The organism is Bradyrhizobium sp. Pha-3, from assembly GCF_042258325.1.
Taxonomy (GTDB): Bacteria; Pseudomonadota; Alphaproteobacteria; order Rhizobiales; family Xanthobacteraceae; genus Bradyrhizobium; species Bradyrhizobium elkanii.
On the sequence record NZ_CP170151.1, the window covers coordinates 283,382 to 514,067 of the forward strand.

Genomic DNA, 230,686 nt, shown 5'->3' on the forward strand with positions numbered 1-230,686 from the left:
CCACGCTGCGGCAGGAATAGGATTCGCCGGCATGCGCCATGACGCCGCGCAACTCGGCGCCGCCTTGATGCAGCGCGCGGCCGATCTCGACCAGCAGCGGGTCGTGCGTGCCGACGCCGGCGCGATGGCCGTCGCAGTCGATCTCGATCAACACGGGAATGCGGTCGTTCGACATGCGGGCCATCGCGGTGACGGCGGCGGCCTGCTCGAGACTGTCGAGCACCACGGACAGGTCCACGCCCCGCCGCCGCAGCGCCGCGATGCGATCGAGCTTCTGCGGCGCGATGCCGACGGCATAGAGGATGTCTTTCACGCCTGCCGCGGCAAACATTTCGGCTTCTTGCAGCGTGGAGACCGCGGCCGGACCAGCCGGACTGTCCATCACGGCGCGCGCCGCCGGAATGGATTTCGCGGTCTTCAGATGCGGGCGGAGCGGCACGCCGAGCCGCGACAGCCGCGTCTTCAGGCGGGCGATGTTGTGCAGCATCCGGTCTTCGTCGAGCACGAGGCAGGGCGTCTCGATTCCGGCGAGCGGATGCGGTGCGTTCGAGGCAAGGGGTGATGACATGCGGCAAGACTAGCCGTTTCCATGCTAAGCACAATTTACCGAATGTCATTCTTATATTAAGCCTGAACTTAATGCTCTCGACCGACGATATCCGCTTTTTCCTGGCGATCGCTGCGGCACGGTCGCTCGCGGCCGCGGCGCGGGCGCTCGACGTCACGCCATCGGCAGTGTCGCAGCGGCTGCAGAGCCTCGAGCAGCGTTTGGGTGTTCAACTGGTCAGCCGCTCGGCCCGGCGGTTGACGCTGACGGACGAAGGCGAACTCCTGATGCAGCGCGGGGGCGCGCTGCTCGACGAGGCCATGGAGTTGACGGAGGCGCTGCGGGCGCGTCGCGGAACCATCGCCGGGCATCTGAAGATTCTCGCGCCGCTCGGCTTTGGGCGCCGCTACATCGCGCCGGTCGTTGCCAGCTTCCGATCCCGCCATCCCGACGTGTCCGTCGAGCTCGAGCTGTCCGATCGGCCGGGGCGTGCGGCTGCCGGCGCGTGGGACGTCATGATCCATATCGGTGCGCTGCAGGATTCCACGCTTCGCTTGCTGCGCCTTGCGCCCAATGAACGCCTGCTCTGCGCCTCGCCGGCCTATCTGAAGCGCCGCGGAACGCCGGCGAGCCCGCAGCAGCTGCGCGGACATGATTGCATCGCACTGCGCGAGAACGAGGAGGACGTGACGCTGTGGCGGTTCTCCCGCAGGCGCGGCGCGGCGGAGCCTGATGTCGTCAGGATCGAGCCGATGCTGTCGAGCAACGACGGCGAGGTCGTGAAGGCCTGGGCGCTCATGGATCACGGCCTGATCGTCAGGTCGGAGTGGGATGTCGCCGAGGATCTCGCCTCTGGCCGGCTGGTGCGGGTTCTGCCGAACTTCCGCCTGCCGCCGGCCGACATCGTCGCGCTCCTCAATCCGGGCCGCGGCGGGCGGGCCCGGCGCACGCAGGCTTTCGTGGAGCATTTGCGCGCCGCCCTCGCGCCGCCACCATGGCGCAGCAGGCCGCGCTGACAGACAGCGATCGCTTACGCCGCGCCGGCCTGCCGGCTCAGATAGCCCTTGGCAAAATCGAGATACCAGTCGAGGCAGCCGGGATTGGCCATCGCATCGCGGTTGATGACCTTCTCGACGGGATGGCCGAGCAACAGCTTCTTGACCGGCAGCTCCTGCTTCTTGCCGGACAGCGTGCGCGGAATCTCCGCCACGACGAAGATGTCGTTGGGCAGGAAGCGGCGCGACAGCCCGGCCTCGACCGCCTTGTTGATCTTCGCCTTCATCGCGGCGTCAAGGGCAATGCCCTGGCGCAGCACCACGAACAGCGGCATGTAGCTGTCGCGGCCGAGATATTCGAGGTCGACCACCATCGAATCCAGCACCTCCGGCAGCGCCTCGATCGCGGAATAGAGCTCGCTGGTGCCCATCCGCAAGCCATGGCGGTTGATGGTGGCGTCGCTGCGGCCGTAGATCACGCAGGAGCCGTCGGGGTTGATCTTGAGCCAGTCGCCATGCCGCCACACCGGGCCGCGGCCGGAGCCGTCGAAATTGTCGGGATAGGTCTCGAAATAGCTGGAAAGGTAGCGCGCGTTGCCGGGATCGTTCCAGAACCGCAGCGGCATCGAGGGCAGCGGCTCGGTGCAGACGAGTTCGCCGACCTCGTCGATCACGGCGCGGCCCTGCTCGTCGAACGCGTCCACCGCGCAGCCGAGCAGGCGGCATTGCATGATGCCCGGCGTCTGCGGCAATTCGCGATTGCCGCCGATGAAGGCGCCGGCGAAGTCGGTGCCGCCGGAAATATTGGCCCACCACATATCGGCCTGCGCGGCGTTGCCGTTCTGCTTCGCTAGCGCGGCGAAGCGCTCGTTGAACCAGGCTTGGGTGTCGGCTGAGAGCGGCGAGCCGGTCGAGCCGAGCGCGCGCAGGCCCGAGAGGTCGCCGACATCTGCGAGATCGATCTCCGCCTTGGTGCAATTGGCAAAGAACGCCGCCCCTGCGCCGAAGAAGGTGGCCTTGGCGTCGGCGACGAAGCGCCACAGCGTGGTCCAGTCCGGCTTGTCCTTGGTGCCGCCGGGACTGCCGTCGAAAATGCAGCAGGTCGTGCCGTTGAGCAGGCCGTTGGCCTGGCAGTTCCACATGATCCAGCCGGTCGAAGAGTACCAGTGAAAGCGTTCGCCGAACGAGTTTGGCTGATAGCTGCAGCCGACGTCGTTGTGCAGCGTCGAGAGCGGCAGCGCCACGACGATGATGCCGCCATGGCTGTGCAGGATCGGCTTCGGCAATCCGGTGGTGCCCGAGGAATAGACGATCCAGAGCGGATGATCGAACGGCAGCCATTCCGGCTCGAAGGTGTCGATCTCCGCGCTCTGGCCCGCGAGGATCGATGACAATCGCGTCCCGGACGGCGCGGCGTCGCTGTGCAGGATGACATGCTGCACGGTCGGCAGCGCGCGCCGCAATTCCTCGATCACACCTTGCCGGTCGTGGCGCCGGCCGGCATAGGTCACGGCGTCGCAGGCGATCAGCACCTTCGGCTCGATCTGCTTGAAGCGATCGATCACCGCGGGCGCCGCCATGTCGGGCGCACAGACGCTCCAGACTGCGCCGAGGCTCGCGGTCGCGAGGAACGCGATGATCGTCTCGGGAATGTTCGGCAAGTAGGCGGCGACCCGGTCGCCGGCGCCGACGCCGTTGGCCTTCAGATGCAGCGCCAGCGCTGCCGATTTGCGCTGCAGTTCGGGCCAGCTCGTCTCGGACAGCTTGCCGTCCTCGCCGCTCGAGATCAGGGCCGGCAGTCCTGCGGCATGCGCCGGCGCGACATGGCGGAAGACCTGGCGCGCGTAGTTCACCGAAGCGCCGGGAAACCACACCGCGCCCGGCATCTTGCGCTCGGCCAGCACCGCCGAATGCGGCGTCGGCGAGCGCAGGTCGAAATAATCCCAGACGCTCTGCCAGAAGCCGTCGATATCGGTGACCGACCAGCGCCGCAGCGCCTCGAAATCCGCAAACTCAAGGCCGCGCGTCTGCTTCAGCCACTGGCGGTAAAGGGCCATTTGCGGGGCGTAAGCTGCTGTCATGGGCGTTTCCGAAAGTCCTTGTGTCGTGGCGGGCGGTCGAGGCCCGCCAGCGTGTCTTAACATAGTGATGCGAGCGCGGGGAACGCAGTCGAACTGCTGCCTGCGTCATATTCTTACCGCCGCCGCAGCGTGCTATTCCATCGGGCGCGGCTGATTCCATGCGGCAACCGAATCGAGCGGCCATGTCCATCGGCGAACTTTTCATCCTCGGCTTCTACGGCAAGGTCATTCCGCCTTGGCTGAAGGAATTTGCCGGGCAATTCGGGCTCGGCGGGGTGATCCTGTTCGACTATTCCTGCCAGACCCGGCAGTACGACAACAACATCGCCTCGCCCGCGCAGGTGCAGTCGCTCTGCGCCGAGATCGCGGCGCTGCCGTCGCGGCCGCTGGTCTTCATCGACCAGGAGGGCGGCCTGGTGCGCCGGCTCAAGGAGACCAGCGGCTTTCGGCCGCTGCCGAGCGCGAAGGAGTTCAATCTGCTCGCGCGTGCGGAAAAGCAGACGGTGCTGGCCGCAAGCTATGGCGAGCTGCGCCGGCTCGGCATCCGCTACAATTTCGCGCCGGTCGTCGACGTCGACTACAATTCGGACAATCCCAACATCGGCAGGATCAAACGGTCCTATTCGCCCGATATCGGTGAGGTCGAGGCCAATGCCCGGCTGGTCGACGCTGCGGCGCGGCAGGCGAGAGTAGGCCTCTGCCTGAAGCATTTTCCGGGCATCGGCGGGGCGAGCGTCGATTCGCACCTGGAGTTCATGGACATTTCCGATGCGCTGCGTCCCGAGCAGGAGGAACTGTTCTACGCGTTGGCGCCGCGCATCTATGGCGATGCGGTGCTGGTCAGCCACGCCATTGTCCGGCAGTGGGACGCACAGCATCCGATGACACTGTCATCGGCCGGCCTTGGCCGGCTTCGCCGTCGCCTGCCCGAGACGCTGCTGATCACCGACGACATGCAGATGCAGGGGCTGCAGAAGGCGCTCGGCACAAGCGCGGCCAGCCTGCAGTCGATCGCCGCCGGCATGGACATGATCTGCATCGGCAACAATCTGTTCGACCAGGAGCAGGAGATGGCCGGCATCGCCGCGGCGGTCGCGGGTGCGGTGCAAGACGGGGCGCTGGATCGCGCCGCGGTTCAGCGCTCCATTGCGCGGGTGCGAAAGCGCAAGGCGCTGCTCGCCTGATGGCATTGAACGAAATTCCGCGCCGAGCGACCACAAGAGGTGGAACCAAATTTCATTGCCGCGATTTAACAATGACGCTCATCGGGGCTGACAACCATGAAGATGCTCAAGCGTCTCTTCCGATTGACCTGGCTACGTCGGGCCGCACGCAAACCAGCCGATTTTCCGCCTGCTTCCATCGATCCCGACGAATTCAGCCGCCTGCTTTGCAGCGGGCGCGCCGAGGATTTGCGGATACTGGCAAAGAGATTGAGCCAGCGCTCGCGGGCCCACGCATAGACGGTGGATCGGATCTCATCACGCGGCCGGTTCTCGGCTGAACCGGCAGGTCCGACGCGCGGCCGTGACTCCCGGCGCCGGTCTCGATGCGATCAGCTACTGCTTTGCTTTTTCATGATTGCCGATCCCGACCGCCTTGTAGTCGTAGGTCGGGTAGAACTCGGTGTGGTAGGCGCCCCAGGCACTGTTCTCGATGATGCGGTTGACCTCGCGCAGCCGCGATGCCGGCAGCCGCAGCGTCACCACCTGGCCAATCCCCATCATCACGTACCAGCTGACGACCTCGACACCATCGGGCGGAAACGCCTTGTAGAAGCCCTGCCGCTCAAGCTGGGTATTGAGCTCACCGAGCGGTCGTGACTGATCATGCTTGAAGAAGATGGTGAGCATGACCGCGTTGTCGGGCGTCGGCGTTGCATCGCCGGTCGGCGAGGTCTGGGCCTGCGCGCCGGCGCCAAGCAGCAGTGCCGCGGCGAGCGCCGCAATCGTCATCCAGGATATCCGGGATCCGTTCCGCCCTCGCTTCATGGCCGCGCCCTTGTTGCTGATCGGGAGGCGGCGATCATCGCGACGCCTGTCGGGGCTGTAAATTGACATTCGCCTGATCCGATGCCTGCCCAATGCGCTCCCGATGCTCGGTTGATGTGAACCGTCTCATAGGTGCGCGCGCCCGCGTGCGGTATGCCGAGGCCATCCCGATGCCGAGAGGGATGATCGATGACGACCCGGCGAATGGCGTATTGGTGGTTCAGGTTCGTTCTTTCGGGCCGGTTCCTGCAGAAATTCCTTCGGCTCCGGCGCCTCTGAGGCGATGCCGGGCCGCGAATTCCGGCCTTTTCCAATCCGGAACCAAGGGCCGGAAACGGCTGGCCGAACCGTTCAAGGTCGATGCCAGGCAGAGAATCCCGCCGGTGGCAACCTTGGTCACCCGTCCCGTAAGAATACTGTAATTCGACTCAAATATGCGAGATTCGTTGCCAAATCAGCGGTAATCTGCGCCTGCTTGGCAGGTCGGGGCCCGAAGTCACAGTTGCGTCACCCGTAGTTTTACGGAGTCCCGTGTTAACGCGGCCACAAGTTCACCTTTGGTAAACCATACTTATGACGCAACATGACAATCGAGCCGAGGCGCGCCTTCCGGCATGGACGGGTGGAACCGCGACGCTCGAGCCGCAGCCGCTTGAGACTCAGGGAGCCGCAGTGTCGCGGCCGCAGGCGGACGCCGGTGCCGCAATCGTCCGGCAGTTCAATGGGCCGGTAACGGCGCTGCTGCTCTATATGAACGAGCTCAAACAGCACAGTCAGCAATTCGCACACGCGCCCGGCAATGGCGTCTATCTGCGGCAGGTGATCGAGAATGCGCTCGAGCAGACCGAGCGCGTGTCCGCGATGCTGAAGCAGATTTCCGACCTCTATCCCAATGCCGTCCCGGCCACCGATCTCAAGCCGCCGGGCGACGACAAGCCGGCAGGCTCCCGGTCGCCGGATGTCATGTTCGCGCCGGAAGCCGGCCGCAAGCCGTTGACCAAGCGCGAGCGTGAAGTGCTCAGCTTGATCAGCGACGGCTATTCCAACAAGCAGGGCGCGCTGCGGATGAACATCAGCCCGCGCACGTTCGAGAGCCATCGCGCCGAGGCCATGCGCAAGCTCGGGGCGCGCAACACTGCCGATCTCGTCCGCAAGGCCTTGCTGCATTCCGCATAGAGCGTTTTCAAGCGAAGTGGTTCGCGCAAAGAAGACGCGTCGAAACTGAAATCCGGAGCGCCGTTCCGATTCCATCGGAGCGGGGCTCTGGGCGTGTTCGGCTCGTTAGAACCCGGTTCTCAGAAATCGTCTTCCGCGGCGAAGCACAGGCGCGGCGCGAGCCGCGCGGCCGGCGCGGCGGCCTTCGGTTCATCCGGAACGATCGTGACCACCCATGCCGCCGTCGCGCCAGACTTGCTTTCGACGATCGCGCGCACGCGTCCGGTGACGGTCGCGCCGGCCGACCGTACGGTGGCGGGCCGGCCGTTGAACTGGGCCATGCGGAAGCGCCGGGCTTCCTTCCGGTCGGTCGTCTGGTACGTGAACATCGGCTCCCCCGTGCGTCCACGCAACTGTGGGGATGCAGCGTTATCCGACGGTGAAAATCGCACGCCGTAGAAGTACGGCTTGCACGGCGGTCAGAGCGCTTTTGAGCGAAGCGGGTGCCGGCTCGCGCGAAGACAACGCGGCAAGATAACGAACTCTAGCGGCCGACTTCCTGACAATTCAGCAGTCCCGCATATTGCGCCTTGACCGCGGCGTAGCATTCGCACGCGGTCCTGATCAGCCCATCCGCGTTGGTGATCTCGATGTGCCCGCGGCTGTAGTGGATGAAATTGGCCTGTTGCAAGGTATGCGCGACCAGCGACACGCTGTTGCGGCGCGCGCCGATCATCTGCGCCATCGCCTCTTGCGTCAGGACGATCTTGTTGCTGCCGGAGAGATCGCGCGTGTGCAGCAGGCATCGCGCCAGCCGTGACTCCACGGTGTGCGCGGCGTTGCAGCCGGCCGTCTGCTGGATCTGGGCGTAGACGGCAAGCCCATGCCGGATCAATCTCGCGCGAAGCGTCGGGCTCTGGCCGGCAGCCACGCGCAACGGCTCGAGTTCCACGGTCGAGGCGACGCCGGGCACCAGCACCGTGGCGTTGTTGAGGACAGGTCCTTCGACCAGCGGGGCGAATGCGCCATAGATGCTGTCTCGGCCGACCATCGCGACCTGCACGCGCTCGCCTTTTGCGAGCCTGACCACCAGCGAGATCACGCCCTTGTGCGGCATGTATGTCCGCTTGAGCATCTCGTCGGTCTCGACCAGGACCGAATTGGCGGCGAGGTCGACTGTCCGCAGATGCGGCCGAATCAACTCGAAATCGCTTGCCGAGAGCGACGCCAGAAATCCGTTGGGTGATCGAGGAACCGTTTCCAAAGCAACCTCCAGCCTTCCGGCAAAGCTTGTCTCTGGGCCCCAGGGCTGACGTGCGGCTGGACGTCCTTGCAACCTATTCTGGCACGTCAGGGTTCCGATGGAAACATGTCTTGGTTCCAATAGAAATAGACCTATCGCCGCACGTCCGCGTTGTCTGGCCGGTCACCGTTGGGGCAGGGTGGCGCGCCGGTCAGTCTTGCGGCCCGATCAATTGTTCGGCGTGCGCCTTGACCGTCGCGTAGCATTCACACGCCGCCTTCCGCAGCCCGTCGATATCGGTGATCTCGATATGACCGCGGCTGTAACGCAGGATGCCGGCCTGCTGAAACCCATGTGCGACAATCGAAACCGCATTGCGCCGGACGCCGATCATCTGCGCCAGCATCTCCTGAGTGAGCGGCAACGCCTCGCTGCCGCACAAATCGCGCGCGCGCAGCAGCCATCGTGACAGCCGTGCCTCCACCGGATGGGAAACATTGCAGGCGACGGATTGTTGCGTCTGCGCCATCAGCGCCTGCTCATAGAGCGCAACGAGGGTCCGGAAATCCGCGCTGCGATCTACTGCCTCGCGGAAATCCTCCGCCCGCACCATCGAGGCCGAGCCCGGCACCACGACAATCGCGTCGGCAAGCAGCGGCCGCTCGTGCAGGGCGGCAGACGCGCCCACGGCGCCGTCACGACCGATGGTTGCAATTTCGACAGATTGCCCGTCGGACAGATTGATCATCATCGAGACCACGCCGCCATGCGGAAAATAAACCCGCTGCACCGGCGCGCCGGCATCGGCGAGCGCCATTTCCCTGGTCAGGTCGACGGTTTCGAGAAGGGGATGAAGTTGCGCGTACTCCGTGGAGGGAAGTGCTTGCAACAGACGATTGGGCGGACGCGATACCGCGGACATTGGTGCTCCTGCCGAGGGCGGGAGCACTACGGTCTCGCATCACCTACTCTTGGCGTGTGGAATGATTGCGAACATAGCTTGCCTGTCCAATTGCACAAGGGTTGTGGTGTTGAAACTATACCCTCTAGAGGGCAGACGGCGTGGCCGCCGCCGGCACCGGTGATCGACGTCGATTCGCGGGGCGCGCGATACGAGCGCGACTTTGTCTCTCATTTATTGATTTCCATTAACTCTGTTCTTTGCCGGACTTTGCATCGTGGTGACCTGCAACGCCGGCTATCGACGCGCCGGGCGGTAGCGCCGGGATGCCGCAAGTCCTGCACATGCGCAGGAAATTCGCGGCCATGACGTCGGTCCGGCGCCGAACGCGCGCTGCCGCGGTCAGCCATCGCGCTGGCCGCCCGTCGAATCACCGGCAAGGCCATTCTGGGTATTTGTACGGATCAGCCCTTTAACGAACGGGTAGCGCGGACGGACCAGTGTGGCGTGGGTCGCCGTGCGAAATTTACGGCGTCGCGTCAATCGTGTTCATCCAGAAGGGTATCCAGTATGTCCGGCATCGTTCTTTCGGCATCGGTCCGTCAAAACCTGCTTTCGCTGCAGTCGACCGCTGACCTGCTCGCCACCACGCAGAACCGCTTGTCCACCGGCAAGAAGGTCAACACTGCTCTCGACAATCCGACCAACTTCTTCACGGCACAGTCGCTCGACAACCGCGCCAGCGACATCAACAACCTGCTGGACGGCATCGGCAACGGCGTGCAAGTGCTGCAGGCCGCCAACACCGGCATCACCTCGCTGCAGAAGCTCGTCGACAGCGCCAAGTCGGTCGCCAACCAGGCCCTGCAGGCCGCGGTCGGCTATTCCGCGAAGTCGTCGGTGACGACCGCTGCGATCCCCGGCGCCACCGCTGATAACCTGCTCGGCACCGCGACCCCGACCAACGCAACCCTCACCAGCACCGCCGCCTATACCGGCATCGACCTCACCGCGGCCGGCGCGAACCTGACGTTCCAGATCAACAGCCAGACTGTGACCTTGAACTCGGGTGCGAACTATTCCGCCACCCAGGTTCGCGACGCCATCAACACGCAGGTCGGCGCCAGCGCCAAGGTCGCCGCCTCGATCGACGGCACCGGCAAGCTGGTCCTGACCAGCACCAACACCGCCGGCGCCGGCGACACGCTGACGGTCGGTACGTTCAGCTCGGGCGACGCGACGCAGCTCGGCCTCCCGGCCGGTGCGACGGCGACCGCAAACGGCACGGCTGGCGCGAGCCCGCTGGATACGCTCACGCTGACCATCGGCGCAACCGGCAACGGCACCGCGACCAACATCACCTTCGGCACCGGTGCCGGCAAGGTGAAGTCCCTCAACGACCTGAACGCCGCACTCGCGGCCAACAACCTGCAGGCCTCGCTCAGCGCGGCCGGTGCGCTCACCATCAGCACCACCAACGATGCCGCTTCGGCGACCATCGGCACGATTGGCGGCACGGCTGCCGGCGCCGGCAAGCTGTTCAACGGCCTCACGGGCAGCGCTCCGGTGCAGGACCCGACTGCGCTGGCGAACCGCGCCAACCTGGTCAACCAGTACAACAACATCCTGGACCAGATCACCACGACCGCCCAGGACGCGTCGTACAACGGCATCAACCTGCTCAACGGCGATCAGCTCAAGCTGACCTTCAACGAGACGGGCTCCTCGACGCTGAAGATCCAGGGCGTGACCTTCGACGCCACCGGCCTCAACCTCACCAAGCTGACCGCCGGCACGGACTTCGTGGACAACGCTTCGGCCAACGCCACGCTGAAGACGCTGAACAGCGCGAGCGGCCTGCTGCGCACCCAGGCTTCGACCCTCGGTTCGAACCTGTCGATCGTGCAGATCCGCCAGGACTTCTCGAAGAACCTGATCAACGTGCTGCAGACCGGCTCGTCCAACCTGACGCTGGCCGACACCAACGAGGAAGCGGCCAACAGCCAGGCGCTGTCGACCCGTCAGTCGATCGCAGTGTCCGCGCTAGCGCTGGCCAACCAGTCGCAGCAGAGCGTTCTGCAGCTGCTCCGCTAAGCGTAGCCGCGACAGACATCGACTATCGAGGCGGCGGAGGAAACTCCGCCGCCTTTTGCTTTGGTTGCGCTTAACCATCCTGCCGGCTTCAACCAAAGGGCGATCGCGTTGTGATGCAGGCGGTCGGCATGTCGCGAACGTTTCGCAAGACTTAGCGGTCCTCAATTCCAATTAGTTCAAATTGCGATGAGCGATGGAACGGCCTCTTTCCCGTCCGGGTGGTAAGGGCCTGTCCTTGTGAGACTGGCCGTGATGTCGTGATGCGTCGTCGAACTGCTGAAGCGCTTCATCGTCCGTATTTGCACGGACGGCAAAATTAACGTCGCCGTGAAGCCGGCCAAGTTATCGATGCAAGGCGAGCGTTCCGTAGCACCTTGAGGGGACCTATCCATGGACGATCTGTTGCGCGAGTTCCTGACGGAGAGCAGCGAGAGCCTGGATACGGTCGACAACCAGCTGGTGCAGTTCGAGCAGGACCCGAACAACGCGAAGATCCTGGATAACATTTTCCGCCTGGTGCACACCATCAAGGGGACCTGCGGCTTCCTCGGGCTGCCGCGGCTCGAGGCGCTGGCGCATGCCGGCGAGACGTTGATGGGCAAATTCCGCGACGGCATGCCGGTGAAGGCGGAAGCCGTGACGCTGATCCTGTCCTCGATCGACCGCATCAAGGAGATCCTCGGCGGCCTTGAGGCGACCGAGGCCGAGCCTGAAGGCAACGACCGCGATCTGATCGATCAGCTCGAGGCCATGGTCGAGCACGGCATGGCGGCGATGTCCGATTCGACGCAGTCGATATCGTCAGGCTCGACGCAGTCGATGCCGGCTGCGGCTGAAGAAGACGTGCCGGTCGTCGAAGCCCCGTCGGTGCAGGCGGCAATGACCGAGGGCACGCTGGTGGTGCAGACGCTGGAGCGTCCGCTGCGCCCGGGCGAGGTCTCGCTCGATGAGCTCGAGCGCGCCTTCCGCGAGACCGAGACCGAAGTCGCCGCACCCGCGCCGGCCGCGAAGCCCGCTGCCGCAGCACCCGCCGCCGAGCCCGCTGAAGCCGCCAGGAAGCCGGCCCGCAAGGCCGCCGGTGAAGACGTCCAGGAAGGCGACAAGATCGCCAACCAGTCGATCCGGGTCAATGTCGACACCCTCGAACACCTCATGACCATGGTCTCCGAGCTGGTGCTGACCCGCAACCAGCTGCTGGAGATCTCGAGGCGCAACGAGGACACCGAGTTCAAGGTGCCGTTGCAGCGGCTCTCCAACGTCACCGCCGAGCTGCAGGAAGGCGTCATGAAGACGCGCATGCAGCCGATCGGCAATGCCTGGCAGAAGCTGCCGCGCATCGTCCGCGACCTCTCCGGCGAACTCGGCAAGCAGATCGAGCTGGAGATGCACGGCGCCGACACCGAGCTCGACCGCCAGGTGCTCGACCTGATCAAGGATCCGTTGACGCACATGGTGCGCAACTCCGCCGACCATGGGCTCGAGACCACCGCCGAGCGGGTCGCCGCCGGCAAGGGAGAGCAGGGCACCATTCGCCTCTCCGCCTATCACGAAGGCGGCCACATCATCATCTGCATCGCCGACAATGGCCGCGGGCTCAACACCGAGCGGATCAAGGCCAAGGCGCTCCAGAACGGTCTCGTCACCGAGGCCGAGCTCGAGAAGATGACCGAGGCCCAGATCCACAAGTTCATCTTCGCGCCGGGCTTCTCGACCGCCGCGCAAGTGACCTCGGTGTCCGGCCGCGGCGTCGGCATGGACGTGGTGCGCACCAATATCGACCAGATCGGCGGCACCATCGACATCAAGAGCGTGGCCGGCGAGGGCGCTTCGGTCACCATCAAGATCCCGCTGACCCTGGCGATCGTCTCCGCCTTGATCGTGGAAGCCGGCGGCGACCGCTTTGCGATTCCCCAATTGTCCGTGGTCGAGCTGGTGCGGGCCCGCGCCAACTCCGAGCACCGCATCGAGCGCATCAAGGACACCGCAGTCTTGCGGCTGCGCAACAAGCTGCTGCCGCTGATCCATCTCAAGAAGCTGCTCAAGATCGACGACGGCGCGACCACGACCGATGCCGAGAACGGCTTCATCGTGGTCACGCAAGTCGGCAGCCAGACCTTCGGCATTGTGGTCGACGGCGTGTTCCACACCGAGGAGATCGTGGTCAAGCCGATGTCGACCAAGCTGCGGCACATCGACATGTTCTCCGGCAACACCATTTTGGGCGATGGCGGTGATCATGATCATCGACCCCAACGGCATCGCGAAAGCCCTCGGCGCGTCCGGCTCGTCGGCCCATGACCTCGCCGACGACAATGCCGCGGCGCATGCCGCAAGCGGCGAGCAGCTGACCTCGCTGTTGGTGTTCCGCGCCGGCTCCTCGCAGCCCAAGGCGGTGCCGCTCGGCCTCGTCACCCGGCTGGAGGAGATCGCAACCGACAAGATCGAGCTCTCGAACGGCCGCTACATGGTGCAGTACCGCGAGCAGCTGATGCCGCTGGTGCAGATGGCCGGCGTCGAGGTGCAGAGCCAGGGCTCGCAGCCGATCCTGGTGTTCGCCGACGACGGCCGCTCGATGGGGCTCGTGGTCGACGAGATCATCGACATCGTCGAGGAGCGGCTCAACATCGAGGTCGCGGGTTCGCAGGACGGCATCCTCGGCTCGGCCGTGATCAAGGGCCAGGCCACCGAGGTGATCGACGTCGGCCACTTCCTGCCGATGGCGTTCGCCGACTGGTTCTCGCGCAAGGAGATGCGCCCGTCGGCCTCGGCGCAGTCGGTGCTGCTGGTCGACGACTCCGCGTTCTTCCGCAACATGCTGGCGCCGGTCTTGAAAGCCGCCGGCTACAAGGTCAGGACCGCGGGCGGCGCGCAGGAAGGGCTCGCCGCGCTGCGTTCGGGACAAAGCTTCGACGTCGTGCTGACCGACATCGAGATGCCCGAGATGAACGGTTTTGAGTTCGCCGAGAACATCCGAAGTGACCACAACTTCAACCAGCTGCCGATCATCGCGCTGTCGGCGATGGTGTCGCCGGCGGCGATCGAGCGCGGCCGGCAGGCCGGCTTCCACGACTATGTCGCCAAGTTTGATCGTCCCGGGCTGATCGCGGCGTTGAAAGAGCAGACCGCCGAACTGCGCCGGGCGGCATAACCGGGCTTGAAGGGACGATACGATGACCAGCAAGACCGAGACCAGCGAAGGCGCGATGGCCGAATACGTCACCGCCGTGATCGGCGGGCAGCTGTTCGGGCTGCCGATCTCGCGGGTGCAGGACGTGTTCATGCCGGAGCGGCTGACGCGGGTGCCGCTGGCTTCCAGCGAGATCGCCGGCGTGCTCAATCTGCGCGGCCGCATCGTCACCGTGGTCGACATGCGCGCCCGGCTCGGGCTGCCGAAGGCCGATGACGGTAAGCCTCCGATGGCGGTCGGCGTCGACCAGCGCGGCGAATCCTACGGCCTGTTGATCGACCAGATCGGCGAGGTGTTGCGGCTGCCCGACGACAGCCGCGAGGACAATCCGGTCAACCTCGATCCCCGCATGGCCAAGCTCGCCGGCGGCGTCCACCGCCTCGACGGCCAGCTCATGGTCGTCCTCGATGTCGATCGCGTGCTCGAACTGGTGCCCAAGACCGATCCAAGGACAGCTGCTGCAGCGTAACACTCCACCGCGGAGACGGTGGATTCCACAAGGAGGCCAACACATGAAGACATGTCTCGTCGTCGACGATTCCGGCGTGGTGCGAAAGATCGCGCGCCGCATCCTCGAAGGAATGGAGTTCACCGTCATCGAGGCCGAGGACGGCGCGGTCGCGCTCGAAGCCTGCAAGCGCGCGCTGCCGGATGCCGTGCTGCTCGACTGGAACATGCCGGTCATGGACGGCTTCGAATTCCTCGTGCAGCTCCGCCGCATGCCCGGCGGCGATCAGCCCAAGGTCGTGTTCTGCACGACCGAGAACGGCATCGACCACATCTCGCGGGCGCTGCATGCCGGCGCCAACGAATACATCATGAAGCCGTTCGACAAGGACATCGTGATCGCGAAATTCCAGGAAGTGGGCCTGCTGGCGCTCGACGCGTCGGCCGAAGCCTGACACCCCGTTTCACCATTCAGTCCCTTGTGAGGCTCCCGTGACGCCCCCCGACTACGAGTATCTGCGTAAGCTGCTGAAGGACCAGTCCGGTCTCGATCTGTCCGCGGACAAGCAATATCTGATCGAGAGCCGCCTGCTGCCGCTGGCGCGCAAGAGCGGCCTGTCCGGCATCCCCGACCTGGTCGCCAAGATCAAGGCGGGCTCGTCCGCGCACACCGTCCAGGTGGTCGAAGCCATGACCACCAACGAGACGTTCTTCTTCCGCGACAAGGTGCCGTTCGAGCACTTCCGCGACACCATCATGCCCGAGGTGCTGAAGGCACGTGCCGCGCGCCGCAGCGTCCGGATCTGGTGCGCCGCTGGCTCGACCGGCCAGGAGCCCTATTCGCTGGCGATGTGCCTGAAGGAAATGGGCGCGGCGCTTGCCGGATGGCGCGTCGAGATCATCGCGACCGATCTGTCGCAGGAGGTGCTGGAGAAGTCGAAGGCCGGCATCTACAGCCAGTTCGAGGTGCAGCGCGGGCTGCCGATCCAGATGCTGGTCAAGTACTTCAAGCAGTCGGGTGAATTCTGGCAGGTCAATCCCGAATTGCGCGCGATGGTGCAGCACCGCCAGCTCAATTTGCTGCACGATTTCTCCCAGCTCGGCACGTTTGATGTGATCTTCTGCCGCAACGTGCTGATCTATTTCGATCAGGACACCAAGATCAACATCTTCAACCGTCTCGCCCGCTTGATGGAGCCCGACGGCTTCCTGGTGCTGGGTGCCGCCGAAACCGTGGTCGGCCTGACCGACACGTTCAAGCCGCTTCCCGAGCGACGTGGCCTGTACCGGCCGAGCGGGGTGCGGGGCGGGCTCGCCATGCCTAGGCCTGCGATGGCGGTCGGATATTGAGCGATGACCGAGGACGGCAAATCCATTGAGCGGGTCACCTTCAGCCGGGGCGTCGATGTCTGCATCATGGCCATCGACGGCACCTGGCGGCGCGACTGCCAGCTCAATGCCATCTCCGACACCGATGCGTCGCTGACGGTCGAAGGTTCCATTCAGGGGCTCAACCTGAAGGAGTTTTTCCTCCTGCTGTCCTCGACCGGACTTGCCTATCGCCGTTGCGAACTGGTCCGCGTCAACGGCACCGAAATGGACATCAGCTTCCTCAAGGGCAAGTCGAGCAAGCGGCGATCGTCCGCCGATGAAGAGCGGGCCAGGGCCTGACGCCAAGAAGGCCTGATCCGGCCGGGCGGGCAAGGCCCGCGGCCAATCCGGACGATGCGTGGAACAGATCGTCGCCTGATGGGTTGGGCGTCGTCGGGACAATCGAGGTGATCGGGCCGAACCCGTCGGTTGCGGCGGGTCAGTTCAGCAGACGCGCCGGTGCCCCGGAATCGCGCAGCCGGTCGAGCGCCGCGCCGAGGCCGGCATCGCAGGCTTTCAGGGCGGTGGACGCTGTGAGGCGGCGCGGGGTAACGTCGTCGCGAACGACGATGTCGGTGTCGGCCTGCCGCTCGGCCAGCACGGCCTCGCGCGCAATCGCCGCTTCGATCAGCCGCAGGCTCGCCTGGACATGGCCAATCAGCGCGACCAGGTCCGTCACGATCAGACCGTAGGGATCATTGCCCTCGTCCAAGCGCACTGCAACTCGGTCCGCCGCTGCATTTTCCATGCATGTTTCTCCACTGCCCCCACTTTTAGGGAACGCGGTGCTACTTGTGCGTTAAGCGGACGTCCCGTACAAATACGGGTCCATTGATCGAGATGGTCTAGTTAGTTCTTGTGCGGTCAGGGCAGCACGCTTCACCACTGATGGACGATGCATATGGTTGAGAATGGCGCTCCGCGCGGGGAAATCTTTGTAGTCGACGACGATCCTGCCGTTCGCGAGACGCTTTCAGTGGTCCTGTCGACCGCTGGTTACAAGGTGATCTGCTTTGCGGACGGCGCGGCGTTGCTCGCGGTGGCGCGCAGCAGGACGCCGGCCTGCATCCTGCTCGACGTGCATATTCCCGGCAAATCCGGCCTCGATATCCTGAGGGAGCTGCATGGCGAGGATTATCCGGCGCCGATCTTCATGATCTCCGGTCAGGGCGACATCGCAATGGCGGTCAGCGCCATCAAGAACGGCGCGCTCGACTTCATCGAGAAGCCGTTCCGCGGCAACGAGATCGTGAGCCGTCTGAACGAGGCGATCGACGCCTACACCAGGCGCCAGGCCGAGACGTCGGCGTCGCGGATCGCCGCGCTGCACTTCCCGGGTCGCGAGCCGCTGACCCGCCGCGAGCGCGAGGTGCTCGAGCAGTTCACCGCGGGCGCCTCCAACAAGGAAGCCGGGCGCCACCTCGGCATCAGTCCGCGCACGATCGAGGATCACCGCGCCAACATCATGAAGAAGCTCGGCGCGCGCAACGCCGCCGATCTGGTTCGCATCGTGATGACGGCGCAGCAAAAATAAGCCAAGGCCGGTTTACGTTCCGATTGCCACGTTGCGGAGCCCGCGCGGCGCACGTTCAGCGAACGGCACGTCTGCGCCGGGCGCGGGACGACATGTCTGAAAATCGAGTGTATGCCTGAGGCAGGGCAAGCGTGCCGGGATCGCGCGCGTGCGAGCAATGTCGAGACACATGGCGATGACGAAAAAGAGCAAGACCCCGGATCAATTGCGCAGCGCGCGCTGGTTTGCGCCCGATGATCTGCGCGCCTTCGGCCACAGATCGCGGGCGATGCAGATGGGTTACGCGCCGGAGGAGTGGCGCGACCGGCCGGTGATCGCGATCATCAACACCTGGTCGGATGCGCAGCCTTGCCACATGCATTTCAAGAGCCGGGTCGACGACGTCAAGCGCGGCGTGCTGATGGCCGGCGGCTTTCCGCTCGAGCTGCCGGCGCTGTCGCTGTCGGAATCGCTGTTGAAGCCGACCACGATGCTCTACCGCAACATGCTGGCGATGGATGCCGAGGAGCTGCTGCGCGGTCACCCGGTCGACGGCGTGGTGCTGATGGGCGGCTGCGACAAGACCACGCCCGGCCTGCTGCTCGGGGCCACCAGCATGAACCTGCCGGCGATCTACCTGCCCGCAGGACCGATGCTGCGCGGCAACTGGAAGGGCCGCACGCTGGGCTCCGGCTCGGACGCCTGGAAATACTGGGACGAGCGCCGCGCCGGCAAGATCTCCGACAAGGACTGGGTCGACATGGAGGCCGGCATCGCCCGCAGCTATGGCACCTGCATGACCATGGGCACGGCCTCGACGATGACCGCGATCGCGGAAGCCATCGGCATGACGCTGCCGGGCGCCTCGTCGATCCCCGCGGCCGACGCCAACCACATCCGCATGAGCTCGGAGGCCGGCCGCCGCATCGTCGAGATGGTGTGGGAGGATCTCACGCCGCAGAAGATCCAGATCCGCAAGGCCTTCGAGAACGCGATCACGGTCGCGATGGCGATGGGCTGCTCGACCAACGCCATTATTCACCTCATCGCGCAGGCGCGCCGCGCCGGCCAGGATATCTCGCTCGACGACTTCGAGATCGCGAGCCGCAAGGTGCCTGTGATCGCCAATGTGCGGCCGAGCGGCGACCTCTATCTGATGGAGGATTTCTTCTATGCCGGCGGGCTGTCCGGTTTGATGAATAGGATCAGGCAGCATTTGCATCTCGACTGCATCACCGTCACCGGCAAGACTCTCGGCGAGAACATCGCAGGCGCCGAGGTGCACAATGACGACGTGATCCGCACCGTCGACAACCCGATCTACAAGGAGGGCGCGCTCGCGGTGTTGAAGGGCAATCTCGCGCCCGATGGCTGCGTCATCAAGCCAAGCGCCTGCGATCCGCGCTTCCTCAAGCACACCGGGCCTGCTCTGGTGTTCGACGACTATCCGTCGATGAAGAAGGCGGTCGATGATCCCGATCTCGACGTCACGGCCGATCACGTGCTGATCCTGCGCAATGCCGGTCCGCAGGGCGGGCCGGGCATGCCGGAATGGGGCATGCTGCCGATCCCGACCAAGCTCGTGAAGCAGGGCGTGCGCGACATGGTGCGGCTGTCGGACGCGCGGATGAGCGGCACCAGCTACGGCGCCTGCATCCTCCACGTCTCGCCGGAATCCTATATCGGCGGCCCGCTGGCGCTGGTTCGGAACGGCGACCGCATCACCCTCGACGTCGCCGCGCGCACCATCAATCTCGATGTACCGGAGGCTGAACTCGCCAAGCGCCGCGCGGCGTGGAAGCAGCCCGAAAAGCGCTTCGAGCGCGGCTATGGCTGGATGTTCTCGAAACACATCAAGCAGGCCAATGAAGGCTGCGACTTCGATTTCCTCGAGACCGGTTTTGGTAAACCGGTGGGCGAGCCGTCGATCTACTGACTCACCGTCGTTCCGGGGCGCGAAGCGAACCCGGAATGACAACCGGGACACAGCACCACATGTCAAAACTCAGCGACGCCACCCGCAACAAGCTGAAATCCGTCTCCACCGCGACCGTCGCGACCGCGCTGTTCAAGCGCGGCTTCCGTATCCAGATGATCCAGGATGTCCATCCCTTGAGCCCGGATCAGCCGACCATGGTCGGCGAGGCCTTCACGCTGCGCTACATGCCGGCGCGCGAGGACCTCAACACAATCGAGGTGTTCCGTGACCGCGCGCATCCGCAGCGCAGGGCGATCGAGGACTGTCCGGCCAGCAGCGTGCTTGTCATGGACAGCCGCAAGGATGCGCGCGCCGCGTCGGCCGGCGCGATCCTGGTGACGCGGCTGATGAAGCGCGGCAGCGCCGGCGTCGTCACCGACGGCGGCTTCCGCGATTCGGCCGAGATCGCGCGGCTCGGCTTCCCGGCCTTTCATCATCGCCCGAGCGCGCCGACCAACCTGACGCTGCATCAGGCGATCGAGATCAACGTGCCGATCGGCTGCGGCGATGCGCCGGTGTTTCCCGGCGACGTCATCCTCGGCGACAGCGACGGCGTCATCGTGATCCCGGCGCATCTCGCCGATGAGATCGCCGACGAGACGTTCGAGATGACCGCGTTCGAGGATTTCGTCACCGAGCAGGTCCAGAAGGGTCGCGGCATCTTCGGCCTGTATCCTGCGACCGACGAGCAGACGCTGAAGGATTTTGCAGCCTGGCGGAAGGCGAAGGGGCGGTAGCTGCCCAACCACCGCTGTCGTCGCGGACAAATGATCGCCACGCATTCCGCCGTCGTCCCGGCGAAGGCCGGGACCCATAACCACAGGGAGGAGTTTGGCGAAGACTGGCAGTTGCGTTGTGTGCCCCAGTACTGCGACCTCCTTGCTGGATAGATCACGCGGTATGGGTCCTGGCTTTCGCCAGGACGACGATGCGGAGGGAGCGCGCAAGCCAACGGTGCCCTACACCTCCGCCTTGTCCGCCATCCCGACCGCCCACAGCGCGAACGCATAGACGATCGCGATCTCGTCGAGGCGGTTGAAGCGGCCGGAGGCGCCGCCGTGGCCGGCGCCCATGTTGGTGCGAAGCAGCACCGGGCCGCCGCCGCGCATGGTGGCGCGCAGCCGCGCGATCCATTTCGCCGGCTCCCAATAGGTGACGCGCGGGTCGGTGAGCCCGCCCATCGCCAGGATCGCGGGATAGTCCTTGGCCGCGACATTGTCGTAGGGCGAATAGGACAGGATGGTGCGGAAATCCTTCTCGCTCTCGATCGGGTTGCCCCATTCCGGCCATTCCGGCGGCGTCAGCGGCAGCGTGTCGTCGAGCATGGTGTTGAGCACGTCAACAAACGGCACTTCGGCGACGATGCCGGCGAACAGCTCGCCGGCGCGGTTGGCAACCGCGCCCATCAGCATGCCGCCCGCCGAGCCGCCGTGGCCGACGATGCGTTTTGCACCGGTGTATCTCGCCTCGATCAGCGCGCGCCCGGCGGCGGCGAAATCGTCGAACGTGTTGGTCTTCTTCTCGCGCTTGCCGTCGAGATACCAGCCCCAGCCCTTGTCGGCGCCGCCGCGGATATGCGCGATCGCATAGACAAAGCCGCGGTCGACTAGCGACAGCCGGTTGGCGGCAAACGATGCCGGCATCGCCATGCCGTACGAGCCGTAGCCGTACAGCAATAGCGGCGCCTTGCCGTCGCGAACGAAATCCTTGCGATGCAGGATCGAGACCGGCACCTGCGCGCCGTCATGCGAGGTCGCCATGATGCGGGTGGTGACGTAGTCCGCCGGGTTGTGGCCGGACGGAATCTCCTGGCGCTTGCGCAAGCTCCGCGTCCGCGTCGCCATGTCGTAGTCATAGACTTCCGACGGCGTCGTCATCGACGAATAGGCAAAACGCAAGTTGGTGGTGTCGAACTCGTAGCCGCCCATGGTGTCGAGCGAATAGGCCGCCTCGTCGAAGGCGATCGCGTGCTCCTCGCCGCTCCTGAGGTCGCGGATGATGATCGCCGGCAGCGCATTGGCGCGCTCCAGCCGCACCATGTGGCCGGCATAGAGCTCGACGTCGAGCACATAGACGCCCTCGCGATACGGGATCAGGTCGCGCCAGTTGGCGCGCTCGGGCGCGGCGAGCGGCGCGGTGACGACCTTGAAGTCGATGGCATCGTCGGCATTGGTCAGGATGAACAGCTCGTCGCCGCGGTCGGCGATCGAATATTGCACACCTTCCTTGCGTGCCGCGACGAGGCGCGGCGGCGCGTCGGGATTGGAAAGATCGATCAGCCGCTGTTCGGAGGTCTCATGGTCGCCGCCCGCGATCACGCAGAAGCGGCCGCTCGCACTCTCGTGCAGATGGGTGAACCAGCCGGGATCCTGCTCCTCATAGATCAGGGTGTCGTCGGCCTGTTGGGTGCCGAGCTTGTGCCGCCACACCTGCATCGGCCGGTGATTGTCGTCGAGCTTGACGTAGAAGAAGCTCCTTGAATCCGCGGCCCACACCACGCCGCCGTCGGTCTCCTCGACGAGGTCGTCGAGATCGCCGCCAGTGGCCCAGTCGCGCACCCGGATCGAGAAATATTCGGAGCCCTTGGTGTCGGCGCTCCAGGCGTGCAGCCGATGATCGTTGGAATGCCGGCTGCCGCCGAACTTGAAATATTCGTGGTCCTTCGCCAGCGCGTCGCCGTCGAGCACGACATGGGCGTCGCCGCCGTCGCGCGGCGTACGGCAGTACAGCTCGTGCTGGCCGCCCTCGCGGAACTTGCGGAAATAGGCGAACGGGCCGTCCGGCGACGGCACGCTGGAATCATCCTCCTTGATCCGCCCGCGCATCTCCTTGACCAGCCGCTTCTGCAAGCCGTCGGTGTGGCCGAGCAGGCTCTCGGTGTAGCCGTTCTCGGCTTCGAGATAGCTCCGGATATCGGAATCGAGGGTCGAGGGATCGCGCAGCACCTCCTGCCATTTCGGATCCTTGATCCACGCATAATCGTCGGTCACCGTGATGCCGTGGGTGGTGAAGGAATGCGGCCGGCGCGGCGCGACCGGGGGCGATGTTGTGATGGCGGATTTGGTCACACGATCCTCATGGTGCGGGGTTCCGCTCTATATCGGGATGAATGTGGCGATTGCCAGATGGCGCACCTATTCGCGCGCCCGCACGCGGCAGAGCGAGCTAGCCGTTGCGTAGCCTCGCCCCCGCATTGCCGCCGGACATCGGGATCCGGTTCACCGCCAGCACCACGGCGAAGGTGATCACCAGCATCGCAATGCCGAGCACCGCGATCGCGGCGAGGTCGCCGCCTTCGTTGAGGTCGTAGATCAGGACCGACAGCACCTTGGTCTGCGAGGTGAACAGCACGATCGCCGCCGACAGTTCCCGCATCACGCCGATGAAGATGAAGCACCAGGTAGCGATTACGCCGGTGCGCAGCAGCGGCGCGGTGATCTGGCGCAGTGCCTGCAGCCGCGTCGCGCCGAGGATGCGGCTCACCTCCTCGAGCTCGGGATGGATGGTCGCGAACGCCGCCTGCAATTGCTGATAGGCCGACGGCAAATTGATGGTGAGGAACGCCAGCAGCAGGATCCACAGCGTGCCATAGAGCACGAAGGGCGGCCGCGTGTAGCTCAGGAACAGGCCGACGCCGAGCACGATGCCGGGGACCGCGACCGGCGCGGTGGCGAGGAAGCCGAGCACGCGGTGGCCCGCGATCACCTTCCGCGTCGTGACATAGGCGATGACGAGCGCGAGGATGGTGCCGATCGTCGCGGTCGCGGTGCCGAGGATCACGGTGTTCTTGAGTGCGAGCTGGGTCGACGACAGCTCGGTGAACACGAAGACGATGTTGTGCAGCGTCGCCGTCGACGGCGTCACCAGCGTGGTCGCGTTCGGCGAGAATGCGGCGTTGAGCAGCGCGAGGTAAGGCAGGAACACCGGATTGAGCAGCACAAAGAGGCAGAAGCCGAGCGCGGCCCAGCGCCAGCCGCGCAATTCGACCCGGCGCGGCGCGCCATATTTGCCGCCGATCACCGAATAGCCGCGGCGGCCGAGCAGCGCCTTCTGGCCTTGCAGCAGCAGGATGGTCAGCACCAGCAGCGGCACCGCGGCGGCGGCCGCGAGCTCGAGCTTCGGCGGATACTGGAACAGGCTCCAGATCTTGGTCGTCATGGTGTGGAAGCCGGCCGGCAGCGCCAGGATCGCCGGCGAGCCGAACAGCGTCATCGCCTGCAGGAACGCAATCAGGGCGCCTGCGACCAGCGCGGGCAGCGCCAGCGGAATCGTCACCCGCCGCGCCGTGGTCCAGGCATTGCCGCCGAGGATCGCGGAGGCATCTTCCAGCTCGCCCGGCATGGTGTCGAGCGCATTGGCCACCAGCACGAACACGAACGGGAACGTGTAGCAGGAGATCACGAAGATGATCCCGGTCATCGAATAGATGTTGAACAGCGCGTCGGCGTCCTCGCCGGCGAACAGCCGGTAGAGCTGATTCAGCAGCCCCGAATTCGGCGCCGCCAGCAACTCCCAGGCGACCGCGCCCAGGAACGGCGGCGTCACGAACGAGGCCGTCACCAGCGCGCGGATGGTCTGCCGGCCCGGCATGTCGGTGCGCGACACCAGCCAGCTGATCGGCGCCGCGACGATGCAGCAGATCAGCGCCGACGTGGTCGCGATGATCGCGGTCGTCAGCAGCGGATCGAGGAAATCGGGATTGCTGAACAGCGTGACGAAGTTTTGCAGCGTCGGATGCCGGCCCTTGTCGGTGAAGGCAAACACCGCGAGCCACGACAGCGGCAGCAGGATCAGCAGGATGAGCACGGCTGCGAACAGCCACAGCACCGGCCGCGTCCAGTCGATGCGGGGGCGGGAGACGGGGGAGGTAGTTGTTGTTGTCATGTTGACCCGCGGTGAACTGTCTCAGCTCCCTCGCCCCGCTCTTGCGGGGAGAGGGGTGGGGTGAAGGGCCGCTTCCGCGGATACCGGATGCGCGGAGAGTCCCCCTCACCCGCCGCGTATCTTGCGATGCGCGTCGGCCTCTCCCCGCAAGCGGGGCGAGGCAAGAAAGCGTGCGCCGCGACCTTCATCGCTCACACCCGAAACAACCGCGCATAGCGCGTCTTGATCTCTTCGGTCATCGCTTCCACCCCCGCCGGATCCTCCTTCATCAGCTTGATGTCGGAAAGCTTGCGCCGGCCGGCCTTCGGCTGCACCTGGGTGTGCAGCGAATACTGGCCGGTGAAGTCGACGAAGAATTGCTGGGTCTCGCGGGTGTGCAGCCAGGCCTGGAACAGCTTTGCGGCGTTCGGATGTGGCGCACCGGCGAAGATGCCTGTGGGACCCGAGATCGTCGGCGTGCCCTCGGTCGGATAAACCGGCTCGACCGGCTGCCCGGCTTCCTTCAAGAGCACGATGCCATATTCATTGCCGTCGGCCATCACGGCGCGCTCGCCGAGCGAGAGCTTTTTCGGCGGATCGGTCGAGGACTGCACCTGCATCACGCGCTGTTTCGCAAGCTTCTCCAGATACGGCCAGCCGAGCTCGCGCACGATCTGGAACGTGGTGGTCATGATGGTGCCGCTATAGGCCGGATGGCCCTTCACCATCTTGCCCATCCACTTCGGGTCGAGCAGGTCGGCAAAGCTCTTCGGCGCGTCCTCCGCCTTCACCAGGTTGGTGTTGTAGGCGATCGACGACAGCCACAGCCGCGTGGTCACGGCCATGCCGTCGGGGTCGCGATAGTTGTCGGGAAAATGTTTCGCGACGTCCTCGGGCACGAACGGCATCAGCCAGCCGCTCTTCTTCCAGGGAATGAAATGCGAGGCGTCGGCGCTGTTGACGACGTCGGCGGCATGGATGTTGGAATCGAATTCCTGCGCAACGCGCTGCAACAGCCGCTCCGAGCCGGAGCGCTCGATCTGCACGGTGATGCCGGGATAGGCGGCCTCGAACGCCTTGCCGAGCTTTTCGCCGACCGGCAGGTCCATCGACGAATAGAACACGAGCTTGCCTTCCTTGGTCGCGGCGGCGACGAGATCGGGCGTGATCGCGACCGGCGCAGGTGCGGCGGCGCGTACCGGTGACGCGAACACCGTGCCGGCCGCAAGCGCCGCAGAGCCTTTCAGGACGTCGCGTCTGGAAACCGGCTTCCGCATTGCGTCGCTCCGTTTCTTGTTGCTTATCGGCTGAGCGCCCGGCAGCGCGCGGGCGGCAAGGTCAGCCACACCTCGCTGCCCTTTTCGACCGCGGTTTCGGTCGGCGTGGTCACCCGCAGCGATGTGCCGTCAGCGGTTTCCACCATGTAGTCGCGATTCATGCCGAGATAGACCTGCCGCGTCACGACGGCTTTGAGTGTGTTCTGCTGCGCGATGGGTGCCTGCGTCGCGAGCTGGATCTCATGCTGGCGGATCGCCACCGGCGCGCTCTGGCCGGCCGTCAGCGTGGCGCCGACCACCTCGAGCGTTGCGCCGGCGAACTCCACGTGGTTCGCATCGCGCGCGGTGCCCTTGATCACATTGGCGGCGCCGATGAAGCGCGCGACGAATTCGGATTCCGGCCGCGCATAGATATCTTCAGGCGCGCCGAGCTGGTCGATCTTGCCGGCATTCATCACCGCGATCAGGTCGGCTGTCGTCATCGCCTCGGACTGGTCGTGGGTGACGTAGACCGTGGTGTAGCGATATTCGTCGTGCAGGCGGCGGATCTCGAACCGCATCTCCTCGCGCAGATTGGCGTCGAGATTGGACAATGGCTCGTCGAGCAGCAGCGTCTCGGGGCCGACGATCAGCGCGCGCGCCAGCGCGACGCGCTGCTGCTGGCCGCCGGAGAGCTCGCCCGGATAACGCTGTGCCAGCGGTTCCAGCTTGGTTGTGGCCAGGATCGCGGCGAGCTTTTTGGCGATGGTGTCGCGATCCATTTTGCGCAAGCGCAGGCCGTAGACGATGTTCTCCGCCACCGTCATATGCGGCCACAGCGCGTAGCTCTGGAAGATCATCGACATGTTGCGCTGCTCGGGCGGCAGCGTGCGCGCCTTCGACGACACCACGCGGTCGCCGACGCGGATCTCGCCGTCGGATGGTTCGAGGAACCCGGCGATCAGCCGCAGCGTCGTGGTCTTGCCGCAGCCGGACGGTCCGAGCAGACAGACCAGCTGGCCATGATCGATCGTGAGCGAAACATCATCAACCGCGACAAACGATCCAAACCGCTTGACCAGGCCGCGCAATTCCACCGATGCCAAGCGGTCCCTCCATTTTGTTGTGTCGCAGGGATCCGTGCCCGGCTGTTGCCGGCAGTAAAGCGGAAAATGATGACGACGGAAAGTGTTCATGCCCTGTCAAAAAGTCGTGGCACCTTTTCGTTGCGTTTATCCCGACCACTCTTCCGTCATCCTGAGGAGCGCGCCCTTGCGCGCGTCTCGAAGGATGCACGGCCCGGATATCGCGGCGTGCTCCGATTCTCTCGCGGCGGGAGCGTGGCCGTCGATCCTTCGAGACGGCCGCTCCGCGGCCTCCTCAGGATGACGGGGAAGGGGTCGTTCTGCGTCGATGAGCCAGTCGGCTGATCGTGGCCCAATCCGACCGAATCAGAGCTTCTTTCTTCGCTCGACTCCAGCCCTTGATCTGCCGTTCCGCAGCGATACCGTCAGTGACGCGATCGAAATACTCTGACCAGACGAGGACCACTGGTCGACGATTGTAGGTATAGCCTGGGAAAGCACCCGTGTTGTGCTGTCCGATGCGCGGCGCGAGATCGTCGCCCGTGGCACTGCCGACGTAGAACGAGTTGTCGGCGCAGCGAAGCATGTAGACGTAGATGCCCATGGCGATAGGTCCGCGCGTAACGCACGGCCCGATCATGAAGCAAGCTTAGTCGCGGTCAATGGGCAAGTGCCGGTCCATCATCCCGCGAACAGCCTGTCCCGTCATCCTGAGGAGCGCGCTCTTGCGCGCGTCTCGAAGGATGCACGGTCCGGATATCGCGGCGTTCTCCGATTCTCTCGCGGCGGGAGCGCGGCCGTCGATCCTTCGAGACGGCCGCTCCGCGGCCTCCTCAGGATGACGGATCTAACACCTCAGACCGCCTCGGCCTAAGCCTTCACGTTCTCGCCGAGCCACTGGATGGCGGCGTCGGCGCCGGCCTTGCCGTGCGGGATGTTCAGCGCTGTCAGCGCGACCTCGACGACGCCGAGGGTGCCGAGGATCATCGGCGCGTTGACGTGGCCCATATGCGCGATGCGGAAGGCCTGGCCCTGCAAATCGCCGATGCCGGTGCCGAGCACCACGCCGCATTTCTCCTTGGCGTAGCGCTGGATCGCGGCGGGATCGGCGCCCTTCACGGTGACCGTCGTCACGGTGTTGGAACGCTCGGCGGGTTCGGTGATGTTGAAGCCGAGCACCTGTCCCTCGGCCCAGACGGCGACCGCGCGGCGCACGGCTTCGCCGAGCAGCCGATGCCGCAGATGCGCATTCTCCAGGCCTTCGGCGTGCAGCATGTTGATCGCCTCGCGCAGTGCGAACAGCAGATGCACCGGCGCGGTGCCGGCATATTTGCGGTAGTGCTCCGAGCCCTCGCGCTCGGTCCAGTCCCAATAGGGCGTGCGCAGATCGGCTTTCTTGTGGGCGTCCCAGGCGCGGTCGTTGGCGGCGACGAAGCCGAGGCCGGGCGGCGTCATCAGGCCCTTCTGCGAGCCGCTCATCGCGACGTCGACATACCATTTGTCCATCTCGAACGGCATGCAGCCGAGTGAGGCCACGGTGTCGACCATGTACAATGCAGGATGGCGGGCGGCCTTGATCGCCTTGCCGATCGCCTCGATGTCGTTATAGGCGCCCGACGCGGTGTCGACCTGCACCACGAGGATCGCCTTGATGGTGTGCTCCTTGTCGCGCCTCAGCCGCTCCTCGACCTCGGCCGGACGGATCGCGCGGCGCCAGTCGCCCTTCAGCACCTCGACCTCGGCGCCCATCGCGGCCGCGGCCTGGCCCCAGCCGATCGCGAAGCGTCCGCTCTCCAGCACCAGCACCTTGTCGCCGCGCGACAGCACGTTGGAGAGCGTCGCCTCCCAGGCGCCGTGGCCGTTGGAGATGTAGATGTAGGACTTGCCCTGGGTGGCGAACAGCCTTGAGAGGTCGCGCAGCAGGCTGTCAGTCAGTTCGACCATCTCGTTGGAGTAGATGTCGAGCGCCGGGCGGTGCATGGCCTGCAGCACCTGATCGGGCATCGTGGTGGGCCCGGGGATGGCCAGAAATTCCCGGCCCGCGCGAACGGTCATCGTCCTGTTCCTTTTGGATAAAGCGCGCAAATCATGCGTGTGAGGGATCAGGCGCGGAGAATATTCCATCGCGGCTTCGATTGCGAGCAGGACGAAGCAATCCAGCGTTTCCAAAACCGCGGGGCAGCATGATCCGGAAAAGTGCGAAGCGGTTTTAGCCTCTATTTGCCGATCGATTCGACGACCGCGTGCCAGATCTGGTCCTTGAACTCGGTCGCGGCGGGGCTCGGGAGCTGCTCGACGGTGCCGTTGTTCTTGCGGCAGGCCTCGACCAGCCGCAGCACCCAGATTTCGCCGTCGGTGTAATAGGGATCGCCGCCGCCATTGCGGCCGTTGAAGGTCGGGCCGATGCCGGTCACCTGATATTTCGCGGTGGCCATGCCGGCGGACTCGAGGTCCGTGGCGAGCAGCGCGCGTTCGGCGTCGAGATCGGCCGCGATGTGATGCGTCACCGCGCCGGTGTAGTGGCTGATGCCGACGCTGCGGTCGAGCGTCGCGGCGCCCAGCCACACCGGACGCTTTTCCTCGCCCTGATCGAGCACCCTCCAGAACCGGACATGGTTGCGGCGATCCGCGCTCGATCCGACCGGCCGCTCGAAGGCAAGATCCTCGCGGCGGTCGAGATAGAACAGGTTGCTCACCGGCGCATCCTTGTAGGGACGATCGAGCAGCACGCTGCCCACGATCTCGATCGAGGATTTCAGCGTCACCGGATCGGCCGGAAACCAGCCCGCCTCGTGCATCGCGCAGACCACGTCCCTCTTGTCGCCGATCAGCCCGACATTCATCGGATCGCCGGGAATGCCCTGCGCGGTGCGCGTCACCATCGGCAGATTGGCGAGACCCTTCTGATGCTCGTAATGCGTCCACAACGCCGGCAGCAGCAGATAGGCCGCGATCAGGTAGATCGCCAGGACGAACAGCAACAGCATCTGCGCCTGCCGGAGGCGGCTGCGCCGGCGCACGGAGGGCGGATTGGCTTCGCTATCAGTCACGGCGACGGTCTCCTTACCTCTCCTGCTTGCGGGGGAGGTCGGATCGCATCGAGGATGCGATCCGGGTGGGGGCTGTCTCCTCATAAGGAGCGTCGCAAGCGGTGACACCCCCACCCCAAACCCTCCCCCGCAAGCGGGAGAGGGAGCGCGGTGCCGATGAGGCTACAATTCAATCAGACTTCCGACTAGCGCCGCGTCTCGCGGCAGCCGGCGGCCTCGGCCTCCTCGACCGAGCAGAACCAGCGCGTACCCTTGCTGATCTTCATCTCGATCTTGGCGTACCAGCGGCTGGTCCGCTGGTGAAAGATGCATTCACCGGAGCGGTTGACGTTGCCCTTGATGGTGCAATCGGGCGAGGGCGCCACCGGGCCGGAGGCCGAGGCGAGCAGGATCGCGTTGGCGCCGTCCGGCGGCTTCACCGCGCCGAGCACGGTGGTCTTCTTGTTGCGCACCCGCCAGTCCCAGGGCGCGATGAAGGCGCCCTGCCACATCCCGGCTTTTGCCTCACGCGCGGCCTTCTCGTCGGCTTCGTAGTCATGCGAGGCGCGGGTGTAGGCCAGCGCCCAGCCGCTCGCGACCAGCCATTTCTGGATGTCCTCGCCGTCGACCTCGCAGCGCGCGATGGTGCGGCCGCGACGATCGACCGAGCGGGCGTGGCAGGTCCAGCTCTTGTTGCCGGCATGCTTGATCAACTCGTCGCGCGCGGCGACGCCGCAGGTCCAACGCTCGCCCTTGGTGTTGAGGCAGAGCTGGTCGGTCGACGGCGCGTCGATGCCTGCGAGCCGGATGCGGACGCTGCCGATCATGAGCTGGTCGCCGTCGCGGATCTTCGGCACGCCGGTGATGTCGGCGGCGACAGCCAGCGTCGGCAGCGAGAGCAGCAGGCCCGCGGTGAGCAGCGTCTTGAACATCGGCGTTCCCGGCCAGGTTCTTGTCGTTCAAATGGCTTTTAGCGTGCAGTGGTCAGTGCCCAACGATTGTGCGGGCAATTGGGCAACCGTGCCAGTGCTGTTGCGTTTCCGCCAGTTTCAACTTCGCGTCATCCCCCTGCGAATGCGCTATTCGCCTTCGAGGTCCCGTAGCCCGGATGGAGCCAACGGGTCGCGCGAACGCGCGCCCCGTTGGCTCCATCCGGGCTACGAAACGTTCGCCATTCGCTTCCTCGCCAGCGCCAGCGCCATCAGCACGAAAGCCGAGGTCACCTCCGGCCCGCCGACCAGGATGCGGGTCGGCGTCTTCATCTTATTCCACTCATAGGCCTTGTAGGGCCCCTTGCGGCCGCCCTCGCCGAGGCCCTGCACAATGCAGTGCAGCGCTGGCGTGAAGGTCGAGACCTCGGCGCCGAGATGCGCCAGCGCCATCAGCGCCAGCGCGGCGTCGAACGGGTTCATCTCGTGGGCGATCAGCTCGTGCGTGACGTAGCCGAGCACGCGGGCGCGGATCAGCGCGAACACGTTGCCGGGGTCGATGATGCGCTGCGCCGCCAGCGGCAGCGCGACGAAGGCGGCGTAGCAGCGGCCGAAATAGGCCGAATAGAGCTCGGGCAGATAATAGATGTGCGAGCGCGGATTTTTGAACGCGCCGCTTTCGACCAGATGTTTCTGGAAGGCGATGATGCGATGCACCGTCTCCAGCCGCTGCGGCGTCTCGATGATCTGCCAGCGGGCGAGGTTGCGGAACGAGACCTCGAGGATGTCGAGGTTCAGCGTCGGATCGAGGTCGTTGCCATAGGGCCGCTCGCCGGCGAGATTGTCGATCCAGGTGACGACGCCGCCATCGTAATCAAGGTGATCGTTGAGCGGCACGGTGACGCGCGGCTCGTTGGCGCCTGATCGCACCTGGTAGCCGCGGTAGAAGTCGAGCAGCGGCTGCTGCAGGATCGGATCGTCGGAGCCGGCCTGGGTCGCGGCCGAGAACGAGCAGGCCGTGGTGTCGCAGTCCGGCACATAGATGCCGAAGCCGAGATCCTGCTTGATCTGGGCGAAGAAGCGCGAGAAGCGCGGATGCCGGCCCGGCGCCAGCGCGGTGATGACCTTCACCGTCGAGCCGTCATGCGACGGCACGTCCTCGGCGCTGGTCTTCAGGCAAAAGTCCACCATGTCGGCGATCGCGCGCCGCGCAGCGCTCGCTTCATCCGGCGCGGCGAGCCCGGTCTCGACGAAGCCGAGCAGCGCCTCGGTGAAGAAGGCGTCGTAATAGGCCGAGCGGTGGCGGATCTGCACCGGCTCCCACATCGGCTCGGCGATGCCGCGCCAGGCCGGGTTGATCAGCGCCCGCGCCGGCGAATGCGCGATGAAGATCCGCGCCAGGTTGAACAGCAAGGTCGAATTCTTGTAGCCGCGTGCGTTCAGCCCCGTCAGCGCCATCAGCAGCTCGCGCCCGCCGAGGTCGGGGTCGCCGATCAGGTTGAAGGCGGCATAGGTCGGAATGAAGCCGTTCCTGCCGAACGAGCGCAGGAGATGCGCGCCGGTCAGGCGGATCACGCGGTCGATCTCGGCGATCTCCGGCGGGCGGCTAGGTGCGGTCGCGGCCGGCGGGGCCGGGTGGCGCACGCCAATACCGTCCATCAATGCTGCGATGGGCGTGCCGATCGCGGCCCAGTCCGGCGCCGCGACGTCGCGCGCCGCGGTGAGCGCCGCGCGCAGGCCAGCGAGGCGGTCGGGATCGTTGAGCGCGGGCAGGCCGGTGCGGCGGAGCAGCGCGCGCAGCGGCGGGTTGCCGAGTGCGGTCCGGTAGAATTTGCCGAGATGGGCATCGCCGCCGCGATAGGCCTGCAGCACGGGGTCGCAGACCTCGTACAGCGACGGGCCGTCCTTCTTGACGGTCAGCGACCGGCACACCGCGCCTGCGATCTCGTGAAGGCCCAAGAAGCTCAAAGAATCCCCTTTCCCGAGGAACCGGTTAACGCCGCCGCCCGACGGTGTTTCCGGTCGCTCTGCCCCAAACTCGCAAGCCTTTGGAAAGCTACATGAATCCCTACAAAACACAAATGTGACTAAGATCACGTAACGGGATTTTAACGGCGTCAATGGCCTCTGCCGGGCGGCAGCATGCGGCAATTCGGGTTGCCCCGAGCGGCCGTCCGGGTTAAAGGAGCGTTTGTTGCGGCGCCGCAAATTGAGTTCAATTCAACGGCACACACACCTCAACCCCATTAAACCTGAACGTCTTTGACGCGACTAACTGGCGCGATCTTCGCTTGAGCGCCATCGGGATAAGAATTGGGACTTAGGAACGCTATGGACCTTAGGCAGCTTCGCATTTCCCGCCGCACCATTGCCGTCTGCGTGGCGGTGGCCGGCACGGTGTCGCTGGCGATTGGCGCCCATGCCGCGCTCAACAAGCGGACGCTCGATGTCGCCAAGGGGGCGGTCGGAGCCGTCACCTCAGAGCAGACCGGCGGCATTCCGACCGGCACTTCCCGCCTCGCGCTGATCATCGGCAACGGCCATTACCCGGACGCCGCGGCGCCGCTGGCTCAGCCGATCAACGATGCCCGCACCTTGTCGACGGCGCTGCGCCGCGAGGGCTTTGACGTCGACGTGGTCGAGGATGCGACCAAGGACGACATGTTCCGCGCGGTCGAGCGCATGAAGGCCAAGATTCGTCCCGACACCGTCGTGATGCTGTTCTTCGGCGGCTACGGCGTGCAGGTCGGCCGCGAGAGCTACATGATCCCGGTCGACGCCACGATCTGGAAGGAAGCCGACGTCAAGCGCACCGGCGTCAGCGTCGAGTCCGTGCTCGATGCGATGAAGGAGCGCGGCGCCAAGGCCAAGCTCGTCGTACTCGATGCTTCGCGCCGCAATCCCTATGAGCGCCGCTTCCGCGCGTTCTCGCACGGCCTCGCGCCGATCAGCCCGCCGGAGAACACCATCGTGCTGAGCTCGGCGACGCCGGGCAAGGTCGCCGACGACAGCAAGGCGCCGAACAGCGTGCTGGTCTCCGAGCTGCTCAACAACCTCAACGCCCAGGCCGGCGCCGAAACCGCCTTCAACAAGACCCGCGTCGCCATCTCGCGCGCCAGCGAAGGCGAGCAGGTGCCGAGCGTGTCGTCCTCGCTGCTGGAAGACATCAAGCTCGGCGGCTGAGCCCGGACTCTTCTGCGCGGGCGTGGGCCCGCGCATTTCGTTCCTAACATCACGAGCTTGCTGTGTGGAGAGAACCCCTCTCCCCAACCCTCCCCCGCAAGGGGAGCCTGACATGCGTGCTCACCTCACGTCGCGTGACGGCACCTTTCGGGCATTGGCAATCTAGGCACCGCCTCTATCGGCGGCTCGCGTAAGGAAGCCACCGGCGGAAGGGTTCCCTCCCCCCTTGCGGGGGAGGGTTAGGGAGAGGGGTGCCGCTTGCTCCGCTGAGTGACGCATCGCCCGCGCGCCTACTTCGCATCCGCACTCGCGCCGACCGGCCGCACCGGATCGCCCTCGCGCAGCAGCGCGCCGGCGCGGGCGACGACGATGTCGCCTTCCTGGATGCCGTCGCGGATCTCGACCTGTCCCGCCGACATCAATCCGGTCTCGACCCGCCGCGTCTCGACGCGGCCGCCGCGCACCACCTGCACCACGGTGCCCGCTGTGGAATAGAGGATCGCGGTCAGCGGCACCGCGACGCCGCAGCTCTGCCCGGTCTTGATCTGGGCGCGGCCGGACGAATTCACCAGCAGCCGCTTGTTCGCGCCGATGCCGATGAATACCTGGCCGAGCTGGCTGTTCGGCTCGACCGTCGGCGCGATCCGCCGCACCCTGCCGTCGAGATCGCCGGCGCCGAGGACCTTGAGCTGCGCCGTCTGCTCGGTCTTCAGCTTGGCGATGTCGCGGGTCGGCACCATGCCGACCAGGTCGTACTCGCTCTTGGCGATGATCGAGAACAGCGCGTCCTTGCCCGATGCCGGCGCGCCGACGATCGCCGACGACGCCGAGATCGTGCCCGCCACCGGCGCCGTGACGTTGACCGAGTTGGCGCCGTCGGTCAGCTTCGCCAGCGCCTGGCCGGCGGTGACGGTGTCGCCGGGATCGACCAGCACCTCCGCCACCTTCAAGCCAAAACGGTCGGGCCGGATTTGCTGCTCGTCGCGCGGCAGCACGATGCCGGAGACCTCGACGATATTGCCGAAGCAGAACTTTGCGGCCTTCAGCACCGTCACCGCCGCGCCCTTCGGCACGGCGTCGGCTTCGCCCGCGGCAGATGCAGGAGAGGCTGCGAGCACGAGCAGCGCGGAGGCGGCAAGGGTTGAGGCGCGCGTGCGAGGCAAAATCATCGGCAAACTATTCCCAAAATGAGGGCTTCCTGAATACCAGATGCCGCCTGGCCGAGCCAGCCGGCTGCGCTGCGTCGGCCGGTCCCGCATCCGCCGCCAGCTCGAGCTTCGTCAGCTCCAAGTTCGCCAGCTCCTGGGCGCGCCAGATGTGCCGCAGGATTTCCGGGTTGACCCGATCGGCATGCGTCACCGGCAGCATGTGGCCGGCGGCCGGCAAATGCCGCAGCTCGGCGCCATCGATCAGCGCGGCGAGTTTTGCGACAATGCGCTGCGTCACATAGGGCGACAGCCCGCCCGACATCAGCAGCGTCGGCACCTTCAAGGCACGCGCGGCTTCCGCCACCCCGTCAAGATCGAGCGCGGCGTTGAAATCGCAAGGCAGCTTGTCGGCCTGCTCGATCATCCGCAGCCGGCCGCTCGGCGAGAACTGCTCGCGCGGGCCGGAGCCGGCCCAGAACGCGGTGAACGCCTCGACCGCCTCCAGCACGGCGCCGTCGACAATATCCTTTGAGACGACCTGCGCGATCCGCGCGAAGCGGTCGTACAGCCGCGCGTCGGCAGGCGTGTCGCGAAGCAACGTTGGAAGCACCGGCTCGATCAGCGTCAGGCTGCGAACGTGCTCCGCATAAGGCGACGTGGTCGCCAGCCGAAACGCGATCGCCCCGCCATAGGAATGCCCGATCAGATGGATCGGCCCGTCGGCCTTGGCGAGCCAGGGCTCGAGCCGCGCGATCTCGCCATCCAGCGTCCGCGGCCAGTCTCGCCCGCAGGCGGCAACGCCATAGCCGGAAATATCCGGCGCTATGAACCTGTCACCGCCGAGCGCGGCTGCAAGCTTGGTCCATTGCCGTCCCGACCCCAGCGAGCAATGCAGCGCCACCACCGACGCCGCCGCGTGCGTCCCATCCAAACCCGTCATCAAACCCATCCTGCTTGTTCTTGTTATCGCCGGACGCGCGTTCGCACGCGCCCGTCATGACGCGAGCGAGGTGGGGGAGGGGTTATTCCTGGGAGGGGTGGGAGGGGTCGGGATCGTGATTGGGGAGGCAACCAGATTCACTGGATGGTGATTTAAGGTTCGCGAGATTTCGCGGACATGCGGCTGTTGCCCCCAAATCACCTGGCGGCGCGTGCGACGACGTGCGCTGATCGCATGACTCGGGCGCGGTGGCGTCGCGAGGATACCGGCGTGTGTTTCTCCCCTCGGCTGTTTGATGGTTGAATCAGAACGGCGCCTCATCTCCGGTGTCGTCCCTGCGAAGGCAGGGACCCATAACCACCGCTTTGCATGTGGGAGTTCGCTGGGGCCACAGAGTCGCGCCGCAATTTCACCCTGTGGTTATGGGTCCCGGGTCGCGCTTCGCTTGCCCGGGACGACGTGGGGAGGGAGTGTGTTGCTTACTCCGCCGCTGCCTCCGCGCTCGGCTCGCCCTTCCAGCTGAGGATCTCCGCGGCGAGGATGGGATGATTGAATCCCTTCAGCACGAGGTCGTCGATGGCGCGGCCTTCGACGAAGGGTTCGACCATGCCGTAGACGCGGCGGCTTACCACGATCTGGCCGGCCTTGGCCTCGCCGCACAGGCGGGAGGCGAGGTTGGTGACGCTGCCGATCGCGGCATATTCCAGCCGCTGCTCGAAGCCGACCTGGCCGAGCGTGGCATAGCCGAGCGCAATGCCGATGCCGAAACCGAGGCTATGCCCGCGGTTGCGCCACTTCTCGGTCAGCGGGCCGACCGTGTCGCGCATCTCCACCGCCATCTTCACGGCGCGTGCGGTGTGGTCGGCAAGCTGGATCGGCGCGTTGAACAGGATCATCACGCCGTCGCCGGCATATTTGTCGAGCGTGCCTTCATATTTGAAGATCAGCTTGCCGAGCGCGGCGTGATATTCGCGCAGCACGTTCATCGCTTCTTCCGGCTCGGTCGCCTCGGTGAAGGCGGTGAAGCCGCGCAGGTCGCAGAACACCACGGTGACCTCGCGGCGGTGGCTGTCGAGCAGGCCCTCGGGATTGTCCGACGAGGCGATCAGCTGCGCCACCTGCGGCGCCAGGAAGCGCTCGAGCCTTCGGATGCGCTCGATCTCGCCGAGCTGGGTCTCGACCCGCTGCTCCAGCGACTTGTTCCAGTCCTTGAGCGCTTCGGTCTGCTCGCGCAGCTTGTCGGCCTGCTCGCGCACGGTGGCGTTGGCCTCTTCCAGCGCGTGGCTCTTCTGGGTCCACCTCGGTGAACAGCCGCGCGTTGCGCATCGCCAGCACCGCCTGGTGCGCGAACGTCTTCATCAGGCCGATCATGTTGCCTGCGAAATCGCCGGCCGCCTTGCGCAGCACCACCAGCGCGCCGAGCACGCCCTGCTGGTCGACCAGCGGCACCACCAGCACCGAGTGGAAGCCGGCGCCGACCACGACGTCGCGCAGCGGATGATCGGGCGGATAATCGGTACTTGCCGCGAGATCGGGGAAGGCCAGCGGCTCGCCCTTGGCCGCGGCGTTGCCGAGCGGGCTACCCGCCGCATCGATCGCGCGATGACGGCCATCGGTCGCGGCGTCGATGCCGATCGATTGCGTCAGGTTGAAGCTGCGCTGCGCGGCGTCATAGCCATAGATCAGCACGGCGTCGGCATGGGTGATCTCGAGCGCGCGGGCGCCGACCGTCGGGAGCACGGCGGCAAGGTCGAGCGAGGACGCCACCGCGCGGCCGACCTCCTCCAGCACCTTCAGCTCGTTGATCGATTGCGCGAGGTCGCGGGTGCGCTCCTTCACCTTGGCCTCGAGGTCGGAATAGGTCTCGGCAAGCTGGGTGGCCATGCTGTTGAACTGGCCGGCGAGCTCCTCCAGCTCATCCGAAGTCTTCACCTCGATGCGATGGCCGAAATCGCCGGCCCCTAACCGCCGCGCGCCGGTGCGCAGCGCCGTGATCGGCTCCAGCATGCGCCGCGTCAGGATCGTGCCGGCGATGATCGCGACCACGAGGCCGAGCGCGATCAAAAGCGCGATCCGCACCAGCTGGTCGCGGATCGGGGACAGCGCCTGCGCGGTCGGCTGCTCATAGAACACGTGCCAGCCGAGGTTCGGCGCGGCCGTTGCTGTGGTCAGCACCGCGTTGCCGTCGACATCCTTGCCGGAGGCGATCGGCCTGCCACTCGGCGACAGCACCGCAGCGACCTGCGGCAGCGCGGCGAGTTCCTTGCCGACCTCCGGACCTTTCGACGAGCTCGCCAGCACGCGGCCCTTGCCGTCGACGACATAGGCATGAGCGAGCCGGCCGACCTGGGAATCGCCGAAATAATCATTGAGGAAGCGCAGGTCGATCTCGGCCATGGTGACGCCGGCATTGAAGCCGGAATGCTGCTCGCCGATCGACATGAACGGCCGCCCGTCGCGAAAATACGCCGGCGCATAGGCGGTGCCGCGGGCGATGGTCTCGGTGAACCTGCCATCGCGGGAGAAGTCGGCGTTGGAGTTGACGGTGGTGGTCTGGCGCGACAGCCGCAGCAGCTCGCGGCCCTGGCCGCTGATCAAGGTGAGCTGGCTCACCGCCGGCACCTGGCCGAGCAGCTGGGCATAGTCGGCGCGGCGCAGCTCGATCGTGTTGGAGGAGGCGCGGGTCACCCAGGAGATCTGCCGCTCGAGGTCGGAGATCGCCTGCTCGATGCGCTTGGCGGTGGCGTCCGCCTTCTCGCTCATCGCATCCGTCAGCGTGCCCTTGATGCCGCGATAGCTGATCCAGGTCTCGAGCGCGCCGTTGACCGCCAGCACGAATACGACGAGGCCGACCAGCGCGAGGACATATTTGGCGAACAGGCCGCCGCGCAGGAACCAGTTCTTGCCCTTGTCCGTAGCCGCGTTCATCCAGCCTCGTCCGCCCCCTCGCATCAATCGGGTGCGCCGCATGATCCGCCGCTGTTTAGCACGGATCGGCGAGGCGGGGCGGCCGCTCGGGCCGCATGGTTATCCCTTCATATCGGCGGGGAATGTCCGGGAATATCAGCGATTGAACAGCTGACGCAGCACGTCCTTCATCGCCGGACTGTCGTGCTGCTCGGCGGTCTCGCCGGGCGGAGGGGGCGGTGGCGGGGCCGGATCGGCGGCCGGCGGCGCGTCCGCCTCGGGCTTGGCCAGGCTGCGGCTCGGCCGCGAAGCGTTGCCTTGATTGAAGGTGGAGAGGCCCTGCTGCAGCAAATTGCCGATGGTGTCGCCAAGCTGCCCGCCGAGCGGGTTGCTCTGGCCGGCGCCGCCGCCCGGTGGTTGGCCGGTGCCGGGCTGCGCGCCGCCCTGCACGCCGTTGAGCAGGTTGGTCAGCCCGTTGAGGCCTTCACTCAGCCCCTGGCCGTTCGCCCCGAACAGGCCCTTGCCCATCTCCTTGAGCTTGGCATAGGCCGCCTGCGGATTGTCGAGGATGCCCTGCATCTCCGGATAGATCCGCGGCGATACCCAGGGTCCCTCGAGCATCACGGGGATGCCGAGGCCGACCGGATTGCCGGTGCGGCCCTGGCCTTCGGTGGTCATCACGAGCTGCGGCTCGACGCGGAACCCGATCTGGCGGGTGTTGAGGTCGATGGTGCCGACCCCGGTCATCTTCACCAGCGGGCCGATCAGATTGAGATCGGTGGTGACGGCCTGGCCCTTGTCGACCTTGAACGAGGCCGAGAGCTGGCTGAGATCGGTCGACAATTCCTGGCTCTCCTGCCAGCCCGACAAGGTGCTGGTGGTGAGGCTCCGGATCATCTGCGCCACGTTGAGGCCGAGGATCTTGCCGTCCTGGAACAGGACGAAGGCGGTGCCGGCGAGATTGCCGACGATGGCGCGCTCGCTGCTGCCTTGCGAGGTCAGCGCGATCTTGGCCTGCATCTTGCCGTCGAGCTTGTCGAACTCGGCGAGGCTCCTCAGCACCGGCAGCGCGCGCAGCCCGGCGAGGTCGAGCCGCAGCGCGTAGGTTGGATTCGTAGCTCGCGCGTCGATGGTGACGTCGCCATTGGCGGTGCCCTCATAGGCGCCGAGATTGGCGAGCCGGCCCTTCAGCACGCCGCTGTCGATGGACGCATCGATCGCCGCCTGCGCAAAGCGGCCGTCGCCGATCACGAGCTCTGTCGCCGAGATGCGCGCCTGCGCGTCGACATAGTTGAGCCCGGCAAGGTCGATCGACGCGTTGCTCCAGGTATTGGTGCCGAGCGGCTGCGTGGAGCCTGACTGGGCCGTCGGCATCGCGATCGCAATGCGCTGGAAGTCGAGATCGAGCTTCACCAGCGGCTTGTTGCTGGCGAAATCGACCGAGGCCCAGCCGGTGAAGCCACCATCGCCGAGCGTGCCGGACACGCCGTTGAACATCACCACCGTGCCGTTCAACCGCGCTTCCGCATTCGCCTTGATCGCCGCGGGCAACAGGCCGGGCGCATCGACGCTGAATTCGGCCGGCACGCTCTGACGCTCCAGCGGCGCTTGCGGCGCGGTCGCGCGGATCTCGAACCTCAGCGGCTTGTCGCCGGCGTGTGCATCACCCGTCACGACGATCTTGCGGTCGTCGCCGATGGCCGCGTCCGCGTTGAGCGTCTCGATCCGGTTCTCGACCCGGTCGCGCACATTGGAGAGCACGATGGTTCCGCCGGTGATGCGGACATGCCGGATCGTGATGCCGCCGTTATCGGACGCGGAGGATTTCGCCGGCGGATTGTGGTCGCGGGTGCGCTCGCGCTGCAGCGGCAGGTTGATCACCGGCTTGACGATCGAAAGGTCGGTGATGTCGGGCTGGCCCGACCACAGGCTCGACAGCGTCATCTCAGCCTCGACGCTGCTTGCTGCGAACCGGTTGTTGACGTCGCGCCCCCGCGGGTCCTGCAACACGACGTCGCTCAGCGTCAGATTGACCCTCGGCCAGAGGCCTATCTTGGCGCCGCCGTTGATGGTGAGCTTGTAGCCGGTCTCGCGCTCGACCCGATCGGTGATCGCAGATGTGAGGAACGAGGACGGGATCCCGACCACAGTCACCAATGCGATGATCACGATCACGGCAGCGATGGCGGCCCCGGCGAATTTCAGTGCTCTCATGTCGTTGTTCCAGGCCGGCAAGCGGGGTTCCGTTGCAGAAAGTCACGGCCGATCACACGAGTTTATCCCGCAACGGGATCTGGCTCCAATGACCGGAAAAATAATCCGTTACCGCATGAACTTATGTGACCTCTCACACACTCTTATGAGGGTGATTTTTGCTAACCGGGCGTCAGGGGATCGGCTCGGATGGATTTGGAAGGCAGCAGTACAATGAGCAAACAGGCCGAATTTGCGGTCATTCTGAAGATGAATCCGATGTTCGCCGATCTCGGTGCGGACGAATTGCAGCGGCTTTCCGGCCTCTGCCACACCCAGCAGCTCGCGACCGGCGAGGTGCTGTTCCAGAAAGGCGATCCCGGCGATGCCCTGTTTGGGGTCCGCCGTGGCCAGATCCGGATCGAGACCGGTGCCTCCGATGGCAGCCGGCTGACACTGAACTTCATGGGATCCGGCGACCTGTTCGGCGAAGTCGCGGTGCTCGACGGTCAGGACCGCACCGCGGATGCGACCGCGGGCGAGCCCAGCGAATTATTCGTGTTGCGGCGGCAGGATTTCCTCGGCTTCCTCGAGCGCGAGCCGAAGGTCGCGGTCAGGCTGATCGAATTGCTGTGCCAGCGCATCCGCTGGCAGAGCGAGCGGATGGAAGAATCCGTGCTGCAACCATTGCCGGTCCGCCTCGCACGGCGGCTGTGCGCGCTGGCCGAGGATTTCGGTTCCGAGGTGCACATCTCGCAGGAACAGCTCGGCATCTTCGTCGGTGCCGCGCGCGAAAGCGTCAACCGGCAGCTGCAGACCTGGCGCAGGGACGGCATCGTCGACCTGCAACGCGGCCGGATCATGCTGCACAACATGACCAAGCTGACCGCGGTTGCGCGCAACGACTGAAGCGGACCGCATGCAACGCGCGCGGGAATGTGAAATTTTCTCGCGCGCGCTGCTTGCGAATGTTGACGCACTCCTGCCTAAAAGACGTGCTTGCATGATGAGGCCGGTACCGCTTTCATCCGGCCGCCGGTCCTTGGGGTGACACCCAGCCTTTGCTGGCCTCACGCCATCCACCTGCAAACCCCTGCGGTCTCTCCCGTTGACCGCAGGGGTTTTGCGTTCCGGCAGATGCGTGACGCGAATCCGCCTACCTCAACACCACTTCGGGATCGGCCCAGCGCAGATACTGGCGCGGCGCGGCGCCGAGCTCGCGCTTGAACATCGCGGCGAAAGCGCTCGGGCTTTCATAGCCGACGTCGAGCGCAACGCAGGTGACGGCCTCGCCGGCGCCGAGCCGCGCCAGCGCTTCGAGCAGCCGCACCCGCTGACGCCAGGCCGCAAAGCTCTGGCCGGTCTCGCGCCGGAACAGACGCGTCAACGTCCGCCGGCTGAGCTGGCAGCGATCGGCCCATTCGTCGAGCGTGAGATCGGAACTCGGATCGACCAGCACGGCTTCGCAGATCGCGGCGAGCCGCGGATCGGGCGGCACCTGCACATGCAGCGACACCTCCGGCATCCTGCCGATCTCGTCGAGCAGGAAATCGACCAGCCTGCCGTCGCGTCCTTCCGGATCGTAACGGGTCGGCATGTGCACCGCTTCTTCCATCAACGCCTCGACCAGCGCGGAGACACTGATCAGGCGGCACGTCGCCGGAGCATTCCTGATCCGGTCAGGCGTGACATAGATGGTCTGGATCTCGACCTCGCCCCAGGCCCGCGACTGGTGCGCAACGCCGGCCGGAATCCACAGACCGTGGCCGGGCGGCACGACGAAATGGCCGCGCTCGGTCATCATCGAGGTGACGCCCGCGGTCTGCAGGATGAATTGATCGCGTCGGTGCGCGTGTCGTGCACTGGTGCTTTCGTTCGGATAGGAGGCCGCCATCGCCGCGAGCGGCCGTTCGACCTGTTGCAGCTGCCCGGCATAGTGCGCGGCGGCTGCGGGACCCGATTGCTTGCGACAAACGCGCAAGCCGGTGGTGTCATTTCGTCGCGCTGCGACTTTCAAGTGTCGTGAGCTCCTGATCGATCGTCGTTTTCGCAGGGTGCTCATGCATCTTCCGGGCCACTTGGCCCGATCGCGATGGTTGTTGTCCCCCTTCAGGTAGCGCGGGCTATGGCGTTTGGCAACAATGCCTCACCCCGCGGCATTCGCCGAAATCGAATGTGAGAGCGCGGAGACGGAGAGGTCCGATGAACAGACGCGAATTCACCAAGGCAATGCTGGCCTGCGGTGCAGCCATCCCGTTCGGCATCACGCGGGCGGCGGGCCAGACCCGCGGTGGAACGCTCAACACCATCATCCAGCCCGAGCCGCCGGTTCTGGTGACGGCGTTGAACCAGCAGCAGCCGACCTTGACGCTCGGCGGCAAGATTTACGAAGGCCTGCTGAAATACGGCGCCGATCTCAAGCCGATGCCCGGCATGGCGCAGTCGTGGGAGATCTCGCCCGACGGCCTGACCTATACGTTCAAGCTGTTTCCGGGCATCACCTTCCACGACGGCAAGCCAATGACCTCGGAGGACGTGGTCTTCAGCTGCATGAAGCTGCTGGTGGAGACGCATCCGCGCGCACGGCAAAACTTCGCCCGCGTGGCGTCGGCGGAGGCGCCCGATCCGCTCACCGTCGTGTTCAAATTGAAGCAGCCGTTCGCGCCCTTCATCGGCTGCTTCGATTGCACGTCGGCCCCGATCGTGCCCAAGCACATCTATGACGGCACCGACTACCGCAAGAACCCGGAGAACGACAAGGCGATCGGCACCGGTCCCTTCAAGCTGAAGGAGTGGGTGCGCGGCTCGCATGTTCATCTCGTTCGCCACGACGGCTACTATCAGAAGGACCAGCCCTATCTCGACGAGATCGTCTACCGCGTGATTCCGGATGCGGCCTCGCGCGCGCTGGCGCTCGAGAACGGCACGGTGCAGCTCGTGCAATGGTCTGACGTCGAATTCTACGATGTGCAGCGCTTCAAGGCGCAGAAGAACCTCGAATTTACCACCAGGGGCTACGAGTATTTCGCGCCGCATCAGTGGCTCGAAATGAACAACCGCATCGCGCCGATGAACGACAAGCGGTTCCGGCAGGCGGTCATGCACCTGATCGATCGCGAGGCGTTCAGCAAGCGGGTCTATTTCGGCAATGCCAAGGTGGCGACCGGACCGATCTCGTCGAAGACGCGGTTCTACGATCCGAACGTGAAGCGCTACGAGTTTTCGGTCGACAAGGCCAAGGCCCTGCTCGACGACATGGGATTGAAGCCTGGCGCCAACGGCAAGCGCGCCGAGATCAAGTATATCGTGCCGCCCTATGGCGAGTCCTATCAGCGGGCCGGCGAATTCTTCCGCCAGAGCTTCGCGCGGGTCGGCATCGACCTCGTGCTTGTCGGCACCGACATGGCTGGATGGGCCGAGAAGGTCGGCAACTGGGATTATGAGATGACCCAGAATCTGCTCTACCAGCTCGGCGATCCCGCGCTGGGCGTCGCCCGCACCTATATTTCGTCGAACATCAAGAAGGGCATCCTGTTCTCCAACACGCAGGGCTATTCGAATCCCGAGGTCGACAAACTGTTCGACGAGGCCGCGGTGACGCTCGATGAAGCCAAGCGCCAGGAGCTCTACAGCAAGGTGCAGCAGATCCTGGTCGAGGACGTGCCGGTGGCCTGGACGCTCGAGATCGAATATCCCATCATCTACGACAAGGCGTTCAAGAACATCGTGACGACGGGTATCGGCTCGCACGAAACCTTCGGGTCGGTCTACAAATCGTGACCCGGCTCGGGAGCGCAGCGGCGATCGGACTTCAGGCGGTCAGCCGCATCGCCCAGCTCGTCGCCGTGATCCTCGTCATCGCGACGTTCAACTTCGTGCTGGTGCGGGCCGCGCCCGGCGATCCGGCCCAGGTCATGGCCGGGCAATCCGGCGCGTCCGATCCAAAGCTGCTCGACGATCTGCGCAAGGAATATGGCCTCGACAAGCCGTATTTTGTGCAGCTTGCGAGCCACCTCGGCCGTGTCGTCAGGCTCGACCTCGGCTATTCCTATCGCCAGCGCCGTCCGGTCGTCGATCTGATCCTCGAACGGCTTCCGGCGACGCTTCTCTTGACCGTGACGGCCTTTTGCCTCGCGCTCCTGATCGGTACCGCACTCGGCGCGCTGGCCGGGCTCGCGGCCGGCAGCGTGCTCGACACGGTGTTCACCGTGCTCTCGCTCGTGCTCTACGCGACGCCGGTGTTCTGGCTCGGCCTGATGCTCGTGCTGGTGTTCTCGGTGACCCTCGGCTGGCTGCCGCCGTTCGGTTACGAGACCATCAACGTCCAGCTCTCGCCGGTCGAGCATGCGCTCGACATCATGAAACACATGATCATGCCGGTCATGTCGCTGGCGGCGATCTACCTCGCGATCTATGCGCGGCTGATGCGATCCTCGATCATCGAGGTCGCGCAGCAGGATTTCATCAAGACCGCGCGCGCCAAGGGCTTGTCCGGAACGCGGATCGTGGTCGGCCACATGCTGCGCAATGCGCTGGTGCCGGTCGTCACCGTCGCCGGCATGCAGGCCGGCGCGCTGGTCGGCGGCGCCGTGGTGATCGAGACGGTGTTTGCCTGGCCGGGCCTTGGCCGCCTGACCTTCGAGGCACTGCTGCAGCGCGACTATCCGGTCCTGCTCGGCATCTTCCTGATCCTCTCGATCGTCGTGATCGCGCTCAACCTGCTCACCGATCTGGTCTACCGGCTGATTGATCCCCGCATGACCACGGGGGCGGCGTGATGGACACGGTGCGCGCCTTCCTGCGTCATCCGAGCGGCATGATAGGCCTCGTCCTGCTGCTCGTCGTTGTTGTCGTCGCGATCATCGCGCCGATCGCATTTCCGGTCTCGCCCTGGGAGATGGTCGGCGCGCCGTTCACGCCGCCCGGCGAGGATGGATTATGGCTCGGCGGCGATACGCTCGGCCGCGACGTCGCCGCCGGCGTCGCCTATGGCGCACGCGTCTCGCTTCTGATCGGCATCGCCTCGGCGCTCGCGGCGATGGCGATCGGCGTCGTGATTGGCGCAATCTCCGGTTATTTCGGCGGCAAGATCGATCTGGTGCTGATGCTGATGACGGAATTGTTCCAGACCATTCCGGCCTTCGTGCTGGCCATCCTGCTGGTCGCGACCTTCAATCCATCGCTGCTGACGATCATCCTGACCATCGGCGCGGTGAGCTGGCCGCCGCTGGCGCGGCTCACGCGCGCCGAATTCCTCCGTCTGCGGCACCGCGAATTCGTCGAGGCCGCGCTGTGCCAGGGCGAACGCACCTGGCGCATTGTGCTCGGCCATATCCTGCCCAACGCGATCTCGCCGATCCTCGTGGTGACGTCGCTGACGGTCGCGACCGCGATCCTGCTGGAAAGCGCGCTGTCCTTCATGGGGCTCGGCGATCCCAATCTGATGTCGTGGGGCTTCATGATCGGCGCGGGCCGCACCGTGATCCGGAACGCGTGGTGGATGAGCGTGTTTCCCGGCCTTGCCATCCTCGTCACGGTGCTGGCGATCAACCTGTTCGGCGAGGGACTGTCTGACGTCCTCAACCCGCGCGTCTCGAGGCGCCGGTCATGAGCGAAGCCATGCAGTCCGGCGCGCCCGTCCTTGCCGTCGAGGGCCTTTCCATCGCGCTGCCCAAAGGCGGTGACCGGCCCTTCGCGGTCGAGAATGTGTCGTTTGAAATCAGGCCAAACGAGGTGGTTTGCCTGGTCGGCGAATCCGGCTCCGGCAAGTCGATGATCGCGCATGCGGTGCTGTCGCTGTTGCCGCGGGGCGTCGACATCGCGTCCGGCGCCGTGACGGTCGCAGGGCAGGATCCGTCGAAGCTCGATGGCCGCGCCCTCCGCAAGTTGCGCGGCGGCAACGCCGCGATGATCTTTCAGGAGCCGTTGTCCTCGCTCAATCCGCTGAAGCGCGTCGGCAGGCAGATCGAGGAGATGATCCTGGCGCACCAGCGGCCAGCGCCCTCGGTGGCCGAAGTCCGCGAGCGGGTGCTGACGCTGCTAACCCAGGTCGGGCTTCCGAATCCGCAGTTGCTGGAAAAGAGCTACCCGTTCGAGCTTTCCGGCGGCCAGCGCCAGCGCGTGATGATCGCGATGGCGATGGCCAACCGCCCCGCGCTTCTGATCGCGGACGAGCCGACCACCGCGCTCGATGTCACGACCCAGCGCCAGATCCTGCGCCTGATCGACGATCTCCGGTGCGAGCGCGGCATGGGCGTGCTGCTGATCACCCATGATTTCGGCGTTGTCGCCGACGTTGCCGATCGCGTCGTGGTGCTGCGCCATGGCAAGGTGGTCGAGCAGGGCACGGCCAGCGAAGTGCTTCGCAATCCGCAGGCCGCCTACACGCGCGAATTGATCGACGCGGTGCCGAAGGCGCGCCTTGCCGACATCCATGAGGCCATCGTGCGTCCCGAGCCGTTGCTCGAGGTCATCGGCCTGCAAAAGACCTTTCGGGTCAAGCGCGGCTGGCTGCAGCCGCCACGCGAGGTGATCGCCGCTGATGGCGTCTCGCTGACGCTGCACGAGGGCGAGACGCTTGCGGTGGTCGGTGAATCCGGCTCTGGCAAGTCGACGCTCGGGCGCATGATCATGCGGCTCACCGAGCCTGATGCCGGCGCCATCCGCTTTGGCGGCGCGGATCTCCGGCAGCTGCGCGGCGAGGCGTTGCGCCAGGCGCGGCGCCAACTCCAGATCGTGTTCCAGGATCCGTTTGCCAGTCTCGATCCGCGCCAGAAGGTCGGCGATGCCATCGCGCGCGGTCCGATGGCCTATGGCACGTCGCGGGCCGAGGCGATGGCACAGGCGAACAAGCTCCTGGTGCGGGTCGGCCTGTCGGCGACCGCCGCCGATCGCTACCCGCACGAATTCTCGGGCGGCCAGCGCCAGCGCATCTGCATCGCGCGGGCGCTGGCGCTGAAGCCGCGGGTTCTGATCGCCGACGAGGCGGTGTCGGCGCTCGACGTCTCGGTGCAGGCCCAGGTGCTGGCGCTGCTCGCCGAGTTGCGCCAGGAGATGCGGCTTGCGATGATCTTCATCACGCACGATTTGCGGATTGCCGCCGAGATCGCCGACCGCTTCATCGTCCTGCAGAAGGGGCGTATCGTGGAGGAAGGCACCACCGCCGACGTGTTCACCGCGCCGCGCCAGGCCTACACTCGCGATCTGCTCGACGCGATTCCCGGGCGCGATTTCTTCGACCAGCCGGGCTTCGCGGCCGCGGCCGATGCACGCCCCACAGCAAGGATCAATTCATGACCGACAGCCGTTCAGTCCCCCTTCCGGCCGGCGCGCGCGAGCGCATCGAGGCGGCTGTCGACGCCGCCTTCGAGCAGCAGCTCGCGACCACGATCGCCTTCTCGTCGATTCCCAGCACGCGCGGCCAGGAAGGTCCCTGTCAGGACATGTTCGCGGAGCTGCTGCGCGAGCGCGGCTATGAGGTCGACGACTGGGTCATCAATCAGGATGAACTGAAGACGCTGCCCGGCTACGGGCCGGTCGAGACCGATTTCTCCCGCGCGCGGACCGTCGTCGGCACCTATCGGCCGGCGCGCGAGGAGGGACGTTCGCTGATCCTTCAGGGGCATTGCGACGTGGTGCCGGTCGGGCCGCTCGACATGTGGGAGCGGCCGCCGTTCCAGCCGGTGGTCGAGGACGGCTGGCTCTATGGCCGCGGCACCGGCGACATGAAGTCGGGCACCATTGCCGCGCTCTACGCGCTCGATGCGGTGAAGGCCGCGGGCTTTGCGCCGAAGGGCCGCATCCATCTGCAATCCGTGATCGAAGAGGAGAGCACCGGTCTCGGCGCGCTCTCGACGTTGCAGCGAGGTTACCGTGCCGATGCCTGCCTGCTGCCGGAGCCGACCGAGGAACGGTTGATGCGCGCCCAGGTCGGCGTGATCTGGTTTCGCCTCAGGGTTCGCGGAATTCCGGTCCATGTCGCGCGCGCCGGCACCGGCTCCAACGCCATCCGCGCCGCCTATCATCTGATCGGCCATCTCGACGCGCTGGAGGCGAAGTGGAACGAGCGCGCCAAGTCGCATCGCTACTTCGGCGCGGTGCATCACCCGCTCAACTTCAATCCGGGCATCATCAAGGGTGGCGATTGGGCCTCCAGCGTGCCGGCCTGGTGCGACGTCGATTGCCGGATTGGCATCCTGCCGGGATGGAAAATCGCCGACTGCCAGGCCGAGATCGTCGAGTGCGTGACCAAGGCCGCAAAGGCCCATCCGTTCCTCGCCAACAATCCGCCCGAGATCGTCTGGTCCGGCTTCCTGTCGCCGGGCTATGAAGCGACCGAGGTGCAGGAGAGCGAGGCCGTCCTCGGCTCGGTCTACGAGCACGTGTTCGGGCGCAAGCTGACGGATTTTCCCTCGACCGCGCTGACGGATGCGCGCTTCTATGGCCTGGACTATGGTGTTCCCGCATTCTGCTTCGGCACCAGGATGGAGAACGCGCACGGCTTCAATGAGCGGGTCCAGCTCGATTCGCTGAAGAAGGTCACCAAGGCCTACGCCCTCTTCGTCGCGAGCTGGTGCGGTGTCGATAGAGCATGATCCGGAAAAGTGCGAAGCGGTTTTCCGACAAGATCATGCTCAATGAATTGAGACAAACCAAACGGGAGGTTCGCTATGGGTGACCAGAATGCAGGCGGCAAGCCGCCGGTCAAATCGCAGGAGGATCTTCGTGCGCATTTCGGGCAATTGAGCCCGCTCGCCGAGAAAAAGGTGCTCTACCATCTCGACAAGTTCTGCCGCGACTTCATCGCGCTGTCGCCGTTCCTCGTCATCGCCTCCAGCGACGGCAAAGGGCATGCCGATGCCAGCCCGCGCGGCGATGCGCCGGGCTTCGTCTCCGTCCTCGACGACAAGACGCTGCTGATCCCGGATCGGCGCGGCAACAACCGGGTCGATACGTTCGGCAATATCATCGCGTCGCCCGGGATCGGGCTGATCTTCATGGTGCCCGGCATCAACGAGACGCTGCGCGTCAACGGGCGCGCCGAGATTTCGCAGGAGCCGGATCTGTTGACGCCGCTGACGGTGCAGAACGTCACGCCGATCATCGGCCTCAAGGTGCATGTCGATGAGACCTACTTCCACTGCGGCAAGGCGCTGATGCGCTCGAAGCTCTGGAATCCCGCCGCGCAAGTCGAGCGCCACAGCTTTCCGACGCTCGGCCGGATCATCGCCGAGCAGACCGCCGCGATCGAGGTCGAGGTCGCCGAGAAGGCGATGGAAGAGGCCTATCGCACGAGGCTGTACTAGAACTTGATGAAACCAATCGGGAACCATCCTCATCGTCGTCCCTGCGAAAGCAGGGACCCATAACCTCAACTGCCAATTGTTGGGCGATGCTGCAACGACGAGCCCCTGCAACAAGGTCCGCCGCGGCGTACGGGTCCCTGCTCCCGTGCGCAATTGCGCACTAGGCAGGGACGACGTGTTGGAGGGGCCGCGGACTCAACGGCGGGCGGCCGCAGGGAAGCGACGCGCCAGGGCTTTCCCATATGCCATAGCCGCGGGGCGTCTGCACGATTTCTGTATAATGGAAGAATACCGCTGATTTGCCCGACGAATCAAGTTGCCGTGTCGAACGCCGACGGCCACCGGCTGCTTTGCATGGGGTTGTTTTCGATATTTTGGCAGTGCGCCCTGCGACGGCCGCCTTCGCGACTGCTGCCGAACCTGACTTCACCATGCTTTAGCGGCACCGTTGACGAGGCGCCGCCTCAGATCATTCCGCGGCGGGCGAGATCATGTTCGGTGGACCGGGCGGCCGCTTGGTCTCGTCAGCCTGCTTCTCGTTCAGCGCCAGCTCATGGTCGGCATGCGAGACCACGAACCGTTTGCCGAAGCGCCAGATCAGGCTGCCGATGTCGTCCATCACCATGAACATCGCCGGCACGAACACCAGCGACAGCGCGGTCGAGAAGATCAGGCCGCCGATCACCGCGAGCGCCATCGGCGAGCGGAATTCGCCGCCCGCGCCGAACGCCAGCGCGGACGGCATCATGCCGGCGGCCATCGCGATCGTGGTCATCACGATCGGGCGGGCGCGCTTCATGCCGGCGTCGATCATGGCTTCCTCGCGCGCCTTGCCGTCGCGGATCGCCTCCACCGCGAACTCCACCAGCATGATGGCGTTCTTGGTGACGATGCCCATCAGCATCAGGATGCCGATCCATACCGGCGTGGTGAGCTGCTTGCCGGTCAACAGCAGCGCGCCGATCGCGCCGCCGATCGAGAGCGGCAGCGAGAACAGGATGGTGATCGGCTGCAGGAAGGTACCGAACAGCAGCACCAGCACGGCATAGACCATCATCAGGCCGGCGGTGATCGCGGTGGCGAAGCCGTCGGACAGTTCGGCGAGGCTCTCGGCGTCGCCGGACGGGCTGACCTTCACGCCCTTCGGCAGGCTTTTCATGACCGGCAGGTCGTAGATCAGCTTGGTGGCGTCGCCGAGCGCGGCGTTGCCGACGAGATCGGCCGCGACGGTGGCCTGCCGCTCGCGGTCGTAGCGGTTGATGCTGGTCGGGCCCTGGTCGAGCTGGATGTCGGCGACCACAGAGAGCGGCACGCCGCCGCGCTCGCCACGCTGGCCGAGCGGCACCCGCAGCTGCTCCAGCATCTGCAGGTCGCTGCGCGCATTGTCCTCGAGCTGGACGCGGATCGGCACCTGGCGGTCGCCGGCGTCGAACTTCGCCAGCGCCGGACCGACATCGCCGATGGTGGCGACGCGGATGGTCTGTGACAGGCTTTCCGTCGAGACGCCGAGCCGGGCCGCGAGCTCGGCGCGCGGGCGGATGCGCAGCTCGGGCCGGTCGAGCGCGGTCTCCGAGATTACGTTGGCGATGATCGGAATCCGCTTCATCTGCGTCGCGAGTTCGCTGGCGACGTTGTTGACGATGTTGCTGTCGGTACCGGTGACGACCAGCGAGATCGCGCGCAGGCCGTTCTCGTCGAGGAACCAGAACCTGATGTCGGGAACGTTATCGAGCTCCTTGCCGATCGACAGTTCGAGCTCGCGCTGGGTGATCTTGCGGTCGGCCTTCGGCGTGTAGTTGATGATCAGCGCAGCGCGGCGCACCTCCTGGAGGCCCGGCGGCACCCGGCCGCCGTCGACGAACACGCTTCGTACCTCGGGCCGCTTGCGCAGCCGCGCCACGATCTCCTCGGTGACCTTCTCGGTGTAGGCGAGCTGCGAGCCGGGCGGCAGCTCCATCGCGAGCAGCGAGCGCGCGGTGTCCTGCGCCGGCAGGAAGCCCTGCGGCAGCAGCGTGATGCTCCAGATCGACGCGGCGAAGATCGCAAAGCCGATCAGCACGGTGACGAAGTAATGCTTCACCGACCAGGTGACGAGGCTGTGATAGCCGCGCAGGATCGGGCCGGGCGGCGGATCGTCGTGGTCGTGATGCTTGAGGAAATAGGCTGCCAGCATCGGCGTCACGAAGCGCGCGGCGAGCAGCGAGAAGAACACCTGCACCGACACGGTGATGCCGAACTGCTTGAAGAACTGCCCGGCAATCCCTGACATGAAGCTCGCCGGCGCGAAGATCGCGATGATGGTGAGCGAGATCGCGATCACCGCAAGGCCGATCTCGTCGGCGGCTTCGAGAGCGGCACGATAAGGCGTCTTGCCCATCCGCATGTGGCGGACGATGTTCTCGATCTCGACGATGGCATCGTCGACCAGGATGCCGGTCGAGAGCGTGATGGCGAGGAAGGAGACGAGGTTTAGCGAGAAGCCGAGCAGGTCCATCGCCCAGAATGCCGGGAAGATCGACAGCGGCAGCGAGACCGCCGCGATGATCGTGGCGCGCATGTCGCGCAGGAACAGCAGCACGATGATCACGGCGAGGATCGCGCCCTCGAACAGGGTCGAGATCGCGGCCTCGTAATTGCCCTTGGTGAACTCGACCGAGGTGTCGATCAGCTTCAGGTCGACGTCGGGATAGGCCACCTTCAGCGCGTCGATCCGCTTCTGCACCGCGGCCGCGACGACGACGTCGCTGGCGCCCTTGGAGCGCTTGATGCCGAGCGCGACCACCGGCTCGCCGTTGAAGCGGGCGAAGGTGCGGCGGTCGGCGATGGTGTCGGTGACGGTGCCGAGATCGTCGAGCCGGATCTCGCCGCCGCCGAACAGCGGGATCATGGTGCCGGCGAGCTCGTTCAGCGTCTTGGCGCCGGCGAGCGTGCGGATCGCCTGGTCGTTCTTGCCGATCTCGGCGCGGCCGCCGGCGACGTCGACATTGGTGCCGCGCAGGATCTGGCTGACATTGACCGCGGTCAGTCCCACCGCCTGTAGCTTGTCAGGATCGAGCGAGACCAGGATCTCGCGCTCGACACCGCCGATGCGCTCGACCTGGGCGACGCCGCGCACGCCCTGCAGGGCGCGCTTGACCACGTCGTCGACGAAATAGGACAGCTGCTCCGGCGTCTTGCCAGGTGAGATTGCAGCATAGGTCACGATCGGCAGGCCGATCACGTCGACGCGCTGGATCAGGGGCTCGGTGACATTCTGCGGCAGATTGGCGCGCACGCGCGTCACAGCGTCCTTGACGTCGTTGAGCGCGCGGTCGGTGTTGGTCTCCAGCGCGAACTGGATCGTGGTCACCGACAGGCCATCGGTGATCGAGGAGGAGATGTGGCGCACGCCCTCGACGCCGGAGACGCCGTCCTCGATGGTCTTGGTGACCTGCGATTCAAGTTCCGACGGCGCGGCGCCGAATTGCGAGACCGCGACCGAGATCACCGGAATGTCGGCGCTCGGCAGCCGCGTCACCGCGAGCTTGGTAAACGAGACCCAGCCCAGCACGAGCAGGATGATCGAGAAGACGATCGATGGAAGCGGGTTCCGGATCGACCATGCCGAGATGTTCAAAGCCATTAGCGTGCCCGAATTACCGTGATCGCGTGCGATCGAGTTCGTCGGCGAACATGGTCTTGATCTGGTCGCCGTCATGCAGCGAGGTGCCAGCGTCGGCCACGACGATTTCGCCGACGTCGAGGCCTTCAAGGATTTCGGTCGAAGTGTCGGAGGTCAGCCCGACGCGCACCCTGCGGGTCTCGACGGTGTTGCCCTTCACGACCTGCAGGGTCAGGCGGTCGATCGCGGTACGCGGCACCGCGACCCCGCAGGAGCGCTTGGCGTCGATATTGGCGCGCGCGAACATGCCGACCTTCAGCGTCGGATTGTTGTTGATGGTGATGCGGACGTGCCCGAGCTGGGTGGTGCGGTCGATCTGCGGCGAGATCTGGCGGACCTTGCCGACCATGTCGGGCGCATCGTCGCGGCTGATCCGCACATTGGCGCCGGGGTTGAGCTTCAGGAGCTGGAAGCCCGGCACCTCGGCGTCGAGCTCGATCTCGTTGTTGATGGAGATCTTGAACATCGGGGGAGCCTGCGGCGAGGCCGGCGCGCCGGGCGCGGTGCGCACTTCGGTGACGAGGCCGGCCGCCGGCGCCCGCAGCACAAGCGGCTTGGCATTGGCCTGTGCGGCCTGCTGCGGCGGCGGGGTCAGCCGCGCGAGCTCCTGGTTCTCGGTGACCGTGTCGCCCTCGCGGACCAGCACGTCGATGACCTTGGAGCCGTCCTGGTCGACATTCACCTGCGCCTCGCGGCGCGGCACGATGAAGCCGGTGACGCGGACCATGTCGGAGAAGCAGGCATTGGTCGACTTCGTCACCACGACCAGCGCCTGGCCCGGCGTCTCCTTCTCCTCCGGATGGGAGCGGTGCTCGAACGCGTAATAGGCGATCGCGAGGGCGAGGAAAAACACCGTGCCGAGCGCAGGCTTGAGGTATTGGGAAAAATTCATCGCCTGATCAATCCAGAGCTTGGCGCATCATGGGTGTTGGTCGAAGTCTCATCACGCTCGTTATCGTATTGCCTGGGCATTCGGAAGGCCGGTGCCATTGTTCCGGATCATGCCCTGACGTCATGTGAGGCGGGTCACCTGTGGGCCGCTTTGGGTCTCGGCCCAACGGCATTGGCCCAAAAGCAATGCGCCCCGCCGGGGTGCGGGGCGCATTGTAACCTCAAAAAGGGGCCACGCCACCGCCCATCACTTGGCGGCGGTGGCCTTGTTTTCCACGTTCACGACCTGCACGCGCCGGTTCACCTCCGCCATCGGGTGGCTCGGGTCCTTCAGCTTGCTCTTGCCATAGCCGACGGTGACGAGATCGGTGCCGTTGATGCCGTATTTGTCGACGAGATAGCGCTTGATGGCGTCGGCGCGGCGCTCCGAGAGACCCTGATTGTAGTCCTCGCCGCCCGCGGCGTCGGTGTGGCCGGCGACCACGAAGGTCGAGCCCTTCAGGTCCTGATTGGTCAAGGCGCGGCCGAGCGCCTGCACCGACGGCAGCGACTTCGCGCTGATGTCGGCGGAGTTGTAGTCGAAGTTGATCTCGAGATCGATCTTCGGCTTGTCCTGGACGATGGTCGCGATTTCCTCGCGTTCCGCCGAGGACAGCGAGCGGGTGGCGCGGCCGCGGACGCTCTGCACGAATTTGGCCTGGTCGGCATTCAGCTCCGGCGAGGTGGCCTGCGGGCCGGCCGAAAGGCCGCGGGTCAGCGGCTTCTTGTCGGGCGTCAGCGCCTTGATGATCTGATCTTCGGTGACGTCGCCGGCGCGGGCGACGGCCATGCCGAACGACAGCGCGGCGCCAACGGTCATGATTGAAACGATCGCGGCCTTTGCCGACGGCTTGAACATTTCGGTCCTCCTGCGCAAGCTGGCGCGGTTCGAGGCAACTATTCAGATTGATCGCCGGCACTGCTGCCCGGCACGCACCCTCTGATTAGTCGCGCAATACCATCCGCGGTTCGAGCCGCGGGCAGAGCCTTCGTCGATCTGTCACTGCACGCCGTAGTCGGCGAATTCCTTGACGATGTTCGGGTCCATCGCCTTGGCGTTGGCGATGTCGAGATCGCCCTCCGCGACCGCGCCGTTGCGCTGCTTGGCGAGCCCGCGCCCGTACAGCGACGAGGTTAGACGCGGGTTGATCTTCAGCGCGGCGTCGAAATCGGCGATCGCGTTCTTGTTCTGCCCGCCCTTCAGGTTCATCAGCCCGCGGCTGTCGAGCGCATCGACGAAGTTCGGACGCAGCCGCAGTGCCTCGTTGCAGTCCTTCAGCGCCGCCTGCAGGTCGCCGATCACGGTGCGGACCCAGCAGCGGTTGTTATAGGCCTCGACATCCTTCGGGTTCAGCCGCAGCGAATTGGTGAAGTCCTTCACCGCAAGGTCGTAGGCCCCCTTGCTGGCATAGACCTGGCCGCGGCGATACAGCGCCGCTGCGTCGTCGGGATTCTTGTCCAGCTTTTCGCTCAGGCTCTTGATCGTCGGATCATCGGCGAGCACGGGCGAATTGCTCGGCGCCGGCGTGGGCTGGATCACCACCGGCGGGGGAGCGGCGGGCGGCGGCAGGGCGATCTCGGGCGCCTTTGGCTGGGGTGGCGGTGCGGTCGGCGCTGCCGCAACCGGAGGCGTCGGCGGCACCGGCGGTGGTGTCGGCGCTGTTGCCGCTGGTGGCGTCGGGGTTGCCGCGGGCGGTGTCGGCGTTGCTGCGGGCGGAGCCGGCGGAGGCGCGACCGGCGGCGCCGTTGCCACCTCGGGTGACGGCGACGCGGCGGGTATTGGCGCGGTGTTCGACGGCCCGGCCGTGCCGGCCGGAATGAACGAGAAATCCTCGGCCAGTGACGACGAGATCCACGGCACCTGTTCCTGCCGCGAGGCCCGGGTGACGCCGACACGGGTGCGGTTCAGCGTTTCCTCGGCCATCAGGTCGGGGGTGCGGATCTCCTTCAGGAGTTCCCGCACGAACAGGCTGTGGTCGCTGCCATTGTCGGAGACGACGGACGACAGCGCGGCCGAATACATCACCAATGTGCCGTTGGGCGCGATCACCGGGGCGAGCCCTGCCGAAAAGCTGCGGAAGCGCCGCTCGAACGGGTTGCGCCGCGAGGCGTCGATCAAGGCGATCTTCACCCCGGCGCCACGGCTGTTGATTTCCCCGAGCACGGTCTCGAGGCTGAAGCCGTCGCGGCGAACGTCGGCCTCGGCCCAGATCTGCGCATCGATCGGGATCATGTAGCTCTGCCGGTTCGACTGGATGCCGTAACCGGAGAAGAAGATCAGGGCGACCGAGCCCGGCTTGATCTTGCCGTAGAGCCGGTCGAAGGCGCGGCGCATGCCGTCGCCGGTCAGGTTCTCCCCCACCTCGACGGTGAAGCCGTCACGCTTGAGCTCGTCGGCGACGTCACGGGCGTCGTTGACCGGCTCCTTCAGCGGCGCGTCGGCGTCGGGATATTTGGCGTTGCCGATGACCAGCGCGAAACGGTCGCCGGCGGCGAAGGACAAAGTGGGCGCCGCGATTGAAAAAATCAGCGTGGCGAGCAAGGCAAGGCGGATTTTCATAATCGCAGCAAATCCAGATCGCGACATTCCAATGAAACGGCGCCGCTTCCAGCCTGCGCCTTGGGGACCTTACTCTAGCGAAAATCCATTATCAAACCACGGCCAAACCCCCGTCAACGGCTTGCGGCAGCATCGTTTATCGCCGTGATACTGGTGAGACCGCAGTGCAACAGCACACGCTCATGGCGGCCATCGCCGTCACGGCGGGGTGCTGGTTCCTGTGAGCCGATAATGTGCTTGCACTCACAACGGCTGTCGCCACCCTGTCATGCGCTCGTCGCACGCCGCGCGGTTTGACCTTTGCGCGAGCCGATGGCTTTGTGTTCAGGACGGCAAGCCATTCAAAGACAAGCCGTTCAAAACAGGCCTTGCAAACAAGAGCGAAACCGATGGGAAACGCCTACGAGATCTACGCCCTGCGCTATGCGACGATGTCGCCGCGCACGCCCCACCTCAACTTCCTGGTGCCCGATCCGCACGACACCACCGCGCAAGACCTCGACTATTTCGTCTGGCTGGTGCGGGGTCATGGCCGTGACATCCTGGTCGACACCGGCTTCAACGCCGAGGAGGCCAAGGCGCGCGCCCGCAAGCTGACGCTCAACCCGGTCGATGCGCTGGCCGGCTTCGGCGTCAGTGCCGACAGCATCAAGGACGTCATCGTCACCCATCTGCACTACGACCATGCCGGCAATCTGGATCGCTTCCCGAACGCCAAATTCCATCTGCAGGAACGCGAGATGAGCTACGCGACCGGCCGCTGCATGTGCAACGGCATGCTGCGCCATCCGTTCTCCATTGAGCACGTCACGCAGATGGTACGCCACGTCTATGGCGAGCGCGTCACCTTCCACTCCGGTGACGGCGAGATCGCGCCCGGCGTCACCGTGCATCGCGTCGGCGGTCATTCCGACGGCCTACAGGTGGTGCGCATCGAGACCGCGCGCGGCCCGGTCGTGCTGGCGTCGGATGCCGCGCATTATTACGCGAACCTGCACAAGCGCAGCCCGTTCCCGATCGTCTACAATGTCGGCGACATGGCGCAGGGCTGGGAGACCGTCGAGCGGCTCGCCGGTCATCCCGACCGCTTCATTCCCGGTCACGATCCGATCGTCAGCGAGATCTATCCGCGCGCCAGCGACAAGGTCGATGCCTTCGCGCTGCATCTGGCGCCGTCGCGATCGTTCGCGAAATAGCCTCGCCGATTGGGCGAGGCACGTCTGCAACACGTCAAGAAACGTCAAAAAGAAGCGATATGACTGACACCAAGACGACTGACACCAAGACTCTCGGGTTCATCGGCCTCGGCGTGATGGGTGAACCGATTTGCCGCAACCTCGTCAAGAAGAGCGGCAAGCGCGTTGTCGTGTTCGACCTCTCGGCCGAACCGCTGCAGCGGTTGCGCGCCGACGGCGCCGAGGTTGCAGCGTCGGTCGCCGACGTCATCAAGCAGAGCGATGTGCTGTTCCTCTGCCTGCCGAGCGCCAGGCACGTGCGCGCGGTGTTCGAAGGCGACGGCATCTTGAAGAACACGAGAAGCGGCCAGATCGTGGTCGATCTCGGCACGTCTTCAGTCAGCCAGACCCGCGATTTCGCCGCGCAGTTGCAGGCCAGGGGCGCGGCGTGGGCCGACGCGCCGATCGCGCGTACGCGGCAGGCGGCGCAGCACGGCACGCTCAGCGTGATGGTCGGCGCGGTGCCCGCGCTCTATGCCGCGATCGAGCCCTTGATCCGCTGCTTTGCCACCGACGTTACCAATTGCGGCGATGTCGGCGCCGGGCAAGTGACCAAGATCCTCAACAACATGGTGCTGTTCGAGACAGTGAACGCGCTGGCCGAGGCCGTCGCGGTGGCGAAGCATAACGGCGTCGATCCAAAGCTGCTGCTGGAGACCCTGTCCAAGGGCTCGGCCGACAGCTTTGCGCTGCGCAACCACGGCATGAAGGCGATCGTGCCCGGCGTGTTTCCCGAGCGCGCATTCTCGACCGAATATGCGCTGAAGGATCTGTCCTACGCGTTGGAGCTCGCCGCCGACGCCGGCATCAAGATCCGCGGTGCGGAGCTGATCGGCACGGTGCTGCAGGAGGCGATCGACAAGGGATCGAAGGACAATTATTTCCCGGTTATCGCCAAGCATATCGATCGCGGCTAGTGCAATATTTCGCCCCGCATCAGTGTGCGTAACCCTATCACCGTCATGCTGAGGAGGCCGCGCAGCGGCCGTCTCGAAGCACGACGGCCCGACTGTGGCCGTGCATCCTTCGAGGCTCGCTCCGCTCGCACCTCAGGATGACGGGTTTGGTAGCTGTGCGCGAAAGAGGGCCGCCCTAATACGCGTCCTTGGCGTCGGCCTCTTCGCTGGTCTGCACCAGCTCGAGGCTGCTCTCGACCTTGCCGAGCAGGCGGCCGAGGTCGCGGCGCTCCTGCGCGGAGAGGCAGGACAAGATCTCCTGCTCCTTGCGCAGCAGGCGCGGGATCAGCTCCTCGTAGAGCGCCTGGCCCGCTTTGGTCAGTCGCAGGCGGAATTCGCGGCGGTCGTCGGCGTTCTCGACGCGCTCGACGATCTCGCGCTCCATCAGCGCCGACACCGCGCGGCTGATGGTGGATTTATGGGTGCGCGTGCAGTGCGCGATATACTGCGCGCTGCAGGGATCGCTGCGGAAGCCGAGCGTTGCGAGCACGCGCCACTCCGGAATGTCGAGCCCGTAGCGCGCCTGATATTCGCTCGACAGCGCCGAGGACACCTCGGCCGCCAGCCGGTTCAGGCGGAACGGCATGAAATGGAAGAGATCGAGGCGCTTCTTGGTCGGCGCGATCGTGTCGCGCACCTCCGCTTCCACGGCACTGCGCGGGCGGGCTGGAGGCTGGCTTGCAGAGGTCCGTGCCAAAAATCCCTCCAATTTGAGTTGACGGCAGCCCCGACTGGGGGTTTAAGATAGTTGCAAGTGAGACTAATTTAGCAAGGTCGCGGCCGGCTCGCAAGGTCCAGGTCGCAAGCAGTCACACAAGACCGCAGCCCAAGCCACAGATTAAAGGCCGGCGGCGCAAGGGAAACATCCAGGGTCACGCAATGGCACACGCCAACACGGCACAGGCCAAAACCCAGTTCGGCTATCGCCGTCATCCCGACCAGGAGCGCTCGGGCGCCAACGTCGCGGAGCATCCCGTCGTCGTGGTCGGCGCCGGGCCGGTGGGATTGTCGCTCGCGATCGATCTCGCGCAGCGCGGCCAGCGCGTGGTGCTGCTCGACGATGCCGACCGGATCGGCGAAGGCTCGCGCGCGATCTGCTTCTCGAAGCGCTCGCTGGAGTTCTGGGATCGCCTCGGCGTCGGCGACCGCATGGTCGAGAAAGGCGTGGTGTGGAGCGTCGGCAAGATCTTCCACGGCGCCTCGCAGCTCTACCAGTTCAGTTTGCTTCCGGAGGAAGGCCACAAGCGGCCCGCCTTCATCAACCTGCAGCAATTCTACGCCGAGGCCTATCTGGTCGATCGGGTCGGGCAACTGCCCGAAATCGACCTGCGCTGGCGCAACAAGGTGATCGCGCTGGAGAGCCGCAACGACGGCGTTGCGCTGACCATCGCAACTCCCGACGGCTCCTACCAGGTGCACGCGGCCTTTGTCGTCGCCTGCGATGGCGCCCGCTCGCCGCTGCGGCAGATGGTCGGCGCGGAGTTCGCAGGCCAGGTGTTCGAGGACCAGTTCCTGATCGCCGACGTCAAGATGACGGCGGCGTTCCCGACCGAGCGCTGGTTCTGGTTCGATCCGCCGTTCCATGCCGGACGCTCGGCGCTGCTGCACAAGCAGCCGGACGACATCTGGCGGATCGATCTGCAGCTCAACCCGGATGCCGATCCGGTGGCCGAAAAGCAGCCCGAGAATGTCCGGCCGCGGATCGAGCGCATGCTCGGCCACGACAAGTTCGAGTTCGAATGGATCTCGCTCTACAAGTTCCAGTGCCGCCGGATGGCCAAGTTCATCCACGGCCGGGTGATCTTTGCCGGTGATTCCGCCCACCAGGTCTCGCCGTTCGGCGCGCGCGGCGCCAATTCCGGGCTCGAGGACGCCGAGAATTTGGCGTGGAAGCTTGACCGCGTGCTGCGCCGGCTGTCGCCGGAGGGCTTGCTGGAGAGCTATCACATCGAGCGCAGCGCGGCGGCGGACGAGAACATCCGCGAGTCCACCCGCTCGACCGACTTCATGGCGCCGGTGACGAAACAGGAAGCGCGGCTGCGTCAGGCCGTGCTGTCGCTCGCCAAGGACACCGAGTTCGGCAAGCGCATGGTCAATGGCGGGCGGCTCTCGGTGCCGTCGGTCTACGACACGCCGCTGTCGAGCGGCGATCGCGACGATTGGCGCGGCGGCCCGCGGCCGGGCTCTTCGATGCCGGATGCGCCGGTGACGGAGCAGGGCGGCGGTTCCACCTATTTGACCGATGTTTTCATCAGACAGGGAACGCGCTTCACGCTGCTGGAGTTTGGCAATGGCGCGGCTGTCGATGTGCCCGACGGCGTCGGCAGCATCCGGATCGGCGGCGAGGATGGGCTGGTCGACGCGCTGGGCCTTGCCGGCAAGCGCTACGATGCCGAGCCCGGCACCGCCTATCTGCTGCGGCCGGACGGCTATGTCGCGGCACGCTTCCGCAACGCGGCGCGGCCGGCACTCGATGCGGCGCTGGCGCGCGCAGCCGGCCTGAACTGAGGAGCAGTCATGGCGCTGTCGACCAGTTCGAACTTCGCAAAGCCCGACGACGCCTTCCGCGCCATCGTCGAGGCGCATCGCGGCCTCACCGAGGCGCAGAGCGCCGATCTCGATGCCGCGCTGGTTCTGGTGCTCGCCAACCATATCGGCGATCTCGACGTGCTGCGCGAGGCGATCGCGCTGGCGAAGCGGCGGATGCTGGACGCCAGCCAGCAGCAACAACAGCAACAACAATAGCACTGAGCAAACGGACAGGATTGAACTGATGGCCAAAGGTTTCGCATCGACCACGGATCTCGCGGAGAAGAAGGTCACTTTCTCCGAGATCGGCACCGATCTCTATGCCTTCACCGCCGAGGGCGATCCCAACACCGCCGTGATCGTCGGCGACGACGGCTGCCTGGTGTTCGACGCGCAGGCGACGCCGGCGATGGCGAACAAGGTGATCGAGCGGGTCAAGACCGTCACCGACAAGCCGATCAAATATGTCGTGCTGTCGCACTACCACGCGGTGCGCGTGCTCGGCGCCTCTGCCTATCACGCGCAGGGCATCGTGGCCTCGCAGGAAACCTATCGCCTGATCGAGGAGCGCGGCCAGCAGGATTGGGATTCAGAATATGGCCGCTTCCCGCGCCTGTTCCAGGATGCCGCGAGCATTCCCGGCCTGACCTGGCCGACGCTGACCTTCGAGGGCGAGATGTCGATCTATCTCGGCAAGCGCGAGGTGCGGCTGATGCAGCTCGGCGCCGGCCATACCTCGGGCGACATCGTCGCCTGGGTGCCGGATGCCGAGGTGATGTTCTCGGGCGATCTGATCGAATACCACTCGGCCTGCTATTGCGGCGATGCGCATTTGCGCGAATGGCCGACGACCTTGAACGAGATCCGCGCCTTCAATCCGAAGGCGATCGCGCCGGGCCGCGGCGACGCGCTGAAGGGCCTCGCCACGGGCCGCGATGCGATCGCGATGACGCGCGATTTCGTCACCACGCTCTATGGCGCCGCCGAATCCTCCGTCGCCAAGGGCCGCAGCCTGAAGGAATCGATGGCGGCGACGCGCGAGGTGATGGATCCGAAGTTCTCGAGTTTTGCGATCTACGAGCACTGCCTGCCGTTCAACGTTTCGCGCGCCTATGACGAGGCGTCGGGGATCGACGATCCCGTGATCTGGACCGACAAGCGCGACCAGGAAATGTGGGCCGCCCTGCAAGGAGGATAGTGATGAACATCAATACCTCGCCTGATCAGATCGTTCGCAGCTCAGGGCAAGTCACCCCGGGCTACATGTCCGGCTTCGGCAACAGCTTCGAGACCGAGGCCTTGCCCGGCGCGCTGCCGATGGGGCGCAACTCGCCGCAGCGCTGCGCCTACGGGCTTTATGCCGAGCAATTGTCCGGCTCGCCGTTCACGGCACCGCGCGGCACCAATGAGCGCTCCTGGCTGTATCGCATCCGCCCGTCGGTGCGGCATTCCGGCCGCTTCGCCAAGGCCGATGCCGGGCTGTGGCGCACCGCGCCGTGCCACGAATACGACATGCCGATCGCACAGCTGCGCTGGGACCCTGCGCCGATCCCGAAGGAGAACATGACCTTCCTGCAGGGCGTGCAGACCATGACCACGGCGGGCGATGCCAACACCCAGGCCGGCATGGCGGCACACATCTATCTCATCACCAAATCGATGGTCGATCAGCATTTCTACAATGCCGATGGCGAGATGATGTTCGTGCTGCAGCAGGGCAATCTGCGCCTCGTCACCGAGTTCGGCCGCATCGACGCCGAGCCGGGCGAAATCGTGGTGATCCCGCGCGGCGTTAAATTCCGCGTCGAAATTCCCGGCGGCCCGGCGCGCGGCTATCTCTGCGAGAATTACGGCGGCGCGTTCACGCTGCCGGAGCGCGGCCCGATCGGCGCCAACTGCCTTGCCAATTCGCGCGACTTCCTGACGCCGGTGGCGAGCTACGAGGACAAGGACACGCCGACCGAGCTCTACGTCAAGTGGGGCGGCTCGCTGTTCAAGACCACGCTGCCGCACTCGCCGATCGACGTGGTCGCCTGGCACGGCAACTACGCGCCCTACAAATACGATTTGCGCACCTTCTCGCCGGTCGGCGCGATCGCGTTCGATCATCCTGATCCGTCGATCTTCACGGTGCTGACCTCGCCGTCGGAGACCGCCGGCACCGCGAATATCGACTTCGTGATCTTCCCGGAGCGCTGGATGGTGGCCGACAACACCTTCCGTCCGCCGTGGTACCACATGAACATCATGTCGGAGTTCATGGGCCTGATCTACGGAGTCTACGACGCCAAGCCGCAGGGTTTTGTGCCCGGTGGCATTAGCTTGCACAATTGCATGCTGCCGCACGGCCCCGACCGCGAAGCCTTCGAGCACGCCAGCAACAGCGAGCTGAAGCCGGTGAAGCTGACCGGCACGATGGCCTTCATGTTCGAGACCCGCTTCCCGCAGCGGGTGACCGAACATGCGGCGAAGTCGTCGACGCTGCAGGACGATTACTCGGATTGCTGGAAAGGCCTGGAGAAGAAGTTCGACCCGAACAAGCCGTGATCTTACCCTCCCTTGAAGGGGGAGGGTCGACGCGAATGAAATGAGCGGCGGGATGGGGTGGCAGTCTCTCCTTTGAGGCGGTACCCGAGTGGAGGGATCACCCCACCCCGTCTCGCATTTCGCTTCGCTCCATGCGAGCCGATCCTCCCCCTCCAGGGGAGGGTGGCTAAAGTGGCACCACATTATTGCATCGAGAAAACGATGACCCACCCCAACGACCCAAAGCTCCGCTCCTTCATTGACGTCGCTCCGACCTCCGACTTCCCGATCCAGAACCTGCCTTATGGTGTGTTCTCGTCGAAGGATGGCCTTGCGCCGCGCGTCGGTGTTGCGATCGGCGATTATGTGCTCGACCTCTGGGAGCTCGAGCAGGACTCGCGGCTCGATGTCGGGCCGCTCGGCGTGTTCTCGCAGCCGTCGCTTAACGCCTTCATGGCGCTCGGGCCGAAAGTGTGGTCGGCGACGCGCGCACGGATCAGCGAGCTGCTCCGCTCGGATCATCCGGAACTGCGCGACAACAGGGAATTGCGGGCGCGGGCGCTGGTGCCGATGGCTGACGTCAGGCTGTACATGCCGTTTGCGGTCTCGGGCTACACCGATTTCTATTCGTCGAAGGAGCACGCCACCAATGTCGGCGTCATGTTCCGCGGCAAGGACAATGCGCTGCAGCCGAACTGGCTGCATATGCCGATCGGCTATAACGGCCGCGCCTCGACCGTTGTGGTTGGCGGCACCAAGGTGCGGCGTCCGCGCGGCCAGCTGAAGCCGCCGACATCAGAGGTGCCGAGCTTCGGGGCCTGCAAGCGGCTCGACTTCGAGCTCGAGATGGGCGTGGTGGTCGGCCAGGCCTCGCCAATGGGTGAGATGCTGACCGAGAAGCAGGCCGAGGAGATGATCTTCGGCTTCGTCATCCTCAACGACTGGAGCGCGCGCGACATCCAGCAGTGGGAATATGTGCCGCTCGGCCCGTTCCAGGCCAAGGCGTTCGCGACCTCGATCAGCCCGTGGGTGGTGACGCGCGAGGCGCTGGAGCCGTTCCGCATGCAGGGCCCGGCGCAGCAGCCCGAGCCGCTCGCGTACCTGAAGCAGACCCAGCCGAACAATTACGACATGCAGCTCGATGTCGCGCTGCGCGCCGGTGCGATGAACGAGGCGAAGACGATCTGCAGCACCAACTTCAAATACATGTACTGGTCGTCGGTGCAGCAGCTCGTGCACCACGCTTCCAGCGGCTGCGCGATGAACGTCGGCGATCTCTTAGGCAGCGGCACGATCTCCGGCCCCGAAAAGCATCAGCGCGGCAGTCTCCTGGAAATCAGCTGGAACGGCACCGAGCCGGTCGAGCTTGCCGGCGGCGTCACGCGCTCGTTCCTTGAGGATGGCGATTCGCTCGTCATGCGCGGCTGGTGCCAGGGCGACGGCTATCGTGTCGGCTTCGGCGAGGTCGAAGGTACCATCGTCGCGGCGGAGTAGCTCTCCGCGTATTCCGCTGCTTCACCTCACCCTTGAAAAGGGGAGGTCGGTTTGCACAGCAAGCCGGGTGGGGATCTGGTCTTTCCGTAGACGCCAGCGCTCGCGGCTGACCCCCATCCCACCTTCCCCCTTTCAGGGGGAAGGAGCCAGGCACGCGTGCAAGCCTCACCGTTCCTCCGGCCTGACATCCCTCAGCCGCGCCGTATGCGCCGCGCAGTCCTCAAGGCTGTATTTCAGATGCACCCGCTTGTCCGATGGCGGCTGGTTCACGGTGCAGACACCCGGCCGCCACGGCTTGGCCGGGCGGATCGGCCGCGGCGCGAAACCGCCGCCGCAGTTCGGGCAGACATTGCCGAGCTTGGTCTCCGCGCAATCCGCACAGAACGTGCATTCATAGGAGCAGATCCGCGCGTCGGTTGCGCTGGGTGGCAGATCCTTGTCGCAATATTCGCAGTTCGGTCGCAGCTGCAGCGCCATGGTTCGTCTCTCTTGCCGTTGTTGGAATGATCGCAAGCCAAGCCGCAAAAGCGAATGGCGGATTTCCCTCGATTCGAGCCATCACACCGATAGCGACTTCAGCGGCAGCCTGGTGCTCTCCTTCAGACGGTCGAGCACGATCGACGAGCGCACGTGGGCCACGCTCTGGTGCGGCATCAGCACGTTGTTGACGATGTCGGACAGGCTCTTGAGGTCGCGCAGCATCACCTTGAGCACGTAGTCGGCATCCCCGGTCAGCGCATAGGCCTCCTGGATGTCGTCGACGCGGTTGACCAACTCGCGAAACCGCTTGGCGTTGTCGGGCGAGTGGGTCGCCAGCGTGATGTGGATGAAGGCGATCAGGCCGAAGCCGAGCGCCTCGCCGGCGAGCTCGGCGTGGTAGCCGGCGATGACCTTCTCCTCCTCCAGCCGCATCCGCCGCCGCGAGCATTGCGATGCCGACAGCCCGACGAGGTCGGCCAGCTGCTGGTTGGTCAGCCGGCCGTCGTCCTGCAGCGCGGCGAGCATTTTCAGGTCGAAGGCATCGACTTCAGGCATGCGCAGAATGTCCATTTCATGCACGGACCGTGCGCGAGAATAGCAAAAAGGGATCTATTTTGCACGCACGTTGCGCAGGAAGTGACGGAAACTGATCTCCAGACATATCAGGGAGTTACCGCCATGGGTCCGTTTCCGCACGATGCGCCGCCGGCCGAAATCAGCGCCGACAATCCGATGGGCACCGACGGCTTCGAGTTCGTTGAGTACGCCCACCCGAATCCGGCGGAGCTGCACGCGCTTTTCAAGCTGATGGGCTTTGTCGCGGTTGCCCGCCACCGGACCAAGGCCATCACGGTCTATCGCCAGGGCGACATCAACTATCTCGTCAATGAGGAGCCGGGCAGCCACGGCTTCAACTTCGTCGCCGCGCACGGCCCCTGCGCGCCGTCGATGGCGTTCCGCGTCGTCGACGCCAAGCATGCCCATGAGCGCGCGCTCGCGCTCGGCGCCGAGCCGGCGGATGTCTTGCCCGCAGCGAAGACGCTCGATGTGCCCGCGATCAAGGGCATCGGCGGCAGCCTGCTCTACTTCGTCGACCGCTACGGCGCCAAGGGTTCGGCCTATGATGCCGAGTTCGAATGGCTCGGCGCGGCCAACCCGCGCCCCGCGGGCTCGGGCCTGTATTACGTCGATCACCTCACCCACAACGTCCATCGCGGCCGCATGGACGTCTGGACCGGCTTCTATGCAAAGCTGTTCAACTTCCGCCAGATCCGCTTCTTCGACATCGAAGGCCGCGCGTCGGGCCTGTTCTCCCGCGCGCTGACCAGCCCGGACGGCAAGATCCGGATCCCGATCAACGAGGACGCCGGCGATTCCGGTCAGATCGAGGAATATCTCAACGTCTATCGCGGCGAGGGCATCCAGCACATCGCCTGCGGCGCGCGCGATATCCACGCGACCGTCGAGAGGCTGCGCGCCGATGGCCTGCCGTTCATGCCGTCGCCGCCCGACACTTATTTCGAGCGGATCGACGCCCGCCTGCCCAAGCATGGCGAGGACGTCGCCCGGCTCACGACCAACGGCATCCTGATCGACGGCGAGGGCGTGGTCGACGGCGGTCAGACCAAGGTGCTGCTGCAGATCTTCTCGGCGAACGCGATCGGGCCGATCTTCTTCGAGTTCATCCAGCGCAAGGGCGACGACGGCTTCGGCGAAGGCAACTTCAAGGCGCTGTTCGAATCGATCGAGGAAGACCAGATCCGCCGCGGCGTACTCAAGGTCGATCACGCGGCGTAGGCCCTTGGAGGGGAGCGCGTTCGCTCAAAACTCTCAGTCGTCGTCCCGGCGAAGGCCGGGACCCATAACCACCGAGTCTAGTTGTAGAAGGGATAGCGGCCCCAACGTCGCACAATAGCCGGCATTTGGGGTAATGGGTCCCGGCCTTCGCCGGGACGACGGCGAATTACTTCCCCGCCTTCCACGCCGCCGTCACGTCCCCGATGCTCGCCAGCTCCGGCTCGCGGATCGCGGACGGCGTACGCGAGAAGCGCGGCGCGGGGGCGGGCTGGGTGACGCCGTGGCGTTCGACGAACACCTGGCGGGCTGCCATGTGCGGATGCTTGGGGGCTTCCTCCATGGTCAGGATCGGCGCGAAGCAGATGTCGGTGCCTTCCATGATCGTGCACCAGTCGGCGCGCGATTTGCTCTTGAACACCCGGGTCAGCTTCTCCTTCAGCGCCGGCCAGGCCTTGCGGTCCATCTGCGCGTCGAAATCGGCGTCGGTCAGGTCGGCATGCTTGCGCAGCAGCGCGTAGAACTGCGGCTCGATCGAGCCGATCGAGATGAAGTTGCCGCAAGAGCATTCGTAGACGCCGTAGAAATGCGCGCCGCCGTCCAGGAAATTCTGGTCGCGACCGCCGCTCCAGCGGCCCTGCGCGGCCATGTCGTAGAACATCGACATCAGCGACGCCGCGCCGTCGCACATCGCGGTATCGACAACCTGTCCCTTGCCGGACTTCTGCGCTTCCAGCAGCGCGGCGAGCACGCCGACCACGAGGTAGAGCGCGCCGCCGCCGAAATCGCCGACCAGGTTGAGCGGCGGCACCGGCTTCTCCTTGGTGCCGATCGCAGCCAGCGCACCCGTGATCGAGATGTAGTTGATGTCATGGCCGGCGGCATTGGCCAGCGGGCCTTCCTGGCCCCAGCCGGTCATGCGGCCATAGACCAGTTTTGGATTGCGCGCGAGCACGACATCCGGGCCGAGGCCGAGGCGCTCCATCACGCCGGGACGAAAGCCCTCGATCAGCGCGTCGGCATGGCCGAGCAGGTCGAGCACTTCGGCAATCGCCGCCTTGTTCTTGAGGTCGAGCTCGATGACCTTGCGGCCGCGGGTTGCGACCGCCTTCAGATTCTTGCCCGCGCCGACCCGATCGAGCGTGATGACCTCGGCGCCCATGTCGGCGAGCAGCATGCAGGCGAACGGGCCGGGGCCGATGCCGGCGAATTCGACGATGCGGAAGCCGGCGAGCGGGCCCGAGGTGCGAGCGGCGGTCTGGGAGGCGGGTTTATCGAGCACGTTGTTATTCCGTTGGTTGCGGGGCGCTAGGCGGCTGAGATGTCACGGCTGGCTTGGTGCCGAACTTCATGCGTTCTCCCAGCCGTCCGTGGGACGGTATTTTTAATTAGCTGATTAGCTAAATTGTCTCGCCTAATGCGGGATGTGGCAAGCGTCTTTTGCCTTGGAGCGGCGGTAAAACGCGAACGGCGCGCATCGCTGCGCGCCGTTCCGGACTTGTGTTTAGGCGCTATCAGCCGGCAGCGGTCACCGCGCGTTGCCCCATCACCTTGATCAGGTTCGCGCGATAGTCTGCCGACCCGTGGATGTCGGCGAGCAGTCCGTTCGACGGGATCTTGACGCTGTCGAGCGCCGAGGCCGCCCAGTTCGCCTTCAACGCCCCCTCGATCGCCGGCACCCGCATGACGCCGCTCTGCGACGCACCGGTTGCCGCCGCGCGGACGTCACCAGCTTTGGTCCTGGCGACGAACACGCCGGTCAGGGCAAAACGCGAGGCGGGATTGGGAAACTTGGCGTAGCCCGCCTTGGCCGGGACCGGGAACGATACCGCGGTGATGATCTCGCCATCCTCGAGCGCCGTCGTGAACAGGCCCTTGAAGTAGTCCTCCGCCGCGATCGACCGCTTGTTGGTCTTGATCGTCGCGCCCAGAGCCAGCACCGCCGCCGGATAATCCGCCGCCGGATCGTTGTTGGCGAGCGAGCCGCCGATGGTGCCGCGATAGCGCACGGCGGGATCGCCGATCATCGACGCCAGATTGGCGAGTGCCGGGATCGCCTTCTGCACGGCGTCGCTTTGCGCCACATCGTAATGCGGCGTCGCGGCCTTGATGGTGACGGTGTCGGCCGAGACCTCGATGCCGATCATCTCCTGCACCTTGGAGAGGTCGATCACGTCGGAAGGCGCGGCAAGACGCTGCTTCATCACCGGAAGCAGGGTTTGTCCGCCGGCGAGGAATTTTGATTCCGCGCCTTTGGCGAAGGTTGCGGCGGCGTCAGCGACCGAGGAAGCGCGGTGATAATTTGTCTCATACATGGCTCTTCCTCCCTCAACCGTGAATGGCGTGCCAGACGCGATCGGGCGTCGCCGGCATTTCCAGCTTGTTGTTGCCGATGGCGTCCGTGATCGCGTTGATCACGGCAGCAGAGGCGCCGATCGCGCCGGCTTCGCCGCAGCCCTTGACGCCGAGCGGGTTGCCCGGACACAGCGTCGTGGTGTGGGAGAGCTGGAACGAGGGCAGGTCGTCCGCGCGCGGCATGGTGTAGTCCATGAAGGATGCGGTCATGAGCTGACCGGTGCCGTCATAGACCACGCCTTCGAGCAGTGCCTGGCCGATGCCCTGCGCAAGGCCGCCATGGACCTGGCCTTCGACGATCATCGGGTTGATCAGCCGGCCGAAATCGTCGGCTGCGACGAAGTTGACGAAGGAGGTCTTGCCGGTGCCCGGATCGACCTCGAGTTCGCAGATATAGGCGCCGGCCGGGAAGGTGAAGTTGGTCGGGTCGTAGAACGCCGTCTCCTTCAGGCCGGGCTCCATGCCGTCAGGCAGGTTATGCGCGGTGTAGGCGGCGAGCGCGACCATCGGCAGCGCGATCGACTTGTCGGTGCCGGTGACCTTGAACTCGCCGTTCTCGATCACGATGTCGCTCTCGGACGCCTCGAGCGCATGCGCCGCGATCTTCTTGGCCTTGGCCTCGACCTTCTCCATCGCCTTCACGATCGCCGTACCGCCGACCGCGAGCGAGCGCGAGCCGTAGGTGCCCATGCCGAACTGCACCTTGTCGGTGTCGCCATGGACGATCGAGACCTGGCTGATCGGCACGCCGAGCCGCTCTGCGATGATCTGGCAGAACGTCGTTTCGTGGCCCTGGCCGTGGCTGTGCGAGCCGGTGAGCACCTCGATGGTGCCGACCGGGTTGACGCGGATCTCAGCCGACTCCCACAGGCCGACGCCGGCGCCGAGACTGCCGACCGCCTTCGACGGCGCGATGCCGCAGGCCTCGATGTAGCAGGAGATGCCGATGCCGCGCAGCTTGCCGTCGGCTTTGGCCTTGGCCTTGCGGGCCGGGAAGCCGGCATAGTCGATCGCCTTCATCGCGGCGTCGATCGAGGCGTGGAAGTCGCCGATGTCATACGCCATGATCACAGGCGTCTGATACGGGAACTGGGTGATGAAGTTCTTCTTGCGCAGCTCGGTCGGATCGACCTTCAACTGCCGCGCCGCCGTCTCCATCATGCGCTCGATCAGATAGCTCGCCTCGGGACGGCCGGCGCCGCGGTAGGCGTCGACCGGCGTGGTGTTGGTGTAGACGCCGATCACCTCGGCATAGATCGCCGGAATCACGTACTGGCCCGACAGCAGCGTCGCGTAGAGATAGGTCGGCACCGCCGAGGAGAATAGCGACATATAGGCGCCAAAATTGGCGTGGGTCTTCACCCGCAGGCCAAGGATCTTGTTGTCCTTGTCGAACGCTAGCTCCGCCTTCGAGACATGGTCTCGGCCATGCGCGTCGGTAAGGAAGGCTTCGGAACGGTCGCCGGTCCACTTCACCGGGCGGCCCACCTTCTTCGAGGCCCACAGCGCCACCATCTCTTCGGGATAGATGTAGATCTTGGAGCCGAAGCCGCCGCCGACGTCGGGCGCGATCACGCGCAGCTTGTGCTCGGGCGCGATGTTGTAGAACGCCGACAGCACGAGGCGGGCGACGTGCGGGTTCTGCGACGTCGTGTAGAGCGTGTAGTGCTCTTCGGCTTGGTCGTAATGCGCGATCGCCGCACGCGGCTCCATCGCGTTCGGCACCAGGCGGTTATTGGTGAGGTCGAGCGTCACCACATTGGCGGCCTTGCTGAACGCATCCTTGACCGCGGCTTCGTCGCCGAGATGCCAGTCATACACGATGTTGCCGGGAGCCTCGGGATGAAGCTGCGGCGCGCCCGGCTTGATCGCGGCCTTGATGTCGGCCGCAGCGGGAAGCTCTTCGTAATCGACGACGACGGCTTCGGCGGCGTCCCTGGCCTGGTTCTTGGTCTCGGCGATCACGACCGCGACCGCCTGTCCGACAAAGCGCACGGTCTCCGGCGCCATCGCCGGCCACGCACCCATTTTCATCGGTGAGCCGTCCTTCGAGGTGATGGCCCAGCCGCAGATCAGATTGCCGACCTTGTCGTCGACGATCTGCTGTCCCGTCAGCACCGCGATCACGCCGGGCATCTTCATGGCCTCGGCGGAATCGATGCCCTTGACCTTGGCATGTGCATGCGGGCTGCGAATGAAGTGAGCGTAGCTCATGCCGACCATTTTGACGTCGTCGACGTAACGTCCCTGTCCGGTGATGAACCGGCGATCTTCCTTGCGCACCACACGTGCGCCAATTCCTTCAACACCCATTGTCTAGTCCTCCCGACCGGAGATTCGATTTGCCGCCGTTTCCATCGAGACCGGCGGTGGTGAGCTTGATCGTGCGCGCTGCGTGGCGCGCTATTCGGCGGCCTGCGCAACCTTCATGCGGCCGGCAGCGTCGAGCACCGCCTTGACGATGTTGTGGTAGCCGGTGCAGCGGCAGATGTTGCCTTCGAGCTCGTGGCGAACCGTTTCCTCGTCGAGCTTGCCGCCATGGCGGTGCACGATGTCGACCGCGGACATGATCATGCCGGGGGTGCAATAGCCGCACTGCAGGCCGTGATTGTCGCGGAACGCCGCCTGCATCGGGTGTAACTCGTCCCCCTTGGCGAGGCCTTCGATCGTGGTGACGTTGGAGCCCGCGGCCTGGCCGGCCAGCATGGTGCAGGATTTGACCGCCCGTCCATCGACATGGACGACGCAGGCGCCGCACTGGCTGGTATCGCAGCCGACATGGGTGCCGGTGAGGTTCAGGTTTTCGCGCAAGAGGTGCACGAGGAGGGTTCGGTCCTCAACGTCGACCGAGACCGCCTTGCCGTTTACCGTCAGTTTGACTGTAGACACGCGTTTCTCCCAATAGCTTCGTTATAGGCCCAGTAGACCACGCTTCATGTGGGTCGTAACCGCGATCAAAGTCGTAGTCGCGGCCCTGTCATGAAGGCGCCGGGCAGTGGCTCTGATCCTAGCAGGCAGCCGTTCAATGGGCAATTTGCAAGCTGCCGGCGGCGCACTCCGGCGCGACGAAATTGCCCGGCAGCGCAAGCGGTTTTCGGCAATCCGCTGGAGCCTGCGGCGCGCAAAAATCGTCGCCGCGATCGCTACTACCTTCCGCCTATAACGACGCAAAGGCGTTGCTGTCATTTTCATCGCCGACGCAGCGGCAGAAGATCGCTGGTTCATGAAATTCGGTAGCGATCCGCGCGCGCGATGCATCCATCGCGGCAACAAAACCATATTGGAGGAAGCCAATGAAGCTGAGGAGCGGGATTTTCTTTGCCGGCGTGTCGCTGGTCGCCATGGTGCTGGCAGGCATTGGTGCGTCGAAAGCGAATGATTCCGTCGTGAAGGCGGCGTCCGATCCGAACGGATGGGCAATCGCCGGCCACGACTACGGCAATACGCGCTTCAGCCCGTTGAAGCAGATCAACTCCGAGAACGCCGGCAAGCTGCAGCTGGTCTACTCGCTGTCGCTGGCTTCGCTCCGCTCCAACGAGTCGTCGCCGGTGGTGATCGGCAAGACGCTGTATGTGTCGACCTCGTGGGGGCCGAAATACGTCTATGCGATCGATGCCGCGACCGGCGCGCGCAAATGGACCTGGCAGCCCGACATTCCGGATGACGTGCTCCAATACGCCTGCTGCGACGTCAACAATCGCGGCGTGTCCTATGCCGACGGCAAGATCTTCGTCGGCCGGCTCGACGGCAAGCTGACCGCGCTCGACGCCGAGACCGGCAAGGAACTCTGGACCTCGACGGTCGTCGACTACAAGCAGGGCTCGGTCATCACCTCGCCGCCGCTCATCGTCCGTGACAAGGTCATCACCGGCTTCGGCGGCGGCGAATATGGCGTCCGCGGCGCATTGCAGGCCTTCTCGCTCAAGGACGGCAAGCTGCTCTGGCAGACCTACACGGTGCCGGCACCGGGCGAGCCCGGCAGCGACACCTGGAAGGGCGACACCGGGCTGCATGGCGGCGGCGCCGCCTGGCTGGTCGGCTCCTACGATGCCAAGTCCGACACGGTCTACTGGGGTACCAGCAATCCGGGGCCGTGGAATACCGCGGTGCGCTCCACCGGCGACGGCAATTTCGGCAAGCTGACCAACCTCTACACGGCCTCGACGCTGGCGATCGATCCCAATACCGGCAAGATCAAGTGGCACATCCAGGGCACGCCGGCCGACGCCTGGGACTATGACGGCGTCAACGAGCTGCTCCTCGCCGACCTCAAGATCAAGGGCACCGAGACGCCCGTGCTGATGAAGGCGGACCGCAACGGCTTCTTCTTCGTGGCCAACCGCGAGACCGGCAAGGTGATATCGGCCGAGAAATACGTCTTCGCCAACTGGGCCAAGAAGTGGGACATCAACACGATGCGGGCGGAAGAGGATCCGGACAAGCGTCCGGGCCCGGGCCATCCCGCCAAGGACATCTGCCCGAACCTGATCGGCGGCAAGAACTGGCAGCCGATGTCGTTCAACCCGCAGACCGGCCTCGTCTACATCCCGAGCAACAATGTCTGCATGGACTGGTCGGTCTCTGACGTGAACTACAAGCGCGGCGTGTTCTATCTCGGCGCCGAATTCCCGACCAAGCCGGGCCCCGGCGGCTTCCTCGGCGAGCTCGTGGCCTGGGATCCGATCGCCAACAAGAAGGTGTGGAGCATCAAGGAAGACCTGCCCTTCAACGGCGGCACGCTGACGACCGGCGGCAATTTGGTGTTCTCGGGCAATCTGCACGGCGACTTCCGCGCCATCGATGCCAAGAACGGCAAGGTGCTGTGGAGCAAGAACCTCGGCAGCGGAATCGGTGCAGGTCCCGTGACCTATTCGGTCGATGGCAAGCAGTATGTCGCGATCGTGGTCGGACGCACCGCGGCGCTGCCGGCCTTCCTCGGTGACATCGGCAAGAAGATGGTCGCCGCGGCGCCCGAAGGCGGCTCGCTGTTCGTGTTCGCCCTGCAGTAAACGATCGTCCAGGAGGCAGCATTGTCCGTGTCTTGCATCGCCCGAAACGAACTGCGCACCCCCTCGCGCAACACGCGGTTGGAACATGCAATCCGGACCGTGCTGCTCTCCGCCCTGCTTATGGTGCCGGCCCTGGCGGCCGGCGCCGACGAGACAAAACCGCCGCTGCGGCTTTGCGCCGACCCGACCAACCTGCCGTTCTCGAGCGACGACCCGGGCAAGCCCGGCCTCTATCTCGAGATCGGCCAGGCGGTGGCGCAAAAGCTCGGCCGGACGGTGAGCACCAATTGGTACAAGTCCTATTTCGGCAAGCGCACCGTGCGGGAGACGCTGCTGAGCAAGCAGTGCGACGCCATGGTCGGCCTGCCCTTGATCGACGATTTCATGGGGCCGGCGGTGATCTTCTCGAAGCCGATCGCCCATGAAGGCTATGCACTGGTCGGTAGCAGGGATCGCAAGCTTGCCGGCATCGACGACCTCAGGGGATTGCGGGTTGCGGTGCAGTATCAATCGACGCCGCAGAACCTGCTCGCGCTGCGCGACGACATCCGCAAGGTCACCGTGCTCAGCCCGGAGGAGGGCATGACGGCGCTCGAACAGGGCAAGGTCGACATCGCCTTCATCTGGGCGCCGGTGGCCGGTTGGCTTAACAAGACCAGCTACGGCGACAAATATCAGATCGTGCCAACCGAAGGCGACGGCCTGCTCTGGGCGACCGCGATCGGTTTCGCCAAGGCGTCTGGTGCGCTGCGCGATGAAGTCGACGGCGTGTTGCCGGCGCTCCAGCCGGAGATTTCCGACCTGTTTGCCAAATATGGCGTGCCGAACGGCGCACCGGTGAAGTTCGGCGAGGCTGACCGGGCGACGACATCGTCCGTCGGCGCCAGCGAGCCCGTCACGGTCGGGCAGGCGGCCGCGGCCGAGAAGCCGGTTCAGACCGCCGCGACCGCAGGCGATGCCAAAGGGGATGCCACCGCTGGGCGGGAGGTTTTCAACGGGACCTGCGCGCATTGCCACGGCCCGGACGCGGTGCAGGCCGAGCGAAAGATCGATCTCAGGCTGCTCAAGAAGCGCTATGCTGACGACATGGAATCGACATTCTGGAAGACGGTCCATGACGGGCGGCCGGCCAAGGGCATGCCGGCCTGGAAGGACGTCTTCAACGACGACGAGCTCAGAAACGTATATGTCTATCTGCAGAGCGTGCAGGATACCGGTGGATCGAACTAGAAGCTGCGATCCGCAATAGGAGCGTTTTCGAGCGAAGTGGATACCGGTTCGCGTGAAGAAAACGCGTCAGAACATGAATCGAGAGCCTCGTTCCGATCCAATCGGAACGGAGGCTTGAGCAGTGCGAGGGTCCTCATGATGGGGTTCCTGATCATCGACGATCATCCCCTGTTCGGGGAGGCGCTTGGCAACGCCATCCGCATCTCGCATCCCGATGCCCGGATCTATGAGGCCACCTCGATCAAGGGGGCGCTCGGCATCCTCGCCAGCGAGCCGAATATCGACCTCGCGCTGCTCGACTTGCTGCTGCCCGACGTGGTCGGCTTCTCCGGCTTCCAGAAGATCAGGGATCGCTATCCGCGGCTGCCGATCGCGATCGTCTCGAGCGAGGAGGACAAGCACACCATCCGCGAGGCGCTCGAGATGGGCGCGGTCGGCTATCTGCCGAAGTCGACCTCGCTCGGCGAGCTCTCGCAGGCGATCGCGCGCGTGCTGAGCGGGTCGGTCTCGGCGCCGCGGGATTTCGTCGCGGTCGGCGCGCTGGAACAGTCCGAGACGGCGCGGACGCTGCGCGAACGCATCCAGAAGCTGACGCCGCAGCAGATTCGCGTGCTTCATCTGATCATCCGCGGCCTGCAGAACCGCGAGATCGCCGCCGAGCTCAAGCTCGCGGAATCCACCGTGAAGGCGCATGTGACCGAGATCCTGCGCAAGCTGAAGCTGTTCAGCCGCAACAAGGCGATCATCGAGCTTGGCAAGATTCCGCTTCCGGTCCCGGAGGCCTGTTCGGGCGCAAAGGCGGAGAAGGCGCCCTAGTCTAGCCGTGCTGCACTGCGAGGCGCGCGCATTGGAAATCCTGCCTATAGGCTGCCACCCGGCTTTGAGATAACGTCGTGCGCACAATGGCTGTCATGAGAGCATCCTAGGGAGGACGGCGCAGCATTGACTATGACCGCGCCCCTGGCGGACGAGCCGCCGCCCGGCAAGGCGGGTGCGCCTCGATTGTTGATCGTCGAGGACCACCCGCTGTTCCGTGCCGCCCTGATCGGCGTGATCGGGGCAGAATTTCCCGATGCCGAGGTGCTGCAGGCGACCTCGATCGACGGTGCGCTGGACGTGATCGCCGCGCGCGACGGCCTCGATTTGATCCTGCTCGATCTGTCGATGCCCGGGACCACGGGCCTGCTCGGCGCCTACCGGGTGCGCGCCGCCGCGCCGCGCAGCGCGCTCGTGATCGTGTCGGCGCATGACGATCCCCGGATCGTCGGCGGCGCGATCTCGCTCGGGATTTCCGGCTACATCCCGAAGTCGACGCCGAAGCTCGAGCTGGCGCGGCTGTTGCGCGGCATCCTCGAAGGCGCGGTGTGCCTGCCGACGCGCTTCCGCGATACCGCCACAGCGCGGAAGGCCCAAGCCGAGACGCGCGAGCTGGTGCAGCAGCTCGGCCAGTTCACCGCGCAGCAGCTTCGCGTGCTCGACATGATCTGCCGCGGCCTGCAGAACAAGCACGTCGCCTATGAGCTCGATATCTCGGTCACCACGGTGAAGGTGCATGTCTCGGAGATCCTGCGCAAGCTCGGCGTGCGCAGCCGGACCGAGGCCATCATCGCGCTGTCGAAGCTGGACTTCGGCAAGCACGACCACGCGCCGGTGACGGCCTCGCCGTCGTCGCATGGCGACTAGAGCCTTTCCGTTCCGATGGAATCGGAACGGGGCTCTAAGTTCTTGTCTGACGCGTTTCCTTGACGCGAACGGCATCAACTTCGCTCGAAAACGCTTTGATCATAACCGCGCGCCCGACTGCTCCGCCGCCAGCAGGAACGACAGCAGCGAGCGCATCTCGGCGGGCTTGATCGGCTTCTTCAACAGCTCATGGCCGAAGGCCGAGACGTCGGAGGCGGCCTTGGCCGAGTAGTCGGCGGTCACGATGATTGCCGGAACCTTGGCTTTGATGGCGCCGCGGATGACATCGACGGCCTGAATGCCGGTCTCGCCATTGTCGAGATGCAGATCGGCGATGATGGCGTCGGGAATGCCGTCCAGCGCGTGGATGCGCTCGAGCGCCTCGGTCTTGGAGATCGTCACCGCGACGTCGCAGCCCCATTTCTCCAGCAAGTGGGCAAGCCCCTCGGCGCTCGAGAGGTCGTTCTCGATCAGCAGGATCTTGGCGCCCTCCATGCCGCCATAGCGATAGTCGACGCTGGCCTGCTCGCGCACCGGGATCGCAACCGGATCCTGGGTGCGGGGCACGGTGACCGAGAACACCGAGCCCTTGCCGGCGCGCGAGCTCAGCCTGATGTCATGGCCGAGCAGGTCGGCAAACCGGCGCACGATCGAAAGACCAAGCCCGATGCCGGCCTTGTCGCCGGCGCTGGTCTCGCCGCGCTGAAACTCGACGAAGATGGCTTCGCGCTGCGCTTCCGGAATGCCCGGCCCGGTGTCGTGCACCTCGATGCAGATGTCATCGCCCCTGGCCCGGCATCCCATCAGCACGCTGCCGCGCTGGGTGTAGCGCAGCGCATTGGCGACAAGGTTTTGCAGGATCCGCCGCAGCATCAGCGGATCGGAACGGACCACCGCGGACGACGGCATGATCCGGAAGCCGAGATTGCGCTTGGCGGCGGTCGCGACAAATTCCTGCTCCAGCGGCTCGAACAGCGAGGCGATCGCGACCGGTCCGAATTCCGGCCTGAGCACGCCCGCATCGAGCTTGGAGATGTCGAGCAGCGTCCGCAGCATGTCCTCGAGCGTCGCCAGCGAACGATCGATCTGATCGGTCAGCGCGACGCTCTTGGACTCGGTTGCCATCTCGGTCAGCGCGGACAGCGTCAGCCGCGCCGCATTCAGCGGCTGCAACAGATCGTGCGTGACCGAGACCAGCACGGACGATTTCAGCGAGCTCGCCGCCTCGGCCTGGTGCTTGGCTTGCAGCAGGCGACCATTGGTTTTCTCCAGCGATTGCAACGCGTGCTTGAGCTGCTGGGTGCGGTCGCGCACCTGTTGGTCCAGCGCGATCGCGGTCTCGAACAGCGAGAAGGCGTTGAGTTGCTGATCGGTCGAGCGTTCGACGCGTGACATCAGCGCCGCGTTGATCTTGCGCAGCTTCTCGGCCTCGCGTTCGAGCGCCGCAATTCGCGTGGTCTTGGTATCCGTCATTGCGGCGCGAGTGCCCGCTTGCCGATGGCGATGCCGGTCAGCGTCTGGTTGACATGCATGGAGCGATACTGCTCGCCATAGGTCTGAAAGCCAATCACTTTGTTGCGGCGATAGAGCTCCGACATCTCCCGCGACAGCTGGCGCTGCTCGACGTCGAGCCGGCGCAGCACGCATTCGAAGCCGATGAACATCGAGACCTCGCCGAGATCCTCGGTCAGCTCCTTGAGCAGGCGGCTCGTTACGTCGATCGGGTCGCGCTCGCGCGCCACCGTCAGCACCATGCCCTCGTCGATGGCGCAGAAGAATTGCAGCGATCCGTCCGGGTTGGTGCGCTGGATCGACCGCGCGTAATAGGCGCCGCCGACGCGAACCAGCACGGGGTGCGCGGCGAACGAGAACAATTCGAGCTTGCTGTCGCTGAGGCCGACGGCGCGGGAATATTCCAGCGCGGCCGGCTCGGCATTCAATTCCTTGACGATGCGGTGCTCGATGTCGGCTTCGGTCACCACCATCTTGGTCGAGGTCGGTTCGAAGTGGTCGCACTTGAACAGGCGGAACGGCAGCCGGGTCCGGATCAGGATCAGGACCGCGGCATCGGTAAAGGCCTCGCCGCCATGGAAGACCCAGGACTTCTCGAAGCGCAGGCCGTCGCCGGCGGAGCCGCCGACCACCGGGATATCGCCGAGCGACGCATAGATCGCCGACATGATGGTCTCCTCACGTTGGCACATGCCGTCGATGAAGAGCAGCCCGAAGGAATCATGGGTGTGATCGCAATGCTCGGTGCGTTGCGCGAATTCGTTCTGCAGTTCGGTGCACATCGAGCGGCCGTGGTCGACCCGAAATGTCGAAAGGTCGAACAGCGGCCGCGCCGCGATGACGAAATCGGCCGCGTTGAAGCCCATCGCGACGACGCTGTCCTCGTCCCAACCGCTGGGCGACAATTCGCCGGCCGTGGTGCAGCCGAAGATCGGAACGTCGGGCATCCGGCTGGACAGTTCCGCAATGAATGCCTGCGGCTCATAGACCGGCGACACGAACACCACGAGCATCGCGAGATCGGCCGCCGCCAATTGGCGTGCGATCTCGTCGGCTGCTTCCCGCGGCCCGTCGGTCTTTGCCTGCACCACGACAATACTGTCGGCGGCGCTACCGTTCTGCTTCGCCAAAGGCGCTCTCCCTGACCAGAATTTTTTTGCTTTTCTTGGCGCGGCCGGTTGAGCCCGCGCGGGTCGTGAGGGCATCCGGGCCATGCCGCGATGGCTCGCGTTCCGGCTCGCCCGTGTCTTTCAGGTCGTGAGGGGAAATGCCATGGGCCGGGCGACCGCGCCGGCAGCTACGCTCGCCGCAAGCGCCGATGGCGCCGGTCGACGCGATGACATGGGACACCTCCCGATGTGTTCTCCTGGCCCGGGCAGGGCCAAGTTTGATCGGTTCTAAACTATCGGGCCGGACCCGCGCGTCAATCACCTTACCCACCCTCCTAGCCCGACCAAGGTAGTAGCGCGCCGGACCGGGCGGCCGCTGCCCATTTACCGGGCCTTATCGATTCTGCCTTAGTTTTGCGCTCCGGGGTCTGGGGCGGGTTGCTGCTGGACCTCGCGTGGTTTTCAGAATGAAGACGGGGGTTGGAATGCCGGGGCTGAAGCGATCGTTGTCGATCAGGATCCCAACCCTCCGATTTCGCGCCAAGATCATGCTCGGCTTTGCCGTCACGCTGGCGCTGTCGGCAGCCACCATGGGCTTTGCCTATATGGGCTTCGAGCGGGTCTCCGCCGGTGTCGGCTCCTATCGCCAGAGCGTCGCGGAAGCCGATCTGGCCCGCAACATCGATCGCGAATTGATCTCCTACCGTTCGCTGGCGCGCTACTTCGTCGCGACCGGCAAGGAGGACGACGCCAAGGCCGCGCTCGCCGCCGAGGGCAGCCTGAAGGACGCCATCATGGCGTCGATGAAGGGCACCACCAATCCGGCCCGGCTCGAGCAGATCACCAAGCTGGAGCGCGAATTCCGCGCCTTCACCAAGATCTTCGCCGAGATCGTCCGCATCAAGGACGACAGCGCACAGACCGCGCAGAACAAGCTGACCCGCAGCGCGACCTCGATGCGCTACAAGCTCGACGATCTGCCGAGCAATGCCGATGATTCCGAGCTGCAGTCGATCCAGTTCGGCGCCAAGAAGGTGGCCGACCAGCTCCAGTCGATCACCGGGGCCGTCAACACCTTCGTCGTCAACGGCGACAAGACGGTTGCTTCCAGCGCGCTCGCCCGGCTGAAATTCGCCGACAATCTCGTGAAGGCGATCACCTCGAATAACGAGCGGATCACCCAGAGCGTGAAGGACATCACCGCACTGCTCGAAGAGTACCGCGAGGCGCTCGCCAAGCTGATCGCGAATGCGAAGTCGATCGACGAACTGACCGTCGAGATGACCGAGTCCGCGGCCGCCATCAGCCAGGGCGCGGCGGCGATGAAGTCCGATCTGCTCGCCGACCAGAAGCGGCTTGAAAACGAATCCCACGCCATGATCGGCGAGACCGAGCAGCTGATCCTGATGCTCGCCGCCGGCAGCTTTGTGCTCGGGCTGGTCTGGGCGTTCCTGCTCGGCAAGGGCATTTCGCGACCGATCGCGGCGATGTGTGCGGCGATGCGCGAGCTCGCGGCGGGCAATTTCGACGTCGTGCTGCCGGGCCTCGGCCGCCGCGACGAACTCGGCGAGATGGCCGGCGCCGTGGAGGAGTTCAAGGTCCAGGCGATCGCCAAGGCCGAACGCGATGCCGCGACCCAGGAAGCGCACAACAAGGCGAGTGCGACCGCGCGGCGCAACGAGCTGATCCGTTTTGCCGACGAATTCGAATCCGCCGTCGGCTCGATCGTCTCCAACGTGTCGGCCTCCGCCGTGCAGCTCGAATCCGCGGCCGGTACGCTGACGCGGACGGCGGAGATCACGCAGAACCTGTCGAGCCAGGTCGCCGGCGCCTCCGAGGAGGCCTCCAGCAACATGCAATCGGTCGCCTCCGCGACCGAGGAACTGTCGGCGTCCGTCGACGAGATCGGCCGCCGCGCCAAGGAGTCGAGCCAGATCGCCGATTCCGCCGTGCGTCAGGCCGAACAGACCGACGCCCGGATCGGCAAGCTCTCGCGCGCCGCGCAGGAGATCGGCGACGTCGTCAAGCTGATCACCGCGATCGCCGAGCAGACCAATCTGCTGGCGCTGAACGCCACCATCGAGGCCGCGCGCGCCGGCGACGCCGGCCGTGGCTTCGCGGTGGTTGCGGCCGAGGTGAAGTCGCTGGCGAGCCAGACCGCCAGGGCCACCGACGAGATCTCCACCCATATCTCGGGCATGCAGGCGGCGACGCAGGAATCGGTCGCCGCGATCAAGGAGATCGGCGGCACCATCGGGCAGATCTCCGGGATTGCGACCAACATCGCAAGCTCGGTCGAGCAGCAGAGCGCGGCAACGCAGGAGATCGCGCGCAGCGTGCAGAACGTCGCGCAGGGTACGCAGGAAGCGGCCTCCAGCGTCACCCAGGTCAATCGCGGCGCCACCGAGACCGGAGCTGCCTCCGAAGAGGTGCTGAACTCGGCCCGCTCGCTGTCGGTCGAGAGCTCGCGGCTGCGCGAAGAGCTCGACCGCTTCATGGCGAATATCCGCGCGGCGTAAGGCGCGCGCTGGTCTATCCATCGTCGTCCTGGCGAAAGCCAGGACCCATAACCACAACTGTTTATTGGTGTAAGCACAACTGGCCGCGTGCCCTTTGCGTGCGCCGCGGCGTATGGGTCCTGGCTTTCGCCAGGACGACAGAATCAAATCGCCTGGGCCGGGACGACGGCCTCGGTTGACGAGACGGTGGGGTCAGTCCCGTCCGAACTGGTGCTTCAACTCGACCTTGGCGCGCTCCAGCCGTGACCGCTCGGTCTTCGGCAGGGTCTTGCCGGCGCGGTTGATATAGAAGGTCAGCATCGACAGGGCGGAACGATAGGCGCCGCTCTTGCGACGCGCGCTGTGCTCGGCGGATTGCTTCAGCGATGATGCGATCTTCTTCGCGCTGGTCTGCTTGAACACGCCGCGCTTGAGATCGAGCGCGTCGCTCTCTTTCGTCACCCGCTGCGACCAGCGCTTCGCCGTCGTCTTGCTTGCGCCACGCCTGCGACGCGTCGTGCTCGTAGACCGTACCGGTGATTTCCTTGCCGTCTTGCGTTTTGCTTTCTTGTGTGCGGGCATCGATGCCTCCGTGTTTTTTGAGCCGAGAACAGTTCGCCGCAATCGCGGTTCCTATGCCGCATTGCGGGAACCCTTGCCGGCCTGCGGCGTTGACGTCGCGTGGCGGGCACTCCGTTTGCCGCAATTCCGGGTGAGTGAACCTTGGAACAGATCGTTCCGGGGCTTTTCTCATTGGTCGATTCTGATGACACTGCAGCCGACACAGTTGAACTCCGCGACGCAACAGGCCGTGGCTCCGGTCACGCCGGACGACGACCGCATCATCGAGACCTCGATCCCGGTCCGGCTCGACAATCTCAGCTGGAGCCGCTTTCACACCCGCGTCGTGCTGGCGCTCGGCATCACCTGGATCCTCGACGGGCTGGAAGTGACGCTGGCCGGTGCGCTGGCGGGTGCGCTGAAGGACAGCCCGACGATGAGCTTCTCGAACGCCGATGTCGGGCTTGCCAGCAGCGCCTATCTTGCCGGCGCCGTGCTCGGCGCGCTGGGCTTCGGCTGGCTCACCGACCGGATCGGGCGCAAGAAGCTGTTCTTCATCACGCTCGCGGTTTATCTGTCGGCGACCGCCGCGACCGCGCTGTCGTGGAATGTCGCGAGCTACGCGCTGTTTCGCTTTCTCACCGGGGCCGGCATCGGCGGCGAATATACGGCGATCAATTCGACCATCCAGGAACTGGTGCCGGCGCGCTATCGCGGCTGGACCGATCTCGTCATCAACGGCAGCTTCTGGATAGGGGCGGCGATCGGTGCGCTGAGCGCCATCATCCTGCTCGACCCTGCGTTCCTTGCTCCCGATCACGGCTGGCGGATCGCCTATTTCACCGGCGCGGTGCTCGGCCTCGTCGTGCTGCTGATGCGGATGTGGATTCCGGAGAGCCCGCGCTGGCTGATGATTCACGGGCGTCCCGAGGAGGCCCACAAGATCGTGGCCGACATCGAGACCTCCGTGCTTGGTCACGAGCAGCCGAGCGCAGACTTTGAGAAGATCAGGCTCCGGATGCGCGATCACACGCCGCTGCGCGAGGTCGCGGTGACCCTGTTCTCCACCTACCGGCAACGCTCGCTGGTCGGGCTCACGCTGATGGCCGCGCAGGCGTTCTTCTACAACGCGATCTTCTTCACCTTCGCGCTGATCCTGACCGACTTCTTCGGCGTCGCCGCCAGCAATGTCGGCTGGTACATCCTCCCCTTCGCTGCCGGCAACTTCCTGGGGCCGCTGCTGCTCGGACGCCTGTTCGACACGGTCGGCCGCCGCACCATGATCGCGCTGACCTATGGCGTCTCGGGGGTGCTGCTGGCGCTGTCCGGCTATCTGTTCTCGATCGGCGTGCTCAGCGCGCAGACCCAGACCATCGCCTGGATGGTGATCTTCTTCTTCGCCTCGCCGGCCGCGAGCGCCGCCTATCTCACCGTCAGCGAGACGTTTCCGCTGGAGGTCCGCGCGCTCGCGATCGCCGCCTTCTATGCGATCGGCACCGGCATCGGCGGCGTGATCGGGCCGGCTCTGTTCGGCGTGCTGATCGACACCGGATCGCGCAACAGCGTCTTCGCCGGCTACCTCTTGGGGTCGGCACTCATGATGGTCGCCGCAGTGGTCGCATGGCGCTATGCCGTCGCGGCCGAGCGGAAATCGCTCGAATCTGTCGCGCGACCACTGGCATGTGTGGAGTAGACTATGACGAAGCATGACGTGGCCGAGATGCCCATGGATGATGACATCGCCCCTGACGCCAAGACGGACAGCGTGCCGACGCAGGCGTCGCTGATTCCGCCGCTCCGCCAGACCGCGGTGCTGCTCGACATCGACGGCACCCTGCTCGATTTCGCGCCGACGCCGCGCGAGGTCTGGGTGCCGCCGGAACTGTCGACCACGCTGAAGCAGCTGCATGAGCGCACCCACGGCGCGCTGGCGCTGGTCAGCGGCCGCTCCCTCAATGACATCGACCTGATCTTCGCGCCGGAAGTGTTTCCTGCGATCGGCGGTCACGGCGCCGAGATGCGGCTGCAGCCGGACAGCGAGGCGGTCGCCGCACACGCGCCGCCGCTCGACAAGGAATTGAAGCGCCGTCTTGCCGCGATCGCAAAGCTCAGCCCCGGCATTCTGCTCGAGGACAAGGGTTATTCGCTGGCGCTGCACTATCGGCTGGCGCCGCAGGCGGAGAAGGCGATCTATGAAGCGGTGTCGCTGATCCGCGCCGAGTTGCCGAATGCGCCGATCGAGGTGCTGCCGGGCAAGAGCGTCTGCGAGATCAAGCATTCCGGCTTCACCAAGGCGACCGGCGTGCTCGAGCTGATGACGCATGAGCCGTTCAAGGGACGGCGTCCGTTCTTCATCGGCGACGACGTCACCGACGAGACCGTATTCGCGATCATGCCTGATTTCGACGGTCTCGCGTTCTCCGTCGGCCGTCGCGCAACCGGCGTTGCCGGACATTTCGACGGACCGAGCGATGTGCGCGAATTCCTCGCGCATCTGCTCGACGTTGATAGGGACGTCAGCCTGTCCTAACCGAAGCGCATTCATCGCAGCCGAATCGAATACGGTGCTTTTGCGTCGTGGCGTCAACCTCGCGCGCAATTTTCTTTTCGCGAGTTCCCGCGAGTTCCGCGCGTGTTTGCCAGAATTTGGTTTCAATTGGGAGATTCCTTGATCAGGAACCATCTTGATGAATGGTTGTTAATACGCGAGTTGACCAACAGGAGGGGACCTGGTGAACCTCGTCGTCGTATCGAACCGCGTCTCGCGCGGAAAACCCAATGAACCCATGACGGGGGGGCTGGCAGCGGCATTATTGCCGGTGGTGGAAAAGACAGGGGCAATATGGGTTGGTTCCAGTGGACGCGTCCGCGACGGGAACCTGAAGGAACCTTTCGCGGAGGTCGAAGCGCTCGGGGCGGGCGCGTTGGCGATGCTCGATCTGCCGGCCGCGCACTATGGCGGCTATTACGAAGGCTTTGCCAATTCGGCGCTCTGGCCCGCGATGCATTCGCGCGCCGATCTGATTCGTGCGTCCCGCGAGGACTACGCGAGCTATCGCGAAGTCAACGCGTTCATGGCGCGCGCGTTGCTGCGCTTCCGCAAGCCGGATTCCGTGTTTTGGGTCCAGGACTATCATTTCCTGGCGCTCGGCGCCGAGCTGCGCGATCTCGGCGTCACGCAGCCGATCGGCTTCTTCCTGCACACGCCATGGCCGGCGCGCGCGGTGATCGCGGGCGTGCCCAATCATCGCGAGCTGATCGAGGCGATGCTGTCCTACGACCTGATCGGCTTCCAGACCGATGAGGACTGCGAGAACTTCCTGAGCTACGTGCAGCACGATCTCGACTTCGAGCTGCGCGACGGCGTGATCAATTCGTCGTTCGGCCGCACCCGCGCCGCGGTGTTTCCGATCGGCATCGATCCCGGCAAGTTCGCGCAGCAGGCGACCAAGGCGATGACGCATCCCGACGTGACGCGGCTGCGGCGCAGCCTCAACGGCGAGAAGCTCGCGATCGGCGTCGACCGGCTCGACTATTCCAAGGGCCTCGTCAACCGCATCAAGGCGTTCGACAAGATGTGGACGCTGCATCCGAATCTGAAGCGTTCGGTGTCGCTGCTGCAGATCGCAACGCCCTCGCGCGGCGCGATCGAAGCCTACGGCAATCTGCAGAGCGAGGTGGCGAAGCTCGTCACCGACGTCAACGGCGTGCATGGCGAGGTCGACTGGACGCCGATCCGCTACCTCAACAAGGGCTTTGGCCAGGGCGTGCTCGCAGGCCTCTACCGCACGGCGCAGGTCGGCGTCGTGACGCCGCTGCAGGACGGCATGAACCTGGTCGCCAAGGAATATGTCGCCGCGCAAAGCCCGGCGGACCCGGGCGTGCTGGTGCTGTCGAAATTCGCCGGTGCGGCGAACGAGCTCGACGCCGCGCTGCTGGTCAATCCGCACGACATCGACGGCATGGCGCGCACTTTGGCAACGGCGCTCGCGATGCCGCTGACCGAGCGGCGGATGCGCTGGGAAGCGATGATGGAGAAGCTCAACAGCGGCACCATCCAGCAATGGTTCGCCGATTTCATCGAGGCGCTGCAGGATACGCACAGTGCGGGAAACGCGGCGCTGCCCGAGCCACCAACCCTGTGGCCGCGCCGCACGGCGGGTTTTGCCGCGCGATATCACTGAGCGATCATGACGATGCAGGATGGGTGCGTTAGTTCGCCCATCCGCCGTGCTGTCGTCCCTGCCTAGTGCGCAATTGCGCACGGGAGCAGGGACGACACTGAGTGTGTTGCGCGGCCAGTGGTCATAACTTCGCGTTCTCGCGACAGCGAGAACCCGGCATCCGTTCTTCCAAGAGCGATGCGGCCCAATAGATTCCGGGCTCGCGCCTGCGAGCCTCCGGACGAAGAGGCGGGCTGACCGGATGCATCTATTGATTTGCGCCGGTCCTTGACCGACCACCGGCCAAAATCGCGCGCGGCGACGGCGAGCGGCTGCCATATCTATAAAATTACCCAACGTTTTCAATCTGTTGTGGAAATTTCGTACTCCCGGCCCGCGCTCCCTTGCAAAATCCGCCTCAGCCCTTCAAGAGAGGCCTCCCGGAGAGATGGCCGAGTGGCTTAAGGCGCACGCTTGGAAAGCGTGTGTGCGGGAAACCGTACCGTGGGTTCGAATCCCACTCTCTCCGCCATTTGTACGATTTTGCACGCCAAACTACGATTTCGAGCCCTCAATGGCGGCGGAACGCCACCGTTGCAAGCGCTTTGCGCCAGCGCCGTAGGCCTTCGCTTTTCCGAGCGCATTTCGCGAACCTTTACTGATGTCGAAATCATGCCTCGGCAAGCAACTTGCGTTGTCGTACATGCGATATCCTTCCTGTACGACGACCTTTCGTGGGATCCTCATGGTGAGGGCTGCGACCTCTAACGCGCTAACACGCCGCCGGGTCGGAAGCGGCGCGAACTCCGGGTTTCGGCAGCGGCTAAGACGGTATCGTGGAGGCGGCCGGATACTCTTCGACCGCTCGGCCGTCAGCCTTTGGTCGCAAAACTATGCAGTCTGGCGGCCATTGCCTCGTCGGCAGCTGAAGCCGGCTTCATCCCTGATCTGGATGTATCGCTTTCTTGTCCGCGCAGTACTTTGCAATAAGAAAGCGGATTCCCTCTTGCGCGGTCTGGTCGGTTACGCAGCTTGAGAGCTTTTGATAATGCTCGATTCTCTTGTCGAGTTCGATGCACTTCTCGCACATGGAGAGTCTCCAGCTAGGCGGCGGAAGCGCCTGTCGTCCTCAGTACCGCCGTCGATATGCATCAAGGAGAAGCTCAGTCCCCAGCGATCGCTTCAACGCCTGACGGCGTTGTGCCGCTCGTGATGACGAAAATGACTTTCCAGGACCGATAGAGGGAATTGACGAGCTACTGCCAGCGCCACTCGCTCGGGATATTGGAAGCAATCGAGCTAAAGCTTCAACTCTGCTTACTTCTTCTTTGCAGGACCGAAGTCCGGCTGCCAGCCTGCCTCTTTGCGGCTGGGCGCCGCTGCAATCACCTTTGCTTTTTCCTTTTTCGGTTTCTTGGCTTCGCGATTGCCGCGTTGCTGTCCCTTAGCCATGATGTCTATCTCCAATTGGGGACTGAGTTCTTCCAGCCCATTCGGCTGCAATAAGCATCGCGGGCGACGTAACGATGCGGACGCACACGTTGCCCTCGTGCCGAGTTCGCGCAAGGCGCATCACAACGATCTAGCCGCGACTGCGTCGAAAGTGGCGTTTGCCGTGATAGGCTCTCCCTGTCACCAAGCAGGCCAAGGAGCCGTGCTAGCCGTTGAGGATGGCCGCAGCACATACGAGAAGCAGAAGAAACAGCGGCACGATTACCGGCGGAACGATCCATTCCGAGGCACGAAAACGCGTCATCGAACGCTCCTGCTAGTCCATTGGCGGGAGCGCACGTGACCCTCAGTCACCGGTCGATGCCGTTGATGATACGGTGATGCCAGCCACCCTACGCCTGTGGCTGGCCAATAGCGAGCACTAAAACGCGTGCGACGGTCGCGATGCTAAAGTCAGTGCGCAGCGAAGACCTGGAGCAAACGCTCGTATAGTCCTGATCGAGCAGTGCGCATTCATCCCGTTGTGCTGCCACCGTGAAAGTCCTGTATTCGTGCAGTTCAGTCGAGTACAGCAAAGAAAGCGGTGTCTTAGTTTGATATCAGCCGCTCCGCCATGAGCCATTGATGGACGATCTGCCATTTGTCATCGGCGCCCGACCGAAAATCCAGTAATGTTGGCTCGCGCCTGGCTTTGATCTCGAGGAAAAACCGCCGCGCGTCGCGTGCGCAGGCTTTTCCATCAAGCGGCTGCGTCTTGATCCAGTGGTCCCATTCGCGAACGATCGCCTGCCTCGCTTCGCGATGATGCGACGTCATTTAGCGGGCCTTGTTGGCGGTTTGACGGGACGCTCGGATTCTCGCGCCAATCGCTCGGCTTTGAGACGCGCGCGGTTGGCTTGGAACGCTTTGTCGGCTTTGGCATGCTCGCTCGGCGCGGCCTCAACTTTTCGGAACATCTTGTTGGCTTCTCGCGCCGCGGCGGTAGAGCCTTGGCGTCCGAAGCCTCGGTCTCTAATCATCCCTGGCACTCGATCCTCCCTAAGTTATGAGACAGTCTCGGGAGACACGATTTCGGCTTAGGCCTCGGTGTGTTCGTCCGTCGCTGGCGGCGGCCTTACGATTCATGATCTTTCGCCGCCTTCGTCAAACGTCCTGGTGTCATTCCGGTTCCTGCGACGACGCCTCCCATACGGAAATTGCTAGAACAAACTATCTGTCGACTTGTCGAGCCGTCTTAAGGAGCCGCCGGTTTCGTTGAGGTGACCCACCAGTTCACCGGATAGCCGATAGATCCTGCTGCCCTTCAGATCGTAAAGCTTTCGGCCTTTAAGGTCGAAAATAGCGGAATCGATCACCACGGCGACGTGTACGCCATCACTGTTGACTATGTCGCCCTTCAAGCGTGGTCTCCCTTGCTTTCGCGACCTCGGTGGCCTGCGACCCTTACTGCTTCCTGAAGTCGATGCTTCTTAGGATGATCCCGGCGGGCACACCTTCGAACTCGCCCGCCATGTATTTGACGGTGGCGCGGGCTTCAATGCGCTCTCGCAGTCGCATGAACTGCGCTTCGCGCTCGCTCGATCGTGCGCGTCCTGCCCCTTCTAGCTCATCCATCGCGGAGGTCGAGATCGCGCAGGGGACGACCTTCGTGCCGTCGCGCATCGAGAACTGGACGATCATGCGGTCGTATTCGAAACTGGTGAAACAAGCTTGTTCAAGTGCCATGCGACTAAACCCGTTGCCGTTGGCTGAAGCCGGCACAGCTTCAGCCCTGCCCATCGAGCCGGGCAAAATCCGCCAGAATCGACGCGACGAGATCGCGATGCCTTGTGTCGTCAGGCGACAGGCTCGCAGCGTAGATGTTCAGCACGTATCGTGCCTTGGCGGCCGCTTCCGGCCATGAGGTCGCAGCGACCGACATTAGTCCGCTTTCCAGCACGCTTTGCCGTTCGCGCAGCTCCCGCGCACGACTCTCGACATCTGTCGTTGCGCGGCGGATTTCCGTCGCTTTCTGCGCTGCAATCCCGCGATGTTTATCCAGATCGAGCGGTTCGTCACTCATCTGGCATGCTCGCGTCGATCCGTTGTGCATCCGCCAGGTCGACCGGACCGATGGAAAACATCTCCATCCTGGCGCCGTGCGAGGCTGCCGGCACGATCATCATGGTCGCAACGCGGCGATAAGACGCGAAGGAAAGCCCTTCGATCATCTCCTCGTCTGTGATGACTTCGTAGCGTCCGGCGGGCAGGGGGTGATCGATGCCCCTGATCTGGAACGAATGCTTGAAGGTGACGACTTCCCGTCGCGAGCGAGTTTTCATGTACGCCCGCCTTTTGCCAACGCTCGGGCGCCGATGTCGGCTCGCCCATAAGCCACCATGCGCTCTTTCGACGGCATTAGCCACCGCTTTCTCGCGGTCCGATGTCGCGGCCAGGACGCCTCAAGCGCTCGCTATTCCCCCGGCGGACGCGTCATGATGCCCCACGAGGAGCGTCGCCCCACTGTTTCTCCTGCTTTTGACTACTGTGAGGGCTCTGTCGCAGCCACATCGGGCGGTGGTCGACCTCTCGCGCCGAGCGAGAGGCGGATAAGGGGCCTCACTGGAAACGTCTAATCTCGAAGGTGAACGTCGCCCGTAAGACCGGTCCATCTTCGTCGCGAACGTTGATTGCAAGACGGCGTGCAGGAGCATCGATAACGCAACGTCGAACTTCATCCTTGGCCAAGTGTGCCAGCGCCAAGGTTGCTTCGTGCTGCATGGCCTCCAACGAAATGAGATCTATCCCCTGTTCGTCGAGGATCATCTCGTCACCTTCGCGCTGATCGAAAAAGTACCTACGCATGCGATTGCTCCCGAATAAGGCGGGAGCGCTGTAGCGTCTCTCTGTCACCGGAGAATGCCCAGATCGGATCGGTGATAGTTGCTAAGCTAGCCGACTTCCAAGCATTCCTCAATCTTAGACGATGGGTCAGTTCGATTGTGGCGAGGTTCTGGCTGGCATGTTGACCGGCCACGGCGCATACTCGACGAATGAAGAACCGCATCGGTTGGACGACTTGCCCCTCCATTGGCGGCAACTACGCAGTGGCCGAACTCCTCGAGGGTGGTGTAGTCGGCAATGGACTCATCACCTTCGCCACCAAGGCGCAGGCTCAGGAATTTATTGATTCCGGCCAGGCCGATGAGTTGGGGTCGCGTGGTTCTGTCCCCAAAAGCCGCGAATGACCACGCGCGACGAATGGACCGTAGATATTGAGTGCCCACGTTGTGGGAGGCTGGACGTGGCACGGCTCTCACAGGCGGACGGCTACGCCTATGTGAGGGGGGACACCGCTACCCGCGCCGACCATGTGCCGGTCGGCTTTGCCTGCATTGATCCGGAGACCAGCAGCTTTCAGTGCTCGAAATGTCAGGTGTTAATACCGTGACGTCACTCCCGCGAAAGAACGACAAGCGGCCATGACCATTCCTCGCGAATTGCACGCTGCCGAGGAGGATTTCGTCGGGATGGCCGTCACTGACCGGCCATGCCACATCGTGCGTCGCAAAGCGGGGCCAATCGTCGAGGATCTTATCCGATAGGCAGTGGAAGTAGCCAACCGTCGCAATCCCTCTCCGGCAGTTCGCCCCGGAAATATGCGACGTTCGACTAACGCTTGCGCAGTTCCAAGTCACGTCGGTCGCAGCGTGAAGGACCACCCCAAGGAAATCATGGCGCGCCGTTCGTACGCAGAACGCTACCAGTAGCGTTCACGACACGAGCGACAATCTGTGTGCGCAGTCCGCCGCAGAACAGAACGCCCTTTACACCATCAAGCTAGCCATATAGCGTCCGAATACAGGTTAGCAAAATGCTTACCTCGAAGCTACCCATGAAGCAGCGACTTCCGAAGTCGCCGCCAGTCGTCGTAGCAGCAGCTCACGTGCCATCGGAAGGCGCAATCATAACATTGTGTTTATCACGGAGCGTCAGCGTCGCAGGCGCGTCTCTGCGCGTGCTCAAGAAAGGCGACCTTCATGAAAATTCCTGCAATCCTGCAAGGCGAGGCACGGACCCGCTTCCTTCAAGGGATCGCGTTCGGCGCGGTGGCAACCATGGCGATTGGATTTATCTGGGGCGGTTGGGTCACGGAGGAAAGCGCAAGAATCATGCGCACCACGGCGGAGACCAGCGGCCGGATGTCCGTTCTGGTACCGCTTTGCGTCGCTCAGTTCACAGCCGCGGACGGCGCTCTCGCCAAATTCAAGACGGCAAGCATTTACTCCAAAGAGAACGTCGTCAGAGAATTCGTGAAGAATGTGGCATCCACGAGCATGGATTACTCGTTTGCCAAGGCTTGTGCCACCGGGATCGAAACGGAGCTCGCAAACGCAGCAACAAAGAGTTGACGAGCGTACAAGCAAGCCGGGTCAAGGATCACGCGCTCCGAGATTGCCGTTCGCGCTTCATGGGGTCGGGATGACGCCGGCTCGATTCTGCGCGCCAACGAAGCAGAGGCACCCGCGGCGGCGTAGGTGTCTCAATATTAGCTCGATTGGTCGGACCGAAACGGCGCATCAAGAAATGCGTAGCTGGTCGGACCACGGTCCTGAAAAGCGGTCATGATGTCGCGCCAGACGCATTTTCTCGTTCAATCCTTTGACCCTGCGAAAGGCGATCAGCTAAATGCCGGTGCGCCAATTGTGTGCCGGAGCGAGGAAAGTGCGCGTCGAACTGCCGAAAGGCTTGTCATGAGTAAGGCAGGCGTCGTTGCCTTCTCGACGAGCTCGGATCCCGAGACGGGTGATTACGACGACCAGCCGACTGTGTTCTTTCGAGCAGGCAGGGTGCCTGCTGAATTTGATTCGATGCCTTGATATCTGTTTTGCGTCATTGCTTCAGCAATGAAGACCGGCGGGCTCTCTGGTTGAGTCGAAAGATGAGAACGATTGCGGCGGCGCCGAGCCGAAAGATCGAAGCATGGCAGCTAACTCGATTCTAGCGAGATGGTGACGCAGCGATCAATGCAGGAGCCTGCAACAGTACAAGTAACATAATGCCCGTTGGCTCTTCTCGCGAGGTGTCGGGTCGACGTGGCCTGCCTGGAAGTAGATTTTGGTTTCATATCCGTGCGTCAAGCGACCATATGCGCAAAGGAAATTCGATGCGAAGTATTATTGCCGTAATAGTTTTGTCTACGTGCGTGCAAAGCGCCATGGCTAAGGGGCCGGACTGTCGCGCCATCGGAGGCACGACCGCACGCCTGGCCTGCTACGACGCAGCCTATCCTCCGAAATTGGAAAAACCCGCAATCGTTGAAAGCGACGCCGGGCGGCCTCCATACAAAGACCCGTTTGCAGCAGATGAAGCTCGGACAGCTGCCAAGATAAAGAATATCTGCCGCGGTTGCTGAAATGCCTCCGGCTAGGCGGTGTGCTGCGTTCAGGCCTGATGCGTTCGCCTGCCGGTGAGTAAATCCATAGCGGACTAGCGGAGTAGCAGACCTCTGCTACTCCTTCTCACTAATTCTTATGCGATCCTACAGATGCTTGAGGCAGCAAGCGGGCGCACTGATGAGCCAATTACTGGTAGCGAGGACCGTAGGTGCCCACTTGCTGAGATGAAAAACCGCTTGTACGTAAATGCAGATTGACTGACACTCTCTCCGCCACTTCGCCCTAAAATTTCGTACCTCGAAGCGGAAACGGGCCCGAAAACTCGGCCGTTTTCGTGCATTTTGTCGTCTCGGAGAATGCCGGCCGTACCAAAAATGAGCCGTGAACGGGGCTGGAGAACACGTTTTTCTCCGAATCCTAGAACGGCGGGAATTGGTACAGCACGGCGTTTCGGCGAAAAACAGGGCCCTTATGGGGGCTGATTTTGAATCTCTCTCGCTCAACAGAGAAGCAACAGCTCAAAGACAGCGGGCGTCGGAGCAGGTCGACCTGCCGGATGCTGCTCGGACTCATCGTCCAAGGCGTCGCTGTCACGATGCGGCTTGATGTGGGCGTAGACGAATATAGGCCACCTCGGTGGAAAAATGCCTTCTAAAGCGGGTAGATCTCTTCTGGCAGACTTTGAGGCGTTGGTCGCCGATTACGCGCTGCTGATTGCAGAAGTTCTTCGCTCTGAGCTTGGTGATATGGTCAATGCGGGAGAGAGCACTATGTCGAGCCTTTCATGGCCCGGCTCCGTTGTCGAACATGTTGCGGAAGCCTCGCGGCAGCCGCGCCTCGCCGTCAGGCTTGTTGCAACGAGGACATGGCGACCCGGCGCCACTGCAAGTGCAGGCGTCCGGGCCTGTCCATGGCTGGTCCTCATGTTTCTCACAGACCCAACGCGTGTCATCGCAGCGGATGCAGTGAGCCATCATGACGGACCGGCGGGCACACGGAATAATTGCCAACCCGAATAACTATAAGGGCTCGACCATTGGTGCACCAATCCGGCGCAGTGAACGCAGTGAAACTGACCGCTCCGATTGTCGTGATCCTGTGAGGCGTTATATGTGGCGCTACAGCTCTGGCAGGAAAAAAATACCGAGATTCGAGGCAAACTGATCATTTGACCGTGCGCTACTCCCTGCGTGGGGCGAAAGCGCAATCGGCGTTCTCATCACCGATAGAAGCCACGGGCGGAGCGGTGATGTACAAACCATACGCCCAACCGTCTGGCAGCGATAGGCCCACAATTGAAAACCATGAAGTGGAACATCCGGTCCGAACTCCCGGTCAAACGCAAGACCTGCGAAGGTAAAGGCAAAGTCACGGACAACAACTGAGGGGCTTAGACAAAGCTACGCCGCCCGTTTGAAAATCTTACAGGCGGCGCGGCCTTCCAGCCCGAGAGGGAACTAACAAAATCCCGGATATTGATGCGTCCTGCTGGGGCGAGCAAAGGTTCAGCCCTTTTCGAACTGGCCGCAATTGAGGCAGCCTTACTGCTTCAATCCGTGGAACACGAAGGCGGCCTGAAACAGCAGGCCCTTGCCTGTTCGAACTTCGATTGTCACGTCATGGTCGTCGCCAGAACGCCCCGCGTCTCGTGCGATGTCGGCCATTGTGTGTGCTGCCTCCATCTTGGCGTCTCGCAGATCATTCAAATCCAGGCCCTCTTCGTCAGGGTAGAGATGTCCATCGTCTCGGATGTCGAAGAAATAGCGGACCATGGCTCGTCCGTTAGAGGCGGGAGCGCATCGCGTCTCTCAGCCACCGGCGCCCAAGGACTTCGTGCCAGTGATGTCCTTACAACGAAACTCTCGCGGGTTCGTTTCTAGCAACCGATTGCGCGAAGTCCCGAAACTGGGATGTCGGCCCACTTTCCATTTTCCGCCAACTGAAGCGCCCTTACTCCTGTTCGGGATGCAAATCGCGCTTCTGGTCTTCGTAGTGCTTGGTCAGATTGGCCATCCCCGCCAACGTCAGCTCATCGGTTACATTCGTGGAGAGCGCCCTCAAATGCGCAATCTTGCCATCCAGTTCGACACATTTTTCGCACATGACTCGCTCCCAGTCCGTGAAAGGCGGGAGCGCAAACCGGTCTCTCTGCCACCGGCGCCCGGTGTAGTTGGTCGGTGATACCGCGATAACAGGGGCGGCCATGGATGCGTTCCTGTAGAATTCGCCGGCAAGCAAGGGTTTGACCGGAACTCCGCTCACCCATGGAGAACTTCCGGAGACATACCCTACCTCAATGAGTCGGCGGCGGCGGTATCGAACCGATCACGCGCGTATCCTCACTGCGGACAGTGACGGCGCGTCCGGTCTCTCCAGCGATTTTCCGGGCCGCCCTCATGGCGGCATCCTCGTCTGTGTATTCGAGCACGATGATGCTGCCTTTCCCCGAAAACGCTGCGGGGTTCGATACGTTGAGAATAATCAAAGGCGGCTTCTGGGTCATTGTTGTGACCGCGTAAGTCATCCCAGAAAAAGCCAAGCCACGCTGGCGATCAGGGCCACAAGCGACACTGCCGCAGCGCCGACAAAGGCAATCTCAACGCTATCGAATTGGTGTTGGTCCGTGTGCATCGTTGCCTCCCATAGCTAGATGGGAGCCCGTGGACCGGGGGACATGAGCCACTCGGCTAAATGAGCGGTGGTCTCATCGTGCCGCGCCTTTCTGAGCAAGGCTTCCCGCTCTCGACTTGGGGGAAGTTTTCTAGCTCGTTGGCGTAGCTCTCTGGCTTCCTGGGTGAGACGTTCTTCAAGGGGGATAATCTGAGCAACCCTGCGTCGTCGCTTCATGACACCTACCTCGTCTTGCTTACGGGTCCTAACCGTTGGGTTTGGGTTTCACGAATCCTAATATGCAGTTCCCCGGCGTTCAGTTCCACAGTCATAGTCACATAAGCGGCCCTGCACATTGCAGTGCAAAAAGGCGCGTTCGGATGTCCGGATCGGGTCAAGGCGACATTCCTGGGGAGCGGGCGCCGTGTCGGCTTTGCCCTCGAAAGCGGCCATCCCAGGATTTGGGTCGCTCTTACAGGACTGTAAGCGCATTCCTTTAGGGTCAGCGCCTGCCCCGGGGCGGGCGGTTCGGGCTCATTTGCATGACCTACGTGATACCGAGAGCTCCGGAGCTTCGGATGTTCTCCCTAGCGAGAGCGCCTCAGCCGCAGCAGATGAGCAAATTTTTTTCTAGATTCTCTCCCTCCGCCATTTGATCCTTGCACGCCAAACGACGATTACGTCTGCTTGCGTTCGCAAGTTGTGCTGAATGCACGCCAACGGCCAGGGCAACAACAGAAGCCGTTCATAAGACTTGGTCGGGGCGGAATGTGAAGAATCGCCGCACCGAAGCCGCCTGTCGTAACGACAACAACGCGGCAAGACGCCATCGCCGATGCCGGCCGAATTTCAAACCGCGATAGAGCCGTACGAGACGTCGATCCCTCGCTGCTTGCGGCGTGGGGGCAGGCGCAGTGGATAATCCGGAAGGGGTAGGGGGCTCCCCCATGCGGAGAAATGGCGCGCGCCGATGAACTGCATGAAACTACGACGAAATGACCGATCGGCGAGGGCGGAGATCCCATGGGACAGACCGCAAAAAGTGAATTGCACCCGTTGCGCATGCTGGCGCTGCTGATTCCGCTGCTCACGACCGTTCCGCTGTCCAACGTGGATGCACAGGCGCAGCCTGCTGCAGCGCGTCAATTGCGACGCGAGCCACCGCCGCAAAAGCCGCAGGTGACGATGAATGCCTGGACGGTCGGCCTCGCCGGGGGCCTGCTCGAGGGCGCGCCCATTCGTCTCGCGGCCGAAATCGCCCGCGTCGTAGACGATGGCGACAAGCTGCATGTGTTGCCGGTCGTGACGCGCGGGCCGACGGAGAATGTGAACTCACTGCTGTATTTGCGTGGCATCGATGCCGCCATTATCAATTCCGACGTGCTCGAGGAATACAGAAGCCAGGTGCCGGATATCCAGCAACGGCTGGCTTTCGTGCTGAATCTGTTTCCGTCCGAACTGCATATCTTCGTTCGTCCCGAGATCCAAAGCCTGAGCGATCTCGCCGGCAGGAAGGTGAACTTCAATAATCTAGGCACTGCGGCGGCCTATTCGGGGCCGCTGATCTTCAGCCGCCTTGGCCTCGATGTGGAAAAAACCTTCATTCCTCATCAGGTCGCGCTCGAGCAGATGCGCAAGGGCGAGATGGCCGCGGTCGTCTTCATCACCTCGAAGCCGGTGGATGCTTTCGTGCGCGGCCGCTGGGAGCCGGGATTCAAGTTCCTGCCTGTTCCCTATGACAGGAGGTTCGAAGACTTTTATCTTCCCGCCTCGCTCGAGGCCACGGAGTATCCCAATCTCATCAAGCAGGGCGAGCGCGTCACGACAATCGCAGTGCCGACCGCTCTGGTGGCTTTCAACTTTCCGGCCAAATCGAACCGCTATGAGCGCCTCGCGCGCTTCGTGGAGTATCTGTTCTCGCGGATCGACAAGCTGCAGCAGCCGGGCTTCGACCAAAAGTGGAAGACGATCAATCTCGCCGCGACTGTTCCCGGCCTGACGCGCTTCCCCGCAGCGCAGGCGTGGCTCGATCGCGGGCCGCGCACCGCCGCAAATCCATCGCAATGAGACGCGCGGCGACCTGCGCGGTGGCTGGAGTTTTGCTCGCAAGCGGTATTGCTTCGGCGCAGGAGGCAGGATTTCGTCAGATCGCTCAGCTGCGCGATTGCTCCGCCAAGGAGCGCTCCGAACGGCCGGAGTGCTCCGAGAAGACGCCGCGGGCGTCAGCGCTGCCCCAGGCGAGCCAGGCTAGCAGCTGGGTCGTCAGCCTGACGACTTCACCGCTCGACTATTCACCGGTCGCCACCGCCACGACGTCATCGCGCGACGGTGCCGGCGAAAGCGGAATGACGCTCTCGATTCGCTGCCATGGCGGGCGGAGCGAACTGATCGTCGCCGGATCCCGCGTGTCCGGTCGCGGCGATGGATATGCGATTTCCTACCGTATCAACGACGGTCCGCCGCAGCAGGTCGCGGCAGCCGTGCCTGCGTCCGGGATCGGCGTTGCGTTCGGTGGCGACGTGATTCGCTTGCTGCAGTCCCTTCCGGACGGCGGCGGTCTCAATATTCACCTCGCACCCCGTACCGGACCGGCGCTGGATGCGGTGTTCCCGTTGGGCGGGATGGATGTGGTGCGCGCGAAGATCACCGCTGCTTGCAGGTGGCCACAACCGACCGCAAAGCCCAACGGGTAGGGATTTCAATAACGTGTCTTTAACAGGAGAGTCATCCATGCGCGTGTTTCAGCATATTGCGAAGGCAGCCATCATCGGAGCCGCAACGGTGCTCCTGTCCACTTCATTCGCTGCGGCGGAGCAAGGCGGCGGACGGTATTGGACACCGACAACAACGAACCCCACCGCGGACTATCGGCACGTTTCAGAAAAGGTCCAAAGGGTTCATGTCTCGCGCAAGGCGACCACCCACAAGAGGGAACGATCTCCTCTTAACGCCAACGCCCGGCTTCCATCCAACACCAAGTCGCACAACCTGATCCTGCAGGTGAACACGAACGATCCCGCAGCCATGAATCTCGCGCTCAACAACGCGGTCAACGTTGCGCAATATTACAAGGATCTCGGCGAGAAGGTGAAGATCGAGGTGGTCACCTTCGGACCCGGCCTGCACATGCTGCGCGACGACACGTCGCCGGTGAAAGCCCGTCTCGAGGAAATGGCGCTGAGCACGCCGGAGGTCTCGTTCAAGGCCTGCGGCAATACCCAGGAAAAAATGCACAAGGCCGAGAACAAGGACATCCCGATTGTTCGGCAGGCGGAGGTGGTGAAGTCAGGCGTCGTGCGCGTGATGGAACTGCAGGAGAAGGGCTGGTCCTATGTGAAGCCGTGACCTGTGGCCTAACCCGAAAGGGGTGGGTGGGTCCTCCATGCGGGCTGTAGGCTTCGCGCTGCGGTACGGCGCATAATACCGCACCTCAACAGATCGTGTCGCCGTGCGACAGGTGATTGCGGATGGGTCCGGTTATGCTCAAGGACAAAGCAGTTGCCGGCCGCGACATCGCAGATGCGTCGCGCCGGCTGCTGCCCAAGGCGGGACGGTCCGCGTTGTCGTGGACGACTGCTGCCGTGCTCGCAATGGCGTGCACGCCGGAAACACGGGCGTCCCCGGATCCGGCCCGCCCTTCGACGCAACCGCAGCATTCGGCGGCTACCCGCAGTCCCGGTTTCATCGAAGCGTCAAGGAACGGCGCTCCCGAAGCCTTGCCGCCGGGTCGAGGCGGCAACGACAGGCCGGTGCAGGTTGCCCAAGCGACAGTCGGCGACCCGGGGCAGGCTTCGAAACGGGAATACAACTGGGCGGAGGCGCTCTCCTGTGAACTGACGAATGCCAGGCGTGACATCGAGTTGCTGCAGCGTCTCGAGCAGGAGCGCTATCGGGCCGAGTCGCTGGAGCAGAGTCTCGCCGCGGCGCGCCGCGATATCGAGGCCCGGGCCGCGTTGACGGACAAAGCGGCCGACGAGAAGCAGGCCGCGCAGGGCGGCGCGGAGTTGCTGAACTCCCTGCAAGAGACGCGTGAGCGGGCGGAGCGCCTGGAGCGGGATCTGGCGGCAGCGCGGCGTGATGTCGAAACCCAGACCGTGCTGGCGACAAGGGCGGGTGAGGAAGCGTCCCGGCTGAAAGCAGCGGCGGAAAGCGGCGTGGCGGATCTGCAACGGGAGCGCGAACGGTCCGTGCGGCTCGAGCAGGATCTCGAGGCATCGCGCCGCAACGTCGAGACCCAGACTGCGCTGGCGGCAAAGGCAGGCGAGGAGGTCTCCCGGCTGAAAGGGATGCGTGAAAGCGGCGCTACGGAGCTGCAGTCGTCCCTGCAAAGGGAGCGCGAGCGGAGCGCGCAGCTGGAGCAGGATTTGGCGGCAGCGCGGCGCGATGTCGAGACCCAGATGGCGCTGGTGACAACGACAAAGCAAGAAGCTCTGCGGCAGAAGCAGGCAGCGGACGTCGGAGCTGCCGAGCTCAGGCAATCACGCGAACGAGCCGAGGCGCTGGCGCAGGACCTCTCCCTGTCGCGGAGCTCGATCTATGCATACGAAGCCCAAGCCCGCAAATCCGGAGACGAAGCGACGGAGCTCAGGCAGGCGGTTGCAAGCTGCACGGCTTCGGTCAGCAAATTCACACCCGACGAAGGTGAGCGGTTCGCGCGGCTGGAGCGGGATCTTGCGGCTGCCCGCAGCAAGGTCGAGACCCAGGCCGCGCTGGCGACCAAGGCAGGCGAGGAGGTTTCCCGACTGAAGCAGGAAAGCGAAAGCGGAGCGGCCGAGTCGCAGGGCTCCCTGCAAAAGGAGCGAGAGCGGTCCGCAAGGCTGGAGCAGGATCTCGCGGTGGCGCGGCGTGATGTCGAGGCCCAGACCGCACTGGCGGCAAAGGCGGCCGATGAAGCCCTGCGGCAGAAGCGGACGGTGGAGGCCGGGGCCGCCGAGCTGCGGGAATCGCGTGCCAAGGCCGACGCGCTGGCACAGGAGCTTTCCCAGACGCGAAGCACGATCTACGCCTTCGAGGCGCAGGCACGCAAGGCCGGTGAAGAAGCGGAGGAGCTCAGGCAGGCGGCTGAGACCGGCGCAGCTTCGGTTCACAAATCCACACCGGACGAACGTGAGCGACTCGCGCGGCTGGAGCAGGATCTTGCGGCTGCCCGCAGCGATGTCGAGACGCAGACCGCGCTGGCGGCGAAAGCAAGCGAGGAAACCGCCCGACTGAAGCGGGAAAGGGAAAGCGGTGCGGCGGAGTTGCAGAACTCACTGCAAGCGGCGCGGGCCGACCGGCTGGAGCAGGATCTCGCGGCAGCGCGACGCGATGTCGCGACCAAGACGGCCCTGGTGACGAAAGCAGACGAGGAAACGTCCCGGCTGAAGGCGGTGGAGAAGAGCGGCGCAGCCGACCTGCAAAAGGAGCGCGAGCGGTCCGCCCGGCTGGAGCAGGATCTGGCGGCAGCGCGACGCGATATCGAGAGCAAGGCCGTGCTCGTGACCGAAGCGGGCAAAGAAACGTCCCGGCTGCAAGCGGCGGGAAAGAGCGGTGCGGCCGACCTGCAAAAGGAGCGAGAGCGGTCCGCCCGGCTGGAGCAGGATCTTGCGGCAGCGCGACGCGATATCGAGAGCAAGGCCGTGCTCGTGACCGAAGCGGGCAAAGAAACGTCCCGGCTGCAAGCGGCCGGAAAGAGCAGCGCGGCGGACCTGCAAAAGGAGCGTGAGCGGTCCGCGCGGCTGGAGCAGGATCTGGCGGCAGCGCATCGCGACAGCGAGACGCAGACGGCGCGGGCGGCAAAGGCAGGCGAGGAAATCGTGCTGCAGAAGCAGGCAGCGGAAGCCAGCGCTGCCGAATTGAGGCAATTGCGCGCCAGGGTCGACGTGCAGGCGCAGCACCTCCCTTTGTCGCGGAGCGCAATCCATGCCTATGAGGTCGAGGATCGCAAAGCGCACGGCGCGGCGTTGACGACCGGCGCGACCGCGCGCGACAAGTCCATCGAAGTGGCCACCAATCCAGTCGCCGAACAGACACGAGCGGCGCCTGCTCGCGCGGTTGCTCAGCCTGCTCCCGAGCAGGCGGCCGAAGCGGGGGGGTTGGTTGCGCGGGCGAGCTCCTTGCTGCGTCAGGGCGACATAGGCGCGGCGCGGCTTGTACTCGAGCGCGCCGTGGAAATGGGCAGCGCCCAGGCGAGCTTCGCGCTGGCAGAAACCTACGATCCCCTGATTCTTGCGAAATGGGGGACTTACGGCACGCGCGGTGACGAGCGCAGGGCACAAGACCTCTATGCCAAGGCCAACGCCGCGGGAGTCCAGGAGGCGAAATCGCGTCTGGAAGCGCTGCGCCGATAGCGCATGTGCCAATCCACCGGCAGTTTCGCCGCAACCGTCTTAACGACTGGCACCAACGCGATCAGCGTCGCTCTGAAGCGAGTGGCGCGTCGCTCGGCCGCAATGTCCGGCGACGCGCTTCGCTTTACCGTTCGCGCAGGGCCTCCTGCCGGTACCGTGCCAGCGGCGAAAGCAGGTAACTGATGATTCTGCGCGTGCCGGTCTTGATTTCGACCGTCACCGCCATGCCCGGCCCGAGCTTGACGAGCTTGTCCTCGATTTGCATGTGCGTCCGGTCGAGCGAAACGCGCGCGGCATATTCCAGCTCCTGACCTTTAGGCTCGCTGCTGCTCTGTGCCGTGCCCAGTGTCCGGTCATTGGGGCCGCCCTGTTGCTTGTCGCGCGTGATGGCATCCGTCGACACGCTGAGCACATCGCCATGAAGCAGCCCGTACCGGGTGAAGTTGAACGTATCGACCTTGATCTCCGCCTTCTGGCCGGGATGAACGAAGCCGATGTCGCGGTTCGAGAGCATGGCCTCAATCTCGAGCTGGCTCTCGCTCGGGACCACGACGGCCAGCGCCTGAGCGGGCGTCACCACGCCGCCCACCGTATGAACGGCAAGCTGCTGCACGACGCCGTCGACCGGCGCGGTCAAGCTCTGCAGCTTCGTTCGCCGTTCCGCCTTGACCACCTCCTGGGCGGCGCTCGCAGCCTTCTGCTCGGCCTTCGCAAGGGCATCATAGGTCGCGCGGCGATACTCCGCGGCAGTCTTGTCCTTGGTCTCCTTCAGCAGCGCGATCGCCGCATCGGCTTCGCGCAGCCGGCTCTGCTGCAGGACGAGATCCTGCTGCATGGCGACCAGCTCCTGATATTCGGAGAGATAGACGACTTTCGACGCCAATGCCTTCTCGACGAGACCTTTGCGGATGTCGACGCGCTCCTTCAGTACCGGGATCGTCGCCTCCAGCTTGTCGACGCTCGCCGATGTGGTCGCCCGTTCCGCCTCCTTCTGACCCTGCTGGCGCTCGATTTCGGAAAGCTTTGCGCTCTGTTCGGCGCGCTGGCTGATCAGGAACTGGCGATGCATCTCGATTTCGGCCGCACTTGCGTTTTGCGGCGGCCGGAAGGCCGCGAGCGGGTCTGCGGCCAGCGCGGCGCGCAGCCGCGCGACGTCCAGCTCGGCTGCAAGCAGATCGCTCTTCTGGCGCTCCTGGTCGGCTTCCGTCATTGTCGGGTCCAGCTCGATCAGGACGTCGCCGGCCTTGACGCTCTGGCCGTCGCGGACGCGGATGGCGCGGACCACACCCGTCTCGAACGGCTGGATCAGCTTGGTGCGCCCGCCCGGCACGATCTTGCCGGTCGCGCTGGCGACGATATCGACGCTGCCGAGCGTCGCCCACAACAGCGCGATGCAGAACGCGGCGATGATGCAGGCCCCGATCGCGCGCCCGATCGGCGACGGCGGCGATTCGGCGATCTCGAGCGCCGCCGGCAGAAAGGCGATTTCTTGCTCGCGGCGGCGAGGTTCGCGTCTCGGGAACGCGACGACATTGCGGCTAGCGGACGTCATGGATACCGGCCTGCAGATAATGGAGGTTGGCGTAACGGCCGTTGGTGCGGATCAGCTCGTCATGGCTGCCGTCCTCGACGATGCGGCCATGCTCGAGGGTGATGATCCGGTTTGCATTGCGCACCGTCGACAGCCGGTGGGCGATGACGAACACGGTCCGTCCGGCGGAAATTCGCCTCATGTTCTGTTGGATCGCGCGCTCGCTTTCGTAGTCCAGCGCGCTGGTCGCCTCGTCCAGGATCAGGATGCGTGGATCGGTGATGAGTGCACGCGCGATTGCGATTCGCTGGCGCTGCCCGCCGGACAGGCTGCTGCCGCGCTCGCCCACGACGGTGTCGTAACCCTCCGGCAGTTCGAGGATGAAGTCGTGGGCGCCGGCTAGCTCCGCCGCTTCGATGACGCGCTCCATCGGCATCGCCGGATCGGCCAGCGCGATGTTGTCGCGGACCGTGCAGTTGAACAGTACGTTCTCCTGCAACACGACACCGATCTGGCGCCGCAGCCAGCTCAGATCGACCATCGCGAGATCGACGCCGTCGACCAGCACGCGTCCGCTCTCCGGGACATAGAGACGCTGGATCAGCTTGGTGATGGTGCTCTTGCCCGAGCCCGATGAACCCACGATGCCGATGACCTGGCCTGGCTCGACGCTGAAGGACACGTCGTGCAGCACCTCGGGGCCGTCGATGCGGTAGCGGAAAGTCGCGTGCTCGAATGTGACCTGGCCGCGGATCGGCGGCAGCGCTGCGCGGGCCGGCGTGAAGCTCGGCTCGGGAATGGTGTTGAGGATGTCGCCGAGACGATCAATCGACAGGCGGGCTTGATGGAAGTCCTGCCAGATCTGTGCGAGCCGCAGAACCGGCGCGCTGACGCGCGCGGCCAGCATGTTGAACGCGACGAGCTCGCCGACAGTCAGGTCCCCGCTGACCACCAGGCGGGCGCCGAAGTAAAGGGTCGCGGCGATGACCAGCTTGTTGATCATCTGGACCGCCTGGCTCGCCGTGTTGTTCAGGCTGAGCACGCGGAAGCTTGCGGACACATAGCCGGCGAGCTGCTCCTCCCAGCGGCGCTGCATCTGCGGCTCGACCGCCATGGCCTTCAGCGTCTCGATACCGGTGACGCTCTCGACCAGGAAGGCCTGGTTCTCGGAGCCGCGATTGAATTTCTCGTCGAGGCGCCGGCGGAACAGCGGCGCGGCTCCGGCGGAGATGCCGATGTAGAGCGGAAAGGACGCCAGCACGATCCACGTCAACGTCGTCGAGTAATAGAACATCACCGCAAGGAAGACGACGGTGAACAGCAGATCGATCACCAGCGTGAGCGCCGAGCTGGTCAGGAACTGGCGGATGTTCTCGAGCTCACGTACGCGCGCCACCGAATCGCCGACGCGGCGGGTCTGGAAATAGGCGATCGGCAGCGCCAACAGGTGACGGAACAGCCTGGCGCCGAGCTCGACGTCGATACGGTTTGTCGTATGCGCAAACTGGTAGACGCGCAGCGTCTCGAGAACGGCCTCGAACACGGTCAGCACGACAAGCCCGACGACCAGCACGTCGAGCGTGCTCATGCTTCGATGCACGAGCACCTTGTCGATCACCACCTGGAAGAACAGCGGTGAGACAACGGCGAAGATCTGAAGGAAGAACGACGCCGCCAGCACCTCGCCGAGCAGGCGGCGATACTTTTGCATGGCGCCGACGAACCAGGAGATATCGAAGCGCCGCGCGAGATCGGTCAGGCTGGCGCGCCGGGCCATCAGGATGATGCCGCCGTCCCAGATCGCCTCGAGTTGGGCCTGGGTGATTGCTTCGGGGCGCGAAGACAGCGGGCGCTGAACGAGAAGCTTGTCGTCGATAACCTTGCCGAGGATCAGGAAGCTGCCGTCGCGCAGCACCGCAATTCCCGGCAGCGGGGTGACGGCAAGCCTGTTCCAGCTCGTCCTCTGCACCTTTGCCTTGAGCCCGAAATCCTTGGCGCAGCGCAGGATCTCAGTAACGCCGAGGCGCGCTGCGCCGATCCGGTGGCGAATTTGGCCGGGGTCGGCAGCGATTCCATGGCAACGCAGCAAGATCGCCAGCGCAATGAGCCCGGATTCATCGTCATGTTCGGATTCGACGCCGGCGGCCGGGGATTCGGTGTTTGTGTTTGCCGGATGGATTGCGGCATCGTCGCGAGGCCCGCGCATCAGGATGCCAGGTCTCATCGCCAAGAAGCTCTTCGTGAGGCCGTCACGGGCGCGCATCAGGCCCTCGCCGGCGCGGTGCATCAGGCCGGCGCCCAGGTCAAACGAGCGCGTGCGGATGTCGGCAAATGCATGACGTGCGCGCTGTGCGAGGCTCTGTGATCCAGCACAGATCAAACCGCCATCCCAGATCGCTTCGAATTCCGCGCGCGTCATCCGGCTCGGATGCGGCGAGGTCGGGTGCAGCACAAGCGCCACCTGGTCGTCGATCTTGCCCAGCAGCAGAAATCCGCCGTCACGCAGCGAGGCGATTCCGGGCAGCTGGATACCCGCAAGGCGGGTCCAATCCATTGTCCGCGAACGGACTTTGACGCCGAATTCGCGCGCGCAGCGAAGCATCGCGCGAATGCCGATCTCGTCGCTCCCGCAACGATCGCGGAGCTGGTCCGGCACAGTATTCACGCCATGGAGGCGCAGGAACAGAGCTAGCGCGCGAAGCCCTAGATCTGCGGCGGGGGCATTTCCGTTCTGGATCGCCATTCTTACTCAACCCTTCGCGGCTACTCGGCCGCGTTTGTGTTCCTTCTCATGCATTTCCAAAGACTGGGAATTCCAATGCCGCGCATCGACAGAGCATGCGACATACCGCTTGCTTGCAGCCAAAAAGGCGCAAGCAACATCAAAGCACTAGGGCCTCGAACCGCGAGGAGATTTCAAAGCAGTGGGATTTTAGACCTGCCCCCCGACTGCTGAACCGGTTCGTTAATGCGCAAAAATGGCGAAAAAAGTTTCAAATCTTGATTTTTGCACCGGTAAATTGCGCGCAAATTTGCCGCATACCCGAAGCTGTTGCGCCAGCACGCGTTTCGATCGCTCGGAAACAGATGCGGGCGATGAAGCCAACCGGGATCAAGACCCGCCGCGTGACAGTCCCTTCGCCGTTACCGTCCGCGATCGACTGTCCGTTCCCAATTCCCAACACGTTGATGGGTACTGCACCCGGGCGCAGAGCCCCCGGGTGCAGTAGCCGGATCAACCTTGAGGTTTGCTCAGGAACGAGTTGTGCGTCCAGCCGGTCCCATTCGACATGGCCGCCGCGATCTGACCACCGTCGACCCGACCGGAGCTACCGGCCAGATACTGGTTCAGCAGCGCAAAGCCCTGGCTTGCCTGGGATGCTCGCGTGCCTTGATCGCCCCAACCGGTCATCTGCGATGCCGTGTTCGCCAGGGTGCCGGTGTCCACGCCCATCTGCTGCTGCCACTGCGCAAAGCCGTGGTTTGCCCAGTTGCCGGTGTTTCCGCCAGTCGAGCTGGACGGCCGGGGATCCGTCACGCGGATCGTCTGCGGGTCCGACGACATCACAGCGCCGGTGGTCGGATCCATAGCGCTCGCGGTCAGCGTGAGGTTCGCGACCGGATGAGCATTGCCCTTGTAGTACGATGTCAGCGTCAGTCCGCTGTCGACCTGCGCGGACGTCAGGGTGATGTTGTTGCCCCTGAGCGTCGTGCCATCGCCGGTCGTGATCGTCTCGTATCGCGGCAGTCCCATGATATTCAGGCTGAGGTTATCGTTGGGGTCGGTCGTTGTAAGAGTCGTCCCCAGGTCGACCTGACCGCCTCTGCCGGCCACCCAGAGCGACTTGTCCGCGACGTCGAGCACCGGTGCAGTCACGCTCGGAGTCGTGGGGGTTGTCGGCGTCGTGGGGTCGGTCGGCGTCGTCGGCTGCGACGGTATCGTCGGGTCGGTCGGCGTCGTAGGCGTCGTCGGTGTCGTCGGCGAAGAGGTGCCCTTCAGCGGAGGCGGAAGGTCGGCCTGCAGCTGCGCAGACGTCATCGAGGTGAAGTAAAGGGTCTTGTAGCTCGTCGTCAGTTCGACCCAATCGCTCATCCCGGCACCGGGATTGTTGGAGAACCCGTCGACGTATGCGGCTGTTGGGGTCGACCACCAATCAGCTCCCAGATCGGCAACGAGATGCTCGTTCGGATCAGTGGTCCTCATATTGGCCTGGACGTAGACGCCATCGACCGTTCCGGCGGAATAGCTGCCGCGTGAGCCCGGCCAGAAATGGTCGTTGTATCCACTGAGGGGCGCAGCGCCCATCGCGCTACCGTCCGCCTGCCTTGTCACGCTCCAGGCAGAGTTCGTGTTTCCGGAAAAGTCGGCGAGAAACTGAGATCCGGCGATCGGGTCAGTCGCCTGATCTTGCACGAGAACCCAGCCGCCAGTTTTCAGATGCACCCACGTCTGGAAGTCCGCGATCTGAACGTTGGCCGGATTGGAATCGTTGCTTGCCCCGGATTCGGGATAGACCTGTCCCCATCCCGTGACGGAGGTGAAATTGGAGGGCGGGGTGCTGCCTGTATGGCCGGTGCTCCCGCCGTACCAGGAATAGCTTGAAGGGACGCCAAGCGGAAACCCTTCGCTGTTACCAGGCGTGTTTTGATAGATGACATCGGTCAGCGCCACTTTAGTTCTCCATTGCAGACCAAATTTAAGGACGAGGAATTCCGCTGCCGCGCATCAGAGATGTGCGACAGATTGCATGCTCGCGACTTCAGCCGCGAACAGATTCCGATTCCAAAGAATTGCAGCCTCGAACCGCGAGGAGATTTCAAGCAGTGGGATTTTTGGAAGTTGCCCCCCCGACTGCTGAGCCGGTTGGTTAATAATCAAAAATGGCAAAAAAACTCTCAAAGTGTGATTTATACACACGTATATCGGCCCAATCCCTTGTTCCCGGCGCGCCTATGTTGCAGCGACGGATGCTTGTCGATTCAAGCGCGGATTAAGTTCTGCGCTCCGGGGTAACCCGCAAGGATTATTGCGACGACCTCAAGATCAAGAACACACTTGCCGGTGGAGACGGATCGGTTCTCTTGAATGGCGGCTCGTGGGTTGACGAATCTGAAGCCCGACTATTTGGCCATCCAGCGGCGCCGGAAGGACACGCGGCCGCTTGGTCGTCCGATCGCACACTACGAATTCGAACGCAGGCTCTCGGATCGGCTGCGGTTCGCTGGCCGCGGCGAGCGCTCCCGTCGCCATCACGTGACCGCACGGCACTTCAGGTGCCGGTTCGCAAGAGCTGATTGCAACTCTGGCGTCCCGATCGGTCGTCCAGGTCGCCATTCAATTGAGGGAGAGAACAATGGCTGTCGTCAGAGGGGCAGGGCTCGCGTCCGACGATCTCTATACTGGGGAAGGTTATGCCGAAGCCCATCCGGGCTGGCATGACGAGGATGCCGGAACCAAGGCCGCGAAGATCGCCAGGATCGTGCGTGCCAACAACATCACCTGCCGGACGATCGTCGACGTCGGTTGCGGAGTGGGAGGCGTTCTGAACGCCCTGCTTGAGCACGACGTCTTCCGTGACTCAACCGCCGTTGGCTACGATATCGCCCCCTATGCCATCACTGCCGCCAAACCGCGCGAACGGGACAATTTGCGCTTCCACTGCGGAGACTTCTCGCAAACCAGCGGAAGCTACGATCTTCTATTGTGCATCGATGTTTTCGAGCACATCGATGACTATATGGGCTTTCTGCGAAGGCTCAGAGGGCGTTCGAAATACTATGTGTTTCATATCCCCCTCGACCTTAATGTCCTCAGCGTTCTGCGCGATCAGCCCCTTCAGAAACGCAAGGAGGTTGGTCACCTGCATTACTTTGATCAGGCAACAGCTCTGGCGACACTGCGCGACACCGGCTTTGAGATCATTGACAGTCAGTACACCAGGCTTGAAGATTTCCTCCATCTCCATCCCGAATTGCGAACCACGAAAACCCTCCTCGCTAACGCCGGGCGGCGCATTGTCCGGACTGTTGCCGGAGAGGACCTGTCTGTGCGCTTGCTCGGCGGGGCATCACTGATGGTTCTCGCAAGCTAGAACGCGGGGTATCGGCGGCGCAAGCCGCCCGACACCTGGGAGGTTCATGAGAATGTTTTGCGAAAATGAGTGAAGGAGTTCGGCTCCGATCCTGTGCAGGCCTTTGCCGGGTCACGGCCAGATGAAGCCCGAGCAGCAGAGGAAATCGCGCGGCTCAGGCGTGAGGTCAACAAGCTCAGGGCTGAACGGGATATTCTGGATTTCCATCGCCATCGTGACCGCTGCTGAACCACCCCCTCAGATCTTGCCGCCGCGCATGCGATGATCCTTGGCGAGCGCGCCGCGCGCCTGGTGCCCGAGCGGATCTGTCGAGCACTGAAGCACTGTTCAGCTATCTCAAGGGCGGCGGCTCGGCTTGCAGTTGCGATTTGGTCATGGTCGTGAAGAAGAAGTACTGGTACGTCGTCGTCAACTTGACCCAGGTGCCCATGCCGATGCCGGGATTATTTACAAACACTCCATTTACGTAGAGGTACGGAGCTGAGGTGTTTCTCCACCAGTCAGCTCCAAAGTTTGCGATCAGGTTTGCACTTGCATCATCGGTGCGTAGCTGTGCCAGCGAGAACACCCCGTCGACTGTTCCGGGAGCATACGATCCTCTCGGCTCAATCCAGAAATGATTATTGTAGCCGGATGCCGGCGAGTCCATTCTTACGCTTCCGTCAGACTCAACAACGAGACTCATTTCCGAAGAGGAGTTGTTGGAGAAGTCTGCCACGAAACGCCCGCCACCGATGGTATTCGTCGCTTGATCTTGTACAAGTTGCCAACCGCCACTCGTCAAGTGCACATAGACGCGAAAGTCCTTCAAATAGACGTTGGCAGCAACGTTCGGAACGCCGACTTGCGGATATATCTGTCCCCAACCCGTCAGTGAAGAGAAGTCGGAAGGAGAAGCAATGTTCCCGGTGGCGGCGGGGCCACCTGCGTACCACGAGAAATAGGTCCTGACTCCGTGTGGATATATTCCGTTGTCATATCCGGAAGTTTGCGAAACCACACAATCGATCGACAAAGACGTGCAGATGGGTTCGAGCGCCGGAGGCTTGTGTAGTTGCACCTGCAGCACTGGATTGTGATGACACACTCCCCGCTGCGTCATGTGCGGTGCAGAGCCGATCTCTAACAAGAGCTTGCCGTTGTCGCTGCATCGTCCGTACTGGGATGGAGGCGCTATCGTCGCGGCGCTCGCCAATGAGACGAGGGCGCCGAGTAACATGAGAGCCGTGAGCGGAATGGCAAGATACTCGTTCATGGGAGGTGCTCATAACCAATATCGGCCGATGATGCCAACAGCGGCCATGTTGCTGTTCAGATGGTTTCTCGGCTCGCCGATGCTTCAATCCGCGAACCAGCAGTCATCGAGATGTGCGAGTAGCGCGATCCTGGGTCTCGTTCGGTGACGGCTTCAGGTTGAGCCAGCACCACAAACATGCTGACGATCAAGTGCGAAAACGCCACCGTTTCCCTGTCGAAGCTCGCATCGAACGATGCAACCAGCGTCACGCCGGCAAACATCGCAAGCCACAAGTGCAGGATTCCAATTTCTGCTGACCGCTTTCCATATGAGGAAACGAGCCGCCGCCGGTCCGACATCGCGGCCAGCGGAAGACTGAACCAAAACACGGCAAAGGTGATCAGGCCGACCACGCCCGAATCGAAGAATATTTCTACGAACTGACTATGCGCCAAAAGAAGAAACGGACTATAGAACCCTACTTGACCGGGGCCATATCCGGTCCACGCTCGTTCCAATCCAAGTGTGGACAGATAGTACCAGTGGTGAATGCGCCAATGGACCGACGTCGGCGCGGTGCGCCAGTCCCACACCGCATATTCGCCGTTCATGATGTATTCCGGAACGGTGCTCAGGTCCGAGAACAACTCTCCAAATGGAGATGCCCACATGAGGATCGCGAATGCTGCCGCGAACGCCGGAAGGAGAGCAGGCCGCTGGACAAAAAAGTATACGCTGAGGGTCACTCCGAGCAGCGCGACACCGGTCCTTGAAGCGGAAAGGACCAGGGCAACAACAAACAGCGAGTACACCGCGAGGTGAAAGTGCTGAATGGGAAGCCGCATTTTCCGGCGCGACAGCTCGCAAACGAAAAAGGTCAGCACGATCTCCAGGCTGTAGGGTACGGGGTGCGAAGAAAGACCCGCCACCCGCTTAAACTTGTCGTATTGGGTGACAAGCTCTGCATGACCGGTCAGGTATTGCACTAGTCCGACGGCGGAAATGATGAACAGCAGCGACATATAAACGCGATGGACGTTGAGGCAAAAACTTGGATGTCGGTAGAGGGACGAAAGCAATGCCACGAACATGATCAGTTGCAGATACCTGAAGATCTCGTACCAGGCGGAATATTGGTCGATTATCTTGCCGGCTCCAGCGCTGACGATAAGTGACAGTCCGCAAGCGGCAATAAAGATGGACAAGCAGATCAACAGTGTGAAAACTCGTCTGTGTATCCTGACGTCCCGCATGTACCAGATCGCCACAGCACCGATCCCGATGACGGTGATCGATAGGATCATGGAAAAGCTCGTCCCGGACAAACGATCGACGCCGTTAGAGATTGATCGAAAGAACGTATAGATAAGAAAATACAGCAGGAGTGCACTCATCTTGAACGGCGCCCTGGTTCGATCGGTTTGAGGCTATACCCCAACCGCGGGACGGGGGTGGCGCGTTCGCCGCCATGCCGCGCGAGCAGCCCGCTAGGTGGCGCTGGGCGGCACCGTGCGAGGCCGCACATGAGGACCGCCTCGATGAGGCTCGATTGCTCTGCGATAGCATCCGAGAGTGCGCTCTGCGATAGAGCGCCAGTCTTCCCGTTCAGCCAACCAGTTGCGTGTCTTCTCGCGCAGTTCCAACGGCCACGGACTGTGTGCAAACGATGCCAGGCGATCCGCGAGCCCTGATACATCTCCCACATGAAAATAGTGCGCGTCATTCAATCCGATCTCCAGGTGAGCAGGAATGTCACTGGCTACCACGGGCAAACCGAAGCTCAGAGCTTCCAGCAGCGCGATTGGCAGGCCTTCGTGCGAGGATGGCAAAACGAAAATGCCCGCGTGGGCGTATAGCTCCCGCAATGCGAGGCCGCACTGGAAGCCCGCCATGATCACCCCAGCGGTTGCCCCCGCGCGCGCCGCAAGCATTTCGGTATATGCGTTTGGATGCTCGGAGGCGCCGACGAACACGAGCTTCCATCCGGTGAGCCTGGCATCGGCAAAGGCCTGAATCAGGTCGGTGTGCCGCTTCTCTGGTACCAGCCGGCCCACCATCAACACATATCGTCCCGGCGTAAGCCCAAGCTTCTCCAGCACCGAAGTGCTTTTCGGCACGTCAGGCAAGGTGACGCCGTTTGGAATGAGGTCCGAATTCAGGCCGTACTTATCCCGCACCAGCTTTCGGATGGTCTGGGAGATGACGATGCGGCCGTCGGAAAATCGCATGCCCCACGCCTCGCCGGCGCGCAGGGCCATCCTGGCCAATCGGCCCCACTTCTCCCGTTCGTAATCCGGGCCGTGGTGCGTCACGACAACATGCAGTCCCAGCAAGCGCGCGAGTGGCGCCATCAAGGCCGGCCCGATGGCCTGGATGTGCAACACGTCCGGCCGCTGCCATGCGGCGACAAGCACTCCGAGGAACGAATGGACGATTGTCTCGAGACCCGAGGTCTTCGGGCACCATACGCGCTGGTAACGCACACCCTGCCACTCGTCGCCGCGATCAGGCGGCATATACGAGGAGCGAACGATCACCTCGACATCGCAGCCCAGTTCCTTGAGATGAGGGCAGAGGTGCTCTGCGTGAACTTCCACTCCTCCCTGCACATTGGGAAATCCACGCAAGCCAAGCATGATCACCCGCAGTACCAGATGATCCGCACTCACTGCACCCTCCTGTCAAATTAGTTATTCATGAATTCCTTGAGCGGATATCGGGCGTCGACCGTCTCTCTCCCGCGCACCAATCGTGCCTTTTGCTTTTCGTTGAGGAACGACGTTCGCTGGACACGCGGAGTAGGCGCGACGTTGGAATAATCGATGTATTGATCGAAACAGATCGGCCGGCCGAGCTCGACCTTCAGCTTGTTCTTCAGCACCCAGATGAGCGGCCCCATCTTCGGCGCCTGCGGAATCAGCGTTGAGCGCATTGCCGTGCGCGCGGTCGTCACCATCCAGCAGTTTTGTTGGCAAGCGTGAACCTTGGCGACGGAGTTCTTGGCCGTGTCACTGGCCATGATCTCACTCCAGGACTGGCGCGCCAGGTTGCCCAGCGGCAGGTCCGACCGCACATTGCAGGCCCATACATCGGACCAGGGGTCGATGAATGCGAAGTCAGTGCCCGCGCTGCAGCGTATCAACCGCGGGTGGCCGAGGATCTTTTCGATCAAGCCCAGATTCAGATAGGCGCGAAACCAGTTCTTCGGCTTGTTGCTCTTGAGCATTGCAGTGATAAGCCCTTCCACCTGTCGGGCCACCGCGACGCGCTCGTAGAAATAATTGTCGTTCTTGTAGAACTGCCACGCGTTGTGCAGCGTCGAGGTCGCAAGTTCGAACCCCATCGAACGCGCCAGTTCATAGGTTCGAACGAGCTGAGCCACATTCTCATCCTGGATGACGAAGGCGAATCCCAGGTCTTGCCCGCCTGCCTCCTGCAGCATGCGAAGTCCGGCTACCTTCGTGGCATAGCCGTCCTTCTCGCCGCGGATGCAGTCGCTGGTGGTCGCGTCACCCTCGAGGCTGAAACGAACCTTGATCTTCGGGTGCTTCTTGATGATGGGGAGGAGACGCTCGGGATGCAGGCCGTTCGAGCTGATCTCTATGATTCGGGCTTTGGGGTGGAGCAGGTCCACCATCTCGGCCAGATCCTTCCGCAGAGTCGGTTCTCCGCCGGAGATATTGAGATTATCGAACCCCCCAGGAAGCTTCGCCAGGGTCTCGAGCGTGACCTCTTCCTTTGGATCGGTCGGATTCTTCCAGATGTAACACATCTGGCATCTCGAGTTGCAACGAAACGTGGAGATGACGGTGAGGTCCATTTGCAATCCTCAATGCGATGAATGCCGCTCGCTCACCAGTGATCGGTAGACGGCCATCAGTTCGGTGTTATGCTTCTCGAGAGAGAAGTCCGCTTCGACGCGGCTTCTTCCTGCCGCTCCCATGCCTGCACGGCGTGCGGCGTCGCTCATCAGGCAATCGAGGTGACGTCGAAGCTCGTCCGCATTGCCGGGCTCAAACAAAAGCCCCGTCACGCGATCGTCCACGAGCTCCGGAATGCCGCCGACGCGGGTCGCTATGACCGCCTTGCCATAGGCCATCGCCTCCAGCACCGACATTGGGCAGTTCTCGCACCACTCCGAAGGCACAACCACCACGGAAGCCTCGGCGATCGTCTCGTTTAAAGTCTCGCCGGATAGCTGGCCCGCGAAACGCACGTTCCGGGTGAATTGCGCCCTTAAATTATCCGCCAGCGGGCCGGAGCCTGCGATGACGAGAGGCCACCGGCAGTCCGCTGCCTCGTGGGCGCGCAACAGCGTCTCCGCACCTTTTCCCGGCGCGAGCCGGCCGCAATAGAGCACGTATCCCTTGTCCCGATCGCTCGCCGAAATGCCGGTGACATCCACGCCGTTGTAGAGCACCTGGACCCGGTCCGATGCGAACCGAGGCAACACCGACTCCCGCATGAACTGGCTCGGCGCGAGGAAGCGATCGACCTTCTCGTAGCTGCCGAACCAGCGCTGAATGACCGCTTCCATGTAAAGCGTGGCGCTCTGCGCGATCGAGCCGTCAGCGCAGCGGTGCATCAGCACGTGACGGAAATCTCCAGCGAGACACGACGAACATAACTGGTCCTCTCGCATGCGGGTGTGCACCGGGCACACCGGCTTCGAATCGTGCAGTGTCAGCACGACCGGAATCCCACGCGACTTGGCGACGCCAACAATCGACGGGGTCAGCTGGTGATAGATGTTGTGGCAATGCATCAGATCCGGCCGGGTCTCCTCGATCAAAGATGCGAGTTTGCTCACGGCTTCGCGCGAGTGAATCAACGAGAGCGCGCTCTTGATCTTGGCGAGATGGCCGCCGGTCCGGTATTCCTGGCGAGACACGAAGTGATTTGCATAGCGAGATTCGATGTTCCGCTCGTGCTGCATCGCGAAGTCAATGACGTCTGCCCCGCTGCTCGTCAGGAACATCCGTTCCTGAAGCAGCACTGCCTCTGCGCCACCGTTGTTGAACAGAAACTTGTTGGCGAGCAGTACTTTCATTAAGGCCCTCGACATGCACATCACAAAGGCCGGCATCAACAGTGGCCGGTGCACTCTGTGTCCGACGAAAAGCTACCGTGAAAGCAGTTCGATGCAGGCGGCGCATTCAGAGTGGCGGCGATGAAATCTGGGGTACCCAGTAGTGAGTACCAGCGCCGTGGTTGCCAGAGCGACGCGGTTTGTTGATAAATGGAGGGCTGTTTCCCATCGGAAACATTGCTGCATTCACGACGGCAATTTGAGGATGAGCATGGGGAGATCGCACACGCAATCAAATGAGCACCGAAGCCGCTTGGTCGGCTTGCACGCAATCAGCCTGTCCGGTGGTGGCTTCGCGTGAAGCGACTTCTCAGCCGAACCATATTCCATGCGGCTAGTTGGGCTGGACTTGCACCTGCCTTGCGCAAGGCATTTGCCGGCAGGGCCGCTATCCTGATGTTCCATGAGATTCAGCAGGACTGGCGCTCGGAGCTGAAGACCGGTGCATCGCCTGATTTCCTCGAATACACTCTGAAGTGGCTGCGCCAGCAAGGATGGGAGATCGTCAGTCTCGATGCATGTCTCGAGCGGCTGGCGGTGGATCCGCAACCCCGCCGCTATGCGGTGCTTACCTTCGACGACGGCTACAAGGACAACGTCACGACTGCATTGCCAATCCTTGAGCGAAATAGCGCGCCCTTCACCGTCTATGTTCCAACGGGTGCGGTGACGCGAACGATGCAACCGTGGTGGCTGGGCTTGCGCGACCTGTTCCGCTCGAGAGACAGTCTTGCGATCGACGCAATGAACATGAGATTCAGCTGTCGCGATTTTGACGAGAAAGCATCGGCCCTGGAGAAGGTGAGCAACTGGGTCCATGAGGATTACCAGCGGGTCGAAATGCTCGCCCCTACGTTCAGCAAGGCCGATCTATCGCTGGAGGCCTTGAACGACACCTATTTCATCAATGAGCGCGAGCTCCAGGCTCTGGCACGACACCCCCTGGCTTCGATTGGCGGACACACGGAATCACATCCGGCACTCGCGTACCTGAATGCAGCTTCAGCGCGCGCCGAAATGGCGGGTAATCGCACCTATCTGGAGGGACTGCTTCAGCGCCCGGTCCGGCACGTCGCTTTTCCCTACGGCAACTCCAGGGCATGCGGTCCTCGAGAACAAGATCTCGCGGTGGAAGTCGGTTTTTCGACTGCAGTCACAACTCGGCATGGACAGATATCTGATCGCGAGCCGAATGTTTTTGGGCTTCCCCGCATCGCGGTCGGAGGTCCATCCGACGACAGAGTGCCGTTCGAAGGGCGAATGAATGGCGTCCAGTCGGCGGTCGAGATGCTGTTCGGTCGCAGCAATTGATATCGTGCATTCCGATCGCGTCGAAGAGCCGAGGGCACGCGAATTCCGGCTCGGGCACGAGAAGCGGGTCGAGCGGCCGGCGATCTCGTGGGTCAGGATCGGCCGCCGACAGCGCTCCACACGATCATGCGTGACTGGCGATTCCTGAGATCCAGCGGTGGAAGCCGGATCCGGGCGGGCAGGTCGCGAAATTGTAGCCGATTTTGGGGTTCACCTTCAGGCGATCCAGTGTGCCAAGGTCGCTGACTCTCGTGACGGACCCGTCTGCAGCAAGAGAAAACACTGGAAGTCCGAGTGCCTCGAACACATACCTCGTGGTCGCGTGGCTGCGATCCTGGCCATGATCTTCGTAGATGATCAGCGTGTCGCGCTTCAGAACCTGCCGGGCGCCCTTCAGGGCGGCAACCTCCTGGCCCTCGACGTCGAGCTTGATGACGAGCCGATCGCTGTCGGTCAGCTGCTGGTCCCTTGCCAACGCATCGATCGTTATCGACATGACGGGTTCGGTGTGTGACGGACGGTTGCTCTGCGACGTTACGATGTGTCGGGCCGAATGAGGTCCGTCGTCGGAGAAGAACAGGCTGCGACCGTCGTACTCGAACAATGCCCTGCGGCAGATCTCGAAGCGCCGATCATTCGCGTCGCGGTTCTGCTCGAGAATTGCAAGCGTCTCCCGTGAAGCCTCGACGGCAATCGCGCGCTTGCGACCCAGCATTTCCGACGTAACGAGAACGGACCAGTATCCGATGTTCGCACCGCAATCGAAGAACGTATAGTCGGTATCCTTCAGCCGCAGCAGAAGCATCGCTATGTCCGGCTCGTAGGTCATATCGGGTTGGCCGATGAAGAACGCATTCCAGTAGACGTCGTTCAGCTCGAAGTACAAACGGCTGCCGTCGGCGAAATGCACGCAAGACAACTGGGAATGCAGAAGCGGCTTGACCGCCCGCATGGCAAGTCCCATACCGCGCCCGGTACTCCGCGCAACAACGGTGTGCAGAAGCCTCACCAGGCCCATGGAAAGCCGGCTTCCTGACACCTCGTATTCGAATGTACCCCGGTCCATCAGGTACCGCCTCCCGTGCGTAAATCCGATTGCAGCAGCCGCGTCCTCGGATGACAGCGAACGCATTCAACTACCTCCCCAATTCATGTACGCGTGTCCCGACTGCCGCGAACAGGCTGCAGGTCAAGAATGGTGGCGCTGGCTTCCGGCCGTATTGCCTCGGTATGCGGTTCGGATGCACCTCTCCCCGTTGCGCGCCTGACCAACGTGAGGAGCGCCGTGGTGGCTGTGATATCGATCCCTTCCGCCGAATACATGTAGGCCGCTGTCCACGTCCTGGTTGCGATGCCTGCGCAGGCGCCGGCAACCGCCGCTCCTATTGTCCCGAAGGCCAAGGTCGCGCCGATCATGGCCAGGATCCCCACCGCCCAAGTGGTCACCACGATGTGCATCGCGGCGCGCTGATGCCCCGTCATGTTCAAGGCGATGGGGCCGATCCCGAAGTATGTCGACACCAACATGCCGATTGCCAGGACCATCAGGACGCTGTAGGCGCGGGTGAAAGTCTCTCCGAACGCCATCAGCGCGAGGTCGCCGCCAAGTGCCAGCGTCGCAACGCAGCCGAGGACGGCGACAAACGCACCCAATGACGCTCCCGACGTGACGCGTGTGATTTCCGCATGGCGATTCTCATCGAACAGACGTGCGATGAGGGGCGCCGCGGGAATACAGAAGGTCGCCAGGAAGAAATCAAGAAGGAGCGCGATCCGGCTGGCAGCGTAGTAATATCCAGCGGCTTCCGGGCCGACCATGACCGAGATGACGACGAGGTCGACCGTGCCGCCCATGATACTGGTGACGCTGGTTACCCAGAACGGTCCCGAACTGGAAAGGACGTCGCCAAGCCGGTCATTCGATCGTCTCACCGCCATGGTGAAAACCTTACATCCCTCCGCGAGATGCCGTAGGTAAATGTTCTGAGCGGCGATCAACACGACCAGGATTCCAGTCGCAATCAGCAGAACGTCTTGCGCCGGCAGCGGATGGCCATACGTCGCGAAGAGAACGGCGCCCAACAATATGATGAGAAACCGCCACAACACATCCTTCGAAACGAGCGCGAGATTGACGGAGCCGAGCGTGCGCCCTAGCGAGCTCTGCATTTCGATCAAGGACAACGGCAATATCAGAAGCACGCTCGTGGCATATTGCCAGCTTCCGAATATTCCGTCGCGGCCGTGAGCGGCGACGAACGGAAGGAGGGCGATTACGGTCACGGCAACGCTGCCCAGACATGCCACACGAAGCCGCTTCGCGACGATCGAGCCGATCTCCGGGTAGTCTTTCCGGGCGGCGATGCTTGGTATTTCCCGCAACACGCGAAATTGCTGACCGACGAGGCCGACCGTGGAGGCGACGAGCGCGAACGTCATCAACGACATGAGCGCTCCGTATTCCTCTATGTTCATCATCCGCGCAAAGCTTACACCGAAGAGGAAGGAGACGACGGCGCCCGAGCATCGGTATGCCAAGGCCAGCCATGACTGCCGGAAGACATTGCTGAACATGGTCGCCGGTCCGCCGGGCGCTCGGGTAAAGCTCGTCATTGCTCAAGCCAACGTTGGTGGACGCCACGCGGCGCCCAGTAATTGTGATCGAGCTCTTGCCCGAAATTCCCGGTTCGGCGCACCTCGTGGGCGGAGGAGCGGACTGCGCGGAGGCTGAGCGTTCAAAGGCGACTCATTGTCAAATCGACACATTGTCGCAGGGGCGAATATAACCCCACGGCTGCGGAGAGCGTTCGGCCCTTCTGGATTACCCACTCCGGTGGCCGCAGCGGGAAACATGCTGCCTTCATCGCGATGAAGGCGGTTCGCCGACGCGCACTGTTCGGCGGTGATGTACGGGGGCATTTCAATCGAGCTTGCGGTATCGCGATCGGGAGCCAATTCATGCGACTATAAGTCAGGATTGGCCTCCTTGTACGTGTGTTGTTTCTCGACCTTGAACGAACCATCGAAATGGGGCTTGACGCCGCTCGCCTTGAGCCCCTGGACCACTGCAGTTCCTCCGGATGCGGTGCCTGCAGACCTGCGCGCGGGCGCGTGTTCCCGGTCAGACCTGTCGCGCAGCAATCCTATTCCAATCCCCAGAAGCATGCCGCCGAGGATCGCTGAACCAAGTATCAATCGGGCGTTTGGCGAACTGGCCGTGTAGGGATGAGACACCCCGGTGAGCAGACGAGCCTCGAACACCGGCGCGGATTGCTGCTGCATGGCGTCCATGTAACGCAACATCCGGAGGAAACTGTCATACGTTTTGGCGGCGGCGTCCGCCGTAGCTTCCAGTTCGCGGAGTTCGTCTTGCGTCGGTCCGGTCGATTGCGGCGAGGGTGGACCTGCCGCGGCGGTGTTCGCGGGAGCCGCCATGCCAGTCTTGTAATCCGCTACGGCCTTTTTGGCGGCCGACGCCTGGCTGCTCAATTCGTTGACACGATCCTTGACCCATTTCTCGTTTTGCAGACCCCATTTGTATTTCGCGTCCATCTGCGTCGTAATGTAGGTCTCTACGATGGTGTCCAGGACCTGCGCTGCCCGATCGGGGTCGGCGGAGTTGAAGGCGAGATCGACAATGTAGGTGAGGCCGGCGCGCTTCACCGAGAGCTTGCGCGCGAATGCTTCCATCGCATCACGCGTGACGACGTCCGTGTCCGGTCTGCTCCAGCCGAGCATCCCTGATATCGACCGACTGAAACGGTGCAGGGCGCCGCTGGAGAATTCCCGATCCCCCGCCAAACCGAGCTTCGCGATCGCCGCGCGAGCGACGCTCTCGGACTTCAGGATTGCGACCTGACTTTCGACGGCCGTCGTTGCCGACGCCGTGTCGTTGGAAGAAGCCGCCTTGGCGTCGACGATGAGCTGCGCGGTTGCCGTAAACGTCGGAACGGTGACAACGAGATAGAGCAAGCCGGCGCCAAACATCAGAAAACACGTCAGCAGTATGATCGAGAGGCGGCGGCGCAAGAAAGCGAAGCCCTCCGCCACGAATTCGGCCGGCGAACCAAATTCAGGCGGCATCGGGTCCTGAGGTGCCGAATTGTCTGTTCTGTGAGTTTGCAGCATTTGTCTCGAACCTGCAGTTACTGGTGGCCTACCGAAGCCTCCGCCGATCAAACGGGAACGGGATCGATTGCAATGCCCTTGCGGTCTTGCTGTACGGCGTGCACGCAGCAGTCGACATCGCGTTAACAGGCATTCCAATAGACCTTTCTGGAGAAGAGGGTCATGACGATGATCTTGAGATCGAGAAGGAATGACCAATTGTCGATATAGTACAGATCGTGCTCGACACGACGTTGCATCTTCTCCAAGGTGTCGGTTTCGCCGCGATAGCCGTTGACCTGCGCCCAGCCGGTAATGCCGGGCTTGACGTTGTGGCGGCGGGAGAATGACGAAATCAGCCGGGCGAAGCTCTCGTTCTGCGAGGTCGCGTGCGGACGAGGTCCGACGAGTGACATATCGCCGACCAGCACGTTGAAGAGCTGTGGAAGCTCATCGATATTGCTGTGGCGCATGAAGCGTCCCAACCGGGTCACGCGCGGATCGTGCCTGGTCACCTGCTTGAAATTGTCGCCGTCCTCCATCACGGTCATCGATCTGAATTTCAGCACGCGAATAGTCTCGTTGTTGTAGCCGTGCCGCGTCTGACGAAATAGCACCGGCCCGGGGGAATCGAGCTTGATTGCGAGCGGAAGGATGACGAAGAGGGGACTGATGATGATAAGTCCGACAATTGCGGCCGCGATGTCGAAAGCTCGTTTGATTGCCCGGTGGAACGGCGTCAGGGGAGACTGGAAGATCCGCATCGTCACCATGTTGCCGAACTGCGTGATGCGCGACACAGCCATGAGGTCGATTGCACCGACCGGGACGACGTGAACGTCAACCGGGAGCTCCGACAGGGCGCCGGTGAGCGCGAGGGCAGCCGGAACATCCGACTCCGAAGTCAGAATGACAATGTCATCCGCTCGCAGCGGCCGGCACTCCGCGATCAGTTCTCGGACATGGGATCGCACCTCCGGTGCCGAAGCGCCAGTGCGAAAGGTCGGCAACTCGAACGAGCGAATGGTCCGGATTCCGGTGGCGCTCACTCGTCCGGAAAAATTCAAGCAGTGGCTCGGTTCACCTATGAGGATGACGCGCCTGGCGTCGATCAGTCCGGATGCGATGGCAGGTTGCAGCAACGAGAAGCATATTGCCCGCGCGCAGAGCACCATGACGATGACGCTTGCTGCCTGGGCCATCACGGTCGCGCGCGAGTAGCCGTCCGAGATCTTGAGAAGAAATATCGTCGAGATGAAGAAGGAGAATACGAAGAAGACGGCGCTGACGCCGCTCCACATGAAGATGTGCCGGGGCTGCGTCTGGATCCGCGAATATTGCCGCAGCCCAACGGATACGAGCAGCTGCAACGTGGCAATCAGAATGGATTCCAGGATGTATTTTGGAGTGTCCGGATAGTCGAGCTGAAGGCCCAGTCGGTAATAGAGGACGGCGGCGGCAAAAGCCCCAACAGCTACGAGGAGGAACTCGGCGCCTGCCGCCAATACCAGCAAGGCGGCCAATCGATTCTTGCCAACGTCAGCCGGAATTGCCTTGCGGCCAGTGACCGAATGCGCCGAACGCTCGGTAGGAGCCGGCGAATTGGTGAAAGACGCATAACTCACCGGTTACTCCCAAGCAGTCCGTCAAGCAGTCCGTCCCCCTGACAAAAACAATAGCATTCGGGTCAGGAGGCGGACTGGCAATAAATGGGTAGCCGGGAGTAACTACGATGGTCAGTTGAGCCGAGGCGCTGCGGGTTTAGATTGTCGATCAATCAGTGAGACCGAGCCATCGAGCACGCCATGCCGAACGCCAAGCTGCGTAAATTCTTTCATCTTGACAACCGTAGCGGTCAATCAGGCAGTTGTGTCAGATGGGGCCTGGTGGCTGTTGGCCTGACGATTTCCGCTCAGGCGAAAGCCGAATATCGAGTGAACGTCGGAGATGTTCTGGAGGTCGCGGTAGCCGGCGTGCCGGAGCTGCGGCAGCGTGCTCCGGTCCAGGTCGATGGCAATATCTCGTTGCCGCTGGTTGGGATGGTCCCGGTCGCCGGCCTGCCGTTGCAAGAGATTCGGACCAAGGTCGGGGCCGCACTGACGAGCAAGGTCTTTCGACAGAGGACCGTGGACGGCCGAGAGGTCGTGGTCGTGATCGATGCAGATCAGGTCACGGCGATCGTGGCGGAGTACAGGCCTGTTTACGTCAACGGGGACGTGTCGAAGCCGGGCGAGTACCCTTATCGTCCGGCGAGCACCGCGCGCCAGCTCATCGCCATGGCGGGTGGCTACGACATCATGCATATCAGGATGAATAACCCGTATCTCGAGTCAGCCGACCTGAGAAGCGAGTATGGATCGCTCTGGACAGAACTCGCCAAGGAACAGGCGCGTATGTGGCGCATCAAGAGCGAACTCGGGGAGGGGACGCAGATCAATCCAAGCGCTTCTCTTGCCGACGTGCCCATAGCCCGGTCGGCGGTTTCGGAAATCGTCAATGCGGAAGCCGAATATCTGAAGACGAAGCAGAGTGACTATCAGCAGGAAAAGGCGTACTTGCAGCGCAGCGTTCGGCAGGGAGACGATGAGGTCCGCGTACTATCGGAGCAGCAAAAGAAAGATGAAGAGGGACTTCAATCCGACGTCGAGGACCTTCAGAAAGCGACCGACCTGTTCGGCAAGGGATCGTTGATCAGCCCTCGCGTGACGGATGCCCGTCGCGCGGTTCTGCTGTCGGCGACCCGGAGGCTGCAGACCTCTGCGCAATTGCTACAGGTCAAGAAATTGCAGGACGAGTACGCCAGACGGTTGGCAAAGCTCGACGATCAGCGGAAGCTTGATCTGTTTCGTGAGCTGCAAGAGACCAGCTTAAAGCTCAATCAGATTCGCGAGAAACTGCAGAGCGTCGGCGAGAAGCTTCAGTACACTTCGATGGTTCGATCGCAGCTCGCACGGGGCGCCGGCAGTAAGCCGGATATTGTCATTATTAGAAAGAGCGAGAAAGGACCGGAACGGATTGTCGTGAACGAGGACGCCGAGTTGCAGCCGGGCGACACCATCGAGGTCTCGCTGCGATACCAGGATGGTCCCGACGCGCCGCCCCGAAAGCTGAGCAGTTCAAATGCCCCGGTCGTGATAGGCCGGTCTGAGGTGACCGCGGCAGACTCGCGGCGCGACAGCAGGTGACAAAGCCGGAAGCGATCGGCCCATCACGCGAGGCCGGGAATTTGCGCTCTCGTCGATCGCATGAAGCGGCCGGTCAGCCCGCATCCGGGGCTACCTGGAATCGGAAGACACGAGCAGCCATGGAGTTCGATGCCGCTCATCCGCATATTTTATGGCCTATCCGACGATGGCGCCGCCTAAGCATAGGGTAATTCCGCCTGATCTGAGCCTTGAATATTTTGTGACCTTGACCGTTCTCGATCCGCTCTTCCGCTTCTCTGCGATCTAGAACTCACAGAAGGGTGACCTCCTTGTGCGGCTTCGTTGGCATCTTTGGATTTAAGGATTCGATCGAGACGGTGCGCAGCCGGGCGCTCGAGATGGCCAAGACGGTCAGGCACCGCGGGCCAGACTGGAGTGGCATCTACTCCAGCGACGGCGCAGTGCTCGCGCACGAGCGCCTTTCCATTGTCGACGTGGAGCATGGCGCTCAACCCCTTCTCGACGTCACCGCGGGTCGGGCTTTGGCCGTGAACGGAGAGATCTACAATCATGTCGCTTTGCGCGAGGCACTGAAGCTGCCGCACGCTTGGAAGACGAAGTCCGACTGCGAAATTATCCTGTATCTCTACGACGAGTACGGCCCTGCCGTGTGCAATATGCTGAGTGGAATCTTTGCATTTGCCCTCTTCGACGAGCGCAGTGGCGATTTCTTCGTCGCCCGAGACCACATCGGCATTGTTCCGCTCTACATCGGATGGGGAAGCGACGGCACAACTTACGTCGCGAGCGAAATGAAAGCTCTCGATGGCGTATGCGAGAAGATCCGGGAGTTTCCTCCGGGACATCATTACAGCGGCAAAGCCGGACAGTTCGTCAAGTGGTATGATCCCCAGTGGGCGCATACTCTTCCAACGAGGAAGGTGTCCCTGCAGGAGCTCCGAACGTCGCTCGAAGCTGCGGTCAAGCAGCAAATGATGTGCGATGTGCCTTACGGGGTGCTTATTTCCGGGGGGCTCGACTCTTCGCTTATCGCGGCGCTCGCGGCGCGCCACCGCTTCAAGCGGATCGAGTCGGGAGAAACCGAAGAAGCATGGTGGCCGAGGCTGCACTCGTTCTCCGTCGGCCTCGAAAACTCACCTGACATGAAGCATGCGCGAGACGTGGCGGCTCACATCGGCACGGTCCATCATGAGATTGTCTTTACCGTGCAGGAAGGGTTGGACGCATTGCCGGACGTGATCCGGCACCTGGAGACCTTTGATGTCACCACCATTCGTGCCGGCACGCCGATGTACCTCATGGCGCGCAAAATCAAATCGATGGGCATCAAGATGGTGTTGTCCGGAGAAGGCGCTGACGAGGTATTTGGCGGCTATCTCTACTTCCACATGGCACCATCGGCAGAAGAATTCCATGAGGAGACTGTCCGGAAGATCTTTGCACTGAGCAAGTATGATTGCTGTCGCGCGAACAAGGCAATGGCGGCCTGGGGGGTCGAAGCTCGTGTGCCCTTCCTGGACAAGGAATTCCTGGACTACGCAATGTCGATAAACCCGGCCGAGAAAATGTGCCCTGGCGAGAAAATCGAGAAGGGCATATTGCGGGAAGCGTTTACCGATCTGTTGCCGCAAGCGATCTTGTGGCGTCAAAAGGAGCAGTTTTCCGACGGGGTAGGGTACAGCTGGATTGAGAGCTTGAAACATCAAGCCGAGAATAAAGTCTCGGATCAGATGCTCGCAGAGGCGAGCAAGCGCTTTCCGCGGCAAACGCCGACGTCCAAGGAAGGATATTTCTACAGAACCATCTTTGATGGCATTTTCAACAACCCGACAGCCTGCCTAACTGTGCCCGTCGGTCCTTCGATCGCATGCTCCACGCCGACCGCGTTTCTCTGGTCTCAGCAATTTGCGAGCATGAATGACCCATCTGGAAGGGCAGTGAAAGGGATCCACGTTCAGGCCATTGATCATGTTCAATCAGCTGGAAGCCTCGGCAGTTCGGAGGCCCCATCGAGCGAACGGGTTGCAGCGGCGGAGTGAAATCCTCCTTCAAGCGGATCGCCTGCCGTTGTGGGTGAATCCGGCGCGCCGTTTGCTGCGTCGGTCGCCACGGGCGGCCCGGATGCCGAGACCATTCAAGCCCGGCCCGTCGCCCGAAGAGCCGGCACTCAGCCTTCCTGCAACCAATGCCAGAGCGACGTCGTTGGCGCCGCATCAGGATCATGACATCGACGCGACCACCTCAAGCATCACCTCCGTCGCGCCGCCGGCGATCGAGAGGACGCGCGCGTCACGCGCTACGCGCTCGATCGCGCTCTCGCGCATGACGCCCATGGCGCCGTGGAACTGCACGCAAGCATACGCGACCTCGTTGACGAGTTCACCGCAGATGGCCTTCAACATCGAGGTCTCGCGCAGGCAATCGTCGTCGGCCGCCATGCGCCAGGCAGTGGCATAGAGAAACTGACGGCTTGCCTCCACTTTCGCAGAGAGCATCGCGAGACGTTGACGGATCGCCTGCATGTCCCAAAGGACGCCCCCGAATGCGCGGCGGGTCTTCACGTATGTGACGGTCATATCGATCGCCGCCTCGGCCATGCCTATCGACATGGCGGCGAGGACGAGGCGCTCGTTCTGCAAGTTGCGCATGATTGAATAGAAGCCTTGTCCCTCCGCGCCGAGCAGGTTCTCGGCGGAGATGCGGCAACCGTCGAAGACAAGTTCCGCCGTGTCGGAGGAGCGCCAGCCGAGCTTGTCCAGTTCGCGCGCGACGCTGAAGCCTGGCGTCCCTTTCTCGACGAGGAACATCGTGATCCCGTTGGTTCCTGCCGCGGGATCCGTCTTGGCCGCGACGCAGTAGAGATCCGCGTGGACGCCGTTCGTAATGTAGAGCTTCGTGCCGTCGAGCACGTAGGAGTCGCCGTCTCGGACCGCGCGCGTGCGGATGGCTTTCACGTCCGAGCCCGCATCCGGCTCCGTGATGGCGACCGCGGTGATCACCTCGCCGCTGACAATGCCCGGCATCCAGCGGGCCCGCTGGGCTTTGGTCCCGTCGTGAAAGACATACAAGGAAGCCATGTCGGCATGGACAAGCATCGCGTCGGCGACGCCGCCATAGGTCGAGCGCCCGAGCTCCTCGGCGAAGACCGTTGACGCGACGGAGTCCATTTCGGCGCCGCCATACTCAGCCGGGTAACGGATGCCGAAGAAACCGAGTTCGCCCATGCGGCGCAGGATCGAACGCGGAATGAACCCGTTCTCTTCCCAGCGATCCGCGTGGGGCTTGATTTCCTCCTTGACGAACCGGCGGACCTGGTCCCGTAAGAGCTCATACTCCGCCGCCATCCAAGGCAGCTCCGGCTCTCGCGCCGACATCCAAGCTTTGTCCATCGTCTTCATCCGATCTGCTATGAGCTGACTCAAAGGCTCCTGTCCCGATGCCCAAGACCGGGCAGAGGCCTTCCGGCTAGAGTTCGACCTCCTCTCTCGGTCCCTCCGAGAGGGAAGGGGTATTGGAACCGGCCACCCAGCGCATGCCGTCGATGACTTCCGCCAGCTCGGCCAGTGTCGGGCGCTCAAAGAGGTTGCGAAGCTGCACGTCGACGCCGAAGATCTTTCGCATACGCGACACCGCCCGTACCACCAGGAGCGACTCCCCGCCCAGGTCGAAGAAGTTGTCGTGGCGTCCGATCGACTCGAGTTTCAGGAGTTGGCACCATAGCGCGGCCAGGGTCTTCTCGGTCTCTGTCGAGGGGGCAGCGAAGACTTGCGCCGGCTGGATGTTTTCCGCCGTCGGCTCGGGAAGTGACGGGCGGTCGACCTTGCCGTTGGACGTGAGCGGCATCCGCTCGAGGCGAACGTAATGCGTCGGAATCATGGACTCCAGGAGTTCTTCGGCGAGGTGCGTGCGCAGATCCGCCACGGTCGGAGCTTTCGACGAGACATAGTAGGCCACAAGCCGTGCGATGCCGTCTTCGGGCGTCGACGGTTCGGGATGGCCGTTCGTTTTCTGTGTCGCTGCTTTCGTCATCGAGGTGGTGGTGGCGACGACGGCGCATTCCTGAACGTCCGGGTGCTTGAGCAGCCGTGCCTCGATCTCGCCCAGCTCGATACGGGTGCCACCGACCTTCACCTGATGATCGGCGCGGCCGAGAAATTCCAGGCGTCCTTCCGAGTTCCAGCGGGCGAGATCGCCCGTCTTGTAGAGCCGCAGCTTCGAGCGCCCATCTCGGGGATCGGCGACCGTGCGGAAACGTTCGTCGGTCAGATCAGGGCGATTGAAATAACCTCTCGCGAGACCGTCGCCGGCAATGAACATCTCACCGATGATCCCGGGCCCGGTGGGCTGATATTCCTTGCTGAGGACGTAGATTCCCGCATTCGCGGCCGGAACGCCGATCGGCACCGATGCGGATTGATCCCGGTCGGTGTCGAACCGGTGAATCATGCAGCCCACCGTGGCTTCGGTTGGTCCATACTCGTTGTAGATTTCGATAGGATGGGGAATAGCGTTGGTGATGTCGCGAGCCAGCGCGGCCTTGAAGTCCTCACCGCCCACGATGAACTTGCGCAGTCTTGTGGTCTCAAGATTGCGGTCGCGGATCATCGCGAGATGCGCCGGCGTCAGCTTGATGATATCCACCGCATTGTCGTCGATCACCTTGAGCGCGACCATGCTCTGCACTCCGGGATCGCCGAGATAGACCACGATGCGGCCGCCGGTGATGAGTGGCGTAAAGAGCGTTGTGACGGTCAGGTCAAATGCGAGAGATGAGAAGAGGGGCCATGCGAGACTCTCGCCGGAACTGTACACCTGGGCGGCCCACCAGATGTAGTTCACCAAGCTCCGGTGCTCGATCTCGACGCCCTTGGGCGTGCCGGTCGAGCCGGAGGTGAAGATGATATAGGCGGCGCCGTCCGGCGTGGCAGCGGACGGTCGGGCCGAGGCCGGTTGCTTCATGATCGAATCGAAATCGGCGTCGAGCACGAAAATGTCGGCAAGGTTCGGGGGAATGCCGGAGCGCAGGCGCGACTGAGTGATCGCCACCGGCGCCCGCCCGTCGGTTCCGTTGGAAATGTCCTGCAGGATTGTTGCGATACGCCCCTTCGGCGTTGCCGCATCCACCGGCACATAGGCTGCGCCGGACTTCAGGACACCCAGGATCGCAACGACGACTTCAATGGAGTGCTCCATGAAAACAACGGCAATCCGGCCCGGGCCGACGCCGATCGAGCTCAAATGCGCGGCCATCTGGTTGGAGCGTTCGTCGAGCTGCCTGTAGGTCAGCGTTACATTGCCAAAGCGGATCGCTTCAGCGTCAGGACTGCGCGTCGCCTGATCGCGGAAGAGATCGATGATCGTCCTGTCCGACGGATAGCGTGCTGCCGTGGCGTTGTAATCGACAACCAGCGCCTGATGATCGGAATCCTTCAACAGGGTAAGCGCTACGCCCTCCGGCGCGATAGGTAGGACCTCGTTCATGAAATACGCTCCCGTCGGGAAAACTAAAAAATCAAATCACGTCAATCGTTCTGCTTTTGGGTTGCCTGGCGATAGAGGTCTGCGATGGCAGGTGCGTCAGGTTCCATCAGCATCGTGGCTTCGTTGCAGTCATCGGGCCCGAAGTAAAATTCGGCATGCGGCACTACTGGTAGCCATCGGTGGGGCGCGGCGCCCGATCGCAGCCAGGCCTTGTTGGGAAGGAATATGCAAACCCGACCCGAATACGGGGTGGGAGCGTACCGCTGAAAGGCCGCGATCGCCGTGGATTTGAGCAGAGCCCTGCTCGCCAACACCGGATCTGTCGCGACAGGCTCTTTGCTCTTGCCAACGAGAGGGACGAGGGCGCGGAAGTGCTCGCGGAGGCGACTGCCGAAATATCGGAGACGGGCGCTGAATGTCGGCAGCTTCGCTGTCTCATGCAGGAACGATTCCGCCTTGCCCCGGGCAAGGAAATACAGCCGGCGCGGCCATTCCCCATAGGTGGTGGGGTGAAGCGGGCCAAACAGCGCAACGCATGAGACCTCCGATTTGCGTTGTCGCAGGATTTGCGCCAGTTCGAAAGCCGTTGAAGCGCCGGAGCAATAGCCGGCGATGATGTACGGACCGGTCGGCTGATATTCGACGATCTGGCGGGCGAAGTACTCGGCGATATCTTCGACGCGGTCCATCGGCTCGCTCTGCCCATCGAAGCCCGGCGGTTGGAGTGCATAGAACGGTTGATCGCCGCCCAGGTTCTTCGAGAGGTCCAGGAATGAGGACGGTGCCCCGACATGACCGGGTACGGCGTAAATGGGCGTGCGTGTTCCGCGAGACTGCAACGGAACGATTGCAGGCGATTGCGTGGCGGCGGCCGTGGCCATGTTCAGAAACGCGATGATCTCGCCCTTCCGACCCTGCAACTGATCGCGAAGCTCCGCCGTCAGCGCGCCGGCCGGGGCGTTGCAGCGCAGCCGGTCGCCCTCGACCCAAACCTTGATGTCCTTGACCGCGAGGTCTGCGAGCAGCTCAGAAAACTGCATCACCGGCGCTGACATCGGGCTTTTCATGGATGAAGCTGACATTTCCTGTTCCGTGCGCCATCGCGGTATCTTCGACCCCGGATGACAAGTTCATTTCCGGACGACCACGCTCCCGACATATCCAGGTTGCGGTACGAAGCTTCGGACAGCCCAATCCTTCTCATCCCAGCAAATGGGCTGTCCCAGGCCGCACCCCAGCGCCTTGGAGACAGCCTCCAGCCGGGTCCAGCGCTGGAGGAAGCCTTCCAGCCGGTCTTCCGGATCGAGGGCGGCGTAGGATTCGTACTCGGAGGTGGAAAGGCAGAGCGCGATCTCGTCCGCTTCGGGCACAGGAAGAACTGCCTCGATGTCCACCCCGACCTCCTGCCTGATCGAGAGGGCGATGACCGCGACTTCTCCGGATCGTGAGACGCTGAAGCGCAAGTCGCGGGCGGGCATGCGGCGGGAGAGGTGGGGTTTACCCAGCCGTCCATATTCCAGCTCGATCTCCGAAGGCGAAATTCCCAGTCTGGACGCGAGGACGTGGCGCAGCTGCCCGCGGCTGACGATAAAGCGCCGGCGGTCTCGCTCCAATCTCAATCCCCCGGCGCGCCGATGTTCCTCTTCGTTGAGGCAAACGCTTAGCTCCCGGATGACGTCCTGCTCCACATGGAGCATGAATGCCAGGACCTCCAAACCATCATTCTCGAGAACCGGCGTGATGATCCCTCGCCTCAGCTCAACGGCTTTGCCCAAAAAGCTCGAGGGGGCGGGGCCGGCTCCGCGAGTCCCGCGTTCAAGTTTGCGATAGCCTTGCCCGTCAAAGGAACGACTATTTTCCCACGCGCTCTGTTCACAGGCACCTATGCGAAAAGCCATCACAACTTGCTTTCTATTGGCCTTGATCCGGATTGCCGCCGGTAGATTGCGAACGGGTCTTGCGATGGGCATTCGAGCGGACTGCCGATTGAAATTTTAGTCGCGCACCGCCATGGCTCAATGGACCATCGTAATTACCCATTTTTTGCCAGTTCCCATCCGGTGCCCCGGATCGGAGTGCTTGAGTTGAGCGACTCGGCGGCAAAGCGCGGCGTCGTTCCGCCAGAGCGGAAGCGGGGGAATATTCCTAGGGGAATTGGGCCGCTAAACTGTCAACGGATGTAGTCCGGGCGTAAGCGCGACCCGGTCCGGCAGCCAAAAAGGGGCAGCACCGACAATGGCCGCATCGCCGACCCCGACATTGGTCCTCGCCAAAGAGCTCAAACCGATCGACCAGGAACTAGCCCCCCGAATATGGAATACAGAGCCGCGGTCTTTTTTGGAAGATTCGTAGCAATGGTTCGTAGCATCCGCTTGGCGCTGCGGAGCTTGGCCTCGATGTGGCGCTCCGGACTGTCTTTGCCTACAGCGATCCACGTCATGGCTTGTTCCCGATTGGCCAGATGGGACTTGTGCCCGCCGCCACCAGCCAGGAAGTCGTAGCCGCTTTCCCCGCGTGCAATGCTGTCCTCAATAGCCAGCACGTGGCTGACGAGCCCGGGCTTGAGCCGGCTATCGCTCTCATAGAGAAAGCCGCTCTGGTAGTTCAGGACACGGCCGTCGTGCACGAAATTGTACACGACCCCAATTGTCTCTTTCCCAACCAACGTCCGTGAGATGCGAACGGCCCCCGTAGGGACGCCGCGCGCAATGAGGTCCTCGTGAAACGGACGGAAGCCGGGATTGGCGAAGGCTCCCCTGCGTCCCCATCGCGACCGATGAAAGTCGCTCAGCAAATCGAACGCGGCGAGGGCCTCCGTCGTCGTTTCCATGATCCGGAGTTCAACGGGGCCGCGTTCGGCGTATAACCGCATGGCACGGCTCACGGCCTGGCGCGTGCTGCGGCCCAATGTGGCGCGATAATCGCCCCCGCGCTGGCGGACTGGGACAAAATCAACCCACAATGCCGCATCAGCCTGTTTCACCTCGGTCACGAGCCCAGCCAGGCCTGCGGCGCGACTGGCAGTCGCCTCAAGGTCCGGATCAATTCCGGAGAGCACCAACTGATCCGAGCGGCGTAAGCGGGACGTCAACGCATTGAGGCCCGCCGACATGATGGCATCGGATTGCTCTGCAAGAATACCGTTGTACTCGATGAACAATCGGTCGAAACGAGTATCCCCCGTTTCATTGAGCAGCCAGCGCGTTCGTGCATGCGGCCCGAGACTCCACGCCCGCCGCCGGCAAATAATCGCCAAGCCAACGATCTTGCCTGATGACCGGGCCACGAGGACGTGTGGTTGCGCGCCCTTCGGGATGTGCCGGAGCCAGGTGCCGATCCAGAGCCAGGACAGGAAGAACGAGTGAGTCACTCGAGCTTCGAGCTCCTTCCATGAGGTTTCAAGCCACGCAATGCTCTCCAGGGCATCCAGGCTGACATCGGTAACCGTCTCAGGCATGCTTTCCCGTTCCAACGCCAGAGGACCGAACGCGCGCCGCGACGGGAAGACCGAAGGACCAAGCTGCAATTCTCGCGCAAGATCCGATGCAAGATCCGATGACGGGTGGCTGGTCACACACAGGCATCCCTCTGACGGACACGTCGTGGTTGGGCGTCTCCGACGATTGTCTCGGCGGAGGCCGATAACGCGAACTATATCCGGAATTCGATCGAGGTGCGGACCCTTCCTGAGTACCCACGCTAGCCTCTTGTGCCGGCGGAGCAACTGTGCCGAGGTGAAGCTGTGATCGACCGGGCTCAAGGCTGGTGCAGCGCGCTCCAGCCCTCGGCGTCCGACGGCCTTGATCCCCCGCCCGCTCACCAGGGCCTGCCATGGCTGACGTCCGGTTTCTCACGTGGCGCTCGATCCCGAGGCGAGTTTTTCAAATCTCCGCCGCAGGTGATCCACGAGCAGTTCCGCGCCGATCAACAGGCAGCCTGGATGTCCGCCAGGCACCTGTATCAATTCCAGTTGAGAGCTGAGATGCCGCCATGCTCGGCCATCGTGGTCGGCCGCGTAAAAGGCCACAGGGATCTCGAGCGGTGCCGGACAATACTGCGCCATTGCGATTGAATGAGCGTCCCACAACGCCGCGGGAATCTCGACCTTGGCGCTCGCAGTCTGTCCGTTCGCGGGGAGCTTCATGTATCGCTCCAGTCTCACCATTTGCTCGAAGGTCCAACGCAAGAGATAAGGGGAAACCAGCGGCTTTAGCAGCCCCAGGATCGCCCGTGGCATCGGACGGGCACTGACAGTCGGCGGGTCCACCATCGTAACCAAATCAACCGTGTGGCCGGCTGCCATCAGCTGGCGGGCCACTTCGAACGCCACCATGGCGCCATTGCACTTGCCGCCCAGAAGAAAGGGACCGCTCGCTTGCCTTGCCAGGATGAACGGCAGGCGGTCGGCGGCCATTGCCTCGATCGAAACCGGAATCGGCTCCCCATGAAGACCGTGGGGGTTGATCGAGATGATCGGATAATCCGGCCCCAGAAGCTCTACCAATCGCCGCACACTCGCGTGGCCGCTGACAAGGTCGCCGTTAAAAAAGTACAGCGGAGACCGCGTGCCGCACGCATGGGGCTGGAAGAACGCCGTCGCCCGCGTGTCCATTGGTGCGGAAACCCTTGCGGCAAATTGCCGGATGGTTTCCGCCCCGAACATGATGGTTTCCGGCACGGGATAGCCGACGAGCCGCTCGACCTCGAGCAGCATCTCCATCGCGAGAAGGGAGTCTCCGCCGCTGGCAAAAAAATCGCTGTCAACGGTCACGGTCTGGTTCTTGAGCAGCCTGCGCCAGAGCGTCAGCAACTCGGCTTCCAGATTCAACGGCCCGTTCGCGACGGGCGCCGGCATCGGCGCCAGATAACCCCGTGGCCGGTCGACCAGCTCGCGCAGACGTCGCCGCTGAACCTTTCCCGTCACCCCCTTGGGCAGATGGTCGAGCGTCAGAATGCGTCTCGGAATCTTGAACGAGGCCAACTCGCGTTGCAGGAACTGGCGAAGCTCGGCAGCGGTCGGCTGCGCGCCGCGATGAGGGACGATGGCGACTGCGACGTCCTCGCCCAGGCGCGGATGTGAGATCGCGAAGGCCGCGGCTTCCGCGATGGCCGAATGTCGCAATAGCGCGGCTTCGATCTCGGCGGGAGAAATTTTCTCACCGCCGCGATTGATCAGCTCGCTCAGGCGGCCGTGCAGCGAAAGGAAGCCGTCTTCGTCGAGGCTGCCGATATCGCCGGTGTGAAACCAACCCTTCGTGAAAGCGGCTTGATTGAGTTCCGGCGCATCGAGATAGCCCGACGTCACGGTCGGTCCACGAATCCAGATCTCGCCGTGCTCGCCGGCTGCCAGGGGATGTCCATCCTCACCAATGATGGCCACGGTATCGGGCCAGGGTTTCCCGCAGGTGCCCGGCCTGTTCGGACCGGGCGGCAGCTGGTTGGCGGCGATCTGTGCCGCCTCGCTGGAGCCGTAATGCTCCAGCACCGGCACGCCCAGAGCGTGTTGCAGGCCTTCCCGCACGGTCCTCGGCAGCGGCGCGCCGCCTGACATGGCGAACCGCAGGGTGTGCGCAGCCCCTGCATTCTCGAGGCTCTGCGCCTTGTCCAGCACCGTGGCGTGAAGCGTAGGGCCCGCCGAGTACCAGGTCGGTCGCAGGACATCGAACCACTCATCGAGTGCGACGATGGCACTGTTCGCCGGGATGGCGATGCTGCCTCCCGTCAGCAACGGCGTGAAGACCGTCACTTTCAGCCCATGAGAATAGTACGGGGGCGACACGCTCAAGCATCGGTCCCGGGACGTGAGGCCGAACCAGGCCCGAAGGCGTTCGGCCGCCGCCAGCATATTGTCATGACTGAACGGAATGAGCTTCGGCTGCGCGGTCGTGCCCGACGTCTGCAGGATGAAGGCGGAGGAGCGCGGATCCGGCTCGGCGTCGATGGCAGGGGAGCCGGAAACCTGCACGTCGATCTCGAGCCCAAGCTGCCCCTGTCCGACCGGAGCGGCTTCTATAATGGCAAGCGTTCTGCGGGCTGCGGCCTGGCGAGCTTCAGGGGCACTGCCCTGCAGCACGACGAGGGCGCTCAGGTTCAGCATGTCGAGTCGCTGCTCGATTTCAGGCTGGGAGAGGCGTGGGTCGAGGGGCACCGCGACGGTACAGCAGGCGACCGCCACAATGGTGAGAGCCGCCTCCGGGCCGTTCGGCATCAAGACCCCGATCCGGGTATTGCAGTCGAATCCGGCCAAGCGCAGCCGCCGGCGGAATGCATTCAACTGGCGTTCAAGACCGCTGTATGTCAGAGGCTCGAAAGCGCTCGAGACGATCGCCGGTTGGTTCGGAAAACGACTGGCAGTTCGACCGATGACTTGGCCCAATGTGAGTCGGGCTTCCGACTCCCCACTGTCGCGCGCGCAGACGCTCTCGGAACACATGGTGGCGGCAGGCGTCTCGTCGTCCAGAAGCATTCCGTCCTACCTTGAACAACGCAAGTCGGCTCGCACAACCATAACGCGCCGCTCCCGAAGATGCCTTGCTGTACAGAAGGTGAAGGCAGCAATTAGGGATTAGCCAATATTCAGTGCGGCATCCTGCCATCCCGCCGATTGCGAGCATTGGTGAGGGTGGTGACTTAGCTAAATCAGGCAGCGTCGCTACTTGAAATCGTTGATGAAATCCTCATCGAACCCTAAGGCGCCAAAGGCGCCTCGATTTCGTTTGCCTGCGTGAGCGGAGAACAGCGGTTTGGGCCACGCCGGATCGGCCAGCGAGACGGTATCGGGCGGTCTTGGCAGCCGCCAGGTCATCGTCATGACCGCGCAAGACGCAGACGGTTCTCGCCGACTACGCGCCGCGATAGCCATTCGGGTTCTTCATCTGGAAATGCCAATGGTCGGCACACATCTGTGTCAGGGATCGCTTTGACGTCCAGCCCAACAGGTTCTTCGCGAGAGCTGGATCGGCATAGCAGATCGCGACGTCGCCGACCCTGCGTTGGTCGATCACATACGGAACTGGCCGGCCACTCACTTCCTTGAATGTCTGGATCACGTCCATGACGCTGCTGCCGCTTCCTGTTCCGAGATTGACAGTCAGAAGGCCGGGCTGCCTCAGTTGGCTCAGGGCGCTCAGATGTCCGGATGCAAGATCGACAACGTGAATGTAGTCACGGATCCCGGTGCCGTCCGGAGTATCATAGTCGTTTCCCCAAACATGCACCTTCGGACGCCGTCCGATCGCCACTTGTGCGACAATCGGCAGCAGATTGTTCGGCACATCCAGAGGATCTTCTCCGATCAGTCCGCTTTCGTGGGCGCCAACCGGATTGAAGTAGCGCAGGATGGCAATCCGCCAATCCTCGTCGGACCCATGAAGATCCTTCAGGATTTCTTCGATGAAGTATTTTGTGCGGCCGTACGGATTGATCGGTGCGACAGGATGCTTCTCGTCCAGCGGCAGGTACGCGGGTGTCCCGTAAACGGTTGCGGATGAACTAAAGACCAGCGTCTTGACGGATGCTCGCGTCATGGCCGACACGAGCCGCATCGTTCCCACGACGTTGTTGTCGTAATAGGTGATGGGTTGAGCGCTGGACTCGCCCACCGCCTTGAGGCCTGCGAGATGAATGACCGCGGTCACGTCGTGGGCGCGCAGGATCTGGTAGATCGCCTCTTCATTGCGGATATCGGCATGCCGGAAAATGACCGATCGTCCGCAGATGGCTCGTATCCGTTCGAGGGAGGCGCTGTTGCTGTTGGAAAGATTGTCGACCGCGACGACATCGAGCCCGGCGTCGAGTAGCGCGACAGCGATGTGGGACCCGATATAGCCGGCGCCGCCGGTCAACAAGATCATTTCCGCTTCCGTTTCGCGTCTGCGTGGTCATTGCCCGCCGCGCGCGGGAAATCATCCCGCGCGGTGATGCCGATGCGCCAGACCGGATGAGTCTTGGCTATTTTCGCAGTCGGATCGCCCCGTCGGCTTTTGAACTCATGTCCTTGCGGGTATGGCCGTTGGCGAGGGAGGCTTCAAAGTAGTTTTCTGCATGGTCGATCGCGCCAAGTGGCGCCGGCCGGCCCGCTCTCGCGATCTTGGAAATTTCCCGGCCAGGCGGGAGCAGCCGCTCGGTTACGTCGACGACCTGATGCGCCGAACTGCTGCTTCTCGACCAAGCCGCAGATCGATGGTTCAATCCCCAGATTGCTGCCTGCGTTCTGTTTTGAACCCGGATCTTGCGAAGGATCGCCTTGATGTGAACCTTCACCGTGGCTTCGGCAATCTTGATCTTGCGCGCAATGCACTTGTTGGAATCGCCTTCAATCAGGCATTGCACAATTGAAACTTCCCGCGGCGAAAGTTGCTGAGCCAGCGTGTCATCTGCCGTTGCGACGGCGCGATCGTCATCGTTGGCTACGGGAGCATCGTCCACCTCGCGTTTCTCGGTATCGAGGGCGGACGTCAAGAATGCGGGCGGGAATACCGTCCCACCCATCATGACGAGTTCGATGGATTTGATGAACGCGTCGCAGTTCATCACGTCGATGAAATATCCGGTGGCGCCGGCCCGGAATGCGGCAACCAGATCACTCAGGTGAAAGTGATCCGCGACAACTGCCACACGTGCATCCGTGCAGCGGCCCTTGAACGATTCGATCTGCTCGACTGTCGAGCGAAAATCATCGCCGCTATGAACAATGAGGAACAATGCCTGACTGGCGGGGACGTTCTGAAGCGCCTCGTCGCTCGGCCAATCATCGGCATCGTCTATTGAGGCTAGGACAAAATTCTCCGAATTTAGAATTCTTGCAAGGCCTTCTTTGCGAAGACTATTTTCACCAACCAGCGCAATGGCAAAAGGATATCGCCGTCTCATGGAAACTCTCCCGGACGCTACAATGATACAAGCGGTTGAACGGTTGAACCCGGTTCATTTTCGGTGGCCCGCCCAGCTAAAAAGAACGACGTAAAAACAAGCTTCCTCAGATTTGGTCGATGGAACAAACCCGGGACGAAAAGCGCTTAACCCACTCAGAAAATATTTACGAATGTTAGATGCTAATCCCCAATATCCCTATATACCGTTGGTTATAGGGCATTTGGGGCCGTCAACTTGACGAGGGCGGTCGCCGGGTCCTGGTCGACGGACGCTCGCTGAGGGTGTGTCGGATCGTCGCTGCGATTACGCGTTGTGGAATCATGTTTATCGGCGCGCTCCAGGCGGTAGATTCACGGGGCCACACGACAACAAAACCTTACTAGCATGTCGCATATTAGAGTAACTTATTAATGACATGGGCGCCGATCTGAACTGGAGGGGGACTGAGGGTTGATCGGAAATGCATTTCAGTCGTGTTGTAATTGCCAGTAGATATCCAGTCGTTTTATTGGGTCTGAACTGCCTGCTCGAAGCAGAGCGCGATTTCAAAGTTGTTGCTCGCTGCAATGACATTGCGAGCTGCTTCAAGGCAATGCAGAGCCTTGCGCCGGACATCGCCATTCTGGACATGTCGATGCCCGACATTTTTGGGCAGGCCATGCTCGAGGTCGCAAATTCCGGGGCGCTCGGTGTGCGGCTCGTGTTTCTTGCCGCCTCGGTTGAGGATCGCGATCTCGCCATGCTCGCAGCAGCGGGAGCTTGCGGTGTTCTTCTGAGCGAGGAGGAGCCTGAAACTCTCTTGCAGACGTTGCGGCAAGTCGCCGACGGTCAGAAGACGTTGCCTCCGCCCTCGTACGAAGAAGCCATCCCTTATGCGCAAACGACGATCCCGGAGAAATATCTTGCGGTGCTGACGGACCGCGAGCGTCAGATCATGCGTTTGGTGTCGGAGGGCCTATCGAACAAGGAGATTGGCCGCCGTCTGAAGGTGGCCGACGGTACCATCAAGGTCCATCTGCACCACATCTTCCGCAAGCTCGAGATCAGCAACAGGACCGTGCTTGCTACGCTGGCCGTCTCATATTCCGGGCCGACCGGCGTTCCATCCGCCGAATAGCGGCGACGGCATTTTTTCGTCGAGCTTCGCGCGAGATGATCATTCCCGCTAGATCAACGGGCTGCCTGTACGCTTGGAGAACACAGAGAACGAGCGTCTCAAGGCAGTTGCGATGAAAACGCCTGCACAGCAGCCGGCGCCTTTGACGAGCATGTCCCTCACGTATCCGTGTCTGTCGGGGAGCAGTCTTTGGATGAGTTCGAAGCCGACGACCATAGCTAGCAGGACGAGCAGTATTGGCAGCACGCGCTTCGGATAGGCGAACGAAAAGGCGACCCCGATAATGAACAGAGCTGCAAAACGATCGATGTTCGCCGATACCAACGTGTGCGGACGGAATGCCAGCGGTGTATCGGTGACGATGAAGAGGCCCAAGACTAATCCCCATGCCAGACATCGGAATACGGTTTGCGTCATCCCTTGTGAGTCAGCAAGAACGGAGCAACTTGGTTTCATCATTCGCATTCGCAATTACTCTTCAGGCGCGGCCGTTTGAAAGATGGATCGTCGTTCCACGATGGGGGCAAGCCTAACTGCGGATCGCCATGATGGGCTAAGTCTTGCCAAGCCACTGGCCAATTTCCCTGGATCCGATGACCTGTTTTGGCCGGTACGGGTTGATTGTTCCGGCCGAAAGTCTCTCGATGCGCCGGTCCTCCGCCAGTTTCCTTGTGAACTGCTTCGCATCCTGTTCGGATACGAATGTCGCGGTCCTTCGTGCGTGCCTGTCGGGAGGAGCATCGCGTTGATCAACGAAGGAGACGTACCAGATGTGCCTTGCTGTCATGCGGGACCTCCGAGGTCAGGTCTAGGCGCGAGAACAAATTCGAGACACCAGGCGGTGATGTTTGAAAGCGGATCGGCAGAAAGCTTCTTCTCCATGATGTAGTGGTGATTGGTTTCTGCGAGCCAAGGCAAGCCGGCGGCTGGTCCGTCCACCATGGACTGGAATTGCAGCTTTCGCTCAGCGTGTCTCCGGTGCGTTCTGAGTACTCCTACTGGACATCAAGCTTGCACGCTTCGCTCGATCGCGAAGTTTTAAGATGGCCACGAGGCGTCCCAGGCGAGCGCTGCGTCGCCGCTATTCAAACCGCAATGGAAAACCGAAGGACGAACAGTGACTGGCCGCCCGGTTCGGGGCTGTCGCTGATTTCGACATGCCAGCGAAGATGACGCAGGAATGGCTCCGTCACGTCGTGCTTGAGTATCTCGCCGCTCAGTTCAATCGCCGTCGTCCGTGCGGCGAAAATGTCGGGAAGATCCAAGCCGACATCATCGAGCACTGAATGGCCGCCGTGGATATGAAAAAAATACCGCGGCATGGGTGTCTCCGGACCAGGCGAGCATTCCGACGACTGCACCGAGCTCTACGCATCAGGATGGTGTCATCGCACCACAGTGAGGCGGACAGCAAGCCGCTATTCTAGGAGGGCCGGATCATCATTGTTAAGTACCCCGACGTGGACCTGCATCATCAGCGGTTCGGAAGGTCGAGCGACGCATCGGGTCGATAGCAGGGCAATCGCATTTGGAATGAACCGATTCTTCCGCGCCCTCATGCCCGGGACAAGCCCGGACGCGCCGAGATCTCTCTCGGACGGTCAAGGAAGCGCGCGGCAATCCCTGACACCCGAAGCTAACGAGCAGCGGCTCACGACGGCCGCTGGTGCCCGCCTGGCGCGCCGGTGATCAATTATTTGTGCGGTGCGGCAATATTGATATTGCATTGCAATAATAGCTGACTAACTCTGCTTCTCACGTGCCATTGAGGAGCCTTCCGTGATCAAGATTTCCGTCTCCACCATTGCCGCCGCTCTCGCGATCGCGAGCGCAACCGCCGTGTCCGCCGCGGAGCTTCCGACCTATGAGGCCGCGGGCCTGCCGATCTCGGCGGTGCAGGCCGGCGTCATTGGCGCCGCCAACGCCCGCGAGCAGGCGCCCGTTGCGACGACATCAGCGACGCCGCATCAGCTCAGCGTTCTGACGCCCCGCAACAAGATGACGACCGCGCGGGCCGCTGCCCGCACCGACCGTTCGGTCCACTGATTGGAAAGCCCATACCCGGAAGGCCCGCGACGAAGTCGCGGGCCTTCCTCGGGCGAATCCCCGCAGATCAAAATAGATCGCGCTCAGCAGGTTCGACGCAGGCTCGTGCCGCTCGCCGCCGCGAGGTGGTGCCTGGCGGCGGACAGCAAGCGTCATGTCGATTGGTTGAACCCGCGTAGATGCCGATCGAGTAGATGCCGATCGGACAGCCAGCCTTCCTTTCGGCGGCTCATGGGCAAGCCGCGCACCCCAACATGCAAGTGATCTGAGCAAATGGGTCGTCCGGAGGAAGGACGATCAGCTTGCAGGCTTCGAGACAACGGATGCATGCGTCGCTCGCGTGCGTTGCCTTGCCGCTGCTGTCCAGGGCGGGGGCGACCTTCCGCGAAAGCGAGACGATCGCGATGCTGAGCCCGTCGGTCAGTGCTGCAAAGACTTTTCCCTCAGGCGAGGTCGGCTCCGCGAGCTTGATGCCCACCCTGACGTAAGCGCCTTGTGCCGCCTTGCCGGGCAATTCCTTGATATTCTCGATCAGGCCCCGTGGTATCGATATCCAGGTGTCCGGGGCCAGGTCAGACGCGAACTCGACGACGTTTTGGGATTTGGCGTCTCTTGTGAAGCCTGTCACATACGTGGACATAGAGTTCTCCTCCTGCACAAGTAGTCCGCACGATTCAACCTCATCGCTTGTGAGTTGCATGTGAAGCACCTTACACCGCCAATAATTATTGGAGCGGCGTTCCCGGGCGGATGACACGCCTCACGCCACTGGCCCAAACTCGCGCAGGTGCAGTTTGATTGCGGCGTCGACCTCGTCCGGGTCATCGACCTGAGGCAGATGCCCGGCGCCGGGAATGATCGCCAGCCGGCAACCCAGCAGCGTCGCAAGCTCCGTCATCGGCTGCACCAGCAGCTGGTCGTTTGCGCCCACGATCATCGTCAGCGGCACCTGCAGCTGCTTGACGCCGTCGAGATAGGCGAGGGACTGGATTGCGCGCGCGCAGCCGATGAAGCCTTCGGGATCGGTTTGGTTGATGCAGTCGAGCAGCGTCGCGGCGATTGCCGGATATGCCGTGAGAAAGGCGGGTCCGAACCAGCGCTCGGCGGTCGGCGCCGCCAGCGCCGCAATGCCGTGTTCGCGCACCAGCGCGATCCGGTCGTCCCAAGCGGCGGCGAATGGTGGCGGTGCATCGGCCCGTGCGGCGGTCGCACAGAGGCTGAGGAGGCGGTGGGGATGGCGCACGCCGAGACCGAACGCCGTCATGCCGCCTTGGCCGCGCGATGCCTCCGATTGTCCGTGACCCCTGCTGTCGAGCGCGAGCACGCGATGGCCGCGGGCAGCAAGCGCGAGTGCCTGGCGATGCCAGATCGCGCTGCTGGTCAGGATCGAATGGCAGAGCAGCACCGGCGTCCCGCGCTCGGGGCCGCCGCTGCGGACGCTGAGCCGCCCGGCCTTGCCCGGCGCATCGTGCCGGACAAAGCCCTGCCATGCGGCAATCTCGATCGGGGCCGGTTCAGTCGACAAGGCCCATCTCCGCGAACACGTCCTTGGCGATGCGGAAGCTGTCGAGCCCGGCCGGCATGCCGCAATAGACCGCGATCTGCAGGAACACCTCGCGCAACTCGGCCTTGCTCAGTCCGTTGTTGAGCGCGCCGCGGATATGCACCTTGAGCTCATGCGGCCGGTTGAGCGCCGCGATCATGCCGAGGTTGAGCAGGCTGCGGCTGCGCTTGTCGAGATCGGGGCGATTCCAGATCTCGTCCCAGCAATATTCGGTCGCGAGCTTCTGGATCGGCCAGTTGAAATCGTCGACCGCCTTCAGCGATCGCTCGACATAGGCGTCGCCGAGCACGGTGCGGCGGGTCTGCAGGCCGCGCTCGAACTTCTCGCCGCGGGGATTTGCGTCGGTCATCATCGTCTCCTCTTGAACTGTGGTCACGCCAGCGCCGGCTCGGCGAGCGGCGCGGTCCAGGCGTCATGGCCGTAGACCCAGTCCGGATCGGTCGGGTTCTTGAGCCAGGTGTTGGTGCGCGAGCTCGCCTGGACGCGCGATGTTCTCGGCTTGCGCGTCGCCTCGAAGCGGCGGAAGGCGTCGGAAACGCCGTCGCGATCGACGCCCTTGAGGCAGCGCGACAGCACCGCGGCGTCCTCGATCGCCATCGCCGCGCCCTGCGCCATGTAAGGCGTCATCGGATGGCAGGCGTCGCCAAGCAGCGTGATGTTGCCGTCGCTCCAGCGCGGCAGCGGATCGCGGTCGACCAGCGCCCATTTGTGCACTGACGGGCAGGCCTCCAGCACTTTGCGGACCTGCGGATGGAAGCCTTCGAACGCCTTGCGCAATTCGTTGACGTCGCCGGTGGCCGACCAGGATTCCACGGTAAATCCAGGCTCCGGCTGGCTGGTCACGAAATAGACTTCGCTGCGGTCCGGCTTGACGTAGTAGATGACGATGTGACGATCGGGTCCCCACCATTTGGTGCAGTCGTCGATCGGATAACCGTTGAGCAGCGATGCCGGGAACACCGTGCGATAGGCGATGCGGCCGGTGAAGTTCGGTTCATCACGGCCGAACAGTCGCTCCTTGACGAAGGAATGCACGCCATCGGCTGCCACCACGGCGTCGACCGTCGTGCTGTGGCCGTTGGCGAAGCTCAGCGCCACCGCGCGGTCCGCGCGCTGTTCGATCGCGGTCAGCTTGTGGTCGAGACGAACCAGCTTCTCCGGCACGGCGCTGGCGAGCGCCGCATGCAGATCGCCGCGATGCCCGAGCAGATAAGGCGCGCCATAGCGCTCCTCGGCGGCAGGGCCGAACACCATGTCGAAGCGCACCTCGCCGGTGTCGTGCTCCTTGTTGTTCCAGGAGCGCGGATAGAACGCCTCGCGGCGCAGCAGCGGCTCGAGGTCCCACGCCCGCATCACTTTCATGGCGTTGCAGCCGATCTGGATGCCGGCGCCAAGCCGCGTGAAGCGCTGGGCCTGCTCGTACATCGTCACATCAATCCCTGCGCGGGTCAGCGCCGCGGCGGAGGCAAGCCCGCCCATGCCGGCGCCGATCACCGCCACCGAAAGTCTGCTCATTGTCGTTCCTCACAGCTTGCGCCGGTTGATGACCGGCCTCTCCGCTTTTGTCGGCCAAAGCCGGCGGCGCCCGCAAACGAGTAATGCTGACGGAGCGTGAGGTGGGCTCACGCGGGATGGCCTCATTCGCGCCTCGCGCCGCCATCGCCGATCGAGACGGCGGTCGGCCTGTGAGCTGAGGTCACGCTGCCTGAGCTTAACTCGTTTGCGCTTCGGCCAATCGCCCGCCAACGTTCCAGCGCTGCCGCATCGGCGTCTGCCGATGATCTCTCCCGCGCGGCCAACACCAAAGACTCCCGAGGATCGACGCCCATGTCCACGATCACCAATGACGGCGCCGCCCGTCTCGACGCTGTCGCTGCGCCCTGGCACGCGCGTCTTTATGTCCAGGTGCTGATCGGCATCGCGCTCGGCGTGCTCGTCGGCTATCTCTGGCCCAATATCGGCGCGGCGCTGAAGCCGCTCGGCGACGCCTTGATCAAGATGATCAAGATGGCGATCGCGCCGATCGTCTTCCTCACCGTGGTGCACGGCATTGCGAGCCTCGGCGACATGCGCAAGGCCGGACGGATCGGCGTCAAAACCCTTGTCTATTTCGAGATCGCCACGACCGCGGCGCTGATCCTCGGCCTTGTTGTCATCAACCTGGCGCGCCCCGGCGTCGGCATGCATGTCTCGCCTGATACGCTGGATTCCCACCTTGTCGCCTCCTACGTGACGCAGTCGCACGACCAGTCCGTCGTCGGCTTCCTGATGAACGTCATTCCGTCGACCGTGGGCGGCGCGTTCACCAGCGGCGACACGCTGCAGGTGCTGTTCTTCGCCGTGCTGTTCGGCATCGCCCTGCAACGCTATGGCGAGCGCGGCAAGCCGGTGCTCGAGGCGATCGAGAGGCTGTCGAAGATCCTCTTCATCCTGATCGGCATGATCATGCGGATCGCGCCGATCGGCGCATTCGGCGCCATGGCCTTCACCATCGGCAAATACGGCGTCGGCTCGATCGTCGCGCTGTCGCACTTCATGCTGGTGTGCTATCTCACCTGCGTGCTGTTCGTGATCGTCGGGCTCGGCATCGTGTCGCGTCTTGCCGGCTTCAGCATCTTCAAGCTGATCCGCTATCTCCGCGAGGAGCTGCTGCTGGTGCTCGGCCTGTCAGGCTCGGAATCGGTGATGCCGCGCTTCATCGACAAGATGAAGGCCGCCGGCTGCGCGGAATCGACCGTCGGCCTCGTGATCCCGACCGGCTACACCTTCAATCTCGACGGCACCTGCATCTATTTGACCATGGCCGCCGTGTTTCTCGCCCAGGCTACCGACACGCCGATGTCGCTGGTCCAGCAGATCGGCCTCGTGGTGGTCTGCCTCTTGACGTCGAAGGGCGCGGCTGCCGTGCCGGGCAGCGGCTTCATCGTGCTGGCCGCGACGCTGGGCTCGATCGGCCATGTTCCCGTGGCAAGCATCGCGCTGCTGCTCGGCATCGACCGCTTCATGTCGGAGGCGCGTGCGCTGACCAATTTCATCGGCACCGCGGTGGCGACCGTGGTGGTGGCGCGCTGGGAAGGCGACCTCGACCGCGCCCAATTCGTCCGCGCTCTCGACAATCCGGACGCCGCCACGCTATCTTCCTGAGCTTTCCGGAGACGCGACACGACCATGAGAAAGTTGCCACCGCTCAATGCGGTGCGAACATTCGAGGCGGCCGCGCGGCACGTCAGCTTCACCAAGGCCGCCGAAGAGCTGCTCGTCACCCACGGCGCCGTCAGCCGCCAGGTCGCGCTCCTCGAGGACTGGTTCGGCGTCAAGCTGTTTCGCCGTGCCCCCTCGCAACTGACGCTGACCGCCGCCGGGCAGATCTACTATCGCGAGGTCACGGCCATCCTCGATCGGCTGGCGCTCGCCTCGATGGACATGAAGGCGTACGGCTCGCCGTCGGTGCTGCGCGTCAGCGCGCCGCCGACCTTTGCGATGCGCTGGCTGATCCGCCGCATCGCGTCGTTCCAGCGGATGCGTGCCGATGTCGAATTGCGGCTATTGACCTCGATCGGACCGCTCAATGTCAACGACCGTTCATTCGACGTCGCGATCCGCGGCAATGTCGGCGAGCCGGTCGGCTGGATGTCGCAGCACTTCATGACCGAGCTGATCGCGCCGGTCTGCCATGTCGATCTCTTGAGCCGCGGGCGGCTCGCCACCCCCGATGATCTGCGGCATCACACCCTCATCACCTATCTGACCGAGCCCTATGACTGGCCGCGCTGGCTCGCCCAGGCCGGCGCCGAGATGAGTGCGGATCAGGAGACGCTGCGGTTCGAGCAGATGTTCTTCGCGCTGCAGGCGACAATCGAGCGCATCGGGATCGGGCTGTTTCCGCTGTTTCTCGTGATCGACGAGCTGATGGCGGGCCAGCTCTGCCTGCCGTTCGGCGACCTCGGCCTGCGCAAGCGCGAATACCGCTCGTTCTATCTCGCCGACAATGAAAGCGCCGGGGCCATCGCCGACTTCACCGCATGGCTCGCCGATGCCGGGCGCGAGACCGAGCAATTCATGCTGGACTGGGCCACATCGAAGGGCTGGAGCTTCTAGCGAGCGCATGTCGGACGTCGCGTCTTCAGGCTGGACCGCGCGACGATGCCGGCTCTATGACAGATGAGGGGGAACGCCGATGCCCAACATATCCCGCCGGCCATTCCTGCGGCTTGCACTCGGCGCGGCGACGCTGCCGCTTGCGTCGATCGGTGTCGGCGCGGAAACCATCGCGCGCCCGGTCACCATGATCGTGCCGTTCGCCGCGGGCGGGCCGACCGATGTGCTGGCGCGGATCCTCGCCGAATATATGCGCGGCACGCTCGGCCATCCCGTCATCATCGAGAACGTCACCGGCGCCTCCGGCACCGTTGCAGGCCTGCGCGCCGCGCGGGCGACACCGGACGGCACCACGATCACGATCGGGCATTGGGGCACGCATTGCCTGAACGGCGCGATCTATCAGCTGCAATATGACGTGCGCGAATTCGCGCCGATCGCGCTGATCGCCAGCGGGCCGCAGCTCATCATCGGCCGGCCCGATCTGCCGGCGCGGAATCTGAAGGAGCTGATCGCCTGGCTCAAGGCCAATGGCGGCAAGGCGACGGCGGGCACCGCGGGCCCGGGATCCGGCGCGCATGTCGCCGGCGTGTTCTTCCAGCAGTTGACCGGCGCGAACTTCTCCTTCGTGCCGTATCGCGGCGCCGGTCCGGCGCTGAACGATCTGATGGCCGGGCATATCGACATCATGTTCGATCAGGCCTCGAACTCGCTGCTGCAGGTGAAGAGCGGGACCGTGAAGGCTTTTGCGGTGACCCAGTCGTCGCGGCTTGCATCGGCGCCGGAGATTCCGACGGTCGATGAAGCCGGATTGCCGGGTCTCTATATCGCCTATTGGCACGGCATCTGGGCGCCGAAAGGCACGCCCGCTGACGTCGTGTCGATCGTGTCGAATGCGGTGATATCGGCGCTTGCCGAGCCTGCCCTCAGACAACGCTTCGCCGAGCTCGGCCAGGAGATCCCGCCGCCCGACCGACAGGGCCCCGACGCGCTGCGCAGCCATCAGGCTGCCGAGGTCGAGAAGTGGTGGCCGATCGTCAAATCGGCGAATATCAAGGCGGAATAGCTGCAATTATTTGATTCGATGACGTTTTCTGACGTGACGGGCAGCTGCGCGCCAAGGCATCTGTCATGGCAGGGCTGGCAGCTTGCAAGCTCGGCACTGGAAATCGTCGCCGCGCTCGTCGGGGCGCACTTCGAATTCCTCCGAGACCCGGACAATTCGGTTGCGAAGCGGGGCGACCTCGGACAGCTCAGCGTGGCCCGTGCGTCGGCATTTCGGGCACCGCAGGATCTCAATCCAGCTGGAGTGGGTCATGACGTGGTCTGTAAACGCTTGCCGGAATGATAGCCCCGTCTGGCGCGAAGAAAATTGATCCAGCTCAAAAATGCGGTCGTATCTCCCCCAATTCCACCTGTTCAAACGCCGAAGCGCGTTTCGAGGTCCCGGGGCGAGTGCTGTCCAAATCGGTGAAAACCCTGACCGCGTTAACCTTTGATTAACCATGCGGTCCGATTGTTAACCATTCGACAAGACAACTGAGTCAGGGGCGATGGACGCAACTCAACAGGTCGCACGTCAGCAGGTCCGCATGCGCGGCCGTTCCTACGTTGCGTTCGTTTTCTCGCCGGTCGTGCCTGTCGTGTCCTGGCTGGCCGAGATCGACGCGACGCTGGCGAAGTCGCCGGGCTTCTTCACCGGAAAGCCCATCGTGCTCGACCTCTCGGCGGTCGACCTCAGCCAGACCGCGATCGCGCATCTGATCGGCAGCCTCGGTGAGCGCAACATCCGCATCCTCGGGATCGAGGGCGTCGACGAATCGAAGCTCGGCGCCAACATGCCGCCGCTTCTGACCGGCGGCCGGGCCTGCGCGATCACCCATGTCGAGCCGCAGAAGCCGCAGGTGCAGGAAAAAAACAAGGACAAGGACAAGACCAAGTTGCCATCGCTGCTGCTGGAGAGCCCGGTCCGTTCCGGCCAGTCGATCGTGTTCGCCGAGGGCGACGTCACCGTGCTCGGCTCGGTCGGCTCCGGCGCCGAGATCGTCGCCGGCGGCTCGATCCATGTCTACGGCACGCTGCGCGGCCGCGCGATGGCCGGCATCAACGGCAATTCGGCGGCCCGCATCTTCTGCCAGAGGATCGAGGCCGAGCTTCTCGCCATCGACGGCTACTACCAGACCGCGGAAGAAATCGCCGACAGCTTGCGCAACCGGCCCGCCCAGGCGTGGCTCGAGGGCGAAATGCTGCGCATCACACCATTGAACTGACCGACCACAAGGAGAGAGAGAATGGCCAAGGTATTGGTCGTGACGTCTGGGAAGGGCGGGGTCGGCAAAACGACCTCAACCGCCGCGCTCGGCGCGGCGCTCGCGCAAATGGGTCAGAACGTCGTCGTCATCGATTTCGACGTCGGCCTGCGCAACCTCGATCTGGTAATGGGCGCGGAGCGTCGGGTGGTGTTCGACCTCATCAACGTGGTGCAGGGCGTCGCCAAGCTGCCGCAGGCGCTGATCCGCGACAAGCGGCTGGAGAATCTCTGGCTGCTGCCGGCGTCGCAGACCCGCGACAAGGACGCGCTGAGCGAGGAGGGCGTCAAGCGCGTGATCGCCGACCTCAAGACCAAGTTCGACTGGATCCTGTGCGACAGCCCGGCCGGCATCGAGCGCGGCGCGACGCTCGCGATGCGCTACGCCGACGAAGCCGTCATCGTCACCAATCCGGAAGTGTCGTCGGTGCGCGACTCCGACCGCATCATCGGCATGCTCGATTCCAAGACGGTCCGCGCCGAACGCGGCGAGCGCGTCGAGAAGCATCTTCTGGTCACCCGCTACGATGCCGGCCGCGCGGCGCGCGGCGAGATGCTCTCGATCGACGATATCCTGGAAATCCTTGCGACCCCGTTGCTCGGCATCGTCCCGGAAAGCCAGGACGTGCTGCGCGCTTCCAATGTCGGTTGCCCGGTCACGCTGAACGCAGCAAGCAGCGCGCCGGCGCGGGCCTATACCGACGCGGTACGCCGCCTGATGGGCGAGGCGGTGGAGATGACCGTGCCGGTTCAACGCAAGGGGCTGATGGATCGGCTACTGCGACGGAGGGCGGCATGATGAACGTAATGCGGCTGTTCGGCGGCCGCGCCGCATCGGCGCCCGTCGCGCGGGAGCGGTTGCAGATCCTGCTTTCGCATGAGCGTGGCCGGACCGGCGCGCCCGATCTCCTGGAGACACTTCGCTCGGAAATCCTGAGCGTGGTTTCCAAGCATATCGACGTCGACCCCGACAAGGTCGTGGTCCGGATGGACCGCGGCAAGTTTGTCTCGATGCTCGAGGTCGACATCGAGGTTCCCAATGGCGTGCAACGATCAAAGATGGTGGCGGCCACATGACGGCAGACAGCGATAGTCACATTGCCTGGCAGCGCGCGCAGCTCAAGAAGCTGCGGGCGGCGTTGAAGGCGATCGAGGTCGATCAGCTCGGCAAGGCCAATTGCGGCCGCGCGACGCAGATGACGATCGACGAGTTGCAGCGCAAGATCGGCGAGTCGGGCCGCTGCATCGCCGAGTACGAGCGCCGCACCCGTCGTCCGTTGGCGACCGACCTCGGCAGCCTCGCCAGCGTCAGCTGGACGCACTGGAACGCCAACATGCCGATGGCCAAGGCGTCGCGCCACCGCGCGTGACAGGACACCAAGTCTAGGCACCGTCATTGCGAGGAGCGACAGCGACGAAGCAATCCATGCTTCAACGTGTGCGGCACGATGGATTGCTTCGCTTCGCTCGCAATGACGATTGGCTACAGCAAGAACGACAGCGCCGTCTCGCAACTATCCTCGATCTTGAGGGTGAGCAGCTCGTCGGCGCGGGTGCGGCCGAGATTGACGGCGGCGATCGGCAGGCCGCGCTGCTCCGCCATCCGGACGAAGCGAAAGCCGGAATAGACCATCAGCGAGGAGCCGACCACCAGCACGGCGTCGGCCTGCTCGAGATGCGCCTGCGCTGACGCGACCGTATCGCGCGGTACGTTCTCGCCGAAGAACACCACATCGGGTTTCAGCACGCCGCCGCAGGCTTCGCAGGCCGGCACCACGAACGACGAAAAATCCTGCTCGAGATCGGCGTCGCCGTCGGGTGCGTCAGCGGCATCGAGCGTGAGCCAGGCGGGGTTCAGCCGCGCGAGCTCGTCCTGAAATTGTTCGCGCGGCATCGTCGCGCCGCAGCCGAGGCAGCGCACCACGTCCAATCGGCCGTGCAGGTCGATCACGCGCTGGCTGCCGGCGGCCTGGTGCAGGCGGTCGACATTCTGGGTCAGCAGCAGCTCGCAGCGTCCTTGTTGTTCGAGCTTGGCCAGCGCGCGATGCGCGCCATTCGGCGCCGCGCGGCCGAACCGTCGCCAGCCCACCATGCTGCGCGCCCAATAGCGCTGCCGCGTCGCCGCCTCGCCCAAGAACGCCTGGATGGTGACCGGGCGGGTCCGCTTCCAGTTGCCGTCGCTGTCGCGGTAATCGGGAATGCCGGAATTGATGCTGCAGCCGGCCCCGGTCAGGACAAACAAGCGCTGGTGGCCGGCGACGAAATCCTGCAGGGCGGGGTGTTGCATGGCAGCACATCTAGTGCGGCGCGCGCGCCTGCGCCAGATGTGGGGTCTGCCGCGAGAGGACCTTTCACGCGGCCTCTGCGTTGACCGCATGGCACCCGAGACGTGGTGCTGCGCGCGCCTGCTTGTTGGGTTGGCGCAATTGCCGACGGAGTGATCGATGCGGCCGGGATTCATCGTCGTCGTTTGCGGATTGATGTCGCTGGCGCTGTCGCCGTCCCATGGTCAGGATGCGGGCGTGTCCGGCGAGCAGGCGTTCAACAATTCCTGCCGCACCTGCCACACCGTCAAGGACGGCGACAACCGCGTCGGCCCGAACCTGCACAATGTCGTCGGCCGCAAGGCGGGATCGGTTGCGAGCTTTTCTTATTCGGAGGCGATGAAATCATCCGACATCGTCTGGGATGAGAGCACGCTGCTGCGCTTTATCGAGGATCCCGAGGCCGTGGTGTCGGGCAACGGCATGAAGCCGTATACCGGCGTGCGCTCGGCGGAGGATCGCGCCAGGATCGTGGCGTTCCTGAAATCCCCCGGCAAGTGACCGTTGGCGGAACGCCGGTCTCACCTTGCCGGCACGACGAAGACCTGTCCGGGATAGATCAAATTGGGATTGCGGATCTGCTGCGAGTTGGCCCGATAGATCACGGCGTAGCGTTGTCCGGCGCCGAATGCGCGCTGGCTGATCCGCCACAGGCTGTCGCCGCGGGCGACGGTGGTCGTCGTGATCTTCGGCACGATCACGGCGGAGGGGGACTTCACATCAGATGCGGTGGCGGTTGCCGCTGCGGCGAGCTGCGGTTTGGCCATATCCGCACGGGCGGACGAGGCTTGCGATGCCGGGATCGATGCGGTCGTCATCGTGTCCGGAACGTTGAACGGCACCTCGGCACGCGCGCGGACCTTGCCGGAGGTGGGGTCGACGTCGTCAAGCCGCACCTGATAATTGCCGGCGGTCACGCCCTTGTTGATCGTGACCGAGAGGTACCCCTTCTCGTCGGCTGTCGCGGACGTGATCAAACTGCCGTTGAGATAGAGCCTGACGGTCGCGCCGGGAGCTGCCTGACCGCTCACATGGAGCTTGCCGTCCGGTTCGGTCTCGACGGCCTCGATGGCCACTTTCCCAGCCGCCGGCGCCGTGGCCGCAGGTTGCGACAGCACGCGGACCGGTTTGTCCGGTGCCATCAGCGCCACCATCGGCCGCTCCCTTGTCGCAGCCTCGAGCGCCACTGCCACGCTCTGGGTGGAGGTCACCTGCTTGCCGTCACGCGTCATGCGCAGGGTCAGGTCATAGTTTCCCGGCGGAAGCGGGCGCGGGACCATGACGAACTGGCCGGACTTGTCCGCCACGACGCGATCATGCACTTCGCCATTGCGCAGCAGTTCCACCGTCGTGCCCGGGTGCGCCCGGCCGGCGACAACGGTCTCGCCGGTCGGTTCGATGTTGACGACGTCGAATTCCGGCACCGCGCCGCCGCCTGGTGCCGGCGGCGGCCCCGCCAGCGCTCCGGCCAAGGCAGCGGTCTCGCTTTGCGCCTTTGCCAGCGCAGTCTTGTCCTGGTTTCGTGCGTCTTGATTTCGCGCGGGAGCGGCCGGTGCGGATGGTGCCGTCGCCGTCAAAGGCGTGTTCCCGCCCAGGATTTGCTGGGTTTGGCGGATGCCGAAGACGAGCGCCGCCGTGCCGCCGGCGGCAAGTGCCAGCAACGGTATGACCAGTCGAATCGCCGTGGCGTTCATGATTGTCATCCGCGGATCAATGCCCCCGCGCGTCCGCGCGCGCGATCCCGCACCCCGCGGGGATTCCCGAACAGACTGCGCCGGTTTGCGCCGGCCATCAAGTCGGATGAAGGGATTACTTCTCTCGGGCAGGCCGGCCGACCTGGCGGCTCACGGCGCTCGCCCGCGCCGGGATCCCGTCAGGTTCAGAACTCCAGCGCCGCATTGTCCACCACCTCCTTCATGACGAAGAAGGTGCGGGTCTGCCGCACGCCGGGCAGCGCGATCAGCTGATCGCCATGGATGCGTTTGAAGTCGTCGACGTCGCCGGCGCGGATCTTGAGGAAGTAGTCGAAATCGCCGGCGACGAGGTGGCAGTCGAGCACACATTTGAGCTTCGCCACCGCCTGCTCGAAGCTCGCAAAGCTTTCCGGCGTCGAGCGGTCGAGCACGACGCCGACCATGACCAGTGTGCCCTTGCCGAGCTTGCGCGGCGCCACCATGGCGCGGACGCCGCTGAGATACCCGTCGTCGAACAGCGCCTGCGTCCGGCGATGGCAGGTGGCGGGGCTGACGCCGACCTGTTCGGCCAGCTCGGCATTGCTGAGACGGCCGTTCTTCTGCAGCAATCTCAACATCTTGAGGTCGATGCGGTCGAGCCGCGCGGCCATGAAAGAATCTCTCGCGGTTGAGCGGTTTTGTGAGAGAAAACATATCATCCGTGGCAAATCCAGCAATTTCCGGTAATTCCTCAAGCTGAGTTAGAGAGCACCTTTCGCTCCAGGGGTGATAGCTGTGGCCGCCGTTCCAGACCACCAAAGAGGATGCCAGCATGCTGGAGAAGTTCGCGCGCTATCCGCTCACATTCGGGCCGACCGCCATCGAGAAGCTCGATCGGCTGTCAAAGCATCTCGGCGGCAAGGTCGAGCTCTATGCCAAGCGCGAGGATTGCAATTCCGGGCTCGCCTATGGCGGCAACAAGCTGCGCAAGCTCGAATACATCATCCCCGACGCGATCGCCTCCAACGCCGACACGCTGGTCTCGATCGGCGGCGTACAGTCGAACCACACCCGCATGGTCGCGGCGGTCGCGGCCAAGATCGGCATGAAGTGCCGGCTGGTGCAGGAAAGCTGGGTGCCGCATGAGGACGCGGTCTATGATCGCGTCGGCAACATCCTGCTCTCGCGCGTCATGGGCGCCGATGTGCGGCTGGTCGACGAAGGCTTCGACATCGGCATCCGCAAGAGCTGGGAGCAGGCGATCGAGGAAGTGAAGGCGGCGGGCGGCAAGCCCTACGCGATTCCGGCCGGCGCTTCCGTGCACAAATATGGCGGGCTCGGCTATGTCGGCTTCGCCGAAGAGGTGCGCGCGCAGGAGCGTCAGCTCGGCGTCAAGTTCGACTACATCGTCGTCTGCACGGTGACCGGCTCGACCCATGCCGGCATGCTGGTCGGCTTCGCCGCCGACGGGCGCGCGCGCAACGTGATCGGCATCGATGGCTCGTTCACGCCCGCGCAGACCAAGGCACAGGTGCTGTCGATCGCGCAGAACACCGCAAAGCTGGTCGAGCTCGGCCGCGACATCGTCGAGGATGATGTCGTGCTGATCGAGGACTACGCCTATCCCGCCTACGGCGTGCCGTCGGAGGAGACCAAGGAGGCGATCCGCCTCAGCGCGCGGCTGGAAGGCATGATCACCGACCCCGTCTATGAGGGGAAGTCGATGCAGGGCATGATCGACCTGGTGCAGAAGGGCTATTTCCCGGCCGGATCGAAAGTGCTCTACGCCCATCTCGGCGGCGCGCCGGCGCTCAACGGCTACGCCTACGCGTTCAGGAACGGGTGAGGCGGGCTACGCATTCTCACCTCCCCTTGAAAAGGGGAGGTCGCTTTGCTCGCCAGAGCAAAGCGGGTGGGGATCTGCTTTCTCCGCTTGCAGCGTCGCCTGCGGCTGACCCCCATCCCGACCTTCCCCCTTTCAGGGGGAAGGAGAAGAGCCGTAGCCCGGATGCAGCGAAGCGTAATCCGGGCCCGTGTCGTTCGGGGATTATCCCGGATTTCGCTTCGCTCCATCCGGGCTACGCATTCTCGCCTCCCCTTTTGCGCGCAGAGCAAAGCGTGTGGGGATCTGCTTTCTCCGCTTGCAGCGTCGCCTGCGGCTGACCCCCGTCCCGACCTTCCCCCTTTCAGGGGGAAGGAGAAGAGCCCGGATGCAGCGAAGCGCAATCCGGGGCCCGTGCCGTTCGGGGACTATCCCGGATTTCGCTGCGCTCCATCCGGGCTACGTTCCATGTCCCACGTCAGGTCCGCGTCAGCTTCGCCCGGTATTTTTGCCGGGCCGGGCGAGTTGGGAGACCATCGCGTGAGGATGAATGCATTCGGCCGAGCCGCCGCCGCGCTCGGCGTTGGCATCGTCGCCGTGGGGCACTGGTTCTGGGTCTACCAGGGCCAGGGTGCCACGCCGCATGCCCGCCTGCTGGCGATGAATCACGCGGTCGAACTCTACGCCGGCATCTTCCTGATCGGCGTCGGCGTCCATGCCCTCGCATCCTGGTACTGGTTCAGCGAACCAAATCCGCCGGCGCGCTCCTCGGTTGGGGAGCCGCAATAGCGTCCGCCTTCGCGGCGAAGGGGAAATGTCCCCGATTGAGGTGCTGTCCTGGTGTAGGACACTCGCTGCAAGGAACCAGGACGCCTGCAATCCGTTACAGAATTTCAATCCCTTTTCGCCGGAGGGGCGGTTTGATGCGATTGCATTCTGAGCGGATAGATGGTGTGGAGATTGCCTTCGCCAGCGTTTTGGCAATGTCGTTCATCGGGCTTCTTGCCAGCATAGCGTGGCTTCTGTTCGCGTAAGTGCACCTTGCGATAGCCTCAGTGTCCCCCGGCACTGGGGCCGTGTTTCTATGGAAGTGGCGAGCCTGAGCGCCTTTGTAGCGATTTGTCTGGAGATGGGACGCCATGACTGAGGTGGCCTTGCTCAACGACGCCGTTGATATCGGACCTTCGCCGAAACAGTCTTGTTTGTCCGATCGTCGGCCGGATCAGATATTTAAAGGCAAGGCCAAGACAGATGATCGGCACCAAGATCGGCAAGTATGCCAAAATCGCAAGGGCGGCCAACCATTCCGGGCTGCGCTGCTCCCGCCAATAATACACCGACGCCGCGATGACGTGGGCCACCAATAGCGCCGCCCAGATGGCTAGCGCGACGTTGACCGGCTCATCGAATGTCAACGCTTCCCATGCGGCTTCACCCGGCCTTGAAGGCGTGCTTTCGCTTTCCATGGCGTGCTCGACCTCCCTCAGCTTCCAACCCCTGCGATGGCGGGGTATTCCGTGTGGAATGCGACGGGGGACGAAAGCAGCGAACAGGCTGGAACTCCGCTCACCGACGGAGAACCCCGGATGCCCCTCTGTTCTGCTCATTGACTTAAATCAAGAACGAATGGTGTCCCATGGACATTGATGGGGCCAGAACATCCGATGGCTGTCTCGGTTGTCCCACTGAGAACATTGACCGAGTTGCGGTTTCAGTTCGCTTAATCCGAATCAGGACTGCGAAATCCAACTTAGGACGGGGGCTTGAAAACAGACAGGACCCCGATTGAGGTGCTGTCCTAGTTAGGACACTCGCAGCCGGGAATTAGGACACCCGGCCCGGCCCGTTAAGCATCCGGACGATTTCTTTACCTTTGATTTACCCAAGTTAATTGACTGGCTCACGCTTTGATTGGATCATCGCGTCACTGGGCAGGGAAGGTTTCATTAAGGACAATTTTTTGAGGCCCAGAGGGGCTAGCCCGATTACCGACGGCGGCGGCTCGGACAGGAATGAGAACGGCCCCAGCATTACCCTCCAAGGGTGCTGGGGCCGTTTCTTTGGGGATTTTGCTCAGTAATCTCCGAAATCCAACTCAGGACACGGGGCTTAAATACGGACAGCACCCGATTGAGGTGCTGTCCTAGTTAGGACACTCGCAGCGGGGAATTAGGACACTTGAAAACAGGTCCGTAATGGCCCGGAATCCACAACATCGTTAAAAGTCTAAATATTGGCGAGAGCTACAGCCCTCTGCTGAGAGGTAGGGGCATTTTGAGTGGCTGTTCAGCGGGGGCCGCATTTTGGTGCGGCCCCCTTTTGATTCACACGGGATGCTGCGGCCGTTTCATTTGGAATACGGGAAGGGCAATTGCCGTTGCCGCATGCCCGGCGCTGGACGAGCGCTGGGACGACAAAGTGCAACTCGGCCCCGGCCTGATGGTCTCCCTCCGGTGAGGGCCGCCTTGTCGGCTTAAGTCGAGTGCTGTGTAACAGTCCTTATGGACAGCAATAAGGGCAGTACTCAGGTTGAACGGTTCGAGGTTGTTGAGACTGGCCGGCGTCGTCGGTGGACCGATGATGAGAAGCTCAAGATCGTTTTGGAGAGCCTGCAGACCCCACGGTCCGTCTCATCGACAGCGCGGCGATACGGCATCTCGCGCTCGCTGCTGTTGACTTGGCGGCGATCGTTTGGGGCCCAAGCGAGCGGTGATGAAGAGCCTCAGCCTAGCTTTGTGCCGGCGATGGTGATGCCGGACCAGCCGCCAGCGCAGCCGACAGCTTTAGCGACGTCAGCGAGCGGGCGCATCGAAATTGTCTCGGCTAGAGCTTATCGAGTGATCGTAGATGCCGGCGTTGATATGACCGCGTTGTCTCGCGTGTTGGATCTGCTGGAGCGGCGATGATCCCGATCGCAGCGGGGGCGAGAATCTGGATCGCAACCGGTCATACTGACATGCGCAAAGGCATGCAGGGTCTGGCATTGCTGGTGCAGGAGGGCTTGGGGCGAGATCCCTTTGCCGGCGACGTCTTTGTGTTCCGTGGTCGTGCCGGCACACTGATCAAAGCGCTTTGGCACGACGGGGTCGGGCTATCGCTTTACGCCAAGCGGCTTGACCGTGGGCGCTTCATCTGGCCAGCGACGGTGGATGGCGTGGTGTCGCTGACCGTAGCTCAGATGGGCTATTTGCTGGAGGCGATCGACTGGCGCAACCCGCAACACAGCTGGCGGCCGCAGAGCGCCGGATAGGTTACGCAATAATCCCGTGAGATTGCAAAAAGCCCGCGCCAAATCGCGGCTTTTGTGATTCCATCGGTGCATGGGTGACGGTGCCGAGAAGCTGCCGGAAGACATTGAGGCGCTGCAGGCGGCGTTGCTGGCAACGCGCGCCGAACTTGCCGGCGTTCGCGCCCAACAGTCTGACGACCAGGCGCTGATCGCCCACCTGAAGCTGCAGATCGAAAAGCTAAACCGTGATCGTCATGGCCCTCGCTCGGAGCGTACCGCAAGGCTGCTGGATCAACTTGAAATGACGCTGGAGGAGCTCGAGGCCTCAGCGACCGAAGATGAACTGGCCGCCGAAATGGCCGCATCCAGGATCACGAATACCACCACCGTGGCGTCGTTCACCCGCCAGCGGCCATCCCGCAAACCATTCCCGGATCATCTGCCCCGCGAGCGTGTGATTGTATCAGGGTCGACCTCATGCGCCTGCTGCGGCGGTTCGCGGCTGTCCAAGCTCGGCGAGGACATTACCGAGACGCTGGAGGTGATCCCGAAGTCCTGGAAGGTGATCCAGCACGTCCGGGAGAAGTTCACCTGCCGTGATTGCGAGAAGATTAGTCAGGCGCCGGCGCCATTCCACGTCATCGCTCGTGGTTGGGCCGGTCCGAGCTTTTTGGCGATGGTGCTGTTCGAGAAGTTCGGCCAGCACCAGCCCCTGAACCGGCAGGCCGAACGCTATGCCAGGGAGGGCGTGCCGATCAGCCTGTCGACCCTCGCCGACCAGGTTGGCGGTTGTACGGTCGCGTTGACGCCCCTGTTCCGGCGCCTCGAGGCCCATGTGCTGAGTACCGAGCGACTGCACGGCGACGACACTACGGTGCCGGTCCTGGCCAAAGGCAAGACCTCAACCGGCCGAATCTGGGTCTATGTGCGCGACGACAAGCCTTTTGGCGGGCAGGCCCCACCGGGGGCAGTGTTTTATTACTCACGCGATCGCGCCGGCGAGCATCCCCAGGCCCATCTGGCCGGCTACAGCGGCATCTTCCAGGCCGACGCCTATGGCGGCTATGGCAAGCTTTACAACTCGGGCCGCAACGCAGGTCCGATCCTGGAAGCCGCATGCTGGGTCCATGCCAGACGGCCGTTCTTCGTGATGGCTGATCTGGCGGAGAATGCGCGCCGCAAAATGCAGGGCAAAAAGCCAGCGGTGATCTCGCCTCTGGCGCTGGAAGCAGTCCGCCGGATCGACGCCTTGTTCGAGATCGAGCGAGGCATCAACGGCGAGACGCCCGAACGGCGCCGGGCCGTCCGCCAGGAGCTCAGCGCGCCGCTGGTCGCCGGTTTGGAAACCTGGATGCGTGAGCAACGCGCCAAGCTCTCGCGGCGCAACGATGTCGCCAAGGCGATGGACTATATGCTCAAGCGCTGGAGTGCGTTCACCCGCTTCCTCGACGACGGCCGCATCTGCCTGTCGAACAACGCCGCCGAACGAGCCCTGCGCGGCATCGCCCTGGGACGGAAGTCGTGGCTGTTCTGCGGCTCCGACCGCGGTGGCGACCGTGCCGCAATGATGTACAGCCTAATCGTCACTGCCAAGATGAACGACGTAGACCCTCAAGCCTGGCTCGCCGACGTCCTGGCGCGCATCGCCGCACATCCAGCCCAAAAGCTCGATGAACTGCTTCCGTGGAATTGGCGTGACCGAAACAAGCGAGCCGAAAAAGCAGCCTGAGTGACCGCTACGCGGTCCTCATCGGATGCTTACGCCTGATGCCTCGCTGGGGCCGTTTCTTTTTTACGAGATGAGATCGCCGGGCGACTTGTGATCAACGAGGTTGAGGCCGGGTGTGGCCGGGGAAGAGAGCGAAATGGATGGGGCTGCGTCGCAGCGCCCATCGTCCGCGTCCCCTCTCCAAGCGTAAGCGTCGTTCTCAGGCCACGGCTTTGAGGGCTTGAGCGCGGTAGGCCCAGGGCAGTAGCTGGTCGATGTCGCGGTTTGGATGCCCGTTGATGATTTTGGTCAGGACGTCGGTGAGATAGGCGAGCGGATCGACGTCGTTGAGCTTGCAAGTCTCGACCAGGGACGCGACCACAGCCCAATGTTCGGCACCGCCGTCGGATCCGGCAAACAGCGCGTTCTTGCGACTGAGCTTGATACCACGGATTGATCGTTCGACAGTATTGTTGTCGAGTTCGATGCGGCCGTCATCGATGAAGCGCGTTAAGCCTTGCCAGCGCGAGAGGGCGTAGCGGATGGCCTCGGCGAGCTTGATCTTCTGGCTGATGAGAGCCAGCTTGGTGCGCAGCCATACCTCGAAGGCATCGGCCAGTGGTCGGCTCTTCTGCTGCCGCACGAGGCGACGCTCCTCCGCGCTGCGGCCGCGGATCTCCTTCTCGATCGCATAGAATGCGGCGATGTGCTTCAGCGCCTCGCTCGCGATCGGAGCGGGGCCGGCTGTCGCGAGTTCGTAGAAGTTGCGCCGCATGTGCACCCAGCAGAAGGCGAGTTCGACCTCGCCACGTCCGGCAAGCTTTGGGTAGGCGTTGTAGCCATCGACCTGCAGGACGCCCTTGAAGCCGGCAAGATGGCTGAACAGCCGCTCGGCTTTGCGGTCGGGTGCATAGACATAGGCGATGCCGGGCGGATCAAGGCCGCCCCAGGGCCTGTCGTCGGCGGCATAGGCCCAGAGCTGGCCGGTCTTGGTACGCCCTCGACCGGGATCGAGCACCGGCACCGTCGTCTCGTCGGCGAACAGCTTGGACCTCGCTCGAAGCACCGTGAGAAGGCGCTCATGCAGCGGGCGCAGATGGAAGGCGGCATGCCCAACCCAGTCCGCCAGTGTCGATCGATCGAGAGCGATGCCCTGGCGGGCATAGATCTGGGCCTGCCGGTAGAGCGGCAGATGATCGGCATATTTGGACACCAGAACCTGGGCGACGGTTGCCTCCGTCGGCAGTCCGCCCTCGATCAACCGGGCCGGAGCCTCGGCCTGCAGGACGCCATCTTCGCAGGCTCGGCAGGCGTATTTGGGACGTCGGGTGACGACAACGCGGAACTGCGCCGGCACCATGTCCAGCCGCTCGCTCTTGTCTTCGCCGATCTGGTGCAGGTCGCCCTTGCAGCAGGGGCAGGTCTTGGCATCGAGGTCGACCACGACCTCGATCCGCGGCAGATGCGCCGGTAGTGCTCCGCGATTGTTGCGGCGCTTGCGTGCGCGCTCCGCCCGGCCTTCCGGAGCTGTCTCGTCTTGGCTGGCTTCCGTACAGGCCGCAACCTGCTCGACGTCCTCGAGACCGAGCAGCATCTGCTCCTCGGGAAGCGACTCTGCCTTCCGGCCAAAGCGATGACGCTGCAACTCCTTGATGATCTGGCGCAGCCGCTCGCTCTCGTGCCGCTCGGCAAGCAGCATCGCCTTCAGCGTCTCGGGATCATCAGGAAGGTTATCGCTCACAGGCAAATCAGAGCATATTCGCGCCCGCCTGACGACGTGCTCGATGCCCCTGATTCACTTCGCCGCAGCGCGGCCCACAATTATCCGGCTTGCGTCGGCACGACCGTCTCCCGTGCCGCGTGGACACGCCGCCAATCAAGTCCTTCGAGCAGCGCCGACAATTCCGCCGCCGACAAACGCATCACGCCATCCTCGATCTTCGGCCAGCGGAAGACGCCTTCCTCGAGCCGCTTGGCGAACAGGCACAAACCCGTACCATCCCAGAAGATCAGCTTGATCCGGTCTGCCCGCTTGGCACGGAACACATAAACAGCACCCGAGAACGGATCGGCCTTCATGTGCTCGCGTACCAACATCGCAAGCCCCTCCATTCCCTTGCGGAAGTCGACCGGCTTGGTTGCCACCATCACCCGGACAGTTCCGGACGGGCCGATCACCGGCTTGCCTTCAGCGCATGGACGATGGCCGCAATCATCGTCACGTCGGCGCCTCGGCCGACCCGGATAGTGACGCCTTCGGCTTCGATCTCGATGCCCTCGACATCCGGCTTGGCCTTGCGTCGCGCTGTCTTGCGCTCATGGCCAACAGCCACGGCCGGTACCATGGCGTCTACCACCGCCGGTACAAACGGCGGATCGTCAGCCATCGGCGTCGGCAACCGGCGTGCTTGCCGGCGCCAGGTGAACACTTGTTGTGGGGTCAGCCCGTGTCGCCGGGCAATCTCGGAAACGACCGCGCCTGGTACCAGCGTCTCCTCGACGATCCGGGCCTTCTCGTCCTTGGAGAACCAACGACGGCGTCCCGTCTCCGTGATCACTTCCAGCCGGCGCGCCGTCACGTCCGACTTAAGCGTATGGTCAAACATAGACACAAGCCGATCCCTTCAAAGAGATCGTGAAACTCGCCTATCCCATGTGCCGCGAGAAGGTGGGAGCGGAACGACGCTTACCTCCAAGCGGCGCCAGTAGGTCAAGGAAAAGGTCATGCTGATGGCTGGCGAACGCGAACTAACAACAGGGCTTTTGGCGAAGGATGCCAGTTTCCGCTTGCTCGTGACCGGACAGATCGGCGTCAAGGAAATCGAACGGCTGATTAAGAAACTCGAACTCGACAAAGAGATTTTGGCCGAACAGGACGAGGAAGAGGCCGCCAACTGAGGCGGCCTCCTTTACGTTAATGGCAAGGCTTTCCCGACATTTGGGCCGCCCTGCTATGGCAGCCATCATGCATGGAAGTTCGTTTCGCGTTTTTAGCGGCGCCCTTTTGGCCGGTCGCGGCCTTCTGTGTGGTTGGGGTCTGCGCGTAGGTCGCGGTGGAACCGGCAAAAATAGCTAAGGCCAAAGCAATTCTGAAAATTGACTTCATGACTCTCCCCTCAAAGGTGTTTCGAGCGAGCGTGCGCACTTTAGCGCTCAAATCAAAATCAGGCCAAGGAAACCCGGTTCACCTACGTGAATCCCCGGATGCCGCCGTTGTTCCGCTCGTTGAGCTAAATCAAGAACAGATGGCGACCATGGAAATTGATGGGGCCAAAACATCCAATGGCCCACTGGGGCCTAATACGGAGAGCGCCAAACGACCGGTGGGATGGAAAATAGCTGGTTCTCGGAGCATATTAGCTTCTATGAGACCGTGGCTAAAGATGACGTTGATGGTTCTCGGCTTGTGCGCAGGCTGGATGATCATCGGTTTAGTGACAGTCGATGATGACGACGAATTCGCCCAAATCATCACGGCATATAAATCGCACTAACGGCGACTGGCATCCGTTCAACTGAGGCGGCCTTATATTCCGAAGGAATGCCTCATCTGAGCCACCATGCGCTGCACGGTGTCCGTGTATTGACCGTGGTTGAAGTGTTGATCGCCGATGAAAAGGCCGGCGATGACGCCTATTGCAATGAACAGCCCTTTCATGAATGGGCAATCCTTAAGCTCATTCAGCCAATGCTGAAGATCGTCGCAGGGCCACTTTAAAGAACTCTTGATGAGCCTATCCGGATCATTCCGGTCCGTTCACCCACGGAGAACACCTTGGGCCGGAAAGCCCCCTCTCTTCCCGCCATTTCGCCCCTCTGATTCTGCCGCACTGGCATAAACTGTATAGTCAAATTTGATGGACGTATAAATGTTCGCCGTAGGCAGAACATTCACCAAACCGCCTCAGTAGCTCTACCGAGAACAACGGCCAACCCTTGGTTTCCATTCGCTTAATCCGAATTTGGGCACTCCGAAAATCAACTTAGGACACGGGGGCTTAAATACGGACAGCACCCCGATTGACATAGGAACAAAATAAGAACATAGGTTCTGTAACCTGAGGGTGTGGCGATTGCCTCATCCGCGGCGGCCTTGCGTGGCTGCAGGACCAAAGTCCAAGCCGCGCTCCACTTGCGGATGAATTTCTTCGCCTCCTATGATAGGTTGTGGTTGGGGAGTGTGCCTCATGAGAGTTGCGATCTGGGCGGCCGTTGCGGCCGCGTGGCTGTTTGCGTCTGCAACTCCGTCGAATGCCCGCGGTCCCTACGGTTCGATCAGCGTCGGCAACTGGAAGGGTGGCGCCTTCACCAACGACAAGAATGGCGCCTTCACCCATTGCTCGGCGGGCACCACGTATCAAAGCGGCATCTTCTTCATGGTGTCGATCGCCGAGAATGGCAGCTGGCGGCTCGGCTTTGCACATGAGAGCTGGCGCCTGACGGCGGGCGAGGCCTTTCCGCTCGCGCTGACCTTCGACGGCCAGCCGGCCTTCAACGTCCACGGCCTGCCGCTCGGCACGCAGCTCGTGAACGTCGAGATGCCGGTGAACTCGGCGCTGATCAACCAGTTCCGCAAGGCGCGCCAGATGACCGCCTTCGCGCAGGGCCAATTGTTTCAGTTCAACCTCAATCAGACCGCGCAGCTGCTGCCGGCACTGCTCAACTGCGTCGTCTCGGTGAAGAAGAACGGCGTCGCCAATGCCGGCGAGTTCGCGGTCGCGACAAAGCCCGCGGCTGTGCCGCCGCAGCAGGCGGCTCCGGGGCCCACGCAGAAACAGGCGAGATCGGGGACGGGGACCGGCTTTGTGGTCAGCAGCAGCGGCCACGTCGTCACCAATCACCATGTTGTCGGCGGCTGCAGCGAGATCACGGGCAACCTGAGCGGCGAGGCGCCGGTCAAGCTGCGCCTGGTGTCCGATGACGAGACCAATGATCTCGCGTTGCTGCAGGCGCCGACCCCGTTCAAGGATGTCGTCAGCCTCAGGCAAAACCCCATCCTGGTCGGCAACGGCGTGGTGGCGATCGGTTATCCCTATCACGGATTGCTGACATCCGATTTCACGGTCACCACGGGCATTGTCTCTTCGTTGAGCGGCATCCTCAACGATACCCGTCATCTGCAGATCAGCGCCGCCGTGCAGCCCGGCAACAGCGGCGGTCCGCTGTTCGATCTCACCGGCGCGGTGGTCGGCGTCGTGGCTGCCAAGCTCGACGCGGTCAGGATGGCGCGGGCGACGGGGACCATCCCGGAGAACATCAACTTCGCGATCAAGACCGGTGCGCTGCGCGACTTTCTCGACAACAGCGCGGTGGCGTACCGGACCGCCGAGTGGCGCGAGGAGATGAAGAAGGAAACCGCCGAGATCGCCAAGGATGCGCGCGGCTACACGCTGCTGATCACCTGCACGGTGAACGAGCAGAGCGCGAACGCGAAGCGGGGAAATTGAGACCTCCGCTACGCCTTCTTCCCGTCCTTACGGCAGGACGACTGCATCTGGGTACCGGCCGCGCGTCTTTCCTTGCGACGTCCGGGCAGCCTCCGGCTACTTTGCATGGGGTTGTTTTCGATATTTTGGCAATGGGCGCCTGCGACGTACGGGCGGGGTGAGCTCAACCGAGCCGCCGCAGCGTATGCACGGTGACCTCGGCCGGACAGTTCAGCCGCACCGGCGCGAGGCTGGTGCCGGCGCCGGTCGATGTGTAGCCGGCAAGCGCGCCGAAGCGCCAGGCGCCCTTGCCCATCCGGCGCGGCAGCCGCGCCTCCAGCTTGATGGGGATACCGCCGGGCAGGCAGAGCTGGCCGCCATGGGTATGGCCGCTCAGCATCAGGTCGAAGCCGGCCGCCGCCGCCGCGCGATAGGATTCCGGCGTGTGCGCCAGCAGGATCGAGAATGCATCGCGCGGGATCGCCACGGCAGCCTTTGCGATGTCGTCGGTGCGATAGAAATGCGCGTCGTCGATCCCGGCGAGGTGGATCGCCGCGCCATCGCGCGTGATCGGCTCCTGCTCATTGAACAGCATCCTGATGCCCATCGCCTCCAGCGCCGGCGTCATGCGGATGCTGTCATGATTGCCGAGGATGCCGTAGCGCGGCAGCTTGATCCGCGCGCACAGATCCCGCATCAGCGCGAGGCTCGTTTCAAACGGCCCGTACGTCTTGCCGCGGTAGTCGCCGGTGAGAACGCAGATATCGCAGGCGATATCGCGCACGATGTCCATCAGATGCCGCATCGCGTCTTGGCTGATGTCGGCGTGGAGATCGCTGAGATGCAGGATGGTGAAGCCGTCGAAGGCCGCCGGCAACCGCGCCGACGTCACCAGATTGCGCCGCACTTCGACCCGGTCGGCGTTGCGCCGCGCGCGGCCGTGCAGGCCGGTCACCTTGAGCGCGGACTCGATGATCCGCGGCGCCAGCTTCCAGTTCTCGACATTGAACACCAGCGTGCCCTGGCCGAACAGCTGTTTCTCGTGCGCGGCCTCGATCCCAAGCCGGCGCACCACATGGTCGGCGCCGATCCGCTCGATCAATCCCTGCAATGCCGTGTCGGCCATGTTCCCCGTCGGCCCGCGGTTTGAAGCGCGGACCGGCGCGACACTATCATGCGCAATCCCGGTGGGGATACCGCCGGCACTCAGACCACGGGAACCCGCTTCGCGGCGACCGCGGCCGGCGAGATCACCTCGATGTCGAGCGGCACCTGCCAGCGCTCGGTGAAGCGCACCTGCGGCGGTGCATTGCCGTTGCGCCCGCCCCGCAGCACGAAGCCGTCGTAACCCGAGTTCATCACCTCGTTGCACTTCTGCACATAGATCGGGAAGCCGCCGATATAGGGCATGAACACGCGGGGACGGCCCGGGATGTTGGCGCCGACATACCAGGAGCTGCAGGTCGAGCGCAGCGAGACCGTGGAGACGTCGTTGACATGGGCGACCCAGGCGTCCTCGTCGTCGCGGACCGCCTCGATCGTGCCGGCGCCGATGTCGCGCATGTGACTGATGCAATCCGCCAGCCAGTCGACATGCTGCTCGATCGCCTGGATCATGCTGGCAAGCACCGATGGGCTGCCGGGCCCGGTGATCATGAACAGGTTCGGAAAGCCCTCGGAGGCAAGGCCGAGATAGGCGCGCGGGCCCGCCCGCCATTTCTCGGCCAGCGTCTGCCCGCCGCGGCCGGTGATCGCGATCTTGTCGAACGAGCCGGTCATAGCCGCAAAGCCGGTGGCGGAGACGATCGCATCGAACTTGTATTCGGTGCCGTCGACGATAATGCCTTCGGTCGTGAAGCGCTCGATCGGCGTCGTCGACACGTCGACCAGCTTCACGTGCGGCAAATTGTAGGTCTCGAAATAATCGGTGTCGACGCAGAGCCGCTTGCAGCCGAACACGTTTCGCGGGCACAGCAGCTCGGCGGTGGCGGGATCCTTGACGATGCCGCGGATCTTCTCGCGCGCGAAATCGGCGATGGTGTCGTTGGCGGCCTTCTCGAACAGGAGATCGCCGAACGCGCCGAGGAAGGGCAGGCCGCCGCGCTGCCAGGCTTCTTCGTATTGCTGCTCGCGCTCCCGCTCGCTCGCCTGCAAGGCGGGCTGGGCGTTGAACTGGAAATAGAAGCCAGTCGGGCGCGCACGGGCCTTGGCGCGCAGCTCCGGATAATGCGCCTTGGCTTCCCTCAGATATTCCGCCGACAGCCGCTCGTTCCATGCCGGCACCGACCAGGTCGCGGTGCGCTGAAATACCGTGAGCTCGGAGGCCTGCTGCGCGATGATCGGGATCGACTGGATCGCCGATGAGCCGGTGCCGATCACGCCGACGCGCAGGCCGGTGAAGTCGACGCCCTCATGCGGCCATTCGCCGGTGTGATAGATCGGCCCGCGGAAATCCGCCATGCCTGGGAAAGCCGGCCGGTTCGGCGCCGACAGGCAGCCGACCGCCATGATGCAGAACTTTGCGGTGACCCTGTCGCCGCGGTCGGTCTCGATCAGCCATGTGCCTGCCTGCTCGTCGAAGGTCGCCGCGGTGACGCAGGTGTCGAACACGATCTGGCTGCGCAGATCGAAGCGATCGGCGACATGATTGGCGTAGGCGAGAATCTCGGGCTGCGGAGAATACTTCTCCGACCAGCTCCAGTCCTGATCGAGTTCCTCGGAGAACGAGAAGGAATATTGCAGGCTCTCGACGTCGCAACGCGCGCCGGGATAGCGATTCCAGTACCAGGTGCCGCCGACCCCGCCGCCGGCCTCATAGACCCGCGCGCTGAAGCCGAGTCCGCGCAGCCGATGCAGCATGTACATGCCGGCGAACCCGGCACCGATCACCACGGCATCGAACGTTCCGGTTTCGGCAGGGCGCGCAGCCTTGCGCGCGGTGCTCTCCTGAGCCATGGGCCGTCTCTTCCCTATATCGTTATGTCTGTCCGCGCCTCGTTGGACGCGGTGGGCAAAGATTAGGGCGAGGGCGGCGCGGCCCGCAAGCGCAGGCGTTGCTCCGTCGGGTATGGCTCCTATGCCGCGAGGCGAAGGGCTGCGGTATCCGGGCGCTGCTTCACTCCAGCCGCTGGACCTTGGAACAGAACCACACGACCGTGCCGATGCCGCCGATCCAAAGCAGCAGGGATGGTGCCGGTCAGCGCTGCGGTAACGCCGCTTTCGAACTCACCGAATCGCTTGGAGGCGCGTGCTTACGCTCCGGCGAGACTGGCCGCGGCCTCGTCGATGAAGGCCGTCACCTCGTCCGGCTTCGAGGCCAGCGAGGCGTGGCCGGCAGCGAGCGTGATGATCTTGCGGGGCTTCATCCGTTCCGACATCCGCTTCTGATTGTCGGGGTTGATCATCCGGTCTTCGCTGGAAATCTGGTACCAGACCGGCTTCTTTTTCCAGGCCGGCGCGGTGACGTTGTCTCCGAACGTGCTGGCGAGCGGTGCCTTCTGGGTGACTGCCATCACCAGCGCTTCATCGGCGGGCAGATCCTGGCAGAAGCTCTCGTGAAACTTGTCAGGCTTGATCCAGAGATAGCCGTCGCTATCCGGTGCGACATTGGCAATCGCCGCCGGTGGGAGGCCCGCGGTGATGGCGCCGGGGCTCTCGCCGGCGTCCGGCGCGAAGGCCGCGATGTAAACGAGGCCGACCACGTTTGGCAGATCGCCGGCTTCGGTGATGACTGCGCCACCATAGGAATGGCCGACCAGCAGCGTCGGGCCGACCTGCTGCTTGACCATCTTGCGCAGGCGTTCGGCGTCGTCGGCGAGCGAGGTCAGCGGCATCTCGACCGCTTGCAGGCCGGTGTGCCCCTTGCGCGAGAGTGCGACGATCACCTTGCTCCAGTGCGCCGCGCCTCCCCAGAATCCGTGAACCAGAACGATCGTCGGCTTGCTGCTCATGTTCGGCTCCTCTGCTGGATCGGTTAAGGAAACGCGGTCAGGATGAGCGGGCATCCAGCGGCCGTCAACGAGACAAGGCGCGGCCGCATCGCGCCGGTGTCACGATGTCGTCACCAACAGGCGGCAGTCGTCGACCGGGCTGTTCAGCCGTCGGTGGATTTCACGATGCGGATCAGCTCATCGCCGTAATGCTCGAGCTTCTTGTCGCCGATCCCTGCGATGTTGCGCAGCTCGCCCAGCGTGTCCGGCCGCATCGCGGCGATGCCGTCGATGGTGGAATCGTGCAGAACGACATAGGCCGGCACGCCGCGCTGGCGCGCGACGTCAGAGCGCCAGGCGCGTAGCGCCGCATGCAGCGCGGGATTTGCGACGCCGCCTGGGCTGTCGGCCGCGGGCACAAGCTCGCCGCGGCGCGACTTGCCGCGGACTGCGCGGTTGCGCGCGCCTTCCGGCTGCTCGCGCAGCATCACCGCGGTCTCGCCCTTCAGCACGCCGCGGGCGCTGTCAGTCAGAACAAGCGCGCCGAACGCGTCGCTGTCGGCGCGCAGATGGCCCATCGCCACCAGCTGGCGCAGCACCGCGCGCCATTGCTTCTCGTTGAGCTCGCGGCCGATGCCGAACACTGACAGCTGGTCGTGGTTGAACTGCTTGACCCGTTCGGTCAGCCGCCCGACCAGCACGTCGATCAGGTGCATGGCGCCGAAACGCTGCCCGGTGCGGTAGACGCAGGACAGCAGCTTTTGTGCAAGCACTTTGCCGTCGCGGACGCGCGGGGGCGTCAGGCAGTTGTCGCAATTGCCGCAGCTTTCCTCCGCGCGGGCCTCGCCGAAATACCCGAGCAGGCGATGCCGGCGGCAATGCACCGTTTCAGCCAGCGCAACCAGGGCGTCGAGCTTGCCGACCGAGACGCGCTTGAAGGCGTCGGAGCCGGTCGATTCATCGATCATGCGGCGTTGCTGCACGATGTCGGACAGGCCGTAGGCCATCCATGCCGCCGACGGCTTGCCGTCGCGGCCGGCACGCCCGGTCTCCTGGTAGTAGGCTTCGATGCTCTTCGGCAAATCGAGATGCGCGACGAAGCGCACGTCGGGCTTGTCGATCCCCATGCCGAAGGCGATCGTGGCGACGATCACGAGCCCGTCCTCGTTGAGGAAGCGGTCCTGATGCCGGGCGCGCACGCCGGCATCGAGACCGGCATGATAGGGCAGCGCCGCAATGCCGGCCTCGCTGAGCGCCGCCGCGACATCCTCGACCTTGGCGCGGGAGAGGCAATAGACCACGCCGGCGTCGCCGGCATGCCGCTCCTTGATGAAGTTCTTCAGCTGCGTGGTCGCATTCTGCTTGTCGACGATCTCGTAGCGGATATTGGGCCGGTCGAAGCTCGCGACGTATTGCGGTGCGTCGGTCAGCTGCAGCCGCTCGGCGATCTCCCTTCGGGTCAGCGCGTCTGCGGTCGCGGTCAGCGCGATGCGCGGCACTTTCGGGAAGCGCTCGGCGAGTGCGGACAGGCCGATATATTCCGGGCGGAAGTCATGGCCCCATTGCGAGACGCAATGCGCCTCGTCGATCGCAAACAGCGCGATCTGCGCCTGGCCGAGCAGATTGAGGCAGCGCGGTGTCAGCAGCCGTTCCGGTGCCACATAAAGCAGGTCGAGATCGCCGGCGAGCAGCCGTCGCTCGACCTCGGAGGCTTCCTCATAGGACAGCGTCGAGTTCAGCACTGCGGCGTTGACGCCGGCTTCAGTGAGGCCCGCGACCTGGTCGCGCATCAGCGCGATCAACGGCGACACCACGATGCCGCAGCCGTCGCGCAGCAGCGACGGCAATTGGTAACACAGCGACTTGCCGCCGCCGGTCGGCATCAGCACCAGGCAATTGCCGCCATCGGTGACGTGGCGGATGATCTTTTCCTGCGCGCCGCGGAAGCCCGACAGGCCGAACACGGAACTGAGCACGGACAGCGCATCGCGAGACGGGGCGGAGGCGCGATCGAGGGCGGGCTGGGCGGTCATGATCCCTTGCGCGATCCCTTTGAAATTTCCCAGGATTTCCTTGGGGTCAACAGGCGGTGATCGAGGTCTTCTGGCCGAACGATACCGGAACGAAAGGTGTTAATACACGTCCCAACAACAAACTCAATTCAGCATGACTGGTCAGCTGCGGATCATCACAGGCATTGCCGCGATCGTGCTGGTCGCGGGCTCGGCAGTGGGCCTCGCGGTCGCCTGGCGACCGCAGATTGCCGCCATTGCGCCGCCGCGGGCCGATACCTTCGACCCCGATGTGGTCAAACGCGGCCGCGAACTCGCCGCGATCGGCAATTGCAACACCTGCCACACCGTCCAGGGCGGCGCGACTTATGCCGGCGGGCTCCCGGTTCCAACGCCGTTCGGCATCGTCTTCTCATCCAACATCACGCCGGATGCCGAAACCGGCATCGGGCGCTGGCCGGAGGAGGCGTTCGTCCGCGCGATGCGCTCGGGCGTGGCGCGCGATGGCCAGCATCTCTACCCGACCTTTCCCTATGACCATTTCACCAAGGTCTCGGATGCGGACGACCGGGCACTTTATGCGTTCCTGATGACGCGACAGCCGGTCCACGCGTCGCCGCCGGCGAATCAGCTGTCGTTTCCGCTCAACTATCGACCGCTGATTGCGGGGTGGAAGCTGCTGTATCTGCGCAGCGGCGATGTCCCTCAGGACTCGGCGAAGGGCGCGGAATGGAACCGCGGCGCCTATCTGGTGGAGGGGCTCGCGCATTGCGGCGCCTGCCACACGCCGCGCAACGCCCTTGGCGCCGAGCGCGTCAATGCGCAGTTCTCCGGCGGCGAGGTCGACTACTGGCACGCCTACGCGCTGAACGACACCTCGCACGCCCCGGTGCAGTGGACCGCCGACGCGCTCTACGCCTATTTGCGCCACGGCTGGCAGGTCGATCATGGCACCGCGCGCGGGCCGATGGCTGAAGTGGTCGGTAATCTGGCGACAGTGCCCGACAGCGACGTGCGGGCCATCGCCGTGTACATGGCCGATATCTCGGGCGCGCCGGGGCCGGATCGCAAACGGCCAGCCGACGTCGTGGCGCAATCGCCTTCGGATGATGCGGCACAGGCCCATGCGGCCGGCGCGGCGATCTATGCCGCGGCGTGCGCCTCCTGCCATGAGGGCAACCGCGCGCTGCCCTATGGCGGTGTCAATCTCGCGCTCAGCACGGCGATCGCAAGCCCCAACCCGCGCAACCTCCTCAATATCATGCTGTCGGGCGTTGGCGCCGTCGAAGGCGAGCGCAGCCCGATCATGCCGGGCTTCGCCGCCAGCATCGATGATGCGCAGATGGTCGCGCTCACGGCCTATCTGCGCGTCCGATTCGGCAAGCGGCCGGCGTGGGCCAATCTCGACAAGGCGGTGCGCGATGCGCGGGCGGTGCAGGCCGCGTCGCTTGCGGCGCGCGACACGCCATAAGAATCCAGACAGCGAGGCAAGCCATGATGACATTGAAGGTCAATGGCAGGGATCATCAGGTCGATGCGGAACCGGATACGCCACTGCTCTATGTGCTGCGCAATGATCTGGCGCTCAATGCCGCCAAGTTCGGCTGCGGGCTCGGGCAATGCGGCTCCTGCACGGTGATCGTCGACGGCAAGGCGGTGCTGTCCTGCGTCACGCCGCTGGTCCTGGTCGAAGGCAAGCAGGTGACGACGCTCGAGGGGCTCGGCACCGTGGCCGCGCCGGCGCCGATCCAGCGCGCCTTCATGGAGGAGCAGGCGGCGCAGTGCGGCTACTGCATCGCCGGGATGATGATGCGCGCGCAGGCGCTGCTGATGCGCAACCCGAAGCCATCGGATGCGCAGATCCGCGCCGAGCTGGAGCCGAATCTCTGCCGCTGCGGCACCCATATGCGCATCCTGCGCGCGGTGCACCGCGCCGCCAGGTTGATGGATACGGCCGACACCGCAAGCGACAGGAGCGTCCGATGACCGCGCCGGTGGTTCTCGATCGCCGCAGTGTGCTGGCCGGCGGCGGCGCGCTGATCGTCAGCTTCTCGCTGCGCCATGCGGTGGCGCAGGAGCAGAAGGCTGCGCAGAGCCCGGAGTTGCCGGGCAGCTTGGCGAAATCGCCCAATCTGGATTCCTGGATCCGTATCGATGCCAATGGCCAGGTCACAGCCTTTACGGGCAAGGCCGAACTCGGCCAGGGATTCCGCACCGCGTTCCAGCAGATCGCGGCCGAGCAGCTCGATATTCCCTTCGATGCGCTGAAGGTGATCACCGCCGACACCAAACTCACGGCGAACGAGGGCTACACGTCCGGCAGCCATTCGATGCAGGACAGCGGCACGGCGATCCTGCATGCCGCAGCACAGGCGCGCATTTTGCTGGTGGCCGAGGCGGCAAAGCGTTTCGACTTGCCGCCCGACGGCTTGCGAACCGAGAATGCGGCCGTCGTCGCTCCCGATGGCCGGCATCTCGGCTATGGCGAGCTTGTTGCCGCGGACATGTTGCACGTCCAGGCGCAACCGACATCGAGCCTGAAGGATCCGGCGAGCTTCAAGGTGATGGGCCAGCCGGTGCCGCGCGTCGACATTCCGGCTAAGGTCACGGGCGGCGCCGCCTATGTGCAGGACATGCGGCTTCCCGGCATGGTGCATGCGCGCGTGGTGCGCCCGCCGAGTTACGGCGCGCAGCTCGTGGAATGCGACACGGCCGCGATCGAGAAAATGCCCGGCGTGATTCAAATCGTGCGCGACGGCAACTTCCTGGCCGTGGTGGCGGAGAAGGAATTTTCGACGGTCAAGGCCATGCACGCGCTGGCCGCCGCGGCGAAGTGGCGGGAGAGCGCGAAGCTGCCGAACCAGCATGATCTGGCCAACGTGCTGACTGCGTTGCCCTCACAGGATTTCGCGATCTTCCAGCGTAGCGATCCCACGGTGAGCGGCGCGCGGTCGCTCGAAGCGACCTTTACGCGGCCTTACCAGTCGCACGGCTCGATCGGGCCGTCCTGCGCGGTCGCGCAGTTCGTCGATGGCGCGATGACGGTGTGGACGCACACGCAAGGCGTCTATCCGGACCGCCAGGCGATCGCCGAGATGCTCGGCATGCCGCAGCCGAGCGTCCACCTGATCCATGTCGAGGGCTCCGGCTGTTACGGCCATAACGGCGCCGACGATGCCGCGGCCGACGCGGCGCTGATTGCCCGCGTGCTACCCGGGCGTCCGGTCCGGGTGCAGTGGATGCGCGAGCAGGAGCACGGCTGGGAGCCCTATGGCCCGGCGATGGTGACGAAATTGAGCGCGTCGCTCACGGCCGACGGCAAGATTGCCGACTGGAATTTTGCGGTGTGGAGCAACACCCATTCGATGCGGCCGGGCGGCGCCGGCGCGCTGCTTGCGGCCCAGCACATGGCGCGATCATTCGCGGTGCCCGCACCAAAGCCGTTGCCGCTGCCGGAAGGTGGCGGCGATCGCAACGCGATCCCGATCTACAATTTTCCGAACGCGCGTGTGATGCATCACTTCATCCCCGCGATGCCGCTGCGGATCTCCGCGATGCGCGCGCTCGGCGCCTATCACAACGTGTTCTCGACCGAGAGCTTCATGGATGAACTGGCCGCTCTCGCCGGCGCCGATCCGGTCGAGTTTCGCCTCAGGCATCTCGACGACCGGCGCGGCCGCGCGGTGGTCGAGAAGGCCGCGGAGGAATTCGGCTGGACGCGCGGGCAGCCGCCGCCGCGAAATCGCGGCTACGGCTTCGCGTTCGCGCGCTACAAGAATCTCGCCGCCTATTGCGCCATCGCGTCCGAGGTCGAGGTCGATCGCGAAACCGGGCGGGCCCGGCTGGTGCGCGCGGTCGCCGCCGTCGACGCCGGCCAGGTCGTCAATCCGGACGGCATCACCAACCAGATCGAGGGCGCGATCGTGCAGTCGACGAGCTGGACGCTGTATGAAAGCGTCACCTTCGATGAGACAAGGATCACCAGCATCGACTGGCAGACCTACCCGATCCTGCGCTTCAATGCGGTGCCCGACAGCATCGCCGTCCACATCATCAACCGCCCCGGCCAGCCCTTCCTCGGCAGCGGCGAGACCGGGCAGGGGCCGGCCGCCGCCTCGCTCGCCAATGCCATCGCGCATGCAACCGGCAGGCGGCTGCGCGACCTACCGCTCAGTCGCAAACGGATCAAGGACGCGATCGACGCGTGAAATGAAGTTGATTTGGATTGATCTCACCGCAAACTCGTTGCACCTCTCCCGCTTGCGGGGTCGAGACGAGCGAAGCTCGCTCTTAGGTCGCATCGCATCGAAGATGCGATGCGGGTGGGGGCTCTTTCCTCGATGTGACTCGCGGTGATACCCCCACCCCAACCCTCCCCCGCAAGCGGGAGAGGGAGCAGGCTGCCTTCTCGGTTGCTAAATCATTCTCTAAGGCTGTCAGACTGTCGGCGCGGGTGGCGCCGGGGGCAGCGTCATTGGCTCGACCTTGTAGGTCGTCGGCATGTTGATCGGCTTGTAGGCCGGATCCTTCTCCATGCGCTCCAGCACCGAGGCATGGATGGTCGCGCCGTCCGCAATCGGCCTTGGCTCGCCGCGCGGCAGATAGAAGCCGACGAAGGATTTCCGCTCCGGCCATTCCTTCCATTTGTCGCTCTTCGGAATCCATTCCAGGATTTCCCAGGCGGCGGTCAGCGAATTGTGCAGCGGGGCGGTCGCGCTCGGCGGCACATAGTCGTGCTTGTGCGGCGGCAACGGCATCCCCCAGGCGAGATGATCGATCAGCGCCTGATCCATGTGCAGCCCGGCCGCCTTGGCCTGCTCGAGCATCCAGATCAGCGGAAACTTTGACGGCCCGCTCTGGTCTTCCGGATAGCCGCCGCCGACGTCGGAATGCACGCCGGCAAACCAGACCTGGCGGATGTCCTGCTCCACCTCCGTTGCCGGATCGAACGGATCTGAGCGGAATTTCTGCGGCTCGATCCAGCGATTGAGTCGGAACATGCGTCTGCGTTCGTCGATCGAGATCGCCTGGCGGAACCGTTTGACGCTGGAATTGGTGCGGGTGAACAGCAGCGTCTGCAGGTCGAACAGGAAGTTGTCCTGCCGCGGCACGATGATCGAGGCCACGGTGTCCCAGACCCCGACGAACTCGATGTCGATGTTGCGGCCGCCGGCAATCTGGCTGAAATGCCAGGCTTCCTTCAACGGAGCATAGTCGAACGAGCCGTCGGACTTCTGGGCGTCGGAGCTGGCTTTCTTGTAGGTGCCGAAGGCGTAGCTCGCGAGGTCGAGCTGGTCGACGGGCAGCAGGCCCATCACATGGACGAAGGCGGCGAGCACGCGCACCGTGTAGGCACCGCGGCTGAAGCCGAACATCCAGACCCGGTCACCGGGCTCCCACGTTCGGCACAGGAACAGGTAGGCGCCGAGCGTGTCCTGGTCGAGACCGGCGCCGAAGGCCAGCCCGAACAAGCCGCGCATCTGCTGCTTGAAGCGGCCCCAGGCGTTTTGCAGGCCGATGGTGCCGAGGCCGGGATGATAATAGATCCGCTGCCGGTCATTCTTGTCGGCGACGCGGAATAGCTTCAGTACGTTGGAAATATTGTCACCGATCTCGTTGCCGGTGCCGTCGCAACAAATCACAATATCCTTCGGCATCCGTTACCCTCGCGGTCGCCGTGAAAATTCGCGGCTTCTATGTACGGCAGAATGCGGTGAAAATTCAATCTCCAATTGAAGACGGTTCTGTGGCGGCGGCGTGATCGCCGGTGGTTCCGGGACGCCGAAGCGCGATGCGCGCCGACGTTGCCTGCCTTTGGATCGAATTGAATCTCGCAACGGCTGCGCCAAGGACGGCGTCGCTCAACTCGCCGATGCCCGGCCGTGACGAAATTTTCGTGAGAGACTCAATTGCGTTCGCGATGCTACGGGTCGGCCGCCAATGCGCTCCCAGAATTCAATTGCAACACTTTGGAAAAGGTGAAAATCTGCCCGTCGATCATTGCTATATGCGTCGACATTCTCTCCCTTTCAGGGACTCCGCGGTGCACGCGATCATCTTTCCTGCTGCCTCCCGCAGCTTCCTCAACAACAACAGGAACGGGTCGGCATGAGCCCTCAAGCTCTCGTGACGGCCATTCTCTCAGGACTTGTGGTGGCGGCGTTCGGGCTGTTCTGGTGGGTCGGCAGCTATTCCGATCGCGTGTTCGCAAACAGGTTTCGCACCCGCTTTCCGGAGAAGACGCTGAGCTACACCGGCGACCAGCTTGGCGAGCTGGTGCAGTCCGATCTGCGGATGAAGTACGTCTTTCCGATCCTGTTTCCGTTCGATCTGATCGTGATGCTGGCGCTGGCGGGCGCGATGGGCGCGGCATCATCGCACTGGCTCAGCTGGATCTATCCGTCCGCGGCGTGGCTCGGCCTGGTGGTGCCGGCAGTGTACCTGCTCAGCGACCTGATCGAGGATTGTCTCCTGGCATGGCTGCTGCTGCAAGGCGACCCGCATGCGGCGGCGCGATCGGTCTCGATCCTGAAGGCGATCACGACGATCAAGCTGGTCGGCATCTTCGCCTCGATCGCGCTGACATTGGCGGCGTTCGTCGGGTGGCTGTTCCACGGCGAGTCGCTTGCCATCTAAAGCGCGGCCGGCGGCCTTACTGATACGTCGCAACGATATCCGACACGGCGCGCTCGAGCTGCTGCGCGGTCGCGCATTGGCGCACCACGCTGCAGAAGGTCGCGTAGCGCGGCATCTCGGAATCGCCAAAACCCCAGACCATGCGGCCCTCGGGGTTGAGCCAGACCAGCCGTTTGGAGCGCTCGCCGATCCGGCGCAGAATGTCGGCGCGCGGATCGAGATTGTTGCTGCGGGCGTCGCCGAGCACGATCACCGTGGTCTGCGGCGTGATCGCGCTCATCCAATTGTCCTCGAAATCGGCGAAGGAATTGCCATAGTCGGACGAGCCGAAGCCGACCTTGGACATGATCTCCTTCATCGCCTCTTCCGGCGAATTCGACTCCAGGATGTCGCTGACCTCGATCAGGTGGCCCGAGAAGGCGAATGAGCGGACGTCGTCCACGACCTCGTGCAGGCTGTGGATCAGGAGCAGGAAGAAGTCCGAGACGCGGGCGACCGAGCCCGAGACGTCGCACAGCGCGACGATCTTCGGCCGGTCGCGATGCTTGCGCTTCCAGGCGGTGAGGAAGGGGACGCCGCCCCAGGCCGCATTCCGGCGCAGCGTGCGGCGGACGTCGAGATGGCCGCGGCGCTGGCGCTTGCGCGGCTTGGAGTAGCGCTCGCGCAGCCGGCGCGCGATCTGGCGGATCAGCGTGCGCATCTGCTCGACCTGCCGCGGCTCGATCCGTGCCAGCGGCGCGTTGCGCAGGATCTCGTTGCGCAAATTCTCCGCTTCCTCGCGCCCGTACAGCAGCAGGGCCTGCGAGACCGCATCGCGAACGGTGCCGCGCAGGCCGTTGAGCGCCTCCTGCAACCTTTCGGCGAGCGCGGGATTGCGCGTGGTCAGGTCGTCGATGTCGTCGCGCAGGCGCTGGATTCCCATCGCATCGAGGATGCGGGTCTGGAAGATGCCGCGCTGGGTGAAGTAGCGGATATCTGGCAGCGAGGCGGCGCCGGAGGCGTTGGCGATCGCGCTCGATATCGCGGAGCGATCCTGCGACAGCAGCATCTGCGCCAGCGGCCCGACATTCTCGCTGGCGGCGCCGGCCGAGGCATCGCCATGCTCGTCGGCCGACGGGTTGGCGCCGGATTCGCTGCCGTCGTCGGTCTTGCTCTGCTCGGCGTTGTTCTGCTGCGGCTCGGGCTGGCTGAAGAACAGGTCGAAGCATTCGCCGAGCGCGCGCTTCTCGTCCTGCGTCTTGGCAAGCGTCAGCAGGAAGGTGTCGCGCAGGATGTCGCGATCGGCAAAGCCGACCTGGGCGACCGCCCGCATCGCATCGATGCTTTCGGCGGGCGAGACCCGGACCCCGGCCCCCCGCGCCGCACGAAAGAAGCGATGCAGGTTCTCGCGCATCTTGGTCTAGCTGAACACGCCCTGGCGCGACGCCTTGGCGATGAAGGACGAAATCTGCGGCGTCGCGGCCTCGATATCGGCCTCGTATTTCAGGAGCACGTTGAGCGTGTCCTTGACGATCTCGTGGTCGAGCTCGCTGGCCTGCAACAGCACCAGCACGCGCGCCCAGTCGATCGCCTCGCTGACCGAGGGCAGCTTCTTCAGGTCGAGCGAGCGGATCTCGTGGATGAAACCGACCATCTGCTTGCGCAGGGTCTGCGAGATGCCGGGCACCCGGCTCTCGACGATGCGCTCCTCCAGTTTCTGCTCGGGGAAGCCGATGTGCAGATGCAGGCAGCGCCGCTTCAAGGCGTCGCCAAGATCGCGCTCGCTGTTCGAGGTCAGGATCACGGTCGGCGGCGCCACCGCGGAGACGGTGCCGAGCTCGGGGATCGTGACCTGGAAGTCCGAGAGGATTTCCAGCAGCAGCGATTCGAATTCGGCATCCGACTTGTCGATCTCGTCGATCAGCAGCACGCAGCCGGCGGGCTGCTCCAGCGCCTGCAACAGCGGCCGCGGCTCGACGAATTCCTTGGAGAAGAACACGTCGCCGAAGGTGTGGAGCTGGTCGAGCGCAGCGGCCAGCGACTGCGCGCCGCCAAGCACCTCGCCGAGCTTGTCCTTCAGGATCTGGGTGTAGAGCAGCTGCTTGGCGTATTTCCACTCATACAGCGCCTTGGCCTCGTCGAGGCCCTCATAGCATTGCAGGCGGATCATCTTCATGCCGCGCCATGCGGCGATCGCCTTCGCCAGCTCGGTCTTGCCGACGCCGGCAGGGCCCTCGACCAGGATCGGCTTCTCGATCTGCTGCGACAGATAGACCGCGGTCGCGATCTGCCGGCTCGCAATATAGCCTTGCGCGGCGAGGCCGCTTTCCACGGCCTCGATCGAGGCGGTGGGCCTGGTGTCAGCCACGAGGATCAGCTCCGAATTTGCCTTGAACTCGGACCTGTTCTGCGCCCGTTGCGGACAAAGCACAAGGCTCGTTTGGCCCGCAAAGGCATGGCGTTAGCGCAAGGGTTCCGGGGTATTTCCGCCAAGCGCAAATACAGTTGTTAGCGTGTGGTTCGAACCTCCCCTTGAAAAGGGGAGGTCGCTTTGCTCGCCAGAGCAAAGCGGGTGGGGATCTACTCTCTCCATTAACACCGGTGTCTGCGGCTGACCCCCATCCCGACCTTCCCCCTTTCAGGGGGAAGGAGAACAGTCTCGTAGCCCGGCTACCGTCAACCCGCGCAGCTCTCGACGAATTCCTTGCGCTGCGGGCCAACGATCTTCTGGTCGATCGCCTACTTCAGGCAGTCCAGATACGCATGCGCCATGCAGAGCTGCATCTGGTCGTGCCGGCTGCGAAACCGCTTCACCTCAGCGTGAGACCGGTCGCGGCTTCAAGCTCACCGATCGCCTGCGCGGCATTCGCGACCTTGATCGTGGTCATGCCCATCTCGCGCGCCGGCTTCAAATTGACGCCGAGATCGTCGAGATAGACGCAGTTCTTCGGGTTCACCTGCAGCGTCTCCACCATCATCCGGTAGATGCGCGGGTCGGGCTTGCGCAGGCCGATCTTCGCGGACTCGATGACGTGGTCGAACAGCGCCATCACCTCGGCGACGTAGAGCGTGCGTCCGCTGCGGCTGCCGATCGCGTTCGCCGGCAGATTGTTGGTGATGCAGCCGGTCTTGAATTTCGCCTTGATGCGCTTCAGCGCCTCGACCATCTCGGGGCGCAGGTCGCCGGAGAGCAGCGGCAGCACGTCCTTGCCGCGCACCTCGGCGCCGAGCGCCTTTGATTCCGTGGCGAACAGCGCGTCGAATGCGTCGATATCGATCTCGGCGCGCTCGAACTTGGCCCAGGCGTTCTCGAGATGATTGGCGGCGTTGGTGCGGCGGATGATGTCGATCGGCAGGCCGCGCTCGGTCTCATAGCGCGCGAATGCCTCGAACGGCGAGGTGGTCAACACGCCGCCGAAATCCCAGATCACTGCCTCGATCAGCAAAGTCTCGATCATCAAAGTCCTGCCCGTTGCAAAGCGGCGGCTTCGCCTCGGATCGTCCGGCCGATTGCAGGACAACAGGGAAACGCGCGTCCAGCCTTCTTTATTGGAATTGCCGCCGATCAGGCAAGCCGCCAGTTCGCGGCAAAATCCACCACGCGGAACCAGCTCACCAGACCATCGGCACCAGGCGATAGCGCACCCGCGCGAGATATTCGGCATAGCCGTCGAGCTCGGCGGTCAGCATCCGCTCCTCCATCAGCGACCGCAAGCCGAGCAGCGCCGCCATCACAGGCACGATGGCAAGGCCATACCAGGATCCCAGCAGCAGCGGCGTGCCGACATAGGTCAGGAGGCCGCTGGCATAGATCGGATGCCGCACATAGGCGTAGGGTCCGGTGGTCACCGCCGCATGCCCGCGCTCGCGCTGGATCTTCACGACCGGCGCGGCGTAGCTGTTTTCCCGGTAGGTCCGGTAGACGATGTAGAACGATGCCGCGATCATCACGGCGCCGGCGCATTGCAACCAGAAGGGCACGATGGATGTCTGGTAGCGGGCTGCGTCGAGCGCCATCAGCGGCAGCCATGTCAGCCACAACAGCGGCATGATCGTCGTGATTACGCGATCCCATCCGGCCTGGCCGCGCGCGGTGCGCCGCTCGGCCAGCAACCCCGGATCGTGCCGGGCGAGCCAGGCTTCGGTGATCAGCCCACCGATCGTGATCTCGAGCAGGAACGCCCAAGCGCCGGCCCATCGCAGCGTGCCGGCCGCGAGAAACAGGAACGTGCCGAGGCCAACACAAGTGAAGGCGGCGCGGCGCAGATTGACGCGAGGGGGACTGCCGTTCTCGTTCATGTTTCTCTCCGGCGGACGGCAACGGCCGCGCCGCCGGATCGGGCGGCCGTTGCGTGCGCGGTTGCGGATCGCGGCCTGCTCGGCGCGCAAAGCCGATTACGGTCTGCGGGTCCAGTTTCGCGCCTGTCCGGAATAGACCTTGCTCGGCAGCGCGCGCGCCGTGGGATCGAGCAGGATCTTCATCGCGGTGTTGAGCCGCTCCTCCGAATGCGGTGAGCCATCATGGCGCATCTGCTGCGGCGCCCCGGGGCCCTGCGGCGGCGCCAGATAGGTCGGCGTTGTCGGCGGAGTGGGGGTGGTGGCGATCTTCGGACGGGCGACAACAGCCGCCTCCATCGGGCGCCGCGCCTGGGCCATGCGTGACGCTGCGGAAGGTGCTTCCGCCGGCGGCGGCGAGGCGGCGCTGTCGGATCCGGATTTGCGGGGCGGTTTTGCCATGGCATCGGCTCCATAGGTTCGGTGATGACGACGACGTCAGGATTTGTCTTCGTCGGATGTGGTGCGTTTGGCGATGATCGGGTTGCGGTCGCTGATCGCGGCGATCAGCGAGGCGTGGCTCACGACTGACGACACGACGATCTTGCCGGATGGTTCGATCCGGCGACCGTTCTGCTGCTGTTGCTGTGGGCTCCTGGCGGTGGATTTCTGCATCACGTCGGCCTCCTCGAAGGTGGGGTGGGGCCCGACAGCGCCGGGCCCCGAGTTTGGCGATCAGATGCCGAAGGCGCCGAGGACACCCGGCAGCGCCTGCGCGACGCCGCCGAGGATTTCTCCCCAGCCCTGCGGGTTGACCGACCCGTTGGTCGCCACGTCGGCAATCCGCTTCGGACCGCGCTCGATGCCCTCACACTGGATCGGGCTACGCACGCTGCCGAAGGTCTCAAAGTCGTTCCTTGCGTACATGTTCAGCTCCTTCTTTCGGTTTGAATTGACGGCAACTACGGGAGGTGGGCACCGACCGGGGCAGCCGTCGCTGGACGTCGCCCAGGGGGTCGCTCATCGCGTCGATCCCCCGGACCACGTGACGCATTCGCGCCACGTTCTGATCTCCTCCAGACGCGGAGGAGCAATCGCGTCAATAGACCTGCCACTGCCGCAGCGGTCCGACCGCCACCGGCACCACGTCGCTCACGTCGATCGTGTACTGATAGACTTCGCGCGCCTGGGTCAGGACCTGGGTCGGATTGAAGAAGCGGTAAGTCACGTCGTGACAAACCGAGTCCGGGCGGCAGATGACGCTCTGGTCGACCTCGACGGTATCGAGCCGCAAGCCCTTCTTGGCGACGTCGGTGAATATCTTCCGCGTGTTGTAGGCATTCATCGCGGAATAGTTCAGCGCGCGATCCTGCGGCGAGAGGCCGACATTGCGGAACTCGTTGTAAATCCGCTCGAGGAAGCCTTCCGCGCCGGCCGGCCAGGTGTCGGGATCGGGTCCGAACAGCGTGTAGAGATCCCACTGATAGAAACCGCGCCAGTCGGTCACCAGCGTCGGCACGACGGTCCCGTTCAGGAGCTTGGTCGTGTTGGCGCTGTCAACCCAGCCGGCCATCGAAATCCGCGCAACACCGCCGCGCGGCGGGAAAGCCGGGGGCGTGGTCGGTGGCGTATCGTCGCCGCCGCGCGCTGCCGGTACCACGGTTCGGGTGTTCGATGGATCGTCATGCGAGACCTCCTGATGCCAGAGCGCCAGGATCAGCGCGGCGAAGAATCCGAGACCGAACACATCGAGCGGCTTGACCGCATAGATCGGGATCGAGTCGATCGTCATCGTCCAGATGATGGCATCGGCATCCGGGAAGTTGTTGCCCGAGCCGCTCGGTGTCGCGCTCTCGCCTTCGGCCTGGTTCAACAGATAGCGCGCCATGATCGCCGGATTGTACGGCGCCGAGGTATCGCCGGATCGGTCGCGCTCCGGCCCGAACGCCGGATCGCCGCGTCCGATCAGGCTGTCGCGCCAATTGGCGATGGCCTGCACGAAGTAGTCGAGGCGCGCCTCCTTGCCGAAATCGTAGAACAGCCGGCCGATCGGGAACGCGAGCTGTCCGGTGGATTCCGCCGCGGCGCCCTGCGGACGCATGCCGCCGCCACAGCCGCAGCTCTTCTCGCTGGTCCGAACCGCGGGGGCTTCGTACATCGGCAGCGCCTGCGGCATCGCGACGGGAAGCGCGTTGCTCGGCATCAGCGCAGGCAGTTGCTGCGGCTGCAGCCAGGCCTGCGGCATCATGCCGGCCGCCGGCATCGCCATCTGCGGCATCATCATCGGCGGCATGACTATCTGCGGCGCCGGCGTTGGCATCCAGACCATGTCGCCGCCCGCGTGGGGGGCGTGATACGGATACGGCGCCGGCGCTGCGATCGGCGCGGCGGCGACGCCGTGATCAACGGGCGCGGCGACGGCCGCAGGCGCTGCGGGCGCAGCAGGCTGCGCTTCGCTTGGCATGATCCCGGCGCTGCTGCGCAGGACCGAGCCGTCCGGCCCGAATATGCGCGGAGCCGATGGTGCAGACATTGCTGATAGATCTCCCATGGAACCCTCTCTGGTTGCAGTTGGCTGAGCGGCGGATGACGGTTGGACGAAAGGGCGCGCGGACACTCCCCGGAAACGGGGAGACGCGGCCGTGGCACCCGACGGCATGACGGCGTCCGCCTGCTCGCCAAGCAGGGCGGCGACAGCCGCGGGAATATCGAGCCGTCCGGCGAGGCAGCGCGAGGCGCTGCCGTCGCTGCGGCAGGGCGCCGCGCTTTCGAGCAGCGCGGCACGGACGGCTTGCGGATCGGCCTTGCGTCCGGTCTGGCGCAGGCACGAGAGCAGCAGGGCGACGACGCCGCTGACGATCGGCGCCGCGAAACTCGTTCCGGAGCGCAGGCTGATATTGCGGACCGGCGAGGCACCGGCGATGTTTTCGCCCGGCGCGAGGATGCCGTTTTCGAGATAGGCGTCGCCGAAATTGCTGAAGGGCAGCGGATTGCCGGCCGGATCGCACGCGCCGACCGCAAGCACCGAAGCGAGGCTGCCCGGCACCTGGACGCAGCGGCATCCGTCATTGCCCGCAGCGGCGACGATCAGCTTGCCGGCGCGTTCGCAGGCGCGGACCGCGTCGACCAGAATGCGGTCGGCTTGGCCGGTCGCGGATTGCTGGCCGCTGCTGATATTGATGACGTCGGCGCCGGCGGCGAGCGCCTGGTTGATCGCGATCGCCAGGGTGCTTTGCGAGGACGGCTCGATCTGCCCGGAGGCGTCCTCGCGATAGATCGAGAACACCGTCGCGCTGCAATTCGGCGCGACGCCGAGCACCGGGCTGCCGGGCGTGCCCATCAGCACGCTCGTGACATGCGTGCCGTGCTCGGACTGGATCATCGGCGAAGCCGGTGCGACGAACTCGCCGCCCCTGGCGACGCGGGCCTGCCTGAGCGAAGGATGATTGAGATCGACGGGGCCGTCGATGATCGCGATCTTCACCGCGGGGTCGCCGCCCGACGTTCTCTGCCACAAGGCAGCGAGACCAGCGATGTTGGCAACTGGATTCATGAAATCAATCCCGACCGGCCTGCCGCAAATCCGTGCAGCCGATCCGTCTTCCGCGGCAATTTGCTTTCACGCAGCGAACCAGCAGAACCGCATGTCGTTGCGTTGGTGCAGTTGTGGCAGCTGTGACGCGAAAGGCCTATTCGCCGCGGTGGATCAGAAAGGATCGAGCCGACGATACGGATCGATCGGTCCATGAGATCGATCCTGCGTTTCGAACGATCGATCGAAGGGTTTAGTCGGGACCGATTTCACCGCACCATTGTGCGTGCCTGGGCAGACATGCGCGTGCATCTGCGCGCCGGTGCGCGAACGCGACCCGCGCATCGGCCGAACACGGAATTCAGGATGTCGGTGTCAGTCGAGCTCGCGGGCCCGATCGGGGATCGCTGCCGATGATGCGATCCACGGTGCTTCGCGCACCCGTCGCATCGCCTGGGCCCTGCGCGGCAGGCCGAGCTTCTGCAGCACGTGATGGACGTGGTGCTTGACCGTCGCAAGACTGAGATTGAGATCGCGCGCGATCTCCTTGTTCGACAGGCCGTGTCCGATCAGCTTGAGAACCTCGCTTTCGCGGCGCGTCAGTCCCTGGTCCGCGTCGATCGTATCCGCTTGACGTTCCATGCAAAACAGCGCGCGCAACAGGCCGCCGGAAATCTCGGCGCTGCAGGCGAGTCGCCCCGATGCCACGTCCGACAGCGCGCGGCAGAGCTCATTGAAGCTGGCGTTCCGGGAAATGTAGCCGCTGAATCCGGCCCGGCCGCAGCGGACCACGTCGCGCCGGTCCTCGTTGAGGCCGAGCGCCACCAGTGCGACATCCGCATGCTCGCTCGCAATCACGCGCACTTCGTCGAGATCGATGCCCTGTGTGACGTCGATCAGAATAACATTCACACTGCCGGTCCCGAGGGTCTCGCGCAGGCCGGCGAGATCGGACACCGCCGCCGCAATCGCAAACTCGGCGTGGTTCTGGAAACTCGAGGTAAGCCCCTCGCTGAACAGCCTGATCGGCGTGACGACCGCTATCCTCATCATTATCCTCTAACTCAACGAAATGACGGATGGAACGCCGTGTTGAGATCGGCGCCGGCATCCAGAAAAGTCATGAAGGTAAGTATGCGATATGCTGCCGGAGGTTGTATGATTGTCGGATCGAAATTACGGCGCTGATGCAGGCACGATCAAGAGACGCAGTTCACATTCGAATGTCGCCCGCGCGCCGGACGCGCGATTCGATGTGTGCGTATGGCGACAAGACGGCGATGTGTGGCGCGTGAACGCAATGGCGCTGCAGGATTCCGGCGGCGACTTCAACGTCGTAGTGATCGACGCGTAGATATTTAGACAATTGACGCGTGCAGGTCTGGATGCTCTGTACAATATTGCGTGTTCTCCAGAGCCTGGTGCGAGCGACGCAATGCCGCGCCTCGGATAGGCTCGATTCAGCAGCAGACCGACGGGGTTTCATGACGAGCGTGATTCGAGCGACAGCTTTTCTGACCCTGTTGGTGGCGACGCCGGCGCTGGCCATCGTCGGCGGCGGCGCGCCGTCGACGGATGGCGTTGCGCGCTCCGTCGTCACCATCGTCGGCTCGCGCGGCAATTTCTGCACCGGTGCGCTGATCGCGCCGAAGGTCGTGCTGACCGCGGCGCATTGCGTGCAGCCTGGCGCCGATTACAAGATCGTCGAATATGGCGCGGACAGGCAGCCGACGCTGCAGGACGTCAGGACGGTTGCGATCCATCCCGGCTTTCGGATGCAGGCGATGACCAGTCATGTCGCGACCGCCGATGTCGCGCTGCTGCAGCTTGCGGCGCCGGCCGCAGGCAAGGCGCCGGCCGCGCTCGGCATGCCAAACATTCCGATCCAGGTCGGCGGCCGCTTCACCATCGCGGGCGTCGGCGTCACCGTGCGCGGTGACGGCAAGAGCGGTGGAGCTACCCGCGTCGCCGGCCTGATCGCGAGCGGCAAGCCCGGCACGTTGCAGATCCGTCTCGTCGATCCGGTCGGGCAGGGTTTGCGCGAAGGGCTCGGGGCCTGCACCGGCGATTCCGGCGCGCCGGTGTTCGAGGACAAGCAGGGCGGCCCCGCCATCGTCGGCGTGGTGAGTTGGTCCACGGGGCCGAACGGCGCCGCCGGCTGCGGCGGCATCACCGGCGTGACGCCGCTGACACTCTATCGCGACTGGGTGATGCAGACCGCGCGGCAGTGGGGTGCGAGCTTTTAGCGCGATGGCGGTCGAACCGCTGACGCGCTCAGAGTTCCGTCATCCTGAGGAGCCGCGAAGCGGCGTCTCGAAGGATGCACGGCCACCAGCCGGGCCGTGCATCCTTCGAGGCTCGCTCCGCTCGCACCTCCAGCGACAAAGGCGAAGCCTTTGCGCGGGGATGACGGGGAAGGAGAAAGCGAGTATCGAACCCTAATGCCCCGCGGCCTTGTTCGCGGCGGCGTTGTTCAGCACGATCAGGCCGTCGACGGCGACGCCGAGCTTGCTGTTGATCAGGAACGGGTTGACGTCGATCGAGGCAATGCGGCCATTGGCGTCTGCCATCAGGTTGGAAAGACCGACCAGCGCCTTCACCGCCGAAGGCTCGTGCAGCGCGGGCTTGCCGCGATAGCCCTTCATCTTCACGCCGGCCTTGGTCCTGGCGATCAGCTCCTTGGCCTCGGCGGCGTCGAGCGGTGCGCCGGCGAGGGCGACGTCCTTCATCAGCTCGATATCGACGCCGCCGGTGCCGAACAGCACGACGGGGCCCATCTCGGCGTCGAGCGAGGCGCCGACCACGAGCTCGAGGTCGGCGTTGACCTGCTGTGCGATCAGGATGCCCTCGAGCTTCGGCTTGCCCTTCAGCTTCTTCACCCGCGCGGTGATGTCGTTGAACGCCTTCTTCACCTCGGCCGCGTTGGCAAGGTTCAGCACCACGCCGCCGATGTCCGACTTGTGCAGGATGTCGGGGCTGACCACCTTGGCGACCACTGGAAAGCCGATTTGCTTGGCGATCTTCACGGCCTCCGCGGCGGTCTGCGCGACCTCTTCCTTTGAGATCGGGATGCCATAGGCCTTGAGCAGCTTCTTCGAGGCGACCTCGTCGAGTGCGGCGGCACCGTTGGCGGCCTTCAGCGTCTTCTCCAGCACCGCGCGCGCCGATGCCTTCGAGCTCGACGCGATATCGGGTACTTCCTTGCGCAGGCCGGCATATTCGATCAGCGACTTGATCGCGCCGACCGCGCGGTCGAGGCCCTGCATGACGGCGATATCGGGCAACGACTTGCGCAGCCCCTTGGTGAATTCGGTGAAGCCGATCGACATCGCGCTGATATAGATCACCGGCTTGTTGGCCTGGCCTGCCATCTCGTTGACGATGCGCAAATTGCGCTCGCGCAGCTCGTGCGGCGCCTTCGGCAGCTCGGCATCGATGATGACGATGTCGGTGTCGGGATCGTCGATCATGATCTTGATCGACTTCATGTAGACGGAGGGATCGACCACCGCGGCAAAGCCCGCGTCGAGCGGATTGCCGACGATACTGCCCGGGCCGAGCATTTTTGCCAGCTGCTCCGAGGCGTTCGGGCTCAGCGGTGCAAAATTCAGCCCGGCGGAATAGAACGCGTCGATCAAAAGCCCGCGCTTGCCGCCCGACAGCGACACCGCCGCGAGGCGATTGCCCTTCGGCGGATCGGCATGGACGAAGCACTCGGTGGTCTCGATCAGTTCATCCAGCCCGCGCACCCGGATCACGCCTTCGCGGGTCGAGATCGCATCGAAGGTCTCGATCGAGCCGGCGAGCGCGCCGGTATGCGCCATCGCCGCGGCGCGGCCGCCTTCGGAGGCGCCGAGCTTGAGCGCGATCACCGGCTTGCCGGCGGCGCGCGCGGCCTTGCAGGCATCGCGGAATACTTTCGTATTCCTGACGCCTTCGAGATAGACCACGATGACGCGGATGCTCGGATCGGCGGCGAAATAGCTCATCAGGTCCGGGGTCTCGAGCCCGGATTCATTGCCGGTCGTGACCATGTAGCCGACGCCGACGCCACGATCCTCCAGCGCCTGGCGGATCGCCATCACGATCGCGCCGGATTGGCCGGCGATCGCCACCGCGCCCTGCTCCATGGTGACGATGCGGTCGTCGATATTGGTGAACAGGTTTTCGCCGGCGCTGAGATTGCCGAGGCAATTCGGGCCGGTAACCGCAAGCCCGGTCTCCTTGATCGCCTGCTTCAGCTCGACCGCGAGCCGCTGGCTCTCTTCATCCTGCAATTCGCTGAAGCCGGAGGTGACGATGGTCGCCGAGCGCGCGCCGGCCGCGGCCGCATCGCGGATCACCTGTACCGCAAACCGGGCCGGCACCAGAACCAGCACATGGTCGGGCTTTTCGGGAAGGCTGGCGAAGTCCTTGTAGCAGGTGACGCCCCAGATCGCTTCGCGCTTGGCGTTGATCGGATAGAGGCCGCCGGCGTAGCCGTATTTGACCAGATTGTTCCAGATTCGTTCGGCGTAATTGCCGGGCTTGTCGGTGGCACCGACCAGCACGATGTTGCTCGGATGCAGCATCGCGTGGATGCTCTTGACGATATCGCTGGCGTCAGCGGGCGGCGCCCATTTGTGGGACACATGAGACGCGGTGCTTGCGAAAGCTTCCATGGAGCCTGCCCTTATCCTTGTTGTCTTTGTTTCCTCTGGCCACGGCGGATCACCGTGAGGCGCGTGATTTTTCATTGTTTTTATGGCGAGGGAAAGGGGGGAGCAACTCATGCTGGCGCAGGTCAGGGCACCGCGCGCAATATCCCGGCAGGCGCAAAATTGATTGCGTATCAGGAACCCGATTCGCCCGGGCGTGAATCCGTTTCGACCAAAGTCGCGTGCAACAGATAACGCTCGGGCCCCGATGTCAGCGCATCGAACGGCCAGCAGGTCGACAGCACCAGTTCATGTCGGTCGGTGAGCGGATCGATCCCCGATTGATCGAAGCGGACCACCGAACTGCGATCGGCCCGATAGCGAAACATCCTGCCGTCGCTTCGCGTGACGTCGATCTCGTCACCGATTGTGACATCCCTGAGAAAGCGAAAATGCGTGTCGCGGTGTGCGGAATAGACCGCCACACCCCACTCGCCGGCATCGACGGTCTGTTCGACATGGCCGGGGCCGAACGCCAGCGCGTGGCCGCTGCTGCCGGCAAGCGCAATTGCGGAAGCGTGCAGGCGCTTCACCTCGATTCGCGCCACCGGCCAGGTATCGGCCCAGCTCCACGGCTTCACCGGCTGGCCGGTCGCGATGCTTTGTGTGAAGGCGCGTTCCAGCAGCACCTGCGCGAGCAGCGCCTTGGCGTGGATATAGGCGCCCTGGCCGAACAGGATCAGGCCGATGAGGGCGAAGGCGAGGGGTAGGATGAAGCGGCGCATGTTGTTCTGCTCTGGCCATTGCGAGAAGCGACTGTCTGACCCTCATCGCGGTGCGTCTCGAAGGATGAGGCCGGTCCGGTGGCCTCGCCCTTCGAGACGCCCGCTTCGCGTGCTCCTCAGGGTGAGGGTAAAAAATTCGCGCGATGCCTTCCTCGGGTGAGAGAAGTTGCGCGCGCGGCCCTTGGGGGACGGGTCGAAGGCCGCGCGCGCTCTTGAAGGAGGAGGTTCGGGGGGGCACCTCCTCCTTTCATCCGACGTCATTGGGGCGACGTCTGACGCCGGTTGAACACCAGGAGGAGAAGGCTGACCGTGAGCAGGATCACGCCCGCGATCATCTTCAGCTCCGCATCGGTCGCGGTCTTCGGCAGCTGGATCGTGCCGGGACCTTGTGTGGCGACCGGTGACCGCTTCAGCGCAGCGAGCTGCACCTTGCCGTCGCCACCGCCGGCGCGCCGCTCGCCCGGTGCGGCCGGCAGACTCGGACGCTCGCCGAACAGCTTCGCAAAATCCCAGCCGGCGGGCAGGTTGAGCGGCAACTCGGAGAGTTTCAGCGGCTCGCCTTCGGGGCGGCTCGGCGTCTTGTCGACCGCGACAAGGCTGGTCAGCCGCGTCACGAGCTGATGCTCCAGCGCCAGCGCGAGGATGGTCTTGTCGGCTTCCTCGGGGCTCTGCTGCCGCGTGGTGCGCGCGACCTCGGCATCGGCGATCTTGCGGCGCGCCCACAGTTTCGACAGGCCCTTGCCTTCAGCGGCATTCGCGAGCGGCAGCGTCACGCTCCACGGACGGTCGCCGATGCGGCCCTTGATCTCGACCGAGCCGGCCAGCTTGTCGAGCTTTGCGGCCAGCACCAGCGGCTCGTCGCGATAGACGTCGGGCAGCGCCGACGGCGTCAGGTCGGCCGTCGCCTCCGAGAATTTCGCCGAGAGGTTCGTCACCGCCGGGTTCTCCAGCTTGGCGAACAGGCCGCGCATGCGCTCGTCGACCTGCTCGACCGAGCCGATATGGGTGAAGGTGCCGCGACCGAGCTCGGCGGCGCGCGTCATCAGATAGGTGTTCGGCGCCGAGCCGATGCCGACCATGAACACCCGCGAGCGGCCGCGCAGCGCGCTGATGGTCTCGAACAATTGCTGCTCGTTGCCGACGGCGCCGTCGGTCAGGAACACGACCTGGCGGACGTAGTTGGCGTCGTCGCGGTTGGTGTCGGAGAGCGCCGCGCGCATCGCCGGCACCATCTCGGTGCCGCCGCGGGCCTGCAGCGCGCTGACGAACGCCGTCGCATTGCCGATATTGGCGCTGTTCGCGGCGACCGGCGCCGGGAACAGCGTGTCCATGGTGTCGTCGAACCGGATCACGTTGAAGCGATCGGTCGGCTGCAGGCGGCCGAGCGCGTAAGTGAGGCTCGCCTTGGCCTGGATCATCGAGGTGCCGCCCATCGAGCCGGAATTGTCGATCACGAAGATCACCTCGCGCGGCATCGGCTTCTGCCGCGCCTGCTCGACCGACGGCGGGGTGACGAAGGCGAGCAGATAGTCGGAATTGCCGACATGCTCGCGGAATAGCCCGACCGACGGCGCCTTCTCGGCGGCCGGCTTCCAGGTCAGCTCGAAATCACGATCGGCCGGCACCGGGCCTTCGGCGAGCTTGACGATGCGCGTGGTGCTGTCGGGGCTCTCGATCTTGACCTGGTGGAAATGGCTCTTCACCTCGCCGAGCGGGAAGCCGGCGTTGAGGCGCACGGTGATGTTGGTCGGATTGACCGGCGCATTCTCCGCCGGATCGAGCACTTCGCTCGCAATGCGGTCGCGGTCCGGCACGGGATCGGTTGACGTGGCGCCCCAGCCGTTGCCATCGGCGCGAAGGTCGACGCTCTGCACCACCGGGCGCGGATTGTAGCGCGGACCGACCACCATCGGCACCCGCAGCGAGAATTCGCTGCCGTTCTGCTGCACCGGCTCCTGATACTCGATCTGCACCAGCACGGTTTCGCCGGGGCCGATATTGGCGACCGAATTGGTGAAGATGTTGGGCCGCTCCTGTTCGGTGAGCGCGACCTTCCGCCCATTCTGCTTGGCCTGCTCATAGATGGCGCGAGCCTGCTGTCGCTCCTTGATGTCGCCGACCACGACGCGGTCGCCGACCACCATCTTCAGTGTGTCGACCGCGCCGCCAGCCGGCAGCGGATAGACATAGGTCGCCTCCACCCACTCTTTGGTCGGGTTACGGAAGATCTGCGTGACGCGGGCGCGGACGGTCGGGCCCGACACCGTGAGGTCGACATCGACGCCGAGCCTGAGCGCATCCCTGTAGCCATCGTCGGTCTTGAACAGCAGCGAGCCGGAACGCGCATCTGATGGCCGCAGCACCGCCTGTTGCGGCAGTTCGGCCGACCACACCGGATCGAAACTCACGAACAAGGCCGCAAAGCCGATCACCAGCGCGACCACACCTTCCACCAGGAAGAACAGCGCAATGCGCATCCTGCGCGACAGGCGGATCTGCGGGCTGCTCTCACATGCATCGTAAATCGTCATTTTCGTCACTCCCGAGCGAGATTTTCGCTGCCTCGCGATCATGGAGAACGGCGGTTTTGGCGCGAGCAGAATGATCGGCAATGATTGGCCGCCGTCCGGCGCGGCCCGCCGCCGCGGGAGGCGGGTTTGTGCGGTTTTGTGATGGTTGCGCCTTGCAAGCGCGTTGAAATCTGCCGTCTGAGATGACGGCCACGGCAAAGCCTAGCGAGCGGCCGTGTACCAAGTCTTGCGTGGCGTCCGGTAACGGTCGCTACGAAGCGTAGACAGGGAGGTTGCAGGCCGGAATGAAGTGAACGGGAAGATAGCCCCGAAATCGAACGTGATCGGAGTAGCCGACCCTGTCTCTCAAAGGGGAAGGCGGAATCGCAACCCGCGTCATCGCGAGCGGGCTGAGGTGCTCCCGGGGTTCGTACCGCCAGCATGCAACCAAGGGGATTGACGTGAACAAGGGAGATCCGTCCGGTTCAAGCGCAAGCTTGTAGGACCTGCCAAGCCGATGAGGTGAGAAGGGTCTGATGACCGGGTGGAAGTCAGACTGACTGATAGTACTCGGAGGTCGGGAGAGCCGACTACATGGGGAAGCGGTCAGCGGTAGTTGAATTGTTCTTGGGCGACATGGGCTCCATTCAACGGGAGTCACGGCCTTCTATCCTAAGAGAAGATCAGCTGACCATGGAAACGAAACTTGAACAAATAGCAGTGAAAGCTCGGCGCGAGCCAAATCTTCGCTTCACCTCGTTGGCCCATCACATCACGCGCGACCGAGTGCAAAAGAATCTATTACAGATTCCGAAGCGCTCCGCCGCCGGGGTGGACGGACAGACGGTGGAGGCGGCGAGGGAGAGCTTCGACGGATGGATCGAGCCGATGCTCCAATCCATCCACCGACAGGGATATCGGGCGCCGAACATTCGGCGTGTCTATATCCCCAAGCCCGGTAAGACGGAGAAGCGCCCCCTCGGGGTTCCAACTGTCGCCGACCGGGCCCTCCAGCGCAGCACGGCTGAGGTGTTGTCCGCCATCTACGAGCAGGACTTCTTGCCCAGCTCGTTCGGCGGCAGGCCGAAGCTCAGCGCCCATCACGCCTTGGCGACCCTCAATGAGGTCATCGCCGGCGGCATGATCAGCTGGGTGTTGGAGGCGGACTTGAAGAACTTCTTCGGGAGTCTCGATCATGATTGGGTCCTCCGGTTTGTCGAACATCGAGTCGGTGATCCGCGCCTGATCAGCTTGATCCGGCGCTGGTTGAAAGCGGGTGTCTTGGAAGACGGAGCAGTGCATCCGAGCGAACAAGGAACGCCACAAGGCGGATCGATCAGTGTGCTTTTGAGCAACCTCTACCTTCATTACGTTCTCGACCTCTGGTTCGAACGCGTGGTGAAGGGTCGGTTGCGGGGCGAAGCCCGACTTTTGCGCTATATCGACGACTTTGTGATCTGCTTCCAATATCGATCGGACGCCATCCGCGTACAGGAGGCCCTGCGTCTTCGGTTGGGGAAGTTCGGCCTCACTCTAGAGCCGACCAAGACCAAGTTGGTCGAGTTTGGTCGGTTCGCGCAAAGACACGCGGGCAAACGCGGCAGAAACCGCCCGGAAACAATCTACTTTCTGGGGCTGACGCTCTATTGCACGCGAAACCAAAGAGGCAACTTCAAGGTTGGGATGCGTACCGAGAAATCTCGGCTAAAGCGCAGCCTCATGTCTCTGCAGGAGCTGATGCGGCGAATACGGCATTACAAGATCAGTGACCAGGCCGATGAAATCAACGTCGTCCTGCGCGGCCACTATGGCTATTACGGCGTCGCCGGAAATCTCCGGAGCCTCGTAAAAGTTTATCGGGCAGTGGAGCGTTACTGGCGCGGAATGCTGCGCAGCCGCAGCTGGGCAGGCCGACGCCTCACTTGGGACGCCTTCAACCAAATCAAAGAACGGACACCGTTGCTGAAGCCTAAGCTGCGCCTCCCTTATCGGGAGCTGCAGGCGCTTGCGGTGCTGTGAACCAACTGTCGAAGAGCGTCGGTGCGGGAAATCCGCACGCCACGTTCTGTGGGAACCGGGGGCGGGCGACCGCCTCCGGTGACCCGGTGTTGTGCGGTCTGCTAGACTGCGCGGAATCAAGGGGAACCGGGCAGGAATCTGGATGCCGACGCCTGACAAGCAGCTGTCCGCCGAGCAGAGCCGGCAGGTCGCTGAGACCATTCGCGAGGAAATCGCGCGCCGCCGAATCTCGCGGCAGGCGCTGGCCGAGCAGGCGAAGCTGAGCCTCTCGACGTTGGAAAAGGTGCTCGGCGGCCGTCGCCCGTTCACGCTGGCGACCACCGTGCGGCTGGAGCAGGCGCTCGGTGTGTCCCTGCGCAAGCTGCCGGAGACGATCACGGTGACCGCACCCGCCAATGGCGGGATCGCGCCCGACAGCCTCGGATCCTATTCGCGCCGGGCGGTGGCGCGGATCGAGGGCACCTACATCACGGTGCGTCCGTCGTTCGGCGAGCAGCGCGCGCTCTATGCCTATCGGACGGAGATCACCTGGGACGAGTCGTCGTCATCGCTCGGCTTCCGCGAAGGCGAACGGCAGGATGCCGATTACACCCAGTATGGCGAGGTGGCGGTGCCCAATGAATCCGGCTTCGTCTACCTCGTCACCAACCGGCACGGCCAGCATCGCGTGATCACGGTGTCGCGCCCGCGCAATTCCGGCGAGATGTACGGCATCATCACGACGCTGCTCGCCGGCCGCGGCTCGCTGCTGACGCCGGTCGCCGCGCCGATCGCGTTCCTGCCGGTGAAGAACGTGCCCAAGCCCAGCCTCGGCCGGGTGTCGGCGGATGATGCGAACTACGCCGCTTATCGCGAGCATCTGCGTCGCACGATCGATGAGCCGTTTGCGATTTTCCTGCCGGGGTAATCGACCGGCTTACGTCAACTCCACGATGCCAATCCCGTCATCCTGAGGAGCGCGTAGCGCATCTCGAAGGATGCACGGCCACAGTCGGGCCGTCGACCCTTCGAGACGCCGCTTCGCGGCTCCTCAGGGTGACGGTGAGATAGGTGCGCATCACCCTGTTAGATTTTATCCAGCCTACACCTCGCAAAAAGAAGCCGCCCGGAATGGGCGGCTTCGCGATACCTGTTGCTCGCTGTTCGAGTCGCGGGGCGCTAGCCGCCGGTCTCGGCGCTGATGATGTCGCCGAACAGCTCCCACTGCCCGTTCTTGAACTGCATCATCTTGAGCTGCTCGACCGGCGCGAAGTCGGTCGCGCTGGTGTTGATCCGGATGCCGGGGATCAGCGTGTCGGGCGCGAAATCCTTCAGGCTGGCGGCTTGCTTCATCACGTTCTCACGCGTCAGGTTGTCGCCGGCCTGCTTTAGCACCTGCACCATGGTCTGGGCCGCAGCGTAGCCATAGACCAGATTGGCGTCGGCGAGGTTGGCGCCCGGCATGTACTTCTCGGCGAAGGCCATGAACTTCTTCATGCCCTCGTCGCTCTTCCATTGCGGATCGGACGCGTCCTTCAGATAGCCGGCCGACAGCACGCCTTCCGAGGCCTCGAGCCCGGCGGGCTTCATGACCGCGCCGATCGAGATCGAGACGTCGGTCATCACCTGCATCGGCTTCCAGTTGAGCTCGGCGATCTTCTTGATCGCCTGCGCCGCGAATTTCGGCGTCGAGATGTTGACGAACACGTCGGCGCCGGTGTCCTTCAGCTTGACGATGTGGGAGTCGATCGACGGTTCGGTGGTCTCGTAGCTCTCTTCGGCGACGATCTTGACGCTCGACTTGTCGAGGATCTCCTTCAAGCCGACCAGGTAGTCCTTGCCGAAATCGTCATTGGCGTAGAAGATCGCGACCTTGGCATCCGGCTTGGCCTTCAGGATGTACTTGCCGAAGATCCGCGCCTCGACGCGATAGCTCGGCTGGAAACCCATGGTCCACGGGAAATCTTTCGGATCGTTCCACTTGCTGGCGCCGGTGGCGAGGAAGAGCTGCGGCACCTTCTTGGCGTTGTGATACTTCTGCACCGCGGTCTGGGTCGGCGTGCCCAGCGCGTTGAACACAAGGAAGACTTCGTCGCTCTCGATCAGCTTGCGGATCTGCTCCACGGTCTTCGGCGGCGAGTAGCCGTCGTCATAGGAGATCCAGTTGATCTTGCGGCCGTTGATGCCGCCCTGGTCGTTGATCATCTTGAAATAGGCTTCTTCGGTCTTGCCGATGACGCCGTAGGCGGAGGCGGGACCGCTATAGGCCTCAACATTGCCGATCTTGATCTCGGTGTCGGAGGCGCCGGTATCATACTTCTTTTGTGCAAAGGCGGCCTGGGTGGAGAGCAGGCAGAGCGCCGTGGCGGCTGCCAGCAGCGACAGTGTTGTTGTTTTCATAAAGGAAATTTCCTCGATTGATTTTGGTTGGGGACTTACGCAACGAACCCGCAGCCGGTCCCGGCAGACGGCAACGGGGTAATCCTTGTCGCGGCGAAATCCGGAACGCGCGGCGCGCGTTTGACTCACGCCGCGGTATCGGTTGGCTTCGGCCGGCTGAATTGTTGCCGGAGCGTCGGCTTATGAATTTTGCCTGTCGCGTTCCGCGGCAGGACCTCGATGAATTCGATCAGACGCGGGCATTTGAACCGCGCCAGATTGGTCTGGCAATGCGCGTGGACCTCGGCCGGGGTCAGCGAATGGCTTGGCTTTACGGCAATGATTGCCATGCCGACTTCGCCCCATTGCTCGTCGGGGATGCCGATGACAGCGGCCTCGGCGACGGCGGCCAATTGATGCAGCACGCTCTCGACCTCGGCCGGATAGACGTTCTCGCCGCCCGAGATGTACATGTCCTTCCAGCGGTCGACGATGTAGTAGAAGCCTTCCTCGTCGATCCGCGTGGCGTCGCCGGTGTGCAGCCAGCCGTCGGTGAAGGAGGAGGCATTGGCGTCCGGCCTGTTCCAGTAGCCCGGCGTGATGTTCGGACCCTTGACCCAGAGTTCGCCGAGCTCGCCGACCGCGGCGTCGCTGCCGTCGGGCCGCACGATGCGGACCTCGGTGTGCAGCACCGGCTTGCCGGACGAGCCGGCCTTGCGCGCGGCATCCTCGCGGTCGAGCACCATCACCGCCGGCGAGGTCTCGGTCATGCCGTAGCCCTGCTGCAGCGCCACGCCGCGCGCCTCCCAGGTCTTGAGCAGCGGCACCGGCATCGGCGCGCCGCCGACGCCGCCAATGACGAGGCGGCTGAAATCCGCTGATGCGAAGGCCGGATGCTGCGCCATGAACTGGTAGATCGCGGGCACGCCGAAGAATACGTTGATGCCCTGCAAGGGATCGCCGATCAGCTTCAGTGCCTCGCCGGGATCGAAGGCGCGCATGATCAGCACAGTGCCGCCGGCATGCAGCACGGGGTTGGTGTAGCAATTCAGCCCGCCGGTGTGAAACAGCGGCAGCACCGTCAGCAGCACCGAGGCCGGCGAGATGTAGGCGGGGCCGCCGAGATTGACGCAATTCCAGAACGTCATCCCATGCGTGATGATCGCGCCCTTGGGCTGGCCCGTCGTCCCCGAGGTGTACATGATGGTCGAGATGTCATCGAGCATGACCTCCTCGAACCGTTCGAGCGGCGTGGCTGCGGCAATGCCGGCCTCATAGGCGGAGCCGGGGCCGAGCCTCACGGTCGCGGCGACATTGCAGAGCTTTGCCACCGCAAGCGCAGTCTCGGCGAGGTCGTCGTCGTGGACCATCACCTTCGGCGCGGCGTCACCGGTGATGTAGCGCAGCTCGGGAACGGTGAGGCGCGTGTTGAGCGGCAGGAAGATCGCGCCGATCCGGAAGCAGGCGAACTGCACCTCCAGCGTATCAGTCGTGTTCAGCGCCAGTACCGCGACGCGGTCGCCACGGGCGACCTTGAGCCCGTCGCGCAGCCAGGCGGCGAGCCGCGACACGCGGGCGTCGAGCTCCGCATAGCTGAAGCGGCGATCGCTGGCGAGATCGACAAGCGCCATCTTGTCCGGCGTGCGCCGGCGATGATGCGCGATCCAGTCGTAATAACGAACCGGCAAATTTCCCTCCTCCGGAACGGCAGTCTTGCGCCGCCTGTTCCTGGTTCGATTGATGCCATGAAATGGCAGTGGAGGCGGCGTATAAGGATACTGTCTTGCGTTTAGTGGCTGACAAATCGCCGGACCGGGCGTCGGCACCGATGGCAGCCACTCGACGCAAGTGAACCGGGAGAAATCCGGACATCGTCGGAGGGAAGAATCAACGGAGCACGCGGATGGCAAACCCGTTCTACACCGGCGAGCATGAGGCCTTTCGCGAGGTGATGCGGCGCTTTGTTGCCAGGGAAATCGAGCCTTATGCCCATCAATGGGACGAAGACGGCGAGTTTCCGCGCGAGCTCTATGCCAAGGCATCCGCCATCGGGCTGCTCGGTCTTGGTTTCCCGGAAGAATATGGCGGCATCGCTGCCGACCAGTTCATGAAGATCGTGGCTTCGCAGGAACTGGCGCGGGCCGGCGCCGGCGGCGTCTCCTCGAGCCTGATGAGCCACACCATCGGCTCGCCGCCGATCGCGCGCGCCGCGCGGCCCGAGGTCAAGGCGCGGGTGCTGCCGGAGGTGCTCGCGGGCAAGAAGATCTCCGCGCTCGCGATCACCGAGCCGAGCGGCGGCTCCGATGTCGCCAATTTGCGCACCAAGGCGCGGCGCGACGGCGATCATTATGTCGTCTCCGGCGAGAAGACCTTCATCACCTCGGGCATGCGGGCCGACTATCTGACGGTCGCGGTGCGTACCGGCGGCGAGGGCCCCGGCGGCGTCAGCCTGCTGTTGATCGAAGGCAATACGCCGGGCCTGTCCCGCACCAATCTGAAGAAGATGGGCTGGTGGGCGTCGGATACCGCGACACTTCATTTCGACGAATGCCGGGTGCCGGTCGAGAACCTGATCGGCGAGGAAGGCCAGGGCTTCAAGATCATCATGCAGAACTTCAACAGCGAGCGCATGGGCATGGCGGCGAGCTGCACCGCCTATGCGCGCGTCTGCCTCGACGAGGCGATCGCCTATGCCAAGGAGCGCAAGACGTTCGGCAAGCCGATCGCCCAGCACCAGGTGATCAGGCACAAGATCGTCGACATGGCGCAGAAGGTCGCGGCCTCGCAGGCGATGCTGGAAATGCTGGCATGGCGGCTCGGCCAGGGCGAAAGCCCGGTCGCCGAGATCTGCATGATGAAGAACCAGGCGACGCAGACCATGGCGCACTGCGCCTCCGAGGCGGTGCAGATCTTCGGCGGCGCCGGCTTCATGCGCGGCGTCAAGGTCGAGCGCATCTACCGCGAGGTCAAGGTCAACGCGATCGGCGGAGGCACGGAGGAGATCATGAAGGATCTCGCGAGCCGGCAGATGGGATTGTGAACGCGCTGGATAGGGCTGCGAGCGAGGAACACCCTCCCCCTGAAAGGGGGAGGGCAGGGTGGGGGTCACGCCGCGAGTCCGACTGCTAGTTTGACCCCCACCCGGCCCGCTCGGCATAGCCGAGCGTGCCGACCCCTTTCCGGGGGAGGTGAGGAAAGAGACGAGGAAACGCGAGATCAACATGCTCTTCACCGCCGACCACGACGAACCGCGCCACGCTCTACAAAAGTTCATCGCGGCCGAGATCAATCCTCATGTCGACGAATGGGAGAAGGCCGACATCTTCCCGGCGCATGAGCTGTTCAAGAAGCTCGGCGATCTCGGCTTCCTCGGGCTCAACAAGCCGGTCGAGTTCGGTGGTCAGGGGCTGGATTATTCCTACGCGCTGATGATGGCCGAGGAGCTGGGGGCCATCACCTGCGGCGGCGTGCCGATGGCGATCGGGGTGCAGACCGACATGGCGACGCCGGCGCTGGCGCGGTTCGGCTCCGACGAGGTGCGGCGCGAATTCCTGGTGCCTGCGATCGCCGGCGATCAGGTCGCCTGCATCGGCGTCTCCGAGCCCGGTGCCGGCTCCGACGTCGCCTCGATCAAGACCAATGCGCGTTCCGACGGCAACGACTACGTCATCAATGGCGGCAAGATGTGGATCACCAACGGCACCCAGGCCGACTGGATCTGCCTGCTCGCCAACACCAGCGACGGTCAGGTCCACCGCAACAAGTCGCTGATCTGCGTGCCGATGAAGACGAGGGGCGTGCAGGTCGCGCGCAAGCTCGACAAGCTCGGCATGCGTTCGTCCGACACCGCCCAGATCTTCTTCGACAATGTCCGGGTGCCGAAGCGCAACCGGATCGGCGAGGAGGGCCAGGGCTTCACCTACCAGATGATCCAGTTCCAGGAAGAGCGGCTGTGGGGCGCCGCCGCCTGCCTGAAGGCGCATGAATTCATCATCAACGAGACCATCGACTACACTCGCAACCGCAAGGCGTTCGGCGGCTCGATCCTCGACAATCAGGTGGTGCACTTCAAGCTCGCGGAAATGCAGACCGAGGTCGAGCTGCTGCGCTCGCTGATCTATCGTGCCGGCGAGGCGCTGGTGGCAGGCGAGGACGTGACCCGGCTCGCGACCATGGCCAAGCTGAAGGCCGGCCGGCTCGGCCGCGAGCTCACCGATGCCTGCCTGCAATATTGGGGCGGCATGGGTTTCACCAACGAGACGCCGGTCAGCCGCGCCTATCGCGACAGCCGCCTGACCTCGATCGGCGGCGGCGCCGACGAGGTGATGCTCATGGTATTGTGCAAGATGATGGGCACGCTGCCTGGCCTGAAGCAAAAGGGAAACGCCTGATGATCACGCTCTATCACTGCGACGCCGCGCGCTCGTTCCGTCCGCTGTGGATGCTGGAGGAGCTCGGGCTTGCCTATGAGCTGAAGATGCTGCCGTTCCCGCCGCGGGTGTTCGCCAAGGAATATCTCGGCATCAATCCGCTCGGCACCATCCCGTTCATGATCGATGGCGAAACCAGGATGACGGAGTCGTCAGGTATCTGCCATTACCTCGGCACCAAATACGGTCCGACGCCGCTGGTTGTCGGCGTTGACGAGCCGGCCTATGGCGCGTTCCTGAACTGGATGTATTTTTCCGACGCGACGCTGACCTTTCCGCAGACGCTGGTGCTCCGCTACAGCCAGCTCGAGCCGGAGGAGCGGCGCAACCCGCAGGTCTCGGGTGATTATGCAAAATGGTTCCTGGGCCGGCTGCGTGCAGTGGAAGCCGCCGCCGCGAAGTCGGAATTCCTCTGCGCGGAACGCTTCACGGCGGCCGACATTACGAACGGTTATGCGCTGCGGCTTGCCAGCAATATCGGCCTCGCCAAGGATTTCGGGCCGAATGTCGCGGCCTATTGGGCGCGGCTGCAGAAGCGCGACGGCTACATGCGCGCGGTAGCGGCGGAGCAAAAAGCCGGGCAAGAACAGAACGTTGCGCCGCGGGCGCGGCCTTGATCTCGCCGAAGGCAATGTGTCCCGGAATTGATCCAGCAGATCGGTGACAGCTTGCGAATTTGCGTTATGGTAGCTCCGCCGCAGCGGCCCAAAGAGCCGCGCGAGGAGGAACCGCCATGGACGCGATCGTGGACGCGAAGTGCCAGAGCTCCAGCCAGCAATCCGGTCACCGGATGCTGATTACGCCGGAACGGGTGTTCTATGCCGGGCTGCTCGGACGCCCGCGCGAGCGCTGTCCCGGCGCATTCCATGTTTATGTCGCGATCCGCGACGGGCTGCATCTGTCGACCAGCGAAGGCCGCGAGTCGCATGGCGAACTCGCGGTGACGATGCCGAACCTGCGCCACACCATCACCAGCGAATATCGCTCGGCGATCTGCGTCGCGATCGAGCCGGAGAGTGTGCCCGACGGCACGCTTGAGGCGGTCGCCCGCCGTTTGCAAGGACCGGACTCTCATCTGTTCGCGAACCGGATTCGCAACGCCTATGCGACGCTCGCCGAGATGCAGCATCGCGATGCGATCGCGAATGCCGAGTTCGACACCATGTGCTTCGGCGACGCGCTGCCGCAGCGCGTGCTCGATCCGCGTGTCGTGCGCGCGATCGGCCGCATCGGGCAGTTCTCCGGCGAGCCGGTGACCGCGGCAGGCTGCGCCGCCGAGGCCGGGCTATCGCCCTCGCGCTTCCTGCATCTGTTCAAGGAGGAGACCGGGATCTCGTTCCGCTCCTTCCGCGCCTGGAAGCGCGCGCGGCATCTGCTGCACTTCGCCAACCAGGACATCAACCTCGCGCATCTCGCGCAGGATATCGGCTATCCCGACTCGACGCATTTCAGCCATTCGATCCGCCGCTTCTATGGCTTGAAGCCGCGCGCGATCTTCTCCGGCTCGCGGGATCTTGCGATCTACCGCACCGGGCAGGCCGCGACCGAGCGCGCGTTGACGTAGACTGTCGTCCCGGCGAAAGCCGGGACCCATAACCACGACCGGTTATTGTTTTCAAAAGGCCGCTGCCATCCCGCATCACAAATAGATCACGCGGTATGGGTCCCGGCTTTCGCCGGGACGACACCTGGGATTCTCCGCCTCACAAATTCGCGCCCTGGATCACCTCGCCGAACCGCAGCCAGCCGGGCCCTTCGATCCGTTGCAGCTGAAGCTGCTGCAAGGGGTGATGATTGGTCGGGCTGGTGTTGACGCGGATGCCGGGCAGCAGCGTCGGGACCTCGACGTCCTTCAGGTTGTTGGCCTGCGCCATGATGTTGTCGCGGCTGAAATTGCCCTTGCATTGCTCGAGCACGATTTTCAGCACCTGCGCCACCGTGTAGGCGTAGAGGTTGTAGCCCTCCTTCGGATTGCCGTCGGGGAAGTACTTTTCCATGAAGGCGAGGAAGTTCTTCACGCCGGGGTCATTGGCCCAGGCGGGGTCGGCGACGTCCTTGACATAGGCCGACGAGATCGTGCCCTGCGACTTGTCGAGGCCGACAGGCGCAATGGTCGATGAGATCGAGGCGGCGCCGCTGGCGATGAAGTGCATCGGCTTCCAGCCGAGCTCATAGATCTTGCGAATCGACTGCGCGCAGAACTTTGCCGTGGTGCCCGAGATCAGCACATCGGGATTGGCGCCGCGCAGCGCCACGATCTGGGAATCGATCGTGGGATCGGTGACCTCGTGCGAGGCCACCACGGCTGCGGTCGCGAACCGCTCGCCGAGCACGTCCTTGGCCCCGGCGACGAAGTCCTTGCCGAGGTCGTCGTTCTGGTAGAGCACCGCGAATTTCGCGTTCTTGTTCTGGCTCAGCGCGTATTTGACGAACACCTGCGCCTCGGTCCGCGCACTCGGCGCAAAGCCCATGGTCCAGGGATAGGTCTTGTAGTCGCCCCATTTGTCGCCGTTCACCGACAGGAACAGGTGCGGCACCTTGGCGGCGTTGATGTATTTGACGACCGACGAGTTCGGCGCGGTGCCGAGCATGTTGAACAGGAAGGCGACATTGTCGCTTTCGATCAGGCGGCGCACCTGCTCGACCGTCTTCGCCGGATTGAACGCGTCGTCGTAGTAGATGTATTTGATCTGCCGGCCGGCGATGCCGCCCTGCTCGTTCAGCATCTTGAAATAGGCTTCCTGGCAGCGCGCCTGCACGCCGAGCGCGGATACCGGGCCGCTCAGGGAGGTGGTGCTGCCGATCCTGATCTCGATTGCGGTGACGCCGGGCGTGTCCTCGGCCAACGAAGGCTTAAGCCCCGCGACCGCGGCAACTCCCGCGCCTGCCGCGCCGGTAAGCCATGTGCGCCGGTTGATCGAGACCATAACGTTCTCCCCGTGATGCCGGCTTGTTGCGCCGCTTCTGCTTGGCGGCAAGGTTAGGCGTGATGCGGGCGTCGCGTCTTGTGTTAACCGGCTGGCGACGGATTGCGTCGTGAGCGCATCCACTTAGCCAGTCAACGCAAGATGACGCGACGACAAAGTTCTCATCATGGGGCGATCAGCAGCGCATGTGCGCCGCAAAGCGGACAAGAGACCCATGAGCGACAAGGCCGTCATCACCTGCGCGCTGAACGGCGTGCTTACCGACCCGAAGCAGCACAACGTTCCGGTGACGCCGGAAGAGATGGCGCGCGAGGCCAAGGCCGCGTTCAACGCCGGCGCCAGCATCATGCACATCCATCTGCGGCAGCAGGAGCCGAACAGGGGCCATCTGCCGTCGTGGGAGGTTGGCGTCAGCAAGGAAATCCAGCAGGCGATCCGCGAGGCCTGCCCCGGCGTGATCATCAACCACACCACCGGCACCTCCGGCCCGAACTACCAGGGCGCGCTCGATTGCGTGCGCGAGACCAGGCCCGAGATCGCCGCCTGCAATGCCGGCTCGCTGAATTATCTCAAGGTGAAGGCCGACAACACCTGGGCCTGGCCGCCCATGATGTTCGATAACGCCGTCGAGAAGGTGCAGGACTATCTCGATGTGATGAAGGCGGCCGGCACCATCCCCGAATTCGAGTGCTTCGATGTCGGCATCGTGCGCTGCGTCGGTATGTACCGGCAGACCGGGATGTATTCCGGGCCGCTCGAATACAATTTCGTCATGGGCGTTGCCTCGGGCATGCCGGCCGATCCGGAGCTGTTGCCGATCCTCTTGAAGCTGAAGGCGCCGGAGGCGCATTGGCAGGTCACCGCGATCGGCCGCGCCGAGATCTGGCCGCTGCACCAGCGCGCCGCCGATCTCGGCGGCCATCTGCGCAGCGGACTCGAGGATACGTTCTATCTCGGCGACGGCACCAAGGTGACGTCGAACGGGCAGCTCGTCGAAGGGCTCGCCGCCTGCGCGCGCCGCGCCGGCCGCGAGATCGCAAGCCCCGCGGAAGCGCGGCAGATTTTCGGGGTCAGGCACTAGGCCGCGCCAGCCGTCAATGCGAGCGCAGCGAAGCAATCCATCTTGCCGTTTGGAAAGTATGGATTGCTTCGTCGCTTCAGCGCAAAATTGCTTTGCAATTTTGTCGCGGGCTCCTCGCAATGATGAGGCAGGAGGACATACATGCACAATCTCGCAGCAACCGGCGGTGTCACCGGGCCAGGTCGTATCGGCCGGGTCGCGATCGGCGATCTGTTGAAGCGCGCCGCGCGGCGGTTCCCGGATCGCATCGCGCTGACCGATGGCAACCGGCAGGTCACTTTCACCGAACTCGAGCGCGACGCCAATCGCTTCGCCAATCATCTGGTGCAGCGCGGGCTGAAGCCGGGCGAAAAGATCTCGACCGTCTGCAACAACTCGGTCGAGTTCGTCAAAGCGTTGTTCGGCATTCACCGCGCCGGCCTGGTCTGGGTGCCGATCAACACCATGCTCGGACCGTCTGACATGGACTACATCCTCGGCCATGCCGAGGTGCGTTTCGCCGTCATCCACGACGCGCTTCATGCCCAGGCCGACCGCCGCGCCGCGCTGGAAGCGCGCGGCATGGAGATGATCGCGATCGACCTGACCGGCAATGCCGGCAAGACCGGATTGCAGGAGTTCAACGGTCTGCTGGAAGGACAGTCCGATATCGAGCCTGACATCGAGATCAATGACCGCGACCTCGCGATGATCATCTATACGTCAGGCACGACCTCGCGGTCAAAGGGCGCGATGCATTGCCACCTCGCCGTTGTCATGGCCGTGATGAGCAACTGCATCGAGATGCAGCTCTCGCGCGATGACGGGATCACCGGGCAGTTTCCGCTGTTCCACTGCGCCGGCCACGTGCTGCTGCTCAGCTATCTCTCGGTCGGCGGCCGCATGGCGCTGATGCGCGGCTTCGATCCGGTTGCCTGCATGGAGGCGATCGTTCGCGATAAGCTCACCGTGTTCGTCGGCCTGTCCTTGATGTACCAGGCGATTCTCGACCATCCGCGCCGGCGCGACTACGACCTGTCGGGCCTGCGCTGCTGCATCTACACCATGGCGCCGATGGGCAAGCCGCTGCTCGAGCGCGCCATGGCCGATCTCTGTCCGAACTTCGTGCTGTCCAGCGGCCAGACCGAGATGTATCCGGCGACGACGATGTCCCGCCCGGAGGTGCAGCTCGATCGCTTCGGCAATTACTGGGGCGAATCGCTGATCGTCAACGAGACCGCGATCATGGACGACAATGGCAACCTGCTGCCGCGCGGCGAGATCGGCGAGCTCGTGCATCGCGGGCCCAATGTGATGATGGGCTACTACAAGGACCCCAAATCGACCGAGGAGGCGCGCAAGTTCGGCTGGCACCATACCGGCGATCTTGCTTTGATCGACGGCAATGGCGAGGTGCTGTTCCTCGACCGCAAGAAGGATATGATCAAGTCGGGCGGCGAGAACGTTGCCTCCGTCAAGATCGAGGAGACGTTGCTGGCGCACCCCGCCGTGCAGAACGCCGCCGTGGTCGGCCTGCCGCATCCGCAATGGGGCGAGGCGGTCTCCGCCTTCGTCAAGCTGAAGCCCGGCGCGGCGGCTGACGAGGCCGGCATCGAGGCGCATTGCAGAAAGCACCTCGGCGGCTTCCAGGTGCCGAAGCTCGTGTGTATCCTCGAGGAGATGCCGATGACCGCGACCGGCAAGCTGCGCAAGGTCGAGTTGCGGCAGCAATACAGCGGGCATTTTGTGGAGCGCGCCTAGTGGCCATCATCGAGAACACGATTTCCACCGGCAGCGCCGCCTTCCAGGGCAATCGCGACGGCATGCTGGCGCTGATCGCCCGGATGCGCGCCCTGGAGGAGCGGACGCGCGCGGCCTCCGCCGCGGCCAAGGACCGCTTCCACAAGCGCGGCCAGCTGTTGCCGCGCGAACGCGTCGCGCTGGTGCTCGATCCCGGCTCTCCCTTCCTCGAACTGTCGACGCTCGCCGGCTACATGTTCGACGTGGCGGATGCGGACAAGAGCGTGCCCGGCGGCGGACTGGTCGCCGGCATCGGCTTCGTCTCCGGCATCCGCTGCATGGTCAGCGCCAATGATGCCGGCATCGACGCGGGTGCATTGCAGCCTTACGGCCTCGACAAGACGCTGCGGGTGCAGGAACTCGCGCTGGAGAACAAGCTGCCCTATGTGCAGCTGGTCGAAAGCGCCGGCGCCAACCTGCTACGCTACCGCGTCGAGGACTTCGTCCGTGGCGGCAACATCTTCCGCAACCTGGCGCGGCTGTCGGCGGCGGGGCTTCCTGTCGTCACCGTCACCCACGGCTCCTCGACCGCGGGCGGCGCCTACCAGACGGGCCTGTCCGACTACATCGTGATGGTGCGCGGCCGCACCCGCGCCTTCCTCGCCGGGCCGCCTCTGCTCAAGGCCGCCACCGGCGAGATCGCGACCGAGGAGGAACTCGGCGGCGCCGAGATGCACACCTCGATTTCGGGCCTTGGCGATTATCTCGCCGAGGACGACCGCGATGCACTGCGCATCGCGCGCGACATCATGGCCAAGCTGCCTTGGGATCGTCCGGACCGCGAACCGGCCGCGTTCAAGCCGCCACGCTACGATGCCGAGGAACTGCTCGGCATCATGCCGATGGACCACAAGCGCCCCGTCGACATGCGCCAGGCGATCGCGCGCTTCATCGACGATTCCGACTTCACCGAATTCGGCGCCAATTACGGTCCGGCGACGGTCTGCGGCCATGCCCGTATCCAGGGCCAAGCGATCGGCATCATCACCAATAACGGCCCGCTCGACGTGCCCGGCGCCAACAAGGCGACACATTTCATCCAGGCCTGCTGCCAGTCGCGCACGCCGATCCTCTACATGAACAACACCACCGGCTACATGGTGGGCCGGGCCTATGAAGAGGCCGGCATGATCAAGCACGGTTCGAAGATGATCCAGGCGGTGACCTCGGCGACCGTGCCGCAGATCACGCTGTATTGCGGCGCCTCGTTCGGCGCCGGCAATTACGGCATGTGCGGTCGCGGTTTCCACCCGCGCTTTTGCTTCTCCTGGCCCAACGCCAAGACCGCCGTGATGGGCGGCGAGCAGGCCGCGGAAACCATGGCGATCGTCACCGAAGCTGCCGCCGCGCGGCGCGGCAAGCCGATCGAGAAGGAGAAGCTCGACGCGATGAAGGCGCAGATCACCGGCGTATTCGACAGCCAGATGGACGTGTTCTCGACCAGCGCCCGCGTGCTCGACGACGGCGTGATCGATCCGCGCGACACGCGGACGGTGCTGTCAGAGGTGCTCTCGATCTGCCGCGAGGCCGAGGTCCGCAGCCCGCAGCGCATGCAGTTCTCGGTGGCGCGGCCATGAGCGGGGCAATCGTGAAGCGGACGCCGTTCTTCAACATCCTGATCGCCAACCGCGGCGAGATCGCGCTGCGCATCATGCGATCGGCACGGCGGCTCGGCCATGGCGTCGTCGCGGTCTATTCGGACGCCGACCGCGATGCGCTGCATGTGCGCGAGGCCGACCAGGCGGTGCGAATCGGCGAGGCGCTGCCGGCGCAATCCTATCTGAAGATCGACGCGATCATCGCCGCGGCCAAGGCGAGCGGCGCCGGCGCGGTGCATCCCGGCTATGGTTTCCTCGCCGAGAATGAGGATTTTGCGCAGGCCTGCCGCGATGCGGGTCTGGTGTTCATCGGTCCGTCGCCGGAAGCGATCCTTGCGATGGGCAACAAGGCCGGCGCCAAGGAGATCATGCAGCGGGCCGGCGCGCCCTGCGTGCCTGGCTATCAGGGTGCCGACCAGAGCGATGCCGTGATGCTGGCGGAAGCCAGGACCATTGGTTTTCCGGTCATGATCAAGGCGGTCGCCGGCGGCGGCGGCCGCGGCATGCGGCTGGTCGCCGATGCGGCGGCATTTCCCGACGCGCTGCGCAGCGCGCGGTCGGAGGCGCAGGGCGCGTTCGGCGATCCGACCGTCATTCTGGAGCGCGCGATCGTCAATCCCCGCCACATCGAGATCCAGGTGTTCGGCGACCGCCACGGCAACGCCATCCATCTCGGCGAGCGCGATTGCTCGGTGCAGCGGCGGCACCAGAAGCTAGTCGAGGAGGCGCCGTCGCCCGCGGTGACGCCGGAACTGCGCGCGCGGATGGGCGCGGTCGCGGTGCAGGCGGTCAAGGCGATCGGCTACGAGGGTGCGGGCACGCTGGAATTCCTGCTCGATCGCGCCGGCAATTTCTACTTCATGGAGATGAACACGCGGCTGCAGGTCGAGCATCCCGTCACGGAGGCGATCACCGGGCTCGATCTGGTCGAATTGCAGCTGCGCGTCGCCGGTGGTGCGCCGCTCGGCTTGACCCAGCAGGACGTCAAGTTCTCCGGACATGCCATCGAGGTGCGGCTCTGCTCGGAAGATGCCGCGCATGATTTCATGCCGCAATCCGGCACGATGGCGCGGTGGCAGATGCCAGATGGTATCCGCGTCGAGCATGCGCTGCAGTCCGGATCGGAGATTCCGCCGTTCTATGATTCGATGATTGCCAAGGTCATCAGCCGCGGCGCGACCCGCGATGAAGCGCGCGGCAAGCTGATCTGCGCCCTGGAGCAGGTCACGGCCTTCGGCGTCACCACCAACCAAGGCTTCCTGATCGATTGCCTGCGCCATCCGGTCTTTGCCAGGGGCGAGGCGACCACGGCCTTCATCGGCGACAACCGCGACGCGCTGTTGGCGCCGCGGCCGGATCGCGGCAGCGACCTCGCGCTTGCGGCGCTGCTGCTCTACGTCACCAATCCGCACGCCCCGCCATGGCAGCGCGGCCGGTCGCTCGCAGCGACATTCCCGCTCGGCCTGCGGATCGATCTCGGCCACGGCGTGCAGGAGATCGAGATTGTCCGCGAGCGCGACGGCAGCTATATCGCGACCCGCAACGGCGATCGCTTCAGCTTCGTGATCGACGAGCTCAGCCAGGACAGCATCCGCTTCCACCACGATGGGGTGATGGAGCATGCCCAATTCCTGCACGATGGCGACCGGCTCTACATCCTGCATCGCGGCGTCACGCTGTCGGTGTGCGATCTCACGCTGGCGCCGCCGGAGAGCGCGACGGCGGCCGGCGGTGACGGCAAGGTCCGCGCCGCCATGAACGGCCGGGTCGTCGCGGTGCTGGTGAAGCCGGGCGACAAGGTCGCGGCCGGCCAGCCGGTGATGACGCTGGAAGCGATGAAGATGGAGCACGTCCACACCGCCGGCGTCGCGGGCACGGTGTCGTCGATCGATGTCGCCGAGGGCGAGCAGGTGACGACGGGGAAGATCGTGGTGGAGATCGAGGCTGTCGCCTAACCGCCGTCGTCCCGGGCAAGCGGAGCGCGACCCGGGACCCATAACCACAGGACGTGGTGATTCAAAAAAGGCTGGGGCCACAGCGCGGCGCAACAGCGAGCATTTGTGGTTATGGGTCCCTGCTTTCGCAGGGACGACAGGGGAGTCATTGCTCGCGCCCCGTGCCGTCATTCAGCCAGCAGGCGACCTGATGCGCCGGGCCGGCCCCCTGCAGCACCGGGCGTTCGGTCTTGCAGCGATCCATCGCGTAGCGGCAGCGGGTGTGGAAGGCGCAGCCTGAAGGTGGATTGATCGGGCTCGGGACATCGCCGTCGATCAGGGGGGCGGTGCGTTTCGCCTTCGGATCGGCGATCGGCACCGAGGCGAGCAGTGCCTGGGTGTAGGGGTGGCGCGGATTGGCGAACAGCTCGTGCTTGTCGGCGATCTCGACAATGCGGCCGAGATACATCACCGCGACGCGGTGGCTGATATGGGCGACAACAGCGAGATCGTGCGCGATGAACAGATAGGAGAAGTTCTGCTGGCGCTGCAGGTCGATCAGCAGATTGATCACCTGCGCCTGGATCGAGACGTCGAGCGCGGAGACCGGCTCGTCGCAGACGATCAGCCGCGGCCCGAGCGACAGCGCACGCGCGATGCAGATGCGCTGGCGCTGGCCGCCGGAGAACTGGTGCGGGAAATTCTTCATCTGGTCGGGCCGCAGGCCGACCTGCTGGAACAGCTCCGCGACACGCTCCTGCTTCTTCGCGCCAGTGGCAAGGCCATGCACGGTGAGGGGCTCGCCGACGATGTCGCCGGCCGTCATGCGCGGGTTGAGCGAGGCGAACGGATCCTGGAACACGATCTGCATCGAGCGCCGGTACGGCCGCAGCGCCGTCTTGCTGAGCGGCGCGATGTCCTCGCCATCCAGCTTGATGGCGCCGCTGGTCGGCTCGACCAGCCGCAGCACGGTGCGCGCCACCGTCGACTTGCCGCAGCCGGATTCGCCGACCAGCCCGAGCGTCTCGCCGGCGCCGAGCGCGAAGCTGACGCCGTCGACCGCATGCACGGTGCCGACCTGACGGCGCAGCACACCGCCGCGCACCGCGTAGTGCTTGACGAGGTCGGTCACCTCGAGGAGCGGGCGCTGTTCGGTCATGACGCCTCCGCAATCTCGCCGGCGCGCCAGCACGCGGCCCAGTGATTGCTCTTGATCTCGTCGAGCGGCGGATGTTCCTGACGGCAGCGGTCGACTGCCAGCTTGCAGCGCGGCGCGAAGGCGCAGCCGGGCGGCAGCTTGGTCAGCGACGGCACCATGCCGGGGATTTCGGTCAGCCGCGCATCGGTCTTCGCGCCGAGCGCAATCACCGCCGGCATCGACGCCATCAGCCCGCGCGTGTAGGGATGCAGCGGCGTCTCGAACAAAGCTTCGACCGTCGCCTCCTCGACCTTCTTGCCGGCATACATCACGATCACGCGCTGCGCGGTTTGCGCGACGACGCCGAGGTCGTGGGTGATCAGGATCAGCCCGGTGCCGAGCCGCTTTTGCAGATCGACGATCAGCGCCAGGATCTGCGCCTGGATGGTGACGTCGAGCGCCGTGGTCGGTTCGTCCGCGATCAGGAGCGCCGGCCGGCACGCCAGGGCCATCGCGATCATGGCGCGCTGGCGCATGCCGCCGGAGAGCTGATGCGGATATTCCTGCGCGCGACGCTCCGGTTCCGGGATGCGCACCAGCCGCAGCATGTCGACGGCCTGCTTCCAGGCCTCCTTGCTGCTGACCTTCTGGTGCAGGCGCACCGCCTCGATGATCTGGTCGCCGATCCGCATCACCGGATTGAGCGAGGTCATCGGCTCCTGGAAGATCATCGAGATGCGGTTGCCCCTGATGTCGCGCATCGCGGCATCGTCGAGCTTCAGCAGATCGGTGCCCTCGAGCGTCACCGAGCCGCCGACGATGCGGCCGGGCGGATCTGGCACCAGCCGCATGATCGACAGCGCGCTGACGCTCTTGCCGCAGCCGGACTCGCCGACGATCGCCAGCGTCTCGCCGCGACGGACCGAGAACGAGACGTCGTCGACCGCGCGGAACAGGCCGGAGTTGGTGAAGAACACCGTCTGCAGGTTCTTCACGTCGAGAATCGTATCGAGCGTCTTGGCCTCGCTCATCAGCCGCGCTGCCTCGGATCGAGAATGTCGCGCAACGCGTCGCCGAACAGATTGGTGCCGAACACCGCGAGGCTGATCGCAATGCCGGGGAAGATCACCAGCCATGGCGCGGTGCGGACATATTCGGCGGCGGATTCGGACAGCATGCGACCCCAGGACGGATAAGGCTCGGGGATGCCGAGGCCAAGGAACGACAGCGACGCTTCGGTCAGGATGGTCGAGCCGAGCTGCGCGGTGGCGAGCACGATCAGCGGCGCGATGGTGTTGGGCAGCACGTGGCGCAACGCGATCCGCGTCTCGCTCATGCCGATCGATTTGGCGGCCTCCACGAACGGCTGCTCGCGTAGCGCCAGCGTGTTGGCGCGGATCACGCGCGCGACCGTCGGGATCAGGGGAATTGCGATCGCCAGGATCACGTTCGGCAGGGAGGGACCGAGCGCCGCGGTCATCACGAGCGCGAGCACCAAGAGCGGCAGCGACTGGAGGATGTCGGTCACGCGCTGGAACACGAGGTCGACCCAGCCGGAGAGATAGCCGGAGGCGAGGCCCACGATCACGCCGAGCGTGGCGCCGAGCGTCGTCGAGCCGATGCCGACCGCAAGCGAGATCCGCGCACCATGGATGATGCGGCTCCAGACGTCGCGGCCGAAGGAGTCGGTGCCGAACCAGTGCAGCGCGGACGGCGCAGCCAGCCGGTGCGCGGAATCGACGCTGAGCGGATCGTAGCGGCTGATGACGTTGGCAAAGATCGCGGTCAGCACGAACAGCAGCATGATGACGAGGCCGACCGTGCCGAGCACGTGGCGTTGCGCGAGGAACGCAAACCGTCCCCAGCCGCCGGTGGCGTTGGCCCCGGCACGTCGCAATTCGCTGTCGAAATTGATCGTTGCCACGTGGCCTCTTTAGTTGAGCATGATTTCAGCGCAAACGCTTCGCGTTTGTCGCAAGGAAAACCGGTTCTCACTTTTCCGGATCATGCTCAGTCTCCGAACCGGATACGTGGATCGATTGCTGCGTAGAGCATGTCGACGATGAAGTTCACAACCACCACCACGACGGCGATGAACATCACGAGGTTCTGCACGATCGGATAGTCACGCCAGCGCAGCGCCTCGACCAGAAAGCGGGCGATGCCGGGGATGTTGAACACGGTCTCGGTGACGATCAGGCCGCCGATCAGGAACGCGGCCTCGATGCCGATCACGGTGATGACCGGCAGCACTGCGTTCTTCAGCGCGTGGTGATAGTTCACGGAGGCCTCGGAGGCGCCCTTGGCACGCGCGGTGCGGATATAGTCCTGGCGCAGGATCTCCAGCATCGAGGAACGGGTGATGCGCATGGTGAGCGCCGCGCTGCGGAAGCCGACCGCCATCGCCGGCACGGCATAGATGGTCAGCGCCTCGATCCAGGTTTTCGGGTTCGGATTGAAGATCGGCATGGTGCCGAACAGCGAGACCGAGGCCATCAAAATCAGCAGGCCGAGCCAGAATGACGGCAGCGACAGGCCGCTGAGGCTGACGACGCGCAGCGCATAATCAAGCCGTGAGCCCTGGTGGACGGCGCTGATGACACCGAGCGGAATGCCGATTGAGGCGGAGAACAATAGCGCCAGCCCGGCAAGCCGCGCCGTGATCGGAATCCGCGGCAGGATTTCCTCCAGCGCCGGCTTTTCCGAGACGTAGGAATAGCCGAGATCGCCGTGCAGCAGGCCGCCGATCCAGTGCAGGTACTGGATCACGATCGGCTGGCTCAGGCCGAGCTCGCGCTCGAGATTGGCCTTGTCGGCGGGATCGACGAAGCCCGCGGCGTCGAACAGGATGTCGACGATGTTGCCGGGAACGACGCGCAGCAGCACGAAGATGATGACCGAGATCCCGAACAGGGTCACGAGCATCAGGAACAGCCGCCGCACGATATAGGCAAACACCCTGGCTCTCTCCCTGATCCCGCCTGTGTCTTGTCTTCCGGCGCGTTTCTTGACGCGAACCGGTATCCACTTCGCTCGAAAACGCTACGCCTACTTGTCCAGCCAGACGTCTTCGTAACGATAGCCGTTATAGGAGCTGTTGGACATGATCGTGACATTCTTCACGTAAGGCTGCCAGCAGGTGCCGGTGCGGGCATGGAAGATGATCGGACGCGCGACGTCTTCCTGCAGCTTCTTGTCGATCTCCCAGACCAGCTTCTTGCGCTTGTCGGTATTGGTCTCTTCCGACTGCTGGTCGAACAGCTTCTCGATCTCCTTGTTGCAATAATTGGTGTAGTTCCGCTCCGAGCCGCAGGCATAGTTCTCGTAGAACGACTGGTCGGGCTCGTCGACGGCATTGCCGGTGAGGTTGAGGCCGAGCGAGTAGTCCTTGCGGGCGATCTTCGGGAACCATTGCGCGGTGTCGACGACGTCGAGCTCGGCGTCGATGTAGATGCTCTTGATCTGGTCGATCAGGATGATCGCGGGATCGCGATAGACCGCGATGTTGCGGGTCGAGACCTTGATCTGCAGGTGTTTGTCCGGGCCATAGCCCGCCTTCTGCATCAGCTTGCGGGCCTCCTCGCGGTTCTTCTCGATGTCGGGACCGTAGCCGGGGATCTGCTCCAGCATGTCCTTCGGCATCGCCCACAGCCCGTCCGGTGCCGGCTCCATGGTACCGCCGATGTCACCCTGGCCCTCGAACATGATCTGGATGAACGCCTTGCGGTCGAGCGCCAGCGCCAGCGCGCGGCGGATGTCGAGATTGTCGAACGGCGGCGCGGTCGAATTGATGATGATGTTGGTGGAGACGTTGTTCGGTTCCACCACACAGACCGCATTGGGCGCCTGCGACTTGACGTCCTTGAGCAGCGGGATCGAGACCTCGGTCGGGAACGTCATGTCGAACTTTCCGGAGACGAAGCCGAGGATCGCGGTCGAGCGGTTCGGGATGATGGTGAACTCGATACCGTCAAGATAAGGCAGGCCCTTCTTGAAGTAGTCCGGGTTCTTGGTGAGCTTGATCGACTCGTTGGCCTTGAACTCGACGAACTTGAACGGGCCGGTGCCGACCGGCTTGGTGCGCATCTCGGCCGGCGACACATGGCAGGGATAGACCGGCGAATAGCCCGAGGCGAGCAGCGATAATAGCGCCGGCTGCGGCCGCTTCAGCTTGAACGACGCCTCATAGTCGCCGTTGGTCGTGACCTCTTCGACTTGCTCGTACCAGGACTTGCGCGGGTTCTGCCGGAACTTCTGCTGCGACTTGCCCATCAGCATGTCGAAGGTGCATTTGACGTCGGCCGCGGTGAACGGCTTGCCGTCGTGCCATTTCACGTCCTTGCGCAGCTTGAAGGTCAGCGTCTTGTTATCGTCGCTCCAGGCCCAGCTCTCCGCAAGCTCGGGCCTGATCGTGCTGGCGCTGTTCTGGGCGATGTGCTGGTCGAAGATGACGAGATTGTTGAAGATCGGCATGAACGGAACGTTCAGCGAGTAGGTCGCGCCCTCGTGGATCGAGGCGCTGCCCGGACTGTCGCGGTGATAGATCCTGAAGATGCCGCCCGGTTTCGGCTCGGCTGCGCGTGAAACGTCGCTGATGATCAGCACAGACAACACCGCGACGGCCAGCGCTTGCACGCTCCGCATGGTCCCCTCCCACATTTCGGTCTCAATGGCCGATTGGCATCGACGATACCACGGTGAGGCTGTCGGGCAACCAGCGAGGATCGCGTGGGGATTGGCAATTCGGATGACCCCACAACATTAAAATTTCCGCGGATCGGGAATAATGCCTGTGATTGCGGGGAACCCGGGTTGTTTTGCTATGCAGCGGCGAATCTCCGTTCGAATTCGGTTGCCGACGCCGACGCGTATGGCGTGAAGCGCGCCGCAATCAGCGACAGTATGTCGCCGATGTAAGCCGCGCACTGCACACGCTCTCCGTCATCCTGAGGAGCGCGAAGCGCGTCTCGAAGGATCGACGGCCCAGCTGGTGGCCGTGCATCCTTCGAGGCTCGCTCCGCTCGCACCTCAGGATGACGGTTCACTGGGAACATCACGATCACTCCGCCGCCTGCGGTGAGGGCAGGTGCATGTTGGCGACGCCATCGGTCTCGGTCGCCGAGATCGTGGTGCGAATCATCAGACGGCCTTCATGCGCCGGCCAGGGGCGGCCGCGATGCATGGTGGCGCGGTTATCCCACATCACGACGTCGCCCTGCTTCCATTGGTGCAGATAGCTGACGCCGGGCGCGGTCGCGGCTTCGGTCAATTGCTCGATCAGCGCCTTGCCGGTCTCGGCATCCATGCCCTCGACGCCATAGGCGTGGGAAGCCAGATACAGCGCGCCACGGCCATTGACGGGATTGCGCCAAACCATGCGCCAGCACACCGGCGGCAGCGTGTCGACTTCCTCGGTCGTTGCGAGGCCGGTGGCCACCTTGCTGCGCGAATGCGCGTAGGAGTGCCAGGCGAACGCGTTCTCCAGCCGCTTCGCCGTGTCCTGGTCGAGCCGCTCGAAGGCAAGCCGCATCGAGACGAATTCGGTCTCGCCGCCATGCTCGGGAATGATGCGCGCCGACAGGATCGAGGTCAGCGCCGGCACGCGCTTGAAGGAGGAATCGGTGTGCCAGAGCTGGTTGGCCCTGGCGCGCAGCTGCTGCCGGTGATCGGAAGGAACCACCTTGCCGTCGGGCCCGAAGGTCGAGAGGATCACGAAATGCGATCCGGTGCCCATCGAGCCGACCTTGGTCACCTCGGGCGGGCCGAACCGGCGCGAGAAGGCGAGCTGGATGTCGTCGCTGACCTCCTGGCCGCGGAACACCAGCACCGAATGTTCCTCGAACGCCGCGCGCACCGCCGCATAGGCGGCATCGCTGGCGGCAACGTCCGACAGCGTGACGCCGCGCAGCTCGGCACCGAATCCCGGACGCAGTGGGATCACTTCCATCGCAAGTCCTCCCTTTTCTTTGTTGTTGAGGCGAGGTTAGGGGAAAAGCCCGCGATCGGCAACGCGGCCCGCGGCGCCTCAGCCCATTGCGATCAGATTGTGCCGCGTGCGCCGGTCCGCGACCTCGATGCGATGTGTGACGAAGGCGAACAGCGCCCAGCTGGAATGGAAGGCGACACCGGCCAGAATCACGATGGTTCCGGGGATCGGACCGATCGAAGCCCGGTCCAAGATCGCGCTCATCGTGGTCAGCGGCAGCGGGTGGATCGCCAGCTTGCCGTAATAGGCGATAGCCTGGATCGCGAAGATCCAGCCATAAGTCCGTCGCAGGCGCCGGCCGATCGCTCTGACATAGCTGATGTGATAGCTGGGGCGGCGGTAGTCGTTGGCGAGCAGGTCGGTCCAGGCCGCATTCGGCGACAGCCCCTCGCCGCGGATCATCGGTGCGTAGAAATCGGTTTCGAGCAACCGCGCCCGGGCGCGCCAGACGTTGAAATAGCGATAGCGCCGCGCCTCGAATAGCAGGAATACGGTCACCAGCAGTCCGACCAGGACCATCGGCAAGGGCGAGGCTTCCGCACTGCTGTAGGTCGCCGACAGCGCGATCCCGGTCGTGACCACCGCCCAGTTGGTCGAGCTGTCGAGACGGGTGCGCCAGACCGTGCTGCGATAGACCTCGCCACGATAGAGATGGGCGAGTGCACCGATCTCGGCGGCAGTGAATTCGAGCCTTCCGGCCTGCACCGGCTCCGGCTCGCGCGGCTGGGGCGATGGCATGGCGGCCTCCGGCGAAGCTGGCTTGCGATCCCGGAGCATAGCGCGAAATCCGCGCGACCGGCGAGTCCGTTGCGTCCGCCGGCTTGGATTGGCAGCATCAGTCCGGATGCCGCTCACACGATCCGCGAGGTCTTGTTGCCCCAATAGCGGTCACGCAGCAGGCGCTTGTAGAGTTTGCCGGTCGGCAGCCGCGGCAGCTCGGCCTCGAAATCCACCGAGCGCGGCACCTTCTGGCGCGACAGCGCGCTGGCGCAGAACGCGATTAGTTCCTCGGCAAGCTCCGGCCCCGGCGCGATGCCGTCGACCGGCTGCACCACCGCCTTCACCTCCTCGCCGAGATCGACATTGGGCACGCCGAACACGGCGGCGTCGGCGACCTTGGGGTGGGTGATCAGGAGGTTCTCGCATTCCTGCGGATAGATGTTCACGCCGCCGGAGATGATCATGAAGGTGGCCCGATCGGTGAGATAAAGGAAGTTGTCGTCGTCGACATAGCCGACGTCGCCGACCGTGCTCATGCTGCCGTCGGCCGAGCGCGCCTCGCTGGTCTTGGCGGGGTCGTTGAAATATTCGAATGGCGTGGCGGTCTTGAACCACACGGTGCCCGGCGTTCCCTTGGGGCAGGGCTGCATGTTCTCGTCGAGGATATGCAGATCGCCGAGCAGGACCCTGCCGACGGTGCCGCGATGCGCGAGCCACTCCTCGCTGTTGCAGGCGGTGAAGCCGAGCCCCTCGGTCGCGCCGTAATATTCGTGGATGATGGGACCCCACCATTTGATCATGTCGTCCTTGACCAGCGCCGGGCAGGGCGCGGCGGCGTGGATCGCGATCTCGAGGGTCGACAGATCGAAGCGGGCGCGAACCTCCTCGGGCAGCTTCAGCAGGCGTGAGAACATGGTCGGCACCAGCTGGCTGTGGGTGATGCCCCATCTTTGCACCAGCTCGAGATAGCGCTCGGGATCAAAACTCTCCATGATGACGACCGTGCCGCCCATCCGGATGGTGAGATTGACCGCGGCTTGCGGCGCCGAGTGGTAGAGCGGCGCCGGCGAGAGGTAGACCATGCCCTCGCGGTAGTGCCAGAGCTTGGTCAGGAAGTCGAACAGCGGCAGGTTCTGCGACGGCGGCTGCTCCGGCAGCGGCCGCACGATGCCCTTGGGCCGGCCGGTCGTGCCGGAGGAATACAGCATCGCGGTGCCGGCATATTCGTCCGCGATCGGCGTTGACGGCAGGCCCGCGGTGGCCGCTCGCAGCCCGACAACGCGATCGCTCTCGCTTTCGCCGTCGACCACGATGCAGAGTTCGACCTGCGGACACTCCTTCAGCGCCTCGCGCGCGATGTCGAGCTTCAGCTTCGAGGTGATCAGGATCCGCGACTGGCTGTTGGTCAGGATGTAGGCCAGCTCGCCCGCGGTGAGGTAGGAGTTGACGCAGGTGAAGTAGAGCCCGGCGCGCTCGCCGGCGCCGCAGGCCTCGAGGTAGCGGTTGTTGTTCTCCATGAAGATCGAATAATGGTCGAGCCGCCGCAGCCCCTGCTTGCGGAACCGATGCGCGAGACGATTGGAGCGCGCCTCGAGCTCACGATAGGTGACGGTCTCGCCGGTCTCGGCCATGATGAAGGCGGGTTGCAGCGGGCGCAGGTAAGCATGCTTGCCGGTGTACATCGAACGTCACATCCCCCTTTAGATTCTTGTTTTGACGCGTTTTCTTCACGCGAACCGGTACCCACTTCGCTCGACAACGCTCTATGCAGCCATCTCCAGAATCTCGCGAACTTGGGATGGATCGTCGATCTTGCGCGGATTGCGCGGCACCCAGGGCGTTCGCATCGCTTGCATTGCGATGCGGTCGAAATGCTCGGGGCCGACGCGTACCTCGTGCAGGCTGCGCGGCATGCCGAGGTCGCGGATGAAGCGGTCGAGCACGTCGCCGGCGTCCGCGCCGGCATGCCCCATCGCGGCCGCGACCAGCGCCTGCCGGTCGGCATTGTCGCGCTTATTCCAGCGCATCACCGCGGGCAGCATCACGCACGAGGTGTAGCCGTGCGGCACGTCGAACTCGGCGCCGAGCACGTAGCCGATGCCGTGGCTCGCACCCATCGGCACGCCCGAGGCGAGCGGGCCGGTGGAGAGCCAGGTGCCGATCTGGCAATCCATCCGCGCCGAAATATCCTTCGGGTTGGCTTTCACGCGCGGCAGGCCGGCCGCCAGCATCTCGAGCCCCTTCAGCGCCTGCGCGTCGCCATAAGGATGTGCCTCGCGCGAGCAGATGCCTTCGACGCAATGATCGACGGCGCGGATGCCGGTCGACAGGAACAGCCATTCCGGCGTGTGCACCGACAGTTCCGGATCGAGGATGGTAGCCCGCGGCATCACCAGCGGATGACGCAGCATCTCCTTCTGCCGCTTGGCCTCGTTGGTGACGCCGGCGATCGACGAGAACTCGCCGCCGGCGATGGTGGTCGGCACGCTGATCTGGCGCACGGTCGGCGGATTCATCGCGGGCGAGACGCCGCCATGGGTGCGGATCGTCTCGATGCCGTCGGACGTCGTGACGTTGTTGGCGAGGCAAAGCTGCACCGCCTTGGCGCCGTCGGTGATCGAGCCGCCGCCGATCGTGACGATCAAATCCGCTTTCTCGCCGCGCGCCTGCTCCGCCGCCGCGATGACCGCGGCGCGCGGCGTATGCGCCGGCATCTTGTCGAAGGTGCCGACGCAGCGGGGCCCAAGCGCCGCGCGAACCTTCTCGATCTCGTCGGTCTCGCGGTTCAGCGTGCCAGACACCATCAGAAAGGCGCGCTCGGCGCCCAGCCGGTCCAACTGCTCGACGATGGCCTCACGCGCGGGCCGCCCGAACACGACCTCGTCCATGGCGCCGAATACGACACGGCCTCGATGCACGCGCCTGTCCTCCCTCAACACGGTCCGCCTTGCCGGCGGTACTTAGCGGCGAGGTTAGCGGAGGAAATCGAGGCCGTCATCAGGGTCCTGCCGGTGGTTTGATGCGGTCGCGCCGCCCATTCCGCTGTCGTCCCCGCGAAAGCAGGGACCCATAACCGCAGGGTTGCGTTGTTGAAGTGAGCTGTGGCCGAGCGCTGGCTAAACAATTGGCATCGGTGGTTATGGGTCCCGGGTCGCGCTGCGCTTGCCCGGGATGACATCGAATATGTGGCGCTCGCGTGAGTCATACATCCGCATCCTCGCGGCGCGCTGCATCCGAGTCTTGCGTTTACTTGCCTCCCACTGGAAGCAGAGGGCGCCCCGGAATGACGGTGAAAGCTTCAGGTCGAAATCGGATGACCGGCAGAAATCTTGACGGCAACATCGCGGCGTGTGTTACATCTCGAAAGCAACAGGGACGTGCGCATGACATCCACCGTCGATCTCGCCAAACTGAACATTGACGACTTCACGCCGCATCAGGATGCTGAGTTCGAGATGCAGACGGCGGATCGCGCGGTGGCGCTGAAGCTCGCCAAGGTCGAGCCCGCGGGCAACAGCGGCCGGCCGGGCGGTGCGTTCTCGCTGTTGTTCGCGGGGCCGAAGGGCGCGTGGCTGCCGCAGGCGATCTATCCGGTGCGGCATCCCGCGCTGGGCGTGATGGACATCTTTTTGGTGCCGGTCGGTCCGCTCGCGGATGGCAACGGCTATCAGGCGGTCTTCACCTGACGGTCGGAAGCTCCCGCCGCGCGCCAGCGCATCAGGTCGTAGACGCCCTTGTCTTCCTCGGTGATGAAGCCGAGCCGCCGGTAGAGCCGCATCGCCGGATTGAACTTCTCGACATGGATCGAGACGTCCTTGCCGGCGGCATCGGCCTCGTCGATCACGTCGCGCAACAGCGCTTCGCCATATCCCTTGCCGCGATGCTCGGGAAGGAAGGCGATGTCGATGACGCGGTGCTGGCTCGGCCAGCGGTCGATGTAGAGCCGGCCGATGTCCTTGTCCCGATGGGTAATGAGCAGCCAGTCGGCGCTCGAGTAATATTGCTGGTAATGCGCATGCTGGGCGCGGAATTGCTGTTCGAGGAAGGCAGCCTTCTCCGTCTCACTCCACGGCACCGGCGCCAGTTCTTCGGCGCGGGTCGAGGCATAGAGCCGGGCGAGGAACGGCAGATCGGCCTCCGCCATGCGGCGAAAGCGGCAGCCGGAAGCGGCCGCGCGTGCCCAGCCGAATGCCGTCGCGATGCTGTCTGACGTGTCGGGAACCAAGGCGACCTCAGCCCCGTGCCGGGAAGATACCCTGCAGCGCGACGCAGAAATTCAGCGTCAGATAGGGCTGCATGTTGTTATGGGGCAGGCCGTTGCCGGCGGGCGCGACCGCATTAGTGTTGGTCGGGACCAGATTTGCAGATGTGCCGGTCTGGTACAGTGTTCCGCCGACGGATGTTGCCAGCGTGATGTTCGTCGTCAGCGTGCCCTGGGTGCCGTTCTCGACGGTCCCGAACATCTGATGGGTGTGAGACGGGATCTCGGTTTGAAGCAGCGTCACGTTGCCAGAGCCGCCGTTCTCGCCGAGATCATATAGCGAAAGCCCGGGACCCTGCCCCGGCGCCATCGGCGCGTTGCCTTGCATGTTGGGCAGCGCGAAATTCGACTTGCCGTCGCCGCCATAGACGGTGCCGAGCAGCGAGAACAGCGCCGTATTCTGCGAAATCGGCAACAGCTGACCGCTGCAGAAGGCCCAGCCCTTGGGGGCGAAGTTCAACGGAAAGATGCGGATCTCGGCGAGAAACTGATCGGACATGTCGTCGCGCTCCTAACCCTGGCTCGGGAAAATGCCGAACAACGAAATGATGAAGCTGACGCAGAGGAACGGCTGCAAATTGGTATGTGGCTGGCTGCCGCCGACAAACGAGACTGAAGAGGCCGCCATCGGAGCATCCGCGTTCTCCACCGCATACAGTTGCATCAGAGTCGACGAGGCAAGCACGTTGTTCGATGGGCCCGGCTGCGAGCCGTTATTCTTCGAACCCATCAATGCGTGCGTATGCGACGGTATCTGCAGCGTGGTGAGAGTCACCGTTTCAGCACCACCATTCTCCCCGATCTGGTAGGTCGTGCCGCTGCTGGCGGTGCCCATGTGGAGCGGCAGGCGACCGCGCAAGTCCGGTAGCGCGAAGGTGTTTTGCCCGTCGCCGCCATAGGTGGTCCCGATCAATTGAAATAGGGTTTCGTTCTCGGAGATCGCCAGCAAGCTTCCATCACAGAAATGCCATCCGACCGGGACGAAATTGCCGCCGAACATGCGGATCTCGCCTACAAAGGGTTGTGCCATAGGGCTTGTCCTCAGTTCTGCGACGGAAAAATGCCCTGCAGGGCGATACTGAAATTGAGGGTCAAAAAAGGTTGCATGTTGAGGTGCGCCTGACCGCCGCCAACATTGGCAATCGAACCCGGTTTCAGGTTGGTGAGGTTGTTCGGCGGACCATACGCATTGCCGGGATCCTGCGCCAAAACGTTACCAACATTGCCGAAGTTGGGATTGGGCGAGTTTCCCTCCAAGCTCGAGCCGCTCAGGGTGTGAATGTGGGTCGGCATCTCGTTTGTCGAGAGCGCATGTGCCTCCTCGCCGCTGCGCTCTCCGAGGGTGTGGCCAGCACCCATACTGATCGGTACCCGGCCCCGAAGGTCGGGCAGGCCAAAAGTGACGCGCCCATCGCCGCCATAGGTCGTGCCCAGCAACGAGAACAGCGCCTGATTCTGAGCGATGGGAAGCAGCTGGCCATTGCAGAACGCCCAGCCCTTCGGCGGAAAGTTGAACGACATCATGCGGATTTCGGAAATATACGGATCGGCCATCGGTCCTCCGCAAATGCGTCGTATGATTTGTGAAAAATGCGAGACAATGATGCTGTGTCGACAGCGTCTGCACGATAGCGTGTTTTATGCCAAGTGCAACCTTAACGATTGTGTCGTGCGGGGAATTTTTCTTCAATCATCGGTTGAACACGACGCCGGAGAGCCGCCGATCGCTGGCGGCGCAGGCCATGTCATGAATCGAACATCCGCGAGCGCGCCATGATCTTCGCGCGAACGCCCCGCTTGTCGCGAGGGAAAGTCGGTTCGGCAGGTTTCCGGATCATGCTTGAGGGGCAATCCGCATTCGATCGCGCCGATCAACAACGGCTGCCGAAGCGATTCGGCAGCCGTTCTCCTGGTCGATATTTCCTGGTCGATGGGGCGTCCGATCAGGCGATCAGGTCATGGTGCAACTGGGTCTGGGTGTGATTGTCGGACGGCGTGCCCCCCATGGCGGCTAACACCGTCTCGTGCCCGACCCACCACGGCGTGCCGGCATTGGAATGCTCGCTGAACAAGTCGGACAAGGTCTGGGTGTTGGCGGCCAGGTCGACATGATTTGCGTTGGTCTGCGTCGGCGTCTGGGTGAACGACGAGAAGTCGAAGTTGTCGCGGATGGGCAAGCTGACCGACGATGCGCCGGTCGTCTGCTGATTGAGGGGTGTACCGCCTTGCGTGGGCATGACGGGATGCGAGCTCGCATTGGCTTGAGCCACGTCAGTCGCGGTCGGGAGCCGACGCTCGCCGTCGGCGAGACCGATATACATCAGGTCGGTGGCATTGGAAGACGAGGTCAAGTCGGGGAGGCCGAGCACGTGCCCTAATTCATGCACCACGGTGGTCAGGAGATCGAGATGGCCTGCCGCCGCCGTAGACGGATCAGTCAAGAGATCGGTGCCGGACGCATTGAGCGCCAGCTTGAACTCCGAATTGTCCGACGGGGTCGGATCGACGAACCAGCCGTGGCCGGCAGCATCGATGTCGATCGTGATGTGGCCGGCGCCTTCCTCGCCGACAGTCTGACCGACAAGGTCGGCGATGCTGAAGGTGACGGCATGCAGCGCGGCGAGTTGATCGGAACTGGCGCCTGCCTTCGCCCATTGGGCGATGGCCGCCGACACGACCGAGTCGAGCTGGCTCTGCGTCAGGTGCATCTCGCCTGCGCTAGGCGTCGTCGCCTGCACGCCGCCTGATTCGGCAAGCAGCGGCAACGTGTTTGTCGTCGGCAGCGGCGGCGTGCCCTGGGTGAAACCAACGGTCCCGCTGATGCTGAACTTGGTCGGATCGGTTGAGCCGTTGGCGTTGTCCAGTTCCGTCCCTGCATTGCCGGCCGTCGGGGCATCTTGCGTAACCTTGACGGTCCCGAACGACTCCTTGATCCGCACAAACTGGCCATTGCCGGCCTGACCCGCGATGTTCGAGAAGCTGTTTCCCGCCATGCTCAAGAAAATGGTCGGAAACGGTCCAGCCCCGGGCGGGTTGGCTATATCGGTAACCTGATTGTCCTGGATGGCGATCCCGCGGCTGCCATTGATGTGCTGGATCGTGTTGTTGGTGATGGTGAGATCGGTTTCGCCGCCGCCGGTGGCCTGGCCGCCGAGGCCCACATTGACGGAAATGCCCAGCGCGGTCGCGATCTGCGAGATGGTGTTGCCATCGATCAGGTACTTGCTGTTGATCGCGCCTTCATTCTGGATGCTGATGCCGTTGCCAACCAATGAGCCCGAATTGGTTATCGCATCGTCGCCGATAATATTGTTCTTGATGGTTCCGTTGACCGTCCGGTTGAACGGTGGGTTGCCATTGTCGAAATGGTTGATCGCAGTCGACCGCTGCCCGAGGAATGTGTTGCCCTCGATGTCGAAAGTGAGCGAGGTGGCCACTGGATCGGTGGAGACATCAACGCCGGCGTTGTTGTTGGTGAAAGTGGCGTTGAAAATGTTCGCGGTCATGGCGGTGCCGCCGGAATTGGCGAAGACGCCGGTGCCCGTAATGACATGCGTTGCA

199 protein-coding genes, 1 tRNA gene and 3 pseudogenes (2 of these 203 cut by a window edge) are annotated in these 230,686 nt (G+C 63.8%); 88 read left to right on the forward strand and 115 right to left on the reverse strand.

What is annotated here, in order from left to right:
• Positions 1 to 568 carry the start of a DSD1 family PLP-dependent enzyme gene (locus tag ACE10X_RS01345; protein WP_038384562.1) on the reverse strand. Its footprint begins 593 nt before the window's first position, so 568 of the gene's 1,161 nt are visible here — the first part of the coding sequence; the start codon lies at positions 566 to 568; the stop codon falls past the left edge of the window.
• Positions 569 to 639: 71 nt separating this feature from the next.
• On the opposite strand from ACE10X_RS01345, the gene ACE10X_RS01350 reads away from it, so the two are divergent.
• Positions 640 to 1,563 carry a LysR substrate-binding domain-containing protein gene (locus ACE10X_RS01350; RefSeq protein ID WP_038384561.1) on the forward strand — a complete coding sequence of 308 codons (924 nt, stop codon included), beginning with the start codon at positions 640 to 642 and terminating at the stop codon, positions 1,561 to 1,563.
• A 14-nt stretch (positions 1,564 to 1,577) separates the two neighbouring features.
• Here ACE10X_RS01350 and ACE10X_RS01355 read toward each other — a convergent pair whose 3' ends face one another.
• Complete coding sequence (locus ACE10X_RS01355) at positions 1,578 to 3,623, reverse strand: acetoacetate--CoA ligase (RefSeq protein ID WP_038384560.1); 2,046 nt, start codon at positions 3,621 to 3,623, stop codon at positions 1,578 to 1,580.
• Between the two features lie 182 nt (positions 3,624 to 3,805).
• Here ACE10X_RS01355 and ACE10X_RS01360 point away from each other — a divergent pair, with 182 nt between their 5' ends.
• Entirely contained in the window at positions 3,806 to 4,807 is a 1,002-nt protein-coding gene (locus ACE10X_RS01360) for a glycoside hydrolase family 3 N-terminal domain-containing protein (protein WP_038384559.1), read from the forward strand.
• 96 nt (positions 4,808 to 4,903) lie between these two features.
• The gene (locus tag ACE10X_RS01365; protein ID WP_141342047.1) at positions 4,904 to 5,086 is read left to right on the forward strand and encodes a hypothetical protein; all 183 of its coding nucleotides are present in this window, start codon (positions 4,904 to 4,906) and stop codon (positions 5,084 to 5,086) included.
• Between the two features lie 96 nt (positions 5,087 to 5,182).
• Here ACE10X_RS01365 and ACE10X_RS01370 read toward each other — a convergent pair whose 3' ends face one another.
• Entirely contained in the window at positions 5,183 to 5,614 is a 432-nt protein-coding gene (locus ACE10X_RS01370) for a hypothetical protein (protein ID WP_038384564.1), read from the reverse strand.
• 573 nt (positions 5,615 to 6,187) lie between these two features.
• Here ACE10X_RS01370 and ACE10X_RS01375 point away from each other — a divergent pair.
• Positions 6,188 to 6,790 carry a helix-turn-helix transcriptional regulator gene (locus ACE10X_RS01375; RefSeq protein ID WP_038384558.1) on the forward strand — a complete coding sequence of 201 codons (603 nt, stop codon included), beginning with the start codon at positions 6,188 to 6,190 and terminating at the stop codon, positions 6,788 to 6,790.
• 119 nt (positions 6,791 to 6,909) lie between these two features.
• On the opposite strand, the gene ACE10X_RS01380 is transcribed toward ACE10X_RS01375, so the two are convergent.
• The 3 genes from ACE10X_RS01380 to ACE10X_RS01390 all read right to left on the reverse strand — a co-directional run bounded on the left by ACE10X_RS01380 (position 6,910) and on the right by ACE10X_RS01390 (position 8,934).
• A complete protein-coding gene (locus ACE10X_RS01380; RefSeq protein WP_028343817.1) occupies positions 6,910 to 7,158 on the reverse strand; it encodes a hypothetical protein in 249 nt (82 codons plus the stop codon).
• 155 nt (positions 7,159 to 7,313) lie between these two features.
• The gene (locus ACE10X_RS01385) at positions 7,314 to 8,033 is read right to left on the reverse strand and encodes a Crp/Fnr family transcriptional regulator (protein ID WP_038384557.1); all 720 of its coding nucleotides are present in this window, start codon (positions 8,031 to 8,033) and stop codon (positions 7,314 to 7,316) included.
• A gap of 190 nt (positions 8,034 to 8,223) precedes the next feature.
• Entirely contained in the window at positions 8,224 to 8,934 is a 711-nt protein-coding gene (locus ACE10X_RS01390; protein ID WP_038384556.1) for a Crp/Fnr family transcriptional regulator, read from the reverse strand.
• 549 nt (positions 8,935 to 9,483) lie between these two features.
• On the opposite strand from ACE10X_RS01390, the gene ACE10X_RS01395 reads away from it, so the two are divergent.
• The 6 genes and pseudogenes from ACE10X_RS01395 (at position 9,484) to ACE10X_RS01420 (ending at position 16,312) form a co-directional block, all read left to right on the forward strand.
• Positions 9,484 to 11,007 carry a flagellin gene (locus ACE10X_RS01395; protein ID WP_038384555.1) on the forward strand — a complete coding sequence of 508 codons (1,524 nt, stop codon included), beginning with the start codon at positions 9,484 to 9,486 and terminating at the stop codon, positions 11,005 to 11,007.
• A gap of 390 nt (positions 11,008 to 11,397) precedes the next feature.
• Positions 11,398 to 14,155, forward strand: a pseudogene (locus ACE10X_RS01400) (chemotaxis protein CheW).
• Between the two features lie 22 nt (positions 14,156 to 14,177).
• Positions 14,178 to 14,663 carry a chemotaxis protein CheW gene (locus ACE10X_RS01405; protein ID WP_155262680.1) on the forward strand — a complete coding sequence of 162 codons (486 nt, stop codon included), beginning with the start codon at positions 14,178 to 14,180 and terminating at the stop codon, positions 14,661 to 14,663.
• Positions 14,664 to 14,706: 43 nt separating this feature from the next.
• The gene (locus ACE10X_RS01410; protein ID WP_018269419.1) at positions 14,707 to 15,096 is read left to right on the forward strand and encodes a PleD family two-component system response regulator; all 390 of its coding nucleotides are present in this window, start codon (positions 14,707 to 14,709) and stop codon (positions 15,094 to 15,096) included.
• Positions 15,097 to 15,133: 37 nt separating this feature from the next.
• Entirely contained in the window at positions 15,134 to 15,991 is an 858-nt protein-coding gene (locus ACE10X_RS01415) for a protein-glutamate O-methyltransferase CheR (RefSeq protein ID WP_038385774.1), read from the forward strand.
• A 3-nt stretch (positions 15,992 to 15,994) separates the two neighbouring features.
• Complete coding sequence (locus ACE10X_RS01420) at positions 15,995 to 16,312, forward strand: hypothetical protein (RefSeq protein ID WP_038385773.1); 318 nt, start codon at positions 15,995 to 15,997, stop codon at positions 16,310 to 16,312.
• A gap of 139 nt (positions 16,313 to 16,451) precedes the next feature.
• Here ACE10X_RS01420 and ACE10X_RS01425 read toward each other — a convergent pair whose 3' ends face one another.
• Positions 16,452 to 16,760, reverse strand: a complete 309-nt coding sequence (locus tag ACE10X_RS01425) for a hypothetical protein (RefSeq protein ID WP_038385772.1) — start codon at positions 16,758 to 16,760, stop codon at positions 16,452 to 16,454.
• Between the two features lie 153 nt (positions 16,761 to 16,913).
• On the opposite strand from ACE10X_RS01425, the gene ACE10X_RS01430 reads away from it, so the two are divergent.
• The 3 genes from ACE10X_RS01430 (at position 16,914) to ACE10X_RS01440 (ending at position 20,240) form a co-directional block, all read left to right on the forward strand.
• Positions 16,914 to 17,546, forward strand: coding sequence for a response regulator transcription factor (locus ACE10X_RS01430; RefSeq protein WP_018269422.1), 633 nt, complete (start codon positions 16,914 to 16,916; stop codon positions 17,544 to 17,546).
• A 175-nt stretch (positions 17,547 to 17,721) separates the two neighbouring features.
• On the forward strand, positions 17,722 to 19,461 hold the full coding sequence (araD, locus tag ACE10X_RS01435) for an L-arabinonate dehydratase (RefSeq protein ID WP_038385776.1): 1,740 nt from the start codon (positions 17,722 to 17,724) through the stop codon (positions 19,459 to 19,461).
• A gap of 59 nt (positions 19,462 to 19,520) precedes the next feature.
• On the forward strand, positions 19,521 to 20,240 hold the full coding sequence (locus tag ACE10X_RS01440) for a ribonuclease activity regulator RraA (protein WP_038385771.1): 720 nt from the start codon (positions 19,521 to 19,523) through the stop codon (positions 20,238 to 20,240).
• Between the two features lie 222 nt (positions 20,241 to 20,462).
• On the opposite strand, the gene ACE10X_RS01445 is transcribed toward ACE10X_RS01440, so the two are convergent.
• From ACE10X_RS01445 to ACE10X_RS01485, 9 genes are all read right to left on the reverse strand, one after another.
• Entirely contained in the window at positions 20,463 to 22,571 is a 2,109-nt protein-coding gene (locus ACE10X_RS01445; protein ID WP_375763931.1) for a S9 family peptidase, read from the reverse strand.
• A 97-nt stretch (positions 22,572 to 22,668) separates the two neighbouring features.
• Positions 22,669 to 24,387: an iron ABC transporter permease gene (locus tag ACE10X_RS01450; protein ID WP_304557425.1), complete on the reverse strand. Its 1,719-nt coding sequence runs from the start codon at positions 24,385 to 24,387 to the stop codon at positions 22,669 to 22,671.
• Positions 24,388 to 24,578: 191 nt separating this feature from the next.
• Positions 24,579 to 25,643, reverse strand: coding sequence for a substrate-binding domain-containing protein (locus ACE10X_RS01455; RefSeq protein ID WP_038385775.1), 1,065 nt, complete (start codon positions 25,641 to 25,643; stop codon positions 24,579 to 24,581).
• Positions 25,644 to 25,666: 23 nt separating this feature from the next.
• Complete coding sequence (locus tag ACE10X_RS01460) at positions 25,667 to 26,719, reverse strand: ABC transporter ATP-binding protein (protein ID WP_244435857.1); 1,053 nt, start codon at positions 26,717 to 26,719, stop codon at positions 25,667 to 25,669.
• Between the two features lie 283 nt (positions 26,720 to 27,002).
• Entirely contained in the window at positions 27,003 to 27,311 is a 309-nt protein-coding gene (locus ACE10X_RS01465; RefSeq protein WP_038385767.1) for a GIY-YIG nuclease family protein, read from the reverse strand.
• Positions 27,312 to 27,577: 266 nt separating this feature from the next.
• Positions 27,578 to 28,762 carry an alanine--glyoxylate aminotransferase family protein gene (locus tag ACE10X_RS01470; RefSeq protein WP_304557426.1) on the reverse strand — a complete coding sequence of 395 codons (1,185 nt, stop codon included), beginning with the start codon at positions 28,760 to 28,762 and terminating at the stop codon, positions 27,578 to 27,580.
• 161 nt (positions 28,763 to 28,923) lie between these two features.
• Positions 28,924 to 29,694, reverse strand: coding sequence for an LssY C-terminal domain-containing protein (locus ACE10X_RS01475; RefSeq protein WP_375764671.1), 771 nt, complete (start codon positions 29,692 to 29,694; stop codon positions 28,924 to 28,926).
• 248 nt (positions 29,695 to 29,942) lie between these two features.
• A complete protein-coding gene (locus tag ACE10X_RS01480) occupies positions 29,943 to 30,668 on the reverse strand; it encodes a thermonuclease family protein (protein ID WP_038385760.1) in 726 nt (241 codons plus the stop codon).
• A 225-nt stretch (positions 30,669 to 30,893) separates the two neighbouring features.
• Positions 30,894 to 32,624 (reverse strand): hypothetical protein, encoded by a 1,731-nt coding sequence (locus ACE10X_RS01485; protein ID WP_038385759.1) that lies wholly within the window; start codon positions 32,622 to 32,624, stop codon positions 30,894 to 30,896.
• Positions 32,625 to 32,996: 372 nt separating this feature from the next.
• Between ACE10X_RS01485 and ACE10X_RS01490 the strand changes: the two genes are divergently transcribed.
• On the forward strand, positions 32,997 to 33,848 hold the full coding sequence (locus tag ACE10X_RS01490; protein WP_038385758.1) for a caspase family protein: 852 nt from the start codon (positions 32,997 to 32,999) through the stop codon (positions 33,846 to 33,848).
• Positions 33,849 to 34,138: 290 nt separating this feature from the next.
• Here ACE10X_RS01490 and ACE10X_RS01495 read toward each other — a convergent pair whose 3' ends face one another.
• The 4 genes and pseudogenes from ACE10X_RS01495 to ACE10X_RS01510 all read right to left on the reverse strand — a co-directional run bounded on the left by ACE10X_RS01495 (position 34,139) and on the right by ACE10X_RS01510 (position 41,057).
• On the reverse strand, positions 34,139 to 35,017 hold the full coding sequence (locus tag ACE10X_RS01495; RefSeq protein ID WP_038385765.1) for an efflux RND transporter periplasmic adaptor subunit: 879 nt from the start codon (positions 35,015 to 35,017) through the stop codon (positions 34,139 to 34,141).
• Between the two features lie 7 nt (positions 35,018 to 35,024).
• Entirely contained in the window at positions 35,025 to 35,936 is a 912-nt protein-coding gene (locus ACE10X_RS01500; RefSeq protein WP_157788023.1) for an alpha/beta fold hydrolase, read from the reverse strand.
• 479 nt (positions 35,937 to 36,415) lie between these two features.
• Positions 36,416 to 38,864 (reverse strand): annotated as a pseudogene (locus ACE10X_RS01505) (adenylate/guanylate cyclase domain-containing protein).
• A 135-nt stretch (positions 38,865 to 38,999) separates the two neighbouring features.
• Positions 39,000 to 41,057 (reverse strand): AsmA family protein, encoded by a 2,058-nt coding sequence (locus tag ACE10X_RS01510; protein WP_375763932.1) that lies wholly within the window; start codon positions 41,055 to 41,057, stop codon positions 39,000 to 39,002.
• 213 nt (positions 41,058 to 41,270) lie between these two features.
• Here ACE10X_RS01510 and ACE10X_RS01515 point away from each other — a divergent pair, with 213 nt between their 5' ends.
• Positions 41,271 to 41,945: a Crp/Fnr family transcriptional regulator gene (locus ACE10X_RS01515; protein WP_016845951.1), complete on the forward strand. Its 675-nt coding sequence runs from the start codon at positions 41,271 to 41,273 to the stop codon at positions 41,943 to 41,945.
• Between the two features lie 247 nt (positions 41,946 to 42,192).
• Here ACE10X_RS01515 and ACE10X_RS01520 read toward each other — a convergent pair whose 3' ends face one another.
• Positions 42,193 to 43,053: a helix-turn-helix domain-containing protein gene (locus ACE10X_RS01520; RefSeq protein ID WP_038385755.1), complete on the reverse strand. Its 861-nt coding sequence runs from the start codon at positions 43,051 to 43,053 to the stop codon at positions 42,193 to 42,195.
• Positions 43,054 to 43,238: 185 nt separating this feature from the next.
• On the opposite strand from ACE10X_RS01520, the gene ACE10X_RS01525 reads away from it, so the two are divergent.
• The 6 genes from ACE10X_RS01525 to ACE10X_RS01550 all read left to right on the forward strand — a co-directional run bounded on the left by ACE10X_RS01525 (position 43,239) and on the right by ACE10X_RS01550 (position 50,341).
• Positions 43,239 to 44,816: an ABC transporter substrate-binding protein gene (locus ACE10X_RS01525; protein ID WP_038385754.1), complete on the forward strand. Its 1,578-nt coding sequence runs from the start codon at positions 43,239 to 43,241 to the stop codon at positions 44,814 to 44,816.
• Positions 44,813 to 45,814, forward strand: a complete 1,002-nt coding sequence (locus ACE10X_RS01530) for an ABC transporter permease (RefSeq protein ID WP_038385753.1) — start codon at positions 44,813 to 44,815, stop codon at positions 45,812 to 45,814. Before ACE10X_RS01525 ends, ACE10X_RS01530 begins: the two co-directional genes overlap by 4 nt.
• Positions 45,814 to 46,647, forward strand: a complete 834-nt coding sequence (locus ACE10X_RS01535; RefSeq protein ID WP_375763933.1) for an ABC transporter permease — start codon at positions 45,814 to 45,816, stop codon at positions 46,645 to 46,647. Before ACE10X_RS01530 ends, ACE10X_RS01535 begins: the two co-directional genes overlap by 1 nt.
• Entirely contained in the window at positions 46,644 to 48,332 is a 1,689-nt protein-coding gene (locus ACE10X_RS01540) for a dipeptide ABC transporter ATP-binding protein (protein ID WP_375763934.1), read from the forward strand. The genes ACE10X_RS01535 and ACE10X_RS01540 overlap by 4 nt, the downstream gene beginning before the upstream one ends.
• On the forward strand, positions 48,329 to 49,630 hold the full coding sequence (locus ACE10X_RS01545; protein WP_375763935.1) for an ArgE/DapE family deacylase: 1,302 nt from the start codon (positions 48,329 to 48,331) through the stop codon (positions 49,628 to 49,630). Before ACE10X_RS01540 ends, ACE10X_RS01545 begins: the two co-directional genes overlap by 4 nt.
• 75 nt (positions 49,631 to 49,705) lie before the next feature.
• Complete coding sequence (locus ACE10X_RS01550; RefSeq protein WP_028335189.1) at positions 49,706 to 50,341, forward strand: pyridoxamine 5'-phosphate oxidase family protein; 636 nt, start codon at positions 49,706 to 49,708, stop codon at positions 50,339 to 50,341.
• Between the two features lie 469 nt (positions 50,342 to 50,810).
• On the opposite strand, the gene ACE10X_RS01555 is transcribed toward ACE10X_RS01550, so the two are convergent.
• The 3 genes from ACE10X_RS01555 to ACE10X_RS01565 all read right to left on the reverse strand — a co-directional run bounded on the left by ACE10X_RS01555 (position 50,811) and on the right by ACE10X_RS01565 (position 55,791).
• Positions 50,811 to 53,963: an efflux RND transporter permease subunit gene (locus ACE10X_RS01555; protein WP_375763936.1), complete on the reverse strand. Its 3,153-nt coding sequence runs from the start codon at positions 53,961 to 53,963 to the stop codon at positions 50,811 to 50,813.
• Between the two features lie 13 nt (positions 53,964 to 53,976).
• A complete protein-coding gene (locus ACE10X_RS01560; protein ID WP_172646052.1) occupies positions 53,977 to 54,894 on the reverse strand; it encodes an efflux RND transporter periplasmic adaptor subunit in 918 nt (305 codons plus the stop codon).
• A 246-nt stretch (positions 54,895 to 55,140) separates the two neighbouring features.
• On the reverse strand, positions 55,141 to 55,791 hold the full coding sequence (locus ACE10X_RS01565; protein WP_375763937.1) for an OmpA family protein: 651 nt from the start codon (positions 55,789 to 55,791) through the stop codon (positions 55,141 to 55,143).
• Between ACE10X_RS01565 and ACE10X_RS01570 the strand changes: the two genes are divergently transcribed.
• Positions 55,751 to 55,876 carry a hypothetical protein gene (locus tag ACE10X_RS01570; protein ID WP_276325868.1) on the forward strand — a complete coding sequence of 42 codons (126 nt, stop codon included), beginning with the start codon at positions 55,751 to 55,753 and terminating at the stop codon, positions 55,874 to 55,876. The genes ACE10X_RS01565 and ACE10X_RS01570 overlap by 41 nt on opposite strands.
• Before the next feature lie 56 nt (positions 55,877 to 55,932).
• Here ACE10X_RS01570 and ACE10X_RS01575 read toward each other — a convergent pair whose 3' ends face one another.
• Positions 55,933 to 57,492 (reverse strand): caspase family protein, encoded by a 1,560-nt coding sequence (locus ACE10X_RS01575; protein WP_375763938.1) that lies wholly within the window; start codon positions 57,490 to 57,492, stop codon positions 55,933 to 55,935.
• A gap of 389 nt (positions 57,493 to 57,881) precedes the next feature.
• Between ACE10X_RS01575 and ACE10X_RS01580 the strand changes: the two genes are divergently transcribed.
• Both ACE10X_RS01580 and ACE10X_RS01585 read left to right on the forward strand, forming a co-directional pair.
• Positions 57,882 to 58,688: an N-acyl homoserine lactonase family protein gene (locus tag ACE10X_RS01580; RefSeq protein WP_028343658.1), complete on the forward strand. Its 807-nt coding sequence runs from the start codon at positions 57,882 to 57,884 to the stop codon at positions 58,686 to 58,688.
• Between the two features lie 59 nt (positions 58,689 to 58,747).
• Positions 58,748 to 59,644: an NAD(P)-dependent oxidoreductase gene (locus ACE10X_RS01585; RefSeq protein ID WP_244435855.1), complete on the forward strand. Its 897-nt coding sequence runs from the start codon at positions 58,748 to 58,750 to the stop codon at positions 59,642 to 59,644.
• 175 nt (positions 59,645 to 59,819) lie between these two features.
• Here the strand turns inward: ACE10X_RS01585 and ACE10X_RS01590 are convergent, their stop codons facing one another.
• The gene (locus ACE10X_RS01590; protein ID WP_375763939.1) at positions 59,820 to 60,380 is read right to left on the reverse strand and encodes a MarR family winged helix-turn-helix transcriptional regulator; all 561 of its coding nucleotides are present in this window, start codon (positions 60,378 to 60,380) and stop codon (positions 59,820 to 59,822) included.
• Between the two features lie 182 nt (positions 60,381 to 60,562).
• On the opposite strand from ACE10X_RS01590, the gene ACE10X_RS01595 reads away from it, so the two are divergent.
• The 5 genes from ACE10X_RS01595 to fahA all read left to right on the forward strand — a co-directional run bounded on the left by ACE10X_RS01595 (position 60,563) and on the right by fahA (position 66,232).
• The gene (locus tag ACE10X_RS01595) at positions 60,563 to 62,191 is read left to right on the forward strand and encodes an FAD-dependent oxidoreductase (protein ID WP_375763940.1); all 1,629 of its coding nucleotides are present in this window, start codon (positions 60,563 to 60,565) and stop codon (positions 62,189 to 62,191) included.
• Positions 62,192 to 62,200: 9 nt separating this feature from the next.
• Complete coding sequence (locus ACE10X_RS01600; protein ID WP_050401747.1) at positions 62,201 to 62,428, forward strand: DUF2783 domain-containing protein; 228 nt, start codon at positions 62,201 to 62,203, stop codon at positions 62,426 to 62,428.
• Between the two features lie 28 nt (positions 62,429 to 62,456).
• On the forward strand, positions 62,457 to 63,410 hold the full coding sequence (locus ACE10X_RS01605; RefSeq protein ID WP_016843247.1) for an MBL fold metallo-hydrolase: 954 nt from the start codon (positions 62,457 to 62,459) through the stop codon (positions 63,408 to 63,410).
• 2 nt (positions 63,411 to 63,412) lie between these two features.
• Entirely contained in the window at positions 63,413 to 64,759 is a 1,347-nt protein-coding gene (gene hmgA / locus ACE10X_RS01610) for a homogentisate 1,2-dioxygenase (RefSeq protein ID WP_375763941.1), read from the forward strand.
• 201 nt (positions 64,760 to 64,960) lie between these two features.
• On the forward strand, positions 64,961 to 66,232 hold the full coding sequence (gene fahA / locus ACE10X_RS01615; protein WP_375763942.1) for a fumarylacetoacetase: 1,272 nt from the start codon (positions 64,961 to 64,963) through the stop codon (positions 66,230 to 66,232).
• Between the two features lie 165 nt (positions 66,233 to 66,397).
• On the opposite strand, the gene ACE10X_RS01620 is transcribed toward fahA, so the two are convergent.
• Together ACE10X_RS01620 and ACE10X_RS01625 are read right to left on the reverse strand one after the other, a co-directional pair.
• On the reverse strand, positions 66,398 to 66,709 hold the full coding sequence (locus ACE10X_RS01620) for a DUF1272 domain-containing protein (RefSeq protein ID WP_375763943.1): 312 nt from the start codon (positions 66,707 to 66,709) through the stop codon (positions 66,398 to 66,400).
• Between the two features lie 81 nt (positions 66,710 to 66,790).
• Positions 66,791 to 67,267: an Lrp/AsnC family transcriptional regulator gene (locus tag ACE10X_RS01625; protein WP_375763944.1), complete on the reverse strand. Its 477-nt coding sequence runs from the start codon at positions 67,265 to 67,267 to the stop codon at positions 66,791 to 66,793.
• A 123-nt stretch (positions 67,268 to 67,390) separates the two neighbouring features.
• Here ACE10X_RS01625 and hppD point away from each other — a divergent pair, with 123 nt between their 5' ends.
• The gene (gene hppD / locus ACE10X_RS01630) at positions 67,391 to 68,509 is read left to right on the forward strand and encodes a 4-hydroxyphenylpyruvate dioxygenase (RefSeq protein WP_375763945.1); all 1,119 of its coding nucleotides are present in this window, start codon (positions 67,391 to 67,393) and stop codon (positions 68,507 to 68,509) included.
• A 166-nt stretch (positions 68,510 to 68,675) separates the two neighbouring features.
• On the opposite strand, the gene ACE10X_RS01635 is transcribed toward hppD, so the two are convergent.
• The 4 genes from ACE10X_RS01635 to ACE10X_RS01650 form a co-directional block, all read right to left on the reverse strand.
• Positions 68,676 to 69,788 (reverse strand): CaiB/BaiF CoA transferase family protein, encoded by a 1,113-nt coding sequence (locus tag ACE10X_RS01635; protein WP_375763946.1) that lies wholly within the window; start codon positions 69,786 to 69,788, stop codon positions 68,676 to 68,678.
• Positions 69,789 to 70,020: 232 nt separating this feature from the next.
• On the reverse strand, positions 70,021 to 70,821 hold the full coding sequence (locus ACE10X_RS01640) for an FAD binding domain-containing protein (RefSeq protein ID WP_375763947.1): 801 nt from the start codon (positions 70,819 to 70,821) through the stop codon (positions 70,021 to 70,023).
• A 13-nt stretch (positions 70,822 to 70,834) separates the two neighbouring features.
• Entirely contained in the window at positions 70,835 to 73,174 is a 2,340-nt protein-coding gene (locus ACE10X_RS01645) for a xanthine dehydrogenase family protein molybdopterin-binding subunit (RefSeq protein ID WP_375763948.1), read from the reverse strand.
• A 90-nt stretch (positions 73,175 to 73,264) separates the two neighbouring features.
• Positions 73,265 to 73,750 carry a (2Fe-2S)-binding protein gene (locus ACE10X_RS01650; protein WP_024583646.1) on the reverse strand — a complete coding sequence of 162 codons (486 nt, stop codon included), beginning with the start codon at positions 73,748 to 73,750 and terminating at the stop codon, positions 73,265 to 73,267.
• A gap of 136 nt (positions 73,751 to 73,886) precedes the next feature.
• Here ACE10X_RS01650 and ACE10X_RS01655 point away from each other — a divergent pair, with 136 nt between their 5' ends.
• From ACE10X_RS01655 to ACE10X_RS01675, 5 genes are all read left to right on the forward strand, one after another.
• Positions 73,887 to 74,024 (forward strand): hypothetical protein, encoded by a 138-nt coding sequence (locus ACE10X_RS01655; protein WP_157788022.1) that lies wholly within the window; start codon positions 73,887 to 73,889, stop codon positions 74,022 to 74,024.
• Positions 74,025 to 74,154: 130 nt separating this feature from the next.
• Positions 74,155 to 75,870: a PQQ-dependent methanol/ethanol family dehydrogenase gene (locus tag ACE10X_RS01660; RefSeq protein ID WP_375763949.1), complete on the forward strand. Its 1,716-nt coding sequence runs from the start codon at positions 74,155 to 74,157 to the stop codon at positions 75,868 to 75,870.
• Positions 75,871 to 75,897: 27 nt separating this feature from the next.
• On the forward strand, positions 75,898 to 77,100 hold the full coding sequence (locus ACE10X_RS01665; RefSeq protein WP_338132088.1) for a c-type cytochrome: 1,203 nt from the start codon (positions 75,898 to 75,900) through the stop codon (positions 77,098 to 77,100).
• A 135-nt stretch (positions 77,101 to 77,235) separates the two neighbouring features.
• On the forward strand, positions 77,236 to 77,916 hold the full coding sequence (locus tag ACE10X_RS01670) for a response regulator transcription factor (RefSeq protein WP_016843264.1): 681 nt from the start codon (positions 77,236 to 77,238) through the stop codon (positions 77,914 to 77,916).
• Positions 77,917 to 78,048: 132 nt separating this feature from the next.
• The gene (locus ACE10X_RS01675) at positions 78,049 to 78,783 is read left to right on the forward strand and encodes a response regulator transcription factor (protein WP_244435854.1); all 735 of its coding nucleotides are present in this window, start codon (positions 78,049 to 78,051) and stop codon (positions 78,781 to 78,783) included.
• A 99-nt stretch (positions 78,784 to 78,882) separates the two neighbouring features.
• Here the strand turns inward: ACE10X_RS01675 and ACE10X_RS01680 are convergent, their stop codons facing one another.
• Genes ACE10X_RS01680 through ACE10X_RS01690 form a run of 3 tightly spaced genes read right to left on the reverse strand, consistent with a single transcriptional unit; the run spans position 78,883 to position 81,645 of the window.
• The gene (locus ACE10X_RS01680) at positions 78,883 to 80,256 is read right to left on the reverse strand and encodes a hybrid sensor histidine kinase/response regulator (protein WP_038385717.1); all 1,374 of its coding nucleotides are present in this window, start codon (positions 80,254 to 80,256) and stop codon (positions 78,883 to 78,885) included.
• Positions 80,253 to 81,425 (reverse strand): FIST N-terminal domain-containing protein, encoded by a 1,173-nt coding sequence (locus ACE10X_RS01685; RefSeq protein ID WP_375763950.1) that lies wholly within the window; start codon positions 81,423 to 81,425, stop codon positions 80,253 to 80,255. Before ACE10X_RS01685 ends, ACE10X_RS01680 begins: the two co-directional genes overlap by 4 nt.
• Complete coding sequence (locus ACE10X_RS01690; RefSeq protein ID WP_375763951.1) at positions 81,406 to 81,645, reverse strand: hypothetical protein; 240 nt, start codon at positions 81,643 to 81,645, stop codon at positions 81,406 to 81,408. Before ACE10X_RS01690 ends, ACE10X_RS01685 begins: the two co-directional genes overlap by 20 nt.
• 244 nt (positions 81,646 to 81,889) lie before the next feature.
• Between ACE10X_RS01690 and ACE10X_RS01695 the strand changes: the two genes are divergently transcribed.
• A complete protein-coding gene (locus ACE10X_RS01695) occupies positions 81,890 to 83,923 on the forward strand; it encodes a methyl-accepting chemotaxis protein (RefSeq protein ID WP_375763952.1) in 2,034 nt (677 codons plus the stop codon).
• 192 nt (positions 83,924 to 84,115) lie between these two features.
• Here ACE10X_RS01695 and ACE10X_RS01700 read toward each other — a convergent pair whose 3' ends face one another.
• Positions 84,116 to 84,484 (reverse strand): DUF3175 domain-containing protein, encoded by a 369-nt coding sequence (locus ACE10X_RS01700; RefSeq protein WP_375763953.1) that lies wholly within the window; start codon positions 84,482 to 84,484, stop codon positions 84,116 to 84,118.
• A 184-nt stretch (positions 84,485 to 84,668) separates the two neighbouring features.
• Between ACE10X_RS01700 and ACE10X_RS01705 the strand changes: the two genes are divergently transcribed.
• The 4 genes from ACE10X_RS01705 to ACE10X_RS01720 all read left to right on the forward strand — a co-directional run bounded on the left by ACE10X_RS01705 (position 84,669) and on the right by ACE10X_RS01720 (position 89,158).
• The gene (locus ACE10X_RS01705) at positions 84,669 to 86,156 is read left to right on the forward strand and encodes an MFS transporter (protein WP_375763954.1); all 1,488 of its coding nucleotides are present in this window, start codon (positions 84,669 to 84,671) and stop codon (positions 86,154 to 86,156) included.
• Between the two features lie 33 nt (positions 86,157 to 86,189).
• Complete coding sequence (gene otsB / locus ACE10X_RS01710; protein WP_375764672.1) at positions 86,190 to 86,993, forward strand: trehalose-phosphatase; 804 nt, start codon at positions 86,190 to 86,192, stop codon at positions 86,991 to 86,993.
• Positions 86,994 to 87,195: 202 nt separating this feature from the next.
• Entirely contained in the window at positions 87,196 to 88,647 is a 1,452-nt protein-coding gene (locus tag ACE10X_RS01715; RefSeq protein ID WP_375763955.1) for a trehalose-6-phosphate synthase, read from the forward strand.
• Between the two features lie 421 nt (positions 88,648 to 89,068).
• Positions 89,069 to 89,158: transfer RNA gene (locus ACE10X_RS01720), tRNA-Ser, on the forward strand.
• Between the two features lie 785 nt (positions 89,159 to 89,943).
• On the opposite strand, the gene ACE10X_RS01725 is transcribed toward ACE10X_RS01720, so the two are convergent.
• The 7 genes from ACE10X_RS01725 to ACE10X_RS01755 all read right to left on the reverse strand — a co-directional run bounded on the left by ACE10X_RS01725 (position 89,944) and on the right by ACE10X_RS01755 (position 92,922).
• Positions 89,944 to 90,078, reverse strand: coding sequence for a hypothetical protein (locus ACE10X_RS01725; RefSeq protein WP_259245075.1), 135 nt, complete (start codon positions 90,076 to 90,078; stop codon positions 89,944 to 89,946).
• A 588-nt stretch (positions 90,079 to 90,666) separates the two neighbouring features.
• On the reverse strand, positions 90,667 to 90,894 hold the full coding sequence (locus ACE10X_RS01730; RefSeq protein WP_375763956.1) for a hypothetical protein: 228 nt from the start codon (positions 90,892 to 90,894) through the stop codon (positions 90,667 to 90,669).
• 383 nt (positions 90,895 to 91,277) lie between these two features.
• Entirely contained in the window at positions 91,278 to 91,478 is a 201-nt protein-coding gene (locus ACE10X_RS01735) for a hypothetical protein (RefSeq protein ID WP_375763957.1), read from the reverse strand.
• Between the two features lie 43 nt (positions 91,479 to 91,521).
• Positions 91,522 to 91,803 (reverse strand): DUF1488 family protein, encoded by a 282-nt coding sequence (locus ACE10X_RS01740; protein ID WP_375763958.1) that lies wholly within the window; start codon positions 91,801 to 91,803, stop codon positions 91,522 to 91,524.
• 40 nt (positions 91,804 to 91,843) lie between these two features.
• Positions 91,844 to 92,140: a hypothetical protein gene (locus tag ACE10X_RS01745; RefSeq protein WP_038385709.1), complete on the reverse strand. Its 297-nt coding sequence runs from the start codon at positions 92,138 to 92,140 to the stop codon at positions 91,844 to 91,846.
• Entirely contained in the window at positions 92,133 to 92,399 is a 267-nt protein-coding gene (locus ACE10X_RS01750; RefSeq protein WP_018273180.1) for a hypothetical protein, read from the reverse strand. The genes ACE10X_RS01745 and ACE10X_RS01750 overlap by 8 nt, the downstream gene beginning before the upstream one ends.
• Positions 92,400 to 92,676: 277 nt before the next feature.
• On the reverse strand, positions 92,677 to 92,922 hold the full coding sequence (locus ACE10X_RS01755) for a DUF6894 family protein (protein WP_038385708.1): 246 nt from the start codon (positions 92,920 to 92,922) through the stop codon (positions 92,677 to 92,679).
• A gap of 188 nt (positions 92,923 to 93,110) precedes the next feature.
• Between ACE10X_RS01755 and ACE10X_RS01760 the strand changes: the two genes are divergently transcribed.
• From ACE10X_RS01760 to ACE10X_RS01770, 3 genes are all read left to right on the forward strand, one after another.
• Positions 93,111 to 93,305 carry a hypothetical protein gene (locus ACE10X_RS01760; protein WP_028341573.1) on the forward strand — a complete coding sequence of 65 codons (195 nt, stop codon included), beginning with the start codon at positions 93,111 to 93,113 and terminating at the stop codon, positions 93,303 to 93,305.
• Between the two features lie 792 nt (positions 93,306 to 94,097).
• Complete coding sequence (locus tag ACE10X_RS01765; protein WP_375763959.1) at positions 94,098 to 94,469, forward strand: hypothetical protein; 372 nt, start codon at positions 94,098 to 94,100, stop codon at positions 94,467 to 94,469.
• A 213-nt stretch (positions 94,470 to 94,682) separates the two neighbouring features.
• Positions 94,683 to 94,937, forward strand: coding sequence for a hypothetical protein (locus ACE10X_RS01770; protein ID WP_244435853.1), 255 nt, complete (start codon positions 94,683 to 94,685; stop codon positions 94,935 to 94,937).
• Between the two features lie 2,060 nt (positions 94,938 to 96,997).
• On the opposite strand, the gene ACE10X_RS01775 is transcribed toward ACE10X_RS01770, so the two are convergent.
• From ACE10X_RS01775 to ACE10X_RS01785, 3 genes are all read right to left on the reverse strand, one after another.
• On the reverse strand, positions 96,998 to 97,228 hold the full coding sequence (locus ACE10X_RS01775; RefSeq protein ID WP_375763960.1) for a DUF6894 family protein: 231 nt from the start codon (positions 97,226 to 97,228) through the stop codon (positions 96,998 to 97,000).
• Between the two features lie 178 nt (positions 97,229 to 97,406).
• On the reverse strand, positions 97,407 to 97,661 hold the full coding sequence (locus tag ACE10X_RS01780) for a hypothetical protein (RefSeq protein WP_157788021.1): 255 nt from the start codon (positions 97,659 to 97,661) through the stop codon (positions 97,407 to 97,409).
• 88 nt (positions 97,662 to 97,749) lie between these two features.
• Positions 97,750 to 97,959 (reverse strand): hypothetical protein, encoded by a 210-nt coding sequence (locus ACE10X_RS01785; RefSeq protein WP_157788020.1) that lies wholly within the window; start codon positions 97,957 to 97,959, stop codon positions 97,750 to 97,752.
• 1,169 nt (positions 97,960 to 99,128) lie between these two features.
• Here ACE10X_RS01785 and ACE10X_RS01790 point away from each other — a divergent pair.
• From ACE10X_RS01790 to ACE10X_RS01805, 4 genes are all read left to right on the forward strand, one after another.
• On the forward strand, positions 99,129 to 100,133 hold the full coding sequence (locus ACE10X_RS01790; protein ID WP_038385704.1) for a TAXI family TRAP transporter solute-binding subunit: 1,005 nt from the start codon (positions 99,129 to 99,131) through the stop codon (positions 100,131 to 100,133).
• Between the two features lie 32 nt (positions 100,134 to 100,165).
• Positions 100,166 to 100,759, forward strand: a complete 594-nt coding sequence (locus tag ACE10X_RS01795) for a hypothetical protein (protein WP_375763961.1) — start codon at positions 100,166 to 100,168, stop codon at positions 100,757 to 100,759.
• A gap of 37 nt (positions 100,760 to 100,796) precedes the next feature.
• On the forward strand, positions 100,797 to 101,411 hold the full coding sequence (locus tag ACE10X_RS01800) for a hypothetical protein (protein WP_375763962.1): 615 nt from the start codon (positions 100,797 to 100,799) through the stop codon (positions 101,409 to 101,411).
• A gap of 134 nt (positions 101,412 to 101,545) precedes the next feature.
• The gene (locus ACE10X_RS01805; RefSeq protein WP_375763963.1) at positions 101,546 to 104,395 is read left to right on the forward strand and encodes a hypothetical protein; all 2,850 of its coding nucleotides are present in this window, start codon (positions 101,546 to 101,548) and stop codon (positions 104,393 to 104,395) included.
• A 124-nt stretch (positions 104,396 to 104,519) separates the two neighbouring features.
• On the opposite strand, the gene ACE10X_RS01810 is transcribed toward ACE10X_RS01805, so the two are convergent.
• From ACE10X_RS01810 to ACE10X_RS01820, 3 genes are all read right to left on the reverse strand, one after another.
• Positions 104,520 to 105,947: an HlyD family type I secretion periplasmic adaptor subunit gene (locus tag ACE10X_RS01810; RefSeq protein WP_375763964.1), complete on the reverse strand. Its 1,428-nt coding sequence runs from the start codon at positions 105,945 to 105,947 to the stop codon at positions 104,520 to 104,522.
• Positions 105,934 to 108,669: a type I secretion system permease/ATPase gene (locus ACE10X_RS01815; RefSeq protein ID WP_375763965.1), complete on the reverse strand. Its 2,736-nt coding sequence runs from the start codon at positions 108,667 to 108,669 to the stop codon at positions 105,934 to 105,936. Before ACE10X_RS01815 ends, ACE10X_RS01810 begins: the two co-directional genes overlap by 14 nt.
• A gap of 492 nt (positions 108,670 to 109,161) precedes the next feature.
• Positions 109,162 to 110,598 (reverse strand): hypothetical protein, encoded by a 1,437-nt coding sequence (locus tag ACE10X_RS01820; RefSeq protein WP_375763966.1) that lies wholly within the window; start codon positions 110,596 to 110,598, stop codon positions 109,162 to 109,164.
• 682 nt (positions 110,599 to 111,280) lie between these two features.
• Between ACE10X_RS01820 and ACE10X_RS01825 the strand changes: the two genes are divergently transcribed.
• Both ACE10X_RS01825 and ACE10X_RS01830 read left to right on the forward strand, forming a co-directional pair.
• A complete protein-coding gene (locus ACE10X_RS01825; RefSeq protein WP_038385699.1) occupies positions 111,281 to 112,018 on the forward strand; it encodes a bifunctional 2-polyprenyl-6-hydroxyphenol methylase/3-demethylubiquinol 3-O-methyltransferase UbiG in 738 nt (245 codons plus the stop codon).
• Positions 111,994 to 112,216 (forward strand): annotated as a pseudogene (locus tag ACE10X_RS01830) (transposase); the annotation flags it as partial. The gene ACE10X_RS01825 and the pseudogene ACE10X_RS01830, both read left to right, overlap by 25 nt.
• A 133-nt stretch (positions 112,217 to 112,349) precedes the next feature.
• Here the strand turns inward: ACE10X_RS01830 and ACE10X_RS01835 are convergent.
• The 5 genes from ACE10X_RS01835 to ACE10X_RS01855 all read right to left on the reverse strand — a co-directional run bounded on the left by ACE10X_RS01835 (position 112,350) and on the right by ACE10X_RS01855 (position 118,305).
• A complete protein-coding gene (locus ACE10X_RS01835) occupies positions 112,350 to 113,273 on the reverse strand; it encodes a hypothetical protein (RefSeq protein ID WP_375764678.1) in 924 nt (307 codons plus the stop codon).
• A 56-nt stretch (positions 113,274 to 113,329) separates the two neighbouring features.
• Complete coding sequence (locus ACE10X_RS01840; protein WP_038385698.1) at positions 113,330 to 114,649, reverse strand: O-antigen ligase; 1,320 nt, start codon at positions 114,647 to 114,649, stop codon at positions 113,330 to 113,332.
• Positions 114,650 to 114,742: 93 nt separating this feature from the next.
• The gene (locus tag ACE10X_RS01845; protein WP_244435849.1) at positions 114,743 to 115,924 is read right to left on the reverse strand and encodes a glycosyltransferase family 4 protein; all 1,182 of its coding nucleotides are present in this window, start codon (positions 115,922 to 115,924) and stop codon (positions 114,743 to 114,745) included.
• A 17-nt stretch (positions 115,925 to 115,941) separates the two neighbouring features.
• Entirely contained in the window at positions 115,942 to 117,075 is a 1,134-nt protein-coding gene (locus ACE10X_RS01850) for a radical SAM protein (RefSeq protein ID WP_038385697.1), read from the reverse strand.
• Positions 117,076 to 117,084: 9 nt separating this feature from the next.
• Positions 117,085 to 118,305: a glycosyltransferase family 4 protein gene (locus ACE10X_RS01855; RefSeq protein WP_375763967.1), complete on the reverse strand. Its 1,221-nt coding sequence runs from the start codon at positions 118,303 to 118,305 to the stop codon at positions 117,085 to 117,087.
• 399 nt (positions 118,306 to 118,704) lie between these two features.
• Here ACE10X_RS01855 and ACE10X_RS01860 point away from each other — a divergent pair, with 399 nt between their 5' ends.
• Positions 118,705 to 119,655, forward strand: coding sequence for a polysaccharide deacetylase family protein (locus ACE10X_RS01860; protein ID WP_304557431.1), 951 nt, complete (start codon positions 118,705 to 118,707; stop codon positions 119,653 to 119,655).
• 124 nt (positions 119,656 to 119,779) lie between these two features.
• Here ACE10X_RS01860 and ACE10X_RS01865 read toward each other — a convergent pair whose 3' ends face one another.
• The 4 genes from ACE10X_RS01865 to ACE10X_RS01880 form a co-directional block, all read right to left on the reverse strand.
• Entirely contained in the window at positions 119,780 to 120,787 is a 1,008-nt protein-coding gene (locus ACE10X_RS01865; RefSeq protein ID WP_244435848.1) for an FkbM family methyltransferase, read from the reverse strand.
• A 17-nt stretch (positions 120,788 to 120,804) separates the two neighbouring features.
• Entirely contained in the window at positions 120,805 to 122,229 is a 1,425-nt protein-coding gene (locus ACE10X_RS01870; RefSeq protein WP_375763968.1) for an oligosaccharide flippase family protein, read from the reverse strand.
• Positions 122,230 to 122,619: 390 nt separating this feature from the next.
• The gene (locus ACE10X_RS01875) at positions 122,620 to 123,738 is read right to left on the reverse strand and encodes a Wzz/FepE/Etk N-terminal domain-containing protein (protein ID WP_038385693.1); all 1,119 of its coding nucleotides are present in this window, start codon (positions 123,736 to 123,738) and stop codon (positions 122,620 to 122,622) included.
• 167 nt (positions 123,739 to 123,905) lie between these two features.
• Positions 123,906 to 125,387, reverse strand: a complete 1,482-nt coding sequence (locus ACE10X_RS01880; protein WP_038385692.1) for an undecaprenyl-phosphate glucose phosphotransferase — start codon at positions 125,385 to 125,387, stop codon at positions 123,906 to 123,908.
• 180 nt (positions 125,388 to 125,567) lie between these two features.
• On the opposite strand from ACE10X_RS01880, the gene ACE10X_RS01885 reads away from it, so the two are divergent.
• Both ACE10X_RS01885 and asnB read left to right on the forward strand, forming a co-directional pair.
• Complete coding sequence (locus tag ACE10X_RS01885) at positions 125,568 to 126,947, forward strand: polysaccharide biosynthesis/export family protein (RefSeq protein WP_038385691.1); 1,380 nt, start codon at positions 125,568 to 125,570, stop codon at positions 126,945 to 126,947.
• 281 nt (positions 126,948 to 127,228) lie between these two features.
• Positions 127,229 to 128,968: an asparagine synthase B gene (asnB, locus tag ACE10X_RS01890; RefSeq protein ID WP_051003062.1), complete on the forward strand. Its 1,740-nt coding sequence runs from the start codon at positions 127,229 to 127,231 to the stop codon at positions 128,966 to 128,968.
• A 180-nt stretch (positions 128,969 to 129,148) separates the two neighbouring features.
• Here the strand turns inward: asnB and ACE10X_RS01895 are convergent, their stop codons facing one another.
• From ACE10X_RS01895 to ACE10X_RS01935, 9 genes are all read right to left on the reverse strand, one after another.
• On the reverse strand, positions 129,149 to 130,327 hold the full coding sequence (locus ACE10X_RS01895) for an acyl-CoA dehydrogenase family protein (RefSeq protein ID WP_085970670.1): 1,179 nt from the start codon (positions 130,325 to 130,327) through the stop codon (positions 129,149 to 129,151).
• 67 nt (positions 130,328 to 130,394) lie between these two features.
• The gene (locus ACE10X_RS01900) at positions 130,395 to 132,410 is read right to left on the reverse strand and encodes an amino acid adenylation domain-containing protein (RefSeq protein WP_375763969.1); all 2,016 of its coding nucleotides are present in this window, start codon (positions 132,408 to 132,410) and stop codon (positions 130,395 to 130,397) included.
• Positions 132,411 to 132,451: 41 nt separating this feature from the next.
• Positions 132,452 to 133,492 carry a thioesterase domain-containing protein gene (locus tag ACE10X_RS01905; RefSeq protein ID WP_375763970.1) on the reverse strand — a complete coding sequence of 347 codons (1,041 nt, stop codon included), beginning with the start codon at positions 133,490 to 133,492 and terminating at the stop codon, positions 132,452 to 132,454.
• A gap of 48 nt (positions 133,493 to 133,540) precedes the next feature.
• Positions 133,541 to 134,380, reverse strand: coding sequence for a 4'-phosphopantetheinyl transferase family protein (locus ACE10X_RS01910; protein WP_375763971.1), 840 nt, complete (start codon positions 134,378 to 134,380; stop codon positions 133,541 to 133,543).
• Between the two features lie 308 nt (positions 134,381 to 134,688).
• Positions 134,689 to 135,984: a GNAT family N-acetyltransferase gene (locus ACE10X_RS01915; RefSeq protein WP_375763972.1), complete on the reverse strand. Its 1,296-nt coding sequence runs from the start codon at positions 135,982 to 135,984 to the stop codon at positions 134,689 to 134,691.
• A gap of 276 nt (positions 135,985 to 136,260) precedes the next feature.
• Complete coding sequence (locus ACE10X_RS01920; RefSeq protein WP_375763973.1) at positions 136,261 to 138,876, reverse strand: AMP-binding protein; 2,616 nt, start codon at positions 138,874 to 138,876, stop codon at positions 136,261 to 136,263.
• Positions 138,877 to 139,062: 186 nt separating this feature from the next.
• Complete coding sequence (locus tag ACE10X_RS01925) at positions 139,063 to 139,221, reverse strand: hypothetical protein (protein ID WP_157788018.1); 159 nt, start codon at positions 139,219 to 139,221, stop codon at positions 139,063 to 139,065.
• Positions 139,222 to 139,252: 31 nt separating this feature from the next.
• On the reverse strand, positions 139,253 to 140,263 hold the full coding sequence (galE, locus tag ACE10X_RS01930) for a UDP-glucose 4-epimerase GalE (RefSeq protein WP_038385685.1): 1,011 nt from the start codon (positions 140,261 to 140,263) through the stop codon (positions 139,253 to 139,255).
• 97 nt (positions 140,264 to 140,360) lie between these two features.
• A complete protein-coding gene (locus tag ACE10X_RS01935; protein ID WP_038385684.1) occupies positions 140,361 to 141,281 on the reverse strand; it encodes a response regulator transcription factor in 921 nt (306 codons plus the stop codon).
• 463 nt (positions 141,282 to 141,744) lie between these two features.
• Here ACE10X_RS01935 and ACE10X_RS01940 point away from each other — a divergent pair, with 463 nt between their 5' ends.
• Positions 141,745 to 142,401 carry a response regulator transcription factor gene (locus ACE10X_RS01940; RefSeq protein WP_244435843.1) on the forward strand — a complete coding sequence of 219 codons (657 nt, stop codon included), beginning with the start codon at positions 141,745 to 141,747 and terminating at the stop codon, positions 142,399 to 142,401.
• Positions 142,402 to 142,449: 48 nt separating this feature from the next.
• Here ACE10X_RS01940 and ACE10X_RS01945 read toward each other — a convergent pair whose 3' ends face one another.
• Both ACE10X_RS01945 and ACE10X_RS01950 read right to left on the reverse strand, forming a co-directional pair.
• On the reverse strand, positions 142,450 to 142,776 hold the full coding sequence (locus ACE10X_RS01945) for a VanZ family protein (protein WP_051003061.1): 327 nt from the start codon (positions 142,774 to 142,776) through the stop codon (positions 142,450 to 142,452).
• A gap of 710 nt (positions 142,777 to 143,486) precedes the next feature.
• Complete coding sequence (locus tag ACE10X_RS01950) at positions 143,487 to 143,723, reverse strand: DUF6894 family protein (RefSeq protein WP_038385682.1); 237 nt, start codon at positions 143,721 to 143,723, stop codon at positions 143,487 to 143,489.
• A 457-nt stretch (positions 143,724 to 144,180) separates the two neighbouring features.
• Between ACE10X_RS01950 and ACE10X_RS01955 the strand changes: the two genes are divergently transcribed.
• Complete coding sequence (locus ACE10X_RS01955) at positions 144,181 to 144,447, forward strand: hypothetical protein (protein WP_375763974.1); 267 nt, start codon at positions 144,181 to 144,183, stop codon at positions 144,445 to 144,447.
• 229 nt (positions 144,448 to 144,676) lie between these two features.
• Here ACE10X_RS01955 and ACE10X_RS01960 read toward each other — a convergent pair whose 3' ends face one another.
• The 4 genes from ACE10X_RS01960 to ACE10X_RS01975 all read right to left on the reverse strand — a co-directional run bounded on the left by ACE10X_RS01960 (position 144,677) and on the right by ACE10X_RS01975 (position 147,526).
• Positions 144,677 to 145,087: a hypothetical protein gene (locus ACE10X_RS01960; protein WP_375763975.1), complete on the reverse strand. Its 411-nt coding sequence runs from the start codon at positions 145,085 to 145,087 to the stop codon at positions 144,677 to 144,679.
• 120 nt (positions 145,088 to 145,207) lie between these two features.
• Positions 145,208 to 145,972 carry an alpha/beta fold hydrolase gene (locus tag ACE10X_RS01965; protein WP_375763976.1) on the reverse strand — a complete coding sequence of 255 codons (765 nt, stop codon included), beginning with the start codon at positions 145,970 to 145,972 and terminating at the stop codon, positions 145,208 to 145,210.
• Positions 145,962 to 146,363: a carboxymuconolactone decarboxylase family protein gene (locus ACE10X_RS01970; protein ID WP_375763977.1), complete on the reverse strand. Its 402-nt coding sequence runs from the start codon at positions 146,361 to 146,363 to the stop codon at positions 145,962 to 145,964. Before ACE10X_RS01970 ends, ACE10X_RS01965 begins: the two co-directional genes overlap by 11 nt.
• A gap of 20 nt (positions 146,364 to 146,383) precedes the next feature.
• Positions 146,384 to 147,526, reverse strand: coding sequence for an FAD-dependent monooxygenase (locus ACE10X_RS01975; protein WP_375763978.1), 1,143 nt, complete (start codon positions 147,524 to 147,526; stop codon positions 146,384 to 146,386).
• A gap of 312 nt (positions 147,527 to 147,838) precedes the next feature.
• On the opposite strand from ACE10X_RS01975, the gene ACE10X_RS01980 reads away from it, so the two are divergent.
• From ACE10X_RS01980 to ACE10X_RS02015, 8 genes are all read left to right on the forward strand, one after another.
• Entirely contained in the window at positions 147,839 to 149,155 is a 1,317-nt protein-coding gene (locus tag ACE10X_RS01980) for a dicarboxylate/amino acid:cation symporter (protein ID WP_375763979.1), read from the forward strand.
• 24 nt (positions 149,156 to 149,179) lie between these two features.
• Positions 149,180 to 150,109 (forward strand): LysR substrate-binding domain-containing protein, encoded by a 930-nt coding sequence (locus tag ACE10X_RS01985; protein ID WP_051003059.1) that lies wholly within the window; start codon positions 149,180 to 149,182, stop codon positions 150,107 to 150,109.
• A gap of 79 nt (positions 150,110 to 150,188) precedes the next feature.
• Positions 150,189 to 151,175, forward strand: a complete 987-nt coding sequence (locus ACE10X_RS01990; RefSeq protein ID WP_375763980.1) for a tripartite tricarboxylate transporter substrate-binding protein — start codon at positions 150,189 to 150,191, stop codon at positions 151,173 to 151,175.
• An 18-nt stretch (positions 151,176 to 151,193) separates the two neighbouring features.
• Positions 151,194 to 151,457 (forward strand): hypothetical protein, encoded by a 264-nt coding sequence (locus tag ACE10X_RS01995; protein WP_375763981.1) that lies wholly within the window; start codon positions 151,194 to 151,196, stop codon positions 151,455 to 151,457.
• Positions 151,458 to 151,662: 205 nt separating this feature from the next.
• Positions 151,663 to 152,379, forward strand: coding sequence for a septum site-determining protein MinC (gene minC, locus ACE10X_RS02000; RefSeq protein WP_028335249.1), 717 nt, complete (start codon positions 151,663 to 151,665; stop codon positions 152,377 to 152,379).
• A 21-nt stretch (positions 152,380 to 152,400) separates the two neighbouring features.
• Positions 152,401 to 153,216 carry a septum site-determining protein MinD gene (minD, locus tag ACE10X_RS02005; protein WP_016842305.1) on the forward strand — a complete coding sequence of 272 codons (816 nt, stop codon included), beginning with the start codon at positions 152,401 to 152,403 and terminating at the stop codon, positions 153,214 to 153,216.
• The gene (minE, locus tag ACE10X_RS02010; RefSeq protein ID WP_026192121.1) at positions 153,216 to 153,494 is read left to right on the forward strand and encodes a cell division topological specificity factor MinE; all 279 of its coding nucleotides are present in this window, start codon (positions 153,216 to 153,218) and stop codon (positions 153,492 to 153,494) included. Before minD ends, minE begins: the two co-directional genes overlap by 1 nt.
• Entirely contained in the window at positions 153,491 to 153,787 is a 297-nt protein-coding gene (locus tag ACE10X_RS02015) for a hypothetical protein (RefSeq protein WP_375763982.1), read from the forward strand. The genes minE and ACE10X_RS02015 overlap by 4 nt, the downstream gene beginning before the upstream one ends.
• Positions 153,788 to 153,900: 113 nt before the next feature.
• On the opposite strand, the gene ACE10X_RS02020 is transcribed toward ACE10X_RS02015, so the two are convergent.
• Positions 153,901 to 154,704 carry an NAD-dependent protein deacetylase gene (locus ACE10X_RS02020; protein WP_375763983.1) on the reverse strand — a complete coding sequence of 268 codons (804 nt, stop codon included), beginning with the start codon at positions 154,702 to 154,704 and terminating at the stop codon, positions 153,901 to 153,903.
• A 157-nt stretch (positions 154,705 to 154,861) separates the two neighbouring features.
• Here ACE10X_RS02020 and ACE10X_RS02025 point away from each other — a divergent pair, with 157 nt between their 5' ends.
• On the forward strand, positions 154,862 to 155,242 hold the full coding sequence (locus ACE10X_RS02025; RefSeq protein ID WP_063709688.1) for a cytochrome c family protein: 381 nt from the start codon (positions 154,862 to 154,864) through the stop codon (positions 155,240 to 155,242).
• Between the two features lie 20 nt (positions 155,243 to 155,262).
• Here the strand turns inward: ACE10X_RS02025 and ACE10X_RS02030 are convergent, their stop codons facing one another.
• Together ACE10X_RS02030 and ACE10X_RS02035 are read right to left on the reverse strand one after the other, a co-directional pair.
• The gene (locus tag ACE10X_RS02030) at positions 155,263 to 156,435 is read right to left on the reverse strand and encodes a LysM peptidoglycan-binding domain-containing protein (RefSeq protein WP_375763984.1); all 1,173 of its coding nucleotides are present in this window, start codon (positions 156,433 to 156,435) and stop codon (positions 155,263 to 155,265) included.
• A 185-nt stretch (positions 156,436 to 156,620) separates the two neighbouring features.
• Positions 156,621 to 157,085, reverse strand: a complete 465-nt coding sequence (locus tag ACE10X_RS02035; RefSeq protein WP_038385674.1) for an Lrp/AsnC family transcriptional regulator — start codon at positions 157,083 to 157,085, stop codon at positions 156,621 to 156,623.
• A gap of 161 nt (positions 157,086 to 157,246) precedes the next feature.
• Here ACE10X_RS02035 and ACE10X_RS02040 point away from each other — a divergent pair, with 161 nt between their 5' ends.
• Complete coding sequence (locus ACE10X_RS02040; RefSeq protein ID WP_304498254.1) at positions 157,247 to 158,260, forward strand: 1-aminocyclopropane-1-carboxylate deaminase; 1,014 nt, start codon at positions 157,247 to 157,249, stop codon at positions 158,258 to 158,260.
• Positions 158,261 to 158,782: 522 nt separating this feature from the next.
• Positions 158,783 to 159,025 (forward strand): hypothetical protein, encoded by a 243-nt coding sequence (locus tag ACE10X_RS02045; protein ID WP_038385672.1) that lies wholly within the window; start codon positions 158,783 to 158,785, stop codon positions 159,023 to 159,025.
• 293 nt (positions 159,026 to 159,318) lie between these two features.
• On the opposite strand, the gene ACE10X_RS02050 is transcribed toward ACE10X_RS02045, so the two are convergent.
• Positions 159,319 to 159,702, reverse strand: coding sequence for a hypothetical protein (locus ACE10X_RS02050; RefSeq protein ID WP_244435842.1), 384 nt, complete (start codon positions 159,700 to 159,702; stop codon positions 159,319 to 159,321).
• Positions 159,703 to 160,737: 1,035 nt separating this feature from the next.
• On the opposite strand from ACE10X_RS02050, the gene ACE10X_RS02055 reads away from it, so the two are divergent.
• The 3 genes from ACE10X_RS02055 to ACE10X_RS02065 all read left to right on the forward strand — a co-directional run bounded on the left by ACE10X_RS02055 (position 160,738) and on the right by ACE10X_RS02065 (position 163,194).
• Positions 160,738 to 161,142: a transposase gene (locus ACE10X_RS02055; protein ID WP_038388979.1), complete on the forward strand. Its 405-nt coding sequence runs from the start codon at positions 160,738 to 160,740 to the stop codon at positions 161,140 to 161,142.
• A complete protein-coding gene (tnpB, locus tag ACE10X_RS02060; RefSeq protein WP_375763985.1) occupies positions 161,139 to 161,486 on the forward strand; it encodes an IS66 family insertion sequence element accessory protein TnpB in 348 nt (115 codons plus the stop codon). The genes ACE10X_RS02055 and tnpB (ACE10X_RS02060) overlap by 4 nt, the downstream gene beginning before the upstream one ends.
• Positions 161,487 to 161,556: 70 nt before the next feature.
• Complete coding sequence (locus ACE10X_RS02065; protein WP_375762910.1) at positions 161,557 to 163,194, forward strand: IS66 family transposase; 1,638 nt, start codon at positions 161,557 to 161,559, stop codon at positions 163,192 to 163,194.
• A gap of 199 nt (positions 163,195 to 163,393) precedes the next feature.
• Here the strand turns inward: ACE10X_RS02065 and ACE10X_RS02070 are convergent, their stop codons facing one another.
• From ACE10X_RS02070 to ACE10X_RS02080, 3 genes are all read right to left on the reverse strand, one after another.
• The gene (locus tag ACE10X_RS02070) at positions 163,394 to 164,872 is read right to left on the reverse strand and encodes an IS66 family transposase (protein ID WP_375764599.1); all 1,479 of its coding nucleotides are present in this window, start codon (positions 164,870 to 164,872) and stop codon (positions 163,394 to 163,396) included.
• Between the two features lie 122 nt (positions 164,873 to 164,994).
• On the reverse strand, positions 164,995 to 165,351 hold the full coding sequence (gene tnpB, locus ACE10X_RS02075; protein ID WP_063980520.1) for an IS66 family insertion sequence element accessory protein TnpB: 357 nt from the start codon (positions 165,349 to 165,351) through the stop codon (positions 164,995 to 164,997).
• On the reverse strand, positions 165,348 to 165,779 hold the full coding sequence (locus ACE10X_RS02080) for a transposase (protein WP_375762907.1): 432 nt from the start codon (positions 165,777 to 165,779) through the stop codon (positions 165,348 to 165,350). Before ACE10X_RS02080 ends, tnpB (ACE10X_RS02075) begins: the two co-directional genes overlap by 4 nt.
• 118 nt (positions 165,780 to 165,897) lie before the next feature.
• On the opposite strand from ACE10X_RS02080, the gene ACE10X_RS02085 reads away from it, so the two are divergent.
• Both ACE10X_RS02085 and ACE10X_RS02090 read left to right on the forward strand, forming a co-directional pair.
• Positions 165,898 to 166,071, forward strand: coding sequence for a hypothetical protein (locus ACE10X_RS02085; protein WP_157788191.1), 174 nt, complete (start codon positions 165,898 to 165,900; stop codon positions 166,069 to 166,071).
• A gap of 155 nt (positions 166,072 to 166,226) precedes the next feature.
• Positions 166,227 to 166,667: a hypothetical protein gene (locus tag ACE10X_RS02090; RefSeq protein WP_375763986.1), complete on the forward strand. Its 441-nt coding sequence runs from the start codon at positions 166,227 to 166,229 to the stop codon at positions 166,665 to 166,667.
• 32 nt (positions 166,668 to 166,699) lie between these two features.
• Here ACE10X_RS02090 and ACE10X_RS02095 read toward each other — a convergent pair whose 3' ends face one another.
• A complete protein-coding gene (locus ACE10X_RS02095) occupies positions 166,700 to 166,831 on the reverse strand; it encodes a hypothetical protein (RefSeq protein ID WP_276325890.1) in 132 nt (43 codons plus the stop codon).
• Positions 166,832 to 167,360: 529 nt separating this feature from the next.
• On the opposite strand from ACE10X_RS02095, the gene ACE10X_RS02100 reads away from it, so the two are divergent.
• On the forward strand, positions 167,361 to 168,620 hold the full coding sequence (locus ACE10X_RS02100) for a S1C family serine protease (protein WP_038388653.1): 1,260 nt from the start codon (positions 167,361 to 167,363) through the stop codon (positions 168,618 to 168,620).
• Between the two features lie 163 nt (positions 168,621 to 168,783).
• Here the strand turns inward: ACE10X_RS02100 and ACE10X_RS02105 are convergent, their stop codons facing one another.
• The 4 genes from ACE10X_RS02105 to recQ form a co-directional block, all read right to left on the reverse strand.
• Complete coding sequence (locus ACE10X_RS02105; RefSeq protein ID WP_375763987.1) at positions 168,784 to 169,725, reverse strand: metallophosphoesterase; 942 nt, start codon at positions 169,723 to 169,725, stop codon at positions 168,784 to 168,786.
• Between the two features lie 80 nt (positions 169,726 to 169,805).
• A complete protein-coding gene (locus tag ACE10X_RS02110; RefSeq protein ID WP_375763988.1) occupies positions 169,806 to 171,554 on the reverse strand; it encodes a flavin-containing monooxygenase in 1,749 nt (582 codons plus the stop codon).
• A gap of 296 nt (positions 171,555 to 171,850) precedes the next feature.
• On the reverse strand, positions 171,851 to 172,549 hold the full coding sequence (locus ACE10X_RS02115; RefSeq protein WP_038388649.1) for an alpha/beta hydrolase: 699 nt from the start codon (positions 172,547 to 172,549) through the stop codon (positions 171,851 to 171,853).
• Positions 172,550 to 172,692: 143 nt separating this feature from the next.
• Positions 172,693 to 174,561, reverse strand: coding sequence for a DNA helicase RecQ (recQ, locus tag ACE10X_RS02120; protein ID WP_375763989.1), 1,869 nt, complete (start codon positions 174,559 to 174,561; stop codon positions 172,693 to 172,695).
• A gap of 133 nt (positions 174,562 to 174,694) precedes the next feature.
• Here recQ and ACE10X_RS02125 point away from each other — a divergent pair, with 133 nt between their 5' ends.
• From ACE10X_RS02125 to ACE10X_RS02135, 3 genes are read left to right on the forward strand one after another with little or no spacing between them, the layout of a single operon-like run.
• Complete coding sequence (locus tag ACE10X_RS02125; protein ID WP_375763990.1) at positions 174,695 to 176,011, forward strand: c-type cytochrome; 1,317 nt, start codon at positions 174,695 to 174,697, stop codon at positions 176,009 to 176,011.
• Between the two features lie 23 nt (positions 176,012 to 176,034).
• Positions 176,035 to 176,526: a (2Fe-2S)-binding protein gene (locus tag ACE10X_RS02130; protein WP_038388647.1), complete on the forward strand. Its 492-nt coding sequence runs from the start codon at positions 176,035 to 176,037 to the stop codon at positions 176,524 to 176,526.
• Positions 176,523 to 178,748, forward strand: a complete 2,226-nt coding sequence (locus tag ACE10X_RS02135; RefSeq protein ID WP_375763991.1) for a molybdopterin cofactor-binding domain-containing protein — start codon at positions 176,523 to 176,525, stop codon at positions 178,746 to 178,748. The genes ACE10X_RS02130 and ACE10X_RS02135 overlap by 4 nt, the downstream gene beginning before the upstream one ends.
• A 228-nt stretch (positions 178,749 to 178,976) precedes the next feature.
• Here ACE10X_RS02135 and ACE10X_RS02140 read toward each other — a convergent pair whose 3' ends face one another.
• Positions 178,977 to 180,197 carry a DUF2235 domain-containing protein gene (locus ACE10X_RS02140; protein WP_375763992.1) on the reverse strand — a complete coding sequence of 407 codons (1,221 nt, stop codon included), beginning with the start codon at positions 180,195 to 180,197 and terminating at the stop codon, positions 178,977 to 178,979.
• Positions 180,198 to 180,648: 451 nt separating this feature from the next.
• On the opposite strand from ACE10X_RS02140, the gene ACE10X_RS02145 reads away from it, so the two are divergent.
• A complete protein-coding gene (locus tag ACE10X_RS02145) occupies positions 180,649 to 181,176 on the forward strand; it encodes a hypothetical protein (RefSeq protein WP_375763993.1) in 528 nt (175 codons plus the stop codon).
• Between the two features lie 16 nt (positions 181,177 to 181,192).
• Here ACE10X_RS02145 and ACE10X_RS02150 read toward each other — a convergent pair whose 3' ends face one another.
• From ACE10X_RS02150 to ACE10X_RS02190, 9 genes are all read right to left on the reverse strand, one after another.
• On the reverse strand, positions 181,193 to 182,569 hold the full coding sequence (locus ACE10X_RS02150) for a VWA domain-containing protein (protein ID WP_375763994.1): 1,377 nt from the start codon (positions 182,567 to 182,569) through the stop codon (positions 181,193 to 181,195).
• A 6-nt stretch (positions 182,570 to 182,575) separates the two neighbouring features.
• Positions 182,576 to 183,529: an AAA family ATPase gene (locus tag ACE10X_RS02155; protein WP_373010767.1), complete on the reverse strand. Its 954-nt coding sequence runs from the start codon at positions 183,527 to 183,529 to the stop codon at positions 182,576 to 182,578.
• A 436-nt stretch (positions 183,530 to 183,965) separates the two neighbouring features.
• Positions 183,966 to 184,601 (reverse strand): HAD-IA family hydrolase, encoded by a 636-nt coding sequence (locus ACE10X_RS02160; RefSeq protein WP_375764673.1) that lies wholly within the window; start codon positions 184,599 to 184,601, stop codon positions 183,966 to 183,968.
• A gap of 166 nt (positions 184,602 to 184,767) precedes the next feature.
• Positions 184,768 to 185,454, reverse strand: coding sequence for a methyltransferase family protein (locus ACE10X_RS02165; RefSeq protein WP_375763995.1), 687 nt, complete (start codon positions 185,452 to 185,454; stop codon positions 184,768 to 184,770).
• A gap of 96 nt (positions 185,455 to 185,550) precedes the next feature.
• Entirely contained in the window at positions 185,551 to 185,892 is a 342-nt protein-coding gene (locus ACE10X_RS02170) for a hypothetical protein (RefSeq protein WP_304498271.1), read from the reverse strand.
• A gap of 36 nt (positions 185,893 to 185,928) precedes the next feature.
• Positions 185,929 to 186,105 carry a hypothetical protein gene (locus tag ACE10X_RS02175; protein WP_375763996.1) on the reverse strand — a complete coding sequence of 59 codons (177 nt, stop codon included), beginning with the start codon at positions 186,103 to 186,105 and terminating at the stop codon, positions 185,929 to 185,931.
• 60 nt (positions 186,106 to 186,165) lie between these two features.
• Positions 186,166 to 186,357 (reverse strand): hypothetical protein, encoded by a 192-nt coding sequence (locus ACE10X_RS02180; protein ID WP_016842276.1) that lies wholly within the window; start codon positions 186,355 to 186,357, stop codon positions 186,166 to 186,168.
• A 172-nt stretch (positions 186,358 to 186,529) separates the two neighbouring features.
• Positions 186,530 to 188,983 (reverse strand): S8 family serine peptidase, encoded by a 2,454-nt coding sequence (locus tag ACE10X_RS02185; protein WP_375763997.1) that lies wholly within the window; start codon positions 188,981 to 188,983, stop codon positions 186,530 to 186,532.
• A gap of 354 nt (positions 188,984 to 189,337) precedes the next feature.
• Positions 189,338 to 190,015, reverse strand: a complete 678-nt coding sequence (locus tag ACE10X_RS02190; protein ID WP_375763998.1) for a LuxR C-terminal-related transcriptional regulator — start codon at positions 190,013 to 190,015, stop codon at positions 189,338 to 189,340.
• A gap of 109 nt (positions 190,016 to 190,124) precedes the next feature.
• Here ACE10X_RS02190 and ACE10X_RS02195 point away from each other — a divergent pair, with 109 nt between their 5' ends.
• A complete protein-coding gene (locus ACE10X_RS02195; protein WP_375763999.1) occupies positions 190,125 to 190,316 on the forward strand; it encodes a hypothetical protein in 192 nt (63 codons plus the stop codon).
• A gap of 130 nt (positions 190,317 to 190,446) precedes the next feature.
• Positions 190,447 to 191,208 carry a trypsin-like serine protease gene (locus tag ACE10X_RS02200; RefSeq protein WP_375764000.1) on the forward strand — a complete coding sequence of 254 codons (762 nt, stop codon included), beginning with the start codon at positions 190,447 to 190,449 and terminating at the stop codon, positions 191,206 to 191,208.
• 192 nt (positions 191,209 to 191,400) lie between these two features.
• On the opposite strand, the gene ACE10X_RS02205 is transcribed toward ACE10X_RS02200, so the two are convergent.
• The 3 genes from ACE10X_RS02205 to ACE10X_RS02215 all read right to left on the reverse strand — a co-directional run bounded on the left by ACE10X_RS02205 (position 191,401) and on the right by ACE10X_RS02215 (position 196,861).
• A complete protein-coding gene (locus tag ACE10X_RS02205) occupies positions 191,401 to 193,623 on the reverse strand; it encodes an acetate--CoA ligase family protein (protein WP_375764001.1) in 2,223 nt (740 codons plus the stop codon).
• Between the two features lie 170 nt (positions 193,624 to 193,793).
• Positions 193,794 to 194,384 carry a class GN sortase gene (locus tag ACE10X_RS02210; protein ID WP_038388616.1) on the reverse strand — a complete coding sequence of 197 codons (591 nt, stop codon included), beginning with the start codon at positions 194,382 to 194,384 and terminating at the stop codon, positions 193,794 to 193,796.
• A 257-nt stretch (positions 194,385 to 194,641) separates the two neighbouring features.
• Positions 194,642 to 196,861 (reverse strand): marine proteobacterial sortase target protein, encoded by a 2,220-nt coding sequence (locus ACE10X_RS02215; protein WP_375764674.1) that lies wholly within the window; start codon positions 196,859 to 196,861, stop codon positions 194,642 to 194,644.
• 726 nt (positions 196,862 to 197,587) lie between these two features.
• Between ACE10X_RS02215 and ltrA the strand changes: the two genes are divergently transcribed.
• On the forward strand, positions 197,588 to 198,913 hold the full coding sequence (gene ltrA, locus ACE10X_RS02220; RefSeq protein ID WP_375763020.1) for a group II intron reverse transcriptase/maturase: 1,326 nt from the start codon (positions 197,588 to 197,590) through the stop codon (positions 198,911 to 198,913).
• Positions 198,914 to 199,055: 142 nt separating this feature from the next.
• Complete coding sequence (locus ACE10X_RS02225) at positions 199,056 to 199,820, forward strand: helix-turn-helix transcriptional regulator (RefSeq protein ID WP_038388614.1); 765 nt, start codon at positions 199,056 to 199,058, stop codon at positions 199,818 to 199,820.
• Between the two features lie 251 nt (positions 199,821 to 200,071).
• Here the strand turns inward: ACE10X_RS02225 and ACE10X_RS02230 are convergent, their stop codons facing one another.
• Both ACE10X_RS02230 and ACE10X_RS02235 read right to left on the reverse strand, forming a co-directional pair.
• Positions 200,072 to 201,292 carry an ABC transporter substrate-binding protein gene (locus ACE10X_RS02230; RefSeq protein WP_038388613.1) on the reverse strand — a complete coding sequence of 407 codons (1,221 nt, stop codon included), beginning with the start codon at positions 201,290 to 201,292 and terminating at the stop codon, positions 200,072 to 200,074.
• Positions 201,293 to 201,417: 125 nt separating this feature from the next.
• Entirely contained in the window at positions 201,418 to 202,959 is a 1,542-nt protein-coding gene (locus ACE10X_RS02235) for a long-chain fatty acid--CoA ligase (RefSeq protein ID WP_375764002.1), read from the reverse strand.
• Positions 202,960 to 203,174: 215 nt separating this feature from the next.
• Between ACE10X_RS02235 and ACE10X_RS02240 the strand changes: the two genes are divergently transcribed.
• From ACE10X_RS02240 to ACE10X_RS02255, 4 genes are all read left to right on the forward strand, one after another.
• Positions 203,175 to 204,311, forward strand: coding sequence for an acyl-CoA dehydrogenase family protein (locus ACE10X_RS02240; protein ID WP_375764003.1), 1,137 nt, complete (start codon positions 203,175 to 203,177; stop codon positions 204,309 to 204,311).
• Positions 204,312 to 204,492: 181 nt separating this feature from the next.
• Positions 204,493 to 205,662, forward strand: a complete 1,170-nt coding sequence (locus ACE10X_RS02245) for an acyl-CoA dehydrogenase family protein (protein ID WP_375764004.1) — start codon at positions 204,493 to 204,495, stop codon at positions 205,660 to 205,662.
• A complete protein-coding gene (locus ACE10X_RS02250) occupies positions 205,662 to 206,318 on the forward strand; it encodes a glutathione S-transferase family protein (protein ID WP_038387877.1) in 657 nt (218 codons plus the stop codon). The genes ACE10X_RS02245 and ACE10X_RS02250 overlap by 1 nt, the downstream gene beginning before the upstream one ends.
• 116 nt (positions 206,319 to 206,434) lie before the next feature.
• Positions 206,435 to 207,265 carry a helix-turn-helix domain-containing protein gene (locus ACE10X_RS02255; protein WP_375764005.1) on the forward strand — a complete coding sequence of 277 codons (831 nt, stop codon included), beginning with the start codon at positions 206,435 to 206,437 and terminating at the stop codon, positions 207,263 to 207,265.
• Between the two features lie 139 nt (positions 207,266 to 207,404).
• Here the strand turns inward: ACE10X_RS02255 and ACE10X_RS02260 are convergent, their stop codons facing one another.
• Positions 207,405 to 208,628, reverse strand: a complete 1,224-nt coding sequence (locus ACE10X_RS02260; protein ID WP_375764006.1) for an ABC transporter substrate-binding protein — start codon at positions 208,626 to 208,628, stop codon at positions 207,405 to 207,407.
• A gap of 214 nt (positions 208,629 to 208,842) precedes the next feature.
• On the opposite strand from ACE10X_RS02260, the gene ACE10X_RS02265 reads away from it, so the two are divergent.
• From ACE10X_RS02265 to ACE10X_RS02280, 4 genes are all read left to right on the forward strand, one after another.
• On the forward strand, positions 208,843 to 209,709 hold the full coding sequence (locus ACE10X_RS02265) for a 3-keto-5-aminohexanoate cleavage protein (RefSeq protein ID WP_038387879.1): 867 nt from the start codon (positions 208,843 to 208,845) through the stop codon (positions 209,707 to 209,709).
• 141 nt (positions 209,710 to 209,850) lie between these two features.
• On the forward strand, positions 209,851 to 211,449 hold the full coding sequence (locus ACE10X_RS02270) for an AMP-binding protein (RefSeq protein WP_375764007.1): 1,599 nt from the start codon (positions 209,851 to 209,853) through the stop codon (positions 211,447 to 211,449).
• On the forward strand, positions 211,449 to 213,065 hold the full coding sequence (locus ACE10X_RS02275) for an acyl-CoA carboxylase subunit beta (RefSeq protein ID WP_038387881.1): 1,617 nt from the start codon (positions 211,449 to 211,451) through the stop codon (positions 213,063 to 213,065). Before ACE10X_RS02270 ends, ACE10X_RS02275 begins: the two co-directional genes overlap by 1 nt.
• A complete protein-coding gene (locus ACE10X_RS02280; RefSeq protein WP_375764008.1) occupies positions 213,062 to 215,041 on the forward strand; it encodes an acetyl/propionyl/methylcrotonyl-CoA carboxylase subunit alpha in 1,980 nt (659 codons plus the stop codon). The genes ACE10X_RS02275 and ACE10X_RS02280 overlap by 4 nt, the downstream gene beginning before the upstream one ends.
• A 145-nt stretch (positions 215,042 to 215,186) precedes the next feature.
• Here the strand turns inward: ACE10X_RS02280 and ACE10X_RS02285 are convergent, their stop codons facing one another.
• The 9 genes from ACE10X_RS02285 to ACE10X_RS02325 form a co-directional block, all read right to left on the reverse strand.
• Positions 215,187 to 216,179, reverse strand: a complete 993-nt coding sequence (locus ACE10X_RS02285) for an ABC transporter ATP-binding protein (RefSeq protein ID WP_375764009.1) — start codon at positions 216,177 to 216,179, stop codon at positions 215,187 to 215,189.
• Positions 216,176 to 217,189 carry an ABC transporter ATP-binding protein gene (locus tag ACE10X_RS02290; protein WP_304557436.1) on the reverse strand — a complete coding sequence of 338 codons (1,014 nt, stop codon included), beginning with the start codon at positions 217,187 to 217,189 and terminating at the stop codon, positions 216,176 to 216,178. The genes ACE10X_RS02285 and ACE10X_RS02290 overlap by 4 nt, the downstream gene beginning before the upstream one ends.
• On the reverse strand, positions 217,189 to 218,082 hold the full coding sequence (locus ACE10X_RS02295) for an ABC transporter permease (RefSeq protein ID WP_028341495.1): 894 nt from the start codon (positions 218,080 to 218,082) through the stop codon (positions 217,189 to 217,191). Before ACE10X_RS02295 ends, ACE10X_RS02290 begins: the two co-directional genes overlap by 1 nt.
• An 86-nt stretch (positions 218,083 to 218,168) precedes the next feature.
• A complete protein-coding gene (locus ACE10X_RS02300; RefSeq protein ID WP_038387887.1) occupies positions 218,169 to 219,116 on the reverse strand; it encodes an ABC transporter permease in 948 nt (315 codons plus the stop codon).
• A gap of 90 nt (positions 219,117 to 219,206) precedes the next feature.
• A complete protein-coding gene (locus ACE10X_RS02305; protein ID WP_038387888.1) occupies positions 219,207 to 220,802 on the reverse strand; it encodes an ABC transporter substrate-binding protein in 1,596 nt (531 codons plus the stop codon).
• A 415-nt stretch (positions 220,803 to 221,217) separates the two neighbouring features.
• The gene (locus tag ACE10X_RS02310; protein ID WP_038387889.1) at positions 221,218 to 222,105 is read right to left on the reverse strand and encodes a TauD/TfdA family dioxygenase; all 888 of its coding nucleotides are present in this window, start codon (positions 222,103 to 222,105) and stop codon (positions 221,218 to 221,220) included.
• A 78-nt stretch (positions 222,106 to 222,183) separates the two neighbouring features.
• Positions 222,184 to 222,882 (reverse strand): DUF2270 domain-containing protein, encoded by a 699-nt coding sequence (locus tag ACE10X_RS02315; protein WP_375764010.1) that lies wholly within the window; start codon positions 222,880 to 222,882, stop codon positions 222,184 to 222,186.
• 113 nt (positions 222,883 to 222,995) lie between these two features.
• A complete protein-coding gene (locus ACE10X_RS02320; protein ID WP_038387890.1) occupies positions 222,996 to 224,546 on the reverse strand; it encodes an AMP-binding protein in 1,551 nt (516 codons plus the stop codon).
• 81 nt (positions 224,547 to 224,627) lie between these two features.
• Complete coding sequence (locus ACE10X_RS02325; protein ID WP_038387891.1) at positions 224,628 to 225,782, reverse strand: iron-containing alcohol dehydrogenase; 1,155 nt, start codon at positions 225,780 to 225,782, stop codon at positions 224,628 to 224,630.
• Between the two features lie 465 nt (positions 225,783 to 226,247).
• Between ACE10X_RS02325 and ACE10X_RS02330 the strand changes: the two genes are divergently transcribed.
• Entirely contained in the window at positions 226,248 to 226,550 is a 303-nt protein-coding gene (locus ACE10X_RS02330) for a DUF6916 family protein (protein ID WP_244435999.1), read from the forward strand.
• Here the strand turns inward: ACE10X_RS02330 and ACE10X_RS02335 are convergent.
• From ACE10X_RS02335 to ACE10X_RS02355, 5 genes are all read right to left on the reverse strand, one after another.
• The gene (locus ACE10X_RS02335; RefSeq protein ID WP_244436000.1) at positions 226,532 to 227,089 is read right to left on the reverse strand and encodes a GNAT family N-acetyltransferase; all 558 of its coding nucleotides are present in this window, start codon (positions 227,087 to 227,089) and stop codon (positions 226,532 to 226,534) included. The genes ACE10X_RS02330 and ACE10X_RS02335 overlap by 19 nt on opposite strands.
• A gap of 7 nt (positions 227,090 to 227,096) precedes the next feature.
• Complete coding sequence (locus ACE10X_RS02340) at positions 227,097 to 227,624, reverse strand: phage tail protein (protein WP_038387892.1); 528 nt, start codon at positions 227,622 to 227,624, stop codon at positions 227,097 to 227,099.
• Between the two features lie 12 nt (positions 227,625 to 227,636).
• Complete coding sequence (locus ACE10X_RS02345; protein WP_038387893.1) at positions 227,637 to 228,155, reverse strand: phage tail protein; 519 nt, start codon at positions 228,153 to 228,155, stop codon at positions 227,637 to 227,639.
• Between the two features lie 11 nt (positions 228,156 to 228,166).
• Complete coding sequence (locus tag ACE10X_RS02350) at positions 228,167 to 228,679, reverse strand: phage tail protein (protein WP_038387894.1); 513 nt, start codon at positions 228,677 to 228,679, stop codon at positions 228,167 to 228,169.
• A 389-nt stretch (positions 228,680 to 229,068) separates the two neighbouring features.
• Positions 229,069 to 230,686, reverse strand: the end of a protein-coding gene (locus ACE10X_RS02355; RefSeq protein WP_375764011.1) for a cadherin domain-containing protein. Its footprint extends 6,413 nt past the window's final position; 1,618 of the gene's 8,031 nt are visible here — the last part of the coding sequence; its start codon lies beyond the right edge, outside the window; its stop codon occupies positions 229,069 to 229,071.

Coding starts and splice junctions, on each gene's coding strand:
- ACE10X_RS01350 (WP_038384561.1), top strand. CDS start 640: ATGCTCTCGACCGACGATATCCGCTTTTTCCTGGCGATCGCTGCGGCA.
- ACE10X_RS01355 (WP_038384560.1), bottom strand. CDS start 3,623: ATGACAGCAGCTTACGCCCCGCAAATGGCCCTTTACCGCCAGTGGCTG.
- ACE10X_RS01360 (WP_038384559.1), top strand. CDS start 3,806: ATGTCCATCGGCGAACTTTTCATCCTCGGCTTCTACGGCAAGGTCATT.
- ACE10X_RS01365 (WP_141342047.1), top strand. CDS start 4,904: ATGAAGATGCTCAAGCGTCTCTTCCGATTGACCTGGCTACGTCGGGCC.
- ACE10X_RS01370 (WP_038384564.1), bottom strand. CDS start 5,614: ATGAAGCGAGGGCGGAACGGATCCCGGATATCCTGGATGACGATTGCG.
- ACE10X_RS01375 (WP_038384558.1), top strand. CDS start 6,188: ATGACGCAACATGACAATCGAGCCGAGGCGCGCCTTCCGGCATGGACG.
- ACE10X_RS01380 (WP_028343817.1), bottom strand. CDS start 7,158: ATGTTCACGTACCAGACGACCGACCGGAAGGAAGCCCGGCGCTTCCGC.
- ACE10X_RS01390 (WP_038384556.1), bottom strand. CDS start 8,934: ATGTCCGCGGTATCGCGTCCGCCCAATCGTCTGTTGCAAGCACTTCCC.
- ACE10X_RS01395 (WP_038384555.1), top strand. CDS start 9,484: ATGTCCGGCATCGTTCTTTCGGCATCGGTCCGTCAAAACCTGCTTTCG.
- ACE10X_RS01405 (WP_155262680.1), top strand. CDS start 14,178: ATGACCAGCAAGACCGAGACCAGCGAAGGCGCGATGGCCGAATACGTC.
- ACE10X_RS01410 (WP_018269419.1), top strand. CDS start 14,707: ATGAAGACATGTCTCGTCGTCGACGATTCCGGCGTGGTGCGAAAGATC.
- ACE10X_RS01420 (WP_038385773.1), top strand. CDS start 15,995: ATGACCGAGGACGGCAAATCCATTGAGCGGGTCACCTTCAGCCGGGGC.
- ACE10X_RS01425 (WP_038385772.1), bottom strand. CDS start 16,760: ATGGAAAATGCAGCGGCGGACCGAGTTGCAGTGCGCTTGGACGAGGGC.
- ACE10X_RS01430 (WP_018269422.1), top strand. CDS start 16,914: ATGGTTGAGAATGGCGCTCCGCGCGGGGAAATCTTTGTAGTCGACGAC.
- araD (WP_038385776.1), top strand. CDS start 17,722: ATGACGAAAAAGAGCAAGACCCCGGATCAATTGCGCAGCGCGCGCTGG.
- ACE10X_RS01440 (WP_038385771.1), top strand. CDS start 19,521: ATGTCAAAACTCAGCGACGCCACCCGCAACAAGCTGAAATCCGTCTCC.
- ACE10X_RS01450 (WP_304557425.1), bottom strand. CDS start 24,387: ATGACAACAACAACTACCTCCCCCGTCTCCCGCCCCCGCATCGACTGG.
- ACE10X_RS01455 (WP_038385775.1), bottom strand. CDS start 25,643: ATGCGGAAGCCGGTTTCCAGACGCGACGTCCTGAAAGGCTCTGCGGCG.
- ACE10X_RS01465 (WP_038385767.1), bottom strand. CDS start 27,311: ATGGGCATCTACGTCTACATGCTTCGCTGCGCCGACAACTCGTTCTAC.
- ACE10X_RS01470 (WP_304557426.1), bottom strand. CDS start 28,762: ATGACCGTTCGCGCGGGCCGGGAATTTCTGGCCATCCCCGGGCCCACC.
- ACE10X_RS01475 (WP_375764671.1), bottom strand. CDS start 29,694: ATGCTGTTGCTGTTCGTCCTGGCGATCTACCTGATCGCGGCCTATCTG.
- ACE10X_RS01480 (WP_038385760.1), bottom strand. CDS start 30,668: ATGTTCAAGACGCTGCTCACCGCGGGCCTGCTGCTCTCGCTGCCGACG.
- ACE10X_RS01490 (WP_038385758.1), top strand. CDS start 32,997: ATGGACCTTAGGCAGCTTCGCATTTCCCGCCGCACCATTGCCGTCTGC.
- ACE10X_RS01495 (WP_038385765.1), bottom strand. CDS start 35,017: ATGATTTTGCCTCGCACGCGCGCCTCAACCCTTGCCGCCTCCGCGCTG.
- ACE10X_RS01500 (WP_157788023.1), bottom strand. CDS start 35,936: ATGACGGGTTTGGATGGGACGCACGCGGCGGCGTCGGTGGTGGCGCTG.
- ACE10X_RS01510 (WP_375763932.1), bottom strand. CDS start 41,057: ATGAGAGCACTGAAATTCGCCGGGGCCGCCATCGCTGCCGTGATCGTG.
- ACE10X_RS01515 (WP_016845951.1), top strand. CDS start 41,271: ATGAGCAAACAGGCCGAATTTGCGGTCATTCTGAAGATGAATCCGATG.
- ACE10X_RS01525 (WP_038385754.1), top strand. CDS start 43,239: ATGAACAGACGCGAATTCACCAAGGCAATGCTGGCCTGCGGTGCAGCC.
- ACE10X_RS01535 (WP_375763933.1), top strand. CDS start 45,814: ATGGACACGGTGCGCGCCTTCCTGCGTCATCCGAGCGGCATGATAGGC.
- ACE10X_RS01540 (WP_375763934.1), top strand. CDS start 46,644: ATGAGCGAAGCCATGCAGTCCGGCGCGCCCGTCCTTGCCGTCGAGGGC.
- ACE10X_RS01545 (WP_375763935.1), top strand. CDS start 48,329: ATGACCGACAGCCGTTCAGTCCCCCTTCCGGCCGGCGCGCGCGAGCGC.
- ACE10X_RS01550 (WP_028335189.1), top strand. CDS start 49,706: ATGGGTGACCAGAATGCAGGCGGCAAGCCGCCGGTCAAATCGCAGGAG.
- ACE10X_RS01555 (WP_375763936.1), bottom strand. CDS start 53,963: ATGGCTTTGAACATCTCGGCATGGTCGATCCGGAACCCGCTTCCATCG.
- ACE10X_RS01560 (WP_172646052.1), bottom strand. CDS start 54,894: ATGAATTTTTCCCAATACCTCAAGCCTGCGCTCGGCACGGTGTTTTTC.
- ACE10X_RS01570 (WP_276325868.1), top strand. CDS start 55,751: ATGATTGAAACGATCGCGGCCTTTGCCGACGGCTTGAACATTTCGGTC.
- ACE10X_RS01565 (WP_375763937.1), bottom strand. CDS start 55,791: ATGTTCAAGCCGTCGGCAAAGGCCGCGATCGTTTCAATCATGACCGTT.
- ACE10X_RS01575 (WP_375763938.1), bottom strand. CDS start 57,492: ATGAAAATCCGCCTTGCCTTGCTCGCCACGCTGATTTTTTCAATCGCG.
- ACE10X_RS01580 (WP_028343658.1), top strand. CDS start 57,882: ATGGGAAACGCCTACGAGATCTACGCCCTGCGCTATGCGACGATGTCG.
- ACE10X_RS01585 (WP_244435855.1), top strand. CDS start 58,748: ATGACTGACACCAAGACGACTGACACCAAGACTCTCGGGTTCATCGGC.
- ACE10X_RS01595 (WP_375763940.1), top strand. CDS start 60,563: ATGGCACACGCCAACACGGCACAGGCCAAAACCCAGTTCGGCTATCGC.
- ACE10X_RS01600 (WP_050401747.1), top strand. CDS start 62,201: ATGGCGCTGTCGACCAGTTCGAACTTCGCAAAGCCCGACGACGCCTTC.
- ACE10X_RS01605 (WP_016843247.1), top strand. CDS start 62,457: ATGGCCAAAGGTTTCGCATCGACCACGGATCTCGCGGAGAAGAAGGTC.
- hmgA (WP_375763941.1), top strand. CDS start 63,413: ATGAACATCAATACCTCGCCTGATCAGATCGTTCGCAGCTCAGGGCAA.
- fahA (WP_375763942.1), top strand. CDS start 64,961: ATGACCCACCCCAACGACCCAAAGCTCCGCTCCTTCATTGACGTCGCT.
- ACE10X_RS01620 (WP_375763943.1), bottom strand. CDS start 66,709: ATGGCGCTGCAGCTGCGACCGAACTGCGAATATTGCGACAAGGATCTG.
- ACE10X_RS01625 (WP_375763944.1), bottom strand. CDS start 67,267: ATGCCTGAAGTCGATGCCTTCGACCTGAAAATGCTCGCCGCGCTGCAG.
- hppD (WP_375763945.1), top strand. CDS start 67,391: ATGGGTCCGTTTCCGCACGATGCGCCGCCGGCCGAAATCAGCGCCGAC.
- ACE10X_RS01640 (WP_375763947.1), bottom strand. CDS start 70,821: ATGTATGAGACAAATTATCACCGCGCTTCCTCGGTCGCTGACGCCGCC.
- ACE10X_RS01645 (WP_375763948.1), bottom strand. CDS start 73,174: ATGGGTGTTGAAGGAATTGGCGCACGTGTGGTGCGCAAGGAAGATCGC.
- ACE10X_RS01655 (WP_157788022.1), top strand. CDS start 73,887: ATGGGCAATTTGCAAGCTGCCGGCGGCGCACTCCGGCGCGACGAAATT.
- ACE10X_RS01660 (WP_375763949.1), top strand. CDS start 74,155: ATGAAGCTGAGGAGCGGGATTTTCTTTGCCGGCGTGTCGCTGGTCGCC.
- ACE10X_RS01670 (WP_016843264.1), top strand. CDS start 77,236: ATGATGGGGTTCCTGATCATCGACGATCATCCCCTGTTCGGGGAGGCG.
- ACE10X_RS01675 (WP_244435854.1), top strand. CDS start 78,049: ATGACCGCGCCCCTGGCGGACGAGCCGCCGCCCGGCAAGGCGGGTGCG.
- ACE10X_RS01680 (WP_038385717.1), bottom strand. CDS start 80,256: ATGACGGATACCAAGACCACGCGAATTGCGGCGCTCGAACGCGAGGCC.
- ACE10X_RS01695 (WP_375763952.1), top strand. CDS start 81,890: ATGCCGGGGCTGAAGCGATCGTTGTCGATCAGGATCCCAACCCTCCGA.
- ACE10X_RS01700 (WP_375763953.1), bottom strand. CDS start 84,484: ATGCCCGCACACAAGAAAGCAAAACGCAAGACGGCAAGGAAATCACCG.
- ACE10X_RS01705 (WP_375763954.1), top strand. CDS start 84,669: ATGACACTGCAGCCGACACAGTTGAACTCCGCGACGCAACAGGCCGTG.
- otsB (WP_375764672.1), top strand. CDS start 86,190: ATGGATGATGACATCGCCCCTGACGCCAAGACGGACAGCGTGCCGACG.
- ACE10X_RS01725 (WP_259245075.1), bottom strand. CDS start 90,078: ATGGCTAAGGGACAGCAACGCGGCAATCGCGAAGCCAAGAAACCGAAA.
- ACE10X_RS01730 (WP_375763956.1), bottom strand. CDS start 90,894: ATGACGTCGCATCATCGCGAAGCGAGGCAGGCGATCGTTCGCGAATGG.
- ACE10X_RS01740 (WP_375763958.1), bottom strand. CDS start 91,803: ATGGCACTTGAACAAGCTTGTTTCACCAGTTTCGAATACGACCGCATG.
- ACE10X_RS01745 (WP_038385709.1), bottom strand. CDS start 92,140: ATGAGTGACGAACCGCTCGATCTGGATAAACATCGCGGGATTGCAGCG.
- ACE10X_RS01750 (WP_018273180.1), bottom strand. CDS start 92,399: ATGAAAACTCGCTCGCGACGGGAAGTCGTCACCTTCAAGCATTCGTTC.
- ACE10X_RS01755 (WP_038385708.1), bottom strand. CDS start 92,922: ATGCGTAGGTACTTTTTCGATCAGCGCGAAGGTGACGAGATGATCCTC.
- ACE10X_RS01760 (WP_028341573.1), top strand. CDS start 93,111: ATGAAGAACCGCATCGGTTGGACGACTTGCCCCTCCATTGGCGGCAAC.
- ACE10X_RS01765 (WP_375763959.1), top strand. CDS start 94,098: ATGAAAATTCCTGCAATCCTGCAAGGCGAGGCACGGACCCGCTTCCTT.
- ACE10X_RS01770 (WP_244435853.1), top strand. CDS start 94,683: ATGATGTCGCGCCAGACGCATTTTCTCGTTCAATCCTTTGACCCTGCG.
- ACE10X_RS01775 (WP_375763960.1), bottom strand. CDS start 97,228: ATGGTCCGCTATTTCTTCGACATCCGAGACGATGGACATCTCTACCCT.
- ACE10X_RS01780 (WP_157788021.1), bottom strand. CDS start 97,661: ATGGCCGCCCCTGTTATCGCGGTATCACCGACCAACTACACCGGGCGC.
- ACE10X_RS01785 (WP_157788020.1), bottom strand. CDS start 97,959: ATGACCCAGAAGCCGCCTTTGATTATTCTCAACGTATCGAACCCCGCA.
- ACE10X_RS01790 (WP_038385704.1), top strand. CDS start 99,129: ATGCTGGCGCTGCTGATTCCGCTGCTCACGACCGTTCCGCTGTCCAAC.
- ACE10X_RS01800 (WP_375763962.1), top strand. CDS start 100,797: ATGCGCGTGTTTCAGCATATTGCGAAGGCAGCCATCATCGGAGCCGCA.
- ACE10X_RS01805 (WP_375763963.1), top strand. CDS start 101,546: ATGCTCAAGGACAAAGCAGTTGCCGGCCGCGACATCGCAGATGCGTCG.
- ACE10X_RS01810 (WP_375763964.1), bottom strand. CDS start 105,947: ATGACGTCCGCTAGCCGCAATGTCGTCGCGTTCCCGAGACGCGAACCT.
- ACE10X_RS01815 (WP_375763965.1), bottom strand. CDS start 108,669: ATGGCGATCCAGAACGGAAATGCCCCCGCCGCAGATCTAGGGCTTCGC.
- ACE10X_RS01825 (WP_038385699.1), top strand. CDS start 111,281: ATGGCTGTCGTCAGAGGGGCAGGGCTCGCGTCCGACGATCTCTATACT.
- ACE10X_RS01835 (WP_375764678.1), bottom strand. CDS start 113,273: ATGAACGAGTATCTTGCCATTCCGCTCACGGCTCTCATGTTACTCGGC.
- ACE10X_RS01840 (WP_038385698.1), bottom strand. CDS start 114,649: ATGAGTGCACTCCTGCTGTATTTTCTTATCTATACGTTCTTTCGATCA.
- ACE10X_RS01850 (WP_038385697.1), bottom strand. CDS start 117,075: ATGGACCTCACCGTCATCTCCACGTTTCGTTGCAACTCGAGATGCCAG.
- ACE10X_RS01855 (WP_375763967.1), bottom strand. CDS start 118,305: ATGAAAGTACTGCTCGCCAACAAGTTTCTGTTCAACAACGGTGGCGCA.
- ACE10X_RS01865 (WP_244435848.1), bottom strand. CDS start 120,787: ATGCGTTCGCTGTCATCCGAGGACGCGGCTGCTGCAATCGGATTTACG.
- ACE10X_RS01870 (WP_375763968.1), bottom strand. CDS start 122,229: ATGTTCAGCAATGTCTTCCGGCAGTCATGGCTGGCCTTGGCATACCGA.
- ACE10X_RS01875 (WP_038385693.1), bottom strand. CDS start 123,738: ATGCCGCCTGAATTTGGTTCGCCGGCCGAATTCGTGGCGGAGGGCTTC.
- ACE10X_RS01885 (WP_038385691.1), top strand. CDS start 125,568: ATGCCGAACGCCAAGCTGCGTAAATTCTTTCATCTTGACAACCGTAGC.
- ACE10X_RS01895 (WP_085970670.1), bottom strand. CDS start 130,327: ATGAAGACGATGGACAAAGCTTGGATGTCGGCGCGAGAGCCGGAGCTG.
- ACE10X_RS01900 (WP_375763969.1), bottom strand. CDS start 132,410: ATGAACGAGGTCCTACCTATCGCGCCGGAGGGCGTAGCGCTTACCCTG.
- ACE10X_RS01905 (WP_375763970.1), bottom strand. CDS start 133,492: ATGTCAGCTTCATCCATGAAAAGCCCGATGTCAGCGCCGGTGATGCAG.
- ACE10X_RS01910 (WP_375763971.1), bottom strand. CDS start 134,380: ATGCCCATCGCAAGACCCGTTCGCAATCTACCGGCGGCAATCCGGATC.
- ACE10X_RS01920 (WP_375763973.1), bottom strand. CDS start 138,876: ATGCTTCTGGACGACGAGACGCCTGCCGCCACCATGTGTTCCGAGAGC.
- ACE10X_RS01925 (WP_157788018.1), bottom strand. CDS start 139,221: ATGACGATGACCTGGCGGCTGCCAAGACCGCCCGATACCGTCTCGCTG.
- galE (WP_038385685.1), bottom strand. CDS start 140,263: ATGATCTTGTTGACCGGCGGCGCCGGCTATATCGGGTCCCACATCGCT.
- ACE10X_RS01935 (WP_038385684.1), bottom strand. CDS start 141,281: ATGAGACGGCGATATCCTTTTGCCATTGCGCTGGTTGGTGAAAATAGT.
- ACE10X_RS01940 (WP_244435843.1), top strand. CDS start 141,745: ATGCATTTCAGTCGTGTTGTAATTGCCAGTAGATATCCAGTCGTTTTA.
- ACE10X_RS01950 (WP_038385682.1), bottom strand. CDS start 143,723: ATGCCGCGGTATTTTTTTCATATCCACGGCGGCCATTCAGTGCTCGAT.
- ACE10X_RS01960 (WP_375763975.1), bottom strand. CDS start 145,087: ATGTCCACGTATGTGACAGGCTTCACAAGAGACGCCAAATCCCAAAAC.
- ACE10X_RS01970 (WP_375763977.1), bottom strand. CDS start 146,363: ATGATGACCGACGCAAATCCCCGCGGCGAGAAGTTCGAGCGCGGCCTG.
- ACE10X_RS01975 (WP_375763978.1), bottom strand. CDS start 147,526: ATGAGCAGACTTTCGGTGGCGGTGATCGGCGCCGGCATGGGCGGGCTT.
- ACE10X_RS01980 (WP_375763979.1), top strand. CDS start 147,839: ATGTCCACGATCACCAATGACGGCGCCGCCCGTCTCGACGCTGTCGCT.
- ACE10X_RS01985 (WP_051003059.1), top strand. CDS start 149,180: ATGAGAAAGTTGCCACCGCTCAATGCGGTGCGAACATTCGAGGCGGCC.
- ACE10X_RS01990 (WP_375763980.1), top strand. CDS start 150,189: ATGCCCAACATATCCCGCCGGCCATTCCTGCGGCTTGCACTCGGCGCG.
- ACE10X_RS01995 (WP_375763981.1), top strand. CDS start 151,194: ATGACGTTTTCTGACGTGACGGGCAGCTGCGCGCCAAGGCATCTGTCA.
- minC (WP_028335249.1), top strand. CDS start 151,663: ATGGACGCAACTCAACAGGTCGCACGTCAGCAGGTCCGCATGCGCGGC.
- minD (WP_016842305.1), top strand. CDS start 152,401: ATGGCCAAGGTATTGGTCGTGACGTCTGGGAAGGGCGGGGTCGGCAAA.
- minE (WP_026192121.1), top strand. CDS start 153,216: ATGAACGTAATGCGGCTGTTCGGCGGCCGCGCCGCATCGGCGCCCGTC.
- ACE10X_RS02015 (WP_375763982.1), top strand. CDS start 153,491: ATGACGGCAGACAGCGATAGTCACATTGCCTGGCAGCGCGCGCAGCTC.
- ACE10X_RS02020 (WP_375763983.1), bottom strand. CDS start 154,704: ATGCAACACCCCGCCCTGCAGGATTTCGTCGCCGGCCACCAGCGCTTG.
- ACE10X_RS02025 (WP_063709688.1), top strand. CDS start 154,862: ATGCGGCCGGGATTCATCGTCGTCGTTTGCGGATTGATGTCGCTGGCG.
- ACE10X_RS02030 (WP_375763984.1), bottom strand. CDS start 156,435: ATGAACGCCACGGCGATTCGACTGGTCATACCGTTGCTGGCACTTGCC.
- ACE10X_RS02035 (WP_038385674.1), bottom strand. CDS start 157,085: ATGGCCGCGCGGCTCGACCGCATCGACCTCAAGATGTTGAGATTGCTG.
- ACE10X_RS02040 (WP_304498254.1), top strand. CDS start 157,247: ATGCTGGAGAAGTTCGCGCGCTATCCGCTCACATTCGGGCCGACCGCC.
- ACE10X_RS02045 (WP_038385672.1), top strand. CDS start 158,783: ATGAATGCATTCGGCCGAGCCGCCGCCGCGCTCGGCGTTGGCATCGTC.
- ACE10X_RS02050 (WP_244435842.1), bottom strand. CDS start 159,702: ATGGAAAGCGAAAGCACGCCTTCAAGGCCGGGTGAAGCCGCATGGGAA.
- ACE10X_RS02055 (WP_038388979.1), top strand. CDS start 160,738: ATGGACAGCAATAAGGGCAGTACTCAGGTTGAACGGTTCGAGGTTGTT.
- tnpB (WP_375763985.1), top strand. CDS start 161,139: ATGATCCCGATCGCAGCGGGGGCGAGAATCTGGATCGCAACCGGTCAT.
- ACE10X_RS02065 (WP_375762910.1), top strand. CDS start 161,557: ATGGGTGACGGTGCCGAGAAGCTGCCGGAAGACATTGAGGCGCTGCAG.
- ACE10X_RS02070 (WP_375764599.1), bottom strand. CDS start 164,872: ATGCTGCTTGCCGAGCGGCACGAGAGCGAGCGGCTGCGCCAGATCATC.
- ACE10X_RS02080 (WP_375762907.1), bottom strand. CDS start 165,779: ATGTTTGACCATACGCTTAAGTCGGACGTGACGGCGCGCCGGCTGGAA.
- ACE10X_RS02085 (WP_157788191.1), top strand. CDS start 165,898: ATGCTGATGGCTGGCGAACGCGAACTAACAACAGGGCTTTTGGCGAAG.
- ACE10X_RS02095 (WP_276325890.1), bottom strand. CDS start 166,831: ATGAAAGGGCTGTTCATTGCAATAGGCGTCATCGCCGGCCTTTTCATC.
- ACE10X_RS02100 (WP_038388653.1), top strand. CDS start 167,361: ATGAGAGTTGCGATCTGGGCGGCCGTTGCGGCCGCGTGGCTGTTTGCG.
- ACE10X_RS02105 (WP_375763987.1), bottom strand. CDS start 169,725: ATGGCCGACACGGCATTGCAGGGATTGATCGAGCGGATCGGCGCCGAC.
- ACE10X_RS02110 (WP_375763988.1), bottom strand. CDS start 171,554: ATGGCTCAGGAGAGCACCGCGCGCAAGGCTGCGCGCCCTGCCGAAACC.
- ACE10X_RS02115 (WP_038388649.1), bottom strand. CDS start 172,549: ATGAGCAGCAAGCCGACGATCGTTCTGGTTCACGGATTCTGGGGAGGC.
- recQ (WP_375763989.1), bottom strand. CDS start 174,561: ATGACCGCCCAGCCCGCCCTCGATCGCGCCTCCGCCCCGTCTCGCGAT.
- ACE10X_RS02125 (WP_375763990.1), top strand. CDS start 174,695: ATGACTGGTCAGCTGCGGATCATCACAGGCATTGCCGCGATCGTGCTG.
- ACE10X_RS02130 (WP_038388647.1), top strand. CDS start 176,035: ATGATGACATTGAAGGTCAATGGCAGGGATCATCAGGTCGATGCGGAA.
- ACE10X_RS02135 (WP_375763991.1), top strand. CDS start 176,523: ATGACCGCGCCGGTGGTTCTCGATCGCCGCAGTGTGCTGGCCGGCGGC.
- ACE10X_RS02140 (WP_375763992.1), bottom strand. CDS start 180,197: ATGCCGAAGGATATTGTGATTTGTTGCGACGGCACCGGCAACGAGATC.
- ACE10X_RS02145 (WP_375763993.1), top strand. CDS start 180,649: ATGAGCCCTCAAGCTCTCGTGACGGCCATTCTCTCAGGACTTGTGGTG.
- ACE10X_RS02150 (WP_375763994.1), bottom strand. CDS start 182,569: ATGCGCGAGAACCTGCATCGCTTCTTTCGTGCGGCGCGGGGGGCCGGG.
- ACE10X_RS02165 (WP_375763995.1), bottom strand. CDS start 185,454: ATGAACGAGAACGGCAGTCCCCCTCGCGTCAATCTGCGCCGCGCCGCC.
- ACE10X_RS02170 (WP_304498271.1), bottom strand. CDS start 185,892: ATGGCAAAACCGCCCCGCAAATCCGGATCCGACAGCGCCGCCTCGCCG.
- ACE10X_RS02175 (WP_375763996.1), bottom strand. CDS start 186,105: ATGCAGAAATCCACCGCCAGGAGCCCACAGCAACAGCAGCAGAACGGT.
- ACE10X_RS02180 (WP_016842276.1), bottom strand. CDS start 186,357: ATGTACGCAAGGAACGACTTTGAGACCTTCGGCAGCGTGCGTAGCCCG.
- ACE10X_RS02185 (WP_375763997.1), bottom strand. CDS start 188,983: ATGAATCCAGTTGCCAACATCGCTGGTCTCGCTGCCTTGTGGCAGAGA.
- ACE10X_RS02190 (WP_375763998.1), bottom strand. CDS start 190,015: ATGATGAGGATAGCGGTCGTCACGCCGATCAGGCTGTTCAGCGAGGGG.
- ACE10X_RS02200 (WP_375764000.1), top strand. CDS start 190,447: ATGACGAGCGTGATTCGAGCGACAGCTTTTCTGACCCTGTTGGTGGCG.
- ACE10X_RS02205 (WP_375764001.1), bottom strand. CDS start 193,623: ATGGAAGCTTTCGCAAGCACCGCGTCTCATGTGTCCCACAAATGGGCG.
- ACE10X_RS02210 (WP_038388616.1), bottom strand. CDS start 194,384: ATGCGCCGCTTCATCCTACCCCTCGCCTTCGCCCTCATCGGCCTGATC.
- ACE10X_RS02215 (WP_375764674.1), bottom strand. CDS start 196,861: ATGCGCATTGCGCTGTTCTTCCTGGTGGAAGGTGTGGTCGCGCTGGTG.
- ltrA (WP_375763020.1), top strand. CDS start 197,588: ATGGAAACGAAACTTGAACAAATAGCAGTGAAAGCTCGGCGCGAGCCA.
- ACE10X_RS02225 (WP_038388614.1), top strand. CDS start 199,056: ATGCCGACGCCTGACAAGCAGCTGTCCGCCGAGCAGAGCCGGCAGGTC.
- ACE10X_RS02230 (WP_038388613.1), bottom strand. CDS start 201,292: ATGAAAACAACAACACTGTCGCTGCTGGCAGCCGCCACGGCGCTCTGC.
- ACE10X_RS02240 (WP_375764003.1), top strand. CDS start 203,175: ATGGCAAACCCGTTCTACACCGGCGAGCATGAGGCCTTTCGCGAGGTG.
- ACE10X_RS02245 (WP_375764004.1), top strand. CDS start 204,493: ATGCTCTTCACCGCCGACCACGACGAACCGCGCCACGCTCTACAAAAG.
- ACE10X_RS02250 (WP_038387877.1), top strand. CDS start 205,662: ATGATCACGCTCTATCACTGCGACGCCGCGCGCTCGTTCCGTCCGCTG.
- ACE10X_RS02255 (WP_375764005.1), top strand. CDS start 206,435: ATGGACGCGATCGTGGACGCGAAGTGCCAGAGCTCCAGCCAGCAATCC.
- ACE10X_RS02260 (WP_375764006.1), bottom strand. CDS start 208,628: ATGGTCTCGATCAACCGGCGCACATGGCTTACCGGCGCGGCAGGCGCG.
- ACE10X_RS02265 (WP_038387879.1), top strand. CDS start 208,843: ATGAGCGACAAGGCCGTCATCACCTGCGCGCTGAACGGCGTGCTTACC.
- ACE10X_RS02270 (WP_375764007.1), top strand. CDS start 209,851: ATGCACAATCTCGCAGCAACCGGCGGTGTCACCGGGCCAGGTCGTATC.
- ACE10X_RS02280 (WP_375764008.1), top strand. CDS start 213,062: ATGAGCGGGGCAATCGTGAAGCGGACGCCGTTCTTCAACATCCTGATC.
- ACE10X_RS02285 (WP_375764009.1), bottom strand. CDS start 216,179: ATGACCGAACAGCGCCCGCTCCTCGAGGTGACCGACCTCGTCAAGCAC.
- ACE10X_RS02290 (WP_304557436.1), bottom strand. CDS start 217,189: ATGAGCGAGGCCAAGACGCTCGATACGATTCTCGACGTGAAGAACCTG.
- ACE10X_RS02305 (WP_038387888.1), bottom strand. CDS start 220,802: ATGCGGAGCGTGCAAGCGCTGGCCGTCGCGGTGTTGTCTGTGCTGATC.
- ACE10X_RS02310 (WP_038387889.1), bottom strand. CDS start 222,105: ATGGAAGTGATCCCACTGCGTCCGGGATTCGGTGCCGAGCTGCGCGGC.
- ACE10X_RS02315 (WP_375764010.1), bottom strand. CDS start 222,882: ATGCCATCGCCCCAGCCGCGCGAGCCGGAGCCGGTGCAGGCCGGAAGG.
- ACE10X_RS02320 (WP_038387890.1), bottom strand. CDS start 224,546: ATGTACACCGGCAAGCATGCTTACCTGCGCCCGCTGCAACCCGCCTTC.
- ACE10X_RS02330 (WP_244435999.1), top strand. CDS start 226,248: ATGACATCCACCGTCGATCTCGCCAAACTGAACATTGACGACTTCACG.
- ACE10X_RS02340 (WP_038387892.1), bottom strand. CDS start 227,624: ATGTCCGATCAGTTTCTCGCCGAGATCCGCATCTTTCCGTTGAACTTC.
- ACE10X_RS02345 (WP_038387893.1), bottom strand. CDS start 228,155: ATGGCACAACCCTTTGTAGGCGAGATCCGCATGTTCGGCGGCAATTTC.
- ACE10X_RS02350 (WP_038387894.1), bottom strand. CDS start 228,679: ATGGCCGATCCGTATATTTCCGAAATCCGCATGATGTCGTTCAACTTT.